Origin of the sequence: Streptomyces sp. Edi2, from assembly GCF_040253635.1 — a bacterium.
In the GTDB taxonomy this organism is placed as follows: domain Bacteria; phylum Actinomycetota; class Actinomycetes; order Streptomycetales; family Streptomycetaceae; genus Streptomyces.
Window position 1 is genome coordinate 805820 of sequence record NZ_JBEJGX010000003.1, and the last position, 225126, is coordinate 1030945.

Annotated in this window: 200 protein-coding genes, 12 pseudogenes and 1 riboswitch (2 of these 213 only partly in view); of the genes and pseudogenes, 102 read left to right on the top strand and 110 right to left on the bottom strand. The window is 70.7% G+C overall.

The window, feature by feature from the left end; translation table 11 throughout:
• The 3 genes from ABR737_RS06920 to ABR737_RS06930 all read right to left on the bottom strand — a co-directional run.
• A protein-coding gene (locus tag ABR737_RS06920) for an ABC transporter substrate-binding protein (protein ID WP_350249303.1) crosses the window boundary here: on the bottom strand, nucleotides 1-699 show its 5' portion. It extends 327 nt beyond the left edge of the window; only the first 699 of its 1026 coding nucleotides appear in the window; its start codon is at nucleotides 697-699; its stop codon lies off the left edge, out of view.
• A 100-nt stretch (nucleotides 700-799) separates the two neighbouring features.
• Nucleotides 800-1672 carry an ABC transporter permease gene (locus tag ABR737_RS06925; protein ID WP_350249304.1) on the bottom strand — a complete coding sequence of 291 codons (873 nt, stop codon included), beginning with the start codon at nucleotides 1670-1672 and terminating at the stop codon, nucleotides 800-802.
• Nucleotides 1662-2477, bottom strand: coding sequence for an ABC transporter ATP-binding protein (locus ABR737_RS06930; RefSeq protein WP_350249305.1), 816 nt, complete (start codon nucleotides 2475-2477; stop codon nucleotides 1662-1664). The genes ABR737_RS06925 and ABR737_RS06930 overlap by 11 nt, the downstream gene beginning before the upstream one ends.
• A gap of 228 nt (nucleotides 2478-2705) precedes the next feature.
• On the opposite strand from ABR737_RS06930, the gene ABR737_RS06935 reads away from it, so the two are divergent.
• The 3 genes and pseudogenes from ABR737_RS06935 to ABR737_RS06945 form a co-directional block, all read left to right on the top strand.
• Nucleotides 2706-4382, top strand: a complete 1677-nt coding sequence (locus tag ABR737_RS06935) for a sensor histidine kinase (protein ID WP_350249306.1) — start codon at nucleotides 2706-2708, stop codon at nucleotides 4380-4382.
• Nucleotides 4383-4645: 263 nt separating this feature from the next.
• Nucleotides 4646-5338, top strand: coding sequence for a response regulator (locus tag ABR737_RS06940; protein ID WP_350249307.1), 693 nt, complete (start codon nucleotides 4646-4648; stop codon nucleotides 5336-5338).
• Nucleotides 5339-5435: 97 nt separating this feature from the next.
• Nucleotides 5436-5579: pseudogene (locus tag ABR737_RS06945) on the top strand (DUF2268 domain-containing putative Zn-dependent protease); the annotation flags it as partial.
• Between the two features lie 72 nt (nucleotides 5580-5651).
• On the opposite strand, the gene ABR737_RS06950 reads toward ABR737_RS06945, so the two are convergent.
• Nucleotides 5652-6656 carry a right-handed parallel beta-helix repeat-containing protein gene (locus ABR737_RS06950; RefSeq protein WP_350249308.1) on the bottom strand — a complete coding sequence of 335 codons (1005 nt, stop codon included), beginning with the start codon at nucleotides 6654-6656 and terminating at the stop codon, nucleotides 5652-5654.
• Between the two features lie 12 nt (nucleotides 6657-6668).
• Between ABR737_RS06950 and ABR737_RS06955 the strand changes: the two genes are divergently transcribed.
• A complete protein-coding gene (locus ABR737_RS06955) occupies nucleotides 6669-7529 on the top strand; it encodes a TetR/AcrR family transcriptional regulator (RefSeq protein WP_350249309.1) in 861 nt (286 codons plus the stop codon).
• On the opposite strand, the pseudogene ABR737_RS06960 reads toward ABR737_RS06955, so the two are convergent.
• Nucleotides 7524-8181, bottom strand: a pseudogene (locus tag ABR737_RS06960) (transposase); the annotation flags it as partial. The gene ABR737_RS06955 and the pseudogene ABR737_RS06960 sit on opposite strands and share 6 nt — an antisense overlap.
• 208 nt (nucleotides 8182-8389) lie before the next feature.
• Here ABR737_RS06960 and ABR737_RS06965 point away from each other — a divergent pair.
• Both ABR737_RS06965 and ABR737_RS06970 read left to right on the top strand, forming a co-directional pair.
• Complete coding sequence (locus ABR737_RS06965; protein ID WP_350249310.1) at nucleotides 8390-9370, top strand: hypothetical protein; 981 nt, start codon at nucleotides 8390-8392, stop codon at nucleotides 9368-9370.
• A gap of 294 nt (nucleotides 9371-9664) precedes the next feature.
• Nucleotides 9665-10078: a hypothetical protein gene (locus ABR737_RS06970; protein WP_350249311.1), complete on the top strand. Its 414-nt coding sequence runs from the start codon at nucleotides 9665-9667 to the stop codon at nucleotides 10076-10078.
• A 180-nt stretch (nucleotides 10079-10258) separates the two neighbouring features.
• Here ABR737_RS06970 and ABR737_RS06975 read toward each other — a convergent pair whose 3' ends face one another.
• On the bottom strand, nucleotides 10259-11152 hold the full coding sequence (locus ABR737_RS06975) for a LysR family transcriptional regulator (protein WP_350249312.1): 894 nt from the start codon (nucleotides 11150-11152) through the stop codon (nucleotides 10259-10261).
• A 101-nt stretch (nucleotides 11153-11253) separates the two neighbouring features.
• Here ABR737_RS06975 and ABR737_RS06980 point away from each other — a divergent pair, with 101 nt between their 5' ends.
• The 6 genes from ABR737_RS06980 (at nucleotide 11254) to aspA (ending at nucleotide 18274) form a co-directional block, all read left to right on the top strand.
• Nucleotides 11254-12342: an alcohol dehydrogenase catalytic domain-containing protein gene (locus ABR737_RS06980; RefSeq protein WP_350249313.1), complete on the top strand. Its 1089-nt coding sequence runs from the start codon at nucleotides 11254-11256 to the stop codon at nucleotides 12340-12342.
• Between the two features lie 269 nt (nucleotides 12343-12611).
• Nucleotides 12612-13214, top strand: coding sequence for a GNAT family N-acetyltransferase (locus tag ABR737_RS06985; RefSeq protein ID WP_350249314.1), 603 nt, complete (start codon nucleotides 12612-12614; stop codon nucleotides 13212-13214).
• A 108-nt stretch (nucleotides 13215-13322) separates the two neighbouring features.
• Nucleotides 13323-14060, top strand: coding sequence for a FadR/GntR family transcriptional regulator (locus tag ABR737_RS06990; RefSeq protein ID WP_350249315.1), 738 nt, complete (start codon nucleotides 13323-13325; stop codon nucleotides 14058-14060).
• A complete protein-coding gene (locus tag ABR737_RS06995) occupies nucleotides 14057-15757 on the top strand; it encodes an amino acid permease (RefSeq protein ID WP_502964289.1) in 1701 nt (566 codons plus the stop codon). The genes ABR737_RS06990 and ABR737_RS06995 overlap by 4 nt, the downstream gene beginning before the upstream one ends.
• Nucleotides 15758-15759: 2 nt before the next feature.
• Nucleotides 15760-16791, top strand: coding sequence for an asparaginase (locus ABR737_RS07000; protein ID WP_350249316.1), 1032 nt, complete (start codon nucleotides 15760-15762; stop codon nucleotides 16789-16791).
• Nucleotides 16792-16852: 61 nt separating this feature from the next.
• Nucleotides 16853-18274 (top strand): aspartate ammonia-lyase, encoded by a 1422-nt coding sequence (gene aspA, locus ABR737_RS07005; protein WP_350249317.1) that lies wholly within the window; start codon nucleotides 16853-16855, stop codon nucleotides 18272-18274.
• A gap of 82 nt (nucleotides 18275-18356) precedes the next feature.
• Here the strand turns inward: aspA and ABR737_RS07010 are convergent, their stop codons facing one another.
• Nucleotides 18357-19049: a DUF2848 domain-containing protein gene (locus ABR737_RS07010; RefSeq protein ID WP_350249319.1), complete on the bottom strand. Its 693-nt coding sequence runs from the start codon at nucleotides 19047-19049 to the stop codon at nucleotides 18357-18359.
• Between the two features lie 126 nt (nucleotides 19050-19175).
• On the opposite strand from ABR737_RS07010, the gene ABR737_RS07015 reads away from it, so the two are divergent.
• Complete coding sequence (locus ABR737_RS07015; RefSeq protein ID WP_502964290.1) at nucleotides 19176-20564, top strand: MFS transporter; 1389 nt, start codon at nucleotides 19176-19178, stop codon at nucleotides 20562-20564.
• A 71-nt stretch (nucleotides 20565-20635) separates the two neighbouring features.
• Complete coding sequence (locus tag ABR737_RS07020; protein WP_350249320.1) at nucleotides 20636-21430, top strand: carbon-nitrogen hydrolase family protein; 795 nt, start codon at nucleotides 20636-20638, stop codon at nucleotides 21428-21430.
• A gap of 17 nt (nucleotides 21431-21447) precedes the next feature.
• Here ABR737_RS07020 and ABR737_RS07025 read toward each other — a convergent pair whose 3' ends face one another.
• From ABR737_RS07025 to ABR737_RS07040, 4 genes are all read right to left on the bottom strand, one after another.
• On the bottom strand, nucleotides 21448-22074 hold the full coding sequence (locus tag ABR737_RS07025) for a GntR family transcriptional regulator (protein WP_350249321.1): 627 nt from the start codon (nucleotides 22072-22074) through the stop codon (nucleotides 21448-21450).
• A gap of 142 nt (nucleotides 22075-22216) precedes the next feature.
• A complete protein-coding gene (locus tag ABR737_RS07030; RefSeq protein WP_350249322.1) occupies nucleotides 22217-22855 on the bottom strand; it encodes a LutC/YkgG family protein in 639 nt (212 codons plus the stop codon).
• Nucleotides 22852-24432, bottom strand: a complete 1581-nt coding sequence (locus tag ABR737_RS07035; RefSeq protein WP_350249323.1) for a LutB/LldF family L-lactate oxidation iron-sulfur protein — start codon at nucleotides 24430-24432, stop codon at nucleotides 22852-22854. Before ABR737_RS07035 ends, ABR737_RS07030 begins: the two co-directional genes overlap by 4 nt.
• Complete coding sequence (locus ABR737_RS07040) at nucleotides 24429-25196, bottom strand: (Fe-S)-binding protein (protein WP_350249324.1); 768 nt, start codon at nucleotides 25194-25196, stop codon at nucleotides 24429-24431. Before ABR737_RS07040 ends, ABR737_RS07035 begins: the two co-directional genes overlap by 4 nt.
• Before the next feature lie 213 nt (nucleotides 25197-25409).
• Here ABR737_RS07040 and ABR737_RS07045 point away from each other — a divergent pair, with 213 nt between their 5' ends.
• Nucleotides 25410-27083 carry an L-lactate permease gene (locus tag ABR737_RS07045; protein ID WP_350249325.1) on the top strand — a complete coding sequence of 558 codons (1674 nt, stop codon included), beginning with the start codon at nucleotides 25410-25412 and terminating at the stop codon, nucleotides 27081-27083.
• A gap of 79 nt (nucleotides 27084-27162) precedes the next feature.
• Here the strand turns inward: ABR737_RS07045 and ABR737_RS07050 are convergent, their stop codons facing one another.
• A complete protein-coding gene (locus ABR737_RS07050; protein ID WP_350249326.1) occupies nucleotides 27163-27978 on the bottom strand; it encodes a FadR/GntR family transcriptional regulator in 816 nt (271 codons plus the stop codon).
• A gap of 211 nt (nucleotides 27979-28189) precedes the next feature.
• On the opposite strand from ABR737_RS07050, the gene ABR737_RS07055 reads away from it, so the two are divergent.
• Together ABR737_RS07055 and ABR737_RS07060 are read left to right on the top strand one after the other, a co-directional pair.
• Complete coding sequence (locus ABR737_RS07055) at nucleotides 28190-28537, top strand: hypothetical protein (protein ID WP_350249327.1); 348 nt, start codon at nucleotides 28190-28192, stop codon at nucleotides 28535-28537.
• 181 nt (nucleotides 28538-28718) lie between these two features.
• Complete coding sequence (locus ABR737_RS07060) at nucleotides 28719-31754, top strand: Tn3 family transposase (RefSeq protein ID WP_350249328.1); 3036 nt, start codon at nucleotides 28719-28721, stop codon at nucleotides 31752-31754.
• Nucleotides 31755-32075: 321 nt separating this feature from the next.
• Here ABR737_RS07060 and ABR737_RS07065 read toward each other — a convergent pair whose 3' ends face one another.
• From ABR737_RS07065 to ABR737_RS07075, 3 genes are all read right to left on the bottom strand, one after another.
• Entirely contained in the window at nucleotides 32076-32822 is a 747-nt protein-coding gene (locus tag ABR737_RS07065; protein WP_350256702.1) for an SDR family oxidoreductase, read from the bottom strand.
• A 69-nt stretch (nucleotides 32823-32891) separates the two neighbouring features.
• The gene (locus ABR737_RS07070) at nucleotides 32892-33962 is read right to left on the bottom strand and encodes an aldo/keto reductase (protein ID WP_350249329.1); all 1071 of its coding nucleotides are present in this window, start codon (nucleotides 33960-33962) and stop codon (nucleotides 32892-32894) included.
• A 69-nt stretch (nucleotides 33963-34031) separates the two neighbouring features.
• Nucleotides 34032-34757 carry an SDR family oxidoreductase gene (locus ABR737_RS07075; RefSeq protein ID WP_350249330.1) on the bottom strand — a complete coding sequence of 242 codons (726 nt, stop codon included), beginning with the start codon at nucleotides 34755-34757 and terminating at the stop codon, nucleotides 34032-34034.
• A gap of 138 nt (nucleotides 34758-34895) precedes the next feature.
• On the opposite strand from ABR737_RS07075, the gene ABR737_RS07080 reads away from it, so the two are divergent.
• Nucleotides 34896-35459, top strand: coding sequence for a TetR/AcrR family transcriptional regulator (locus ABR737_RS07080; protein ID WP_350249331.1), 564 nt, complete (start codon nucleotides 34896-34898; stop codon nucleotides 35457-35459).
• Nucleotides 35460-35692: 233 nt separating this feature from the next.
• Here the strand turns inward: ABR737_RS07080 and ABR737_RS07090 are convergent, their stop codons facing one another.
• Nucleotides 35693-36574 (bottom strand): tyrosine-type recombinase/integrase, encoded by an 882-nt coding sequence (locus ABR737_RS07090; RefSeq protein WP_350249332.1) that lies wholly within the window; start codon nucleotides 36572-36574, stop codon nucleotides 35693-35695.
• 127 nt (nucleotides 36575-36701) lie between these two features.
• Here ABR737_RS07090 and ABR737_RS07095 point away from each other — a divergent pair, with 127 nt between their 5' ends.
• Nucleotides 36702-39758: a Tn3 family transposase gene (locus ABR737_RS07095; protein ID WP_350249333.1), complete on the top strand. Its 3057-nt coding sequence runs from the start codon at nucleotides 36702-36704 to the stop codon at nucleotides 39756-39758.
• Between the two features lie 114 nt (nucleotides 39759-39872).
• Here ABR737_RS07095 and ABR737_RS07100 read toward each other — a convergent pair whose 3' ends face one another.
• Nucleotides 39873-40745 carry a helix-turn-helix transcriptional regulator gene (locus tag ABR737_RS07100; protein ID WP_350249334.1) on the bottom strand — a complete coding sequence of 291 codons (873 nt, stop codon included), beginning with the start codon at nucleotides 40743-40745 and terminating at the stop codon, nucleotides 39873-39875.
• A 189-nt stretch (nucleotides 40746-40934) separates the two neighbouring features.
• Here ABR737_RS07100 and ABR737_RS07105 point away from each other — a divergent pair, with 189 nt between their 5' ends.
• Complete coding sequence (locus ABR737_RS07105) at nucleotides 40935-41696, top strand: SDR family oxidoreductase (protein ID WP_350249335.1); 762 nt, start codon at nucleotides 40935-40937, stop codon at nucleotides 41694-41696.
• Between the two features lie 101 nt (nucleotides 41697-41797).
• Here ABR737_RS07105 and ABR737_RS07110 read toward each other — a convergent pair whose 3' ends face one another.
• From ABR737_RS07110 to ABR737_RS07135, 6 genes are all read right to left on the bottom strand, one after another.
• On the bottom strand, nucleotides 41798-42772 hold the full coding sequence (locus tag ABR737_RS07110; protein ID WP_350249336.1) for a tyrosine-type recombinase/integrase: 975 nt from the start codon (nucleotides 42770-42772) through the stop codon (nucleotides 41798-41800).
• A gap of 141 nt (nucleotides 42773-42913) precedes the next feature.
• A complete protein-coding gene (locus ABR737_RS07115) occupies nucleotides 42914-43168 on the bottom strand; it encodes a hypothetical protein (protein ID WP_350249337.1) in 255 nt (84 codons plus the stop codon).
• Nucleotides 43169-43548: 380 nt separating this feature from the next.
• Nucleotides 43549-44715: an aromatic ring-hydroxylating oxygenase subunit alpha gene (locus ABR737_RS07120; RefSeq protein WP_350249338.1), complete on the bottom strand. Its 1167-nt coding sequence runs from the start codon at nucleotides 44713-44715 to the stop codon at nucleotides 43549-43551.
• A gap of 10 nt (nucleotides 44716-44725) precedes the next feature.
• Complete coding sequence (solA, locus tag ABR737_RS07125) at nucleotides 44726-45886, bottom strand: N-methyl-L-tryptophan oxidase (RefSeq protein WP_350249339.1); 1161 nt, start codon at nucleotides 45884-45886, stop codon at nucleotides 44726-44728.
• Nucleotides 45887-45946: 60 nt separating this feature from the next.
• Nucleotides 45947-48406, bottom strand: coding sequence for a GcvT family protein (locus ABR737_RS07130; RefSeq protein ID WP_350249340.1), 2460 nt, complete (start codon nucleotides 48404-48406; stop codon nucleotides 45947-45949).
• A 47-nt stretch (nucleotides 48407-48453) separates the two neighbouring features.
• Nucleotides 48454-49539 carry an S-(hydroxymethyl)mycothiol dehydrogenase gene (locus ABR737_RS07135; protein WP_350249341.1) on the bottom strand — a complete coding sequence of 362 codons (1086 nt, stop codon included), beginning with the start codon at nucleotides 49537-49539 and terminating at the stop codon, nucleotides 48454-48456.
• A 262-nt stretch (nucleotides 49540-49801) separates the two neighbouring features.
• On the opposite strand from ABR737_RS07135, the gene ABR737_RS07140 reads away from it, so the two are divergent.
• Both ABR737_RS07140 and ABR737_RS07145 read left to right on the top strand, forming a co-directional pair.
• Nucleotides 49802-50122: a bifunctional 3-phenylpropionate/cinnamic acid dioxygenase ferredoxin subunit gene (locus tag ABR737_RS07140; RefSeq protein ID WP_088796259.1), complete on the top strand. Its 321-nt coding sequence runs from the start codon at nucleotides 49802-49804 to the stop codon at nucleotides 50120-50122.
• Nucleotides 50119-51285 (top strand): NAD(P)/FAD-dependent oxidoreductase, encoded by a 1167-nt coding sequence (locus ABR737_RS07145; protein WP_350249342.1) that lies wholly within the window; start codon nucleotides 50119-50121, stop codon nucleotides 51283-51285. The genes ABR737_RS07140 and ABR737_RS07145 overlap by 4 nt, the downstream gene beginning before the upstream one ends.
• Before the next feature lie 685 nt (nucleotides 51286-51970).
• Here the strand turns inward: ABR737_RS07145 and ABR737_RS07150 are convergent.
• A complete protein-coding gene (locus ABR737_RS07150) occupies nucleotides 51971-52825 on the bottom strand; it encodes a bifunctional 5,10-methylenetetrahydrofolate dehydrogenase/5,10-methenyltetrahydrofolate cyclohydrolase (RefSeq protein ID WP_350249343.1) in 855 nt (284 codons plus the stop codon).
• Nucleotides 52826-52845: 20 nt separating this feature from the next.
• Nucleotides 52846-52934, bottom strand: a riboswitch (ZMP/ZTP riboswitch).
• A 36-nt stretch (nucleotides 52935-52970) separates the two neighbouring features.
• Nucleotides 52971-54047: a hypothetical protein gene (locus tag ABR737_RS07155; RefSeq protein ID WP_350249344.1), complete on the bottom strand. Its 1077-nt coding sequence runs from the start codon at nucleotides 54045-54047 to the stop codon at nucleotides 52971-52973.
• A 162-nt stretch (nucleotides 54048-54209) separates the two neighbouring features.
• Between ABR737_RS07155 and ABR737_RS07160 the strand changes: the two genes are divergently transcribed.
• From ABR737_RS07160 to ABR737_RS07170, 3 genes are all read left to right on the top strand, one after another.
• Nucleotides 54210-54599 carry a hypothetical protein gene (locus ABR737_RS07160; RefSeq protein WP_350249345.1) on the top strand — a complete coding sequence of 130 codons (390 nt, stop codon included), beginning with the start codon at nucleotides 54210-54212 and terminating at the stop codon, nucleotides 54597-54599.
• Nucleotides 54600-54665: 66 nt separating this feature from the next.
• Nucleotides 54666-54887, top strand: coding sequence for an NfeD C-terminal domain-containing protein (locus ABR737_RS07165; RefSeq protein ID WP_350249346.1), 222 nt, complete (start codon nucleotides 54666-54668; stop codon nucleotides 54885-54887).
• Between the two features lie 103 nt (nucleotides 54888-54990).
• A complete protein-coding gene (locus tag ABR737_RS07170) occupies nucleotides 54991-56277 on the top strand; it encodes an SPFH domain-containing protein (RefSeq protein ID WP_350249347.1) in 1287 nt (428 codons plus the stop codon).
• Nucleotides 56278-56452: 175 nt separating this feature from the next.
• Here ABR737_RS07170 and ABR737_RS07175 read toward each other — a convergent pair whose 3' ends face one another.
• The 3 genes from ABR737_RS07175 to ABR737_RS07185 form a co-directional block, all read right to left on the bottom strand.
• On the bottom strand, nucleotides 56453-57760 hold the full coding sequence (locus ABR737_RS07175) for a benzoate/H(+) symporter BenE family transporter (protein WP_350249348.1): 1308 nt from the start codon (nucleotides 57758-57760) through the stop codon (nucleotides 56453-56455).
• Between the two features lie 788 nt (nucleotides 57761-58548).
• Entirely contained in the window at nucleotides 58549-58983 is a 435-nt protein-coding gene (locus ABR737_RS07180; protein WP_350249349.1) for a hypothetical protein, read from the bottom strand.
• 146 nt (nucleotides 58984-59129) lie between these two features.
• Nucleotides 59130-59762 carry a TetR/AcrR family transcriptional regulator gene (locus ABR737_RS07185; RefSeq protein WP_350249350.1) on the bottom strand — a complete coding sequence of 211 codons (633 nt, stop codon included), beginning with the start codon at nucleotides 59760-59762 and terminating at the stop codon, nucleotides 59130-59132.
• 113 nt (nucleotides 59763-59875) lie between these two features.
• Here ABR737_RS07185 and ABR737_RS07190 point away from each other — a divergent pair, with 113 nt between their 5' ends.
• The 4 genes from ABR737_RS07190 to ABR737_RS07205 all read left to right on the top strand — a co-directional run bounded on the left by ABR737_RS07190 (nucleotide 59876) and on the right by ABR737_RS07205 (nucleotide 63544).
• Nucleotides 59876-61066 (top strand): cytochrome P450, encoded by a 1191-nt coding sequence (locus ABR737_RS07190; protein WP_350249351.1) that lies wholly within the window; start codon nucleotides 59876-59878, stop codon nucleotides 61064-61066.
• A 4-nt stretch (nucleotides 61067-61070) separates the two neighbouring features.
• Complete coding sequence (locus ABR737_RS07195) at nucleotides 61071-61286, top strand: ferredoxin (protein ID WP_350249352.1); 216 nt, start codon at nucleotides 61071-61073, stop codon at nucleotides 61284-61286.
• 261 nt (nucleotides 61287-61547) lie between these two features.
• Nucleotides 61548-62165, top strand: coding sequence for a methyltransferase family protein (locus ABR737_RS07200; protein WP_350249353.1), 618 nt, complete (start codon nucleotides 61548-61550; stop codon nucleotides 62163-62165).
• A gap of 566 nt (nucleotides 62166-62731) precedes the next feature.
• Nucleotides 62732-63544, top strand: a complete 813-nt coding sequence (locus ABR737_RS07205; RefSeq protein ID WP_350249354.1) for a PE-PGRS family protein — start codon at nucleotides 62732-62734, stop codon at nucleotides 63542-63544.
• 223 nt (nucleotides 63545-63767) lie between these two features.
• Here ABR737_RS07205 and ABR737_RS07210 read toward each other — a convergent pair whose 3' ends face one another.
• Nucleotides 63768-64193 carry a zf-HC2 domain-containing protein gene (locus ABR737_RS07210; protein ID WP_502964475.1) on the bottom strand — a complete coding sequence of 142 codons (426 nt, stop codon included), beginning with the start codon at nucleotides 64191-64193 and terminating at the stop codon, nucleotides 63768-63770.
• Between ABR737_RS07210 and ABR737_RS07215 the strand changes: the two genes are divergently transcribed.
• On the top strand, nucleotides 64192-64905 hold the full coding sequence (locus ABR737_RS07215; protein ID WP_350249356.1) for a sigma-70 family RNA polymerase sigma factor: 714 nt from the start codon (nucleotides 64192-64194) through the stop codon (nucleotides 64903-64905). The genes ABR737_RS07210 and ABR737_RS07215 overlap by 2 nt on opposite strands.
• A 185-nt stretch (nucleotides 64906-65090) precedes the next feature.
• Here the strand turns inward: ABR737_RS07215 and ABR737_RS07220 are convergent, their stop codons facing one another.
• The 3 genes from ABR737_RS07220 to ABR737_RS07230 are packed head-to-tail and all read right to left on the bottom strand — an operon-like array spanning nucleotide 65091 to nucleotide 68442.
• Nucleotides 65091-65606 carry a copper chaperone PCu(A)C gene (locus ABR737_RS07220; RefSeq protein WP_350249357.1) on the bottom strand — a complete coding sequence of 172 codons (516 nt, stop codon included), beginning with the start codon at nucleotides 65604-65606 and terminating at the stop codon, nucleotides 65091-65093.
• Nucleotides 65603-68164 carry a heavy metal translocating P-type ATPase gene (locus ABR737_RS07225; RefSeq protein WP_350249358.1) on the bottom strand — a complete coding sequence of 854 codons (2562 nt, stop codon included), beginning with the start codon at nucleotides 68162-68164 and terminating at the stop codon, nucleotides 65603-65605. The genes ABR737_RS07220 and ABR737_RS07225 overlap by 4 nt, the downstream gene beginning before the upstream one ends.
• Nucleotides 68161-68442, bottom strand: coding sequence for a hypothetical protein (locus ABR737_RS07230; protein WP_350249359.1), 282 nt, complete (start codon nucleotides 68440-68442; stop codon nucleotides 68161-68163). The genes ABR737_RS07225 and ABR737_RS07230 overlap by 4 nt, the downstream gene beginning before the upstream one ends.
• A 306-nt stretch (nucleotides 68443-68748) precedes the next feature.
• Between ABR737_RS07230 and ABR737_RS07235 the strand changes: the two genes are divergently transcribed.
• Entirely contained in the window at nucleotides 68749-70176 is a 1428-nt protein-coding gene (locus ABR737_RS07235) for a cytochrome P450 family protein (protein WP_350249360.1), read from the top strand.
• Nucleotides 70170-71213: an L-tyrosine/L-tryptophan isonitrile synthase family protein gene (locus ABR737_RS07240; protein WP_350249361.1), complete on the top strand. Its 1044-nt coding sequence runs from the start codon at nucleotides 70170-70172 to the stop codon at nucleotides 71211-71213. The genes ABR737_RS07235 and ABR737_RS07240 overlap by 7 nt, the downstream gene beginning before the upstream one ends.
• A 30-nt stretch (nucleotides 71214-71243) precedes the next feature.
• Here ABR737_RS07240 and ABR737_RS07245 read toward each other — a convergent pair whose 3' ends face one another.
• From ABR737_RS07245 to ABR737_RS07255, 3 genes are read right to left on the bottom strand one after another with little or no spacing between them, the layout of a single operon-like run.
• Nucleotides 71244-72032 carry an ABC transporter ATP-binding protein gene (locus ABR737_RS07245; RefSeq protein WP_350249362.1) on the bottom strand — a complete coding sequence of 263 codons (789 nt, stop codon included), beginning with the start codon at nucleotides 72030-72032 and terminating at the stop codon, nucleotides 71244-71246.
• Nucleotides 72029-73267 (bottom strand): FecCD family ABC transporter permease, encoded by a 1239-nt coding sequence (locus tag ABR737_RS07250; RefSeq protein WP_350249363.1) that lies wholly within the window; start codon nucleotides 73265-73267, stop codon nucleotides 72029-72031. The genes ABR737_RS07245 and ABR737_RS07250 overlap by 4 nt, the downstream gene beginning before the upstream one ends.
• Nucleotides 73267-74334 (bottom strand): ABC transporter substrate-binding protein, encoded by a 1068-nt coding sequence (locus tag ABR737_RS07255; protein ID WP_350249364.1) that lies wholly within the window; start codon nucleotides 74332-74334, stop codon nucleotides 73267-73269. Before ABR737_RS07255 ends, ABR737_RS07250 begins: the two co-directional genes overlap by 1 nt.
• A gap of 261 nt (nucleotides 74335-74595) precedes the next feature.
• Here ABR737_RS07255 and ABR737_RS07260 point away from each other — a divergent pair, with 261 nt between their 5' ends.
• A complete protein-coding gene (locus ABR737_RS07260; RefSeq protein ID WP_350249365.1) occupies nucleotides 74596-75828 on the top strand; it encodes a PucR family transcriptional regulator in 1233 nt (410 codons plus the stop codon).
• Nucleotides 75829-75859: 31 nt separating this feature from the next.
• On the opposite strand, the gene ABR737_RS07265 is transcribed toward ABR737_RS07260, so the two are convergent.
• Together ABR737_RS07265 and ABR737_RS07270 are read right to left on the bottom strand one after the other, a co-directional pair.
• Nucleotides 75860-77728 carry an alkyl/aryl-sulfatase gene (locus ABR737_RS07265; protein ID WP_350249366.1) on the bottom strand — a complete coding sequence of 623 codons (1869 nt, stop codon included), beginning with the start codon at nucleotides 77726-77728 and terminating at the stop codon, nucleotides 75860-75862.
• A gap of 216 nt (nucleotides 77729-77944) precedes the next feature.
• Complete coding sequence (locus ABR737_RS07270) at nucleotides 77945-78343, bottom strand: MerR family transcriptional regulator (RefSeq protein WP_350249367.1); 399 nt, start codon at nucleotides 78341-78343, stop codon at nucleotides 77945-77947.
• 64 nt (nucleotides 78344-78407) lie between these two features.
• Here ABR737_RS07270 and ABR737_RS07275 point away from each other — a divergent pair, with 64 nt between their 5' ends.
• Both ABR737_RS07275 and ABR737_RS07280 read left to right on the top strand, forming a co-directional pair.
• On the top strand, nucleotides 78408-79217 hold the full coding sequence (locus ABR737_RS07275; protein WP_350249368.1) for an alpha/beta fold hydrolase: 810 nt from the start codon (nucleotides 78408-78410) through the stop codon (nucleotides 79215-79217).
• On the top strand, nucleotides 79207-79398 hold the full coding sequence (locus ABR737_RS07280) for a hypothetical protein (protein WP_350249369.1): 192 nt from the start codon (nucleotides 79207-79209) through the stop codon (nucleotides 79396-79398). The genes ABR737_RS07275 and ABR737_RS07280 overlap by 11 nt, the downstream gene beginning before the upstream one ends.
• 176 nt (nucleotides 79399-79574) lie before the next feature.
• On the opposite strand, the gene ABR737_RS07285 is transcribed toward ABR737_RS07280, so the two are convergent.
• From ABR737_RS07285 to ABR737_RS07305, 5 genes are all read right to left on the bottom strand, one after another.
• Nucleotides 79575-80033, bottom strand: coding sequence for a cyclic nucleotide-binding domain-containing protein (locus tag ABR737_RS07285; RefSeq protein ID WP_350249370.1), 459 nt, complete (start codon nucleotides 80031-80033; stop codon nucleotides 79575-79577).
• 291 nt (nucleotides 80034-80324) lie between these two features.
• A complete protein-coding gene (locus ABR737_RS07290) occupies nucleotides 80325-83201 on the bottom strand; it encodes an NHLP bacteriocin export ABC transporter permease/ATPase subunit (protein WP_350256703.1) in 2877 nt (958 codons plus the stop codon).
• A 10-nt stretch (nucleotides 83202-83211) separates the two neighbouring features.
• A complete protein-coding gene (locus ABR737_RS07295) occupies nucleotides 83212-85497 on the bottom strand; it encodes an NHLP family bacteriocin export ABC transporter peptidase/permease/ATPase subunit (protein WP_350249371.1) in 2286 nt (761 codons plus the stop codon).
• Nucleotides 85494-86300 carry an HlyD family efflux transporter periplasmic adaptor subunit gene (locus ABR737_RS07300; protein WP_350249372.1) on the bottom strand — a complete coding sequence of 269 codons (807 nt, stop codon included), beginning with the start codon at nucleotides 86298-86300 and terminating at the stop codon, nucleotides 85494-85496. Before ABR737_RS07300 ends, ABR737_RS07295 begins: the two co-directional genes overlap by 4 nt.
• 175 nt (nucleotides 86301-86475) lie before the next feature.
• Nucleotides 86476-86703 (bottom strand): type A2 lanthipeptide, encoded by a 228-nt coding sequence (locus tag ABR737_RS07305; protein WP_350249373.1) that lies wholly within the window; start codon nucleotides 86701-86703, stop codon nucleotides 86476-86478.
• Nucleotides 86704-87462: 759 nt separating this feature from the next.
• Here ABR737_RS07305 and ABR737_RS07310 point away from each other — a divergent pair.
• Nucleotides 87463-88494: a PHP domain-containing protein gene (locus tag ABR737_RS07310; RefSeq protein ID WP_350249374.1), complete on the top strand. Its 1032-nt coding sequence runs from the start codon at nucleotides 87463-87465 to the stop codon at nucleotides 88492-88494.
• A 63-nt stretch (nucleotides 88495-88557) separates the two neighbouring features.
• Here the strand turns inward: ABR737_RS07310 and ABR737_RS07315 are convergent, their stop codons facing one another.
• The 4 genes from ABR737_RS07315 to tdh form a co-directional block, all read right to left on the bottom strand.
• Nucleotides 88558-89931, bottom strand: coding sequence for a chloride channel protein (locus tag ABR737_RS07315; protein ID WP_350249375.1), 1374 nt, complete (start codon nucleotides 89929-89931; stop codon nucleotides 88558-88560).
• Nucleotides 89932-90222: 291 nt separating this feature from the next.
• Nucleotides 90223-91131, bottom strand: coding sequence for a LysR family transcriptional regulator (locus ABR737_RS07320; protein ID WP_350249376.1), 909 nt, complete (start codon nucleotides 91129-91131; stop codon nucleotides 90223-90225).
• A gap of 35 nt (nucleotides 91132-91166) precedes the next feature.
• Entirely contained in the window at nucleotides 91167-92366 is a 1200-nt protein-coding gene (locus tag ABR737_RS07325) for a glycine C-acetyltransferase (protein WP_350249377.1), read from the bottom strand.
• 78 nt (nucleotides 92367-92444) lie between these two features.
• The gene (gene tdh, locus ABR737_RS07330; RefSeq protein ID WP_350249378.1) at nucleotides 92445-93473 is read right to left on the bottom strand and encodes an L-threonine 3-dehydrogenase; all 1029 of its coding nucleotides are present in this window, start codon (nucleotides 93471-93473) and stop codon (nucleotides 92445-92447) included.
• 491 nt (nucleotides 93474-93964) lie between these two features.
• On the opposite strand from tdh, the gene ABR737_RS07335 reads away from it, so the two are divergent.
• Nucleotides 93965-95599, top strand: a complete 1635-nt coding sequence (locus ABR737_RS07335; protein ID WP_350249379.1) for a S1 family peptidase — start codon at nucleotides 93965-93967, stop codon at nucleotides 95597-95599.
• A gap of 182 nt (nucleotides 95600-95781) precedes the next feature.
• Here the strand turns inward: ABR737_RS07335 and ABR737_RS07340 are convergent, their stop codons facing one another.
• On the bottom strand, nucleotides 95782-96564 hold the full coding sequence (locus ABR737_RS07340) for a VOC family protein (protein ID WP_502964291.1): 783 nt from the start codon (nucleotides 96562-96564) through the stop codon (nucleotides 95782-95784).
• A 151-nt stretch (nucleotides 96565-96715) separates the two neighbouring features.
• On the opposite strand from ABR737_RS07340, the gene ABR737_RS07345 reads away from it, so the two are divergent.
• From ABR737_RS07345 to ABR737_RS07355, 3 genes are all read left to right on the top strand, one after another.
• On the top strand, nucleotides 96716-99160 hold the full coding sequence (locus tag ABR737_RS07345; protein ID WP_350249381.1) for a SpoIIE family protein phosphatase: 2445 nt from the start codon (nucleotides 96716-96718) through the stop codon (nucleotides 99158-99160).
• A 113-nt stretch (nucleotides 99161-99273) separates the two neighbouring features.
• A complete protein-coding gene (locus ABR737_RS07350; RefSeq protein WP_350249382.1) occupies nucleotides 99274-99465 on the top strand; it encodes a hypothetical protein in 192 nt (63 codons plus the stop codon).
• A gap of 544 nt (nucleotides 99466-100009) precedes the next feature.
• Nucleotides 100010-100516, top strand: a complete 507-nt coding sequence (locus ABR737_RS07355) for a DinB family protein (protein ID WP_350249383.1) — start codon at nucleotides 100010-100012, stop codon at nucleotides 100514-100516.
• Nucleotides 100517-100639: 123 nt separating this feature from the next.
• Here ABR737_RS07355 and ABR737_RS07360 read toward each other — a convergent pair whose 3' ends face one another.
• Nucleotides 100640-102091 (bottom strand): amino acid permease, encoded by a 1452-nt coding sequence (locus tag ABR737_RS07360; RefSeq protein ID WP_350256704.1) that lies wholly within the window; start codon nucleotides 102089-102091, stop codon nucleotides 100640-100642.
• A gap of 211 nt (nucleotides 102092-102302) precedes the next feature.
• Complete coding sequence (locus ABR737_RS07365; protein ID WP_350249384.1) at nucleotides 102303-103259, bottom strand: hypothetical protein; 957 nt, start codon at nucleotides 103257-103259, stop codon at nucleotides 102303-102305.
• Nucleotides 103260-104218: 959 nt separating this feature from the next.
• Here ABR737_RS07365 and ABR737_RS07370 point away from each other — a divergent pair.
• Nucleotides 104219-104776, top strand: coding sequence for a winged helix-turn-helix domain-containing protein (locus tag ABR737_RS07370; RefSeq protein ID WP_502964292.1), 558 nt, complete (start codon nucleotides 104219-104221; stop codon nucleotides 104774-104776).
• Between the two features lie 192 nt (nucleotides 104777-104968).
• Here ABR737_RS07370 and ABR737_RS07375 read toward each other — a convergent pair whose 3' ends face one another.
• On the bottom strand, nucleotides 104969-106678 hold the full coding sequence (locus ABR737_RS07375; protein ID WP_350249385.1) for a hydrogenase maturation protein: 1710 nt from the start codon (nucleotides 106676-106678) through the stop codon (nucleotides 104969-104971).
• A gap of 358 nt (nucleotides 106679-107036) precedes the next feature.
• Between ABR737_RS07375 and ABR737_RS07380 the strand changes: the two genes are divergently transcribed.
• From ABR737_RS07380 to ABR737_RS07415, 8 genes are all read left to right on the top strand, one after another.
• Nucleotides 107037-107192: a hypothetical protein gene (locus tag ABR737_RS07380; RefSeq protein WP_328389439.1), complete on the top strand. Its 156-nt coding sequence runs from the start codon at nucleotides 107037-107039 to the stop codon at nucleotides 107190-107192.
• A gap of 142 nt (nucleotides 107193-107334) precedes the next feature.
• Nucleotides 107335-108573 carry a phenylacetate--CoA ligase family protein gene (locus tag ABR737_RS07385; RefSeq protein ID WP_350249386.1) on the top strand — a complete coding sequence of 413 codons (1239 nt, stop codon included), beginning with the start codon at nucleotides 107335-107337 and terminating at the stop codon, nucleotides 108571-108573.
• Between the two features lie 37 nt (nucleotides 108574-108610).
• Nucleotides 108611-109129 (top strand): glycine-rich domain-containing protein, encoded by a 519-nt coding sequence (locus tag ABR737_RS07390; RefSeq protein WP_350249387.1) that lies wholly within the window; start codon nucleotides 108611-108613, stop codon nucleotides 109127-109129.
• A 68-nt stretch (nucleotides 109130-109197) separates the two neighbouring features.
• Nucleotides 109198-110517, top strand: a complete 1320-nt coding sequence (locus ABR737_RS07395; protein ID WP_350249388.1) for an MFS transporter — start codon at nucleotides 109198-109200, stop codon at nucleotides 110515-110517.
• Between the two features lie 145 nt (nucleotides 110518-110662).
• Complete coding sequence (locus ABR737_RS07400) at nucleotides 110663-111085, top strand: hypothetical protein (RefSeq protein ID WP_350249389.1); 423 nt, start codon at nucleotides 110663-110665, stop codon at nucleotides 111083-111085.
• 90 nt (nucleotides 111086-111175) lie between these two features.
• On the top strand, nucleotides 111176-111778 hold the full coding sequence (locus ABR737_RS07405; RefSeq protein ID WP_350249390.1) for a carbonic anhydrase: 603 nt from the start codon (nucleotides 111176-111178) through the stop codon (nucleotides 111776-111778).
• Between the two features lie 17 nt (nucleotides 111779-111795).
• Complete coding sequence (locus tag ABR737_RS07410) at nucleotides 111796-113250, top strand: SulP family inorganic anion transporter (RefSeq protein ID WP_350249391.1); 1455 nt, start codon at nucleotides 111796-111798, stop codon at nucleotides 113248-113250.
• A 156-nt stretch (nucleotides 113251-113406) separates the two neighbouring features.
• Entirely contained in the window at nucleotides 113407-113853 is a 447-nt protein-coding gene (locus ABR737_RS07415; RefSeq protein WP_350249392.1) for a nitroreductase family deazaflavin-dependent oxidoreductase, read from the top strand.
• A gap of 20 nt (nucleotides 113854-113873) precedes the next feature.
• Here the strand turns inward: ABR737_RS07415 and ABR737_RS07420 are convergent, their stop codons facing one another.
• The 3 genes from ABR737_RS07420 to ABR737_RS07430 all read right to left on the bottom strand — a co-directional run bounded on the left by ABR737_RS07420 (nucleotide 113874) and on the right by ABR737_RS07430 (nucleotide 117326).
• Entirely contained in the window at nucleotides 113874-115847 is a 1974-nt protein-coding gene (locus ABR737_RS07420) for an ABC transporter permease (protein ID WP_350249393.1), read from the bottom strand.
• Nucleotides 115848-115984: 137 nt separating this feature from the next.
• Nucleotides 115985-116785 (bottom strand): molybdate ABC transporter substrate-binding protein, encoded by an 801-nt coding sequence (gene modA / locus ABR737_RS07425; protein WP_350249394.1) that lies wholly within the window; start codon nucleotides 116783-116785, stop codon nucleotides 115985-115987.
• A 145-nt stretch (nucleotides 116786-116930) separates the two neighbouring features.
• The gene (locus ABR737_RS07430) at nucleotides 116931-117326 is read right to left on the bottom strand and encodes a TOBE domain-containing protein (protein ID WP_129292723.1); all 396 of its coding nucleotides are present in this window, start codon (nucleotides 117324-117326) and stop codon (nucleotides 116931-116933) included.
• A gap of 297 nt (nucleotides 117327-117623) precedes the next feature.
• Between ABR737_RS07430 and ABR737_RS07435 the strand changes: the two genes are divergently transcribed.
• Nucleotides 117624-118043, top strand: a complete 420-nt coding sequence (locus ABR737_RS07435; protein WP_350249395.1) for a TOBE domain-containing protein — start codon at nucleotides 117624-117626, stop codon at nucleotides 118041-118043.
• Nucleotides 118044-118254: 211 nt separating this feature from the next.
• Here the strand turns inward: ABR737_RS07435 and ABR737_RS07440 are convergent.
• Nucleotides 118255-119181 (bottom strand): annotated as a pseudogene (locus ABR737_RS07440) (xanthine dehydrogenase family protein molybdopterin-binding subunit); the annotation flags it as partial.
• Nucleotides 119169-119552: pseudogene (locus ABR737_RS07445) on the bottom strand (FAD binding domain-containing protein); the annotation flags it as partial. The pseudogenes ABR737_RS07440 and ABR737_RS07445, both read right to left, overlap by 13 nt.
• Nucleotides 119553-119755: 203 nt before the next feature.
• Between ABR737_RS07445 and ABR737_RS07450 the strand changes: the two are divergent.
• Complete coding sequence (locus tag ABR737_RS07450; RefSeq protein WP_350249396.1) at nucleotides 119756-121285, top strand: PucR family transcriptional regulator; 1530 nt, start codon at nucleotides 119756-119758, stop codon at nucleotides 121283-121285.
• Nucleotides 121286-121454: 169 nt separating this feature from the next.
• Here the strand turns inward: ABR737_RS07450 and ABR737_RS07455 are convergent, their stop codons facing one another.
• On the bottom strand, nucleotides 121455-121862 hold the full coding sequence (locus tag ABR737_RS07455; RefSeq protein WP_350249397.1) for a TOBE domain-containing protein: 408 nt from the start codon (nucleotides 121860-121862) through the stop codon (nucleotides 121455-121457).
• Between the two features lie 386 nt (nucleotides 121863-122248).
• On the opposite strand from ABR737_RS07455, the gene ABR737_RS07460 reads away from it, so the two are divergent.
• The 5 genes from ABR737_RS07460 to ABR737_RS07480 are packed head-to-tail and all read left to right on the top strand — an operon-like array spanning nucleotide 122249 to nucleotide 126089.
• Nucleotides 122249-122434, top strand: coding sequence for a hypothetical protein (locus ABR737_RS07460; RefSeq protein ID WP_018091704.1), 186 nt, complete (start codon nucleotides 122249-122251; stop codon nucleotides 122432-122434).
• A 16-nt stretch (nucleotides 122435-122450) separates the two neighbouring features.
• Nucleotides 122451-123152, top strand: a complete 702-nt coding sequence (locus tag ABR737_RS07465) for a hypothetical protein (protein ID WP_350249398.1) — start codon at nucleotides 122451-122453, stop codon at nucleotides 123150-123152.
• Nucleotides 123149-124132, top strand: a complete 984-nt coding sequence (locus ABR737_RS07470) for a DUF6895 family protein (protein ID WP_350249399.1) — start codon at nucleotides 123149-123151, stop codon at nucleotides 124130-124132. The genes ABR737_RS07465 and ABR737_RS07470 overlap by 4 nt, the downstream gene beginning before the upstream one ends.
• Nucleotides 124129-125052, top strand: coding sequence for a DUF6895 family protein (locus tag ABR737_RS07475; RefSeq protein WP_350249400.1), 924 nt, complete (start codon nucleotides 124129-124131; stop codon nucleotides 125050-125052). Before ABR737_RS07470 ends, ABR737_RS07475 begins: the two co-directional genes overlap by 4 nt.
• Entirely contained in the window at nucleotides 125049-126089 is a 1041-nt protein-coding gene (locus ABR737_RS07480) for a serine hydrolase domain-containing protein (RefSeq protein ID WP_350249401.1), read from the top strand. Before ABR737_RS07475 ends, ABR737_RS07480 begins: the two co-directional genes overlap by 4 nt.
• A gap of 25 nt (nucleotides 126090-126114) precedes the next feature.
• On the opposite strand, the gene ABR737_RS07485 is transcribed toward ABR737_RS07480, so the two are convergent.
• The 4 genes from ABR737_RS07485 to ABR737_RS07500 all read right to left on the bottom strand — a co-directional run bounded on the left by ABR737_RS07485 (nucleotide 126115) and on the right by ABR737_RS07500 (nucleotide 131409).
• Nucleotides 126115-128145, bottom strand: a complete 2031-nt coding sequence (locus ABR737_RS07485) for an ATP-binding protein (protein ID WP_350249402.1) — start codon at nucleotides 128143-128145, stop codon at nucleotides 126115-126117.
• Between the two features lie 96 nt (nucleotides 128146-128241).
• A complete protein-coding gene (locus tag ABR737_RS07490; protein WP_350249403.1) occupies nucleotides 128242-130068 on the bottom strand; it encodes an alkyl/aryl-sulfatase in 1827 nt (608 codons plus the stop codon).
• Between the two features lie 192 nt (nucleotides 130069-130260).
• Nucleotides 130261-130701 carry an SPW repeat protein gene (locus ABR737_RS07495; RefSeq protein WP_336050976.1) on the bottom strand — a complete coding sequence of 147 codons (441 nt, stop codon included), beginning with the start codon at nucleotides 130699-130701 and terminating at the stop codon, nucleotides 130261-130263.
• Between the two features lie 135 nt (nucleotides 130702-130836).
• Nucleotides 130837-131409 (bottom strand): histidine phosphatase family protein, encoded by a 573-nt coding sequence (locus ABR737_RS07500; RefSeq protein WP_350249404.1) that lies wholly within the window; start codon nucleotides 131407-131409, stop codon nucleotides 130837-130839.
• A 309-nt stretch (nucleotides 131410-131718) separates the two neighbouring features.
• Between ABR737_RS07500 and ABR737_RS07505 the strand changes: the two genes are divergently transcribed.
• Both ABR737_RS07505 and ABR737_RS07510 read left to right on the top strand, forming a co-directional pair.
• Nucleotides 131719-131937, top strand: a complete 219-nt coding sequence (locus tag ABR737_RS07505; protein ID WP_350249405.1) for a CbtB domain-containing protein — start codon at nucleotides 131719-131721, stop codon at nucleotides 131935-131937.
• A gap of 15 nt (nucleotides 131938-131952) precedes the next feature.
• Complete coding sequence (locus ABR737_RS07510) at nucleotides 131953-132702, top strand: CbtA family protein (RefSeq protein ID WP_350249406.1); 750 nt, start codon at nucleotides 131953-131955, stop codon at nucleotides 132700-132702.
• Between the two features lie 92 nt (nucleotides 132703-132794).
• Here the strand turns inward: ABR737_RS07510 and ribA are convergent, their stop codons facing one another.
• Complete coding sequence (ribA, locus tag ABR737_RS07515) at nucleotides 132795-133478, bottom strand: GTP cyclohydrolase II (protein WP_502964293.1); 684 nt, start codon at nucleotides 133476-133478, stop codon at nucleotides 132795-132797.
• A 112-nt stretch (nucleotides 133479-133590) separates the two neighbouring features.
• Here ribA and ABR737_RS07520 point away from each other — a divergent pair, with 112 nt between their 5' ends.
• Nucleotides 133591-134346, top strand: a complete 756-nt coding sequence (locus ABR737_RS07520; protein WP_350249407.1) for a creatininase family protein — start codon at nucleotides 133591-133593, stop codon at nucleotides 134344-134346.
• A pseudogene (locus ABR737_RS07525) lies at nucleotides 134339-134974 on the top strand (RibD family protein); the annotation flags it as partial. The gene ABR737_RS07520 and the pseudogene ABR737_RS07525, both read left to right, overlap by 8 nt.
• Before the next feature lie 102 nt (nucleotides 134975-135076).
• Here ABR737_RS07525 and ABR737_RS07530 read toward each other — a convergent pair.
• The 5 genes from ABR737_RS07530 to ABR737_RS07550 all read right to left on the bottom strand — a co-directional run bounded on the left by ABR737_RS07530 (nucleotide 135077) and on the right by ABR737_RS07550 (nucleotide 139525).
• A complete protein-coding gene (locus ABR737_RS07530; protein ID WP_350249408.1) occupies nucleotides 135077-136084 on the bottom strand; it encodes a lysylphosphatidylglycerol synthase transmembrane domain-containing protein in 1008 nt (335 codons plus the stop codon).
• Nucleotides 136081-136962: a class I SAM-dependent methyltransferase gene (locus ABR737_RS07535; protein ID WP_350249409.1), complete on the bottom strand. Its 882-nt coding sequence runs from the start codon at nucleotides 136960-136962 to the stop codon at nucleotides 136081-136083. The genes ABR737_RS07530 and ABR737_RS07535 overlap by 4 nt, the downstream gene beginning before the upstream one ends.
• Nucleotides 136959-138080: a glycosyltransferase family 4 protein gene (locus tag ABR737_RS07540; RefSeq protein WP_350249410.1), complete on the bottom strand. Its 1122-nt coding sequence runs from the start codon at nucleotides 138078-138080 to the stop codon at nucleotides 136959-136961. Before ABR737_RS07540 ends, ABR737_RS07535 begins: the two co-directional genes overlap by 4 nt.
• Nucleotides 138077-138475 (bottom strand): 6-pyruvoyl trahydropterin synthase family protein, encoded by a 399-nt coding sequence (locus tag ABR737_RS07545; protein WP_350249411.1) that lies wholly within the window; start codon nucleotides 138473-138475, stop codon nucleotides 138077-138079. The genes ABR737_RS07540 and ABR737_RS07545 overlap by 4 nt, the downstream gene beginning before the upstream one ends.
• Before the next feature lie 66 nt (nucleotides 138476-138541).
• A complete protein-coding gene (locus ABR737_RS07550; protein WP_350249412.1) occupies nucleotides 138542-139525 on the bottom strand; it encodes a zinc-dependent alcohol dehydrogenase in 984 nt (327 codons plus the stop codon).
• Nucleotides 139526-139634: 109 nt separating this feature from the next.
• On the opposite strand from ABR737_RS07550, the gene ABR737_RS07555 reads away from it, so the two are divergent.
• Nucleotides 139635-140429: a CDP-alcohol phosphatidyltransferase family protein gene (locus ABR737_RS07555; RefSeq protein ID WP_502964294.1), complete on the top strand. Its 795-nt coding sequence runs from the start codon at nucleotides 139635-139637 to the stop codon at nucleotides 140427-140429.
• On the opposite strand, the gene ABR737_RS07560 is transcribed toward ABR737_RS07555, so the two are convergent.
• Nucleotides 140398-140793, bottom strand: coding sequence for a hypothetical protein (locus ABR737_RS07560; protein WP_350249413.1), 396 nt, complete (start codon nucleotides 140791-140793; stop codon nucleotides 140398-140400). The two genes, ABR737_RS07555 and ABR737_RS07560, sit on opposite strands and share 32 nt — an antisense overlap.
• Nucleotides 140794-140905: 112 nt before the next feature.
• Nucleotides 140906-141286, bottom strand: a complete 381-nt coding sequence (locus tag ABR737_RS07565) for an ArsR/SmtB family transcription factor (protein ID WP_350256708.1) — start codon at nucleotides 141284-141286, stop codon at nucleotides 140906-140908.
• Between the two features lie 591 nt (nucleotides 141287-141877).
• Between ABR737_RS07565 and ABR737_RS07570 the strand changes: the two genes are divergently transcribed.
• The 3 genes from ABR737_RS07570 (at nucleotide 141878) to ABR737_RS07580 (ending at nucleotide 144957) form a co-directional block, all read left to right on the top strand.
• Nucleotides 141878-142252, top strand: a complete 375-nt coding sequence (locus ABR737_RS07570; RefSeq protein WP_350249414.1) for a VOC family protein — start codon at nucleotides 141878-141880, stop codon at nucleotides 142250-142252.
• Between the two features lie 562 nt (nucleotides 142253-142814).
• A complete protein-coding gene (locus ABR737_RS07575; protein WP_350249415.1) occupies nucleotides 142815-143921 on the top strand; it encodes a right-handed parallel beta-helix repeat-containing protein in 1107 nt (368 codons plus the stop codon).
• Between the two features lie 7 nt (nucleotides 143922-143928).
• Entirely contained in the window at nucleotides 143929-144957 is a 1029-nt protein-coding gene (locus ABR737_RS07580; RefSeq protein ID WP_350249416.1) for a methyltransferase, read from the top strand.
• A gap of 113 nt (nucleotides 144958-145070) precedes the next feature.
• Here the strand turns inward: ABR737_RS07580 and ABR737_RS07585 are convergent, their stop codons facing one another.
• The 7 genes from ABR737_RS07585 to ABR737_RS07615 form a co-directional block, all read right to left on the bottom strand.
• Nucleotides 145071-145403: a TcmI family type II polyketide cyclase gene (locus ABR737_RS07585; protein ID WP_159478707.1), complete on the bottom strand. Its 333-nt coding sequence runs from the start codon at nucleotides 145401-145403 to the stop codon at nucleotides 145071-145073.
• A 56-nt stretch (nucleotides 145404-145459) separates the two neighbouring features.
• The gene (locus ABR737_RS07590) at nucleotides 145460-145933 is read right to left on the bottom strand and encodes an SRPBCC family protein (protein ID WP_350249417.1); all 474 of its coding nucleotides are present in this window, start codon (nucleotides 145931-145933) and stop codon (nucleotides 145460-145462) included.
• Between the two features lies 1 nt (nucleotide 145934).
• Nucleotides 145935-146222: an acyl carrier protein gene (locus ABR737_RS07595; protein ID WP_129292754.1), complete on the bottom strand. Its 288-nt coding sequence runs from the start codon at nucleotides 146220-146222 to the stop codon at nucleotides 145935-145937.
• Nucleotides 146223-146237: 15 nt separating this feature from the next.
• Complete coding sequence (locus ABR737_RS07600; protein WP_350249418.1) at nucleotides 146238-147488, bottom strand: ketosynthase chain-length factor; 1251 nt, start codon at nucleotides 147486-147488, stop codon at nucleotides 146238-146240.
• The gene (locus tag ABR737_RS07605) at nucleotides 147485-148753 is read right to left on the bottom strand and encodes a beta-ketoacyl-[acyl-carrier-protein] synthase family protein (RefSeq protein WP_350249419.1); all 1269 of its coding nucleotides are present in this window, start codon (nucleotides 148751-148753) and stop codon (nucleotides 147485-147487) included. The genes ABR737_RS07600 and ABR737_RS07605 overlap by 4 nt, the downstream gene beginning before the upstream one ends.
• Nucleotides 148750-149184 carry a cupin domain-containing protein gene (locus ABR737_RS07610; RefSeq protein ID WP_350249420.1) on the bottom strand — a complete coding sequence of 145 codons (435 nt, stop codon included), beginning with the start codon at nucleotides 149182-149184 and terminating at the stop codon, nucleotides 148750-148752. Before ABR737_RS07610 ends, ABR737_RS07605 begins: the two co-directional genes overlap by 4 nt.
• A gap of 67 nt (nucleotides 149185-149251) precedes the next feature.
• Nucleotides 149252-150370 (bottom strand): SchA/CurD-like domain-containing protein, encoded by a 1119-nt coding sequence (locus tag ABR737_RS07615; RefSeq protein ID WP_350249421.1) that lies wholly within the window; start codon nucleotides 150368-150370, stop codon nucleotides 149252-149254.
• A gap of 252 nt (nucleotides 150371-150622) precedes the next feature.
• Here ABR737_RS07615 and ABR737_RS07620 point away from each other — a divergent pair, with 252 nt between their 5' ends.
• The 3 genes from ABR737_RS07620 (at nucleotide 150623) to ABR737_RS07630 (ending at nucleotide 153228) form a co-directional block, all read left to right on the top strand.
• Nucleotides 150623-152257 carry an FAD-dependent oxidoreductase gene (locus ABR737_RS07620; RefSeq protein WP_350256709.1) on the top strand — a complete coding sequence of 545 codons (1635 nt, stop codon included), beginning with the start codon at nucleotides 150623-150625 and terminating at the stop codon, nucleotides 152255-152257.
• A gap of 211 nt (nucleotides 152258-152468) precedes the next feature.
• Complete coding sequence (locus ABR737_RS07625; RefSeq protein ID WP_350249422.1) at nucleotides 152469-152780, top strand: hypothetical protein; 312 nt, start codon at nucleotides 152469-152471, stop codon at nucleotides 152778-152780.
• Complete coding sequence (locus ABR737_RS07630) at nucleotides 152740-153228, top strand: glutathione peroxidase (RefSeq protein ID WP_350249423.1); 489 nt, start codon at nucleotides 152740-152742, stop codon at nucleotides 153226-153228. Before ABR737_RS07625 ends, ABR737_RS07630 begins: the two co-directional genes overlap by 41 nt.
• Before the next feature lie 142 nt (nucleotides 153229-153370).
• Here ABR737_RS07630 and ABR737_RS07635 read toward each other — a convergent pair whose 3' ends face one another.
• Nucleotides 153371-153784, bottom strand: a complete 414-nt coding sequence (locus ABR737_RS07635; protein ID WP_350249424.1) for an STAS domain-containing protein — start codon at nucleotides 153782-153784, stop codon at nucleotides 153371-153373.
• A 610-nt stretch (nucleotides 153785-154394) separates the two neighbouring features.
• On the opposite strand from ABR737_RS07635, the gene ABR737_RS07640 reads away from it, so the two are divergent.
• The 4 genes from ABR737_RS07640 to lnt all read left to right on the top strand — a co-directional run bounded on the left by ABR737_RS07640 (nucleotide 154395) and on the right by lnt (nucleotide 160196).
• Nucleotides 154395-155816, top strand: a complete 1422-nt coding sequence (locus ABR737_RS07640; RefSeq protein ID WP_502964295.1) for a sensor histidine kinase — start codon at nucleotides 154395-154397, stop codon at nucleotides 155814-155816.
• Between the two features lie 148 nt (nucleotides 155817-155964).
• Complete coding sequence (locus tag ABR737_RS07645; RefSeq protein ID WP_350249425.1) at nucleotides 155965-157911, top strand: ABC transporter ATP-binding protein; 1947 nt, start codon at nucleotides 155965-155967, stop codon at nucleotides 157909-157911.
• 61 nt (nucleotides 157912-157972) lie between these two features.
• Nucleotides 157973-158455 (top strand): nuclear transport factor 2 family protein, encoded by a 483-nt coding sequence (locus tag ABR737_RS07650; RefSeq protein ID WP_350249426.1) that lies wholly within the window; start codon nucleotides 157973-157975, stop codon nucleotides 158453-158455.
• A 133-nt stretch (nucleotides 158456-158588) separates the two neighbouring features.
• Entirely contained in the window at nucleotides 158589-160196 is a 1608-nt protein-coding gene (gene lnt / locus ABR737_RS07655) for an apolipoprotein N-acyltransferase (protein WP_350249427.1), read from the top strand.
• Here the strand turns inward: lnt and ABR737_RS07660 are convergent.
• The 7 genes from ABR737_RS07660 to ABR737_RS07690 all read right to left on the bottom strand — a co-directional run bounded on the left by ABR737_RS07660 (nucleotide 160165) and on the right by ABR737_RS07690 (nucleotide 166037).
• On the bottom strand, nucleotides 160165-161073 hold the full coding sequence (locus ABR737_RS07660; RefSeq protein WP_350249428.1) for a Gfo/Idh/MocA family protein: 909 nt from the start codon (nucleotides 161071-161073) through the stop codon (nucleotides 160165-160167). The genes lnt and ABR737_RS07660 overlap by 32 nt on opposite strands.
• A 135-nt stretch (nucleotides 161074-161208) precedes the next feature.
• Nucleotides 161209-161745, bottom strand: coding sequence for a hypothetical protein (locus ABR737_RS07665; protein WP_350256711.1), 537 nt, complete (start codon nucleotides 161743-161745; stop codon nucleotides 161209-161211).
• Nucleotides 161746-161894: 149 nt separating this feature from the next.
• A complete protein-coding gene (locus ABR737_RS07670) occupies nucleotides 161895-162563 on the bottom strand; it encodes a uracil-DNA glycosylase (RefSeq protein ID WP_350256712.1) in 669 nt (222 codons plus the stop codon).
• A gap of 384 nt (nucleotides 162564-162947) precedes the next feature.
• Nucleotides 162948-163718: an SDR family oxidoreductase gene (locus tag ABR737_RS07675; protein WP_350249429.1), complete on the bottom strand. Its 771-nt coding sequence runs from the start codon at nucleotides 163716-163718 to the stop codon at nucleotides 162948-162950.
• Nucleotides 163719-163747: 29 nt separating this feature from the next.
• On the bottom strand, nucleotides 163748-164509 hold the full coding sequence (gene fabG, locus ABR737_RS07680; protein WP_088796372.1) for a 3-oxoacyl-ACP reductase FabG: 762 nt from the start codon (nucleotides 164507-164509) through the stop codon (nucleotides 163748-163750).
• A 311-nt stretch (nucleotides 164510-164820) separates the two neighbouring features.
• A complete protein-coding gene (locus ABR737_RS07685) occupies nucleotides 164821-165252 on the bottom strand; it encodes a DUF3037 domain-containing protein (protein ID WP_502964296.1) in 432 nt (143 codons plus the stop codon).
• Nucleotides 165213-166037, bottom strand: coding sequence for a HipA family kinase (locus tag ABR737_RS07690; protein WP_350249431.1), 825 nt, complete (start codon nucleotides 166035-166037; stop codon nucleotides 165213-165215). Before ABR737_RS07690 ends, ABR737_RS07685 begins: the two co-directional genes overlap by 40 nt.
• Nucleotides 166038-166741: 704 nt before the next feature.
• On the opposite strand from ABR737_RS07690, the gene ABR737_RS07695 reads away from it, so the two are divergent.
• The 3 genes from ABR737_RS07695 to ABR737_RS07705 are packed head-to-tail and all read left to right on the top strand — an operon-like array spanning nucleotide 166742 to nucleotide 169859.
• Nucleotides 166742-168775, top strand: coding sequence for an ABC transporter ATP-binding protein (locus ABR737_RS07695; RefSeq protein ID WP_350249432.1), 2034 nt, complete (start codon nucleotides 166742-166744; stop codon nucleotides 168773-168775).
• Complete coding sequence (locus ABR737_RS07700; RefSeq protein WP_350249433.1) at nucleotides 168772-169365, top strand: NUDIX domain-containing protein; 594 nt, start codon at nucleotides 168772-168774, stop codon at nucleotides 169363-169365. Before ABR737_RS07695 ends, ABR737_RS07700 begins: the two co-directional genes overlap by 4 nt.
• Nucleotides 169362-169859 carry an NUDIX domain-containing protein gene (locus tag ABR737_RS07705; RefSeq protein ID WP_350249434.1) on the top strand — a complete coding sequence of 166 codons (498 nt, stop codon included), beginning with the start codon at nucleotides 169362-169364 and terminating at the stop codon, nucleotides 169857-169859. The genes ABR737_RS07700 and ABR737_RS07705 overlap by 4 nt, the downstream gene beginning before the upstream one ends.
• Nucleotides 169860-170011: 152 nt before the next feature.
• Here ABR737_RS07705 and car read toward each other — a convergent pair whose 3' ends face one another.
• Nucleotides 170012-173542: a carboxylic acid reductase gene (gene car, locus ABR737_RS07710; RefSeq protein WP_350249435.1), complete on the bottom strand. Its 3531-nt coding sequence runs from the start codon at nucleotides 173540-173542 to the stop codon at nucleotides 170012-170014.
• A 769-nt stretch (nucleotides 173543-174311) separates the two neighbouring features.
• Entirely contained in the window at nucleotides 174312-175052 is a 741-nt protein-coding gene (locus ABR737_RS07715; protein ID WP_350249436.1) for a FadR/GntR family transcriptional regulator, read from the bottom strand.
• 264 nt (nucleotides 175053-175316) lie between these two features.
• On the opposite strand from ABR737_RS07715, the pseudogene ABR737_RS07720 reads away from it, so the two are divergent.
• Nucleotides 175317-175840: pseudogene (locus ABR737_RS07720) on the top strand (IS5 family transposase); the annotation flags it as partial.
• 85 nt (nucleotides 175841-175925) lie between these two features.
• Here ABR737_RS07720 and ABR737_RS07725 read toward each other — a convergent pair.
• Entirely contained in the window at nucleotides 175926-177368 is a 1443-nt protein-coding gene (locus tag ABR737_RS07725) for a cellulase family glycosylhydrolase (protein WP_350249437.1), read from the bottom strand.
• Between the two features lie 503 nt (nucleotides 177369-177871).
• Here ABR737_RS07725 and ABR737_RS07730 point away from each other — a divergent pair.
• Nucleotides 177872-178612 (top strand): SDR family NAD(P)-dependent oxidoreductase, encoded by a 741-nt coding sequence (locus ABR737_RS07730; protein WP_330316719.1) that lies wholly within the window; start codon nucleotides 177872-177874, stop codon nucleotides 178610-178612.
• A gap of 91 nt (nucleotides 178613-178703) precedes the next feature.
• Here the strand turns inward: ABR737_RS07730 and ABR737_RS07735 are convergent.
• Nucleotides 178704-179707 (bottom strand): annotated as a pseudogene (locus ABR737_RS07735) (IS5 family transposase).
• A gap of 175 nt (nucleotides 179708-179882) precedes the next feature.
• The gene (locus ABR737_RS07740; RefSeq protein ID WP_350249438.1) at nucleotides 179883-181793 is read right to left on the bottom strand and encodes a HEAT repeat domain-containing protein; all 1911 of its coding nucleotides are present in this window, start codon (nucleotides 181791-181793) and stop codon (nucleotides 179883-179885) included.
• 379 nt (nucleotides 181794-182172) lie between these two features.
• Between ABR737_RS07740 and ABR737_RS07745 the strand changes: the two genes are divergently transcribed.
• The 4 genes from ABR737_RS07745 (at nucleotide 182173) to ABR737_RS07760 (ending at nucleotide 186375) form a co-directional block, all read left to right on the top strand.
• A complete protein-coding gene (locus ABR737_RS07745) occupies nucleotides 182173-182793 on the top strand; it encodes a hypothetical protein (protein WP_350249439.1) in 621 nt (206 codons plus the stop codon).
• Nucleotides 182794-182968: 175 nt separating this feature from the next.
• A complete protein-coding gene (locus ABR737_RS07750; protein ID WP_350249440.1) occupies nucleotides 182969-184396 on the top strand; it encodes a carboxylesterase/lipase family protein in 1428 nt (475 codons plus the stop codon).
• Between the two features lie 116 nt (nucleotides 184397-184512).
• A complete protein-coding gene (locus tag ABR737_RS07755; RefSeq protein ID WP_350249441.1) occupies nucleotides 184513-185283 on the top strand; it encodes a YqjF family protein in 771 nt (256 codons plus the stop codon).
• A gap of 657 nt (nucleotides 185284-185940) precedes the next feature.
• Complete coding sequence (locus ABR737_RS07760) at nucleotides 185941-186375, top strand: hypothetical protein (protein ID WP_350249442.1); 435 nt, start codon at nucleotides 185941-185943, stop codon at nucleotides 186373-186375.
• 209 nt (nucleotides 186376-186584) lie between these two features.
• Here ABR737_RS07760 and ABR737_RS07765 read toward each other — a convergent pair whose 3' ends face one another.
• The gene (locus ABR737_RS07765; RefSeq protein WP_350249443.1) at nucleotides 186585-186956 is read right to left on the bottom strand and encodes a winged helix-turn-helix transcriptional regulator; all 372 of its coding nucleotides are present in this window, start codon (nucleotides 186954-186956) and stop codon (nucleotides 186585-186587) included.
• A 92-nt stretch (nucleotides 186957-187048) separates the two neighbouring features.
• On the opposite strand from ABR737_RS07765, the gene ABR737_RS07770 reads away from it, so the two are divergent.
• Nucleotides 187049-187888 carry an SDR family oxidoreductase gene (locus ABR737_RS07770; protein WP_350249444.1) on the top strand — a complete coding sequence of 280 codons (840 nt, stop codon included), beginning with the start codon at nucleotides 187049-187051 and terminating at the stop codon, nucleotides 187886-187888.
• A gap of 213 nt (nucleotides 187889-188101) precedes the next feature.
• Here the strand turns inward: ABR737_RS07770 and ABR737_RS07775 are convergent, their stop codons facing one another.
• Nucleotides 188102-189001, bottom strand: a complete 900-nt coding sequence (locus ABR737_RS07775) for a LysR family transcriptional regulator (protein WP_350249445.1) — start codon at nucleotides 188999-189001, stop codon at nucleotides 188102-188104.
• 71 nt (nucleotides 189002-189072) lie between these two features.
• Here ABR737_RS07775 and ABR737_RS07780 point away from each other — a divergent pair, with 71 nt between their 5' ends.
• On the top strand, nucleotides 189073-189987 hold the full coding sequence (locus ABR737_RS07780; protein WP_350249446.1) for a 4-hydroxy-tetrahydrodipicolinate synthase family protein: 915 nt from the start codon (nucleotides 189073-189075) through the stop codon (nucleotides 189985-189987).
• 220 nt (nucleotides 189988-190207) lie between these two features.
• A complete protein-coding gene (locus tag ABR737_RS07785) occupies nucleotides 190208-190678 on the top strand; it encodes a YncE family protein (protein WP_350249447.1) in 471 nt (156 codons plus the stop codon).
• Between the two features lie 168 nt (nucleotides 190679-190846).
• Here ABR737_RS07785 and ABR737_RS07790 read toward each other — a convergent pair whose 3' ends face one another.
• Together ABR737_RS07790 and ABR737_RS07795 are read right to left on the bottom strand one after the other, a co-directional pair.
• A complete protein-coding gene (locus tag ABR737_RS07790; protein WP_350249448.1) occupies nucleotides 190847-191941 on the bottom strand; it encodes a hypothetical protein in 1095 nt (364 codons plus the stop codon).
• 288 nt (nucleotides 191942-192229) lie between these two features.
• Nucleotides 192230-193180: a helix-turn-helix transcriptional regulator gene (locus ABR737_RS07795; protein ID WP_350249449.1), complete on the bottom strand. Its 951-nt coding sequence runs from the start codon at nucleotides 193178-193180 to the stop codon at nucleotides 192230-192232.
• Between the two features lie 194 nt (nucleotides 193181-193374).
• Between ABR737_RS07795 and ABR737_RS07800 the strand changes: the two genes are divergently transcribed.
• Nucleotides 193375-194214: an SDR family NAD(P)-dependent oxidoreductase gene (locus tag ABR737_RS07800; protein ID WP_350249450.1), complete on the top strand. Its 840-nt coding sequence runs from the start codon at nucleotides 193375-193377 to the stop codon at nucleotides 194212-194214.
• A gap of 78 nt (nucleotides 194215-194292) precedes the next feature.
• On the opposite strand, the gene ABR737_RS07805 is transcribed toward ABR737_RS07800, so the two are convergent.
• The 4 genes from ABR737_RS07805 to ABR737_RS07820 all read right to left on the bottom strand — a co-directional run bounded on the left by ABR737_RS07805 (nucleotide 194293) and on the right by ABR737_RS07820 (nucleotide 198450).
• Complete coding sequence (locus ABR737_RS07805; RefSeq protein WP_350249451.1) at nucleotides 194293-195267, bottom strand: helix-turn-helix transcriptional regulator; 975 nt, start codon at nucleotides 195265-195267, stop codon at nucleotides 194293-194295.
• Between the two features lie 193 nt (nucleotides 195268-195460).
• A complete protein-coding gene (locus tag ABR737_RS07810; RefSeq protein ID WP_350249452.1) occupies nucleotides 195461-196402 on the bottom strand; it encodes a VOC family protein in 942 nt (313 codons plus the stop codon).
• A gap of 132 nt (nucleotides 196403-196534) precedes the next feature.
• Nucleotides 196535-197662: an FAD-dependent oxidoreductase gene (locus ABR737_RS07815; RefSeq protein ID WP_350249453.1), complete on the bottom strand. Its 1128-nt coding sequence runs from the start codon at nucleotides 197660-197662 to the stop codon at nucleotides 196535-196537.
• A 179-nt stretch (nucleotides 197663-197841) separates the two neighbouring features.
• Nucleotides 197842-198450, bottom strand: coding sequence for a helix-turn-helix domain-containing protein (locus ABR737_RS07820; protein ID WP_350249454.1), 609 nt, complete (start codon nucleotides 198448-198450; stop codon nucleotides 197842-197844).
• An 87-nt stretch (nucleotides 198451-198537) separates the two neighbouring features.
• Between ABR737_RS07820 and ABR737_RS07825 the strand changes: the two genes are divergently transcribed.
• The 4 genes and pseudogenes from ABR737_RS07825 to ABR737_RS07840 all read left to right on the top strand — a co-directional run.
• Nucleotides 198538-199164: an SAM-dependent methyltransferase gene (locus ABR737_RS07825; RefSeq protein WP_350249455.1), complete on the top strand. Its 627-nt coding sequence runs from the start codon at nucleotides 198538-198540 to the stop codon at nucleotides 199162-199164.
• A 40-nt stretch (nucleotides 199165-199204) separates the two neighbouring features.
• Nucleotides 199205-199704 (top strand): annotated as a pseudogene (locus tag ABR737_RS07830) (DinB family protein).
• A 375-nt stretch (nucleotides 199705-200079) separates the two neighbouring features.
• Nucleotides 200080-200529 carry an SRPBCC family protein gene (locus tag ABR737_RS07835; protein WP_350249456.1) on the top strand — a complete coding sequence of 150 codons (450 nt, stop codon included), beginning with the start codon at nucleotides 200080-200082 and terminating at the stop codon, nucleotides 200527-200529.
• 45 nt (nucleotides 200530-200574) lie between these two features.
• Nucleotides 200575-200715 (top strand): annotated as a pseudogene (locus ABR737_RS07840) (IS5/IS1182 family transposase); the annotation flags it as partial.
• Nucleotides 200716-200973: 258 nt separating this feature from the next.
• Here the strand turns inward: ABR737_RS07840 and ABR737_RS07845 are convergent.
• Complete coding sequence (locus ABR737_RS07845) at nucleotides 200974-201396, bottom strand: hypothetical protein (protein ID WP_350249457.1); 423 nt, start codon at nucleotides 201394-201396, stop codon at nucleotides 200974-200976.
• Between the two features lie 212 nt (nucleotides 201397-201608).
• On the opposite strand from ABR737_RS07845, the pseudogene ABR737_RS07850 reads away from it, so the two are divergent.
• Nucleotides 201609-201779, top strand: a pseudogene (locus ABR737_RS07850) (hypothetical protein); the annotation flags it as partial.
• Here ABR737_RS07850 and ABR737_RS07855 read toward each other — a convergent pair.
• The 3 genes and pseudogenes from ABR737_RS07855 to ABR737_RS07865 all read right to left on the bottom strand — a co-directional run bounded on the left by ABR737_RS07855 (nucleotide 201752) and on the right by ABR737_RS07865 (nucleotide 202594).
• A complete protein-coding gene (locus ABR737_RS07855; RefSeq protein ID WP_350249458.1) occupies nucleotides 201752-201877 on the bottom strand; it encodes a hypothetical protein in 126 nt (41 codons plus the stop codon). The pseudogene ABR737_RS07850 and the gene ABR737_RS07855 sit on opposite strands and share 28 nt — an antisense overlap.
• 20 nt (nucleotides 201878-201897) lie before the next feature.
• Nucleotides 201898-202251 (bottom strand): annotated as a pseudogene (locus tag ABR737_RS07860) (inorganic phosphate transporter); the annotation flags it as partial.
• A 4-nt stretch (nucleotides 202252-202255) separates the two neighbouring features.
• On the bottom strand, nucleotides 202256-202594 hold the full coding sequence (locus ABR737_RS07865) for a hypothetical protein (RefSeq protein ID WP_350249459.1): 339 nt from the start codon (nucleotides 202592-202594) through the stop codon (nucleotides 202256-202258).
• Between the two features lie 984 nt (nucleotides 202595-203578).
• Between ABR737_RS07865 and ABR737_RS07870 the strand changes: the two genes are divergently transcribed.
• The 3 genes from ABR737_RS07870 to ABR737_RS07880 all read left to right on the top strand — a co-directional run bounded on the left by ABR737_RS07870 (nucleotide 203579) and on the right by ABR737_RS07880 (nucleotide 207693).
• The gene (locus ABR737_RS07870) at nucleotides 203579-203959 is read left to right on the top strand and encodes a hypothetical protein (RefSeq protein ID WP_350249460.1); all 381 of its coding nucleotides are present in this window, start codon (nucleotides 203579-203581) and stop codon (nucleotides 203957-203959) included.
• A 1279-nt stretch (nucleotides 203960-205238) separates the two neighbouring features.
• Complete coding sequence (locus ABR737_RS07875) at nucleotides 205239-207119, top strand: WD40 repeat domain-containing protein (RefSeq protein WP_350249461.1); 1881 nt, start codon at nucleotides 205239-205241, stop codon at nucleotides 207117-207119.
• Between the two features lie 373 nt (nucleotides 207120-207492).
• On the top strand, nucleotides 207493-207693 hold the full coding sequence (locus ABR737_RS07880; RefSeq protein ID WP_350249462.1) for a hypothetical protein: 201 nt from the start codon (nucleotides 207493-207495) through the stop codon (nucleotides 207691-207693).
• 17 nt (nucleotides 207694-207710) lie between these two features.
• On the opposite strand, the gene ABR737_RS07885 is transcribed toward ABR737_RS07880, so the two are convergent.
• Nucleotides 207711-208301 carry a TetR/AcrR family transcriptional regulator gene (locus ABR737_RS07885; RefSeq protein WP_350249463.1) on the bottom strand — a complete coding sequence of 197 codons (591 nt, stop codon included), beginning with the start codon at nucleotides 208299-208301 and terminating at the stop codon, nucleotides 207711-207713.
• A 126-nt stretch (nucleotides 208302-208427) separates the two neighbouring features.
• Between ABR737_RS07885 and ABR737_RS07890 the strand changes: the two genes are divergently transcribed.
• Entirely contained in the window at nucleotides 208428-209159 is a 732-nt protein-coding gene (locus ABR737_RS07890) for an SDR family oxidoreductase (protein ID WP_350249464.1), read from the top strand.
• Nucleotides 209160-209354: 195 nt separating this feature from the next.
• On the opposite strand, the gene ABR737_RS07895 is transcribed toward ABR737_RS07890, so the two are convergent.
• Complete coding sequence (locus ABR737_RS07895; RefSeq protein ID WP_350249465.1) at nucleotides 209355-209564, bottom strand: hypothetical protein; 210 nt, start codon at nucleotides 209562-209564, stop codon at nucleotides 209355-209357.
• Nucleotides 209565-209684: 120 nt separating this feature from the next.
• On the opposite strand from ABR737_RS07895, the gene ABR737_RS07900 reads away from it, so the two are divergent.
• The 4 genes from ABR737_RS07900 (at nucleotide 209685) to ABR737_RS07915 (ending at nucleotide 213072) form a co-directional block, all read left to right on the top strand.
• Nucleotides 209685-209807 carry a PmrA gene (locus tag ABR737_RS07900; RefSeq protein WP_350249466.1) on the top strand — a complete coding sequence of 41 codons (123 nt, stop codon included), beginning with the start codon at nucleotides 209685-209687 and terminating at the stop codon, nucleotides 209805-209807.
• A 249-nt stretch (nucleotides 209808-210056) separates the two neighbouring features.
• Nucleotides 210057-210992, top strand: a complete 936-nt coding sequence (locus ABR737_RS07905; protein WP_350249467.1) for a zinc-binding dehydrogenase — start codon at nucleotides 210057-210059, stop codon at nucleotides 210990-210992.
• Between the two features lie 70 nt (nucleotides 210993-211062).
• Nucleotides 211063-211980, top strand: a complete 918-nt coding sequence (locus ABR737_RS07910; protein WP_350249468.1) for an AraC family transcriptional regulator — start codon at nucleotides 211063-211065, stop codon at nucleotides 211978-211980.
• A gap of 702 nt (nucleotides 211981-212682) precedes the next feature.
• Complete coding sequence (locus ABR737_RS07915) at nucleotides 212683-213072, top strand: hypothetical protein (protein WP_350249469.1); 390 nt, start codon at nucleotides 212683-212685, stop codon at nucleotides 213070-213072.
• 305 nt (nucleotides 213073-213377) lie between these two features.
• Here ABR737_RS07915 and ABR737_RS07920 read toward each other — a convergent pair whose 3' ends face one another.
• The 3 genes from ABR737_RS07920 to ABR737_RS07930 all read right to left on the bottom strand — a co-directional run bounded on the left by ABR737_RS07920 (nucleotide 213378) and on the right by ABR737_RS07930 (nucleotide 214778).
• Nucleotides 213378-213704 carry a helix-turn-helix domain-containing protein gene (locus tag ABR737_RS07920; protein WP_350249470.1) on the bottom strand — a complete coding sequence of 109 codons (327 nt, stop codon included), beginning with the start codon at nucleotides 213702-213704 and terminating at the stop codon, nucleotides 213378-213380.
• Complete coding sequence (locus tag ABR737_RS07925; protein WP_350256713.1) at nucleotides 213704-213946, bottom strand: tyrosine-type recombinase/integrase; 243 nt, start codon at nucleotides 213944-213946, stop codon at nucleotides 213704-213706. Before ABR737_RS07925 ends, ABR737_RS07920 begins: the two co-directional genes overlap by 1 nt.
• A gap of 241 nt (nucleotides 213947-214187) precedes the next feature.
• Nucleotides 214188-214778 (bottom strand): TetR/AcrR family transcriptional regulator C-terminal domain-containing protein, encoded by a 591-nt coding sequence (locus ABR737_RS07930; protein WP_350249471.1) that lies wholly within the window; start codon nucleotides 214776-214778, stop codon nucleotides 214188-214190.
• A gap of 78 nt (nucleotides 214779-214856) precedes the next feature.
• Between ABR737_RS07930 and ABR737_RS07935 the strand changes: the two genes are divergently transcribed.
• Nucleotides 214857-216107 carry an FAD-dependent monooxygenase gene (locus ABR737_RS07935; RefSeq protein WP_350249472.1) on the top strand — a complete coding sequence of 417 codons (1251 nt, stop codon included), beginning with the start codon at nucleotides 214857-214859 and terminating at the stop codon, nucleotides 216105-216107.
• A gap of 122 nt (nucleotides 216108-216229) precedes the next feature.
• Here ABR737_RS07935 and ABR737_RS07940 read toward each other — a convergent pair.
• A pseudogene (locus tag ABR737_RS07940) lies at nucleotides 216230-216547 on the bottom strand (Tn3 family transposase); the annotation flags it as partial.
• A 351-nt stretch (nucleotides 216548-216898) separates the two neighbouring features.
• Between ABR737_RS07940 and ABR737_RS07945 the strand changes: the two are divergent.
• Entirely contained in the window at nucleotides 216899-217441 is a 543-nt protein-coding gene (locus ABR737_RS07945) for a nitroreductase family deazaflavin-dependent oxidoreductase (protein WP_350249473.1), read from the top strand.
• 671 nt (nucleotides 217442-218112) lie between these two features.
• Nucleotides 218113-218703: a GNAT family N-acetyltransferase gene (locus ABR737_RS07950; RefSeq protein ID WP_350249474.1), complete on the top strand. Its 591-nt coding sequence runs from the start codon at nucleotides 218113-218115 to the stop codon at nucleotides 218701-218703.
• A gap of 371 nt (nucleotides 218704-219074) precedes the next feature.
• Here the strand turns inward: ABR737_RS07950 and ABR737_RS07955 are convergent, their stop codons facing one another.
• On the bottom strand, nucleotides 219075-220247 hold the full coding sequence (locus ABR737_RS07955) for an NAD(P)/FAD-dependent oxidoreductase (protein ID WP_350249475.1): 1173 nt from the start codon (nucleotides 220245-220247) through the stop codon (nucleotides 219075-219077).
• Nucleotides 220248-220609: 362 nt separating this feature from the next.
• Between ABR737_RS07955 and ABR737_RS07960 the strand changes: the two genes are divergently transcribed.
• Entirely contained in the window at nucleotides 220610-220999 is a 390-nt protein-coding gene (locus tag ABR737_RS07960) for a MazG-like family protein (protein WP_350249476.1), read from the top strand.
• Between the two features lie 252 nt (nucleotides 221000-221251).
• Here the strand turns inward: ABR737_RS07960 and ABR737_RS07965 are convergent, their stop codons facing one another.
• Entirely contained in the window at nucleotides 221252-221602 is a 351-nt protein-coding gene (locus ABR737_RS07965) for a hypothetical protein (RefSeq protein ID WP_350249477.1), read from the bottom strand.
• Nucleotides 221603-221735: 133 nt separating this feature from the next.
• Entirely contained in the window at nucleotides 221736-223703 is a 1968-nt protein-coding gene (locus tag ABR737_RS07970) for a PE-PGRS family protein (protein WP_350249478.1), read from the bottom strand.
• Nucleotides 223704-223827: 124 nt separating this feature from the next.
• On the opposite strand from ABR737_RS07970, the gene ABR737_RS07975 reads away from it, so the two are divergent.
• Nucleotides 223828-224229: a peptidase inhibitor family I36 protein gene (locus tag ABR737_RS07975; protein WP_350249479.1), complete on the top strand. Its 402-nt coding sequence runs from the start codon at nucleotides 223828-223830 to the stop codon at nucleotides 224227-224229.
• Nucleotides 224230-224506: 277 nt separating this feature from the next.
• Here ABR737_RS07975 and ABR737_RS07980 read toward each other — a convergent pair whose 3' ends face one another.
• A protein-coding gene (locus ABR737_RS07980) for an FAD-dependent monooxygenase (protein ID WP_350249480.1) crosses the window boundary here: on the bottom strand, nucleotides 224507-225126 show its 3' portion. Its footprint extends 217 nt past the window's final position; the window shows 620 of its 837 coding nt (coding positions 218-837); the start codon falls outside the window, past its right edge; its stop codon occupies nucleotides 224507-224509.

The window sequence follows — 225126 nt, forward strand, 5'->3', positions numbered from 1 at the left end:
CGAGGGGTACGGGCCGCCGAGCGCCTTCTTCGAGCCCTCGGGGGTGCGCATGTCGATGAGCACCTTGCCGAGCTTCTTGTCCAGGATCTGCGCGACCGTGGGGTCCGTGGTCATCCCGCCCTGGATCGAGCCCTGTTGGAGGGCCGAGAGGAAGGTCTGGCCGGCCCCGACCGCCACCGGGGTGAACTCGTTGGTCTGCACTCCGTTCTTCACCGCGAGGTATTTGGTCAGGAAGTCGGTGGAGGAGCCGAGGCCGGTGACACCGAGCTTCTTGCCCTTGAAGTCCTTGGCCGAGGTGAGGTCGCCGGCCGCCTTGTCGGAGACGACCTCGACCTCGCCGGGGGCGTGCGCCAGCTGGACCACCGATTCCACCTGCTTGCCCTTGACCTGCAGATCGAGAGTGTGGTCGTAGAAGCCGACGACGCCCTGTACGTCGCCGGAGACCAGTGAGGTGGTGGCCTGCACACCGGCCGGTTCGGTCAGCAGCGTGACGTGGACGCCTTCGTCCTCGAAGTAGCCGAGCTGCTGGGTGAGTCTCGCGGGCAGATAGATGACCTTGTCGAGGCCGCCCACCATGATCTTGATCTTGCCGTTCTCTTGGCCGGAGCCGGCCACCGATGAGCCGCCGCAGGCGGTGAGGGTGGTCAGGGCGAGGGCGGTGGCGGCCACGGCGGCCGAGATCTTCCGTGCGGTAGGCATGGTCACGTCCTTGTGAGGTGGAAAGGGGAAGCGGGGAAGCGAAAGAGGAAGGCGAAGGGGCCTGCGGGGGCACGAGGCTCAGCGGCCGTCGCCTGTGTCGTCATCGGCCCTCGCCGGCATCGGCCGGCTTCCAGCGGAACAGCCGCCTCTCGAGGAAGGCCAGCAGCCCCTCGGCGAGCAGGGCGACGACGGCGAGGATCACCATCGCGGCGTACACACCGGCCGCGTTGAAGGTCCCCTGGGACGCCGAGACCAGCAGGCCCAGGCCCTTGGTCGCCCCGATGTACTCGCCGACGATCGCGCCGATCAGCGCGAAGCCGAAGCTGACATGCAGGCTGGTGAAGATCCATGAGGTGGCGGAGGGGATCACCACCTGCAGGGTGACCTGGCGGTTGCTCGCGCCCAGGATCCGGGAGTTGGCGACCAGGTTGCGGTCGACCTCCCGGGCGCCCTGGAAGGCGTTGAAGAAGACCGGGAAGAAGACGAGGACGACGGCGGAGGCGACCTTGGAGGCCGGCCCGAGGCCGAACCAGATGAGGAAGATGGGGGCCAGGACGATGCGCGGCAGTGCATTGAGCACCTTGATGTACGGGCCGAGCACATCGGCCAGAAAGCGGACCCGGCCGAGCGCGATCCCCAGCACCACACCCCCGATGACGCCGATCACCCAGCCGAGGAGCGCTTCGTAGAGCGTGTACCAGATCTGCTCCCACAGCGAGCCCTGCGGGGTGCCGTGCAGCGCCCACTGGCTCATCTGGTTCCAGATCCTGGAGGGCATGGAGAAGTTGAACGGGTCGATGACGGCGGCCCGGGCCAGCCACTCCCACAGCCCGATCAGTGCGACGAGCAGCAGCACCCGGGTGCCGTGGACCAGGAGCTTGTGGTGGCGAGCGGCCCGGGCCCTGGCCTGTGAGCGGTCCGTGCGGCCCGCTGCGGCCGGGGACGTGACCGGAGGCGCGGTCTCAGGCGACATCCGCGGCACCCCTCTCGCGGGTGATCCGGACCTCTTCGCCGAGCGAGGACCAGATCTCCCGGTAGATCTCGATGAACCGCGGCTCCAGCCGGACCGATTCGACCTTGCGAGGGCGCGGCAGATCGATCTCGAAGACCTCCTTGACGGTGGCCGGACCCGCGGTCATGACCACCACCTTGTCGGCGAGGGCGATGGACTCCTCCAGGTCGTGGGTGACGAAGACGACGGAGGCGCCGGTCCCCGACCACAGCTCCAGCAGTTCGTCCGACATCAGCGCCCGGGTCTGCACGTCGAGAGCCGAGAACGGCTCGTCCATGAGCAGGATTTCGGGGTCGTTGACGAAGGTCGCGGCGAGAGCGACGCGTTTGCGCTGCCCGCCGGAGAGCTGGTGCGGATAGCGGTCCTCGAAGGCCGCAAGGCCGACCCGGGCGAGCCATTCCCGTGCCCGCGCTCTGGCCTCGGGCTTCGGTACGCCGCGGAACCGAGGGCCGGCCATCACGTTCGACAGCACGGTGCGCCAGGGGAAGACCGCGTCCTGCTGGAAGACGTACCCGATCTTGTCCCCGATGCCGCTGACCGGCTCACCGGCGACCAGTACGTCACCTTCCGTGGGCTCTTCCAGGCCGCTGACCAGGGTCAGCGTGGTGGACTTACCGCACCCGGTGGGGCCGACGACCGCGACGAACTCACCGCGTTCGACGACCAGATCCAGATCCCGGACGGCCGTGTGCAGCGCCCCCGAGGGAGTCCGGAAGGCCTTGCTCGTACCCCGCAGTTCGATAGCGGGGCTCGTGTGGCTGTTCATGGGTCGGGAGGCTAGGAGTGATCCGGGCCACAGCGGCAGCCTTGTGGGCGCAAGCGACCTTTCTGCGCGCAAACCCTGTTGTGCTCATTTTGCTCACGCTAGAACGGCTAAGTCATCACCAGGGGGTGTGCGGGCACTCACGCACGGCTTACGGTGCGGTCATCGCGAAGTAAAAATGGAAGATTCGGTTCCGCAAAGGTGCGGCGGGCCGGACACAAGGGAGACCCGATGCGGATCCGCTGGCCCCGACGGGTCTTTGCACAGGTGCTCACCGCGCAAGTCGCCCTGACCACCGGCGTCATGGTGCTCGCCACCGGCCTGTTCCTCGCCCCGCTCAGCTCCGAGCTGGACGACCAGGCGATGCGCCGGGCACTGTCCATCGCCCAGACCACCGCCGCCGGCCCCGACCTCGCCCGGGAGCTGGTCACCACCGAACCGGCGGCGCACGGGCCGGTGCAGGCGGAGGCGGAGCGGATCCGTACCGCGACGGGGGCGCTGTACGTCGTCGTGATGGACACCCGCGGAGTGCGCTGGTCGCACACCCACACCGATGAGATCGGCCGGCATGTCTCCACCGACCCGAGCCGGACCCTCGCCGGGCGGCAGGTACGGCAGATCGACACCGGGACGCTGGGGCGGTCGGCCCGCGCCAAGGTGCCGCTGCGCGACGGCCGGGGCCGGATCGTCGGTGCGGTGTCGGTCGGTATCGCCTACGACAGTGTCCGGGGGCGGCTGTTCGGCACCATCCCCACGCTGCTGCGGTATGCGGGCGCGGCGCTGGCCGTAGGGGTGCTGGCCGCGGTCGCGCTCTCCCGGAGGCTGCGGCGCCGTACGCACGGGGTGGCGTTCGCCGATATCTCCGCCCTGCTCGACGAGCGCGAGGCGATGCTGCACGGCATCCGTGAGGGCGTCGTCGCCTTCGACCGGCGCGGCCGCATCCGGCTGGTCAACGACGAGGCCGCGCGACTGCTGGGCCTGGACGCGCGGGCCGCCGGCCGGGCGCTGGACGAGGTGCTGCCGCCGGGACGGACGACGGATGTGCTGGCCGGGCGGGTGGACGGCGCGGATCTGCTGGCCGTCAGCGGCGGACGGGTACTGGTCGCCAACCGGATGCCGACCCAGGACGGCGGGGCGGTGGTGACTCTGCGGGACCGCACCGAGCTGGAGCTGCTGGGCCGCGAACTGGACGGCACCCAGGGGCTGCTGGACGCACTCCGGGCCCAGGACCACGAGCACGCCAATCAACTGCACACCCTGCGCGGGCTGCTGGAACTGGGCCGGTACGAAAAGGCGGTGGAGTTCGTCAGCGAAGTGGCCAGCGCCCAGCGGGCCTCCGCGGAACAGATCGCGGAGCGGGTGCACGATCCACTGCTGTCCGCGCTGCTCGTGGGCAAGGCCGCCGTCGCTGCCGAACGCGGGGTGTCGCTGCGGGTATCCCCCGCGACGCTGCTGCCCGATGCGGTGGTCGACCCGCGCGACCTGGTGACCGTGCTGGGCAACCTCATCGACAATGCGCTGGACGCCACCGGGGAGCGCCGCCGCGACGAGCCCTTCGTCGAGGTGGAGCTGCGGGCCGAGCACACCACCGCCGTGCTGCGGGTCTCGGACACGGGGCCGGGGGTGCCGCCGGAGCTACGGGAACAGATCTTCGCCGAGGGCTGGTCCACCAAGGCCGCCCCACCCGCCCCCGGAGCCCGGTCGTCCGCGCACCCGGTGTCCTTCGACCGCGGCCGGGGCATCGGCCTGGCGCTGGTACGCCGGCTCGCCGAGCGCTACGGCGGGATGGCCCGGGTGACCGCCCGCGCGGGCGGCGGCGCGGTCTTCACCGTCGTCCTCCCCGAAGCACTCGCGCGGCACGACGACGCCCCCGGACGCCATCTCGCCCCCGCGGGAGAGCCCCGGTGAAACCGAAGCGCCACGACAGGTGAACCCGAAGAACCACGACAACGGAGAACCAGGATGACCGGAACGCCACAACGGCCGGAGCCCCGCGAGGAAACGGGGCACCGCGAGGGAACGGGGCACCGCGAGGGAACGGGAAGCGTCGAGGAAACGGGGCACCGCCAACGAACAGGGCACCGCGAGGGAACGGGAAGCGGCGAAGCAACGCAGCGCCGCGAGAAAACGGGTCCGCCCGAGCGAAGACCCCTGCCGAGCGGAGCCTCACGATGATCGATGTCCTGGTCGTGGACGATGACTTCCACGTCGCCGAGATCAATGCCGCGTATGTGTCCCAGGTATCCGGCTTCCGGGTCACCGGCCGTGCCCACACCGCCGCCCAGGCGCTGGCGACCCTGGAGCGCGCCCCCGCGGATCTGGTACTGCTCGACCACTATCTCCCCGACGAAACGGGCCTGGCACTGGTGCCACGACTGCGCCAACTCGGCCACCGCACCGACGTGATCATGGTGACGGCGGCCCGTGATGTCGCCACGGTCCAGGACGCGATGCGCTGTGGCGCACTGCAATACCTCGTCAAACCGTTCGGCTTCTCCGGGCTGCGCGCCAAGCTGGAGGGCTATGCGGCGCTGCGGCGCACCGTAGCGGGGGTGGGCGGACGCGGCGAGGCGGGCCAGGAACAGGTGGACCGGATCTTCGGCGCCTTCCGGACCGCCGACTCCCCGCACACCGAACTCCCCAAAGGCCACTCGGCAGCGACCGTCGACCTGATCCGCCGGGTCCTGGACGCGGCCGGACACCCGCTCTCCGCCCACGAAGTCGCCGCACGCGCCGGCGTCAGCCGCTCCACGGCCCAGCGCTACCTCAAACACCTCGAACGCAGCGGCCACATCACCCTCACCCTCAAATACGGCGACACCGGCCGCCCCGAACACCGCTACCACTGGGCGAGCACCCACTGACGGGCCCTCCGTTCGACCCTTCATACGGCTGTCCGAGCCGTCGGCGCCCGCAGGGCCGCCCGCCACCACGATCCGCAAGATCGGCGAGGTGAGCCCGCCCGCGTACGTCTTCGGTGACGCCACCGCGCCGCTCATGGGGCAGCCGCCCGTGGGCCTGCCGGACTTCGCCGGCTATGCGGCGGGACTGCGAATCGTGGACGCCCACCTGGCAGCCTCCGGCCTGACCGCCGCCCAGAGCGTAGGCCCGTCATGCAGTGGTCAGGGGGTGTGTGGTGCCCGAGTTCTGCCGGCGGAGTCTCCGAGCTGGGGAGGGTCACACGGCCTGGCCGGGACTCGGGCCGACGGGCGGAGCACCCCGGCCTGCGGAAGCCAGTATGGCGGAGCCGGCGGGATCGGCAGCCAGAGCCTCCTCGAAGCCGTCCTTGGGCAGCACCTTGTTCCTGGCGAGGGTAACTCCGCTCGGCGGGGTGTCGGCCTCGGTGGGGCGGTCGTCCCAGAAGTTGTCCAGGAAGGCGACATTCTCCAGCGGGGGCGTCACCCGTAGCACGATCGGGGTGTCGCTGCGGTGGACGACGTTGCCTTGCACGGTCACCCAGGCGGCACCGTAGTCGGTGTAGAGGCCGAAGTTGTAGGGGGTGATGGTGTCGCGGATAACGTTGCCTCGTACCAGAGTGCCGTCGGCGTAGGAGGTCCCCTGTCTGCCGTTGAGGTAGATGCCGCCGCCGTCGGCCAGCGCTGTCATGGTGTGGTGGATGAGGTTCTCGATGACCTGGACCCGGGCGGCCTGGCTGCCGCCGGTGACGACGATCCCGCTGTAGGGCACGTCGTGGATCTCGTTGTGAACCACCGTCACCTCGCGTGCGTCCATGACCCAGACGGCGGGTGAGCCGTGGTATTCGCGACCGATGTGGTGGATCAAGTTCTGCTGGATCCGGGTACCGGTGCCGGAGGCGACGGTCACGGCGCTGCCTGAGACGTCCTCGATCTGGTTGCCGACCACCGCGTTGTCGCGGCCCCGGCCCGCGAAGCCGATCGCCCCGCCACCGAGCCGGGTGAACGTGTTGTCGTGGAGTGCGACCCTCACCGCGGCGGTGAACTCGACGTTGGCCGGCACGAACCGGGGTGCTGCCGGGATCGTCACATGGGCGTTTCCTTCGGCAAGTTCGACCTTTTGCAGCTCACCGCCGCTGTAATAGGTGTTGGCGAAGAAGTGCAGGAACCCGTGGGGACCGTCCGGTTCGGTCCAGCCGGCGTGGGAGAAGGTCAGGCCTCGCAGCGTCACATCGTCGAACTGCTCTGGGGCGCCAAGGGGAGCCACGGCAGAACGGGGTTGAACCTGACCAGGATCGTCGCGGCGGCGATCGAGGTCGCCGATGCCGAAGGGCTGCCCACGCTGTCCATGCGGCGGGTGGCCGAGCGGCTGGGATTCACGACGATGTCGCTCTACCGGCATGTGCCCGGCAAGGCGGAGTTGATCGAGCTGATGCGGGACACCGTGGTCGGCGAACTCGACGTGGCCGCCCCCGACCACCCTGGGGCCGAGGACGGCGACTGGCGCAGCGGCATGGAGGCGTGGGCTCGCGCGCACTGGGCCCTGCACCTGCGGCATCCGTGGCTTGTGCACACCGCGGGCAGTCGCCGGCTGCCTGGCCCGAACATCATGGCCGACTACGACCGCGCACTGCGGATCGTCGAGGGGATGGGCCTCCAGGCGTCCGAGGTGGTCGCGGTGGTGCAGCTGGTCGGCGGCTTCGTGAAGACCGCCGCCCTGCAGGTCCACGAAGTCCTGCGCGAGGAACGGGAGTCCGGCGTCTCAAACTCGCAGTGGTGGCACAGCCGGGAGGAATTGTTCGAGCGCATGCGCCCGTACCCCGCGCTCGGCCGCCTGTGGCAGGCCGGTGGCTTCGACGAGCCCGAGGACCCCTTCGACTTCGGTCTGGCCCGCACCCTCGACGGCGTCGAACTGCTCATCCGGCGCCGACGTGATGAAAAGTGTGACGTAAATGCGTTGCAGTCCCACGCAGGACAGTGCTTGGTCTGCGGCTCCGAGTTGGACGGGGCGCGTCGGGGGCGTCCACGGGACTACTGCTCCCGCGCCTGCCAGCAACGGGCCTACCGGCAGCGCCGATCGGCGAACTCGGCATCCGCCGGTTCTGGGGTACCCGTCAGTTCTGCTGGTAACGCCCTATGAGGGCGTCCGCCGTAGGTCGTCGGATGCGGGGGGGCGGGGGCGCTCGGGCCAGCGACAGAGGGTCCACGCCCGCGGATGAGGCTACGGACGGTGATCATCGCGGCGGCTGGAGCGATGAAGAACTCGACGCAGGCACGGCGACGTTCGGAGCATCGGCGGATTTTGCCGAAGTTGTTCGTCCATGAGTTCGTGCGCTCCACGACCCACCGCCCGTCGGCTTGGATCGGGGTCTGTTCGCCCCGTTTGGCAATCTTCGCGGTGATGCCTCGTGCGTCGAGGTCGGTGTAGACCGGCCGGTAGTCGTAGCCCGCATCCCGGCTCAGCGCCGAGCGTGCGGGCAGCGGGCCGAGCGTCTTGGCAAGGTCGTCGTAGCGGTCGAGAGTGGCGGGCAGCAGGGTGTGATCGCGGATGTTGGCCGGTGCGGGCTCGGTGACCAGCGGGATGCCGTACGCCTCGATGAGCTGTGAGCGTTTGACGCCTTGTTTGTACCGGTCGACGGGCTCTTGCCCGCGCACTCGCCGCCCGAGGGGGCCTTGGTCTGGCAGTCGTCGGCGCTGAGCTGCTCCAGGCCGAGCCTGATCATGCGGTCATAGGCGGTGAGCGCGGTGAGGGCTCGGACGCCGAGGATCAGCGTGTGCTCACGTCGACGACGCTATCGACCAGGACGGAAGGTCGGGCCTTCCGGCACTTTTCTGTGCCGCGACAGCGGGTGCAGCGTAGGTGGCTGGGTGGTTTTCGGCCTGACGGGGGCTGGATATGCGGTTTGTGCACCACCGGATCAGCCACACAGGCACACTCCGTAGCGGAATCATTCGATTACCTTCCGTATGGGGGTGCATGTGGCGCGCAACGGTGACTTCATGACGGCTTTGCTCGACTCGCGCAGAGCGTTGAGCGAGGAGATCTCCTCGGTGGGGCAGCGCCTGGACGACTCGCGCCGCGAGGTCCTGGAGGCCGTCACCACAGAAGTCGGCAATCTGCGGAACGAGGCCCGCGAGACCCGCAACCGGGCCAACCACGCCGCCACCGCTGTCGGAGAGACGAACAAGGCCGTCGCTGCCCTTCACCAGGAGGTCAGCGAAATCACCAACGCCCTTGCCGCGCTTCAGAGGTCGCTCGATGATCTGGCCGGGCACCCCGTCTTCCAGGCCCCTGAGCCGACACCTGCGCCTGCCAACGACCTTGACCTGATCGTGCAGTCCGAGTCTTCCTGCTCCCCGGCCGTCGCCACCGGCGAAGGGCACACCCCGCTGGCACCCAAGGTCGGCGCACCAACCGAGAGCCCGGAGCCCCACGAGGAGACGCACACACAGCACATCAGCGATGACGCTGACAATCCGACACACCAGCCTGCAATTGGGGAAGGCGAAACAGCACCCGCTGCGGATGATGGCACGGAGTCGGCCGACGGCAATGCCGACGCGGAGCGGATGGACCGGATCCAGCGCGAGACCCGAGAGAAGATCGACCACGGGGCCTTGCTGTTGACCGCAGCGGTGACCGGGAGGGTGGCACTGATCTGTCACCGCGAGGCGTGGGACTTCCTTGCCGCATGCGCGTCCGAGAACGAGCACTTCTGCAAGACCACCGAGGTCTGCGACGAGGGCGATGGACGGATCCGGGCGGTGCTGTCCGGTCGCTCTGTCATCGGCCTCCTCATCGCGCTGCGCGACACTCGTTCCGCTGCCTCCATGGATGGGACCTGGGCCATGGCCAGTGCCTTCTACCGGCGGCTCGCCGAGGACTTGACGACCACCAGCCGCCACGGCACCCAACCGCTGACCGTCATCTTCGACGACGGTGTTCACGATCACGCCGCGGTGACCGAGACAGCCGCCTGAGCACGTCTCTGGCGCAGCATCAGGCCGGAGAGGCGGCCCTCCGACAGCTCTGCCACTGGTCAGGGGGTTCGCCGATTCGTAGGTGCCCGAGCGATGAGCGGTAGTCGGCCTGCGCGGAGACCCGAAGGCCGGGTTCTTCCGCAGGCCGAACGGGCCGTGCGGACACGCCCTGCGGGGCCCTGCGGCCTGCCCCGTAAGTGATGGCCGAACCGGTTGCGGTCAAAACCCCCTGCACACGGGTGGGCGAGCCCTGATGACAACATGGCCCGCTCGACGATCCCAAGGAGCATGTCCGTGCCTACGCCTGCCGACTACCGCGAACTGGCGGACACCGAGAACGACAGCTCCGTCCTGCATCGCCTCGCACGAAGCCCGTACCCCTTCGTCTGGCAGGCGCTGGCCGTCAATCCCCATACGGCGCCCGACACTTTGCTGGAACTGAGCACGGCACGGGACAGTACCTGGAACGACAACAGACTCCTCCTGCTGCTGGCGGAACATCCCCGTGCGGACCGCACGGTGTTGCAAGCCGTCCTCGCCGCCACGGCGGCCAGGCTCGCCGAGGGCGAACGCCCCTACGCCGCCGTGCTCGCGCTGGCAGGGCGGACGGAACTGACGACGGACGAGGTGTGCCAACTCGGCTCCCTGCGGGGAGCTTCGGCCCGCCTGCGCGGCTGCCTCGACCGGCACCTCGGGCTGCGCGCTTGACTCCCGGCCCACGAGGCCCGCTGAAGTGCCGGTGCGGCCCCGGGGCGCGAGGAGTTCGTGCAGGGCCGTGACGACGGCGAGGCCGATCGCCAGTACCGCGAAGAACAGGCCGACGGTGACCGCGGTGCCCATCCGTGAGGGGGAAAGGTACACGCGATCGTGCGCGGCCCTGGCGGCGGTTCAGGCGGTCGAAGTGATCGCTCGGATGACGGTCGTGATCGCCGGGGCGGGGTGGCCGGGGAGGCGTGCCACGAGCACCCTGCGGATCTCGGGGGGTGCGCCGTCGACGCGCAGCAGGCTCACGCCGGGCGGCAGCACCGGTGAGAGCCCGGACGGCACCGTCGTCACGCCGAAGCCGCCGGCGACCAGCTGGAGCTTCGTCAGCCAGTCGCGCGCGGAGTGGATGACGCGAGGCCGTCCGGGCAGGCCGGGCCAGACGCCGAGCAGCGGCTCAGAACTTGATGACGGGGTGGCGATCCACGCGGCGTCGACCAGCTCGTCGACGTGCACTGTGGCGCGTCCGGCGAACTCTCCGGTCGAGGGCACTGCCACGGCCAGTTCGGTGTCCGCGACGGTCTCGATGTGCAGGCGCGGCGAGTCGCCGTCGAAGGGCCGGTGGGGTGGGCGGGACGTCAGCACGGCGAGGTCGAGCGAGCCCGCGCGCAGCGCCCGGATCAGGGTGGGCGTGGTGCCCTCTGTGGTGGTGACCGTGATCTGCGGGTCGGCCGCCGCGAGGTGTGCGAGTGCGGCGGGCAGGATCGCCGCGCCCGCGCTCGCGACTACTCCGAGCCGCACCAGTTCGGTCCGCGGGACGCTGCCGGTGAGCTCACGCTCGGCCGCTGCGAGCGCGGCCAGGACTGTGTGGGCGTGCCGCAGCAGGGTCAAGCCGGAGGGAGTGAGCCGTACCCCGTCCGGGCGGCGTTCGAACAGGGTGGTGTCGGCGCTGCGTTCGAGGGCTGCGGCCTGGCGTGAGACGGCCGACTGCGTGTAGCCCAGTCGGGCAGCTGCCGCGGTGAAGCTGCCGGACTCAGCGATCTGCCGCAGGACCCGCAATCCCGCGCTGGAGATGTCCATGCGGCATACGCATACCACGGATGCCAGATCATCGCTTCCCGCATGCTCACCCAGCTCCTAGTGTCGATCCCCCGAGCACGGACGAACACGGAGGTCATCACGTGCGAGCAGCAGTTCTGACGGAGTTCGGCGCCCCGCTCACGGTGCGGGAGGTGCCCGACCCCGAGGCCGGGGGCGGTGAGGTGGTGGTCGAGGTCCTCGCCGCCGGCGTGGCGCCCTACGCGGCCGAAGTCTTCGGCGGCAAGCGGAACTACCCCCTTGTCCCTCCTGTCGTGCCCGGTGTCGGCGGCGTGGGGCGGATCATCCACATCGGCCCGGACGCCACCCGGCTGCGCGTCGGCGACCTGGTGTGGTGCGACTCGACGGTGCGCTCGCGGGACGACGCCCTGACGCCCGACATCACGCTCCAGGGCTGGAGTTCGCGCGGCGAGGGCGGCGCGCGGCTCGCCCGGTACCTGCACGACGGTCCGTTCGCCGAGCTCATGCGGGTCCCGACGGAGAACGTCTTCCCGCTGCCCACCGCGGCAGGCGACGATCCGGCCCGCTGGGCCGCACTCACCGTGCACGCCATCTCCTACGGCGGGCTGCTGGCAGGCGGGCTCGCAGCCGGCGAGACGCTGCTCGTCAGCGGGGCCACCGGCAACCTCGGCAGCAGCGCGGTCGCGGTCGCGCTCGCGATGGGAGCGGGCCGCGTGGTCGCCCCGGGCCGCAACCAGGCCGCGCTCGACCTCCTCGCCGACCGGTTCGGTCCGCGGCTGCGCCCGGTCCCGCTGACCGGAGATGAGGCCACCGACCGCGCGGCGATGTCCGCGGCGGCCGACGGCCCGATCGACATGGTGATCGACTTGCTCCCGCCGAGCGCACCCAGCTCAGCGTCGCGCGCGGCGGCCATGACCGTTCGCGAGTACGGCCGCGTCGTCCTCATGGGCGGCGTCGGCATGCTCGGTGGCGACGACCTCGCACTCCCGTACCCATGGATCATGCGCAACTCGATCACCGTGCGCGGGCAGTGGATGTACCCGCGCACAGCCAACGTCGGCATCATCCGGCTCCTCGCCTCGGGCACTCTGGATCTCGCCCCCGAACGAGTACGGTCGTTCGGCCTCGATGCCGTCAACGACGCCATCGCGTATGCCGCCGCGCACGGTGGCCCGTTCGACCGCACCAGCCTCACCCCACTGGCCGGCTGACAAGGCCCGCTGATCCCCACCACCCGCACGACCGCCCTTCTGGATACGGCGTGCGTTCACTTACCCCACCACCCCAACAGGCCGCAGACCGCAGACCGCAGACCAGCGATTTCCGCTCACACCCACACCATCAGGCGACCACAGAACCACCTGAAGAGTCACGAACCGCCCTCTCAGAGGCATCTCGTCACCGCCCGCCCGCGTCATGGCCCAACTGGCCAGACCGGCCAACGGAGATCACTTACGGGCAAGCCCTTAGGCTGCCCGTCATGAATGCCGCGCCCCCCGGTAGGACTCACCCCGAGCCCGACATCGTCGATGCGATTCGGCTGTGCGCCGATCCGGAGCTGGCGGCGGGGTTCGCCGCGGCGGCGCACCGGATCCTGGCGGAGCTGGTGCGGGGCGGCGCCCCGCTCGGGTGGACCGACCCGCCTCCGGCGGAGGAGGTGGCGGAGCTCGTCGAGCGGGTGCTGTGCGCCGCGCGGGCCGGGGACGGGGCGCTGCGGGCGGCGTACGACGGGCGCCGGCTGGTCGGACTGGGGTACTGGCTGCGCTATGCCCGTCCGACCCATCGGCAGCACGCTGACCTGGAGAAGCTTGCGGTGGCGCCCGAGGCGCACGGCCGGGGTGTGGGGCGGTCGCTGACCGCCGCGCTGGTCGGGGACGCCCGGGAGGCCGGGATCGAGGTCCTGACCCTGGACGCGCGGGCGGACAACACCAGGGCGCTGCGTCTCTACCGGTCGCTCGGCTTTCGCGAATACGGCCGTCTTCCCGAGTTCGTCGCCATGGGCGGGCGCCGCTACGACAAGGTCTTCTACATGGTCGACTTCCGTGGCAACGGGCAGCCGGGGCAGCAGGGACAGCGGGAGTAGCACCAGCAGTGGCGGCGTCGCCACGGAGAGGCACAGGGGTCACTCCCGGGAGAATCCCCTGCGCTCCCTCTCTTGACAGCTCCCCCGGCCGGGCCTGACGATCCCGGGGTGAACCTGTCAGACAGCCAGACAGCTGGCGAGGCGCCCCGTCGGATCAGCGCAATGGAAGCGGTCCTGCACCATCTGCGCGACGCGATCGAGCGGGGTGATTACGCCGTCGGGGACAAGCTCCCCTCGGAGGCGGAGCTCTGCCGTCGGCTGGAAGTGAGCAGACCCGTGCTCCGGGAGGCGCTGCGCGCACTCCAGACCATGGGGCTGACCGTCTCGCGTACCGGCAAGGGCACCTTCGTCGTCTCCGACGGCGCAGTGGCGGACCCCACCTTCGGCGACTACGCGGCGAGCGACCTCCTGGAAGTGCGCCGGCACGTCGAGATCCCGGTGGCCGGTTACGCGGCAGTGCGCCGTACGCCCGAGGACCTTGATCAGCTGAACCGTCTGCTGGAGCGGATGGAGCAGGAGACCGACACCACCGCATGGGTGGCGATGGACTCCCTCTTCCACCTCGCCGTCGCCCAGGCGGCCCGCAATCCGGTCTTCCGCCGGGTCATCGAGGAGATCCGCGATGCGCTGGCCCGCCAGTCGGCCTTCCTCAATGAGCTCGGCGGGCGGCGCGAGCAGTCGAACCGCGAACACCGGGCGATCGTCGAGGCGCTTGTCGACAGCAGTGAGCACGACGCGGTGGAAGCCATGGCGCACCACCTCGCACGCGTCGAGACGACGCTGACCACCATCGTGCGGCCACCACACCGTGCGAGCCCTTCCACGGAAGACGAGGATCACGCGTGAGCGAGCAATCCCTCCGGAAGCCGGAACGGCAGCAACGACAGGGCGCGGGGCAGGACGGCACACAGCGGCCGTCCGGCGAGCATGTGGACGCCGGTGACGCCGGGTATCAGAAGTCCCTCACGTCCCGGCACATCAACATGATCGCGATCGGCGGGGCCATCGGCACCGGGCTCTTCCTCGGCGCCGGCGGCCGGCTCGCCGGGGCCGGGCCGTCGCTGGCGGTGGCATACGCGGTCTGCGGTCTGTTCGCGTTCCTGGTGGTGCGCGCGCTGGGTGAGCTGGTGCTGCACCGGCCGTCCTCGGGTGCGTTCGTGTCGTACGCCCGCGAATTCCTCGGTGAGAAGGGGGCGTTCGTCGCGGGCTGGATGTACTTCCTGAACTGGGCGACCACCGGAATCGCCGACATCACGGCGGTGGCGACGTATACGCACTACTGGGGCATGTTCTCCGACGTCCCGCAGTGGGTGATCGCGCTGATCGCGCTCGCGGTGGTGCTGACCGTGAACCTCATCTCCGTGAAGATCTTCGGCGAGCTGGAGTTCTGGTTCTCGATCGTCAAGGTCGGCGCGCTGGTCGTCTTCATGCTGATCGGCATCTTCCTGCTCGTCACCCGGCACCCGGTCGGCGGCACCACCCCCGGCCCCTCGCTGATCGCCGACCACGGCGGCCTCTTCCCGACCGGGGCTCTGGCGATGCTGCTGGTCATCCAGGGTGTGGTGTTCGCCTACGCGTCGGTCGAACTGGTCGGTGTCACGGCGGGCGAGACCGCGGATCCGGCGAAGGTCATGCCGAAGGCGATCAACTCCATCATGTGGCGGGTGGCGCTGTTCTACGTCGGCTCGGTGGTGCTGCTGGCGATGCTGCTGCCCTGGACCTCGTACTCGGCCGACGAGAGCCCCTTCGTCACCGTGCTGTCCCGTGTCGGGATACCGGCCGCGGGCGGCGTGATGAACCTCGTCGTGCTCACCGCCGCGATGTCCAGCCTCAACTCCGGCCTCTACTCCACCGGGCGCATTCTGCGCTCGATGGCGATGTCCGGTTCCGCACCGCGGTTCACCGGGGTGATGAGCCGCAGCCAGGTCCCCTACGGCGGCATCCTGCTCACCTCGGGGATCTGCGTCCTGGGCGTGGGCCTCAACTACGTCGTGCCGAGCGAGGCGTTCGAGATCGTGCTGAACTTCGCGGCGATCGGCATCCTCAGCACCTGGGCCGTGATCATGGTCTGTCATCTGCTCTTCTGGCGGAAGGCCCGGGCCGGGCTGCTCGTCCGCCCCGGCTACCGGCTCCCCGGCTCGCCCTGGACCGAGAGCGTGACGCTGGCCTTCCTGGCCTTCGTCCTGGTGCTGATGTGGGCCGACGGCGGAGCCGGCCGCACCACCGTACTGGCCCTGCCCGCGATCGTGGCCTTGCTGGTCGGCGGCTGGTTCCTGGTACGGGGCCGGGTCGGCGCCCTCCGGGACGCGGCGGCGGGCGGGAGCGGCGGGCCCGGGGCCACCGACGGCACCGCCGTCACGGCCGGCCCCGGCAACACGGCACCCGCCCCGCACAGCGAGGTCGACCCCGGCACCGGCACCCACACCGGCAACACCAGCACCAGCAGCAGCACCACTGACAGCACGAGCACCAGCACCACTGACAGCACGAGCAGCACCAACAGCTCCAACAGCCCCAACAGCACGGAAAGCACCGAGAACTGATCATGAGTCAGAGCACCACCACCCTGCCGCCGCACCGCGCCGCGGGCGAACCGCCCGTGGTCCGCGAACCGGCCCATGTGCCCGTCGCCCATGTGGTGCGCGGCGGACTCGTCGAGGGCGTCCACCACGGCTCGGTCGTGGTGCTGGCGGCCGACGGGAGCGTGGAATTCCAGGCGGGCGACATCGAGGCCGCGTTCTACCCGCGCTCGGCGCTCAAGCCGCTACAGGCGGTCGGCCTGCTGCGCGCGGGGCTGCCGCCGCTGGACGACCCGTTGCTGGCCCTCGTCGCGGCCAGCCACTCCGGCGAGGAACCGCACCTGGCCGCCGCACGGGACATCCTGGCCCTCGGCCAACTCACCGAGGACGACCTGCGCAATGTCCCGGATCTGCCGTACGACCCGACCGTACGGGACGAGTGGATCCGCCGCGGCCTCGGGCCCACCCGGCTCGCGCAGAACTGCTCGGGCAAGCACGCGGCCATGCTGCTGACCGCCCGCACCCGGGGCATGCGGCTGGACGACTACCTCGACCCGGCGCATCCGTTGCAGCAGGAGCTCGCCGCGACCGTGGCGGACCTCACCGGCCAGGGCATCGCCCATGTCACCGTCGACGGCTGCGGCGCCCCGCTGTTCGCCGTGTCCCTGCACGGTCTGACCCGGGCCGCGGCCCGCCTGGCGACGGCCGCCCCCGGCACCGACGAGGGCAGCGTCGCCCACGCCATGCGCGAGCACCCGGCGATGGTCTCCGGCAGCGGCCGGGACGTGGCCCGCCTGGTGCGGGCGGTGCCGGGCCTGCTGGCCAAGGACGGCTTCGAGGGGGTGCAGATCGCGGCGCTGCCGGACGGGCGGGCGGTCGGCGTGAAGATAGCCGACGGCGCCGACCGCGCCCGGATGCCCGTGACGGCGGCCGCCCTGGCGCACTGCGGAGTCGACCCGGCCGTCCTCGCCCCCTTCGCCGCCACACCCGTCATCGGCGGTGGCGCGCCGGTCGGCACGCTGCGGGCGACGGAAGCGCTGGCCTCACGCGACGTCTGACGCTGCGCCCTTCCCCTCTGGGCCTCCCCCCTCCCCCACCTCACAAAGGACCACCTGCACCATGACTGCCGCCGGCCACCGCCGCGAACACGATCTGCTCGGCGACCGCGAGATACCCGCCGACGCGTACTGGGGCGTGCACACCCTGCGCGCCGTGGAGAACTTCCCCATCACCGGTACGCCGATCGCCACCTACCCGCACCTGATCGATGCGCTCGCCGCCGTCAAGGAGGCCGCGGCCCGCGCCAACCAGGATCTCGGACTGCTCGATTCCGAGCGGGCCGACGCGATCGCCGCCGCCTGCCGGGAGATCCGGGACGGCGGGCGGCTGCACGACCAGTTCATCGTCGATGTCATCCAGGGCGGTGCCGGTACGTCGACGAACATGAACGCCAACGAGGTGATCGCCAACCGGGCGTTGGAGATCCTGGGCCACGACAAGGGCGACTACGGCCGGCTGCACCCCAACGAGCATGTCAACCTCAGCCAGTCGACGAACGACGTCTACCCGACGGCCGTCAATGTCGCCACGATCATCGCCGTACGGGAACTGCTCGAGGCGATGACCGTGCTGCGCGAGGCCTTCGCCGCCAAGGCCGAGGAGTTCCGTGACGTCCTCAAGATGGGGCGCACCCAGCTCCAGGACGCCGTGCCGATGACCCTGGGCCAGGAGTTCTCGGCGTACGCGGTGATGCTGGAGGAGGACCAGAGCCGGCTGGCGGAGGCGGTCCTGCTCATCCACGAGATCAACCTCGGCGCCACGGCCATCGGCACCGGCCTCAACGCCCCCCGGGGCTACGCCGAAGCGGCCCGCGAGCACCTGGCCGCGCTCACCGGCCTGCCCCTGGTCACCGCCGCCAACCTCGTCGAGGCCACCCAGGACTGCGGGGCGTTCGTCCATCTGTCGGGTGTCCTCAAGCGCGTCGCCGTCAAGCTCTCCAAGAGCTGCAACGATCTGCGGCTGCTCTCCTCGGGGCCGCGAGCGGGCCTCGCGGAGATCAACCTGCCGCCGGTGCAGGCCGGTTCGAGCATCATGCCCGGCAAGGTCAACCCGGTGATCCCCGAGGTCGTCAACCAGGTCGCCTTCGAGGTCATCGGCAACGACGTCACCATCACCATGGCCGCCGAGGCGGGCCAGCTCCAGCTCAACGCCTTCGAGCCGGTGATCCTGCACTCCCTCTCGGAGAGCATCACCCACCTGGGGGCCGCCTGCCGCACCCTCGCCGAGCGCTGCGTCGCGGGCATCACCGCCAACACCGAGACGCTGCGCGCAAGCGTGGAGAACTCCATCGGGCTGGTCACCGCGCTCAACCCGCACATCGGCTACACCGCGGCCACCGCGATCGCGAAGGAAGCGCTCGCCACCGGGCGCGGCGTCGCCGAACTGGTCCTGGAGCAGGGGCTGCTCCCGGCCGACCGGCTCGCCGCCCTGCTGCGCCCGGAGGAGATCGCCGGCACGGGCAGGGAGACGGCCGGGGTCTGAGCCCTCGCCGGACCGCGGCAGCAGCGGCAGCGGCAGCCGCGACACTCCGGTCCCGTACGGACCGGAGTGTCGCACTCGCGGATCAGCCGATCGGCTCCGGCATCGAGACGACGTCATAGGCGAGCGCGATGACGTTCCCGGTGGCCGGGTCCGCGAGCTCGACGCGCCAGCGGGCCGCGAACTGGTCGACGCCCTCGCGCATCGGGATGGTGCCCGATATCAGGACCGTGCCGGGCCGCAGGTCACCGCGCTCGCGCAGGACCTCGGCCCAGTAGCCGGGAGTCAGCAGTTCACCCGCCGTCCCGTCCTGGAGGAGGACTTCCTCCCCGCCGCCGACGGGGGTCACCCAGGCACGCAGGGTCAGGGTGTCGAGGCGGTCGGCGACATCGGCCAGGCGCCATGCCGTACGGGCGAGCACATCGGGGCCGGCGTTCTTGCTCCAGGCCACGCCGTGCGTCTCCAGTGCGCGGTCGGTGTGGTCGCAGGCCGCGGTGAGGAGCAGATCCCCGGTCTCGTCCACGACGAGCGCCCACTCCGCCTCGCCCGAGGTGCGGGCGTGCTGCACCGGGACCTCGGCGGTCTGCTGGCCCAGGTAGGGCGCGACCGGGTAGAGGGCGGGGACGGTGGACGGCGCGGGCACGCCGAGCGCGGCCAGTTCCGCGACATGAGCGGCCACATCGGCTTGGCTGCGGCCGGCGTATCCGGCGTTGAGCAGCCTCGACACCTCGACCCTGCGCTGTGTTCCGTCAGGGAGCTCGAAGGTCAGAGCGGCCATGGGTTCCTCCAGGTCACAGTGGGTTGCGCGGAAGTAAATTCGCTCCCCGGAAGGGTTGCGCATACGCCTTGTATACAGCAAGTATGCCCTGCAGTGCAGCAACCGACTCCGAGGTGGCCCTGACCCATGGACAACGAAGAACACCCCGGGGCGCAGCTCCGCAAGGCGCCCCGCCCCGACCGTGGCGCGCTGGTGCGCGCCTTCGTCGCCAGCCTGACCGGCACCTCGCTGGAGTGGTACGACTTCGCGGTCTACTCGGCCGCCTCGGCGCTGGTCTTCGGCAAGCTCTTCTTCCCGTCGGCCGACGCGCTGACCGGCACCCTGCTGGCGTTCTCCACCTATGCCGTCGGCTACGTTTCGCGGCCGCTCGGCGGGTTCCTCTTCGGGCGGCTCGGGGATGTCATCGGCCGCAAGAAGGTGCTGGTGGCGACGCTGGTGCTGATCGGAACCGCGACGGTGCTGATCGGCCTGCTGCCCACCCAGGCCGCCATCGGCCCGGCCGCGCCGGCCGCGCTGGTCCTGCTGCGCTTCGCCCAGGGCGTCGGCGTCGGCGGCGAATGGGGTGGCGCCGTACTGCTGAGCAGCGAGTACGGGGATTCCCGCAAGCGCGGCTTCTGGGCCTCGGCGGCGCAGATCGGCCCGCCCGTCGGCAATCTGATGGCCAACGGCGTGCTGGCGGCCCTGGGCTCGCTCCTGACCGAGCAGCAGTTCCTGGCCTGGGGCTGGCGGATCGCCTTCCTGCTCTCCGGCGTCCTGGTGGTCTTCGGGCTGTGGATCCGGGTGCGCCTGGAGGAGACCCCGGTGTTCCGGGCCATGGAGGCGAGCGGCAACCGGTCCCAGGCGCCGATCCGCGAGGTGTTCACGACCCAGCCGCGGGCCCTGGTGGCCGCGATCCTCAGCCGGGTCGCACCGGACGTGCTCTATGCGATGTTCACCGTCTTCGTCCTCACCTACGCCACCGAGCACCTGGGCCTGCCCCGCGGAAAGGCGCTGGCCGCCGTACTGATCGGCTCGGCGCTGCAGATCGTGCTGATCCCACTGGCCGGGGCGCTGTCGGACCGCTGGAACCGGCGCCGGATGTACCTCGCCGGCGCGGCCGCCGCGGCGGTGTGGCCGTTTGTCTTCTTCCCGATGGCGGACAGCGGTTCCTGGGGACTGCTGGTGCTGGGCGTGGTGGTGGCGCTGGCGATCCACTCCCTGCTGTACGGGCCGCAGGCCGCGTTCGTCGCCGAGCAGTTCACCCCGCGACTGCGCTACACCGGGTCGTCGCTGGCGTACACGCTGGCCGGGGTGATCGGCGGGGCCGTCGCCCCGCTGCTGTTCACCGCGCTGCTGGGCTCGTTCGGCAGTTGGCTGCCGCTGGCGCTGTATCTGGCCGGAACCGCCGTGGTCACCATCGTGGGCGTGCTGCTGGGGCGGGATCCGGCGCACGATGAGGACGAGGAGTTCATCCGCCCGGCGAAGGGTGCCGGGCAGTCGCCGGGGAGGATGGTCCGGGAGGCACCCGGCCGCTGAGGCGGTCCGCCCGGCACCAGGTTCCGCAGAGTTCCGACGACACCGACCGGCACGAGAGAAGAGAGATCCGTATGCGCATCGCGCTGTGCCAGATGACGGCATCGACCGATCCGAAGGAAAACCTCGTGGACGTCCAGGAGTGGGTCCGTCGCGCGGCGCGCGAGGAGGCCCGGCTGGTGGTCCTGCCCGAGGCCGCCATGGTGCGGTTCGGGACGCCGCTCGCGGCGGTGGCCGAGCCGCTGGACGGGCCGTGGGCCGAAGGGGTCAGGGCGGTTGCCCGGGAGACGGGGGTGACGGTGGTGGCGGGCATGTTCACCCCCGCGCCCGACGGGCGGGTGGCCAACACCCTGCTGGCCACCGGACCCGAGGTCGAGGAGTCCTACGACAAGATCCACCTGTATGACGCGTTCGGCTTCCGGGAGTCCGACACGGTCGCCCCTGGCCACCGGGTGGTGACGATCGATGTAGACGGCGTCCGGGTGGGCCTGGCGACGTGCTACGACCTGCGGTTCCCGGAGCTGTTCCGGGCGCATGCGGACGCGGGGGCGACGCTGTCGCTGCTGCCTGCTTCCTGGGCCGCGGGGCCGGGCAAGCGCGCGCAGTGGGACCTGCTGGTGCGGGCGCGCGCCCTGGACGCGACGCTCTGGCTCGCGGCCGTCGACCAGGCCGCCCCGGATCCCCAGGCCGACCCGGAGGCCCCCGCCGAGGCGCCGAACGGCGTCGGGCACACCGCGCTGATCGGACCCGACGGAACCGTCCGCGCTCAGCTGGGCGGCACGGCCGACCTGCTGGTCGCGGACGTGGACCCCGAGGAGGCCACCCGGGTGCGGCGGGCCGTGGCGGTGCTGGACAACCGGAAGCTGTAGGCCCGGGCCGCCGCGGGTCAGGCGGCCAGGAGGATGCGCTGGGTCGCCTCGATGTGGCTGTCGATGGCCGCACAGGCGGCCGCGGCGTCCCCGGCCACCAAGCCATCGAGGATCTGCCGGTGCTCGGCGAGTACCTCGTCCTGGCGGTTGCCGGAGCGGTAGAGGGCCAGGACGCCGGCCCGGATCTGGCGGCTGCGCAGGGCGTCGTACTGGCGGCTCATCAACGTGTTGCCGACGGCGGCGACGAGAGTGGCGTGAAAGCGGTGGTCGGCGTCGATGAACTCCTTGGTGGTCGCCTCCCCCCGCAGGGTGTCCTGGTGGGCCAGGATGTCCGCCATCTCGTCGACGGGTGCGGTCCCGTGGCCCGTCGTGCGCTGCGCGGCGAAGCGCTCGATCAGGCCGCGCATCTCCATCAGCTCCCTGATCTCACGGCCGGACAGCGGGGCGATGTGCGCGCCGCGCTTGGGCACCAGCCGCACCAGGTCCTCGGCGGCGAGCAGCAGCAGGGCCTCGCGGATCGGAGTGCGGGAGACACCGATCCGGTCCGCGATCTCCTGCTCGGACAGGAACCGGTCCTGCATCTCCGGGTCGGTCAGCACGCTGTCCTTGAGATACGCGTAGGCCTTCTCGCGCCCCGACTGCATCCGCCCGCTCTCCCCTGCCCTCTGGAAATTGCATACAACACGTATGCGCAGGTTACATGGTGCACGCCCGCGACAACGCGCCGTGCTCACCGTTCCTGGCGGAATGTCATGCGTCCCCTTCATACGTCGGTACGGATCACCGTCAGACGTCGGTGCGGATCACCACCTCCAGGGTGCGCGGGCCGTGCACGCCCTCCACCCGCTCCAGCTCGATGTCGGAGGTGGCCGAGGGGCCGCTGATCAGTGTGGTCGGATGCTCCGGCCGGAGGTCCGCCACCGCCTCCGGCACGCCGGTCCGCACCGACGACAGGTCGACGACACACACATGCAGATCGGGGACGAGGGTGAGCGCGCGCCGTCCCTGGTCCGCCGCGGCGCCGTCCAGGAAGATCGTGCCGGTCTCGGCGCAGCTGACGGCGGAGGCCGTGACCACCCCGTCCAGCGCGTCGAGCCGGGGCGCCGGAACGTCCGGGGAGTCGGTGCGGACCTCCCCCTCCCACCCGGCCAGCCAGGCCGGATCGAGCCCCGGAGGGACCCCGATCCGCCGTGCGCCGTGTGCCCGTAGCACCTCGGCGATCACCGCCGCGGTGGTGCCGGCCGTGCAGGTGCGCACCTGCGCCTTGTAGTCGACGAGCCGGTCGGTGAAGAGGGCGAGCCGTTCCCCGTCGGGGAGGGCGCGTCCGGTGCGGTAGGCGCGGGGGACGGTCACCTCGGGCCGGTCGGAGCGGGCCAGCGCGTCCTGGACGCGTCGCAGCACCGTCTCCCGTGCGGTCGCGGTCACTGTGCCTCCTGTGGGTTGTCTGGATCGTCGTCGGTCTGCCGTGCGCCGTCCTCCGCCGCCGCCCGCATCGCGGCCGCGCCGTCGGCGGAAGCGAACCAGGAGCGGAAGGACTGCTTCGGCGGGGCCGGGGTGTCGCGGCTGTCGCTCCAGCCCCGGAACGGCGGTGGCAGACGGGAGAACGTGCCGTTCCGCCCGGCCACCACGCGCCCGAGCCCCGCCGCTTTCTGTGCGGCCGTGAACAGCTTCGGCAGCTTCATGACCGAGGCCGCGGCCTTCATCGCCAGCTTCTCGGCGGTCGTTCCGGACTGTTCGGTGTGCTGGTGCCGCAGCTCGACCAGCAGCGACGGTATGTCGATCTTCACCGGACAGGCGTCGAAGCAGGCCCCGCACAGGCTGGAGGCGTACGGGAGCGAGCTGTTGGGGTCGTCCTTGGCGGCATGCATACCGGCGAGCTGCGGGGTGAGCACCGCGCCGATCGGGCCGGGGTAGGTCGATCCGTAGGCATGGCCGCCGGTCCGCTCGTACACGGGGCAGACGTTGAGGCAGGCCGAGCAGCGGATGCAGTTCAGCGCCTCGCGCCCGATCGTGTCGGCGAGCGCCGCCGTCCGCCCGTTGTCGAGCAGCACCAGGTGGAACTCCTGCGGGCCGTCGCCCGGCGTCACGCCCGTCCACAGCGAGGTGTACGGGTTCATCCGCTCGCCGGTCGAGGAGCGCGGCAGCAGCTGGAGGAAGACCTCCAGGTCCTGGAAGCGCGGCAGGACCTTCTCGATGCCCATGACGGTGATCAGCGTCTCGGGCAGGGTCAGGCACATCCGGCCGTTGCCCTCGGACTCGACCACCGACAGGGTGCCGGTCTCGGCGATCCCGAAGTTGGCGCCGGAGACGGCCACCTTGGCGGTCATGAACTTCTCGCGCAGATACGCCCGTGCCGCGGCGGCCAGTTCGGCGGGGGTGGCCTCCAGCGCGGGGTCGACGCCGGGGATCCGGCGGAGGAAGATCTCCCGGATCTCGTCGCGGTTGCGGTGGATCGCGGGGACCAGGATGTGCGAGGGACGGTCGTCGGCGAGCTGCACGATCAGCTCGGCCAGGTCGGTTTCCAGGGCGGTGATGCCCTGGCTCTCCAGATGCTCGTTGAGGCCGATCTCCTGGGTGGCCATGGACTTGACCTTCAGGACCTCGTCGCTGCCGGTCCGCCGGACCAGCCGGGTGACGATCTCGTTGGCCTCGATGCCGTCGCGCGCCCAGTGGACGGTGCCGCCGTGCTCGGTGACCTTCCGCTCCAACTGCTCCAGCAGCTCGGGCAGCCGGTTCATGGTGTCGGTCTTGATCGCCGAGCCGGCGTCGCGCAGTGCCTCCCAGTCGGGCAGTTCACCGGTGACGTCCAGGCGCTTGGCGCGGATGGAGTGGGTGGCCTTGCCCAGATTGCGGCGCAACTGCTCGTTGCCCAGCTCGTCCTGGGCGGCCCGGGGGAAGGTGCGCTCGCCCCGCAGATGGCCCGTGCCGTACGGGGAGCGCGGGGGGACGGCGGGCATGCCGAGGAAGGTGCCGCGCGTCGAGGGGCCGGTCGGAGTGCTCATCGGGCGGCCTCCGTCAGGGCGTGGGGCGCAGTGCGGGTGGCAGCGAGGATCTGCGCCAAGTGCAGTGTTTGCGTACCGGCCTTGATGCGGGAGAGGCCGCCGCCGATGTGCATCAGACAGGACGAGTCGCCCGCTGTGCACACCTCGGCGCCGGTGCCGGCGATGTGGTCCATCTTGTCCCGCAGCATCGCGGTGGACGTGCCGGCGTTCTTGACCGCGAAGGTGCCGCCGAAGCCGCAGCATGCGTCGGCCTCGGGAAGTTCCACCAGGTCGATGCCCTCGACGGCGCGCAGCAGCCGCAGCGGTTTCTCGCCCACCCGCAGCATCCGCAGGGAGTGGCAGGTGGGGTGGTAGGTCACGCGGTGGGGGAAGTAAGCGCCGACGTCGGTCGCGTCGAGTACGTCGACGAGGAATTCGGACAGCTCGTACGTCTTGGTCTTCACGGTGGCGACCCCGGCGCGCAGCGCGGCGTCCCCGTACCGTGCGGCGACGGTCTCGTGCTGATGGCGGACCGAGCCCGCACACGAGCCGGACGGCATCACCACCGCCTCGATCGACGGGTCGCCGAACTGCTCGGCGAAGTTCCGCACCAGCGGCACCGGCTCCCGCTGATAGCCGGTGTTGACATGCATCTGGCCACAGCAGGTCTGCTGCGGCGGGAACACCACCTCGTGCCCCAGACGGGCCAGCAGGACCGCGGTGGATTTCACCGCCTCAGGGAAGAGCGTGTCTCCCAGGCAGGTGGCGAAGAGCGCGATGCGCATGAAGCCTCCCTCACTTATGGTCCGACCATACGTGCTCCGGACCGAAGAGAAAAGTAAGGGCGAAGTTTGGTCCGACCTTATTGACATGCGACATCTTCAATGGGCTACTGAGGGCCGATTCTCAGCCACCGGGCGCGCCGCTCCCGCCGGGCACGGGAGGTTCCGACCTGCCGGACGGCGCGCAGATCTCGATGACTCGATGAGGAGCACTCCGTGGCCACCACACCACCCGCCGTCCTGGCGGCCTACACCCCCGACGTGGCCGCCGTCGGGGACAGTCTCACCGCCACCGCCCTCCTGGGTCTGGTGCCCCTGGCGGCCTTCTTCGTGCTGCTGATGGCGGCCCGGCGCCCGGCGCTGCACTCCGCCCTCGGCGCCCTGCTGGCCGCGCTGCTGGTCGCGGTCCTCGGCTACGGGATGCCCCTGCAGCTCGGCGTCCTGTCCGCCACCCAGGGCCTGACCTTCGGCCTCTTCCCGGTGATGCTGATCGTGGTCTCGGCCATCTGGTTCTACGAACTCACCGTGGTCAGCAACCGCTTCGAGGACCTGCGCCGCTCCTTCAACTCCGTCGGCCGCGGCGATCTGCGCATCCAGGCCATGCTCATCGCGTTCTGCTTCGGCGGACTCCTCGAAGCCCTCGCCGGGTTCGGCGCCCCTGTCGCGATCACCGCCGCCATGCTGATGGCGCTCGGGCTGCCGCGGCTCACCTCGGCCGTGACCGTCCTGGTCGCCAATACCGCACCCGTCGCCTTCGGCGCCATGGCCATCCCCATCACCACCGCGGGCACCCTCACCGGCATACCGGCCGGGGACCTCGCCGGCGTGATCGGACGTCAGAGCCCGCTGCTCGCCCTCTTCGTCCCGTTGCTGCTGCTCTTCCTCGTCGACGGGCGGCGCGGGCTACGGCAGCTGTGGCCCATCGCCCTGGTCACCGGGTCGGTGTTCGCCCTCGCCCAGTTCTGGTGCTCGGCCCACTTCGCGTACGAGCTCACCGATGTCGTCGCCGCACTCGCCGGTTTCGGCGCCGCCGTGGTCATGCTGCGCTTCTGGTCCCCCACCACGCCGGACGACCAGCGCTCCCGGGTCGAGGCCGAACCGCTGACCGGCCGCCGCGTCTGCCTCGCCGTCCTGCCGTACCTTCTGGTGATCGCGGTCTTCGCTCTCGCCAAGCTCCGCATCGGCGGGCTCGACATACCCCGGCTGCTCGGCGCCGCCACCCTCCAGCTCAACTGGCCCGGCCTGTACGGGAATCTCCTGGCCGCCGACGGTTCCCCCGCGGGCAGCGCGGTCTACAAGCTGGAGGTCCTGGCCAACCCCGGCTCCCTGCTCATCTTCTCCGGCCTCCTCGTGATGCTGGTCTACAGCCGCGCCAAGGACTCCGACCGCTTCCCGATGACCGCGCGCACGGGCCTGGTCTGCGCCGGGCGCACCGTGCGGAACATGCGGACCGCCATCGCCACGGTCGCCACCGTCCTGGCCCTGAGTTACGTGATGAACCAGTCGGGCCAGACCCTCGCCATCGGCACCTGGCTCGCCGCCACCGGCGGCTTCTTCGCCGTGCTCTCCCCGGTCCTCGGCTGGCTCGGCACCGCCGTCACCGGCTCGGACACCTCGTCGAACGCGTTGTTCGCCACGCTCCAGCAGACCGCGGGAAAGGCCGTGGGCATCGACCCGACCCTGCTGGTGGCCGCCAATACCACCGGCGGAGTCGTCGGCAAACTCATCAGCCCGCAGAACCTGACCATCGCGGCGACCGCGGTGGAACAGCCCGGCACCGAGCGGATCCTGCTGCGCAAGGTCGCGGGATACAGCGTCGCGATGCTGGCGGTGCTGTGCGTCCTGGTCGCTCTGCAGTCACTGCCGGTGCTGTCGTGGATGTTGCCGTAGGGGGACCGGCCGGAGCGGGGCGGGGCAGGCCCGCCCCCTCCCGCGATCGGGCGCGGAAGCCGTCTGCTGGTCTTGCGACTCAGCCTTCCCGGGCCGCCTCGGCCGCGCCGCCCGCGCGGTCCGCGTCGTCGGCCTCCTCCGCCCGGTCCGCCTCGTCCGCCCGGTCGGCCTCGGGCTTCTCGTCGACCAACGTCCCGTGGAAACCACGGATATGCGCCTCGACGAGGTCGGCGGCCTCGGCGCCCTTGCCCGCTCGCACCAGGCGCAGCAACTCGGCGTGCTCGGCGTTCAGTTCCCCCGCCGTGGCCGGCCAGTCCTCCGCCGTCTCCAGCGCCCGCAGGATCAGCGGACGCACCGACTCCCGTACGGCCGAGGTGAGGGTGGAGGTGAGCTGATTGCCGGAGCTACGGGCGATGGCGACATGGAACCGGGTGTCCAGGTCGTTGAAATCGTCGACCCCCACCTCGGGCTCCTGCATACGCGCGAGGAGCGCTTCGACCTCGTCGAGGTCCTGTGCCGAAGCGTGCTCCGCGGCGGCCTCGAAGCTGGAACGCTCCAGCACCACCCGGGCCTCCAGCACGTCGTGCAGGCGGTAGCTCCCCAGGGCGAAGTGCAGGCGCAGCAGCCGGCCCAGCGCATCGTCCGGGTTCCGTACGATCCGGGCTCCCGCGTCCGGCCCGCGGCCCGCCTGCGCGACCAGCACCCCGATCGTCTCCAGCACCCGCAGCGCCTCGCGCAGCGCGGACCGGCTGACACCGAGCACCGGCGCCAGCTCACGCTCGGGCGGCAACCGGTCCCCGGCCTTGAGCTCGCCCGCGAGCACCCGCTCCTCGATGCTCTCGAGGACGAGTTCATGTGTGCGCGACTGCCGTACAGGTCGCCATTCGGCAGACATCCACCACTCCCCGGCTCGGCCCCGTGCTCCCTTGTCAGAACTATGTCACACAGAGCGTGTGGTCGGACCATACGGCCGCGAGCAGGGCACCTCGTTCACCCCGCCCGGCACGGCTGGGCCGACGTCGTGCGCACGACCGGCCACGGCAGACGACGACGGTCGGGGCCACCCGAAAATTGTCACCCATGGGTGCGTAAGCATGTTGTCACCCATGGGTGCGCATTTCTCCGACGGAAGCGGGACGCCGGCGCTCGGCCCGCAGCTCCTGCGTTCCTGGCTCGGTTACCGGCGTCGGATCGAGCAGAAGCTGGCCTCGGCCGGCTTCACCGACAGACGCCTCCCTGACGGCATGATCCGCCGGGCCCGCACCTGGCGCGGCCGGGCCGGTTACCTCTTCGGCCCGCCGGGATGGCGCGAGGCCGAAGCCGCGGCCCCGTCTCGCCGCGCCACGGTCCCGGCATCCGCACCCGTCGTCCCGGCGCCCGCCTCCGGGTCCGCCGACGGGAGCGCTGACGCCATGCCCGCCGGCCGGGAGGACAAGGAAGCGGTCCCGGTCTGACGTCTGGCCACCCTCTCCACCCGGCCCGCCGCAACGGGGGCCGGGTGGACTCGGCCCTGTTCTCGTATAGCTACGGCGAACGGACATGTAGCGCTGTATGCCTGCTGTGGTCGTCGTTTCCCCTCGCCTGGCGCCTCGTTGGGCTGAACGAGTGATCTCGGGCGTGGGGCGAGGAGTACGGGTGCGGCAGGACTGGGAGCCGGAGGACCTGATCGAGGTCTGGACGCTGCTGGAAGACGACATGAAGCGGGTGCGGAACAAGTCCGGGGCGACTCGGCTCGGGTTCGCGCTGCTGCTCAAGTTTTTCGAGGTGGAGGCCCGGTTCCCCGAGTCGGCCCAGGAGGTGCCGACCGCCGCGGTGGAGTACGTGGCCCAGCAGGTCAAGGTGCCTGCGGAGGCGTGGGCGGACTACGACTGGCAGAGCAAGGCGATCCAGAGGCACCGGGGCGAGATCCGGGCGGCGTACGGGTTCCGGGCGAACACCGAGGAGGACCAGGACCGGCTGGCCGCGTGGCTGGCCACCGAGCTGTGCCCGGTGGAGCTGTCCCGTGACCGGCTCGCGGCGGCCGTGGTGGCCCGGTGCCGCAACGACCACATCGAGCCGCTGGCGCCGGGGCAGGTGCGGCGGCTGGTGGGCAAGGCGATCAAGGACTTCGAGAAGCGGTTCTGTCGCGGCACGCTGGACCGGCTCAGTCACACGACCCGATCGCGGCTGGAAGATCTGATCGCGGGTGACGGCACCGAGCACGGCGCGGACGGCGACGGCACAGTGGCTGGGGGCGGGCGATCGCACTTCACCGAGCTGAAGACCGACCCTGGCACTCCGGGTCTGGAGAGCCTGTTGGCCGAGGTGAACAAGCTGGAGCGGGTGCGGCGCCTGGAGCTGCCCGCAGACCTGTTCGCAGATGTGTCGGAGAAGCTGGTGGACGCGTGGCGGGCGCGGGCGTCGAAGGAGTATCCGGCGAACCTGGAGCGGATGAAGCCGCCGCGGCGCCTGACGCTGCTGGCGACGCTGTGCCATGTGCGGCAGGCGGAGATCACCGACTCGCTGGTGGACCTAGTCATCCAGCTCGTACTGAAGATCAACACGCGTGCGGAGCGGAAGGTCGAGAAGGAGCTGGGGGCGGAGCTGAAGAAGGTCCGCGGCAAGGAGGCGATGCTGCTGCGGGTCGCGGAGGCGGCGCTGTCGGAGCCGTCGGGCACAGTGCGGCGGGTGATCTTCCCAGTAGTGGGCGGGGAGAAGACGCTCAAGGCGCTGGCGGCGGAGGCCGCGGCGAACGAGGCCCGCTACAAAGCTCGGGTACGTACGGTGCTGCGGTCGTCGTACTCGGCGCACTGGCGGCGGATGTTGTCGCCGCTGCTGCGGGCGCTGGAGCTGAAGTGCAACAACACCGCCTACCGGCCGGTGATGGACGCGATCGACCTGCTCAAGCGGTACTTGGAGCAGCCGCTGAAGGAGGGCGCGTTCTTCGACCCGGCGGAGACGGTGCCGCTGGAGGGTGTGGTGCCCGAGCAGTGGCGGGCGGCGGTGGTGGACGACAAGGGCCGCGTGGAGCGCATCCCCTACGAGCTGTGCGTGCTGGTGTCGCTGCGGGACGCGCTGCGCCGCCGGGAGATCTGGGTGGTGGGCGCGAACCGGTGGCGCAACCCGGAGGACGACCTGCCCGCCGACTTCGAGGACAACCGGGACGTGCACTACGCTGCCCTGGGCCAGCCGCAGGACGCCGGCGAGTTCATCACCGCCCTCCAGAGCAAGCTCCGCACCTCGCTGGACCGCTTCGAGCAAGCCCTGGCCGAGGGCACCACGGACGGGGTCGCGATCGTCAAGAAGCACGGCGAGCCGTGGATCAGGGTCTCCCCGCGCGGCAAGCAGGATGAGCCGCAGTCCCTGGTCGCGATAAAGGCCGAGATCGAACGGCGCTGGGGCACCATCGACCTGCTGGACATCCTGAAGTACGCCGAGTTCGACACCGACTTCATCGCCGAGTTCACCTCGGTCGCCACCAGAGAGAACCTGTCCAAAGAGGTACTGCGGCGCCGGCTGCCGCTCGTCCTGTTCGGCCTGGGCACCAACATGGGCATCAAGCGGGTCGCGGTGACCGGCAAGCACGGCGAGAGCGAGGCGACGCTGCGCCGGGTGCGACACCTGTTCGTCAACCGGGCCAACATGCGCGCCGCGCTGGTGAAGCTGGTGAACGCCACCTTCGCCGCCCGCGACGAGATGTGGTGGGGCAGCGGCACGGCGTGCGCCTCCGACAGCCGCAAGTTCGGCTCCTGGTCCTCGAACCTGATGACCGAGTGGCACCAGCGCTACCGGGGCCCCGGTGTGATGATCTACTGGCACGTCGAGCGGAAGTCGGTGTGCATCTACTCCCAGCTCAAGTCCTGTTCGGCCTCCGAAGTCGCCTCGATGATCGAGGGCGTCCTGCGGCACTGCACCGACATGGAGGTGGACCGGCAGTACACCGACACCCACGGCGCTTCCATTGTCGGCTTCGCCTTCGCCCACATGCTCGACTTCAAGCTGATGCCGAGGCTGAAGAACATCGGCTCCGCGAAGCTGTACCGCCCGGCGGCCGGGGAAGACGACAGCTGGCCCCACCTGGCGCCGGTGCTGTCCACCAAGACGATCAACTGGGATCTGATCCGCCAGCAGTACGACCAGATCGTGAAGTACACCACCGCCCTGCGCCTGGGCACCGCCGAAGCCGAGCAGGTCCTACGCCGCTTCACCCGCGGTGGCCCTAAGCACCCCACCTACCAGGCGATCGAGGAGCTGGGCCGGGCGGTGCGTACGGCGTTCGTTTGCGACTACCTCGCCGACGTCGAACTGCGCCAGGAGATCCACGAGGGCCTGCAGGTCGTGGAGAACTGGAACTCCGCGAACAAGGACCTCTTCTACGGCAAGGACGGCGACCTGGTCGGACAGGACAAGGAGTCCCAGGAGGTATCGATGCTCGCGCTGCATCTGCTCCAGTCCGCCTTGGTCCATGTCAACACGCTGCTGATGCAGCAGGTCCTCGCCGATCCGAAGTGGGCTGACACCCTCACCGACGCGGACCGGCGGGCGCTCTCCCCGCTGTTCTGGACCCATGTGAATCCCTACGGCCGGTTCGAGCTGGACATGAACAGACGCCTCGACCTGGACCTGACCGCCCGGGACGCCGTGCCCAGGCCGCGCGCCCCCGGGGGTAGACCGGCGGCGGCCCTGGGGTGAGGAGCTGGGGCTCCGATCGCCTACGAACAGCATCTGGTCACCAGCACCCTCGCCGCATAACGACACAAACAGGTGTCCACTTTACGGGGGAAGGTTCAGTCGGCGTGTCTTCGTGGGCCGCGACAACCTCCTGGTGCGAGCATCTTGACGCCGTCGCCGCCGAACTCGATGGCCGCCCACGCAAAACGCTCGGCTGGGAAACCCCAGCCGAGCGCCTGCATAAACTGCTCGCGGCCTGATCCACACGACCACGTGTTGCAGCTCCCCGCTGAAACCGCCGTGGTAGTGGGCCTTACGCCCGTGGCGGGACGGCAGACGAGCTCAGAGCTGGGTTTCGCCGCCATCCACGGCCAGCTCGATGCCGGTGGTGTACGTGGCATCGAAGGCGAGGAATGCGGCCGCCTTGGCGAACTCTTCGACGGTGCCGTAGCGCTTCATAGGGTTGCTCGCGGTCCGCTCCGCCCTGAACTGGTCAGCGGCCTCTTTGGACAAGTTCATCGTTTCCAGAACCCCCGAGTCGATGGGACCCGGGCTGATCGCATTGACACGGATTCCCCGCGGAAGCAGCTCCCGGGAGAAGGTGCGGGCCATCGAGCGCAGCGCCGCCTTGCCGGCCGCATAGACGCTGGTGTCCACCATGCCGATGACGTTCGCGATCGAGGTGGTGAGGACGATGCCGGCGTTCGCGCTCAGCAGCGGAGCGAGCTTCTGCACAGTGAAGAAGGCGCCCTTGACGTTGATCGCGAACAGCTCGTCGTACACGTCCTCGGTCGTCGACTCGAGGGGCGTGAGGGGTGAGATGCCGGCGTTGACGAACAAAGCCTCGATCGAGCCGAGCTCGCTCTTTACACGGCCGACGAGCATATCCAGGTCGGACAGTGAGGCCACATCCGCCCGGACAGCCACGGCATTCTCGCCGAGCCGCTCGCGTGCCGCGTCGAGCTTGGCCTGAGAGCGGCCGGTGATCACCACGCGGGCTCCGCCTTGCACCAGCAGCTCCGCCAGCACGAGCCCCATGCCGCTGCTGCCACCCGTGATCACCACATTCTTGTCGCTGTTCTTACCCATACCGAGGTTGCTCCGTTCCATCATCAAAAACATGTCGATATATCTGGATATCGCCATTCATGAAGCGAATCAGCCGAGGGTTTCGATCTTCATGTCGCCTGTGGTGACCGTGCGGATGTGATCGCTGGCGAGCAGGTCGTGCGGATTGCCGAGGTCGATGGAGCTGACCTCGTCGAGGCGGGCCAGCTGGGAAGGAGTGAGGTCGATCTGCAGAGCACCCAGGTTGTCCTCCAGCTGCGCGATGGTGCGGGCGCCGATGATGGGTGCCGTCACGCCCGGGGCGTTCAGGGTCCAGGCCAGTGCGACCTGGGCGGGTGTGCGGCCTAGCTCCGAGGCCACCTCCTTCACCACATCGGCAATGGCAAGGTTGCGGTCGGTGACCCATCCCAGGGCGACGTTGAGGCTCTTGCGGTTGCTGGCGGTTTCGCCGACAACGGAGCCCGCCTGGTTCTGGTCCTCCCGGCTGTACTTGCCGGTGAGCACCCCGCCGCCCAATGGGGAGAAGGGGACCACGCCGAGTCCCATCTCGCGTGCCATCGGGATCAGGTCACGCTCCGCGGTGCGCTCGATCAGGCTGTACTCGGTCTCCAGTGCGACCAGTGGTGACCAGCCGCGCAGGTCGGCGATCGCCTGCATGCGCGACACCTGCCAGGCCGGGGCGCTGGAGATCGCCACGTACAGCACCTTGCTCTGCCTCACCAGGTCGTCCAGACCCCGCAGGATCTCCTCCACCGGCGTCCTGAAGTCCCATACGTTCACGTAGAGCAGATCGATGTAGTCGGTGTTCAGCTGCCGCAGACTGGCTTCCACCGACGCCAGCATGCTCTTGCGGTGGGTACCCCCGGAATTCGGGTCACCGGGCTGACGCAGCGTCGAGTACTTGGTCGCCAGCACCATCTTGTCGCGGTTGGTGCGGGCGAATTCGCCGAGCAGTCGCTCGGAGCTGCCGTTGGTGTAGGTGCTGGCGGTGTCGAAGAAGTTGCCGCCGAGCTCGGTGTAGCGGTCGAAGAGCTTGCGCGCCTCGTCGCGCTCGGCGCCCCAGCCCCACTCGGTGCCGAAGGTCGCCGTGCCCAGCGCCAGCGGTGAGACCCGGAGTCCGGAACGGCCCAGCAGCCGATAGGTGTCGAGAGTGAGTGCCATCGTGTTCTCCTGTGAGGTGCGGTTCGTGGCGTTCGAGAGGTGCGGATTGGTGGTCGACTCGCCCGGGTTTCAGGCGCCGAGCCCGTAGCCGCCGGCCACGGTGATGTCCTGGCCGGTGATGTAGCCGGCGGCGTCCGAGGCGAGGAAGGCGACTGCCTCCGCGACCTCCTGGCTGGTTCCGAAGCGCTTGAAGGGGATCTTCGAGCGCATGGCGCCCCGGCCGCTCTCGGGCACCCCCAGCTTGTTGAGCAGCGGGGTGTCGGTGGCCCCGGGGCTCACGGCGTTGACGCGAATCCTGCGCGGGGCCAGTTCGAGCGCGAGGGAGGGCAGCATGGCCAGCAGCGCGCCGCGTGTCGCCGCCCCCACCGTGGCGCCAGGGGTGCCGCGACGGGATCCGATGCCGACGGTCAGCACGATCGAGCCGCCGTCGTTCATGAGGGGAAGGGCCTTTTGGAGGGTGAAGTACTGGCCCTTGAAGTTGAGGTCGGCGTGCTCGTCGAACGATTCCTCCGTCACCTCGGCAACCGGTGCCGGACGGAAGATCCCGGCGTTGAGGAAGAGCAGGTCCAACGATCCGAACCGCGCCGACACCGCCGATATCAGGGCGTCGGTGTCGGAGAGCACGCGCCCGTCGGATCGGACGACGAGCACGTCACCGGGGAACTCGGACTGCGCCCGCGCGACGGATTCGGGATTCTGTCCGGTGACCGCGACCTGGTAGCCGCGGGCGTGCAGCAGCTCGGCCGTCGCTCTGCCGATCCCGGTCGTCCCCCCGGTGATGACCGCTGTAGGCATGGCAAACCTCTCGTCGCTGAAGCGATGGGTGAGACCACCCGTAATCGGGGAACTCCCCGGTTGTCTCACCGTACACTGAACCGGGGACATCCCCGAATCGTTCCCGAGCCTCATCCGACACTCACGATCGCGAAGGTCATGACACCTCCACGCAGCACCCTGCGCGCCGACGCGCAGCGCAACCGCGAGCAGCTGATCGCCACGGCCGCCGAAGCCTTCGCCTCCGGACGCCCGATCTCGCTGGACGCGATCGCCAAACGCGCGGGAGTGGGGAACGCCACCCTGTACCGGCACTTCCCCACCCGAGAGGATCTGGTCGAAGAGGTCTACCGGGACCAGATCCGCCCCTTGCGCGAAGGCGCGCGCACCCTGCTGGCTACCAAGCCGCCCGCACAGGCCCTCCGCGCGTGGATGCTCCGATTCGCCGACTGGGCCGGCGAACGACGCGGCATCTGCGAGGCCCTGGTCGCCATGAGCGCTTCCGGCCGCTTCGGCACCGGACCGGTCTGCGACGAGGTCCAGCAAGTCCTGGCGATGGTGCTCGAGGCCGGCGCCACAGCAGGAGAACTGCGCAGCGACATCGACCCGGTCGAGGTAGGCGGCATCCTCGCCGGTTTGCTCTCCGTGGCCGGCGCACCCGAGCAGCGCCCCCAACTGAACCGCATGCTGGACGTCGTCGTCGACGGACTCAGGCCCCGCTAAGCGATACGCCAGCGGTTCGGCGAGGCGTCGGCCTATGCCGGACGGCATGGCTGCGGCCGCGGCGGTCGTGGCGCCCCAGACCTTGGTTAGGACCGTCGGGATGGTTGCCTACGTTCGGCTCGTTCCCCGCCTCGCGACAGCGCCCGAACGGCTCGTCAGGTGTTCCTGCCGTCGCCGCTCAAGGGGGATCACCGAGGTGGACCCAGAGCCGTCAGTAGTTGATCTTGGAGGCGTCAGCGCTTCCGGCGGGCGGCGGCGTCGCGTTCGGCGACGTGTCGGGCGACTGCGTCGACGCTGGGGCGGGCGTAGCGTTCCAGGGAGCGGACGGATGCGTGGCGGGAGCGGGCCAGCAGCATCGGGGTGGAGGTGCCGCCCTCAGCGTCGTGTGTCAGGGCACTGTGGCGTAGCCGATGGAGCGTCCAGCCGTTCAGGTCCTCGATGTCCTCGGGCGAGGCGAGAGGGTTGGCCAGTAGCCGGGTGTTCTCCTCGAAGATTTCCTCGGCCCGGCGATAGGAGAGCCGGGCCCGGCCGGTCTCGGAGCACACGTCCAGCGTGGGTGTTCCGGCCGGGGCCTTGCGGTCGGTGAGGAACAGCGGGCCGCGGGTGCGACGGGCGATCAGTCGGGGCAGAAGCTGGGCGGTGCCGGACTGCCAGTGAATCCACTCGATCGCCCCGCCCTTGGCGGTGATCCTGCCGCGCTTGTCCTGCGGATATAGGTCCTCCACGTTCAGGCACAGCACCTCATCGGCGCGGGCCGCCGACTCGTAGAGCATCTTCCAGAACGTCTTCTCCCGCAGCGAGACGTCCAGCCGCCACAGGGCGGCGATCTGTTCCTCAGCAAGGGCCTTGGTGCGGTCGGGCGGTGCCGGCCGTCGCTCGATGCCGATCGTGGGGTCGGATTCGATCCATCCCTGGAGCTGCCACCAGCCGATTGCCTTGCGCGCGATGGACAACTCCCGGTTGACGGTGTCGGCGTCCATCTCGTCCGCCCGCGCCGCCGCCAGCTCGGCCAGCACCTCGGGCAGGGCTGGGTCGTCGATCGCGGTGAGGGGGAAGACGGGCGGCTTCGCGCCTCGGCGGGCGGGTCCGGTCGGCGCCGGTTTGCCGGCAAGCATCGGGGGTTGAGGAACATCCGTGTCAGAACGTGCGCTAAGCCTTCATGGCCTTGATTGGCGCTTTGACCTGGGCTGATCGTGCAGCTCAGCCTTCGCGGGTCGATGTTGTCGACCTTCGGAGGACCTGGTGGCGATCGAGTTTCTATCGGATCAACAGGCAGCCCAGTACGTGGCGTTCAACGGAGTGCCGTCTCGTGCGGAGCTGGAGCGGTACTTCTTCCTGGATGACTCGGATCTGGAGAAGGTGCAGGCCAAGCGGCGTGCGCACAATCGGCTTGGGTTCGCGGTCCAGCTGACGAGCGTGCGCTACTTGGGTCGGTTCATGCCGGACCCGCGGCAGGTGCCGGCGGAGGTGGCTGAGTACCTGGCCGAGCAGTTGGGCATCGCCGATTCGTCGTGCCTGAAGGAGTACGGCGAGCGGGACGGGACGGCCCGTACGCATGCCGGGGAGATCCAGGAAGCCGGGGGTTGGCGTGACTTCGCCGAGGTGCGGGACGAGCTGAGCCAGTGGCTCGACGCGCGGGCCTGGACGACCGGCGACGGGCCGAAGTCGCTGTTCGACGCGGCGGCTGGGTGGCTGCGCGAGCGGCGGGTGCTGCTGCCCGGGGCCAGCCGCCTGGCCCGGCTGGTGGGCACGATCCGGGAGGCGGCGAACAACCGGCTGTGGGACACCCTCTACGGGCTGCTCAGCACCGGTCAGCGCGCGGTGCCGGACTCGCTGCTCTCCGTGCCACCAGGGGCCCGAGTGTCGGAGCTGGACCGGCTACGGCGCGGTCCGGTGCGGATCTCCGGCCCCCAGATGAAGTGGGCGCTGGAACGGGCCGAGGAGATCGCGGCCTTCGGGATGGGCGAGGTGGACGTGTCCGCGATACCGCCGCGGCGGCTGGCAGAGCTGTCGCGGTACGGGATCGACGGCAAGGCGTCGCTGCTCAAGCGGCACGGTGACTCCCGGCGCCTGGCCACGCTGCTGGCCACTTCGGTCTACCTGACGTCCCGGGCGGTCGATGACGCCCTGGACCTCCTGGAGGTGCTGATCGCGACGAAGCTGCTGGCCAGGGCGGAGCGGGAGACGGCGAAGGCGAAGCTGAAGACCCTGCCGCGCGTGGAGAGGGCGTCGGCGAAGCTGGCCGCCGCGTTCCAGATCGTGTTCGACAGCACCGGCGAGCAGGTCGACACGGACACCGGGGAGATCACCCCGCCCGAGGTGGAGACGCTGGAGGCGATGTGGGAGCGGATCGAGCAGGTGGTGCCCCGGCACGAGCTGGCAGCGGCGATCGCAGCACTGTTCGAGCTGACTCCGCCGCTCGACTCGGACGCGGACGAGGCATGGCGGACCCAACTGGTCACCCGGTTCGGCACCGTGCGGCCGTTCCTGAAGCTGCTGGTGACGGTGGTCGACTTCGGCGCCACCCCGGAGGGCCTGCCGGTGCTGGAGGCGTTGAAGTCGCTGCCGGACTTGATGGGGCGCAAGAAGGTCGGCCCGGCTGAGATCGACACCGGCCTGCTCACCGGCTCCTGGCGGCGTCTGGTGCTGTCCGCGCCGCACGTGGAGCCGGGCACCGTGGACTGGAAGGCGTACGCGTTCTGCGTGCTGGAACAGTTGCACCGGATGCTGCGCCGGAGGGAGGTGTTCGCGAAGAACTCCTCCAAGTGGGGCGATCCCCGCGCGAAGCTGCTGAATGGGGACGCGTGGGAGCAGGCCAAGCCCACCGTGCTGGCGTCGCTCGGTCTGCCCGCCGGGGCGGGTGAGCACCTGGCGGCGCGGGCCGCGCTGCTGGACGGCACCTACCGTGAGGTGGCCGGGCGGGTGCCAGCGAACTCGCAGATCGTGTTCGACGACGACGGCCGTCTGCACTTCGCCGCCCTGGAGCCGGAGCCCGAACCCGCCTCCCTGCGCCAGCTGCGGGAGGCGGTGGAGGCGATGCTGCCCCGGGTCGACCTGCCGGAGGCGCTGCTGGAGGTGTTCTCGTGGACCGGCGCCGACCAGGCGTTCACCTCGGTCACCGGAGGCGAGGCGAGGCTGAAGGACCTGCACGTGACGGTCGTCGCGCTGCTGGTCGCGCACAGCTGCAACGTTGGCTACACCCCGGTCATCGGGGCCGCGGACGCCCTGAAGTACGGCCGCCTGTCCCATGTCGACCAGACGTATCTGCGGCTGGCGACGTACCGGGCGCCGAACGCCACGCTGATCGACTGCCAGGCGTCGATCCCGCTCGCGCAGGCGTGGGGCGGCGGCCTGGTCGCCTCAGTGGACGGCATGCGGTTCGTCGTGCCCGTGCCGTCGGTGTACGCCCGGCCGAACCCGAAGTACTTCGGGCGCCGGGGCGGCGCCACCTGGCTCAACATGATCAACGACCAAGCGGCGGGGCTGGGCGGGAAGGTCGTGGCCGGCACCCCGCGCGACTCGCTGTACGTACTGGACGTCCTCTACGACCGCGACGGCGGCAAGCGCCCCGAGATGATCGTCACCGACACCGCCTCTTACAGCGACATTGTCTTCGGGCTGCTCACCCTGGCGGGGTTCGCGTACGCGCCGCAGCTCGCGGGCCTGCCGGACCAGAAGATGTGGCGCATCGACCGCACCGCCGACTACAGCGCCTTCCAGGACGCCGCCCGCGGCCGGATCGACCTCGCCCGGATCGAACGGCACTGGGAGGACATCCTTCGGATCATCGGCTCCATCCACACCGGGGCCGTGCGCGCGTACGACGTGATCCGGATGCTGTCCCGCGACGGCCGCCCCACGCCGCTCGGCGACGCGATCGCCCACTACGGGCGGATCGCCAAGACCCTGCACATCCTGCGCCTGGCCGACGAGCCCGGCTACCGCCGCCAGATCACGATGCAGGCCAACCTCCAGGAGGGCCGCCACGCCCTCGCCCGGAAGATCTTCCATGGGAAGCAGGGGCAGCTGTACCAGCGCTACCAGGACGGCATGGAGGACCAGATCGGCGCCCTGGGCCTGGTCCTCAACACCCTTGTGCTCTTCAACACGCGGTACATGGACGCCGCGGTGAATCAGCTGCGCGCGGATGGCTTCGACGTCCGTGACGAGGACATGGCCCGCCTCTCGCCGTTCGTCAGGCATCACATCAACATGCTCGGCCGGTACTCCTTCCAGCTTCCCGACCTGCCCGGTGGCCTGCGCCCGCTGCGCGACCCGGACGCCACCGACGAGGAATGACCGGGTCCTGGCCCGCACCGCCGGACGGGAGGACCATGGAGGTACGTCCGGCGGTGCGGCCAGTGCGGCATGGTGCGGGCGTTCTGGTTGCGACGCCGGGGCGGCGCGTGCTCGTCAGGGTGTCTTTGGGCGCGGGGCGTCCGCCGGTCTGTCGTGTGCTGTACCGGCGGACTCGGTGTGTGAGAGTGCGGCGAGGAGCCGCAGTTTCTCGTCGCTGTCGCTGTCCTTGTCGGGGTAGTAGACGACGAGGATGACGTCGCCGATGGCGAGTTTGTCGCGGTGGAGGCGTAGTTCACCGGCAACGGGGTGGTGGACGGTGGTCGTGCCTCCGTCGAGACTGCGGACGTCATGGCGGGCCCACAGGGTGCGGAACCGCTGACTGGACAGTGCGAGTTCTCCGACGAGTTCGACGAACCGGGGGTTGTCGGTGTCGTCCCCGATGGTGGTGCGAAGGGCGGCGACAGAATCCGCGGTGGCCTTCGTCCAGTCCTGTTGGAATGCCTGTTCCTCGGGGTCGAGGAGGAGGGAGAGCAGCCGGTTCTTGCCGGGCTGCAGGCGGGGGGAGAGCGCGACCGCCATGGGGTTGGAGGCTAGGACATCGAACGCGCGCCCTTCGACGAACGCGGGGATCTGAAGGTGGGCGAGCAGCTCGTGCACGCGCGCCGGTACGTGCTCGGGCCGCTTGCGCCGCGGCGCCCTGGGGCGTGCCGCCGCGAGGCCGAGCAGATACGTCCGCTCGATGTCGTCGAGCTGCAGGACCCGCGCGAGTGATTCGAGGACCTGCGGTGAGGGGTTCTTGTCACGGCCCCGTTCCAGGCGCAGGTAGTAGTCGGGACTGATTCCGGCGAGCAGGGCGACTTCCTCACGGCGCAGGCCGGGCACGCGGCGGTTGCCCCCGGGCGGGAGTCCTGCCTGCTCCGGGGAGACCAGCTCACGCCGGGCACGAAGGTAGCTGCCGAGCCGGTTGCCGGATTCCTCATCCTTCATACCGACACCGTAATGCGGTGCGCGTGTCCCAGAGGGGGCCCTGGCAGGACCAGGGAAGACGGGGGCCCTGCCACACCCGGCGGATGCCGTCAAGACTGCGATAGCACTGTTTTGAAAGAGACAGAGAGCAGCACTGTCTGCGCCGCGGGCCTGAACGCCGGCGGCGCCTTGGACTGAAGGGAAGACCACGTGGATCTCTCCAACCGCACCGTTCTCATCGTCGGCGGAACCTCGGGTATCGGGCGAGAGCTGGCCCGGCGGTTCGATGCGGCGGGCAGCACCGTGGCCGTTGGCGGCCGCAGCCCGGAGGCACTCTCGGAACTCGCCGAAGAAGGCTTCGACACGATCAGCATCGACGTCACCGACAGTGCTTCCGTCGCATCTGCCCGTGACGCCGCGCTCGCCCGGTACCCCGAGCTGGACACCGTGGTGACGATGTCGGGGGTCATGCTCCTGGAGGACGTGCGCGACCCCGCGCACTTCGAGGCGGCAGCGACGACGATCGACACCAACCTGCTCGGCACGATCCGAGTCGTCGACGCCTTCACCCCGCACCTGGTCCGGCGGGGTACCGGCACCTTCATCACCGTCACCTCCGGCATCGCCTTCCTGCCGTTCCCGCCCATGCCCAGCTACGCCGCCTCGAAGGCCGCGGTGCACGCCTATTCCGAGGCACTGCGCGCGCAACTCGACGGCACCGGTGTCGGCGTCGTCGAGCTCGTCCCCCCGGCCGTCGCCACGGCAGGACAGGAAAAGGTGAACCCGCACGCGCTGCCGCTCGACGACTTCGCCACCGAGGTCATGCACCTGCTCTCGCAGGACCCCACCCCCCACGAGATCCTCGTGAAGGGCGTCCTCGTGCACCGCTGGGCCGAGCGCGACGGCACCTACGACGACCTCGTCGCACAGCGATCCCAGGCCCTGGCCATGCTCCCCAGCCGCCAAGGCTGACACCCTTCCCCTCCCGATCGGCGGCCTCATCGCTCATCGCCCGAACCCCGCCACCCGAACGGCCCCGCCCGCGCGGCCCACCCTGCCGGGCGGCGACAGTTTCAGCGGCGGGCGTCTCCGGGGGCGAGCAGGCTGGTGAGTTCGGCGATCGCCTCCGGGGAGGGCTTGAAGTAGCTGCGGACGTTCTCCGGCTTCTTGTGCCGGGACTTGGCCATCAGCATCAGCAGCGAGGCGCCCTGCTCGCCGAGGTGGGTCAGGGCAGAGTGGCGGTACTCGTGCAGGTCCCAGCCCGTTCCTAAGCCGCGCGGGGCGGCGTGCTCATCCAGCAGCGCGCGGGCCTGCCCGTACGACAGGCGCGCCAGGCCGGTATCCGGGCAGACATCGCGGGGGCTGACGACCTTGCCCGGACCTGGACGGCGGTGGGTGACGAACACCGGCCCACGGGTGCGGCCTTTGAGGAGCCGGGGCAGCAGCCGGGCGGTGCCAGCGTCCCAGTACACGGTCTCCAGCACGTAGTCCTCGCGCGCCTGGCCCCGGCGGCGGGCCTTGGTCCGGGCGCCCTTCGCCTTGACCAGGCAGCGGCGCCCGGCGAGGTCCAAATCCTCGATGTTCACGCCGAGGATCTCCTCCGCCCGTCCGGCGGTCTCGTACAGCATCCGCCACAGCGTCTTCTCCCGCAGATGTACCTCGCGCCGCGCGATCAGCCGGTCAATGGCCATCTTTGAGCGGGCGAGGGTCTCGGAGTCCGGCACCGTCAGCCGCTTCGCCCAGGCCGGGACCATCGGTCCTTCGTAGCCGCGATCCCGGCACCAGCCGAGCCAGGACAGCACCCCCGCCCGGCGGGAGTTCCAGGTGTTGACCGCCGCGGTGCCCCAGAGCAGTTCGAGGGCTTCGCCGATTTCATCGTCCGCGACCGAGGCCAGCGGCCGACCCTCGCCGATCCGCTCGGCGGTCTTGCCCACCCCGATCCCGTAGTTCCGGACCGTATTCGGGTTGCCGAGCGAGTCGAGGAACACGTCCGCCGCCGCGCGGACGGTCAACGCCTTTCCAGTCGGCAACTGCACGATGGTGGGCACCGCTTCCCCCTTGCCGCAGATAACAAGGCCGCTTCACGTGGCGGCCGGAGAGCGTCACCGCGGGTGACGGATCAAGCTACCGCAGATATTGGGGTGTTATCCGTGGGAAGACTTCAGGCGGGTCCGGCCGCCGACGCCCCGTCAGCTGCCCGCCAGGGCCGACGTCGGCTTAGCGCACGATGTGACATGGATGTTCCTCAACCCCCGCATCCATCCCCATGTCGTCAGCGAGATCCGGTAGATCCGCGCGGAGGACTTCGCGATGCCCGCGCCGGTGAGGTACCGCTCGACCGCTGCGGTGTACGACGAGGACGGGGCGGACAGAGGGATCACCCGGGCGCGCGGCGGTCGGAGCGCGCCCCCGCTCCCGAGTTCGGTCACTGGTTCGATCGTCACGTCCGTCCCGCCCTTCCAGTGCTGCCGCAGTAAATGCGTACACCTCGCCCCGGTGGCCGGAATCGTCCGTCGCAGGTCGCGATGATCACGGTAGGTGCTCTGCCGCAGTAAATCCGGTATTTACTGCGGCACCATCCTGGCGAGTCACTAGGCGCGCCGGAAGTCCGATAAGTGAACCTCGAAGCTGAATCTCTGCCACTGCCGATCGCTGTGCCGTCGACCCTCGCGCCCGCTCCAGCCCCGAGCCTCACCCTGCGCTACATGTCCGTTCGCCGTAGCTATACGAGAACAGGGCCGACTCATTGCGGCGACAAGCCGGAGGTGCGGACTCGGCTCGTCGTCATCCAGAGGCGACACCCCCGGCTGCTCAGCTGAACAGCTCAGGCGTCCGTCCCCTCCAGGCAGTCGGTGACCCAGTGGTGGAAGGCGCCGATGTGGTGCTCGCTGGGCACCAGCACCCCGCCGGAACGGTAGGCGCGCGAGCTCATCGCGGGCTGGGTGCGCTCGCAGGCGTCGAAGTCCTGGGAGTTGACCCGGTGGAAGAGCTCGACGGACTTGGAGAGGTCGGCACCGGAGTCGACGACCTCGGGCAGATACAGCCAGTCGCATTCGACGACGGTGCGGTCGGGGGCCATCGGGAACATCCGGTGGACGATGACATGGTCAGGGACGAGGTTGACGAACACCTGCGGCCGGACGGTGATCGCGTAGTAGCGGCGGTCCTGGGTGTCCTCGATACCGGGGAGCCGGCCGAAGCCGTCGGTGCCGTCCACGGTGAATCCGGTGGCCTCCTCGGAGAAGGCCGCGCCGTGGCCGACGTAGTACTGGGCGGCGAATCCGTCGGCGAACTCCGGGAGGACTTCGGTGAGTTCGGGGTGGATGGTGCCGCAGTGGTAGCACTCCATGAAGTTCTCGATGATGAGCTTCCAGTTGGCGCGCACGTCATAGGTCAGGCGCTTGCCGAGGGCGAGCCCTTCGGTGCGGTAGCGGTCGAGACAGGCGGCGTCGCCCAGCCGCTCGACGGCCGCGCCGATCACGGTGTCCTCGAAGGACGGCGGCTCGTCGGCCAGGCACACCCAGGCGTAGCCGAGCCATTCGCGGAGCGGGACGGTGACCAGACCGCGTTCGCTGCGGTCGATGTCCGGCATCCTCTGCAGGTTGGGGGCGGCCACCAGACGGCCGTCGAGGTCGTAGGTCCAGGCGTGGTAGGGGCACTGGAGGTTGCGGCGGACCTCGCCGGACTCCTCGGTGCACAGCTGCGCGCCGCGGTGCCGGCAGATGTTGAGGAAGGCGCGCAGCTCTCCGGCGCGGTTACGGGTGATCAGCACGCTCTCCCGGCCGATCCGGACCGTGCGGAAGGCGCCTGGCTTCCCCAGGTCGGCGCTGCGGACCGCGCAGAACCACAGCCGCTCGAAGATCTTCTCCTGCTCCTGGCGGAAGATGCCGGGGTCGGTGTAGTAGTGGCCGGCGAGGGTGGCGATCAGGCTCGGGGAGGCACCGGCCGCGGTCGGGGTGGCCGGGGCGGTCTCGGTGTGGGTGGTCGTCATGGCGGTCTCCTCAAGCGGCCGCGGCGGCGGGCCTGCGGGGGTCGAACAGCTCGATGGGGTGCGCGGTGGCCCCGGTCAGCGCGAGGTCGGCGACGATCTCGCCGACCACGGGGACGAACTTGAAGCCGTGCCCGGAGAATCCGCAGGCGACGGTCACGGTCTCCGGGTGGGCGGGGTGCCGGGTGATCACGAAGTGCTCGTCGGGAGTGTTGGAGTACATGCAGGTGGCGGCCTTGAGGAAGCGGCCGGGGAGGGCGGGGATACGGGGGCGCATCTGGTCGGCCATGGCCCGTACCTCGTGGTCGTGCACCGTGCGTTCGATGGTCTCCGGGGTGCAGACGGTGCCCTTGCGGAAGAACGCGACCTTGGCGCCGCCGCCGGGGCCGTCGATCGACGGAAAGCCGTAGACCTGGACACCCCGGTCGTCCTCCCAGATGTAGATCGGGTGCCGCTCGGGGACGAAGGGCGCGGTGCCGCCGTCGGGGGCGAACCAGTACATGACCTGGCGTTCGATGGTGAACGGCACACCCAGGTCGGTGAGCAGCTGCGGTGCCCAGGCGCCCGGGCAGATCACCAACTGGCCCGCGGTGTAGGTGTCTTCGGGGGTGTGGACGCGGACCCCGGAGCCGCCGGGCAGCTCCTCCCAGCGGGTGACGGGCTCCTCGAAGTGCAGCTCGGCGCCGTCCCGGCCGGCCAGCTGGATCTGCGCGGCGACGGTGTACTCCGGCCGGACCAGGCCCGCCCGTGCCTCGTACAGCGCGACCTCGTCCTCGGCGGGGGTGAGGGTCGGGAAGCGGCGGCGGATCTCCTCGGGGCCCAGCATCTCGTGCGGGAGGTCCCACCGGCGGGCGGATTCCAGACTGCCGGCCACGGTGCGGCTGTCGGGGCGGCCGATCATCACCCCGCCGCAGAGGGTGGCGATTTCGCGGCCGGTGTCCCGCTCCAGCTTCTCGTACAGCTCGTAGGAGCGCAGCAGCAGCGGGACGTAGGCGGGGTCCTCGAAGTAGGACTGCCGGGTGATACGGGAGCCACCGTGGCTGGAGCCGCGGTGGTGCACCGGGCCGAACTTCTCCAGGCCAAGGACCCGGGCGCCGCGGGCGGCGAGGTGGTGGGCGGCGGCGCTGCCCATGCCGCCGAGGCCGAGGACGATGACGTCGTAGGTGGGAGCCATGCGGTTGCTCCTTCTGCGTACGGGGGACGAGCGGATCACCGGTGGACCAGCGGAGGGCGGCTACCTGCGGATGCGTTCCATCTGCGGGTCGAAGAGCGGTTCTTGGGCGACGGTCGCGGGGACCTTCCGGCCGAAGTACTCGATGTGGACGGGGGTTCCGGGAACGGAGGCGGCGGCCGGCAGCCAGGCGTAGGCGATGCCCCGGCCGAGGGTGTAACCGTAGGCGGCGGAGGTGACATAGCCGGCCGGGACGCCGTCGACATGGACCGGTTCCTTGCCGAGGACGATGGCGTCCGGGTCGTCGAGGGTGAGGCACGTGAGCTTGCGCGCCGCGGTCTCCTCGCTGCGCCCCTCCAGCGCGTCCCGTCCGAGGAAGTCGCCCTTGGCGGGGCGGACGGCGAAGCCGACACCGGCCTCGTACGGGTCGTGCTCGGTGGTCATGTCATGGCCCCAGGAGCGGTAGCCCTTCTCCAGCCGGAGGCTGTTGAAGGCGCTGCGTCCGGCGGCGATCACCCCGTGCTCCCGGCCGGCCTCCCAGAGCGTGTCCCACAGGCGCAGCCCCAGGTCTGCGGTGGTGTACAGCTCCCAGCCGAGCTCGCCGACGTAGCTGAGCCGCATCGCGGTGACCGGGACATGGCCGAGGTGGGTCTGCTTGGCCTTGAAGTAGCCGAAGGCCCCGTGGGAGAAGTCGTCGCGGGTGAGCGGCTGGACCAGGTCGCGGGCGAGCGGGCCCCAGACGCCGATGCAGCAGGTGCCGGAGGTGATGTCGCGGACCTGGACCCCCTCGTCGGGGGCGTGCCGCAGCAGCCAGTCGAGGTCGGATGCGCTGTTGGCGCCGACCTGGAAGCGGTCGGGGGCCAGCCGGGCGACGGTGAGGTCGGAGCGGATGCCGCCGGTCTCGTCCAGGAGCAGGGTGTAGGTGACCGCGCCCGGCTTCTTCGCGAGGTTGTTGCTGGTCATCCGCTGGAGGAAGGCGAGGGCGCCGGGCCCGGTGACCTCCAGGCGGCGCAGCGGGGTCATGTCGTAGAGGGCGACCTTCTCGCGTGTCGCCTTCGCCTCGGCAGCGGCGATCGGCGACCAGTAGCGGGCGGACCAGGCGTCGCGCTCGGGGAGGGTCAGCCCCTCGGCGAGCGGGGCGTTGGCCTCGTACCAGTGCGGGCGCTCCCAGCCGCCGGCCTCCAGGAAGTACGCGCCGAGTTCCTGCTGCCGTGGGTAGAAGGGGCTGGTGCGCAGCGGCCGCGGCTGCTCCATGGGCTGCAGCGGGTGGATGACGTCATAGACCTCGATGAAGCTCTGGGCACCGCGGTCGGCGATATAGGCCGGCGAGCGCTGGGCGTCCTCGAAGCGGTAGAGGTCGCACTCATGGATGTCGATTCCCGGCCGGCCGTCCGTCATCCACTCGGCGACGGCCTTGGCGACGCCCGCGGAGTGGGTGACCCAGACCGCCTCGGCGAGCCAGAATCCGCGCAGTTCCCGGGATTCACCGAGGACCGGCATGCCGTCGGGGGTGAAGGAGAACACGCCGTTGAAGCCCTCGGCCACCCGCGAGGCGCCCAGCGCGGGCAGCAGTCCGACGCTGTCCTGCCAGCTCGGGGCGAAGTCGTCCTCGGTGAAGGGCAGCGAGGAGGGCATGACGGGTGTCTCATCGAAGGCGGGGACGGTGAAGGGGTCGACGGGCATCGGGCGGTGGGCGTAGGAGCCGATGCCGAGCCGGTCGTGGTGCTCACGGAAGTAGAGGTCACGGTCCTGGAAGCGCAGGATCGGCTTGCTCGCCTCAGTAGTGGAGTCGTTGACGCCGTCGAGCTCGGGCAGCGGCTCGGTGGTGGCGTACTGGTGGGCCAGCGGCAGCAGCGGTACGTCCACCCCGGCCATCGCACCGATCACCGGGCCCCAGAAGCCGGCGGCCGAGACGACGTGGTCGGCGGGGAAGGTACCGCGGTCGGTGACGACGCCGGTGACCCGCCCGTCCTCCCGCTCGATGCCGGTGACGGTGTGCCGTTCCAGGAAGCGTGCGCCGCGGCTTTCGGCCCGGGCGATCTGGGCGCGGCAGGCGAGCACCGCGCGGGCCAGTCCGTCGTCGGGGGTGTGGAAGCCGCCGTAGAGCCTGGTCTCGTCCAGCAGGGGCCACAGGTGCTTGCACTGCTGCGGGGAGAGCAGTTCACCGCGTACGCCCCAGGAGGCGGCGAGTCCGGCCTTGCGGTGCAGGTCGGCCCAGCGGGCCTCGGTGGTGGCGATCTCCAGGCCGCCGACCTGGTGGAAGCAGGGCAGCCCGTCCACCTCCAGGGCGCCGAACTTCTCGACGGTGTAGGCGGCGAACTCGGTCATCGTCTTGGACGGGCCGGTCCGGAAGACCAGGCCGGGGGCGTGCGAGGTGGAGCCGCCGGGGGCCGGCAACGGGCCCTGTTCGAGGACGGTGACCTCGGTCCAGCCACGGGCGGTCAGCTCGTCGGCGAGCGAGCAGCCGACGATGCCGGCACCGATGACAACCACTCGGGAACAGTGTGCGGGCGTGCGGGACATGACCCTCCTCCTGCTGGTCGGGGTGGTCTGCGGTGGATGGGACGCCGTCAGATGACCACGACGGAGCGCAGTACCCGGCCGTCGCGCATCTTGTCGAAGGCGGACTCCACCTCGTCCAGGGCGATCGTCTCGGTGACGAACCCGTCGAGGTCGAGCCGTCCGCTGAGGTAGCGGTCGATGAGCACGGGGAAGTCGCGGCTGGGCAGGCAGTCGCCGTACCAGGAGGACTTCAGGGCGCCGCCGCGCGAGAAGAGATCGATCAGCGGCAGGTCGATACGCATGTCCGGGTCGGGGACGCCGACCTGGACCAGGGTCCCGGCGAGGTCGCGCATGTAGAACCCCTGCCGGTAGGTCTCGGGGCGGCCGACCGCGTCGATCACCACATCCGCGCCATGGCCGCCGGTCAGTCCGCGTACCGCCTCGACGGGGTCCGTACCACGGGAGTTGACGGTGTCGGTGGCCCCGAAGCGGGTCGCGCCGTCCAGCTTCCGGTCGTCGATGTCGACCGCGATGACCCGGCGCGCCCCGGCGATCGACGCCCCGGCGATCGCCGCGTTGCCCACGCCGCCGCAGCCGATGACGGCGACGGTGTCCCCGCTGCCCACCGCGCCGGTGTGCACGGCCGCGCCGTACCCGGCCATCACTCCGCAGCCGATGAGACCGGCGGCTTCGGGGCGGGCGTGGGGGTCGACCTTGACCGCCTGTCCGGCGGCGACCAGGGTCTTCTCGGCGAACGCGCCGATGCCGAGCGCGGGGGCGAGCGGGGTGCCTTCCCGCAGGGTCATGGGCTGCGTGGCGTTGCCGGAGTCGAAGCAGTACCAGGGCCGTCCGCGGCGGCAGGACCGGCAGGTGCCGCAGGGCGCCCGCCAGGCGAGGACGACGTAGTCGCCGGGGGCGAGAGCGGTCACGCCGGGGCCGACCGCCTCGATGACACCGGCCGCCTCATGGCCCAGCAGGAAGGGGAACTCGTCGCTGATCGCACCGTCCCGGTAGTGCAGATCGGTGTGGCAGACCCCGCAGGCCTGCACGGCGACGAGCACTTCTCCGGGGCCGGGATCCGGCACCAGAATCGTCCGCAGCTCGACGGGTGCGCCTTGTTTCGCCGCGACGACGGCATGGACTTCGTGTGGCATGCCCTACCCCTTCGTGTTGCGCAGTGCACGACTGGTTGCGCGATGAGAGACATAGTGGGAACCCCGGATCGGCAGCGTCAAGAGGTACACCCGGGCTCTTGGTAAAGGACTTACGACGCCGCGGCTCCGGCGTTCCGGCCCTCGTTCCGGCAATTCCGGGAAGCGCTTGACGCATCCGCCCGCCATCGGGATTCTGTTGCGCATAGCGCTTCATCGTGCGCAACGCGAAACTCGATGATCCGATCAGCAACAGGGGGGTCCTGTGATTCCTGTCTGCCCTCTCGCCGACCTGCCGACCGGCGAGTCCGTACGCATCGACACCGCACCGCCGATCGCCGTCTTCCACACCGACGGGCAGCTCTACGCCATCGACGACACCTGCACCCACCAGGACGCCTCGCTGTCCGACGGCTGGCTGGAAGGGTGTCTGGTCGAATGCCCGCTGCACGCCGCCTCCTTCGACCTGCGCACCGGAGCGGCGACCTGCCTGCCCGCCCGCCGGGCCGTACGCACCCACCCCGTGACCGTCCAGGACGGCATGATCTACGTCCACCACGCCGCCGAGGAGGGCACCGCCGCATGAAGTCGGTCGCTGTCATCGGGGCCTCGCTGGCGGGTCTGTACGCCGCCCGGGCCCTGCGTTCCCAGGGGTTCGACGGCCGCCTGGTGATCGTCGGGGACGAGTGCCACGGCCCCTACGACCGGCCGCCGCTGTCCAAGGGCTTCCTCACCGGCACCACCACCGACCAGGGTCAACTGGCCCTGGCCGACGCCGAGGAGATCGCCGAGCTGGACGCCCAATGGCTGCTGGGCACCCGGGCCACCGGGCTCGACACCGGCGGGCGCACGGTGCTGCTCGACGGCGGCCGCTCCCTGACCACCGACGGCGTGGTGCTCGCCACCGGCGCCACCCCGCGCCTCCTGCCCGGCCCGGTGCCCGCCGGGGCCCACACCCTGCGCACCCTCGACGACGCCCAGGCGCTCCGCGCGAACCTGTCCTCATCGCCGGTCCGGGTCGTGGTGATCGGCGGCGGCTTCATCGGTGCCGAGGTCGCCTCGTCCTGCGCCGCCCTCGGCCATGACGTCACCGTGGTCGAGGCCGCCCCGCTCCCCCTCGTCCCCCAACTCGGCCCTGCCATGGCCGAGATCTGCGCGGCCCTCCATGCGGACCACGGCGTCACCCTGCTCACCGGAACCGGTGTCGCCCGGCTGCACAGCGGCGGCATCGAAACCCGCGTCACCGCGGTCGAGCTGAGCGACGGCCGGCTGCTCCCCGCCGAGGTGGTCGTCATCGGCATCGGAGTGCGCCCCCGCACCGACTGGCTGACGGACTCCGGACTGCCGCTCGACGACGGAGTGCTGTGCGACGCGGGCTGTGTCACCCCGCTGCCCGCCGTCGTGGCCGTCGGCGACGTCGCCCGGGTGAACGGCGTCCGCGCCGAGCACTGGACCAGCGCCACCGAACAGGCCGCCGTCGCCGCACAGAACCTGCTGGCCGGCAGCACCGTCGCCACCCACCGCAGCCTGCCGTATTTCTGGTCCGACCAGTACGGCATACGCCTCCAGTTCGCCGGCCGCCGGCTGCCCACCGACACCCCGCGCATCGTCGAGGGCTCCCCCGACGACCGCAGCTTCCTCGCCTGCTACGAACGGGACGGGCGCACCACCGCAGTGCTCGCCCTCAACCGCCCGCGCCCGTTTATGCGTTTGCGCCGCGAATTGGTCAACCAGGCGCTTAGCGCCTGAACTTCGCCCATGTTTTTGGCTGTCCCGCCGTTCCGCTGCGCTTTGCCTCGCCATGTTTTCGGCAGTCCCGCCGTGGGGGTTGCTCTCCGTTGCGCCTGCGGCGGGCGGGGTCCGCTGCGCGGGGCTGTGGGTGCGGTGACGGACCTCCGGGGCCGGTGTGTGGGACTGCTTCGCTTTACGTCCCACACACCGGCCCCTCCGGCCCGTCCCCTCCCGTGGGTGAGTAAGTGACGGTGGGTGGGGGCGGGCGTCGATCACAGACATTTCCCTTGCCGCAGCCCATTCCCCGTGCAAGGGCCATTTCCCCGTGCAGGGCCATTTCCCTGTGCCATGTGACTCCCCTGTGCCCACGGCCATTTCCCCACGTCTGCGACGCGCGCCGGACCAGCCACAGCCACCCCCCACCGACCTTCTTCCCACCCACCCCACGGGAGGGGACGGGCCGGAGCGGGTGGGTGTCCGGACGTAAAGCGAAGCAGTCCGGACACCCACCCGCGCAGGCCCGTCACCGCACCCCGACAGCCCCGCGCAGCGGACCCCGCCCGCCGCAGGCGCAACGAAGGGAAAGCCAAAACAGAGGCGAGGCAAAGCGCAGCGGACCCGCCCGCCGCAGGCGCAAACGGCGAGAAAGCCGAAACCCGGGGCGGCGGCAAAGCGCAGCGAACCGGCAAAGCGCAGCGAACGGTCAACCCGCCGTCATCTGGACGGCCGCCGCATCCACGGTCTGGGTGAGCAGGGTGGCGATGGTCATCGGGCCGACGCCGCCGGGGACCGGGGTGATCAGGGAGGCGCGGGTGCACGCCGAGTCGAAGTCCACATCACCGACGTTGCCGGGGTTGGAGCCGGCGTCGATCACGACGGCCCCGGGCTTGAGGTGTTCGCCGTGCAGGAACCGGGGCCGTCCCACGGCGGCGACCAGGACATCGGCGTCCTTGGTGATCGACGCGAGGTCGGTGGTGCGGGAGTGGCAGTAGGTGACGGTGGCATTGCGGGCGAGCAGCAGCATCCCGACGGGCTTGCCGAGGATCGCGCTGCGCCCGACCACGACGGCACGCTTGCCGGCCAGGTCGACGTCGTAGTGATCCAGGAGGCGGAGGATGCCGCCGGGCGTGCAGGAGGCGAAGCCGTCCAGGCCGAAGCTCATCGCGGCGAAGGAGTGGCAGGTGACCCCGTCGACGTCCTTTTCGGGGGCAATGGCCTCGAACGCGGCGCGCTCGTCGATGTGCGGCCCGGCCGGGTGCTGGAGCAGGATGCCGTGGACGTCGGGGTCGTCCGACAGTGCGGTGATCGTGTCGACAAGTTCGGCGGTCGTGGTGGCGGCAGGGAGCGCGACATGCCGGGAGCGGATCCCGGCCTTCTCGCACCGCGCGCGCTTCATGCGGACGTACGTCACCGAGGCGGGGTCATCGCCCACCAGAACGGTGGCCAGACACGGGGACGTTCCGGTCTGCCGGGTGAGGTCCGCCGCGCGTTCCGCGGCCTGTTCGACGATACGGCGGGCGAGTGCGCTGCCGTCCATGAGGCGGGCGGTCGGGGTCATCGGTGCTCCTGAGCGTCGTGTCGGATCGCCCAGGCGCGCGGCACCGGCCAGGAGTGGCCGAGCCGCTCCCCGGTGGTACTCCACCCAAGCGCCAGTCACGGCCCGGCGCCCACTCTAATGGACGCCCGGGAGACCGGGCCCGCCGTCACACCCCTCCTTGGCCAGGGGCGGAGAGCGGCGGTGTGGAGGAGGTGGTGGCTTCCCACTGGCTGAGGATGCCGTCCCAGTCGTGCTGGGCAGCGGTGATGGCGTTGGCGTCCCAGGTGGCATGGGAGGCCTGTTGATACTGCTGGTGCGGGGATTGTTGCTGCTGCTGAGGTTGATGAGGTGGCTGGTTCTGGTGCTGATGTAGCTGCTGCATGTGTTGGGGGTGCTGCGCTACGTGCTGCTGTACGTATTGCGGGTGCTGTTGCGGATGCTCCTCGTACACCCGGTACTCCTGGTAGTCCTGGTAGTTCTGAGAGTTCTGGTGCTCCTGCTGCTCCCGGTAGTTCTGGTAGGGCTGTTGCTTCCAAGGCTCCTGCTCGTAGGGCTCGCGCGGGGGCTGCGGCGGTCGCTCACGCCAGGCCGAAGGGGCGCTCTCGTGCTGCGGGGCGGGCGGGAGATGGGCCAGCCGCCGGTGCCGGCCCATGCGGTCCGATGGCGGCGACTGCACCGGACGGCTTTCGGCGGCGAGTTGTTGTGCGCGTGCCACAAGGAGCCGGACATCGAGCCCGAGTTCGGTGGCAAGCGCGGTGAGGTCAACTCCGCTGTGCCAGCTGCTCATCAGGACCGCGTCCAGCGCCGGCGCCCAGGCCGGCTCGTGTGGCTGGGGGGCATGGGGAGCGTGGGGGGCAGCCGCGGCCGGCGCCGCTGCCGGGCCCACGGGCTGCGCCGCAGGGGGCGTCGTGGACTGTGTCGTGGAGGGTGTCGCGGGGGGCGTGGCAGTCTGCTGGCCGGGGGGCTGCTCGCGCGTGGTCTGGGCGAGCAGGCTCTGGGCGACCGCGCGGGCGTCCTCCTTGCCCACCGTGCGGCGGGCCAGGCGTACTTCGCGCTCGTCCAGTCCGAGCAGCTCCGCCACCACCGCGTCGCTGCCCACGGTCACGGCGAAGGCGGCCAGGGTCCGCGAGCGGCGGGCCTCGGCCTCGTCGAGGAGTCCCTGCGTACGGCGTACCTCGTCATCGCTGGTGCAAAACGCCTGTGCGAGTACGGCATGGCGCTCCCACAACTCCCTCGGTTCCATGACTGCGACAACGTTTCCTCGCCCGGATTGGACTGCTTCCCGGCTATAGATCACTGCATAAGGTGATATTCGAGAGACATACGCCCTTGCCTCCACGGCAGACGTACGGGCCGCGGTAAAAATACGCAGTGACCCCAGGGCGGAAGAATCGTTTCTACGGCCATGAGCGACCCCTCTTCCGGCACCGTCGCAGGCCACGGACGAACCCCCCTCCCCCGCACCGGGCAGATGCCGCGGTGGATCACCGCGGACATCCTCCGGCAGACACCGGTGTTCGCCGGGCTGGTGAAGCAGTGGACGGAGCGCGCCGCCACCGTGCCCGGGGTTGCCGACCCGGAGTGGCAGCGGCTGGTCTCCTACCGCGCGCTGATGGAGGAGACCGAGACCGCCCTCACGGCCCTGCGGCCCCATCGCGCGCCCGATGTGCTGCCGCCGCCGAGGAAACAAGTCCCCGCAGCCCGCTCCGCCGGGCCCGGGCGCCTGAACCCGGTGCCGGGGCCGTCGGCCCCGGCAGCGCGGCCTGAAGCGCCGCCCCGGCCGGAGTACCGTTGAGTTGTCGAGGAATTCCCGCTGCCAGGTCTTGCCCCGGCAGCGGCTTTGACCAGCGACGGAGCCCGGGTGAGCGCAACGGATGACACGGACTTCAGCCCGATCGGGGTGATCGGGCGGGTGACCGTCTCCATCCCGGCCGACGGCCCCGGCGAGGTGCTGCTGCCCGTACGCGGCGGGACCGAGGCCTTCGCCGCCTGGTCCCGCGAGCCCATCGCCCGTCATACCCAGGTCATCGTGGTGGACCACACCTCGGCGCGGTCGGTGATCGTCGCGCCGCTGCCCGCGTGACCGGCCCGTCCCGAAGTCCGCGGCCGGCCGCCTGAGCACTCCCTCCCCGTGGCCGTCCCCGCACACCGACCGGGGCCGGCCGCAACGGACCAGGAGCCTTTCGATGTTGTTCTGGCATGTTCCTGCGCCGAACGAGGCGCTGTTGATCTCCGGCTCGAAGCGCCGGACCGGGGACGCCCAATTCCGTATCGTCACGGGCCATGGCTGCTGGGTCATGCCCGTCAAGCAGAAGGCGAGCGTGCTGGCGCTGTCGCTGCGGGAGGCGGAGATCTCCGAGGACTGCGTCACCCAGCAGGGCATCCGGATCGGAGTCCGGGCGGTCGCCGTCTTCAAGGTCGGCGACGACCAGACGTCGATCGCCAACGCCGCGCGCCGCTTCCTGGACGAGCAGGCCACCATGGAGGAGCTGGTGGGCCGGATCTTCGCCGGTCACCTGCGCTCGATCGTCGGCGGGCTGACCGTCGAACAGATCATCCGGGAACGGGACCGGGTCGCCCAGGAGGTCAAGGACGGCAGCCACTCCGAGATGGAGAAGCTCGGGATCGTCGTCGACGCCCTGCAGATCCAGGAGATCGCCGACACCTCCGGCTACATCACCAATCTCGCCGCCCCGCACGCCGCGGCGGTCGCCAGCGCGGCCCGGATCGCGCAGGCCAAGGCAGACCAGGAAGCCACCGAGCGGGAGCAGCAGGCGGCGGCCCTCAAGGCGGAGTACGAGCGGGACACCGCGATCAAGCGGGCCGGCTTCCTCGCCGAGACCGAGCAGTCCAACGCCCGCGCCGCACAGGCGGGCCCGCTGTCGCAGGCCAGGGCCTCGCAGGAGGTCATCGAGGAGCAGACCGCGCTGGCCCAGCGGCAGGCCTCGCTCGCCGCCCAGCGGCTGGAGGCCGAGGTGCGCCGCCCGGCGGACGCCGAGGCCTACCGGCTGCGCACCCTGGCGGAGGCACAGCGTGACCAGGTCCGCTTCGAGGCGGATGCCCGTGCCTACAGCGAGCGGGCGGTAGCCCAGGCCCGGGCCGACGCGAACACGGCCCTCGCGGGCTCGCTGCGGGACGGCAACCAGGAGCTGATCGCCGCCAATCGCACCATCGAGAACCTTCCCGCCCTCGCCAAGGCGGCGGCCGAGGGCCTGTCCGGTTCCCGGCTCACCGTGCTCAACGGCACCGACGGGATCAATGAGATCGCCTCCGGCATCGTCGGCGAGGGTCTGGCCATTCTCGACAGCCTGAAGAACGGGACCACCGCACCCGGCTCGTCTCCCCCGCTGGCCGACGGGGCGGGGCGGCTGCCGCAGAAGGTGACGAATCTGAAGCGGGACGGCGCCGGACCCGGCCCGGGCTCCGGCTCCGGCTCCGGCTCCGGCTCCGGCTCCGGCTCCGGCTCCGGCTGATCATTGGCGTCATCCCGTCTGCGGTACGGCGGGTGGAACCGCGTCTGCCGGGCGGCTCGGACTGCCGGACACGGAGGGTGTCCGGCAGCCCGACCGCCCGGTGACCCGGCGACCCGGGCGGCCTTGTTAGCGCCCGGCCGGCGCGGCACCGGCAGCCGGTGAACGGCGGCTCGGCTCAGGCCGCGGCTTTCCCGGACGTACCGCGCCACCGGGTCAGGACGAGATGGGCGATGACCCCGAAGAGCAGTCCCCAGAAGGCGGAGCCGATGCCGAAGAGGGTGACGCCGGAGGCGGTGGCGAGGAAGGTGATCAGGGCCGCCTCGCGGTCCTTCTCCTCCTTCACCGCGCCGGTCAGGCCGCCGGCCAGGGCGCCGAGCAACGCGACTCCGGCGACCGCCGCCACGAGTTCCTTCGGCAGCCCCGCGAAGAGCGCCACCAGCGTCGAGCCGAACGCCCCGATGAGGAGGTAGAACGCTCCGCAGGAGACGCCGGCCACGTAGCGGCGCCGCGGGTCGCGGTGGGACTCGGGGCCGGTGCAGATCGCGGCCGTGATCGCCGCGAGGTTGATGGCATGCGAGCCGAACGGGGCCAGCAGCGTGGAGACCAGGCCCGTCGAGCCGATCAGGAGGCGGTCCTTGGGCCGGTAGCCGGACGCGGCGAGCACCGCCATGCCCGGTGCGTTCTGCGAGGCGAGCGTCGCCAGGATCATGGGCACCGCAATGCCGATGAGCGAGGCGAGCGAGAAGTCCGGGGTCGTCAGGACCGGCTTGGCCAGCTCGATCCGGTCCAGATGGATGTCCAGCCGGGAGCTGAACGCGCTGGCGAGGACGCCCGCCGCCAGGGCGACGAGGACGGCGTACCGGGGCAGCCACCGCTTCGCCAGGAGATAGGCGAGCAGGACGGAACCGGCTATGAGGGGTGCGGTTTTGAGGGAGGTGAAGACGCCGGTGCCGAACGAGAAGAGGATGCCGGCGAGCATGGCGGAGACCACGGCGGTGGGCACCTGTCGCATCAGCCACCCGAACACCCCGGTCAGACCGACCAGGGTGATCACCAGTCCGGTGATGAGGAACGCCCCGATGGCCTCCGCGTAGGAGTACGCCCCCAGGCTGGTGACCAGCAGGGCGGCGCCCGGTGTCGACCATGCGGTGATCACCGGCATCTTGGTGCGCAGACTGAGCGCGATGCAGGTCAGGCCGCTGCCGATGGAGATGGCCCATACCCAGGAGCTGGTCTGGGCGGTGTCGAGATGCCCGGCGGACGCCGCCGCGAGCACGATGACGAGCGGGCCCGAGTAGGACACGACGACGGCGACGAAACCTGCCAGTACGGCGGACAGTGAGGCGTCACGCCAGAGGCCGGGGCGGCTGCCCGGGTCGGCGGGCAGGGGTGCGCCGGTACCTTCCGTGGCCGTGGCGCCGGTCTGCGAGGAGGAGTCCGGCGGGGCGGCCTCGGGGTGGGGGGTGGGGGTCCTGGAGCTCAACGGTTGTCCTTAGCGGCCGTTTCGAGGGCCTGTTCGAGGTCGGCGACGCCGGCCGGAATGCGGGTGTTGGAATGATCCGGGAGTCCGGCTTTTACGGGACGTGGGGGAGGTAGCCGTCCGGACTGATGAAGTATTTGGATTCCCTGATTCCCTTTTCCCGGCGGGCGCTGCGCACCATTCCGAGAACGTCTCCCCGTTTGCCGCCGGAGACGCCTGACGGGCCGTTCCCCCGGTAACCGTCCCGAAGTTGAGCACAAGACAGACTTCCCCCCTTCTCAGGCAGTTCCTGAGACACCTTCCGCCAGGACCTTCCGGGCCGGCGTTCGGCCACCCATGCGTCGTATGGACCAGAACCCACACCTTGAAAATGGGCAGCACAAAGCACAAGTGCACTCGCAGAGGCGAGTTACCCATGGGATTGTTGGCCGGCGCATGCGTCAGGTGCGCTCTGCGCAGAAGGGACCGCTCCCCCGCCCCCCTGGTCGCAAATCCCCCATTCGCGATGTGACAGCGCAATCCTGCCACTTGGCAAGGCTTGTGACAACGATTCACCGGAATCCGAAACCGTTGAACGGTGAAATGCGGCGGGGCGGCCGGGCGGAATGCATTCTTCCCATTGACCGGGCACTCCCGCCGGGTCGCATACCCGTCGACACCTCACCCCTCCTCACTCCCCGGAGACCGGCGGAAAACGACATGTGACGCGGTATGTGAGACGGGACGTGACACGGCATGCAGAGGGCCCGGGATCACGATCCCGGGCCCACAGCATGACCGGCCGGCAGTTCCTACAGGAGGCCGAGCAGGCCGAGGCCGAGCAGGCCGTCCCTGCCCAGACCGTCCCTGCCCATGCCGTCCTTGCCCATGCCGAGTCCGTCACGCCCGTTGCCGTCACGCCCCACGCCGTCGCGGTCATAGCCGCTGTCACGGCCGAAGCCGTCGTCACGGGCGCCGACCTGGCCGTTGCCGTCGTAGCCGTCGTGGCCACCGTGACCGAAGCGGCCGTGACCGCGACCGTGGCCGTGGTGGCGGTGGTGGTGGTGGCGGTAGTGGTGCCGGTCACCGTAGTGGTGGTCCCTATCGCAGTGGCGCGAGAAGCACTTGGCGCTCTGGGAGCTGCTGGGGACCGGGGTTGCGGCGGTGGCAGCGCCTGCCGTCGGCACCACCAGGGCAGCCGCGGCCAGACCGGCCACGGCAAGGCCGCGAGGGATCGAAGGGAGCATGTTTCCACCTTCACTCGACTCTGCAGAAAAAGAATATTCTCTGCAAAAGTGACAATAAGGGTAGTTCTGCCCACCGGCCCACGACCCGCCGCAGAGTCACTGGAACGCAGCACGCACTCCAACAGCCCACACCGCGCCCCTCCTGTTCACTCCGGAATCCGGCTTCCGTCCCCGGTCACCGCCCCATCGGCCTGCGGCAGGCTCTCCAGCAGACTCCCCAGGGCACCCACCACGAGCCTGCACACCGTGTCGGGGTCGGCACTCGCCAGCGGCTCCTTGCCGACCACCACACGCATCAGGCCAATTCCCAGCAGCCAGGACAGGGCCAAATCGCCCCGCAAGGTCCCGGTATCGGACTCGGAGAGCGTGGCGAGCACCGCCGCGTACTCCTCCCCCAGCCCCCGCAGCGCCTCCGCGATCTCGTCGCTGCCGCCGATGGAGCGCAGACACACCTCCAGCGCGCGGTCGGCACCCTCCTCCCGGCCGCCTGCCAGCATGCCGCGCAGCGCGACCTCGAACAGCCGCTCGGCGGGAGTGGTGCGCAGCTGCTCATGGCCGCCACGTGCCATGACTTCCCCGAACAGGGCCCGCTTCGAGCCGAAGTAGCGGAACAACAGGGCCTGATTGGCCCCGGCGCGGGACGCGATATCGCGCACCGTCGCCCGTTCGTAGCCGCGCTCGGCGAACAGCTCCGACGCGGCATCGAGCAACCGCAGCCGGGTGCCCTCCGCACTGCGGCGGCGTGCGCTCTCCGCACCGTGCTGCGGGGACTCCGCCATCGCCACGCTCCTCTCCGTTGGCCCGTCAGGATGACGGCCACAATCCATCGTTGACCGGCCCGAGGGGGGCGTCCTACCTTATGTAAGCAGGTGCTTACACAAGGGAGGTCACCTTGACCACAGCCGACACAGCACCCCTCTCCTACCCCTTCAATGTCCCCGAGAGCCTTGAGCTTTCCGAGGAGTACGAGCACGCCCGCAACCGTCCGGGGCTGCTGAAAGTCCGGATGACGTACGGCGAGCCGGCCTGGCTCGTGACCCGGTACGCCGAGGCGCGGTTCGTCCTCGGCGATCAGCGCTTCAGCCGCGCCGAGGGCGTCCGGCACGACGAGCCCCGGCAGTCCGAAGGGCGCCGCGACAGCGGCATCCTGGGCATGGACCCGCCCGACCACACCCGGCTGCGCACGCTGGTGGCCAAGGCCTTCACCGTCCGGCAGGTCGAAAAGCTCAGGCCGCAGGTCAAGCAACTGGCGCACGAACTGCTCGACGAACTCGCGGCGGCCGGGCCGCCCGCCGACCTGGTGGACCGCTATGCGCTGCCCATCCCCGTCGCGGTGATCTGCCGTCTGCTCGGTGTCCCGGCCGAGGACCGGCCGCGGTTCCGGGTCTGGAGTGACGCCGCGCTGTCGACAAGTTCCCTCACCGCGGCGGAGTTCGACGCCAATCAGGAAGAACTCCGCGCCTATATGGGGCAGTTGATCGAGGAGCACCGGCGCGCGCCGCAGGACGATCTGATGACGGCGCTCATTGATGCCCGGGACGTCAACGACCGGCTGTCCGAACTCGAACTCGTCGACCTGTGCGTGGGCATCCTGGTCGCCGGGCACGAGACCACGGCCACCCAGATTCCCAACTTCGTGCTGGCGCTGCTGGACCACCCGGGCCAGCTCACCCTGCTGCGCGAAAAGCCGGAGCTGATCGGCGGGGCCGTGGAGGAGCTGCTGCGCTTCGTACCGCTCGGCAGCGGCGCGAGCCAGCCCCGTTACGCGACGGAGGACGTCGAGGTCGGCGGGACGCTGGTGCGGGCCGGCACGCCGGTCCTGGTGGCGGTGGGCGCGGCCAACCGGGATGCCCTGCGTTTCGACGCACCGGGGACGCTGGACATCTCGCGGGCCGGGACCCAGCACCTCGGGTTCGGTCACGGGGTCCATCACTGTCTGGGCGCGCCGCTGGCCCGCCTGGAGCTCCAGGAGGCGCTGATCGCCCTGATCACGCGGTTCCCGGATCTGCGGCTGGCGGGCGATGTGGTGTGGAAGAGCGAGATGCTGGTGCGCGGCCCACGGGTCATGCCGGTGGGGTGGTGAACGGATGACCTGGAAGCTGGAGATCGACCCCGGGCAGTGCATGGCCTCCGGATCCTGCGCCGCCATCGCGCCGGACCTCTTCGTCCTGGACGGCACGCATTCCCGTCCGATCAAGGAGCAGATCGACGAGGACGAACGTGCGCTGGACGCCGCCGATGTCTGTCCGGCCGTCGCGATCACCGTACGGGACGGGGACAGGGTCGTCGGGCCCCGGCCGTAGGGAGAGGGAGGTCCCGTCAACCTCCTGAAGCCGGCGACCGGGCTCCTCCGGGATGCGGGTGCGCTGCATCCCGGAGCGGCCCGCGCCGGCGGCGTGCTGCCGGCATGGCGGGCCCTGCCGGTGTGGTGCCGGCATGGCGCCCGGCCGGTGTGGTGCCGGCATGGCGCCCGGCCGCAGGGAAGGACCTCCACCCGTGGGTGGGCCGCCGCTTCAACCCGTGGGCGGTGGTGATCCACTCAGCGCGCGGAGCAGCCTGGGGGCATGGGCTCATTGCATTCCTTCCTCGTCGCTCTCACCGGCTGCTGCGTCATGGTCTTCCTCGTGGCCTGGATCGCGGGCGCCGTCTACTTCGGGCTGCGGAGCAAGGCCGGTCCGCGCGGCTGGCTGCGCGGCCTGCGCGCCACCCTGCCCCGGCGGGTCCTGCTGGCCGCGGGCGCCGGCGCGTTCTGCGTGCTGATCGGGCGCGCTCCGCACTCCCTCTGGCGCCACGTCCAGTACTGGCAGCCGGAACTCGCCCTCCTGGGCGCCCTGCTCGTGCTCGCCTCCACCGCGCTGCTGCTGTGGGCCCGCTGGGTCCTGGGCACCATGTGGGCCGGCATCCCGATGCTCCAGGAACACCACGAGCTGCGCACCCACGGCCCCTACCGGCTGGTCCGCCACCCCATCTACACCGGCCTCCTCGGCCTGATCACCGGCGGCATGCTGGCCTGCGGCTTCGGCATCTGGATCGTCTACCTGGCAGCCGCCGTCCCCTGGCTGCTGCGCCGGGTCCGGATCGAGGACGGCATGATGGCCGGTCAGTTCGGCACCTCCTACGAGGCTTACCGCGCCCGCGTCCCGGCGCTGATCCCGTGGAGCCGCCCCGTACGATCAGCTTGAACAGACACCACGGTGGAAGGGCTCACCATCCGACTTACCTGAGAATTCAGGTACTCATCCACGAGCCGGAAGAAGGCATCCAGCGGAGGTTCGCCCGGCAGATTTTCCACCATCGCGGCGTTCCACCCTGCCGCCATCGACCACCCGCGGGTCCTGCTGAGCCAAGAGGCAAACCCTCCATTCCCAGGGTGAAACGCGAACGCCTCATCGACATCATGGACCTGAAGGGCGAGGTGATACCGGACAGCAGTACCGCCAGTTCCTCCAACGAGCCGTTACGCACCCATGAATTCGGCCGCTGCCGAACAGCCTCCAGCAGGTCATAGACGTCCTGCCACTCTTCGACGGGCCCCACCTTCGGCCTTCCACCTGACGCCCCCACCGCATCCTCCTCCAGTCTTCCGGCACCACCGGCAAGCTAACCCACCACCTTGACGAACCGCATGGGGACTCGTGCCCTGGGCCCCGTCGGCCGGGGCCGGTATGCATTCCTCGGTCGGCAGGTAGGTGCACGGCGGGGCCCCTCTCGCTCTGCCGCGGGGCAGGGGTGCGACGATGGGCCTGTCATGGATGCGGGGCAGGTTCTCAGGGGGCTACGCGCCGCGGTGTTCGCGGTGGTGTGTGTGCTGCTCGCCGCGCTGGGGCACATGGTGATGTCAGATGCCGTGGTACCCGCGTGGATGCTGCTCGTCGCCGGGGTGGGGGCCGCGGCCGGTGCCTGGTGCTGCGCGGGCCGGGAACGCGGGCCGCTGCTCGTGGGGGTGCTGACCGTCGGCACCCAGGCGGCCTTGCACAGTGCCTTCTCATTGGGCCAGGCGGTCGCCGGTTCCGGTGGTGACGAGAGCTCGCTCGCGCGCCGGTGGGCGGAGACCTGGCTGTGCGGGGCCGAGGGGGCTCAGCTCTCCGGGCATGGCAGCCCCCGGTTGATCCAGCTGATGCATCAGCAGATGGCGGCCCTGCCCTCGACGCACGGCGCGAGCCACATGCGGGACATGGCCGGCATGGGGCACATGGGACACACGGGCTCCATGAGCGGCATGGATGCCATGGGCGGCATGGGCGGCATGAGTGGCATGGCCCACGCGGGTCAGATGCCGGGGATGCACGGCAGTGCCACCGGCATGCTGGCGGCCCACCTGCTGGTCGCCCTGCTCAGCGCGGGGTGGCTGTGGGGTGGCGAGCGGGCGGCGTTCCAGCTCGTACGGAGCCTGTCGGCCCGGTTGTTCGCGCCGTTGGTGCTCGTTCTGCGGATCCTGCTGCCCGATCCGCGGCCCGCCGTCCGCGCCGCACGTCAGGAACCGCGGCGCGCGGTGCGGCAGTTGCTGCTGGCGTATACGAGGTCGTTGCGGGGTCCACCGCAGGAGCCGGCTGTCGGCTGACAGCACGGTCGAACTCCCGAGCCGGCGGACGGCCGGGTGCCGAGCGCACCCGGCGACGTCCCGGCTCCGACTTCACCGGTCCCCGCCGCGCGCGGCGACCGGATCATGCGAAGGACTCCAGATGATCATTCCTGTCCGGATGCCGGTGGCACTGCCGCCCGCATCCCTTCCCGGCGCGCCGGCCGACGGAGGTGGGCGCCCGTCGGCCATCGCCTCAGCCGCGTCAACCGGCGGGCGTACCGCCGGAATTCGCCGTGCCGGATCCCGCCGTGCCGGATCCCGCCGTGCCGGATCCCGCCGTGTCGGAATCTGCCATGTCGGTAGCCGCCCCGTCGGTATCCGCCATGCCGGGAACCGCCGGTCCTGCGGAGACCGCACGCAGTCGGGTGAGCAGCGCTCCGGTAGCCGCCGGGTCGTCTGCGGGGTGCGCGGTGGCGTGGTCGAGGCCGGTCGTCAGGGCCCGTACCTGTGCGTCCCACCGTCGGCAGTCCCGGCAGCCGGCCAGGTGGTCGTCGAGCCGGCCGGGGGTGAGCCCGGGAGGCAGTTCCTCGCCGTCGAGGCGGGCGGAGAGTGCCGTACGGATGCGCGAGCAGAGCATGCGTCCATCCTCCCCGAAGCACGGCGGCGCGGCGAGGGGCGGTCGCGGCATGCGGGATGACGAGGCGGTGACGGGCTGGGCGCTGGCCGCCCGTACCGGGGACGAGCGGGCCGTCGAGCAGTTCGTGCGGGCCACGCAGCTCGATGTCCGGCGCTATGTGACGCATCTCAGCGGTGACCCGCAGGCGACCGACGATCTGATGCAGGACACCTATGTCCGGGCGCTGCGCAGTCTGCCGCGGTTCGAGGGCCGGTCGTCGGCGCGGACCTGGCTGCTGACCATTGCCCGGCGGGTCGTGGCGGACCGCATCCGGTCCGTGGCGGTGCGGCCCCGGCTGGCCGCGACGGACGACTGGCAGACGGCCGCGGAGCGGGTGCAGCCACGGGGTGTGCCGGGATTCGACGAGGGCGTCGCGCTGGCCGAGCTGCTGGGGGCGCTGGCGCCGCAGCGACGGGAGGCGTTTGTGCTCACACAGTTGCTGGGGCTGCCGTACGCGGCGGCGGCCGGCGTGATGGGCTGTCCCGTGGGAACCGTGCGGTCCCGGGTGGCGCGCGCCCGGGAGACGCTGGTCGGGTTGCTGACGGATGCGGAGCGCCCGGAAGCGGAGTGTCCGGACGGGGAGCGCCGGCAAGGGGAGCGCCCGGGAGGGGAGCGCCCGGACCGGACGCACACGGACCGGAAGCGCACGAACGGCAAGCGCACGGACGGTAAGCGCACGGAGAGGGCCGACGGGCCGCGGGTCTACGCGGACGCCGTGGCCTGACGGCCGCGCACCGGGCGCAGAACACCCGGCAGGGCGACGGGGCTCATGGACGGGCGAAGGGCCGGTCCATGAGCCCCGTGGCATGGAGCCCATGGTGTGGGGCCCGTGGCATGAAGCCCGCAGCATGGAGCCCGTGGCGCGGGCCCCGGGGCGTAGGGCCCGTGGCGTGGGTCCCGCGGTTCCGTTCAGCTGCCGGGGCGCACCGCCCGGGCCCGTACGGTCTGTGGTGGGCTGTGGCGGAAGTGCAGCGTGAAGGTGAGCCGGTCGCCGGGCGCGAGCCGTGGCGGCGGGCTGACCATGACGTCCAGCGTGGTTGGCGTCATGGTCAGCGCGCCGCCCGCCGGGACGGTGGCGCTGCGAACCATCTCCATGCTCCGGGCGTTGTGCCCGATGTCGATGGTGCGGCTGAGCATCGCGCGATGGCCGGCGGGGCTGGTGACGCCGGTCAGGACGTCATCGGCACCGCCAGTGTTGCGGACGGTGAAGAACGCGGCGGTGGCCTCGGCCCCCGAGGGGATCAGCACCCGGCCCCCGGTGATCCTCAGCTCCGCGGGTCTGCCCGCGTTGCCGGCGGTGGTCCACGCGGTGAGCGCGCCGAGGGTCACCAGACAGGTCAGCAGCGGCACGGCGGCGGACGAGACGGACCGGAGTGACGGGAGCGACAGGCGGGACTGGAGGGATGGGCGGGACGGCCGTTTCATGAGGTCTCCCCACGGGGTTGGGGCCGCCTGCCGTGGGGGCGGCGGGCCGGCCTGCCGGGCCCGCCCGGCCGCCAGGCGCGCAGCCGGAGGCTGTTGCCCACGACGAGCAGTGAACTGGCGGACATGGCGGCGGCGGCCGGCATCGGGCTGAGCAGACCGACGGCGGCGAGCGGCACGGTGACGAGGTTGTAGCCGAAGGCCCAGACGAGATTGCTGCGGATGGTGCCCAGGGTGCGCCGGGCCAGGCGTACCGCGTCGGGAATGGCTTGCAGGTCCTCGCGTACGAGGGTGACATCGGCGGCGCCGATCGCGGCATCGGTCCCGCTGCCCATCGCGATCCCGAGGTCGGCGAGGGCAAGGGCCGCCGCGTCATTGACGCCGTCGCCGACAACGGCGACCCGGCCGCCCTGCTCCTTGAGGGTGGTGACGAGGGCTGCCTTGTCCTCGGGGCGGGCTCCGGCGTGGATTTCGGTGATGGCGAGATGGCCGGCCACGGCTCGGGCGGTGGCGGCGCGGTCGCCGGTGGCCAGGACCGGCCGCAGCCCCAGGCGGCGCAGATGCTCGACGGCGCGGTAGCTGTCGGGGCGGAGGGCGTCGCCGACCGCGATGACGGCCTCCGGGGTGCCGTCGACGGTGACCAGGACGGCGGTGTGGCCGGCCGCCTCCGCGGTGTGCACCGCTTCCGGCAGCGGAACGGGCAGGCCTGTTAGGTCGCCGGGCCGGGTGACCTCCACCCGGTGCCGGTCGGCCGTGCCGTGGACGCCGTAGCCAGGGGTGGCACCGAAGTCCTTTACCGGCGGCAGAAGTTTCCCCGAAGGCAGAAGTTGCCCGGACGACGGAAGTTCCCCGGACGACGGAAGTTCCCCGGACGATTCTCCCGACGACCGGGTCTGTCCCGACGGCAACAGTTGCTCCGACGGCATTTGTTGCCCAGCCGACAACGATTGTCCTGGCAGCCGGGCGCCGGCGGCGGCACCGATCGCGCGGGCCAGCGGATGTTCGGAGCCCTGCTCGACGATGGCGGCCAGCCGTAGCGCCTCCAGGGCGTCCAGGCCGCCGGTGCGCGCGGTGAGTGCGGTGACGCTCATCCGGCCCGTGGTGAGGGTGCCGGTCTTGTCGAGGACGACGGTGTCGATGCGGCGCAGTCGCTCCAGCGCCTCCGGGCCGCGGACCAGGATCCCGAGCTGGGCACCGCGGCCGGTGGCGGCCAGCAGCGCGGTCGGGGTGGCCAGCCCCAGCGCACAGGGGCAGGCGACGACGAGGACGGCCACCGCCGCGGTGATCGCGGACTGCGGGTCGGCTCCGGCGCCGAGCCAGAAGCCCAGGACGGTGACCGAGACGGACAGGACGGCGGGGACGAAAACGGCCGCCACCGCGTCGGCGAGCCGCTGGACCTTGGTCTTGCCGGTCTGGGCGTCCTCGACGAGGCGGGTGATCCGGGCGAGTTGGGTATCGGCGCCCACCGCGTCGGCCCGTACCTCCAGCAGACCTCCGGAGTTGACCGCGCCGCCGACGACCGCCGCACCCGGACCGACCTCGACGGGGCGGCTCTCCCCGCTGATCAGGGACAGGTCCAGGGCGGAGTTGCCGTCGACGACGGTGCCGTCGGTGGCGACCCGTTCCCCGGGCCGCACCAGGAAATGGTCACCGGCCCGCAGGCGGTCCACGGGGATGCGCCTCCCCCACTCCCGGCCCTGCCCCGGAGGAAGCTCACCGTCGTCGGTCATGCGTACCTCGACGTCCTTGGCGGCGAGTTCGGCCAGCGCGCGCAGCGCGGCTCCGGTGCCGCGCCGGGCCCTGGCCTCCATCCGCCGGCCGGCCAGCACGAACAGCGGTACGCCGACGGCGGCTTCCAGGTAGAGGTGCGCGGCCCCGTCGCCGGACTCGGGCAGGAGGCTGAACGGCATCGTCATACCGGGCGCACCGGCCCCGCCGAGGAACAGCGCATACGCGGACCAGCTGAAGGAGGCGGCGACGCCGAGCGAGACCAGGGTGTCCATGGTGGCGGCGCCGTGCCGCAGACCGCGCAGCGCACGGGCGTGGAAGGGGGCGGCGCCCCACACGGCGACGGGCGCGGCGAGCACGAAGCACAGCCACTGCCAGTTACGGAACTGCCAGCCGGGCACCATCGACAGCACCAGGACGGGGAGCGAGAGCACCGCGGTCAGCAGCAGCCGGTGCCGCTCGGCGCGGCCGCCGTCGTCCCCGCCGTCCGGGTGGACGTCGGACGGCGGCGGGCCGTCCGGGCGGGCGTCGGACGACGTCGGGTCGTCCTTGCCCGGTGCCGGGGCGGGCTCGTGGAGCCGGGCGGTGAACCCGGCCGCCTCGACGGTGGTGACGAGGTCGGTGACGGACACCGCCGCCGGGTGGCTGACCGTTGCCCGGCCGGTGGCGAGGTTCACCGAGGCGGCGACGCCGTCGAGCCGGCCGAGCTTCTTCTCGACCCGGCCCACACAGGCGGCGCAGGTCATCCCGCCGATGGTGAGGGTGGTGGTGTGGGGCGGGGCGGATGCCGCGTCGGCGGGCGACGGCGGGCCGGGCCGGGGCTGCGGCGTCATCGCGGTGCTCCCCCCGGCACGGGACGAGGGGCCGCGCCGCCCATGCCGTGCATCCCACCCATGTCACCGTCATCGGCGGGCGTGCCGCCTCCCGTACGGGTCCCGCCGGCCGGACGCAGATCCGGGGCCACCGGACCGGCGACGGCACCGACCGCGTACGACAAGGTGCCGAGCAGCGCCAGCAGCAGGAGGAAACCGAGGACCGGCCGGGCGGGCAGCAACCGTGCCACGGCCTGGCGAAGAGGGGGCCGACTGCGGTCGGCCGAAGAGCGGGGCATCGCGTCATGGTGGCAGGTGGAAGCGGTGCCGAACGGCGGATCGGGGGCTCGTCGGAGGGTGAGGTTCATCCCGTTCCCGCAGCGGAACTCACCTGCGTTCGGACCCGACTAACTGGGTTTGGGTGGTGCGCTCTTCGGCCCCGTCCCGGCCGCCGGGCCGGCCCTCGGTCTCCGTCCCCCGCTCGCCGCCCGGCCGAAATCCGCGGCCCCCGGCGGGAACTCGGCACGCCCTGTGCACGACCTCTCCAACGCCGCGCCGTCCGGGCGTGGTTCGTCATCATCCGACGCCCGTTGAGGAGAACGCCCATGCCCACACCGCCCGATCCCGTTGCTGCAGCCGACGCCACCGCTCCCATCGATCCCGTTGCTGCAGTCGACGCCACCGCTCCCATCGATCCCGTGGAGCTGTACGGGCCGGAGTACACCCGTGACCCCTATCCCCTGTACGCCGAGCTGCGGGCACGCGGCCCCGTCCACCGGGTGCGCTTCCCCAGCGGCGTGTGCGCCTGGCTCGTCACCGGCTACGAAGCCGCCCACCAGGCGCTGACCGACGTCCGGCTCGGCAAGCACCATTCACGCGGCAACGCGGCCTGGCGGGCCCGCGCCTCGATCATGCCCGAGCCCCAGCACTCCCGGCTCCAGGTGCATCTGCTCCACCAGGACCCGCCGCGGCACACCGCGCTGCGCCGGCTGATCACCGACGCCTTTGCGCCACAGCGCGTCGAAGGGCTTCGCCCGCGGTTCCAGGAGATGGCCGATGCCCTGCTCGACGGCCTCCCGGAGGCCGGTGAGGTCGATCTGGTCGAGGTGTTCGCCGGGCGCTTCCCGTTCCGGGTGCTTGCCGAAGTCATCGGATTGCCGCGGGAGTTCGAGGAGCGGTTCGACCGGGACTGGGGCAAGGTGGTCCAGCCCGTCGGCCCGTCGGATCCGGGCCGTCCGGCGTACGAGGCACGGCTGCGCGCGCTGCAGCAGTACATCGCCGATCTCGTCGTCCACAAGCGCGCCGAGCAGGGCGAGGATCTGCTCTCCCGGCTGGTGGCCGCCCGCGACGACGGCCGGCTCGGACAGGAGGAGCTGGATTCGATGATTTTCCAGCTGCTGGTCGCCGGGCAGGAACCGGTGACGAACCAGATCACCACCGCCCTGGTGACGCTGCTGCGCCACCCCGCCCACCTGGCGGAGCTGGCCGGACGCCCGGAGCTGCTGCCTCGCGCCGTCGAAGAACTCCTCCGTTACGAGAGCGCCTTCGAGCTGACCACCTGGCGGTTCTTCGCGGAGGACGCCGATCTGCACGGGACCCGGATTCCGGCGGGCGACTCCGTCATCGTGTCGCTGTGTGCGGCGAACCGCGATGCGCGCCAGTTTCCCGACGCGGACGCCCTGCACTTCGACCGCACCCCCAACCCGCATCTCGCCTTCGGCCACGGCATCCACTTCTGCCCCGGCGCCACACTCGCCCGCATCGAACTCCAGATCGCCCTGGGCACCCTGCTGAGACGGCTGCCGGATCTGCGGCTCGCCATCCCGGACGGCGAGCTGGGCTGGATACCGGCAGTACTGGCGCGCGGGGTCGACCGGCTGCCGGTGACTTACGGCGCGCCGGCCGCCTGCCCGGTCACGGGCGAGCCCGTTGCCCCGCGACCGGTCGCCGACGGGGCAGGGGCCACCTGTCCGGTCACACACCGACCGGATGCCACCTCCCCGGTCACGAACCGACCGGATGCCGCGTGCTGACCAGCCCGACCCGACCGCGCCCCGGTGTGCCCGCCGGCCACCCGACTGGCCACCCGGCCGACTGCACAGCCGTGCTCGCCGAACTGCTGCCCTACCGCCGCACCCTGGACTCCGGCCACAGGGAAACGGACATGACCATGACCGTAGACGTAGACGTAGACGTAGACGTAGACGTGGACATGGACGTGGACATGGACATGGGCACCCCCGAGGCCTACCCCGCCCAACTGCGGCAGCTCGCCGCGCCGGTGGCTGCGGGCGCGCCCCTCGTCTTCACCCTTCCGGGCTTCCCGTGCAAGTCGCCCCATCCGGCGAAGGTGCTCGGTCACCTCCCCGACGAGGGCGAACGGCTGGCGCTGCGCTTCCTGGACGCCCTGTGTGGCCGGATCGAGGCCGTTCACCCGCCCGGGGCGCGGGTGGTCATCTGCTCGGACGGGCATGTCTTCAGCGATCTCATCCACGTGGCGGACCGGGACATCGATGCCTACGCCGACGCCCTGCGCGCGCTGATCCACGACGAGGGCCTGACCCGGCTGGACGTCTTCGACCTGCGCCAGGTCTACGGGCAGCGGCTGTCGCACGACGCCAAACGGGCCCTGGTACACGACCGCTACGCACCGGCTCTGGAGGACCTGCGGTCCCTGACGCGCAGCGACGAACCGACGCGCCGCCTGTACCAAGGCATCACCCGGTTCCTCGCCGAGGATTCCGTCTCGTTCACGGGTACCCGTTCGGCGTGGCAGCGCGACTGCCGCCGCCGCGCCTACGGGGTGATGCAGCGCAGCCGCGCCTGGGGCGAGCTGATCGGCGAACACCACCCGGGTGCCTTCCGGCTCTCCATTCATCCGCAGCCGCGTGGCTCGGCCAAGTTCGGGATACGGCTGCTCGATGCGCCCGATGTGTGGCTGACGCCCTGGCACTCCTGTGTGCTCGAACACCGCGACGGACGGCGGGAGTTGATGCACCGGGCGGATGCCGAGCGGATCGGCCGGCTGGTGTTCCGCCAGGGCCGGCCGAGCCACTTCGTGGCCGGGTGAGGGACGGTGGGAACCAGGGCGGGCGGCCGGTCACCCGTCCCCGGCCGGCGCCGCCTCCCGGTGGTCGAAGGCGATCAACGGGTCACCGGTGAGCGGATGGTCGGTCACCACGGCGCGCACCCCGAAGACCTCGGCCAGCAGCTGGGGCGTCAGCACCGTACGGGGCGTGCCGGACGCCACCACCCGTCCGGCATGCAGCACATGCAGCCGGTCGCACAGCGACGCCGCGGCGTTCAGATCGTGCAGGGAGATCAGCGTCGTACGGCGCTGCGCCCGTAGCAGTGCGAGCAGTTCCACCTGGTGCCGTACATCGAGGTGGTTGGTGGGTTCGTCCAGGACCAGGACGTCCGGGTCCTGGGCGAAGGCCCGTGCCAGCAGGGCCCGTTGACGTTCGCCTCCGGACAGGGCGGCGAACCGGCGGGCGCCCTGCCCGGCCAGGCCGACGGCGGCCAGGGCGCGGGCCACGCTCTCCCGGTCGGTGCGGTCGTCGCCCGCGAAGGCCCGCTTGTAGGGCGTACGGCCCATCGTCACCACCTCGCGCACGGTCAGCTCGAAGTCGCTGCCGCGCTCCTGCGGCAGCGCGGCGACCCGGCGTGCGGTCTGCCCCGGTGTGAGCGTGCGGAGATCGGCCCCGGCCAGCAGCACCCGTCCGGCGGTGGGCCGCAGGTGCCGGTAGACGGTCCGCAGCACGGTGGACTTGCCGCTGCCGTTGGGGCCGACCAGCCCGGCGATCTCGCCGTCCGCCGCCATCAGATGCACTCCGGCCACGACGTTCCGGCCTGCGTAGCCGACGTGCAGATCCTCGATCTCGACGTTCACCGGTCCGCCTCCATCCGCCGGTCCAGGATGAACAGCAGGGCGGGCGCCCCGATCATCGCGGTGACGACCCCCACCGGCAGTTCCTGGGAGTCCATCGCCGTACGGCACACGAGATCCACCACGACCAGCAGCAGCGCCCCGGTCAGCGCGGACAGCGGCAGCAGCCTGCGGTGGTCGCCGCCGATCACCAGCCGGCACAGATGCGGCACCATCAGGCCCACGAAGCCGATGGCTCCGGAGACCGCGACCAGTACGCCGGTCAGCAGGCCGGACACCACGAAGAGCTCCCGGCGCAGCCGGATGACGTCCACGCCCACCCCGGCAGCGGTCTCATCGCCCATGATGAGCGCGTTCATGGCGCGGGCCCGCGCCTGGAGGGCCAACAGCCCGGCGGTGACCGCGAGGACGGGCAGCCACAGGACACTCCAGGTGGCCCCGCCCAGGCTGCCCATCAGCCAGAACAGCACACTGCGGGTCTGCTGTTCGTCGCCGGCCTGGAGCACGAGGTAACTGGTGAAGCCGGACAGGAACTGCCCGATGCCGACGCCGGCCAGCACCAGGCGCAGCGGGGAGAAGCCCCCGCCGCGCCGGGCCATGCACCACACCAGCGCGAAGGCGGCGAGCGCTCCCGCGAACGCCGCCGCGGACAGCCCCAGCCCCAGGGCGCCCCCCGTGCCGGCGCCCAGCACGATGGCGGCGACCGCGCCGAGCGAGGCACCGTGCGAGATGCCCAGCAGATAGGGGTCCGCCAGCGGATTGCGCACCAGCGCCTGGGTCGCCGTTCCGACCAGACCCAGCCCCGCACCCACCAGCGCCGCCAACAGGGCACGGGGGACACGCAGTTGCCACACGATCAGGTCGTCGGTGCCCGGCCGGGGCGGCGCACCGCCGAGCCGCCGCAGCACGACCGACCAGACGTGTGCGGGGGCGATATCGGTGGAGCCCAGACAGGCCGCGGCGGTCAGGGCCACCACCACGGCGATACCGAGCCCCGCGGCGAGCAGGCCTGCGGGCGGCGTGCGGCGCCGGGCCTGCCCGTCCCGCTCGGCCTCTTCGCCCTGCCCGCCGTCCTCGGCCTGCTCGGTCCGCTCGACCTGCCCGCTGTCTTCGGCCTGCTCGGCCTGCCCGCCCTGCTCCTCGCGACCGTCCGGCTCCTCGCGACCGTCCGGCTCACGACCGATCGGCTCACGACCATCCGGGCCACGACCACCCGCCCCGGAGACAACCGACGCCATCACCGCGCCGCCTTGAACCGATCAGGGTGGACGGTGCGGGCGATCTCCTCGACGGTGTCCGCGTTGCCGACACCGGCGATCGTCGTACGCTCCGAGCCGATCCGCAGGAATTTCCCGTTGCGCACGGCAGCCAGCCCCTTGGTGGCGGGGAAGTTCTTCAGGAACGACGCGGCCTCGTCGAAGGCCTTGGCATTGGCTGCCACATCGCCCCGGTTGCGTACCCCGAGCTGGATCCAGTCCGGGTTCTTGGCGACCACGTCCTCCCAGGAGACCGGCTTGAAGTCGCCGTCGCAGCCATCGAAGACATTGCGCGCCCCGGCCTGGCCGATCACGGCGTTGGCGACCTGCTTGCGGCAGACCGCGACCGGCTGCTTGGTGCCCGCGTCATAGTCGAAGAAGAAGTACGACGGCCGCTTGCCGGGGGCGATGTCTCCCACCGCTTTGTGCACCGTGCCGAGCTTCGCCCGCATCCCCGCCACCAGTGCGTCCGCCCGCTGCGACGTGCCGGTCACCGCGCCCAGCCGCTTGATGTCGCCCTCCACACCGGACAGGTCGCGCTGCGGCTTCCCGGCCATCGGCGCGCAGGCGGTGGAGGCCAGGTAGAGGTGCTTGATGCCCGCGGCCCTGAACTCTTCCTCGGTCGGCGCGTCGCCGGCCCGGCCCATGGTGTTCATCGATGCGAAGGTGTCGATATAGAGATCTGCGCCCGAACCGAGCAGCTTCTCCTTGGGAATCACGGACTTCCCCAGCACCGGCACCTTCCCGGCCTGCGCCTCCAGAGCGCCGGGCAAGGCGCCCTTGCGGGGCGGGAATCCGGTCCCGATCACCCGGTCGCCCGCGCCCAGCCGCAGCAGGATCTCCAGGGCGGCGGCATTACTGGTGACGATCTTGCGCGGCGCGGACGGGAAGGTGGTGATGGCGCCCTTGCAGTCGGTGGTCCGCACGGGAAAGCCCGGCCCGCCGGCCCCCTTGCCGGTACCCGTACCACCGCTTCCTCCGCTGCCGCCGCACGCGGTGGCGGCCAGCGCGACCACTACCGCGACACCGCACAACTTCCCAGGACGCATGACGCTTCTCCCTACGCCTCACCAGCCGGCGCACCGGCCGTCTCACCCGCCGCCGCAGCAGCGGCCGTTCAGGTCGCAGGCGCGACCCGGCACAGGTAGTCGGCCGGGCGGCGGGAGCGGTTCCGGGGCGGCGGCTCCCTCTTTCCGTCCGGGTGAATCCGACAGCCGGCGGACCGGGCCGAGGACGCCGGGAGCCGTGGTCGCGACCCGTACGGGGGCGGACTAAGGTGACGCCTCACCACGGGCACCGGGAGGCGACCGATGACAGCGGATACGGCGGGTGCGGCACAGGGCTCCGCCACGACGGACCCGCCGGTGCCGGTCCCCGAGGTTCCCGACGCGGTGCGGTCGCTCGCCGCGCGCTGTCTGCCCCGGGTGAACGAGCTCGCCCGGCTGATGTCCCGGGACGCCTTCGAGCAGCTGCACGGCTACGCCGAACTCCCCGCCGAGGTCAAGGATGTGGAGATCGCGGCGACCGCGCGGCACGGCCTGCGGCTGTTCCTGGAACGAGTGGTGCACGATCCGCGGACCGGCCCGGACGACACCGGCTTCTTCCGCGAGCGCGCCGCCCAGCGGGCCGGGGAGGGCATGCCGCTGCCGTTGCTGCTGACCACCCACTGTGCGGGGGCGCGGGTGCTGTGGCAGGCGCTGCGGGAGGCCGCCCGGCCCGGCGAGGAGGCCGCACTGGTCGAGCTGGCCGGCTATCTGCTCGATGCCGAACAGCGGGTCGTGAGCGCGGTCACCGAGACCTACCTCGACGAGCAGGCGGCCCTCGCCGCCGAACGGCACGAGGAACGCCGCTCCCTGGTCCGCGGGCTGCTGGAGGGCACCGCGGTCCCCTCGGCCGGCAGCGGTCTCGCGGGGCCGTCGCTGGTCCTGGCGGTGGAGCTGCCGGACGGCCCGCGGGCGCCGGTCGCCGTACGGCGGGTGGTACGGCGGCTGCAGACGGCGCTGGACGGGGCCTTCGGCAGGGAGGTGCTCACCCTGTTCGACGGGACCGGGGGCCGGGCGATCGTCCCCGGCCCGGCAGAGCCGCCGGCCGGCCTCGCCGAGCGGCTTGCCGAGGCCGGCGGTCCGGGCGTACGGCTCGCTGCCGTACCCGCGGAGCAGGGCGTGCAGATCCCCGATGCGGCGCGCACCGCCGCACGGATCGTCCGGGTGGCCCGTGCCTGCGGACACCCGGCCGGGCTGCACCGGCTCGATGACGTCCTGCTCGAATACCAGCTGTCCCGTCCCAGCGCCGGGAGCGACCGGATCGCCGCCCTGCTCGACCCGGTCGCCGGCCGGCCCGAACTCCTCGAAACCCTCCGCACCCATCTGGAACAGGCCCAGGACCGCCGGGCCACGGCCCGGCTGCTCACCCTCCACCCCAACACCGTCGACAACCGCCTGGCCCGGATCTCCGCCCTGACCGGGCTCGATCTCGCGACGCCCCGGGGCGCGGCCCTGGCGCTGGCGGCGCTGCTGCTGCGCGACGCCGGAGAAGCGGGCTGAACCTGAACCGCCGCTTTCCCCTCCTCCGCATTCACGGCGTGACGATCGGAAAGTTCCAGTCGGGCTTGTCCAGCAGGCTGCCGAAGGTGAGCAGGGCCTCGGGGTCGCCGTCGAGCCTGACGGTGCCGGCGGTGATCTCGTCGAGGAAGGTGGTGGTCCCGCTGAGGACCGCGTTCAGGGTGGTGCGTGCCAGATGCAGGGTGGCGTGCGGGAGTTCACCGCGGGGCGCGTCGCCGGGCATGGGGGTGAGCGCGCCGTTGGACAGCAGCAGCGTCCAGATCTCCGGGGCGGGGGCCGGGACGCCGCCGTCGGGCGCGGACCCGATTTCCCAGCGCAGGAGGAGGCGCCGGTCGCCGGCCCGGGGCCCGTTGAGGCGAACGGCCATGGACTGGAAGATCTGCTCGGCGGTGAGGGCGGCAAGCACGTCGGGCGCGGGGTGCGCGGGGGTGCCGGCAACGGTGCCGCGCAGCTCCGCGGCGCCCATGAGGTAGAAGTTGCGCCAGGGCCCGGACTCGGCGGCCTGGCCGAGCCGTTCGAAGGCGTCAGCCTGGAGCGCACGGGCCCCGGCATGGCCCGGTTCGGCGAAGATGACATGGTGGACCACTTCGGCCACCCAGCGCAGATCCCCGTCCTCGTACGCCTGACGGGCCTTGGCGACCACGGCGTCCGCGCCGCCCATGAACTCCACGTAGCGCCGGGCCGCGGCCACCGGCGGATGCTGCCACAGATGGGCCGGGTTGCCGTCGAACCAGCCCATGTACCGCTGGTACACGGCCTTGGCGTTGTGGCTGAGGGTGCCGTAGTAGCCGCGGGCGTGCCAGGCGCGTTCCAGGGCGGGCGGGAAGCGCAGCTCCTCGGCTATCTCGGCGCCGGTGAGCCCGGCGTTGATCAGCCGTACGGACTGGTCGTGCAGGTAGGCGTAGGCGTCGCGCTGCTCCTCCAGGAAGCGGACTGCGCGGTCCGCTCCCCAGGTGGGCCAGTGGTGGGAGGCGAAGACGACGTCGCTGGTGCCGGCGAACAGCCGCAGCGTCTCGGTGAGATAGCGGGCCCAGGCGCTGGGGTCACGGACCAGCGCACCGCGCAGGGTGAGGACGTTGTGCAGGGTGTGGCAGGCGTTCTCGGCCACGCACAACGCCCGCAGGTCGGGGAAGTGGAAGTTCATCTCGGCGGGCGCCTCGGTGCCGGGCGTCAGCTGGAAAACCATCCGGACGCCGTCGATCACCTCTTCCTGGCCGGTGGCGGTGATGTCCAGGGTGGGGGCGATCAGGCCGACGGACCCGGTCGAGGTCGTCTGCCCCAGGCCGCAGCCGATCTGACCGGCCGGCCCCTTGGGCAGCGTCACGCCGTACATGTAGCCGGACCGGCGGACCATCGCGGGCCCGGTGAAGACGTTCTCGCTCACCGCATGTGCGAGAAACCCGGCCGGGGCGACCACCGGTATCCGTCCGGCGGCCACCTCCGCGTCGTCCACCACGCCGCGCACCCCGCCGAAGTGGTCGAGGTGCGAATGGCTGTAGAGCACGGCGGTGACCGGCCGCGGTCCGCGGTGCCTGCGGTACAGCTCCAGGGCAGCGGCCGCCACTTCGGCACTGATCAGCGGGTCGATGACGAGAACCCCGCGCTCGCCCTCGACGAAGGTGATGTGCGAGATGTCCAGACCGCGCACCTGGTAGATCCCGGGAACGACCTCGTAGAGCCCCTGCCGCGCGACGAGCCGGCTCTGCCGCCACAGCGACGGGTTGGCGGTGGGCGGGCAGTCGTCATCCAGAAAGTCATAGGCGTCGTTGTCCCAGACGACGCGGCCGTCGGCGTCCCGGATCACACAGGGATCCAGACGGGCGAGAAACCCGCGGTCGGCGTCGGCGAAGTCGTGTTCATCGTCCCAGGCGAGATGGCTCATGGACGCGATTGTGGTGCGGCCACGGGCCTGGGTTCATGGTGCTGTGACACAGAGCGGACTGTCATTGGTCACAACCTGGTGGGGTCCAGCCGCAAGGGGGTGCGTGGGCTCGTGGACCTGGTCCAGGTTGGCGCGCAGTTGCTCGGCGACGATGGAGTGGCCGGCGTCGATGATTCGCCGGTAGGCCGCGCGATACAGGCCGCGGCTGTCGGCGGATCAGCGCAGCCCGGCCCGGGGCTTGCGCGGTGCCTTCTCACCATTCTGGAGTGGTGCGTCGGCGATGACAGTGCCGAGCATCGCGCGGGATGCCTGCAGCTCCTCGATGGTGCGGCTGATCCTCTCGTGTTCCTGCTGCAACTGGGCGACCAAGTCCGGGCACGTGGGCATGATGCGATCGTCGTCGACCTTGATGCAGGGCAGGACCTGGGCGATCAGGGCCGTCGGGAGTCCCGCCGCCAGCAAGCACCGGATACGGCGCACCGTTTCCACATCCGTCTCGCTGTAGACCCGGTAGCCGCTCGACAGCCGGTCCGGTGCCAGCAATCCCTGCTGTTCGTAATAGCGCAGCAGCCTCTCATGGACTCCGGTGCGCCGGACCATCTCCTTCATGCGCACGTGGTTCGCCTCCGGATTGTGCGACTTGACTCTGACACTGATGTCAGAGTTTAGCGTCGTCGGCATGACCACCGGACAAGCACTCTCCGATCCCCGCCTGGACGTATTCGTGAAGGGCAGCGGCCCTGCGCTGCTACTCGCCCACGGCGCAGGAGGCGGGATCCACGGCAACTTCGGTCTCGTTCTCGACGACCTCGCCCGTGATCACACTCTCATCGGCCCGCACTACCCGGGCGCCGGCCGCACTCCTGTCGCCGACAAGCCTTTGGAACTGGACGAACTCGCCGACCAATTGACCGCGTCCGCCGTCGCTACAGGACACGAGTCATTCATCCTGCTCGGCGAGTCGCTGGGCAGCGCTGTGGCGATCCGGGTTGCCACCCGCCACCCCGAGCGGGTCAGGGCACTCGTCCTCACCGCCGGATTCCCCGTCGCGGACCCGGTCCTGGCACTGGCAGCCCAGCTCATCAAGGCCCTTGCAGCCGCCGGTCAGTGGGAGGAGGTGGCTCGGCTCGCCTGCCTGTCCTGCATGTCCGCGACGGAGCTCGCAGACATCGAGCCCGCCGACCTCGACACCCTCGCATCCCAGACACTGGCCGCCATGCCGCCGGGGACGGTGGACCACTTCGACCTGGTGTCCCGGGTGGACGTCCGGGCAGACCTCGCACACTTGTGTGTCCCCGTACTGGTAATGGCACCGACCGGGGACAGACTCGTCCTTCCCGTCAGCTCCTACCGCCTGGCGGCAGGCATCGCGGGCGCCAAGCTCGTCGAACTGCCCGGCGCCGCCCATGTCCTGAACGAAGCCGACCGGGCGGCATGGCTGCAGCATGTCCGCGCATTCCTCCGCACACTTCCCTCACGTGCGGCATGACTGCCTTCCCTGCCACCGAGGCATCAGGCCGGCCGGCCTGGCCGTGCTCGCGATCACCACGTTCATCGTCGTCACCAAAAGCGCTTGGTCGGCTCATGTCGACCGGCTGATGCAGAAGTCGCGCAACGCGAAGCGCCCGAAGAAGGACGGGCCGGCATCCGAGGAAGGCAAGATCAACTGATCTCGTATGGATCTGGTACGGCAGCTTCAGTGGTGTGACCCCGAACTGAAAGCGATTGAAGCCCAGGAATCCGGGTTCTTCACCGGTCTACCTGGGTCTACGTCGTACCCGCCGCGTACGCGGCTCATGGTGCCCCCAGCAGGATTCACCTCCGGCCCCCTTGAGGAGGCCCGCGCTCACGGATCGACGCCACTCCCCTGGGGCCCGTACAGATCCAGCAGCCGGACCCGGGTGCCGTGCAGCCGGTCGGCCACTGTTGCGGCGACGTAGTGGTACATCGCGCGGCCGAGGACGGGGTCGGATTCGCACAGGGCGCGGACCACCTTGGCGTCGAATTCCACGGCGTCTACCGGGCCCACGGTTTCCGCTCCGAAGTGCCACAGATAGGGCGGGAACAGCCAGGACCAGCCGAGCAGTTCGTCCCGGCCGAGGGTTTCGACGACCGCGGCGCGGCGCCCGGGGACCCGCTGGTCGAGCACCACCTTTCCGCTGCGGATGATCCAGAAGTGGTCCGCCCGCCGGCCCTCCTCGAAGAGGCGGGTGGCGCGCGGCAGCGACACCGGGCGGGCGATGTCCCGCAGCCGCCGGCGCCGGTCGGGTGGCATGGCGTCGAACAGGTCTTTCGCCGTGGTCATCTCATTCTCCGTCCGCTGACTGCTTTGCAAGATAAGCGGTGGTCTGCGGGGATACGGGGAATGGCTCGGCGGGCGGAGCGGCGGCGGGACGAGTCAGACCGGGACGGGTCGGGCCGGGACGGATCAGGCCGGGGGCAGGCCGGCCCAGCTCAGGGCAGGTCAGGCCGGGACGGTTCAGACCGGGGCGGGTCAGGCAAGGCCAGCCCCGAGGACAGCCCAGCCCAGGTCACCCCAGCCCAGGCCAGCCCAGGTCACGCCAGCACAGCCCAGGCCAGGTCAGATCAGCCCAGATCAGGTCAACTGACGCCGCACCAGATCATGCAGCGCCCCGCCGGTGTCGGCGAGCAGTTCGGACGGGGCGCCCTGCTCGACGATCCGGCCGTCCGCCATGACGATCACGCGGTCGGCGTCCATGACCGTGGAGAGCCGGTGGGCGATCACCAGGCGGCTGGCGCTGAGCTTGCGGGTGCTGTCGATGACGATGCGCTGGGTCTCGTTGTCCAGGGCGCTGGTGGCCTCGTCGAAGAACAGGATCCGCGGGCGGCGGACCAGCGCCTGGGCGATCATCAGCCGCTGCCGCTGGCCGCCGGAGATGGCGCCGCCGCCGGAGATCATGGTGTGCAGGCCCATCGGCATCCGTTTGATGTCCTCGGCCAGACCCGCCATCTCGGCGGCCGCCCAGGCCTCTTCCTGGGTGAAGGACTCGGCGCCGCAGATGCAGTCCAGGATCGAGCCGGTGAGGGGCTGGGCATTCTGCAGGACGACGCCGCACTGGCGGCGCACCGCCGCCTGGTCCAGGGCTGTCAGGTCCTGGCCGTCGTAGAGCACATGGCCCGAGGTCGGCTTGTCGAAGCCGATGAGCAGCCGGAGCAGGGTCGACTTGCCGCAGCCGCTGGGGCCGACGACGGCCACGAACTCGCCGGGCCGGACCTGGAACGAGACGTCGTCGAGGACGAGCGGGCCGTCCTCGGTGTAGCGGAAGGACAGCTTCTTGGTCTCGATGCCGCCGGCCAGGGTGCCGGGCTGGGCGCTGGCGCCGCGTACTTCGGGCTTCTCGTCCAGGACCGGCTTGATCTGCTCGAACATCGGCATCGCGGCGGCGGCCGAGATGAAGGCGCCGGTGATCTGGGTGACCGAGGTCAGCAGCATGGTGACCGAGGTGTTGAAGGTGAGGAACGAGCCGGCCGACATGCTGCCGCGGGCCGGCCCGGCCAGCAGCATGAACATGATGAGCGAACAGAGCGGCAGGTAGACGGCGTTGAGGACGGTGGTCAGGTTCTTGATCCGGCCGGCCTTCTGCTGGAGTTCGCGGGAGCGGGCGAACTCGCGGGCCCAGGCCGCGTACGCAAAGCTCTCGGCCGCGGCGACCCGAAGCTTGGGCAGGCCGCGCAGGGTCTGGAACGCCTGGTTGTTGAGCTTGTTGCCGAGTTTGACCAGCCGGCGCTGCCAGCGCAGCTCCCACAGGCCCATGGCGAGGAACACGGCGCCGATGACGAGCAGCATGGCGATCGCCGCCAGCGCCAGCGGCACGCTGTACAGGAGCAGCATCACCAGGTTCATCGCGCCGACCGTCGTGGCCTGCACGGCCACCGGGCCGAGTCCGGACAGCACCCGCCGGATGGCGCTGATGCCCATCGCGGCGCTGGCCAGCTCGCCGGTGGAGCGTTCGGTGAAGAACTTCGTCGGCAGCCGCAGCAGCCGGTCCCACACGGCCGGCTGCAGCGCGCTCTCGATCCGGCCCTCCATCCGCAGCACGGTGAGGTTCTGCAGCAGCATGAAGGCGGCGGAGACGACGCTGGTGATGATGACGGCCAGCGAGACCTGGACGATCAGGCTCTTGTCGGCGCTGGGGACGTACTCCCCGAGCACCTTGCCGGTCGCGAGGGGGACGAGGGCACCGAGTCCCACCGTCACCAGCCCGGCGAGGGCCAGGTTCCGCAGGTCCAACCGCGAGCCGCGCAGGCTGAAGAGCATCAGCCGCAGCAGGCTCATGGGCCGCTCCGGCAGCGGGCGGTAGAACATCACGGCGCGCGGCTCGAAGGCGTCGGCGTTGTCCTTGTCGATGCGCATCCGCAGCCCGGAGGCCGGGTTGACGGCCTCGTAGCGGCCCCGGCGCCACAGCAGCGCCACGGGGGCGCCGGACTTGGCGCGGTGGCCCACCAGGGGGCCGGTGTCGGTCCGCCACCAGCGGCCCTGGAGGCGGACGGCGCGGGTGCGGATCCGCGAGCTGACCGCGATGCGTTCGACGGGCGTGACGCGGTCGTTGGCGGCGGCGCCCTTCGGCGGCTCGGTGAGGGTGATCCCGGCCGCCCGGGCGACCGTGCGGCAGACCGCGAAGGTGGCGTCGTCGCCGGCCCGGTCCGTCTCGGCACTGCCCCGTCCGGACCGGTCCTGGCGGCCCATGGACGCGATCAGCGCCTGGTCGGCCCGCTCGCGGACGGCCTCGCCCGCCTTGATGCCGGCTGCCGTGCGGTCCTCGTGGGCGCGCTCCAGCTGCTCGATCCAGCGGTCGACGGCGGACAGCAGCCGGTACTGCTGATTGACCATCTGCTGCCACAGTTCGGGGTCCACCAGCAGGTCGCCGGCCGCCTCCGCGCTGTAGGAGGCGCCGTACTGCACGCTGCCGGGCGGGACCGGCATCCACAGGATGTCGTCGTCGGCCACCGCTTCGTCGGCGGGCCGGCCGTCGAGCGGTGCCTCGAACAGCACGCCCAGGCTGCGGGCCGTACCCAGCGCGAAGGCGTGTTCCAGCGCGGAGAGCGCCTCGCCCTGGCCGCCGTGGGCGGTGTCGTAGCCGTAGCCGTCCTGCGTGCCGTACTGCGGGAACGAGCCGGTGTCGCCGTACTCGTACCGGGGCAGTTCGCGCAGCGGGATCCGGCGCAGCAGGCAGTCCTGGGACGGCCGGCCGAGCAGGGTGTGGTGCGGGCCCGCGACCGGTCCGAGCAGGAGGGTGCCCGCTTCGAGACGGCCGAGGAAGTGCCAGTGCCCTTCCTCGGCGGCGTCGACCGCGAAGAGGTCCAGCGATCCGCCGGTGACGAGCCACAGCACATGCGGGCCCTCCAGGGGCACGCTGCGCAGGCCGGTGCAGTCGACGGGCGTGCCGAGGCCGCCCAGGGCCTGGGTCACCGCGTCGGTGTCGCCCGGTCCCACGACCGCGGGCGGGGGCATGGATGACACGTCAGTGCTCCTTGACCAGCTCGGCGTACGGGCCCTCGGCGGCGACCAGGTCCTCGTGCCGGCCGCGTTCGACGACCACGCCGTGGTCGAGGACCACGATCTCGTCGCTGTCGCGGACGGTGCTCAGCCGGTGGGCGATGACGACGCAGGCGCAGCCGCGCCGCCGCAGGTTGTCCATGATGGTCTGCTCGGTCTGCGCGTCCAGGGCGCTGGTGACCTCGTCGAGGACCAGGATGCTGGGGCGCCGGACGAGTGCGCGGGCGATCTCCAGGCGCTGGCGCTGGCCGCCGGAGAAGTTGCGGCCGTCCTGTTCGACGCGGCTGTGGATGCCGTCGGGGCGGCGGGCGATCACATCGTCGTAGAGCGCGGCGTCCTGGAGGGCGGTGATGACCGCGTCGTCCGGGATCGACGGGTCCCACAGCGCCACGTTGTCCCTGACCGTGCCCTCGAAGAGGAAGATGTCCTGGTCGACGAAGGACACGGAGGCGGCCAGCGCGCTGCGCGAAAGGTCCTCCAGGCGCTGTCCGTCGATGCGGATGGTGCCTTCCCAGGGGCTGTAGAGGCCCGAGATCAGCCGGGAGACGGTGGACTTCCCGCTGCCGGAGCCGCCGACGAGGGCGACCTGCCGGCCGGGGCCAACGGCCAGGGAGAAGCCGGTGAGCAGCGGTTTGTCCAGCGGGCTGTAGCCGAAGGTGATGTCCTCAAGCGTCACATGGCCCTTGAGACGGCGGGTGTCGGCGTCCGGCTCGGGGCGCGAGTAGAGAGTGTCGACGGGGAAGCTCTCGACGTCCTTGAGGCGGGCCACGTCGGCGGCGAAGTCCTGGATGCGGCCGGCCACGCCGTTGAGCCGGGTGATGGGTGCGGTGAAGCGGGTCACCAGCGCCTGGAAGGCGACCAGCAGACCGATGGAGATATGGCCCTCGACGGCCCGCAGACCGCCGATCCACAGGATCAGTGCGCTGTTGAGCGTGGCCAGGGTGGGGGCGACGACGGCCAGCCCGGCGCTCGGCACCCCGAGGCGCTGCTGCACCTCCAGCGTGGTGGCGTGCTGGCCGGCCCAGCGGCGGAAGTAGCCGTTCTCGCCGCCGGTGGCCTTCATCGTCTCGATGAGCTGCAGACCGGTGTAGGAGGTATTGGTCAGCCGGGCGGTGTCGGCGCGCAGCTTCTGGGTGTGGGTGGCCCGCAGCCGGATCACGATCCGCATGGCGACGACGTTGAGCAGCGCGATCCCCACACCGATGACCGTCAGCTGGGGGTCGTAGCTCCACAGCAGGAAGGCGTAGAGGATGACCACGATCCCGTCCACGCCCGCGGCGGCGAGGTCACGCGCCAGGGTTTCGGCGACCGCGTCGTTGGACTGCAGCCGCTGGACCAGGTCGGCCGGACTGCGCTGGGCGAAGAAGGTGACCGGGAGTCTGAGCAGGTGGCGCAGGAAGCGGGCGCTGGTCAGGGTGGAGGAGATGATGCGGCCGCGCAGCAGGTTCGCCTGTTGCAGTCCGGTCAGGACGGCGGTCAGCGCGACCATCGCGGCCATCGACGCGAAGAGCGGCCCCAGCAGCGAGGTCTGGTTGCCGATCAGGAACATGTCGATGTACGTACGGCTCAGCGCGGGCACCGCCGCACCGACCGCGACCAGCAGCAGGCTGGCGAGCAGCGCGGCCAGCAGGGTGCCGGTGGTGCCGCGCATCCGGGCGGGTACGGCGCCGAGCACGCCGGGCTTGCGGCCGCCCTTGCGGAAGTCCTCGCCGGGTTCGAAGACCAGGGCGACACCGGTGAAGCTGGTGTCGAAGTCCTCGGTGGGCACGAAGCGGCGGCCCTTGTCGGGGTCGTTGATGCGCACGCCGCGGCGGCCGAAGCGTCGGCTGGTGCCGTCGTAGACGACGTAGTGGTTGAACTCCCAGAAGAGGATGGCCGGCGCCTGCACCTCGGCGAGTGCGGACGGTTCCATCTGCATGCCCTTAGCCTGCAGGCCGTAGCTGCGGGCGGCCTTGAGCAGGTTGCTGGCGCGCGAGCCGTCGCGGGAGACGCCGCAGGCGATCCGCAGCTCCTCCAGCGGTACGTGCCGCCCGAAGTGGGCGAGCACCATGGCCAGCGAGGCGGCGCCGCACTCCACGGCCTCCATCTGGAGGACGGTGGGGGTGCGTACGGTCTTCGTCTTCTTGGGCTTCGGGGCGGGCGCGGCCCGGCGGGTGCGGCGGGCGCCGGGCGCGGGCTCGGGACGGTGCCGGCCGCGGCCGGGAGGGGGCAGCTGCTGTTGCGGGGCCGCGGAGTCGTCGGTGGCGGTCATGGCAGCAGCCAATCGATCGGGTGCTGCGCGGCCAGATGGACGGCGCCGGTGGCCGGCGTCATCGAGTCGAGGGCGTACGGCGGGCCGCCGGAGGCCGACCAGGCGTAGCCGGACGCGTTGTGCGGGGCGGCCTCGAGCTGTACCAGGACCGCGAGGGGCTGGCCGTGCTGCGAGAACTGCTCGCCGAGCTGGCTGTTGCCCAGGTAGGCGCCGATCCGCTGGCGGGTCTGGGCGGTCCTGCCGACGGCCTTGACCCGCCCGCGCAGGACGCCGTACTGCTGGCTCGGCACGGACTGGACGGTGAGGTCGACCGAGGCGCCGACGGGGACGGTGGCGCCGCTCTGGGCCGGGACGTACAGCGTGGCCATCAGGGGGTCGCGGGCATGGGCGACGCGCTCCACGGAGGCGACATCGGCGCCGGTGGTGACGACGGAGCCGATCGTGGCGACCATCGTGGTCAGCCGGCCGGCGGCAAGCGTGCGGACGACGGTGGTGCCCCGGGCGGTGCGGACCTTCAGGACGGGGGTGTTGGCGGCCACCCGCTTGCCTTCTTGGGCGAGCACGCCGGTGACCTGGCCCGCGACGGGGCTCTGCAGGATGTAGCTGCCCTGGCCGTGGGTGAGGATGCCGGGTGCACCGAGGGTGGACGACACGGTGCCGGTCACCGCCCATACGGACGCGGCGATCACAAAGAGGACCGTGACGGTGAGCACGAGCCAGCCCTGGGGGCGGGCGAAGCGCACCGGAAGATCGATTTCCTCGGGCGACTGCAGCTTGGAAAGGGCCTGTTGGCGGAACTGCACGACACTCTTCCCTCAACTGCAATGATCTGACTGACGGGTGGCGGCCGTGCGCCCCGGTCCCGGGCGAAGCCAGGGATCCGGGGCACGCGGCCCGGCACGTCGGCAAGGAGGGGGCGCCGACCTGCCGTTGTCACCGTTCAAAGCCGGCTGTACCGCTCAGCGGCACAGAAGCGACTCAGAGACCGGAGACCAGGCCCGTGGCGGTGCCGGCGATGCCCGAGGCGTTGACGCCGGTGGCGCCGTCGACCAGGCCGGTGGCGGTGCCCACGGCGCCCGAGACCGGGGCGATGGAGTCAACGGTGTTGGTGGCGGTGCCGACCACGCCGTTGAGGAGGCCACCGGACACGTTGTCCAGGTCGGCGTCGGAGATTTCCTGGGTCTGAACCTGGGCGTTGGAGTTCATGGTGTTTCCCTTCGGAATGAATATCTCGAAAAAAGCTGCGCCCGAACCGTCCGGTGGGGTGGTCCGGCCGCGGCTGCGGCAGTCGGGTACCCGAAATCGGGAACCGATGGTGTGACTCCCGCGGTGCGAAGGATCAAAGCACGCGGGCGGGTTGCGCTGCTAATCGGAGAACCGCTGATCCGGACCCCAACGCCCCACTGAATTACCGGAAGTGCACGTGCATCCATGACTTGGTGGCAGCTTCTTCACAGGTTCTCCAGTTTCACTTTCAACTCATTGGTAACCACTCATTCGGCGAACTGGACATTCCTGCACCAAACCGTTGAGGCGCAGGTCAGCGTGGGGATGAGCCACGGGAGACGGTGTGCCGACTGCGCTTTCGTTGTGCAGATCCCTTGAAGACCGCCAATTTTTACGGCACCTGAGCACAGCACGGTCACGAAACTCCACAGCCCGCCCCGGGCGGGCCGCTCGGAATGTTGCAGAGGCATGAAATGTGCCCGATTCGCCCGGAGTTCATGGGCGGCATCGGGCGAGTTGCACGCCCGGAACGGAATCATCGGAACTATACGTGCCCCATTCCCTGGAAACGGATCGAGTGGGCCGGAGAACGGACATAACCGCATAACGCCACGCCTTCGGAACCGTCGGTAATGGGCGATTTTGGAGGGCGCCGCCGACAGCCCGGTGGCAGCCGCCCACCGCGTACGGCACCGTGAAAGGACACCGCGGGGCCGGCGCCCCGGGAAGGAGCCGTCCGTGGACCCCGTCGAGGCGCTGGAGCGGATCGCGTTCCTGCTGGAGCGGCAGGGCGCGGTGAGCTACCGCGTCCAGGCGTTCCGTACGGCCGCGACGGTGGTCGGCGCGCTCTCCCCCGACGAGGTGCAGCGGCGCGCCCTGGACGGTTCGCTGGGGCGGGTCAAGGGGCTGGGCCCCACCACCACCCGGGTGGTCGAGGAAGCGCTCGCGGGGGTGCGGCCGGCCTATCTGTCGCACCTGGAGGAGGCGGCGGGCGGGCCGCTGGTCGAGGGGGAGCAGGGGCAGCGGCTCCGGCGGGCGCTGCGCGGTGACTGCCATCTGCACTCGGACTGGTCGGACGGCGGCAGCCCGGTCGAGGCCATGGCCCGGACCGCCCGCGACCTCGGGCACGCCTGGTGTGTGCTGACCGACCACTCCCCCAGGCTCACCGTGGCCCGCGGGCTGACCGCCGAGCGGCTGCGCCGGCAGCTGTCGCTGGTGGCGGAGGTCAACCGGCGGCTGGCGCCGTTCCGGCTGCTGACCGGGATCGAGTGCGACATCCTCGACGACGGCACCCTCGACCAGGAGCCGGAGCTGCTGGAGCAGTTGGACGTGGTGGTCGCCTCGGTGCACTCCAAGCTGCGGATGGACAAGGCACCGATGACCCGACGGCTGCTGGCCGCGGTCCGCAACCCGCTGGTCGACGTGCTGGGGCACTGCACCGGACGGCAGATCACCGGCAAGCTGCGCCCGGAGTCGCAGTTCGACGCCGCCGAGGTGTTCGCGGCCTGCGCCGAGCACCGTACGGCCGTCGAGATCAACTGCCGTCCCGACCGCTTCGACCCGCCGCGCCGGCTGCTCCGCCAGGCGCTCGCGGCGGGGACGCTCTTCGCCATCGACAGCGACGCCCATGCGCCGGGCCAGCTGGACTGGCAGATCTACGGCTGTGCCCGCGCCGAGGAGTGCGGAGTGCCCGCCGAGCGGGTCATCAACACCTGGACGCAGCGGCAGTTGGCCACCTGGACCACGACGGGCCGGACGCCGCGACGCTGAGCGGGCCGTCGAGCGGTGTACGTGCCGTCGAGCGGTGCAGGCCGTCAAGCGGTGTGCGGGCCGTCAGGCGGCATGCGAGGCAGGCGCGGGGGGCGGCGAGGCGGGCGCGGGCGCGGTCGTGGCCGGAGTGAGCCGCAGCGCCACGACATACGCCACGACCACCGCGACGATCACCAGCGGCATCACCGTCAGCCCGCTCTTCCCCAGCAGCAGGGTGGCCAGCAGCACCGAGGTCATCGGCAGCCGGAGCATCGCCACGCTCATGGCGCCGACGCCCATCGCAAACGCCGGGGTGAGCGACAGGCCGGGCAGGTGGGACAGCACGACGCCGCCCGCCGCGCCGAGGAACAGCGCGGGAAAGATGGGCCCGCCGCGGAAGGCGCTCAGCGAGACGCAGTACGCCAGGCCCTTGCACACGATGAGCAGCAGCAGCGCCGCCACCGAGTAACCGGCGCTGTCCCGGAACAGCGACCCCAGCGCCGACTGGCCCGAATAGAGCATTTCGGTGGCGGGCTTGCCGGTGATCCCGGCGAACGCCACCGCCAGCGCGCCCACCACCAGGCCCATCACCATCGTGGCCACCACCCGGTGGCGGACCACGCGCCCCTTGAGGAACAGCGAGAGCCGCCGTACGCCGGCCGCGACGAACGCGGCGGCCACGCCGATGACCAGGGCCCAGCCGAACTCCGGAATCGTCGGCCCGGCGGCCTTGGGGACGTCGTGCAGCGCGAGGGAGTACGTACCGAGTCCCGTCCAGTCCCCCAGGCCGGTGAAGACCAGCGCACCGATCCCCGCCGCGAGCAGACCGGGCACCAGCATCATCCCGAGCATCGGGCCGCCCAGCCCCGACACCTCCATCAGGAGGAACGCCCCCAGAAGCGGGGAGCCCAGCAGTGCGCTGACCGCCGCGAAACTGCCGGCGGCGCCCACCGCCGCCACGCTCCGGGCGCTCACGCCCCGGCCCAGCAGCCGTGCGGCGCCCGCGGCCAGTCCGCCGCCGAGGGCGATCAGCGGCGCCTCGGGTCCGACCACCGCACCGAAGCTGAGCGAGGCCAGCGCCGCGAGCACGATGCCGGGGAGCGCGGAGAGCGGGGGCGCACCGCTGAGCGCCAGCCCGTCGGCCGGCTCATGGCCGCCGTTGCCCGGCAGCCGACGGATGGTCAGGCCGACCAGGAGGCCGGCGACCACGAGCATCGGGACCGGCCACCACAGGGGCGTCCCGGTGAAGCCGAGCGCCCGCGGCAGATCTGTGTAGAGCAGCGGTTCCAGCTCGTGGACCAGCGCGAGGAAGCCGAACGAGACGGCACAGACCGGGAAGCCGACCGCTGCCGCCACCAGGAGGAGCTTCAGATAGCCGCGGGTGCGCACCAGCGCGTACGGATCCTGGGGCACGGTGGCGGGCGCCCCGCCCACCGGTCCGGTGGAGCCGACCGACATCGCCTCGCCTCCCTCGCCGACGCCGTGCCGAGCCTGCCATGACCGACCCCGCCGGGCTGCCGGGGCGCGTGCTCGGGGGCATGGCCATTCGGGTGAACCGGGCCCGTACGCGGGCCGTGCGGGGTACGGAGTACGCCGCACGAGCCCGGTGGACGGCCGACTGAGCAGTCCGATGAGCGAAGGGGCCGGGGCGTTCCGGGAGGCGATGGCGGGGCGTGCGCCGCTGCCGCCGCCACGGCCCGGGGCATCGCCATGGACCAGGCGCCGGGTGCGGCATGACGGCCACGGCCCTCACCCCTGTGGCGCCGCCGTCTCCCTGAGGGCGGCCAGCACCGGGCGGAGCAAGGGGTGTTCCTCGGCGCCGCGGCGTACGGCGGCGAAGACCCGGCGGGTGGGGGCGACATCGTCGACGGGGCGGACCACCACCCCCGTGAGGTCCATGTCGCGCAGGGCCGAGCGGGGGACGAGGGCCACCCCCGCGGCCGCCGAGGCGAGGGCGACGACGGCCCGGAAGTCGTCGGAGGAGTGCTCCAGCCGGGGCTCGAAACCGGCGTATTCGCAGGCCAGGACGACCACGTCATGGCAGGGGTTGCCGGGGTAGGGGCCGATCCAGGGGTCGTCGGCGAGATCGGCCAACGCCACCTGCGCCAGGCCGGCCAGGCGGTGACCGGGCGGCAGCACGACGTCGAACGGCTCGGCGTAGAGCGGGACCCGGGTCAGCCGCGGGTCGTCGGCGCGGGGCGCGCCCCGGTATTCGACGGCGACCGCGACATCCACCTGCCGGTCCAGGACCATGAGCAGGCTGGCGTCGCCCTCGGCGTCCTGGACGCGGACCCGGATGCCGGGTGCGGTGCGGGTGAGCGCGGTGAGCGCGGGCGCGACGACCAGGCCGATACCGGTGGCGAAGGCCGCGACGGTGACCGTGCCGGCCTCGCCCGAGCCGTAGGCGGCGAGCTCGGACTCGGCGCGCTCCAACTGGGCGAGGACGGCATTGGCGTGGGCCAGCAGGATGTCGCCCGCAGCGGTCAGCCGGACGCCGCGGGCGCTGCGCTCCACCAGGCGGTGGCCGGTCTCCTGTTCCAGGGCGGCGAGCTGCTGGGAGACCGCCGAGGGCGTGAGATAGAGCGCGGCGGCCGCGGCGGTGACCGTACGGTGGTCGGCCACCGCGCGGAGGATGTGCAGCCGTCGTGCTTCGATCATGCTCCCAGTTTCGCAGGCCCCGCAGGCGAGGGGCGTCAGGCGCCCAGCGCGGACCGCGCGTCGACGAAGGCGTCGACCGCGCGGTGGACGTCCGCGGTGGAGTGGGCGGCGGACAGCTGTACGCGGATCCGCGCCTGGCCCTGCGGGACCACCGGGTAGGAGAAGCCGATGACGTAGACGCCGCGCTCCAGCAGCAGCTCCGCCATCCGGGCCGCCTCGGCCGCGTCGCCGATCATGACGGGGGCGATGGCGTGGTCGCCCGGCAGGACGTCGAAGCCCTCCTCGGTCATCCGCGACCGGAACAGGGCGGTGTTGGCGTGCAGCTGCTCGCGCAGGTCACCGGCCGACTCCAGCAGGTCGAGCACCTTCAGCGAGGCGGCGGCGATCACCGGGGCGAGCGAGTTGGAGAAGAGGTACGGGCGCGAGCGCTGGCGCAGCAGCGCGACGATCTCGGCGCGGGCCGCGACATAGCCGCCGGAGGCGCCGCCGAGGGCCTTGCCGAGGGTGCCGGTGATGATGTCGACGCGGTCCATGACGCCGTGGAGCTCGGGGGTACCGCGGCCGCCGGGGCCGACGAAGCCGACCGCGTGCGAGTCGTCGACCATCACCATGGCGCCGTAGCGGTCGGCCAGGTCGCAGATCTCGTCCAGCGGCGCCACATAGCCGTCCATGGAGAACACGCCGTCGGTGACGACCAGCGTACGGCCGCTGCCGCCCGCGGTCGCCTCCTTGAGCTGGCGTTCCAGATCGGCCATGTCGCGGTTGGCGTAGCGGAAGCGGCGGGCCTTGCACAGGCGGATGCCGTCGATGATGGAGGCGTGGTTGAGGGCGTCGGAGATGACCGCGTCGTCCGGGCCGAGCAGGGTCTCGAAGACACCGCCGTTGGCGTCGAAGCAGGAGGAGTAGAGGATCGTGTCCTCCTGGCCGAGGAAGCCGGAGATCCGCTGTTCCAGCTCCTTGTGGACCTCCTGGGTGCCGCAGATGAAGCGGACCGAGGCGAGGCCGTAGCCCCAGCGGTCGAGCGCTTCATGGGCGGCCGCGACGACCTCGGGGTGGTCGGCGAGGCCGAGGTAGTTGTTGGCACAGAAGTTGAGCACTTCACCGGGGTTTCCTCCCGCGGTCACCGCCACGGTGGCGGACTGCGGGGTGCCGATGACCCGCTCGGGCTTGTGCAGGCCGGCGGCGCGGATCTCATCGAGGGTGCCGCGCAGTTCATCGCGTACGGAGTCGAACATCGGGGATGTCTCCAAGAGTCGGGGGAAGCGGGCGCGTGGGCCGAAGGGGGTGCGCCGGAGGAAAGCCGGAGCGGGGATTCAGGCGGTCCAGTCGAGGATGATCTTGCCGCTTTGGCCGCTGGCGGCGTCGTCGAAGGCGGCGCCGAAGTCCTGGTACGCATAGCGGCCGGTGATCACCGGCGCGAGGTCGAGACCGCCTTCGAGCAGGACGGACATCGCGTACCAGGTCTCGAACATCTCCCGGCCGTAGATGCCCTTGATCGTGATCATGGAGGTGACGATCCGGGACCAGTCCACGGGGAACTGTTCGGCGGGCAGGCCGAGGACGGCGATCCGGCCGCCGTGCGTCATGTTGGCGATCATGTCCTGCATCGCCTCGGGCCGGCCGGACATCTCCAGTCCGATGTCGAAGCCCTCGCGCAGGCCCAGTTCGCGCTGGCCGTCGGCGATGGTCGCCTCGGCGACGTTGAGGGCGAGGCTGACGCCGACCTTGCGGGCCAGGGCGAGGCGCGCCTCGCTGACGTCCGTGATCACGACATTGCGGGCCCCGGCGTGCCGGGCGACGGCCGCGGCCATGATGCCGATCGGCCCGGCGCCGGTGATCAGTACGTCCTCGCCGACCAGCGGGAACGACAGCGCGGTGTGCACGGCATTGCCGAAGGGGTCGAAGACGGCGGCGATATCGAGGTCGACGGGGACGCGGTGCACCCACACATTGGTGGCGGGCAGCGCCACGTACTCGGCGAACGCGCCGTCCCGGCCGACGCCGAGGCCGACGGTGGCGCGGCACAGATGGCGCCGGCCGGCCAGACAGTTGCGGCACTTGCCGCAGACGAGATGGCCCTCGCCGCTCACCAGGTCGCCGGTCTTGACCTCGGCCACATCACGGCCGGTCGCCACCACCTCACCGACGAATTCATGACCGATCGTCAGCGGGGTGCCGATGGACTGCTGGGCCCAGCCGTCCCATGCGCGGATGTGCAGATCGGTGCCGCAGATGCCGGTGCGCAGCACCTTGATCAGGACATCGCCCGGGCCGACGGCCGGCTCCGGCACGTCCATGAGCCAGAGACCCGGCTCTGCTTTCTGCTTGACCAGTGCCTTCACCGCAACGGCTCCCGTACGTGAGTGTGACCCTGCCGGGTGCCCGTCCTCGGCAACCCGATCTTCCTCAGGGAATCTTCCCTACGACGGCCGCCCGGTCCATCGAGGATTTCTTAAACACGGTCACAGTTGCCCTTTACGCCCCATGGGCACCGGGGTGCACGGCCCCGGACGTGAGGGCGGTCACGCGCCTGCGCCAGGCCGGCCGCGCCGACGAACCCGCAGCTCGGGGACGGTGCCGGTGGTCCGGGTGAGGTGGCTGGGCAGGCCGCCCGGGAGGGTGCAAGGGGCCGCGCGGTCGGTGCGGGAGTGTAAACGTTCGCCACCGCAAGCGTCGGAATTCATCACAGCTTGAGTGGCCGTGAGACCCGGATGGACGGGGCTACGTAGGACTGAGTGGCAGCAACACACGGGTGCTGACGCGACGCACCGCAGTCGCCCGTGTGCCCCGTTCCTGTGCGTCCCTGGAGGTCAGTGAATTGAGCCACCGACATGTGAACAAGCGGACCGGCGTCGTCGTCGGCGCCGCGGCGGCCGCCATCGCGGCCGCAGCGATCCTGCTCCCCAACGCCAACGCGAGCACGGACCAGCCGGCGGCCCCGAAGACGCTCAGCGCCCACTCGGCCACGCAGCTGGCGGCGTCCCTGAAGGCGGACCTGGGGGACAAGGGCGCCGGCTGGTACCTGGACAGCGCGAACGGCCACCTGGTCATGAACGTGCTGTCGGAGGACGACGCCAAGAGCGTCACGGCCAAGGGCGCCGTCGCCAAGGTCGTGCACAACAGCATGACCGCGCTGAAGGCCGGTGCGGCGACCCTGCGCAACTCCGCCTCGGTGCCCGGTACGGCGTGGTCGATCGACCCGAAGACCAACAAGATCGTGGTGCTCGCCGACAGAACCGTTACCGGCGCAAAGATGGCCACGCTCAACAAGGCCACGAGTGGCATGGGCGCAGGCATGGTCACCGTCAAGCGGTCTCAGGGCGAGTTCAAGCGGTACGACGGCGGGGACGCGGGGAGTGCGGCGGGCGGCGCGGCCGGCGGCGGCGGACAGGCGGCGGGCGGTGCCGGCGATGCCGGCGCGGCAGGCGGCGGTGACGCCGGCGCGGCGGGCGGCGGCGATGCGGGAGCCGCCGGCGGCGGTGCCGGCGCGGCAGGCGGCGGCGACGGCGGGCAGGCCGCGGGCGGTGCCGGCGATGCCGGTGGAGCCGGTGGAGCCGGTGGAGCCGGTGGCGGGCAGGCCGCGGGGCCGGTCGGTGGCAGCGCGATCTTCGGCGGCAACGCACGCTGCTCGCTGGGTTTCAATGTCACGGTCAAGGGCGCACCGGCGTTCCTGACGGCCGGTCACTGCGGCAACGACTCCAAGACCTGGACGGCCGACCAGGGCGGCAGCCAGCCGCTGGGCACGGTGGCCGACTCCAAGTTCCCCAAGACGGACTTCGCGCTGGTCACCTACGACGACAAGGGCGCCCAGCCGGAGAGCTCGGTCGACAAGGGGGACGGCACCACCCAGAAGATCACCAAGGCCGCGGAGGCCGCCGTCGGGATGAAGGTGCAGCGCTCTGGCAGCACCACCGGCCTGCACGACGGCACCGTCACCGGCCTCGATGCCACGGTGAACTACGGCAACGGCGACATCGTCAACGGCCTCATACAGACGGATGTCTGCGCGGAGCCCGGCGACAGCGGCGGCTCGATGTTCTCCGGCGACTCGGCGGTCGGCCTGACCTCCGGCGGCAGCGGCGACTGCACCGCGGGCGGTGAGACCTTCTTCCAGCCGGTCACCGACGCGCTCAAGGCCACGGGCGCGGAGATCGGCGCCGGGGGCGGCGGTGCGGGCGGCGGTGGAGCCGCAGCAGGCGGCGGTGACGCGGCAGCAGGCGGCGGTGGAGCCGCAGCGGGTGGCGGCGACGCGGCCGCGGGCGGCGGTGACGCAGCGGGTGGCGGCGCCGCAGCAGGCGGCAGTGACGCGGCAGCTGGCGGCGCCGGAGCGGGCGACGCCGGTGCCGGAAGCGCCGGAGCCGGGGACGCCGGAAGCGCGGGCGCGGGAGACGCCGGTGCCGGTGCCCAGGACCCCGGTACGGGTGCCCAGGACCCGGGAGCCGGCGGCAGCGGTGACGGGCTGAACTGACCCCCGCCCTTTGCCCCCTTGATCCCCTGATCCCCGGGATCCCTCTGTGCCCTCGGCCCCGTCCTCCCCTGCAACTGCGCAGGAGGGCGGGGCCGTTGCGTACGGAAGCCCCGGACCGGAACAGACCTCGTACCGGAACAAGCCTCGAGCCGGAACAAGCCTCAGTAGTACCGGAACAGGCCTCAGTAGTAGGAGACGACGGTGAAGAGGCCGCCGTCGGGGTCACGGATGACGGCCTGTTGGCCCTTGCCGTCCTCGGTCGGCGTCACCGGGGTGACGGTTCCGCCGGCGGCCACCGCGGCGGCCGTCACCTTCTCGATCTCGCGGACCGGGAAATGGACGTGCCAGCGGGGGCGCACCCGCGGGTCCGGGGCGGACTCCACAGCACCGCCCCGCAGGGTGGCGACGGTGTGCCGGCCGTCCCGTACGAGGACCTGGTCGTGTTCGTAGGTCACATCGCAGCCGCCCGGCTCGCCGGAGGCCCAGCCGAAGACCTCCGCATAGAAGATGGCGGCCGCGAAACCGTCCCGGGTGCGCAGTTCGAGCAAGGCGGGTGCGGCGCCCCGTCCGACCGACCACGCCAGGGTCTGGCCCTCCCAGAAGCCGAAGGTGGCGCCGTCGGGGTCGGCGGCGAGGGCGGCGCGGCCGGGGCCGAGCTTGAGCGGACCGACGGCGACGGTCCCCCCGCGCTCGCGGATCCGGTCCGCGGCCTCGTCGGCGTTCTCCACCGCGAAGTAGGAGGTCCAGGCCACAGCGACCTGAAAGCTCTGGGCGAGGGCACCGATGCCGGCGACCGGCTGTCCGTGGGAAACCGCGACGGAGAACTCCTCGCCGAGGCTGGCCGGGCGGAACCGCCAGCCCAGGACGGCGGAGTAGAAATCCTGGGCGGATTCCAGATCGCGCGCCATCAGACTGACCCAGCACGGAGCGCCACATACCGGAGTGGCCGGGCCATGGGCCGACATGACATCTGCCTCCTGTTGCTCAGCGCCCCTTCCCACTCTGCCAGCGACGGGGCAGGGCCGCACCAAGGGCGCGTCCCCCGGCGGCAGCGCAGTTGTGCCGCCCTTGATCAGGCTCGATGCTGTAGTTACTGAACCGGGCTGGGTTGATGCCATGAACGCATGGAACGCGGCGGAGAGCGCCGATTTCCGTGGTCCCCTCGACGTCACCAGGGCGGCCACAGCGGTTCTGGACGCCCAGGACCGCATCATCGGGTGGAGCCCGGCGGCCCAGCGGCTCCTCGGGTACGCACCGGAGGAGATCATCGGGCGCCCCGTGGAGACCCTGCTGCCGGCCGGTTCGGCACCGGCCTCCCCCGCGTCCGAGTCCTCACCGAGCGGCAGCCAGGCGCACACGCTGCGGCACCGTGACGGCCGGATGCTGCGGATGGCCGTCACGAGCTGCCCGCTCGCCGACGTACGCGAGGTCGCCGAGGTGTCCGAGCTGCCCGAGACCGCCGGTGCGCGGCCGGCCCGTGTCCTGGTGGCGGCCGAGCTGGACGAGCACCGGATGTGGGAGTCCCGCCAGGCCATGCTGCACGGTCTGGCCACCCAGTCCCCGGTGGGCCTGGGCATCTACGACACCGAACTGCGGCTGATCTGGGCGAACGGCGCGTACACCCGGGAGATCGGACTGCCGGTCGAGGAGTTTCTGGGTGCCCGGGCCGATGAGCTGTACCCGGACGGCCAGTTCGTGACCGAGGGGTACCCGCGCACCCTCGAAGCGGTGATGCGTCAGGTCCTCGCCACCGACGAACCGGTCCTCGATCTGCACTTCGTCGGCCAGCAGCCCTCCGACCCGGGTTCCGATCACGTCTGGTCCTGCTCCTACTACCGGCTGCAGGACGCCCAGGGCCGGGTGCTCGGGGTGTGCGAGGACGCCTTCGACATCAGCGGCCGCTACCAAGCGCAGCGCCGGCTGAACCTGCTGGTGGAGGCCGGCGCCCGGATCGGCACCACGCTCGACATGACCGTCACCGCGCGGGAGATCACCAAGGTGGCGGTGCCGGCTTTCGCCTCCATGGTGATCGTCGACCTGATGCGGTCCGTGCTGCACGGCGGGGAGCCGGAAACCGTCGACGGCACCCTGCCGGCCCTGGTGCGGGTGGCCACCCGCAGCGCCGACCACACCCCGGACGGTCCGGTGCAGGGCCCGCACCGCGTCGAGTACCCGCCCGGCTCGCTCCAGTACCGCAGCCTGTCCTCCGGCGGCACGGTGCGCGAGGAGGGCACCATGGTCGTGCCCCTGCGGACCGGCGGCGCCCTGATGGGGCTGGTCACCTTCCTCCGCGCCGCCCCGGCGGTCTTCGACAAGGAGGAGACCGAGCTCGCCGACGAGCTGGTCATCCGGACGGCGGTCTGCCTGGACAACGCCCGCCGGTTCACCCGCGAGCACACCGCCGCGCTGACCCTGCAGCGCAATCTGCTGCCGCAGCATCTGCCGGCCCAGTCCGCCGTCGATCTGGCCTACCGCTACCTGCCGAGCGACGAGCGGGCCGGTGTCGGCGGCGACTGGTTCGATGTCATCGGTCTGTCGGGCACCCGGGTCGGCCTGGTCGTCGGGGACGTGGTCGGCCACGGCCTCCAGGCGGCGGCGACCATGGGACGGCTGCGGACGACCGTACGGGCCCTCGCCCGGCTGGACCTCTCCCCCGACGAGTTGCTGAGCCGGCTGGACGACCTGGTGGGACAGACCGCGGAGGAGCAGCCCGCAATAGCCGGCACGGACGCCGGCCCGGACGATGTGGCCACCGGAGTGACCTGCCTCTACGCCGTCTACGACCCGGTGTCACGGCGGTGCACCATGGCGCGGGCCGGGCATCTGCCGCCGGCCGTCGTCGATGCGGAGGGCGGCCTGTACTTCCCGGATCTGCCGGCCGGCCCGCCACTGGGCCTCGGGGGCCTGCCGTTCGAATCCCTGGACATCGAGCTGCCGGTCGGCAGTCTGCTCGCGCTGTTCACCAACGGGCTGGTCGAGGGCCGTGACCGGGACATCGACGAGGGGCTGGCCATCCTGGGCCGGGTGCTGAGCGATCACCGCAGGCCGCTGGACGAGCTGTGTATCCACACGCTGGCGGAGCTGCTGCCGGACGGTCCTGCCGTCGATGACTCGGCCCTGCTGCTGGTGCGCACCCGTGAGCTGGACGCCCGGCAGGTGGCGGCCTGGGAGCTGCCCGCCGAGCCGGCCGCGGTGGGCAAGGCCCGTGAGCGGGCCACCGGACAGCTGCGGGAGTGGGGCCTGGAGGAACTGTCCTACACGACGGAACTTGTGGTCAGCGAGCTGGTCACCAACGCCGTACGGCATGCGTCGGGGCCCCTGCACCTGCGGCTGCTGCGCGACCGGACCCTGCTGACCGAGGTGTCGGACACCGGCCACACCTCACCCCACCTGCGGCACAGCGCCAGCGACGACGAGGGCGGGCGGGGGCTTTTCATCGTCGCGCAGCTGGTGCAGCGCTGGGGCACGCGCTACACGCCGTACGGCAAGACGATCTGGACGGAACAGGCGTTTCCGCCGCACTACCCCGGGGCCCCGCGCCCGGCCGGCCGGCCGGACTGAGGAGGTCCGGCACGAATCGGCCCGCCCCATGGCGTGCGGCTGTTCCGAGGCGGTCCCATCATGGAATCAAGCGAGGTCCCGGCGACTCGGCGGGCGCGGACAGAGGAGGACCTGTGACGACCAATGGCAGCGACAAGTCGGCCGAGCGTCAGCCGTTCGAGCTGTACACCGGTAGCGAGCGGCCCTACGACCCGGAGGACCTGGTGAAGGCGTCCGGGCGCGAACCCACCCCGTCGAGCCTGGAATGGGCCAGGCGCCTGATGGCCGAGGAGGGACCCGGCGCCATCGAGCGGTATCTGCCGTGACGGCTGAGGGCTGACGGCCGGCGGCTCTTGGCTGGCGGCTCTTGGCTGACGGCTGACCGAGCGGGCCGGGCAGGGAGGCGGGCCTGTCCCGCGGCACCGTGTGCACCGTCGCACGGCCGGGGACGGCGGCCCGTCCGTCATGCGCATGAGCCACCACCGCCTGCCGCTGTCGCCGTAACGAGCCCACCGCCGTGGGAGGTTGCGCGTCGATACGAGCGGTGCCATGGCCCGCCCGCCGCCTTCTGCCACCACTCCGCACGTTCCGGTAAATCGCTTGCGGCGGCCCCCGGTGCTCGGGAATCCTTTCGACCGCGGCCGCCTCGCCTCGCTTCGTCGGCATGCTCCGTTGGAGTGCTCAGGAGGCTTCCTCTCCGCGCCTCTCCGCTCCCGGGACGTATCGCGCACAGACGCCTTGCGGCCCTTGCGCCCGGCTCGTTCCGGCCCTTGGGCCCGGCAGCCGGCCGCATCGCTGTGACACCGCTCCGCCCCTGCCGGCCCGCTCACCCGCCGAGTCCTCGCGGCTCGCCGCGGAAAGGAATCCACCGTGACCACCGAACGTGTCTCGCCGCCCGTACGCGCCAACGAGCGGGAGACCCTGCGGTCCTTCCTCGACTTCCACCGCGCCACGCTCGCCATGAAGACCGACGGCCTCTCCGACGAGGACCTCAGGCGCCGGTCGAGCCCGCCGTCCACGCTCTCCCTGCTCGGCCTGGTGCGGCACATGGCAGAAGTGGAGCGCACCTGGTTCCGCCGGGTGATCGCCGGCGAGGACATTCCGCTCGTCTGGTCGGCCGAGGGCGACTTCCAGGTGGCGTACGACGCGGCCACGGCCACCCGCGAGGAGGCCTTCGACGCCTGGCAGACCGAGGTGGCACACGCCCGCCGCATCGAGCGGGAGGCGGCATCGCTCGATGTCACGGGCTACCAGCCCCGTTGGGGTGAACACGTCTCCCTGCGCCTGGTGATGCTGCACCTGATCCATGAATACGCCCGCCACAACGGCCATGCGGACTTCCTCCGCGAGGCCATCGACGGCACGGTCGGCCCGTGAGGGAGCCCGCCGCCACCGGTGCCCGGCAGCGGCGCCCGGGCGGGCCGGCCGGCCCGGCGAGAGCACGGACGGCCGGCCGGGCCGCGACGGGCAGGCCATGGTTCAGGGCTCTGGTCGCCGTCCCTAGATCAGGTCCATCGCGGCAACCTCGTCGGGACGGCCGTAGCTGACGGGCCCCTGGAAGCGCCGTCGGGCGGTGGCGAACCACCAGACGGTGGCGATGACCAGTACCACTGCCAGCGCGAGGGGCGCGTAGTTGAACGAGGCGGGGGTGATCGGGGACGCCTGGGGCAGCATGAACAGCACATTGCTGATCAGGATCCAGGCCACCGCGACCGCCGCGACGGGCTTGCCGTAGCGGCCGAGGTTCCACGGTCCGGCCTGGAAGTCGTCGAGCCGCAGCCGCAGGAAGATGGGGACGGCATAGGCGAGGAACAGGCCGACGACGTTGACGCTCACCACGGCGGTGAAGGCGGTGTGCGACCACCAGCCGGGCAGCACCAGCACCAGCGGACAGGCCGCGGCGAGCCAGACGGCCTTGACGGGCGTACGGGTGCGCGCGGACACCGAATGCCACCAACGGGAGCCGGGCATCGCCCCGTCCCGGGAGAAGGCAAAGATCTGCCGGGTATTGCTGGTCATGTTGGCGAGACCGCAGAAGAGCATGGCGCCGATAACGATCAGCAGCAGGAACTGGGCGGCGCTTTGGCCGAGTGCGTCCACGAGAATCTGTACCGGCGGCGCCTCGGCACTCGCGGCATGCCCGTAGTCACGGATCGCGTACACCAGGGCGAGCATGAGGATCAGTCCGGTGATCGCGGAGCAACTGATCGATCGCATGATGCCCCGGGGGGCATTGACGGTGGCCTTCACCGTTTCTTCAGACATGTGGAAACTGCCGTCGAACCCGGTGAAGGTCCAACTGGTGACGAGCAGACCCAGCATTCCGCCGTACAACGCATGGGTGAAGCCGGTGTTGTTGACGAAGTGCAGTGCGAACGACGGCGGTTGGTGATGGTCGGGGATCAGCGCCAGCGCACCGACGATCACCACCATGCCGATCAGCAGCCACCACACGGAAATACGGTTCACCACGGCAACCAGCCGCACCGTATAGGTGTTGGCCAGTGCCTGGACGAGAAGGATGGCCGCGGTGATACCGACGGTCTGCTGGGGTGTCGGCTCATAGGACGGCCACTGCATGGAGACGAACGCCTGGATGAAGGTGGCGGCGGCGAAGTTGGTGGCGGCGGTGCCGCCGACCTGGCCCACGAAGTTCAGCCAGCCCGTGTACCAGGACCAGGCGCCCTGGTGCCGCTTGGCCAGCTTGCCGGCCGAGAAGTAGAGCGCGCCGCTGGTCGGGTAGGCGGAGGCGATCTCCCCCATCGCGGCGCCGACGAACAGCACCATGACCGAGACGGCGACCCAGCCGAAGATCAGCACCCGCGGGCCGCCGGCGTTCATGCCGAAGCCGAAGGAGGAGAAGATCCCGGAGATGATGTTGATGATGGTGAAGGAAATGGCGAAATTGTCGAATGCGCGGAATCGGCGAGTGAGTTTCCGCGGGTAGCCCATGGCATGGAGCGTGGCGTCATCGTCGAGGGTGGCAGGGTCTGCCGGGTGGGGGGTTTTCGAGCGAGCTGGGGACGTACGCTCGGACACAACCGCAACCTTTCGGGGGGGAATCGGAGAAGAATGGAACGGGTCGAACTGATCGAACAGTTGGAGCGGAAGGGGCGGGCCTTTCTCGGTGCCGTTTCCGGTGCGGCCCGCGCCTTCTCAAGAATCAGCCGCCATGGGGTACGGGGAGTCCGCAGGAGCGCCTTGCCCTGGTCAATTGCTCTTCGGGATCACCGAATACGCTCCAGGGCATGCGCGAGGCATACGGCCCCATGGCCGTAAAGACTTCCCGTGCCTCGAATTCGCGTTTCGCCATGAACAGCGCGTGGGCCAGATACGCCAGATCCAGCACCGGCGTGAAGCGGTAACCGGCCATTTGCGGGAACCAGTTCCGGTAGACACCCATGGCCGCCGAGATCCACTGGGGCTGCTCCCAGGTGTGGTCCGCGAGCAGTTCGGAGGGGTTGTAGTCCTCGACCAGCGCCACCAGCGGCAGCAGCCGCAGCGGCGAGGCGGCGGGGGCGCGCTGGCTCAGGAACGCGGCAACGTCCCAGCTCGCGCTGGACGAACCGCCGTAGCGGGTGAAGAAGAACGACAGGAAGCGGTGGTGCGCCTCGCGGTGCCAGGGGTCGAGCCGGAGGATGTGGGCGAAGAGGTACCAGGGCCCCGCCGGAGCGGTCAGCAGGCCCTGCGGTGCCGGGTCCTGCGGACGGTCGAGGCGCGTCAGCGCCAGTTGCGCCACCCAGGGCGTGGGATCCTCGGGAAGCAGCTTCGCGGCCCGCTCGCACGCCGACCGCGCTATCCGGGCCAGGGCGCCCTGCCGCCGGTCACCGGCGTCGGCCATCCGCAGCGCACGGAGCATGGCCACCCGGGCCCAGAGCAGCGCCGCCTCCGGTCCCGGTTCCTCGGCGAGCCAGCGCTCGGCCAGATCCGAGTCGGCCGCCACGGACGCCAGCACCAGGGACCGGTGGGCACGTACCTCGAAATCCTCCCGGGCTTCCCGCAGAACTTCGTGTGCGCTCAAGTACCGTCCGGTCCGCACGTCCATACACGCGCGCGCCAGCGCCCGGTCATTGGCAGCCGGACTCCACACGTACTGTCCCTCGAAAGAGCCGGCCGCCATGGTCCCCTCCCGGTCACGAAGGCGTCATCCCCCACACCGCATTCCGGCTGCGCCGAATTCAGCCGGACCCTGCCACCGGTCAAGTGACAGCGAGCCACACCCTACTCACCCCCAACTCCCAGCGAAAACAAGTCGTCTGGAATATCTGGTTCCGCACCTTTTCGTCTCGATGAAATTGAAAAGGAAACAACTTCTCGGCCAACCTTCCGAACCCCCTTGCTTTGCACCCCTGTTCATCACCGTGCACTTATTTGGCATATTCACATGCCCACAGCACCTTCACAACCGGACATCGCCGCCGACTACCCCTCCGTATCCGCCACTTCCCCGGATGTCGAGCGCGCCCCCGGCTCCCGGCCGGCTCAAGGAGGATTTCCGGCCATGCCGGTCGGGGTGGCGCGGGGGCCGGGACCGACGGACGTGCGCCCGCCCCGGCGAGCGCACCCCTCACCCCTGGGCGCGAGACCCCCTCCGCACCACCCGCACCGTCGGCGCGAAGACCGCCACCGGGCCCGTACAACGCCACGAGCGCCCCGAATCATCACCATTCAATGAATTCCTGACGCGCTTGCGCGGCGGAACCGTGGGCACCCGGAAGCCATGGGCCGGCGCGCCGCCCGGGTGGACACCGCCCCAACACGAAGTCGGCTCAAGAGCAACCGAATTAGCGGACGCTACTTTCCGGAAGCACGCGATTACATGTAGCGTTCGACTGGACCGGAGGCCGTGACTTCACACCACGTCACGGCTGGGTACGGGCATGGGCGCGAGCGTTCCTCCGGTACGAGCGGAACGATCGTCCCCGATGGGCGCACCTGCACCACAAGTGTCTGGCCGCCGCCCCGCACGACCACCGGACCGCCTCGCGATCGCTGCGTAGCACCTCAGCATCCCTGAACGTCGAGCACCGCCATGTCTGTCCGTACACGCCTGCTTTGCAAGAGGAATGGGCCCAGATCATGTTTATGAACTCCTCGACGACCCCGCTTGCGTTGCGTCCGGACGCCGACGTCGTCCGGCCGCTCACAGCCGGGCCCGGCGAAGAGCCACCCCTGGCGGTCGACCGGCTACCCGACGGAAAGTGGCAATTGACCCTGCACGACCTGGAACCCGTATCGGTGCACCGGCTGCCGTCCGACGAGGTCCACATCATTCTTGCGCCGCCGGGCGAGGAACCGTCCCACCCCGGGGAGCCGCCGGCCGGCCGGACCCGGCCCGACCCGGTCCACATCGACACCGCGGCCCGGACGGTCTTCATCAGAGGGCGCCAACTCGACCTGCCACGACTGGAGTTCGATCTGCTCGCCCATCTTGTGCTGCACCCCCGGCGGGCCTTCACCCGGGAACAGCTGATGGACGCCGTCTGGCCCAACTGCCACTCCAGCACCCGCACCGTCGACGTCCACATCGCCCGTCTGCGCCGGCGCCTGGGGCCCGGCCTGCGCGACGCCATCAGCACGGTCTTCGGCATCGGCTACAAGTACCTGCCGGCCGCCCAGGCCGACGACTGCGGCTGACGCGCGCCGCCGCAACGGCCGCACCCGCCACCGGTCCTCCGTGGAGGCAGGCAGCGGGCCGGTGACCGATGAATACCGGCCATCGGCCCGGCTGGGAGGCCCGGAGTGGGCGAGCCCAGCCGGAGGCCCCGCCTGCCCGCCGTTCCCTTGGCACTCACGCGGCGCTCACGGCACGGGCCGGGGCCGGTCGCCTCAGGCCCCGTCAGGTGAGGTGTTCAGGTGTGCCAGGGCTCCGGCCGCGGGTTCCTTGCGTACGAAGGCCCGGCGCAGGGCGTGATACGGCGCGTCCGGGTCGAAGAAGGTGCGGTGCATACGGGCCAGTTCGTCCTCCCGGTAGGCGGTGAGGGGCCGCTCGGCCTCGTCGCGTTCCCGGGACGCCTTCTTCGTGGCGATCCGGGCCTGGGTCGCGGGCGCCGATGCCAGCCGGACGGCGAGGCGGGCGGTCTGTGCGGCGAAGTCCTGCGCGGTGCAGTCGATGATCCGGTCGACCAGGCCGAGCCGCGCACCGGCCGCCGCGGTCATCGGCAGGGCGCGGGCCATCAGCTGCCCGGCCACCTCGGGGCCCGCCCGGCCGGGCAGCGTATAGGTCCAGTACTCCGAACCGTAGAGCCCCATCAGCCGGTAGTGCGGGTTGAGCACCACGGCCGAGCGGCACCACACCTCGTCGGCGGCAAGGGCCAGCATCGCCCCACCCGCCGCGGCATTGCCGCCGAGCGCGGCGACCACCAGCCGGTCGGTGGTGGTCAGGACGGCATGCACCAGGTCGTCCATGGCATTGATATTGGCCCAGGACTCCTCGGCGGGGTCGGCGGCGGCCTCGATGACATGGAGATGGATGCCGTTGGAGAAGAAGTCCCGGCGGCCGCCGAGGACCAGGACGGAGGTCGGCCGGGCGCAGGCGTGGCGGTAGGCGGCGAGCAGGCGCCGGCAGTGGTCGGTGCTCATCGCACCGCCGGGGAAGGAGAATTCCAGGAAGCCGGCCGGCCCGTCCTCGCGGTAGCGGATGTCGCTCCAGGTACGGGGGCCGTCGCCGGGGTCGAGCGGGGCCGGGATCTCCGGGAGCCGCGGGAGGCGGTCACCCAGCGCCAGTGTGGCGGGCAGCTTGGGGGTGCCGGGCTCCCCCGGCGCGCGGGGCGCCCGCAGTTCCGGGATCCATACCGCGCCGTCGGCCGTCGCCCGGCAGATCGCGCCGCCTCGGGTGGCGAGCAGTTCCCCGGGCCGGCCCGTCAGGGTGTCCTCGGGGTGGCCGCCATGCAAATGCCATGTCTCCCCGAGGAGTTCATCGCGTACCCCGGGCTGTGAATCGGCGGCACGCAACGTGCGTACGACGGTGTCGGTGGGGTCGGACCGCCAGTCGATCCGGCGCAGCTCCTGGCGGAAGGGCGGACAAAGGCGGCCGGGGCGCGCGGCCTCGGGCAGGGCGGCCTGCGGCTGCGGCCGGTGGGTGCCGGAGGCCACGCGGGCCACGGCCGTCAGGACCGCCTCGACCGCGCCGTCGGCGATCTCGCCCCGGTACAGGTCGCTCTTGCCCACCGCGGGTACGGGGAAGCCGGCCGCGGCCCAGATGTCGCCGGCGTCCATCTCGTCATTGGCCTGCAGGACCGTGACGCCCCATCGGTCGGCACCCAGGTGCACCGCCCAGTCCACCGACGACGGGCCGCGGTCGCCGACGGGCCCGGGGTGCACGATCAGGCAGGTGTACGCCGACCACACCTCGCGGGGCACGGCCGTCTTGAGCATCGGTGCCACGATCAGGTCGGGGGCGTGCCGGCGTACGGCCTCGAGGAGCGGCGTCTCACGCGTCACCAGCTCCACGCCCACGTGGTGCCCCCGCTCGCCGAGTTCCGCGTAGACGCGCTGCGTCAGGCTGTTGAACGCGCCGGCGATGAGCAGAATGCGCACAGCGGACTCCCCTGGGGCTGGAACCGGTCAGCGGGTGATTGTCGTGATCGTTCCCCACGGGCGGCTGTCCGGCGACGGAGCCGCGCCAGGGTCACCCGATCGACGGCCGCCGGGCGGCCCAATGTCCGCCGGGGACGTTGCCTGACGATCGTTGCCTGACGGCACGTCAGTTAGTTCCGTCCGAAGATCATCTGGACGGAATCCCGCCAAAGTTGGCGCACTCCATATGCTTCCGCAGACCGCGACATTGCCATTAATTGACATTCACTTGGTCATACTTTTACCTTCGGTGTGGGGCATCAGCGCAGGTCAGCGCCGTATGCCCGGTTCGTCTTCCGTACTCTCACCGGAGGTTCCCATGGAGCAGCTCATCAAGAAGATGGCCCAGGACCAGGTCTGGCAGAGCTGGCTGGCTGCCAACTCCGCACAGCAGGCGGCGAAGAACGGCTGCATCAGTGCGGCACCGAAGGCGGGCTGCATCAGCGCCGCGCCCAAGGCCGGCTGCATCTCCTGACCCTCGCGCCTCAGGCGTCCGGAGCGGACCGGCGATCACCGGAGGGCGGACCACCCCCGCCCTCCGGCCACCGGCCCGCTCCGGGCACCACCCCTCTGCATTCCCGTGTGGGCACCGCACCCCGACCAAGGACGAGGAAGCCATGGATGGTCAGCCGACCGCCGAGGTCATCGAGCAGATCCGCGACATACCGATCTACCGGGCGTCGCTGGCGAAAGGCCACTTCCCCCTGCTCGACAAGCCGGAGATCGCGCGCGGCTTCCCCGACAACTGGATGACCCCCCGGCTTTCCGCGGCCCTGGAGTCCGGAGAGGCGGAGTTCGTTCTCTCCACCGGCACCCACCACGCCCGGATGCAGATCATCCGGCCCCCGTATTTCCTACTGCACTCCTACTACCGGCTGTGGAGCGAACACCCCGATATCGCCGGCACCTGGGAAGCGGGCTGCCGACGGGTCTCCCTGACCACGGTGCTGGCCACGGAACACGTGGCACGGGTCAATGCCGCACGGCGCGGTACGCCGCCGGATCCGGTGCCCGCCCTCGCCGACCGGCAGCTCGATGCGCGTACCTGCTACCTCAATCTGCGGCTCGATCCGGCGCTGTGGGAGCGCGACGAGGTGGTGCGGATGCTCCAGGAGATCAAGGCCGCCGCGCAGGCGCACCCGCGCGGCTGGTACCACCTGGACTGCTCCGGATACCACCTGGCGCATCTGCTGCGGAAGGTCGCCGAATGGGGGCTGTGGGACGACTTCCCGCCGCCCGCCAGCATCATCCACGCCTACGAGTACACCCCGGTGAACGTCCGGCGTTTTCTGCACCAGCACTTCACCTGCCCGGTCATCGACCTGTTCGGCAGCACCGAGCTCGGCTACCTCTACTTCAGCGACCGCCGCGGCACCTACCGGCCGCATCTCGACAAGATGAGCGTCGAACTTCATCCGGTCGCCGACGGCAGCACGATCCACCAGCTCATCGTCACCAGTGTGCGCAACCCGTTCATGCCGCTGGTGCGGTACCGCTCGGGCGACTGTGTGCGCACCGTGGACGGAACGCCGGACCCGGAAAAGATCACCCAATTCTGCGGCCGTGAAAAGGAATTGCTCGACACTTCGCACGGTCCCGTCGCGCAGGGCGACCTCGACCGGTGTATCGGCGAGGCGTCCCCGCAGGTCTTCGTCTACCAGTTGCAGCTGACCGGCGAGGCGACGGCGAGGCTGGTGTACACGACGTTCGACGGCACGCCCGTCGAGCCCGACGGGGTCGCCGCGCTGGAGGAAGCCCTCGGTGAACTGACCGGGCGGCGCTGCCGGCTCGACCACCGCCCGCACCTCCCCATCGGGAAGTCGGGAAAGTACGCCTGGCTCACGACCGGCGCCTGACTCGCCCGGACGACTTCCTCACCCGGACAGGAGAAGCATGACCACCCCGCCGCGGATATCCCCCGACGCTCTCACGGACTTGCTCGGCAAGGCGCTCCACACCGAAGTGGTGACGCATTTCGACGGCAAGAGCGCCGCGCCGCGAGAGTTCGTGGAGCGCCAGGTCACCGAGTGCCTGCGCTATCTCTATCTCGTCTCCCGGCACCACGACCGGCTCGGCGGTCTGTTCCTGCCCGTCGAGCAGGACATCGACGAGATCTGGCACTACCTCATCCTGCAGACCCGCGAATACCGTGCGCTGTGCGAGGAACGGCTGCCGGGGCGCTTCTTCATCGAACACCGCAGCATCGCCTACGAGGACTACCAGCAGGAGCCGGGCCGCGAGCAGGCACTCGAAGAGGCGCTGCGCTGGATTCCGCTGTACTGCCGGGAATTCGGGCCGTTCGACGAGGGGGCACTGCCGCACTGGACCATCGTGCGCTTCCTCCATGAGCAGATGGGGGTGTCACTCGCGGACATCGCGGCGCTGGAACCGGCGGAGTCGGCGACGGCGTAAAGCCTGTCTTCACCGGTCCTTGAAGCCCGTCTCGTCCAGTCCCCGTCCGGCGCGAACCGAAAGGAATCATGAGGGCTCGCCACGCTGACCCTGCCGAGGGCGAAGTACCGGAACAGCGGCGGATTCTGGCTGTCCTGGTCCTCTCCCAGATCCTCAGCGGCGCAGGTCTCGCCGCGGGGATCACCGTCGGCGCGCTGCTCGCCGAAGAGATGCTCGGCTCGACCGGCCTGGCGGGCGTGCCCAGTGCGCTGTTCACCGCCGGAGCCGCGCTCGGCGCCGTCGGCATCGGCCAGGTCTGCCGGCGCCGCGGCCGGCGCCCCGGTCTTGCGCTCGGCTACGCCGTCGGGGCGCTGGGCAGCCTCGGAGTCGTGGTGGCGGCCGCCCTCGGTCAGGCGCTGCTGTTGTTCGCGTCCCTGTTCGTCTACGGAGCGGGCACCGCGACAAATCTGATGGCACGGTACGCGGGTGCGGATCTGGCCTCGTCCGCACGGCGCGGACGGGCCGTGAGCACCGTGCTCTTCGCCACCACGCTCGGTGCGGTGATCGGCCCCAACCTGGTGACGCTGACGGGCCGGGTCGCACACTCCTGGGGCATCCCCCGGCTCGCCGGGCCGTTCCTGCTGGCCGTCGCCGCGTTCGGGGCGGCCGCGGTGGTCCTGGCCGTTCTGCTGCGGCCCGATCCGCTGCGGCTGGCCGAAAAGCTGGCCGCGGCGCAGGCCGGGACGGCAGCCGAGGGACCCGGGGACGAGGGCGGCGGCGGACCGGATGCGCGGCCGGAGGCCCGGCCGGACCGGCGCGGGGTGGTCACCGGCACCGGGATCATGGTCCTCACCCAGCTGGTGATGATCGCCGTGATGACGATGACGCCGGTACACATGCAGGCACACGGTCATGGCACCCAGGCGGCCGGCTGGGTCATCGCCCTTCATGTCGGAGCGATGTTTCTGCCCTCGCCGCTCACCGGCCTGCTGGTCGACCGGGTCGGCCGGCGGTGGATCGCCGGTGCGTCCGGTCCGGTCCTGCTCGCCGCCGGGGTGGTGGCCGCCGCGGCACCGGACTCCGTGCCCGCGCTCGCCGCGGCACTGGTGCTGCTCGGCCTCGGCTGGAACTTCGGGCTGGTCAGCGGCACCGCGCTGGTCACCGACGCGCTGCCGCCCGCCCGTCGTGCGTCGGCGCAGGGGCTGGTGGACGTCGGCATCGCCCTCGCGGGCGCCACCGGGGGGATGCTCTCGGGCCCGGTCGTCGTGCTGGCCGGCTACCCGACGCTGGCACTGGCCGGCGGCATCCTCGCGATGGCACTCATTCCCGTCCTCGCCTGGGCGGCCCGCCGGCCGCCGCACCCCGTCACCGCGCCCGCGGCTCCCCTCACGGAAACGGAACAGACATGAACATCTCTTCGCTGTACGGATGTTCCCGGCTGTTCTACGGGGGATTCTGGAAACTTGGCGTCATTTCTCGTTATCACGCCCGAAACCTGGATGCTGCACTGTGAAGGCAGAGTGGAACCGTGCGGACGAACCACGGGGGGCGACGATGCGGAAGGACGCCTGCGTAGCGGGCATACCCGTGCTGCGCCTGTGCCGTATGTCGCTGACCGCACTGCTGGTGGTCGCGGCCTTCCTGCTGGGTGGTGGCGCGGCCGCGCCCGGTGCGGCGAAGACCGCATTCTCCGCCTCGTCCGCCGCGAAGTCCGCGAGCACGTCGGCCGTCAAGCCCGGCTATGAGAGCGAAGAGGAAAAGGCGAAGCGCGAGGCCGAGCGCGGCCAGCCCCGGCGCACCGCCCGGACCTCCGTCGGCGTTCCCCAGCACACCGGCCGCCCGCTGCCGCCGTTCAGCGCGGGCGCCCTCACTCCCGTCGCCACGACAGCCTCCGGTGACCCGGCGGCCGGCAGCTCCACCAAGGCCGCGTCCAGACGGGCCGGGCTGACCGTCCTGCACTGCGTCTTCCGCTGCTGAGAGCGGCGTGGTGGCCTGCCCCACCCCCGCACCATGCACCTTTCCGCCACCACCCCACAGTGGCACCACTCATCAGCAGGAGACCTCCTCGTGGAGACCTTCATTCAGCATGCCCGGGGCCTGACGGCCCGTATCGCCGACCGGCGGGAGGAACAGGAGACCTACGGCCGGCTCGCGGCCGGACAGTCCCCCCTCGCCCTGTTCATCACCTGCTCCGACTCGCGGGTCGTCCCCGCCCTGATCACCGGGGCGCGGCCCGGCGAACTCTTCGAACTGCGGACCGCCGGCAACGCCGTGCCCGTCTACCGCGAGGACATGGCGGCCTGCGCGGAAGCGGCCACCATCGAGTACGCGATGCGCGTCCTGGGCGTGGCCGACATCGTGGTGTGCGGTCATTCGCACTGCGGCGCGGTCGGCGCCAAGGCCCGCGGTGAGGACCTGACCGGCGCACCCGCCGTACGGGACTGGTTGGCGGAGCAGTTGTCCGACCACCTGCCCGACGACGCGGAACCGACCGTCGCCGCCGCGGTCCAGCACCACGTGCGCGAACAGCTCGACCGGCTGCGTGGCTACCCCTGTGTCCGGGAGCGGCTGGACGCCGGCGAGGTGACGCTGCACGGGTGGTTCTACGAAGTGCACACCGGCCTGGTGGCCGCGCATCACCCGGCCTCCGACCTGTTCCTCCCGCTGTGAAGGCGGGTGGGCACCTCATGAAGCGATTCACCTCCATCCGGGCGGACTTCACCGCCTCCCTCGTCGTCTTCCTCGTGGCCGTCCCGCTGTGTGTCGGGGTGGCCGTCGCCTCCGGGGTACCGGCCGAACTGGGGCTTGTCACCGGTGTGGTCGGCGGACTGCTCACCGGTCTGCTCCCGGGCAGCAGCCTCCAGGTCAGCGGCCCCGCCGCCGGTCTGACGGTGCTGGTCTTCGAGGCCGTCAAGGAGTACGGCATCGGGGCGCTCGGCGCGCTGGTACTGGCGGCCGGCGTACTGCAACTGACCATGGGCGCCCTGAAGTTGGGGCGCTGGTTCCGGGCGATCTCGGTCGCCGTGGTCCAGGGCATGCTGGCCGGCATCGGCCTGGTCCTGATCGCCGGACAGCTCTACGCCCTCGCGGACGCCAAGGCGCCGGGCAGCGGACTCGCCAACCTCGGCGGTATGCCGGGCCTGGTCACCGCCACCGTGGGGTCGGGGACGGCACTGGCCGCGCTCGCCATCGGCGCCGGGACCATCGCCGTCCTGGTGCTGTGGCCGCGCTGGCGGCGCGCCGCGCGGATCCTGCCCGCACCACTGGCCGCGGTGGCGCTCGCCACCACTGCCGTATGGGCGCTGGATATGCCCGTCGCACGCGTCGAGGTCAGCGGTCTGCTGGACGCGATCCAGCCGCCCGGCCTCGCCGACCTCGGCCGGCTCACCGATATCGCGGTGCTCGGCACGGTCCTCGCGTTCGCGCTGATCGCGTCCGCCGAGTCCCTGTTCAGCGCCGCCGCGGTCGACCGGCTGCACGACGGGCCGCGCACGGACTACGACAAGGAGCTGATGGCCCAGGGCGCGGGCAACACCGTCTGCGGTCTGCTCGGTGCCCTGCCGATGACCGCCGTCATCGTCCGCAGCGCGGCCAATGTCCAGGCGGGCGCGAAGACCAAGGCCTCGCGGGTGCTGCACGGCGTCTGGCTGCTGGTGTTCGCCGCGGCGTTCCCGGCCGCGCTGGGCGTGGTGCCGGTGGCCGCGCTGGCGGGCGTGCTGGTCCATGCGGGCTGCAAGCTCATCCCGCTGCGCGAGCTACGGCCGCTGTGGCGCGAACACCGCGGCGAGGCGGTGGTTCTCCTGGTCACGGCCCTCGCGATCGTGACGGTCAACATGTTCGAGGGCGTCCTGATCGGTCTGCTGCTGGCGATCGCGAAGACGGCGTGGGAGACCTCCCATGTGCACCTCGAGGTCGACACCCCCGAGGACGAGGACGAGCCGGTGCGGGTACGCGCCGTCGGCAACGCCACGTTCCTGCGGCTGCCCAAGATCCTCGATCAGCTCGACGCGCTGCCCGCCGAGCGGGGAGTGGAACTCGATCTGAGCGGGCTGCGCCATCTCGACCACGCCTGTGGTGCCGCGCTGACGAACTGGGCCGAGCAGCACCGTCGTACCCGGCGGGCCGTGGAGCTGGTGTCCTGACGACCCGCCGCCCGGCGGTACGGTCACCTCTCCGTACGGCCGGGCGGCGAGGCCGGGAAGATTCCCCTCGTTACGGTTGTTGACCGAAGGTCAGGCCGGTCGCGGTGGACCACGGCGGCCGGCACCACGCTTGTCGTCGTCGAGGGGACGGACGGTATGCCTCTTCAGGGTGAGTACGAGCCGAGCCCGGAGCAGTGGGTACGCGATCAGGTCGAGGAGTACGAAGGCTCCGGCGGTACGAAAGGCACCACGATCCGGGGGCTGCCCGTCGTGGTGCTGACCACCCGGGGCGCGAAGAGCGGAAAGATCCGCAAGAGCCCGCTGATGCGGGTGGAGCACGACGGGGCGTATGCGGTGGTGGCCTCCCTGGGCGGCGCACCGCGGCACCCGGTCTGGTACCACAACGTCGTGGCGGACCCGCGGGTGGAGCTGCAGGACGGCCCGGAGCGCCGGGACATGACGGCCCGTGAGGTCACCGGCGAGGAGAAGGCCCTGTGGTGGGGCCGCGCGGTCGAGGCGTACCCCGATTACGCCGACTACCAGAAGAAGACGGACCGGCAGATCCCGGTGTTCGTCCTGGAGCCGGCGGCCACGGCGCACTGAGACCGGGTCCCTCGTGACGCTCAGAGCGTCACGAGGGAGACCTCGGTGGCCTTGACGCTGGTCCACACGGACACGCCGTCCGCGAGGCCGAGTTCGAGGGCGGCCGACGGGGTGATTTCGGCCACCAGGTCGGGGGCCTCGTGCGAGGTGACGAGGATCCGCAGGCGGCTGCCCGCCGAGGTGATCTCCCGGACGGTGCCCGGCCAGACGTTGCGGGGGCTGCCCGTGGGCTTGTCGAGGTGTAGGGACACGGCTTCGGGGGCGATGATCGCCAGTGCCCGGGAGCCGTCGGGGAGCCGGTCGGCGGCGACGAGGCGGCCGCCGTCGGTGAGCGCAAGGCCGTCCTCGGTGGCGGTGCCCGGCCAGGCGTTGCGGCCGAGCATCCGGGCGACCCAGGGCGAGCGCGGGTGCCGGGTGACCTCGGCGGGCGGGGCGTCCTGGAGAGCGCGGCCGTCCTCCAGGACGAGGACACGGTCGGCGAGCGAGACCGCCTCGACGGGGTCATGGGTGACGATCAGGCAGACGCCGCCGAAGCCCGCGAGATGACGGCGCAGGGTGTGCCGGACGTGGGCGCGGGTGGTCTGGTCGAGCGCGGCGAGCGGTTCGTCGAGCAGCAGCAGACGGGGCCGGGCGGCCAACGCCCTGGCGAGGGCGACGCGTTGCGCCTGCCCGCCGGAGAGCTGGGCGGGCTTGCGGTGCGCGAGCGGCCCGACGCCGAGCCGGTCGAGCCAGAGCTGTGCCGTACGGCGGGCCTCGGCGCGCGGGATGCCATGGGCGCGCAGCCCGTAGGCGGTGTTGCTCAGGGCCGTCAGGTGCGGGAAGAGCGCACCGTCCTGCGGGACCCAGGCGACGCCGCGGCGGTGCGGGGGCAGCGTGGTGACATCGGTGCCGCCGAGGCGCAGCGTGGCGCGGGCACGCGGGGTGAGTCCGAGCAGGGCGCGCAACAGGGTGGTCTTTCCGGCGCCGTTGGGGCCGACGACGGCGAGGGTGGTGCCCGGTTCGGCGTCCAGGGTGAGCTGATTGAAGCCGGTGACCTCGGCGTGCAGCGGCCAGTTTTCCGGGGGCGCCGCCGGCGTCGTTGCGGGCTCCTCGACGGGCGGCACGGGCGGCGCCGCGAGGGCGGTGTCGTCGGTGGTGCGTACGGTACGGGCGGTGCGGGCGGTGGTGGCACCGGTCCACCGGCCGCGCAGCGCGACCAGCACGCCCATGGCGATGACGAGCAGCAGCAGCGAGACCGAGGTGGCGGCCTCCGGGGACCCCTGGAGCAGCAGGTAGACCTGGAGCGGCAGGGTCTGGGTGGTGCCGGGCAGATTGCCCGCGAAGGTGATCGTCGCGCCGAATTCACCGAGGGCGCGGGCCCAGGTCAGTGCGGCACCGGCGGCGAGGCCGGGGGCGACCATGGGGAGGGTGACGGTGCGGAAGACCCGTACGGGTGAGGCGCCGAGGGAGGCCGCGGTCTCCTCGTAGCTGGTGCGCAGTCCGGCGAGGGTGCCCTCCAGGCTGATGACGAGGAACGGCATCGCGACGAAGGTGGCGGCGACCACGGCGCCGGAGGTGTGGAACGGCAGCACGATGCCGAAGGTGTCCTCCAGCCAGGGGCCGAGGAGTCCGCGGCGGCCGAAGCCCATGAGCAGTGCGACACCGCCGACCGTCGGCGGCAGCACCATCGGCAGCAGCACCAGCGAGCGGACCAGCGCCTTGCCGCGGAAGCTGACCCGGGCCAGCAGCCAGGCCAGGGGTACCCCCAGCAGCAGCGCGAGCCCCAGCGCACAGAACGACACCAGCAGCGACAGCCGGAGCGCTTCGAGGACGTCGGGGCTGGTCAGGTGGGTGCCGAGGTCGCTCCAGGTGGTGCGGGCAAGGATGCCGGCCAGGGGCATCAGGAGGAACGCGATGGCGACCAGCGCGGGCACGGCCAGCGCGACGGGGGCACGGCTGCCCGGCACGCGGAGCCTGCCTGCCGGGGGCCGGGCGAGGGTGCGGGGGCGTCTCATCGAGGTCCCTGGGATTCGGGGCGGGCCGAGCGGGGGTACGGCGGGCGCACGGGCCGGGCCGGGGTGCGGCGGCGCGCACGGGCCGAACCGCGTCCGGGCCGCTTCCCCGGGCCGGCGGTCCGTGCGCGCCGCTCGGATCACGGCTTCTGGAAGCCGGCCTGCTGCAGGAGCTTCTGCGCCTCGGGCGTGCTCAGCCACTTCACGAACGCGGCCGCGGCGGCCCCGTGCTGAGAGGCCTTCAGCGTGGCGGCCGGGTAGGAGGCGACGGCGTTCTGCGCGTCGGGGATGTCGACGGCGTCGACCTTCTTGGGCGCGGTGGCGGCGTCGGTCTTGTAGACGATGCCGGCATCGGCCTCGCCGAGCTCGACCTTGCTGAGCACCGCGCGGACGTTGGGCTCCTGCGAGACCGGCTTGACCTTCAGCTTCTGAGCGTCCAGGACCTGCTTGCTGTAGCGGCCGACCGGCACCTCGGAGGCGGCAAGGACGACCTTCAGCTTGCTGTCGGTGAGCGCCTTGAGGTTGTCGATCTTCTTCGGGTTGCCCTCGCCGGTCGCGATGACCAGGCGGTTCTTGGCGATGACGGTGGGTGTGCCGACATCGGCCTTGAGCCCGTCCATGGTCTTGGTGTCGGCGGTGACCACGGCGTCGGCGGGGGCGCCCTCCCTGACCTGGGCGGCCAGTTCCTGGGAGCCGGCGAAGGAGAAGTGCACCTTGGTGCCGGGGTGTTCCTTCTCGTACACCGCACCGGCCTTCTTGAAGACATCGGTCAGCGAGGAGGCGGCGAGCACCGTGAGGTCCGCCTTGGGGGCGGCGCTGCCGCCGGGCTTCTCGGCGCCCTCGTCCTTCTTGCCGTTGCCACCGCAGGCGGAGAGCGGAACGAGGAGGGCGGCGGTCACGAGCGCGGCGGCGGCGCGGCGTCCGGTGAAGAGCTGGGACATGGGGCGGGACTCCTTGGAGCGCGGGACGACGGGTGTCGTCCGAGCGGATGGGAAAAGCCGCGCCGGGACGGGCGACGCCGCTGGTGTGCGCAGCCGGCCGGTGGGGGACGGTGGTTGCGGATCGGCTGGGTGCTACCGCGGTGGGTCAGGTGCGGTCGATGTGCACGCTGGTGGACTTCACGCGGGCGGTGGCCTGCATGCCGACCTCCAGGCCCAGTTCCTCCACCGCTTCCCGGGTCAGCAGGGACACCAGGCGGTGCGGACCGGCCTGGATCTCGACCTGGGCGGCGACATCGCCGAGCTTGACGGCGGTGACGATGCCCGGGAAGGCATTGCGCGCGGAGGTGTACGAGGCGTCGTCCTCGCCGGTGCCGGTCTGTGCCACCTCGACGGAGAAGGCGGCCAGATCGCGGCCTTCGATGAGGCGGCGGCCGCTGTCGTCACGATGGGTCGCGACCTTGCCGGCGTCCGCCCAGCGGCGGGTGGTGTCCGGGCTGACGCCCAGCAGCCGCGCCGCCTGGCCGATCGTGTAGGACTGCATGTGCGACAAGATATGCGGTATCAGCTGGCATTTGCAATTCCTCGGGGGAAGCTATATGGCAGATGCCAGGCGGTCTGGAGGAAGGGACGAAAAGCGGCCCACCGGCCGGTGCACGCCCGAATGACCGGCGGAATTCCCCACGCCTTCGCTGTTTTGCCAGGCGCATTCGGATATCTACCCGGCATCTGCCATGCATGCCCGGAGCGCGGCGCGTTGTGTGGTTAGGGTGCAGACATCAGAGCAGGGAAAACGCGACATTCCACCCTTCGCTTTCCACTCCACCGGTGAGGCATTTCGATGAGCCTGAGCATTCGTAACCAGATTTCCGGCACCGTTCTCTCCGTCACCCCGGGCGAGGTCATGGCGACCGTCAAGGTGCGACTGGAGGGCGGCCAGCAGATCACCGCGGCGATCACCCTGGAGGCGGTGAAGGAGCTGGGCATCGACGAAGGTTCCACGGTGCGCACACTGATCAAGTCCACCGAGGTCTCGCTCGCGACCGGCGCGGTGGACGGTCTGAGCATCCGTAACCGGATCCCCGGCACCGTCACCGATGTCACCACCGGCGGCGCGATGGCGGGCGTCAAGGTCGCCGTCGCGGGCGGGGAGCTGACCGCCGCGATCACCAGGGACGCGGCAGAGGACCTGGGCCTGGCCGCCGGTGCCGAGGTCACCGCGCTGGTCAAGTCGACCGAGATCGCGCTCGCCGCGGTCTGAACGCGGACCCGCCGAAGTCCCCTGCGTCACGGGGGACTTCGGCCTTTCCGGTGAGCGGCCCCTCCAGCGACCCCTCCCGCGTGCGACCTTCCGACGTTCGGTCAGGACGTGCCCGGCCCCGGCCCGCCGGACCAGGGCCTGTCCGCCCCGGGCGGGACGCAGGCGCCGAACCAGATGCCGGTGACGGCGCTGATGTAGCGGGCCCCGCAGTGGTGAACCGCACCCCGGTGGCATCGCGCAGGGCGTTGGCGAAGGCGGGTGCCACAGGGTTGAAGGGGCTCTCGCTCATCGACTTGGCGCCCAGCGGCCCGATGGTGTCCGAGGTCTGCATGAAGTGCACCTCGGTGCGCGGCACATCGGCGTAGGCCGGCAGCCGGTAGCGACGGAACGCGGGGGTGATGACCTTGCCGCCGTCGTCGGCGAGGACCTGCTCGAAGAGGGTCGCGCCGAGTGCCTGGGCCACCCCGCCCTCGACCTGGCCCCGGCACTGCATGGGGTTCATGACCTTGCCCGCGTCGGCCGAGTGCACGCTGCGCAGGATCTTGATCTCACCGGTATCCGGGTCGACGGCGACCCGGAACCACTGGGCGTTGAAGGCCACCGAGCGGGGCGAGCCGCCCCAGTGCCCGTCGGCCGCCCACGTCACCCCCCTGTCGTGCGCGGCCTCGTGGAGTTCCTTGAGCGGCACCGGCCGCCCCTCGCACTCCACCGCGTCCGCCAGCAGCCGGCACAGGCTCCGCGGGGTTCTGGCGTACTCCGCGGCGAAGGTGAGAATCCGCTCGGCCAGGCCGTTGGCCGCCTGCATCACGGCCTTGCCGGCCACCACCGTCCCGGCCGAGCCGGAAGCGCCGGTGTCGTGCCGTACGACATCGGTGTCGGACTGCCGGACAGTGAGCGGGTCCACGGTGGTGCCCAGCGCGCCGGCGGTGATCTGCTGGTGGACGGTGGTGGTGCCGTTGCCGAACTCCGCGGTGCCCACCGCGATGTCGTAGGTGCCGTCCTCCAGCAGCGTCACCGTCGCATCGGCGAAGTGCCCGCCGGGCGGTCCGGTGGCGATCATCGACATCGCGGTGCCCTGTCCGACCAGCCGGCCTTCCGGCGCCTCCTCGGCGCTGCGGTCCTCGGCAAGGGCCCGGCGGGCAGACCGTTGCAGAGGTTTCCGCCGACGGTCGCCCTGTTCCAGATCTTGAACGAGGCCAGGAAGGCGCGGCAGCACTGCTCGAACAGCGGGGCCGCGGGGCCTCGTAGCCGGCCGCGAAGCGGGAGAGCTGGGCGATGGTGCAGGTCGCCGCGATCTCCAGCGAACCGTCCGGCTGCCGGGTCAGCGGCTCCCAGCCCGTCCGGCTCAGGTCCACCAACCGCCGGATGTGCGGCTGCGGTTCGGAGAAGAGGTAGGTGCCGCCGCCCAGCCTGGCGGTACCGCCCAGCGTTAGCTGGGGGAACGTCGCCGCTGCGCCACGGGGCGCGCTGCCGGGCGTCACGTACGTCCCGCACCGTATTCAGGTCCATGCCACCGAGTGAAGCAACGCCGCCGCCCCGGGGACGACTGGTGCGCAGCACGGAAAAGCACCACTGCCGGGTCCGGTATCTGGAGAATCATCCAAGAGGGCTTTGGACCCAGGTGGCTGGCATTTACGATGCTGGTACTCACTTTCGCCTCGTGAATGTGAGATGCCGGGGTCACTCCCGGCAGCCGCCCAAGGAGTCCGCACATGCACGTCCAAGATCTCCTCCAGCTCGATTCGCTCGATCTGACCCTGCTGTGGGGCGAGGGCCCCCTGCTCACCCGGGAAGTCAGTGGTGTCACCGCCACCGATCTGGCGGACCCGGCGCGGTTTCTGCAGCCGGGCGAGCTGGTACTGAGCGGACTGGTGTGGTGGACGCCGGACGCGGACCGGACGACGGTCGACCGCTTCGTCTCGGCCCTGCACTCCGCCGGGGCAACCGCGCTGCTGGCCGGCGAGGAGACCCATGGCACGGTCCCTGACGTCCTGGTCGACTCCTGTCGTGAGCGGGGCATCGTCCTGGTGGCGGTGCCCGCGCACACCACGTTCCGCGCCATCACGGAGGCGGTGTACCTGCGCCAGTGGGGCGATCTGAGCCGGCGCCCCACCGAGCACCACGCGCTGCCGGAGAACGTCCGCACCGAGCTGGCCGGTCTGCTCGCCGAGGACGCGGCGCCGGACACGCTGCTGGACCGCGCCTTCGCCCATCTGGGCGGGCCGCCCTGCTATCTGGTAACGGCGACCGGCCGGGTGATCGCGCGGACGCCGGCCGCTCCGTATCTGCCGGCCGGTCAGGCCGCCCGGGAGCTGACGGCGGCGGCCGGCACCGTCCTGCGGATCGACGGCGAGGCCGGTCCGTACGACGACTGGCAGCTGTACCTGCAGGACCCGGCCGCCGCCCCGCCCCGGGTGCTGCACGAGATCGCCGAGGTCATGGCCCAGTACCGTCACCATGTCGAGCTGCGGCAGGCGGCCGGACGGCGGGCGGCGGACGCACTGTTCGCGCTTGCCGGGGCCGGTGCCTCCGACGGGCCGGCCGACGGTGCGGCGCTGGAGGCCGCGCTGCACGCCTGCGGGCTGCCGGCCACCGGGCCGTACCGGGTGGTGGCCGCATCGGGCGGCGAGGGGAGCGAGCAGACGGTGCGCGCGCTGGCCGAGGCGTTGCGGCACTCCCCCGGTGAGCCGTTCGCGGCGGGCCGGCTCCCTGGCGGTGAGGCGGTCGCCGTCGTGCGCACCGACCCCGATGCGAAGGACCGTCTCCCGCTCGGCGACGTGTGGCCGCTGGTGCACGCCTGCCGGCCGCAGACGCCGCTGCACGCCGGGGTCAGCGGCCAGGTACGGGCCGCCGACGGCCTCAACTCGGCGCTGGGCCAGGCACGTTACGCGATGGCGGCGGCGCGCGCCGGAGCGCCGGACGATGCCCGGGTGACCTCCCTCGAAGACCTCAGCACGCTGGGCGCTCTGCTCGCCGGGGTTCCCGCCGAGGTCCGCACGGCCTTCAGCAGCCGGGTGCTGGGCCCGCTGGCGCGCGCCGGGAGCACCTCGCACCGGATGCTCCTGGAGACGCTGGAGAGCTTCCTCGCCCACCACGGGTCATGGGCGCGTACCGCCGCGACGCTGCATCTGCATGTGAACACGGTGCACTACCGCATCCAGCGCATCGAGACGCTGACCGGCCACGACCTGTCCCGGCTCGATCACAAACTGGACCTGCAGGCGGCGCTGCTCTGCCGCTGAAGAGCTTCCGGGGCGGGCAGGGAACGGCGGTCTGCGGTCTGCGGCCGGCGGTCTGCGGTCTGCGGTCGGCGGTCTGCGGTCTGCGGTCGGCGGTCGGCGGTCGGCGGTCGGCGGTCGGCGGTCGGCGGTCGGCGGTCGGCGGAAGATCAGCGGCCTCCGGAAGACCGGCTCAACTGCGCCCGCCCGCCCGGTCGATGTGCACATTGGTGGACTTCACCCGGGCGGTGGCCCGCACCCCGACCTCGATCCCCAGCTCCTCGACGGCCTCCCGGCTGACCACCGACACCAGCCGGTGCGGGCCGGACTGGATCTCGACCTGTGCGATCACCTCGTCGAGAGTCACCTTGGTGACGATCCCGGCGAACGAGTTCCGCACCGAGGTCAGCACCTCACCCGGCACCGGATGCAGGCCCGCGGCGCGCTCCTTGGCGAACGCCGCCAGGCTCACCCCGTCGATCACGCGGTTTCCCGCGCCGCCCCGGTCCATCCGCAGCTGCCCGCCATCGGCCCAGCGGCGGACGGTCTCCGCACTCACACCCAGCAGCCCGGCTGCCTGACCAATGCTGTATGTCGGCACCCCCGCACTCTAAGGGCTGCCCCGTAGGCGGTGCCGCCCTCCTCCCCGCCGCCGCTCCCCCACCCCCCTGCTCCCCGTGGCGTGCACCCGCCGCATGCCCGCTGCGTACGCGCCGCGTATCCGTTCCGCCGCCGTGCGTCCGAACAGCGCAGTCCGATCCCCCATCGGTGCGGCCCCTTCACCCTTGGAGCCCTCCCCCCCTACGCCTGACTGCCACTCCGGGACAAACGCCATCAGCCGGGCATGACAAGGCAGTTGCGGATCACGGGGCCGGTCGAGCGGTATTCGGTATCACCCAAAATGCTGCTGTTTGTCAGATTTTTCCCCTTGCGACGCAAATATGCCGATGTGAATCTGGGATCCCATTCGTCGAAGGAGTTGATCGCATGGTTACGGATCGCACAGCGCCGGTCGAGACGGCCGCCCTGGCCGCCGAGGTCGAGGGACTGCTTGAACCCGCCGAGGCCGACGGTGTCTTCCGCGATACCCGCGAGTGCGGAGGTGCGCTGCTGCTGGCCGCGCTGCTCCTGATCTCGCCGCCCACCCCCCGGCCCAAGACCGACGTTCGCTGAGGCTGAGGGGAAAGCGTTGGCTGAACAGACGCAGGGAGCAGTCCCGCTGAGCGCTGTGATCGCCGATGCCGCAACCGGGGTCGCCCTCGCCCTGCGGGGCGAGGGCGGCCCTTATGCGTTGTCGGCCGTTCTGCGGCAGAGCGACGGGCTGGCTCCGGCCGCCCTCCGGGTGCTCGGCGCCGATGCGCTCGCTCCGTACGCAATGGACCATCCCGCGGCGCCCGTCGGCGGGGACGATACCGAGGTCGTCCGGCAGGCGCTCTCGGCCTATCCACCGGGAGCGGATGCCTCGGAGGTGTCGGTGTGGACCTACCGGGGCCTGGTCGAGGCCTCGCACGCGTTTCTGTCCGGGAGCGCTCAGCCCTGGCCGCCGCCACCCGAGGTCGCGGCCGGATGGGTCGAGGCCGACCCCTGGCCGAAGCTTGCGCATCGCGTGTCACAGCTCGCCGCGCTGGCGCTGCCCGGCCTCGCCCCCGGTCTCGCCGAGCAGCTGGCGGCACGCACCGACGATCTGGCCCGTGGTTTCGTCCGGGCGGTCCGCCGCCGGGACTGGCTGCAGGCGGCCGGTCTGGGCCGCTGGCTGTCCCGGCTGCCCGACGTGCCGCAGACCCTGGGGCTCGACAGCGGGCTGGCGTTCGTCCGCCACATGGGCGGCGCCGACCCCCGGGTGACGCTGCACCTCGCGGCCGCCCAGCGCTTCTACGGGCGGGGTTGGTGACCGGCGGACGGGGCGACCCCGGGCTGCTGGACCGGATGGTCCACGGCAGCCTGGGGTGGCTGGACGGAGCACGCGACCACTTCCGCCTGCCCCCGAACGTCACCACGGACGCCGACCCCAATCTGACCCTCAAACCGCTGGGTGAACTGGCCGAACTGACCCAGCTGATCGGCGTGTCGCACCCGTGCGACGAGATCCGGCAGACCGCCCGCGGACTGTTCGCGTTCGCCTGGAACGAGACCCGCGACGGCGAGCTGTTCGCCGAGCTGATCCGCGGTGAGCCGTTCGCCACCTATCCGGTCGAGCTGTACGGCGTGTTCGCCCAGGCCGGGCTGCGCCATGCCGAGGCCGACCGGCTGGTGGACCTCACGACCCGGCTGCGGGGCTGGCGGGTGGCCCGTGAGGATCACACCCGGACGCTCGGTGTACTCAATGCGGAGCGGCGGATCGGGCTGCGCCAGCACGCCGACTTCGGCGCCGTCCTGGCCCTGACCGGCCTCGGCGGGCTGCCGGAGCCCTGGGCGCTGGACCGCAGGGCGGCGTACGGCGTGACCCATGACGTCTTCCACCTCACCGACTGGGGCCGCAACCGGCAGCGGCTCTCCCCCGAGCTCGCCGGCTATCTGCGGCTGTGGCTCCCCTCCTGGCTGGAGAACTGGCTGGAGGAACAGCTGTGGGACCTGGCCGGCGAGTTGCTGGCCGTGACGGCCTGCCTGCCGCAGGCCCCGTACCCCGCACAGGCCTGGCAGCGGCTGGCCGGCGCCCGGGCGGCCGACGGCAGCGTGCCGGAGATCGGCGCCGCGCCGCCGGCCGGCGACCGGGCCGCCGCGTTCACGGCCTGCTACCACTCCACCCTGGTGACCGCGTTCGCCGCCACCCTCGCCCGTATCGCCTCCGACGAGGCCGAGGCCGGGCCCCCGGCCGGGGATACGGCGGGGGCGGACGGGCGGACCTCCTGCGAAAGCGAGACAGCCCCGTGACCGTGACGGCCGCATCCCCCGCCTTGCTGCACGGTGTCGGCGACCGGGCCCTGGCCTGGCTCGATGATCACCGTGAGCACTTCCGGCTGACCCCCGACGACTTCGCCACCAACGGCGCGGTCGTCGAACGGCTCAAGCCCATCGGGGAGCTGGCGCTCAATATGCAGGTGCTGTTCCGGGAGGGCGTGGCCGGCTCCCGGCAGAAGGAGCGGGCCGGGAAGCTGCTGGACTTCGCCTGGCGGGAGCTGCTGGACGGCGGCAACGTGCTGGCCCGGCTGCAGCACGACGAGCCGCTGTCCCCCGTGCCCCTGGAGGTCTATGCGACCTTCCACGAGCTCGGCCACCGCCACCCGGGGCTGGAGGCCGCGCTGGAGATCTGCCGGCGCACCACCACCTGGACGGCGCTGGAGATGATGCCCAACCGGCGGCTCGGCGTGCTCAACGCGGAGCGCAAGCTCGGCCTTTCGCCCAGCAGCGACTTCGACCAGGCCGTGGACCGCACCTGGCTGGGGCAGCTGCCCGAGCCGTGGACGGTGCAGCTGCACATCGCCTACGACCTCACCCACACCGTCTTCCACCTCACCAACTGGGGCGAGGCACCCGAGCGCATCCCGCCGGCCATCGCCGACTACCTCACGCGGTATCTGCCCGCCTGGATGGAGGACTGGGCGGACCTCGAACACTGGGATCTGCTCGGCGAACTCCTCGTCGTCGACGCCTGCCTGCCGCGGCCCACCCTGGACGCAAAGCTGTGGGCGCGGTACGCCGCCGCCCAGTCGCCCACCGGCGCGATGCCCATCCAGCGCCGGATGCCGGAGGGTGACGCGGCGCGGGTCTTCGACCTCGTCCACCACCCCACCCTGGTCGCCGCGTTCGCCTCCGCGATGGCCACCTCCCGGGCCCTGTCCCCCGTCGGATGACGACCGAAAGCCCCGGCCCCGCGCTCGGTGACCGCCTCGCGGACGCGGTCACCGAGATCGACGCGCCGGACGTCGTGCTGGCGGTCACCCGCAACGGCCGCCGGACCGTGGTGACCGGCGGCTCGGCGCTGGCCCCACCCACCCCCCGCCATGCGCTGCGCTACGAACTGGGCTCGCTGTCCAAGACCTTCACCGTGCTGCTGCTCGCCGAACTGGCCAGGGACGGGGTGCTGGCCCTGGACGACCGGCTCGTCGACCGTCTGCCCGAGCTGCCGCACCCGCACCCGCACTCGCGCCGGATCACCCTGTGGCATCTGGCCACCCACACCTCCGGGCTGCCACGGATCCCCACGGACCTGATCGCCGGCGCGCTGGTGCACCCGTACGCCAACGGCTACGCCCGGTACGACGCCGAGCGGCTGCTGCGCACCTTCGCCCGCACCCGGCCGCGGCACCGTCCCGGCACCCGCTGGCGGTACTCCAACTTCGGGCTGGCGCTGCTCGGCCCGGCCATGGCCGGTGCCGCCGGCGCCGGTTACCCCGCCCTGCTCACCGACCGGGTGCTGCGCCCCCTCGGGCTGACGGACACCACGCTGGGCCCCGGCACCACCGGCACCGACGCCATCGGCCACCGCACGAACGGGGTGACGCCGGTGGGCAGCGCCGACATGGGCGCCTTCGTCGCTGCCGGGTCGGTCCGGGCCACCCCCGATGACCTGCTCACCTACCTCGAAGCGCACCTCTCCCCCGACGGCACGCCGCTGGCCGGTCCGCTGCGCGACGTCCAGGTGCCGCTGCTGCGCCGCGGCCGGCGCAAGCGCCACACCCACACCCTGACGTGGTATCAGCACCCGTCTCCGCTAGGTCCGTTGCTCTTCCACGTCGGGGCGACCTTCGGCCAGCAGGCGTTCCTGGGCTATCACCCGGCGTCGCGCACCGGGCTGGTCGCGCTGGCCACCCGCCGCGGCCGCACGTGCCGGATGGTCAGTACGGCCTACGAGCTGCTGTACGCCCTGGCCGGCGATCCCTCCGCCTGAAGCAGGCGGTGAGGGCCGCCCCCGGTCACAGCTCGCCCGCCAGGATCCGGGCCAGCGAGGCCTGGGGCCGCTCCTCGCTGGCCCGGTGGAAGAGGTCCGCGTACGCCTCGTCGCCGATCGCCGCGCGGGCCCGCCGCTCGCACTCCTCGCGTACCGCGCGCAGCTCGGGCGTGCCGCGCTGTGGATGCCCCACGGTCCGCCAGAGGGCCTGGCCGCTGCCGTAGACGCGGGCGGCGGCCGCGCCGTGGCCCTGGGCCGCCACCGCGGCCGCGAGCAGGTCCAGGCCGAGCGCGATACCGAACTTGTCGCCGATGCCCGCTTTGGCCGCGAGCATCGCCCTGGCGTGGTCCGCCGATTCCGCCGGCCGGCCCTGGAACAGCGAGATCAGCGAGAGCTGGTAGTCGATATAGGACCGGGTCCAGTATTCGCCGCGCTGCACACACCCGCGGCGCAGCGCGCTCGCCGTGGCACGGGCCTCGGTGAGCTTGCCCAGGCCGGTCAGCGCGAAGAGCTGTACGAGGTGGCAGCGCAGCCGTCCGGGAGAGTCGAAGGGGGTGCGCCGCGCGGGGGCGAGCGCCTGTTCCGCGACGGTGTGCGCGGACCTCGGGCGGCCCGCCATCAGGTGGGTGAGGCCGGTGAGATAGCCCGCCTGGAGCTGCGCCTCCGCATCGTCACCGGCCCGTGCCGCGCGGGCGCACTCCAGGCCCAGGTCGTCGGCGAGCGTCAGATCGCCCTGCAGCAGTACGGCCACGCCGAGCGCCCACAGGGCCCGGGTGCGTGCCGGGCCCGGCTTCTGGTGGGCGGCCAGGGCGCGGGCCGTATAGTCCCTGGCCTCGTGGAGATGGCCGCAGCAGCTCCAGAAGAAGCCGATCGACGCGCCGAGGTCCTGGGCCCGTTCCGGGTCGGTGGCCAGGAGGTGGTCCAGTGCGGCGCACAGGTCGATGTGGGCCTCGGCGACCCTGCCGTACCAGCCGACCTGTTCGGGGCCCAGCCAGCCGCGTTCGGCGCGGCGGCCGAAGGAGGCGAAGTGCGCGGCGTGCCGGTCCGCCAGCGCCGTTGTCTCGTCCAGTTCGGCCAGCCACATCCGGCCGTACTCGCGCAGCGTGTCGAGCATGCGGTAGCGCGGGCCCTCGCGGGTGAGCACCGACTTGGCGGCCAGCGCGTCCAGGGTGGTGCGCACCTGTGCGGCGGTGAGCGGTCCGCCGGCGCACACGGCGCTCGCGGACTCCTCGTCGAAGGTGCCGCGGAAGACGGACAGCCGGGCCCACAGCAGCCGTTCCAGCGGGGCACACAGTTCATGGCTCCAGCCGATGGCGCAACGCAGCGTCCGGTGCCGTGGCAGCCGTACCGGTCCGTCGCCGTCGAGGGTGTCGAGGCGGGAGGCGAGCCGGTCGGCGATCTGCTCGACGGAGCTGTCCGCCAACTGGGCGCCGGCCAGCTCCAGGGCCAGCGGGATGCCTTCGAGGCGGCGGCAGATGACGGCCGCCGCCGTCGCCTGCGGTGGTGCGGTGAGCCGCAGGCCGGGGGCCGCGGCCGTGGCGCGTGCGGTGAACAGGGCCAGCGCGTCGTTGTCGCCGGTGCAGGGCAGCGGACCGATCTCGGTGGTCCATTCGCCGACGAGGCCCAGCGGCTGCCGGCTGGTGACCAGCACGGTCACGCCGGGGGCGGCGGTCAGCAGGTCTGCGAGCAGGTCACGGCAGGCGGCGACGAGGTGTTCGCAGGAGTCCAGCACCAGCAGCAGCCGTTTGCCGGCGAGCCCTTCGCACAGCACCGCCACCGGCGTCCGTGCCGTGTGGTCGGCCAGCCCGACGGCATCGCAGACGCTCGCCACCAGCCGCCCCGGGCCGCGCAGGGGCCACAGATCCGCCCAGCAGACGCCGTCGGGAAACCGCGCCGCCGCCGCGCGCGCGGCCCGCATCGCGATCCGGGTCTTGCCCACACCGCCGGGGCCGGTCAGGGTGATCAGCCGGTGTTGGGTCAACTCGTCGTCGATCCTGCGCAGTTCGGCTCGTCGGCCGATGAAGCTGGTCGGCTCCTCGGGAATGTTGCTCGCCACCGGCCCAGTGTGCCCCAGCCGCGGCGCCGGCCGGAGTCCGCAGCGGCGGGCCGGGGCGCGGGGTTGACGGCCGCGGGCCGGGCAGGGCGGTCCTCGTCAGGGCGTGACGACGGGGAAGGTGGGGTTCGGCGTACGCACGAGGCCGAGCAGCCGGTCCAGCGCCCCGGTCTCGCCGTGCGGCACGGCGTCGCCGGGACCGCGGCCGGCGAGCAGGTCGAGCAGCTGGGGCTTGGTGAGGGTGAGTGTGAGGTCCGGGGTGCGTCCGCCGGACCGGGTGGGGGCGCCGGGTGAGCTGAGGTGGGTGAGGGCTCCGTGGGAGAGCGTCAGGTGCCAGGTCCGGTCCTCTTCGGGGAGGTAGAGGTCGAGGGTGAGCGCGGTGGACCACGCCCGGGGGCCGTCGATGCGGATGGCGAGCGTGTCGAGGAGCTGGTCGACGGTCAGAGCCAGGGCGATCTCGGGGTCGGCGGTGTCGGGGCGGGCCTCGGCCAGGGTGCCGCGCAGCTCCATGGCACCGGTGAGGTAGAAGTTCCGCCAGGTGCCGTTCTCGCAGCCGTGGCCGAGCCGTTCGTACACCAGGGCCAGTTCCCGCCGGGCGCGGAGGTTGTGGGGGGCCGCGAAGACCGCGTGGTTGAGCAGCGTGGCCGCGAACCGCAGATCGCCGTCGGCGGCGTAGCGCTTGCCCGCGTCCACCGTGGCCTCGACGCCGCCCATGGTCTCGACATAGCGCCTGGACTGCTCGGCCGGCGGGTGTTCCCACAGGTGGGCGGGGTTGCCGTCGAACCAGCCCAGGTAGCGCTGGTAGATCGCCTTGACGTTGTGGCTGAGCGCGCCGTAGTAGCCGTGCAGGGCCTGGTCCTGCTCCAGGGCGGGCGGCAGCCGCAGCTCCTCGGCGATCTCAGTGCCGGTGAGCCCTTCGTTGAGCAGCCGCAGGGTCTGGTCGTGCAGATAGGCGTACAGGTCACGTTGGTGGGCCAGCAGGGTCTTGACGCGGTCCTTGCCCCAGGTGGGCCAGTGGTGGGAGGCGAAGGCGACCTCCGCCTCGTCGCCGAAGAGGGCCAGCGCCTCGCCCAGGTAGCGGGACCAGGCCCGGGCGTCACGGACGGCGCCGCCCCGCAGCGGCAGGACGCTGTGCAGGGTGTGGGTGGCGTTCTCGGCCAGGCACAGGGCCTCGTGCGCCGGGAGGCAGAGGTTCATCTCGGCGGGTGCCTCGGTGCCCGGGGTGAGCTGGAAGACGATGCGTACGCCGTCGACGATCTCCTCCTGGCCGGTGCGGGTGATGTCCACGGTCGGCGGGATGAGCGTCATGGTGCCGGTGGAGCGGGTGGTGCCCAGACCGCAGCCGATCTGGCCGTCGGGGCCCTTGGGGAGCCGTGTTCCGTACATGTAGACGGAACGGCGGGTCATGGCCGTACCCGCGTAGGCGTCCTCGCGGACCGCGTGCCGGAGGAAGCCCGCCGGGGCGAGCACCGGGACGGGGTGGTGGTCGTGCGGCAGGACGCCCCGCCCGCCGCCGAAGTGCTCCGCGTGCGAGTGGGTGTAGATCAGGCCGGTGACCGGCCGGTCGCCGCGGTACTTGCGGTAGAGCTCCAGGGCCGCGGCGGCGGTCTCGACGGAGACCAGCGGATCGATGACGACGACCCCGTGGTCGCCCTCGACCAGCGTCATATTGGACAGGTCCAGGCCGCGGGCCTGGTAGATGCCCTCGGTGACCTCGTACAGGCCCTGCCGGCTCACCAGCCGGCCCTGCCGCCACAGGCCCTCGTCCGCGGTCTCGGGGCAGTTCCCGGCCAGGAACCCGTAGGCCTCTGCGTCCCAGATCACCGTGCCGTCGTCCGCGGTGACCTGGGGCGGGTCGAGCGCGGCGATGAAGCCACGGTCGGCGTCGGCGAAGTCCTGGTGGTCATCCACGGGTGCAGCGGTCACGGAACGCTCCCTCTCCGGGGCGGCGGGCCACATTCGGCGGACCCATGCAACCGATTTAACCGAATTTGCCGGGTTATCGCATGTGTGCAGGGATCCCTCCCCGGCGGGGTGCACAGGGCACGGCCGCCGACCGGCTCACCCCTGCGGGGGGCCTGCGGTCGGCGGCTGTCGCCTGCCCTCGGGGAGGGCGCGTCACGTGCCGCGGCGGCTCTTGGACGCTGCGGCGACACACATGGCACCCAGCAGGAACGTCAGGGCGCCGATGACGACGTTGTTCCAGATGACACCGGCGTCCGGGCCGCTGCCGACTATCCAGGGCGAGATGATCATCCACACGCCGATCGCGCACATCGCGCCGCTCAGGCCGTACATCCGCTCAGGGGTCACGGTGAAGCCGACCGCCAGGAGGGCGATCGCGATACCGAGGATGAGGTTGTGCGTCACGAGCGCCGGCTGTGCGGCGGTGAAGTGGAGGATCCACGGCGAGACGGCGCAGTACAGACCGACCAGCAACACCGGCCCGTCGACGAGTACCACGTCACGCCCGCCGAGCACCCGCTCGTACCGAGCCTGCATCTCAGAAGCATCGGGGTGACCTGCGAGATCTCCCCTGTGGTGTGAGACGTCGGCCATGCGACTCGCCTCCTTCGCTAGCGGTCTGGCCGTTCAGCGTGGCATCGAGCCGCGCACTTTTATTCTGCGCTTATGTCGCCTTTATGTGTAGATGAAGTGCCAAGTGAATTTTGCCGGGTAGTGGCCGTACCGCCCTCACCTGCGGTCCGGCGCCCGCCCCAGGCCCAGATTCCAGCGCCCGCCGCGGCCGCTCAGCTCGGTCACGGTCAGCGGCGGCACATCCAGCCGCCAGAACGCCTCCACGGGAACCCCGAGCGCGCAGACCGCCGCCGCCCGGACGACATCCGGCTCGACCACGGCCAGCACCCGGCCCGCCTCCAGGGCCATCCGCGCCAGCCAGGCCTCGATCCGGTCACAGAGCTGCCGCAGGGACTCCCCGCCGTGCCCCGTGAAGTCCGGGTCCGAGAGCCAGGCGGACACCGCGAGCGGTTCGGCGTCGGCGACCTCCGCAAGGGTGCGGCCGCGCCAGCCGCCCATCGCGCAGCCCGCCAGCTCCGGCGCGGGACGGGCCGGCAGTCCGAGCTCCCCGGCCGTGCTCCGGCACCGGGCGGAGGGCGAGACAAAGGTCCGGGAGGCGGCCGGAAGCGCCCCGGCCGCCCCCCGGGCACGGCGCAGACCGGCCTCGCTCAGCGGGCCGTCGTCGTCGAAACGCACCTCGCGCTGGGCATCGCCCGCAGCCGGTGAGACCAACATCACCCGAGTTGTCATGCCCTCTTCTCTCGCTGTTCACCGGCACCGGCAACGCCGTACCCGCGCAAGGGAGTTGTCCGGCCCGCGCGCCTTTCCCCACACCTCTCCGCCCCCTACGCGGCCTTGGCCCGGGGTCGGGTTCGCGGTACCTTCCCGATGATATTGACGACGACATGACGGAAGCCGGTGGGATCCCGGCGCGGTCGCGCCACTGTATGTCCGGTTTTTTCCAGCCCAGCAGGGCCGGAACCGGGCAAGCCAGACCCGGCATGTCGTTACGCACTCCCACGAACAGGGACGCGAGTTCCCCGCACAGGAGGTTCCGCCATGGCTCAGACCATCGCACCCCCGGCCACCGGCGCCGTCACCCCGGCCCCGCTCCCCCTCAAAGCCATTGCCCCCTGGGCGCTGTTCTTCGGCGTCCTGATGCTCGTTCTGCTGTACTTCATCGGCGCGGAGCAGGGCGCCACCGCCGTGCTGTCCGGCACGGAGGTCCACGAGTGGGTCCACGACGGGCGCCACCTCCTCGGCTTCCCCTGCCACTGATCGGACGGCGCCCCCATGAACTCCGTCACCATCAGAAACCTCCTGGTGCGCGGGATGCTCGCCGGTCTGGCCGCCGGCCTCCTGGCCCTCGTCGTCGCCTACCTGCTGGGCGAACCGCAGGTGAACTCCGCCATCGCGTTCGAGGAAGCACACAGCCACGAACACGAGATGGAGGTCGTCAGCCGCGGTGTGCAGTCCACGGCGGGCCTGGCCACCGGCGTGCTCGTCTACGGCGTGGCGCTGGGCGGCATCGCCGCACTCGCCTTCTGCTTCGCCCTCGGGCGGATCGGCAGGTTCGGTGCCCGCGCCACGGCCGCGCTGCTCTCCGGCGCGGCGCTGCTGGCCGTCTATCTCGTACCGTTCCTGAAGTACCCGGCCAATCCGCCGTCCGTCGGTGACCCCGACACGATCGGCAAACGCACCGCCCTGTACTTCCTGATGATGCTGCTCGGCATCCTGCTGGCCGTCGCCGCCACGATCCTCGGCCGGCGGCTGGCTCCGAAGCTGGGCAACTGGTACGCGGCGGTCGCGGCCGGCGCCGCGTTCGTGGTCGCCATCGGCCTCGCCTATGCGTTCCTGCCGGCCATCAACGAGGTGCCGCACGACTTCTCGGCCACGCTGCTCTGGCAGTTCCGGCTGTCGGCGATCGCCATTCAACTGGTGCTGTGGACCGCCTTCGGGCTGCTCTTCGGCCACCTCGCGGAGCGGGTCGTGCCGAGCCGGTCCCAGGCCACCGCGGACGTGGCGGCACCCGCCGTCTCCTGACCCGCCGGTCACCGAGGGAGGGCCCGTGACGTCCGGCGTCGCGGGCCCTCCCTCGTGGCATGGGGGCCTCCCCCGGGACCTGTCCTGCCGTGTCAGGACAGACCGGGGATGCCGTCCAGATGCGGCAGATCGTGGTCCAGGCGCTCCCGCTTGGCGCGGAGGTAGCGGATGTTCTCCGCACGGGGCGTCATCAGCAGCGGGACCTGTTCGGCGACGGCGATGCCGTACCGCAGCAGCGCCTCGCGCTTGCGCGGATTGTTCGACAGCAGCCGCACGGACCGGACGCCGAGGTCCAGCAGCATCTCCGCGGCCACCCCGTATTCACGGGCGTCGACGGGCAGCCCGAGCGCGATGTTCGCCTCGACCGTGTCCAGCCCGCCCTCCTGCAGCTTCATCGCCTGGAGCTTGGCCAGTAGCCCGATCCCCCGGCCCTCATGGCCCTGGAGATAGACCAGAATGCCGCGCCCTTCCGCCACGATCGCCCGCAGCGCGGCGTCCAATTGATCGCCGCATTCACAGTGGCTGGAGGAGAAGACATCACCGGTGAGGCATTCCGAATGCACCCGGGTCAGTACCGGCTCTCCCCCGACATCGCCGTGGACCAGAGCTACTTGCTCGATCCCGCTACGGCGGTCCAGATAGCCGACGGCGAGGAATTCACCATATGTGGTGGGCAGCCTGACCGTCACCACCTGTTCCACATCGGGTTTCCGGCCGAGGGCATCATCGATTGCGACACGGAGGTCGGGGCGGGCATCGTCGTCGGCGTCCATCATGGCGCGATCGTACCCGCGGTGGGAATGGATCGGCGGTAGTCACTCAGAACACAACAAGTATGCTGCGACAACCATGACTCGGTGAGTCAGCGACGAAAGGCCGCAGCACACGATGACCGCTTCGGGACACCCGACTCCGGCGCCCGGCCTGTTGCCGGCGGACACCACACAGGACGTACGGGCACGGCAGCCGACCATGGCCGTGCTGCCCATCGGCAGCTTCGAACAGCACGGCGACTTCCTGCCGTTGACCACCGATACCGTCATCGCCTGCACCATCGCCCGGGAGGTGGCCGCCGGCCGTCCCGTGCAGCTGCTGCCGCCGCTGACCGTGTCCTGTTCACACGAACACGCCGCATGGCCGGGGACGGTGAGCATTTCGGCGCGCACCCTGCATGCGGTCGTGACGGACATCGCTGATTCGCTCCGCACGTCCGGTATCCGCACGTTGATTCTCGTCAACGGGCACGGTGGAAATTACGTGCTGCGCAATGTCGTTCAGGAATCCGCGGGGCGCGGCGTGCGGATGGCGCTCTTCCCTGGATCGGCCGACTGGGACGCCGCGCGCACCCGGGCCGGGGTGCAGACGTCCGGACACACGGATATGCATGCCGGAGAGGCCGAGACGTCCATTCTGCTGTATGCCCATCCCGAATTGGTCAAGGAAGGCTACCAATCGGCGGATTGTGTCGCCGATGACCGGAAGCAGCTACTGACGCTCGGCATGTCGGCGTATACCGAATCCGGGGTCATCGGGCGCCCTTCGCTGGCCTCCGCCCGCAAGGGACAGGAATTGCTGGCCGGCCTGGTCGAGGCATTCGAGGAATATGCCGCGCTGTTCGGCGCAGGAACGGAAGGCCATGACTGACGTGCTCGACGCGGCGTCCGCCTGGGAGAGGCTGCGGGCCATCCGTACCGACCAGGCGCGGGCCGCCGGATGGGTGACGGACGGCGCCGGCGGGCCGCGCTGGGACCGGCCCGCCGACCCGGAGGCGGTGGAACTCGCCACGCGCTATCTGCCGCTGTGCCTGGCCGGGCCCCGGGTCGCGTTCGCACAGCTCGGGCAGAGCCTGGACGGCTTCATCGCGACCCGTACCGGCGACGCCGACTATGTCACCGGCCCGGAGGACCGCTGTCATCTGCACCGGCTGCGCGCGCTGGCCGATGCGGTGGTGGTCGGGGCCGGCACCGCGGTGGCGGACGATCCGCGGCTGACCGTGCGCGCCTGTACCGGGGACAATCCGGTGCGGGTGGTGCTCGATCCGCGCGGGCGGGTGCCGCTGCACAGCGGGGTGTTCACCGATGGCGCCGCGCCGACGCTGTGGGTGGTGGGCCCCGAGGTCACCGCCGTGCCGCGCGGCAGCGGCGTCGAGGTGCTGGTCCTGCCGGACGCGGACGCGTTCACCCCCCGGCGCGTGCTGTCGGCGCTGGCGCGGCGTGGTCTGGGCCGGGTGCTGGTCGAGGGGGGCGGTGTCACCGTGTCGCGATTCCTGCAGGAGCGGGCGCTGCACCGGCTCTACGTCACCGTCGCGCCGGTGCTGCTCGGCGACGGCGTCCCCGGTCTGCGCTTCCCCGGTACCCCGGTGATGCGGGAAGCGCTACGCCCGCCGCTGCGACGCGCCCTGCTCGGCGAGGACACGCTCTTCGAACTCGAACTGCGGGCGTTCGGCACGCCGTCCGGCGGACCGGCGGACGAGCAGCACCCCGGCGCCCGGGAGGCTCGCGGCGAAGGCGAGCACGCCGTAGATCACGGCGGTGGTGAGTCCCTGCGCCGCACCTAGCCCGGCGGCGCCGAAGGCCCAGGCGGCGACGCCCTCCCGCGGGCCCCAGCCGCCGACGTTCAGCGGCAGCGCCATCGCGAGCAGCGCCAGCACCACGAGCGGCACCAGTTCGGCCGTCGGTGCGTCGGCTCCGGCGACCCGGGCGGCCAGCACGAACATCCCGAGGTAGCCCGCCAGGACCGCCACGGAGGAGAGCAGGACACCGGGCCAGACACCGCGGGCGAGCAGGCCCTGGCGCGCTTCGGTCAGCACGGTGCGCAGGGCCCGTTCGGCGCGCGAGGCGCCCCGTCGGCGGCGCAGCAGACCGGCGGCCGCTACCAGCAGCACGCCCCCGGCGGCCGCGGTCAGTGCGACAGCGGGCGAGGTGAGGAAGCGGGTGACCGGCGCCAGCACCGGCGAGGGCCGGACGAGCAGCACCACGGCCCCGGCGACCAGCAGCACGACCTGGCCTGCGGTGCGTTCCAGTACCACCGCCCGCACGCCCCGGCCGAGGTCACCGGAGTGCCGTCCGTGGCGTACGGCGCGGTGCACATCGCCCAGGACGCCGCCGGGCAGCGCCGCGTTCAGGAACAGCGCCCGGTAGTAGTCCGCGACGGCGCCGCCCAGCGGCAGCCGCAGGCCGAGGCCGCGGGCCACCAGGCACCACCGCCAGGCGCTGAACACCGTGGTGAGCAGGCCGATGGCGAGGGCGGCCAGCAGCGTGGCGGCGTCGATCCTGCGCAGTCCGTCCAGGAAGGCGGCGGAGCCCAGATGCCACACCAGTGCCACCAGGATGCCCAGTCCCGCGAGCAGCCTGAGCCACGCCGCCCAGCGGGAGCGGTTCATCCCGCACTCCCGGCGGAGGGGGGCCCGGGCAGCGCCAGCAGATCCGTGTGGTGCACGGCGACGGACAGCTCCCCCGCCGCGCACTCCTCCAGCCGCCGGCGCAGATAGGCCACCGCCTCGGGGGCCAGCTCCGGCCGCTGGGCGTGCGCCGCGCCGACCCAGCCGCGCAGCCACTCCGCGGTCAGCGCGGATTCCGCACAGTCCAGCCGCCAGGGGCTGGACCGCACCAGCACGGTCGCGCCGCGTCGCTCGAACGCCGCGACCGCCGCCGCGATGGCGTCCGGCCCGAGCAGGGCGCGGCCCTGGTCCGTGCGCCGCTGATGGTCGTTGAAGGCCTCGGCGATCTCGGCATCGAGCGGATCGGAGGGGGTCAGGTCGACCCGTCCGGCGACGGAGAGCGCCAGCAGCACCGGGGCGCCCGCGTCCACACAGGCCTCGGCAAGTGCCTCCACCTCCTCACGGGTGAGCAGATCGAGCAGCGCGGAGGCGGTCACCAGCGAGGTGCCGGCGAGGTCGTCGGCGGTGAGGGTGGCCAGGTCGCCGCGCCGGGTCGTGGTGTCAACGGGCGTGCCGTCGGCTGCCGTTACGGGCAACCGCGCACCGGCGTGCGCGAGCAGCAGCGGATCGAGGTCGTGCAGGATCCAGTGCTGGGGTCCGGGGAGCCGGACGGCGAGCCAGCGTCCCATCGAGCCGGTACCACAACCGAGATCGCGGATCACCAGAGGGCCGGGGCTCCCGGGCGGGCCGCCGGGTGCCTGCCGCGCGGACAGCCACTCCAGCAGTGGATGCAGCAGCTCGGGTGCGCGGGCGGCGGCATCGGCGCGCTCACGCAACTCCAGCCACCGCGGGGCGAACCGGGGCCTCTCGGACGCGTTCACCGTATGCTCCGGATCTCGTCCCGAAGCATTTCCAGCGCTCCGGCCAGACTGTGCGACGTCATCTCCCACCCCTCCAGCATGGCACGCCGTCCGCGTGCCGCGGTCTTCAACCGATCACGCAGCTGCGGATCGCCCAGCCAGTCACGCAGCGCTTCGGCAACGGCCGCGGGCCGGCCTGCCGGTACGAGCAGGCCGGGCACAGCGCCGTCGGGCGCCCGCCCGACCGCTTCCGGCACGCCGTCAACCTCCGTCGCCAGCACCGGAATCCCCCGGGCCAGCGCCTCGGTGACGACCATGCCGTAGGTCTCCGCGTACGAGGTGAGGACCAGCAGGTCGGCCGCGGCGTAACGGGCCTCCAGGTCCGCGCCCGCCCGCGGCCCGGTGAGGTCGATCCGGTCGTCGAGGCCGGACTCCGTGACGCGGCGCCGCAGTTGGGCGACGTAGCCGGGGTCGCGGTCGAGCCCTCCGACGCAGGCGCAGTGCCAGGGCAGCTCTGCGACGGTGGCAAGGGCCTCCACCAGGAGGTGCTGCCCCTTGCGCGGGGTGACCGCGGCGACGCACAGCAGCCCGGTGACGCCGTCGGTGCCCGGCGCGAGGGGCGCGGCATCGGCTCCCGGCCTGGCGACACGGACCCGCGCAGGCGCCAGCCCGTGGTGGGCGACGAGCCTGCGGGCCGCCCACTCGCTGGTGGCCACGACGGCCCCCACGGCCTGCAGGGCGCGGCGTTCGAGCGCGTTCAGCTCCGCCGCCAGGGCGGGGTCGAGTCCGGTCTCGTCGGCCAGCGGCAGGTGGACCAGTACGGCGAGCCGCAGCCGTTCCGCCTCGGGTTCCAGGATCTCGGGGACACCACAGGCGACCAGGCCGTCGAGGAGGACCACGGCGCCGTCCGGCAGCGCCGCCAGGTACCCCACCAGCCCCGCGCGGGCGGCAGTGTCCGGCCGCGGCCAGGTTCCGGGCGCCGTATACGGGCGCACCTGCCAGCCCGCCGCCGGGAGGTCGCGGCACACCCGGCGGTCGTAGGTGTTGCCGCCGCTGGGCACCGCCGGATCGTCGACGTCACCGGGGAGGACGACATGCACCACACGCTCCGCCGCGGCGGTGGCGCCGGTAGGGGTCACAGGGTGCGCTCGTACGTCGCCCAGGCGATGTGCGACTCGTGCAGGGTGACCGAGAGCCCTGCCAGTTCGCGGGCGCTCGCACCGAAGTTGCCCGCCTCGATGCGGTCGGCCAGCCGGTCGGCGATGACCTTGGCCAGGGCCTCCGTCGAGGTGTTGATGCCGGCGAAGTCGGGCTCGTCGTCGAGGTTGCGGTAGTTCAGCTCACCGATCACGGCGCCGAGTTCCTGGGTGGCCAGGCCGATGTCGACAACGATGTTGTCGGCGTCGAGCTCCGCACGGCGGAAGGTGGCGTCCACGATGAAGGTCGCGCCGTGCAGACGCTGCGCGGGTCCGAAGACCGCGCCACGGAAGCTGTGGGCGACCATGAGGTGATCGCGGACGGTGATGCTGAACAAGGCCGTTCCTCCGGTGTGATGTCGGTCTCAGTGAGGTGTCGTCGGGGAGCGAATTCCGGGCGGTTGTCAGCCGTCCGCCGGCCCGTACCGGATGCGGTGGCAGAGCGCCGGGAGATCGCCGGAGGAGAGCCGGGGCAGCACCCGGGGCAGGTCTTCGAAGGCCGACTCGCCGGTGATCAGCGCATCGAAGGCGGGGTCGGCGAGCAGGTCGAGGGCGACCGCGAGCCGGTCGGCGAAGGTACGGCGGGGCCGGGCCGGGGAGACCGTGCCCACCTGGCTGCTGCGGACGACCAGCCTGCGGGAGTGGAACGCCTCCCCCAGCGGCAGGCTGACCTGCCGGTCTCCGTACCAGCTCAGCTCGATCACGGTGCCTTCCGGCGCGAGCAGTTCGAGCGAGCGGGCCAGCCCCTGCTCGGTGGCGCTGGCGTGGACGACCAGGTCACAGTCGCCCAGCGCGTCCGCGGGCAGCGCGAAGTCCACGCCCAGTGCCCGGGCGGTGGCGGCACGCGCGGGGTCGGCGTCGACCAACTGCACCCGGACCCCGGGGAAGCGGGCCAGGACCGCGGCGACGCTGCAGCCGACCATGCCCGCGCCGACCACCGCGATCCGGTCGCCGACCAGCGGCGCGGCGTCCCACAGGGCGTTCACCGCGGTTTCCACGGTGCCCGCCAGCACGGCCCGGGCGGCGGGGACGGTGTCCGGTACCGGGGTGACGGCGCTCGCCGGGACGACGAAGTGCGTCTGGTGCGGATACAGGCAGAAGACCGTACGGCCCAGCAGGTCGTGCGGGCCTTTCTCGACGACGCCAACATTGAGGTAGCCGTACTTGACCGGTGCCGGGAAGTCGCCTTCCTGGAACGGCGCCCGCATCACGGCGTGCTGGCTCTCGGGGACGCCGCCACGGAAGACCAGCGTCTCCGTTCCACGGCTCACGCCGGAGCAGATCGAGCGCACCAGGACCTCACCGGCGGCGGGCTCCGGAAGGGCTACCGTCCGGATCTCGCCCTGACCTGGAGCGCTTAGCCAAAAAGCACAAGCGACGCGCGTCATCGGGATCCTCCTGGACGCTACGGCGATGGTTCATCGATGCTGGAGATCATCAGGACGCCGTCACCCTACGCGGCGCCCTTCGACTCCGCTACACATCCCGGGAGGCAGGGTGGCCGTACAAACGCTCTACGACACAAGGCCGTTCGGACCGGACATTACGGCCGGTATGGGTGCGCAACTGCTGGTTCTGGAAGTCCTGTGCCGGTCGGGCGGTCTGGGCACCGTGGGGTGGTTCACGGGGTGCCTCTTCGCCCTGGTCACCTGGGCGGTGCTCACCGTCGCGCTGCGCCGGACGTGGACCACGTCATTCGGGCCCGCCAACCGCGTCACACTGGCCCGCACCATTCTCGTCGGCGGGGTGACCGCGCTGGTCGCGGACTCCTTCGCCCGGCACACACCGGTCACCGTGCTGATCGTGTTCGCCGCCGTGGCGCTGGTCCTGGACGCGGTCGACGGCCAGGTGGCCCGGCGCACCGGAACGGCGACGCCGCTGGGGGCGCGCTTCGACATGGAGGTCGACGCCTTTTTGATCCTGGTGCTCTGTGTCCATGTCGCGATCCCGCTGGGCGCCTGGGTGCTGGCCATCGGCCTCATGCGGTACGCCTTCGTCGCGGCGTCCTGGGTGCTGCCGTGGCTGCGCGGTGACCTGCCGCACAGCATGGCCCGCAAGACCGTGGCGGCGCTGCAGGGCGTCGTGCTGGTCGTGGCCGGTACGGGAATCCTGCCGCAGGCCTGGGCGGTCACCGCGGTGGCCGTGGCGCTGGGGCTTCTGGTGTGGTCCTTCGGACGCGATGTGGCGTGGTTGTGGCGGACCGGAGCGGGCGAGACGTCCGCGGCGGGCATCGACGTCCCTGTTCTCGCCGGCCTCCGCGTCACGTCCCGGCGTGCCGGCCCAGATAGATGACCAGCGCCAGGAAGACCAGCAGCAACTGGGTCACGACGATGGAGAGCAGCACCTGCCGCCACGGGCTGCGCCGTGGAGCCCGGTGGGTGAGCAGTACCGCACCGGGCAGCCGCGCCAGCTGGGTCCCGGGGCGCACCGCGGTCGCACGGTCCCGCCGGACGCCGCAGCGCGGCGGGGTGCGGTGGCGGGCGGCGCTCTCCGGGCAGGCACGGCCGTGTCCGCGAGCGGTGCGCAGCGGCCCCCGTCCGGGGGGACGTCCCCGGCAGGGCCGTACGGTCCCCGGCCCGAGGGACGCGGGTATGCAGGTACGGGAGCGGACCGCCCGCCAGGGCGGCGGTCCCTTGCGCCGTGGTGATCCGGACATCCGCTTCACCCTTTTCCGCTGGTGAACGGGCGGACCTTTCCCTGGCGGCCACCGTCCTCGGGATGACGGGGCCGAAGGGAGGGAAGGGAGCGAACGGGTCGGAGGAAGCGGATCACGAGACCGCCCCCACCCCGCCGGGCGCCGGCCGGGGGCCGGCCTCGGCCTGCCGCAGCTCGGTGAGGAGCGCATGCTGCCCGGCAAGCACCTCGGTGAGGACCCGGCGGGCGGCGCACAGCAGTTCCGCGACATCGCCTCCGGCCAGCTCGTAGACGACGGTGGAGCCGCTGCGGGTGGCCGTCACCATGCCCGAGCGGCGCAGCACGGCGAGTTGCTGGGAGAGCGCGGACGGCTCCACCTCGATCGCGGAGAGCAGTCCCCGCACGGGCATCGGCCCGTTCTGGAGCAGTTCCAGCACCCGGATACGGACCGGGTGACCCAGCATCCGGAAGAAGTCGGCCTTGGCCTGACAGAGCGGAAACCAGGCGCCGTTCATGCCCGCACCCCGCTCCCGGGACCGGGCCCGGACCGCGCCGCGCGCACCCGTATCCGTAGCCGTGTCCATATCCGTAGCCGTACCGATGCGGCGAAACCGCCCACGCATATCCTCCGCGTTCAGGCCGACCGGCCGTCGCGTCATCTGTTGAATTGCGGAATTCTGCAACTGTAGACGACGGGGTCGGGCAACTTGAATGGGTGTACCGGACAAACCGGGGGCACGCACGGCGCGGACGCCCCGGCGCGGCCCGCCCCCCGGACCGGCACCACCCGGCACCACCCGTCCCCGTGGGCACCGGACCGCCGGTGCCACCGTCCGCCGGGCGGCCGTGGCGCCGACTCGGATCGAGCGGATCGGGCAGGTCGGGCGGATCGCACGGATCGGGCGAACTCGACTTCGGACAAGGGTAGTTGCCGCACGGACCGGCAGGAGCACTCGCCGCCGGTACGTCCGAGCGCCCAACGACTGCGAGGCCGGAACCTCCGGGCGGCGCCCGGTACGGTTCCGGGCGCGGTCCCGTACCCCGCACCCCGTACCCCGTGGTTTCCGCTGGACAGCCCCCCATCCCCCAACCCCATAGTGACGCCCATGACTTCACTGATACGTCACACCACGATCGACTGCACCGACGCCTACCGCCTGGCGAGCTTCTGGGCACAGGTGCTGGACGGCACGCTGGCCGGGGACGACCTGCCGGGCGATCCGGAGGCCACGGTCACGGCCCCGGGTGGCACCCTGCTCTTCGTCACGGTGCCCGATGCCAAGGCCGGGAAGAACAGAGTGCACCTGGATCTGCAGCCACAGGACCGGAGCCGGGACGAGGAGGTCGAACGGCTGCTGGCGCTCGGCGCGACCCTGGTGGCCGACCACCGCCGGGCCGACGGGGCCGGGTGGGTGACGCTGGCCGACATCGAGGGCAACGAGTTCTGCGTCGAGCGCAGCGCGGCCGAACGGGCGGGCTGACCCCGGTGGCCCACGTGGCCCGGCGACCCGGTGGCCCCGGGACGGCCCCCGATGCGGTGGTCCCCGGTGGGCGCCGAGCGGCGGCCGACGCCCACGCCCGTTCAGCGCCACCTCCCCGGGGCCGTTGGGGTGATCAAACGCGTCGGCGCCCCTCAGCGGGTGTCGTCGGGCGGTCCTGGCGCGTTGGTCTTCCGTGACCCTTTCCCGCGCCCGTCCATGGTTTCTGCCGACCAGCCTCGCGGCCTTCCTGACCGAGACATGGCCGGACGGACCGGCTGACGACCCGTCGGACGCCCGGCCCGATGCCGAGTCCGACGCACCGTCCGATACCCGGTCAGGCGAGGGTGCTCCGGCCGGTTGCCGGCCGTGCGCCGAGGCGGCCGGTACTGCCGACGAGGGCCGGGAGAAACCCGCTGACCGGCCCTGACCGGCCCTGATCGGCCATCCGCTGCGGCGCCGGGCAGCGGACTTGACGGCGTGTCGAAAGCTGGCCGCTGCACGCACCGTCATCATCGGGTTACCACATGTGGCGAGCGGAAGTGATCGCCCATAGCTTCGCTTCATGGCGCTACGACAGATGAAATACATGGGCTGTGTCGCCGCGATGCTGGTCGGCGGTCTGGGCGCGGCATCGCCGGACGACGCAACGGAACGACTCGTCGTCCACCCCGGTCAGTCGATCCAGCGGGCGGTGGACAGAGCGAAGCCGGGTGACACCGTCATCATCCGGCCCGGCCACTACCGGGAGAGCGTGGTCATCCGCAAGTCGCGGCTGCGCCTCGTCGGTGCGGGCCCCAAGACGGTGATCGGACCGATCGGCAAGCGGGCCGGGAACATGTGCGCGAAGGCCGGCAACGGCATCTGCGTCATCGGCAAGGGGGGCAGGCCGCTGCGGGATGTCAGCATCCGTTCGCTGACCGTCAAGGGCTTCAAGAAGAACGGCGTCTGGGCCTCCGGCACCGACCGGCTGGCCGTGCGCCACGTGTTCGCACGGAACAACGGCGTGTGGGGCATCGCCCAGGAGAGGTCCGTCCGCGGGCTGTTCCGGGACAACGTCGTCACCGGCAACGGCGACTCCGGCATCTTCCTGGCCAACACGGTCAAGGAGGAGGGCGGGGCCACCGACACCCGCGGGGCCACGGTCACCGAGAACTACCTCGCGAGGAACCGGGTCGGCATCACGGTACGCCGCGTCAGAAACCTGACGATCGCCCACAACACCATCACCAAGAACTGCGCCGGCGTCTTCGTCGTCGGCGACGAGTCCCGCCCCCGGGCCGGAGCCCTGGCGGTCCGGAACAACACCATCGTCAAGAACAACAAGTACTGCCCCGCCAACCCCCGCCTGCCGTTCCTCCAGGGGTCCGGCATCGTCCTCACCGGCGCCGAGAAGACAGTGGTGCGGCGCAACCTGATCCGCGACAACGTCGGCAAGTCCCCGCTCTCCGGCGGCGTCGTGCTCTTCCACAGCTTCGTGAAGGCGACCAACGAACGCAACCTCATCATCGACAACCTCGTGCTGCACAACAAGCCGGTGGACCTCGCCGACCGCGACCCCAAGGGCAGGGGAAACCGGTTCGTCGACAACATCTGCCGGACCTCGCAGCCGGCCGGTCTGTGCCGACGGCAAGAGGTGCACGAGGCGCAGCCCTCGTCAACCGGAGAATAGAGGCGGAATGACCACAGTAAGTCCCACCCCCCAGCCGGCCATGCGGCTCCGGGAGCTCGTCTTCGGAGCCGCCTGTGCGGCGGCCGTGCGGGCGGCGGCGCAACTCCGCGTCGCCGACGCACTGGGCGACCGGCCCACCACCGCGGTGGAACTGGCCGCCGCGGTGAAGACCGAGCCCCGGCCGCTGGACCGGCTGCTGCGCACCCTGTCGTGCTACGGGATCTTCGAGGAGACCGACGACGGCAAGTACGTGCACACAGAGATGTCCCGGCTGCTGCGGGAGGACACCCCCAACAGCCTGCGGTATATCTCGCTGTGGTGCACCGAGCCGTGGACCTGGGCGGCCTGGCCGCGGCTCGACGATGCGGTGCGCACCGGCCGCAGCGTCTTCGACGACCTGTACGGCAAGAGCTTCTTCGAGTACCTGCACCAGGACGCCGGGGACTCGGCCGAGGTCTTCAACCGTGCGATGACCACGTCCAGCAAGCAGTCGGCGCAGGACATCGCGGACCTGCTCGATCTGACCGGTGCGTCGTCGGTGGCGGACATCGGCGGCGGCCAGGGGCATGTGCTCGCCAGTCTGCTGGAGAAGTACCCCGCTCTCGAGGGCACCCTGCTCGATCTGCCCACCGTCGTGGCGAAGCCGGACCCCCGGCTGCGCGACGGCGGCCCGCTCGCCTCGCGCGTACGGGTCGTGCCGGGCGACTGCCGCGAGGACATCCCGGTCCGGGCCGATGTCTACATCATCAAGAACATCCTGGAGTGGGACGACGAGAGCACCCGCCGCACGCTGCACCACGTCGTCAAGGCGGCCCGTCCCGGCGCCCGCGTCGTGATCATCGAGAATCTGGTCGACGACAGCCCCTCGATGAAGTTCACCACCGCCATGGACCTGCTGTTGCTGCTCAACGTCGGTGGTGCCAAGCACACCAAGGCGAGCCTGGTCAGCCGGATGGGGGAGGCCGGCCTGAAGGTCGGCGAGATCCGGGAGGTCAATCCGTACCTGCACGCGTTCGAGTGCACCGTCCCCGAATGATCATGACCCGGCACGGCAGGCCGCCCGGTGAGGAGCGCTCTCCTCACCGGGCGGCCTTGCCCGTGTCCGGGACGGCGCGGGAACCAGGGGATCGCCTCGGCTCCGCGTACGCGTCAGCCGCTGCCGTCGCGCTGCCAGCTGTAGAACTGCTGGGCCATCGCATCCTTGGGGCTTCGCCAGGTCTCCGGGTCGTACGCGCTGACGAAGGCGGACAGCTTGTCGCTGACGGCGCGGAACTCGGGGTGTTCCGTCACCTTGGCGATCTCGGGGCCGGGCGGCCGGTCGGATTCGATGAGGTGCAGATACACGTCACCGAACTGGAAGAGGGTCCGTCGCGAGACGCCGACCAGGTGCGGCAGTTCCGTACGGTCGGAGGCCTGGAAGACCTCGGCGATGTCCGGAGCCGAACCGGGCGCCATACGAGCGACGATCAGAGCGTGATGCATCGGGAAGATCCCTTCATTGCCGCCGGGCGGCGGTCCGCACGCGGCCTGGCGGTCCTTCAGCTGACGGTGGTGGACCGGAGCTCGCGGTCCCGCTGCTCGATGCGGTCGCGGATGAGCTCCATCTGGATCCGGGAGTTGCGGTTGATGAGCTCGGTCATGCCCTTGTCGTCGACCGGGGCGTCCGGCTTCATCGCGAAGTCCTGGGTCCAGTGCATGGAGGTGCCGCCGGGAATCTCGGCGTACTTCCAGTGGATGTCCATGTGCGCGAACGGGCCGGTCTCGACGCGGCGGGCGCGCACGGTGCGGTTGTGGCGGTCGATGACGCGCTCGGAGACCCAGCTCCAGACCGTGCCGTTGTCATCGGGGTGCATGGTCAGCCGGAAGGTGGTCTTGTCACCCTCCCTGGACAGCACCTCGACCGAGGCGTACTCGCTGAACAGTTGCGGCCAGTTCTCGATGTCGTTGGTGATGTCCCAGACGAGGTCGAGCGGCGCCGCGATGGTGATGTCGTTCTCGGTGTGGCCGGACATGTCAGGCTCCTGTCGTAGACACGTTCTCTTGGACGGTGGGGACGGTTTGGGCGGCGTTGACGAGGGCGAGGAAGTCGCGCGGCGTCTTGCAGCGCTCCGCGTCGGTCGGCATCGGCCGGCCCTGCCGGTTCTCCAGCTCGCCGACGATGCCGAGGAGGCCGAGCGAGTCCAGGCCGAACTCGTTGAACGTCGCGTCGGGCCGGTTCGCCAGCTCCTTCGGGTCGACGGTGAGCCCGGCGGCGGACTTCATCAGCGCGGCCAGCTCATTGAGCGTCAGTTGAGCGTTCATGTGCGGTTCTCCTTCTCACGAGGGGGACGGGGAGCCCTTCCGCAGCACCATTGCCGCGTTCGAGCCCATCAGCCCCCGGCTCAGCACCAGCGCCGTCCGCAACTCGGCGGGGCGGGCCCGGCCGGTCACCACGTCAAGGTCGTGGCAGACATCGACGACGTTGGGGGTGGGCGGCACGACGCCCTGTTCCATGGAGAGCACCGCGGCCGCGGTGTCCAGAACGGGGGCGCCGCAGTACGCCCGGCCGGTGCCGGTCTTGGGTGCGGTCACCGGGACCTGCGAGGCGTGCCGGCCCAGGGCGTCCGCGATCGCCAGCGCCTCGGCCCGGTCGGCCGCGGGAACGCCGAGCGCATCCGCGAACACCACATCGATCTCCTCCGGGGCGCACCGGGCATCCGCCAGCGCGCCGCGGATCGCATGCGCGAGCCCGTCCCGGGACTCCTCCCACAGGGAGGCTCCGGTGAAGGTCGCGGCGTGCCCGGCCAGCAGGGCCCGGACGCTCGCGCCACGGCTCACGGCCGCCGCCTCTTCCTCGACGATCAGCATCGCGCCGCCCTCGGCGGGCACGAATCCGCAGGCGCCGCTGGTGAACGGCCGGTAGGCGCGGGCCGGGTCGTCGAGCTTGCTGAGATCGTCGTAGCCGAGCTGGCAGACGACCGAGTAGGGGGCCAGCGGTGCCTCGGCGGCACCCACGACGACGGCATCGGTGCCGCGCCGGATGGTGCGTCCGGCATGCGCCAGGGCATCCAGTCCGCCCGCCTCGTCGCTGGCCACGACTCCGCACGGCCCCTTGAAGCCGCCGCGGATGGAGATCTGTCCGGTGCTGGCCGCGTAGAACCAGGCGATCGACTGGTACGGGCCGACGTGGCGGGAGCCCTGGCCCCAGAGCCGTTGCAGCTCCCGCTGGCCGAACTCGCCGCCGCCGGATCCGGCGGCCGTGACGACGCCCACCGCGAACGGTGAGTCGTTGTAGTCGGCACGGCCGAGCCGGGCGTCGTCCAGCGCGAGGTTGGCCGCCGCCATGGCGAAGTGGGTGAACCGGTCGGTCTGGACGAGGTAGCGCTCCTCGATCAGATCCGCCGGGTCGAAGCCGCGGACCTCGCCCGCGACCTTGAGCGGAAGGTGCTCACACCCCTCACGGGTGACGCGGTCGAGGACGCTGATGCCCTCGACCGTCGCCTTCCAGAAGGTTTCGGTGCTCACCCCGTTGGGGGCGATGACACCGATGCCGGTGACGACGGAACGACGTGTCTTCCGGGAGCTCATGATGCCCTCCCACCCTGTCGGGTCAGTACCACCGCTGACTGGAATCCACCGAAGCCGCTGCCGACCGAGAGCACCGAACGCAGCGGCAGCTCCCGTGCGGTCTTGGGCACGTAGTCGAGGTCGCACTCCGGGTCCGGAGTCTCGTAGTTGGCTGTGGGCGGCACCACTTGATGGGTGAGTGCCAGCACACAGGCCACGATCTCGATCGCGCCGATGGCCCCGAGCGAGTGGCCGACCATGGATTTGATGGAACTCATCGGGATCTTGCGGGCGTGTGCGCCGAGCGACCGCTTGACCGCGGCCGTCTCGTGCCGGTCGTTCTGCTGGGTGCCCGAGCCGTGCGCGTTGACGTAGTCGACCTGGGTGGCGTCGATCCGGGCGTCGCCCAGGGCCCGGTTGATCGCCTCGGCCATTTCCAGGCCTTCCTGGGTGAGACCGGTCATGTGGTACGCGTTGCCGAAGGTGGCGTAGCCACGGATCTCACAGTGGATCGTCGCACCGCGGGCGCGGGCGTGTTCCAGCTCTTCCAGGACGAGGACGGCGCCGCCCTCCCCCATCACGAATCCGTCGCGGTGGGCGTCGAACGGCTTGGAGGCATGGGCGGGGTCGTCGTTGTTCGCGGACGTCGCCTTGATCGCGTCGAAGCAGGCCACGGTGATCGGGGAGATCGGCGAGTCGGATGCGCCGGCGATGCACACATCGACCCGGCCCTCCTCGATCGAGTGGAAGGCGTACCCGATGGCGTCGAGACCGGAGGTGCAGCCCGTGGAGACGGTCTGCACCGGGCCATGGGCCCCGACCCGTTCCGCCACCGCGGAGGCGAGCGAACTGGGAGAGAACGCCCGCTCCAGATAGCGGCCGGCCGGCCGGTGGTCGACATCCCACCGTTCACCGTGGTTGCTGACGGCGACATAGTCATGTTCCAGACGGGTGGTGCCGCCGACCGCGGTGCCCAGGGACACCCCGATGCGCCAAGGGTCCTCGGCCTCCGTGTCCAGGCCGGCGCTGCGCAGCGCCTCGTCGGCGGCGACCATCGCGAACTGGATGTACCGGTCGGAGCGGGCCACCTGCTCCTCGCTCAGACCGTGCGCCGCGGGATCGAAGTCACACTCGGCGGCGATGCGCGAGCGGAACCCCTCCGGGTCGAAGAGGGTGATGCCACGGGTCGCCGTGCGGCCTGCGGACAGCAGGTCCCAGAAGGCGGACACACCCACGCCGCCCGGAGCGACGATCCCGACGCCGGTGACCGCCACTCGGCGGGTCATGACACCGGCTCCGTGCGTTCCGGTGGTGCGGCCGGTGTGCTCTCTTCCATGCCCTCGGTGTCGACGTGGCCCAGCTCCGGGCGCGGGGCGAGCGGGCCGAGGTGGAAGACCATCCGGGCCTCCACCTCGCCGACGTTGCGGAAGCGGTGCCGCATGTACGGCGGGATCAGCAGCCCCTGGTCAGGGCGGAGCGGGTGCGGTTCCCCGTCGAGGTCCACTTCGAGTGCGCCTTGGACGACGTACACGAACTCCTCGGAGTAGGGGTGGTAGTGCTCGCCGATGCGCTCGCCGGGCTGCACGAGTGCCATGCCCATGAAGCCGCTCGTGGCGCCCACCGCGCTGGGTGTCAGCATGGCGCGCAGATCACCTCCGCGCCTGCGGTTGGGCTGGGTCTCGCTGAGGTCCACGATGCGTGGGCGGTACGTGGTCATGGCTGCTTCCTCCAGGGGCTGGGGCCGGGGGTGAGTGAGAGGAGAGACCTGCTGCGGCCGGGCCCGTTCAGGCGCCCGGTGCCCGGCGGTCCGTGATGAGGGCCATGTCGGCGCGCTCCAGGAAATGTGCGAGCTCCCGGTCGTTGGACAGACCGCCGGCCACTTCGGTGTCGAGCAGACGCCGCAGCACGGCCGTCTTGCGAGGACCGCGCACGCCGAGCGCGAGCACGGGATCGCTCTCGATCGGGATCCGGAGATCGATGAGGCGGACGACCACGTCGTCGCGCTGGAAGATGGTGCTGCCGGCGATGGGGCAGGCGGGATCGTCCGCGGCCAGCTCGTCCTGGCGGGCGAGCATCTGGGCCAGCGTCATACCGCAGCCTTCCTTGGCGGGGTAGAACAGCGCATGCCGCTTGATGCCGTCGGGCTGCTGTCCGCCCGAGGCGACGTGGTGCACCGCGGGCAGCGCGGCACGGGTGAAGAACACCCGGGCGGAGTTCGGATCGCTCAGGTCGCGGTCCTGCTCCAGATAGGGGTTGACGGCCTCCTCGACGGCCCGGACCTCGGGCTGCTGGGAGATGTGCCGCAGCGCGGCGACGAGGTCGCCCTGCACCTCGACCGCACGCACGACGCGGTTGCCGTGCATGAAGAGGGAGGTACGGCGGAGCCGGGTGGTGTCGTCGACCTTGGCCTCCGGGGAGGTGTACCCGGCGAGGATGTCCGCGACCATCGATTCGCTGCCCGGCTTCACGGTGAAGGTCAGCGCGTGCCGGACCACCCCGTCGCCGACGCGGGGGTTGGCCTGCAGGCGGCCCTTGGGAGGCTCGGGCGCGAGGCGGGCGACGTTCGAGGTCTCGCGCAGGACGCTGAAGCGCAGCGACCGGGTGTCACGGACACAGCCGTGCAGCGGCTGGACCATCTTGACGTGTTCCTCGCTGTTGACCCAGGCCAGGAACGGCGGTGCGCTCTCCCATTCACTGGTGATGAGCCACTGGGAGGGGTTCTCGATGGACTGGCACAGCTGGTCGGTGATGTGTCCGGGAACGGACGCGACCTGGTTGCGCAGGTGCTCGTAGGCTTCGAGGAAGTCCTGCTGGGCTCCGTCGTGGAGGTCCAGCAGCAGCACGACCCTCAGCCGGGAGCCGTCGAAGGCCGACTGGGATATTCGTTCCGACAGCGTTGTCATCGTCTACGCATCTCCTTCGGGGCCCGATGGCCCCAGTGGTGCGTCGTCAGTTCCGGTGCGATCCGGGTGACTGAGCCGGATGGTGGGGACGGCCGCTCCGGATGTCGCGGGGGCGTCCCGGATTCGATCGTCGCCGCGACCCACGGGTGGCGCGAGATGTGTGAGCCATGCAGGTGAACCGTGATCGAACAGGCCCTGAGCCGGGCATTCGTGCTCCATCTGCCGTCAGCGTCCCTGGAGCTGGAGCACGCAATGAATCCCACCGCCGAAGACCGGGTTCCGGTACTCGTCGTGGGCGGGTCCCTGGTCGGCCTGTCCGCGTCGCTGTTCCTGGGACGCCTGGGTATCAGACATCTGCTGGTCGAGAAGCACGCGGACACCTCCCGCCACCCCCGCGGGCGGGGCAACAACGTCCGCACCATGGAGCTGTTCCGGGTGGCCGGTGCGGAGCAGCCCATCCGCGAGGCCGCGTCGGTCCTGGCCGACAACCACGGGATCCTGCAGGCCCGTTCACTCACCGGCGATGACCAGGAGTGGCTGTTCAAGGAGATCGACCCGGGCGGCGGCCTGGCCCGCATGAGCCCGTCCGCCTGGTGCCTGTGCAGCCAGAACGACCTGGAGCCCGTCCTGGTGCGCTGCACCCGTGAGCACGGCGGTGACCTGCGGTTCTCCACCGAGCTGAGCTCCTTCGAACAGGACGCGCACGGGGTGCGGGCGACGCTGAAGAACCGGGAGACCGGCGAGCTCACCACCGTGCACGCGGACTACCTGATCGCCGCCGACGGGCCCCGCAGCCCGGTCCGCGAGCGGCTGGGCATCGGCCAGACGGGGCCCGGCGACCTGTTCCACAACGTGAGCATCACCTTCCGCGCGCCGCAGCTCGCCGAAGTCGTGGGCGACCGCCGCTTCATCGCCTGCTACTTGACCCACCCCGAGGCCGACGGCGCCCTGCTGCCGGTCGACAACAAGGCGGACTGGGTCTTCCACGCCCCCTGGCACCCCGACACGGGCGAGACCCTGGAGGACTTCACCGACGAGCGGTGCATCGACCACATCCGCCGGGCAACGGGCGTACCGGACATGGCAGTTGAGATCACCGGCAAGGCCCCCTGGCACGCCGCCGAGCGGGTCGCCGAGCGGTACGCGGCCGGCCGGGTCTTCCTCGCCGGCGACTCGGCCCACGAGATGTCCCCCACCGGGGCGTTCGGCTCCAACACCGGTATCCAGGACGCCCACAACCTCGCCTGGAAGCTCGCCGCCGTGCTCAACGGCACGGCGGGCCCCGAGCTGCTGGCGACCTACGAGGCGGAGCGGCAGCCGGTGGCGCGGGAGACCAGCGCCCGCGCCTCGGCGCGCTCGGCCGAGCACAGCCACCCGGGATACGCGCCGGCTCCCGGCGCGAGCGGCGGCCGGCAGCGCGGGGTGCTCACCGTCGCCCTGGGGTACTGCTATCCGCAGGGCGCGGTCGTCGGCGCCGACCCCGCGCTGCCGGTGGTACCCGACCAGATGCGGCTCACGGGCGAACCGGGCACCCGCGCCCCGCACATGTGGCTGCGGGCCGGCGGTGAGCGGCGCTCGACCCTCGATCTGTACGAGAAGTCCTTCGTCCTGCTGACCGGTACCGACGGCGAGATGTGGCGCACCGCGGTCAAGGGCGCCAACGAGGAGTTCTCCCTCGGGCTGGACTGCTACATGATCGGCACCGGGCCCAACGACGACCTGGCTCCCGAGGACGGCGTCGACTGGGCCGAGAAGCACGGGACGACGCCCGAGGGTGCGGTGCTGGTGCGCCCCGACGGCTTCGTGGCGTGGCGGGCCGAGGGACGGGTGGCCGACCCCGAGGCGGCGCTGCGGCAGGTCCTTGCCGCGCTGCTGTGCCGGAGCTGACCCGCCCGGCACGCCCCCGCCCCGTGCGAACAGCAGGGGTCGGGCGGGGTGACGGACAGGACTGACGTTGACGGAGGGGCCGGTGGGACATCCACCGGCCCCTCCGTCACGCGCGAACGTATCTTCTGCCCGTCACCACCGCAGGGGCATCTCGGGACCGCCCCGGCCGCGTCCCGCAACTCGGGGGGCCGATTTCCGGTTGAGTCCGGGCATGGATGCCAAGAAGCCCGCCCCGCACCCCTTTCAGCGCATCTCGCTCCCCCACCAGCCGCCGGCCCTGCCGCCCCCCGCCCCGCAGGCGCGCCGCCCGGCCGAGGGGGAGACGCCGATCTTCGACCAGCTGCTCAAGGAGTGGCGCGCGGGGGCGATCCGGCCGGTCGTGTCCTGGCCGGTCGACGATCCGGGGAAGATCGGGACGGGCGGCGCGGTTGGGACGGATGATGGCCGTCCGTATCCGCGGACCCGTGACGAGGAGCATGCCCGTGAGCCTGTACGACATCCCCCTGCGCACCCTGACCGGTGAGCCCGCTTCACTCGCCGACTACCGGGGCCAGGCCCTGCTGGTGGTGAATGTGGCGTCCAAGTGCGGGCTGACCCCGCAGTATTCCGGTCTGGAGCGGCTGCAGCAGCGCTATGCGGACCGTGGCTTCAGTGTGCTGGGCTTCCCCAGCAACCAGTTCGCGGGCCAGGAGCCCGGCACCGCCGAGGAGATCGCCACCTTCTGCTCGGCGACGTACGGCGTGAGCTTTCCGCTGTTCGAGAAGACCGACGTCAACGGCGCGGACCGGCACCCGCTGTACACGGCGCTGACCGGCACCGAGGACGCCGAAGGAGCGGCCGGTGACGTCCAGTGGAACTTCGAGAAGTTCCTGATCGATCCCCAGGGCCGGGTCGCGGGCCGTTTCCGGCCGCGTACCGAGCCGGAGGCCGAGGAACTGGTCACCGCCATCGAGGCGGCCCTGCCGGCCTGAGTCCCCGTACCCGCGCCGCCGGGCCGTGGGCGGGGGGCGGTCCGTCGGCGCTGCGCGGCGCGGGGTCGGGCGGCGGCGTGCCGTACGGGCGACGGCGGAACCCTGGGGCGGGCCGGGGGCGGCCGGGTGGCGAGGGGGCGGGTCAGGCGACGGCCGTGCCCGCGGCGTCCGTGACCGTGGCCGTGACCGCGGTCGATCCGGGTGACCCGGATGATCCGGCGGCTCCGCCCCCGTCGTCGCCGGTCTCGTCGGACAGGATCTCGAAGCTGTCGGTCAGCCCGGTCATCCGCAGCAGCCGGGCGACGCTCCCGCCGCCGCAGACGCCGGTCAGCCGCAGCCGGCCGCCGCGCTGCCGCGTCCGGTAGCGGGCGCGGCTCAGCAGGGACAGTCCGGCGCAGTCGATGAACGTGACCGCGCGGACGTCGACCACGAGGTCGGTGCCCTGCGTACCGGTGATCTCGTCCAGCCGGTCGGACAACACCGACACGGCAAGGATGTCCAGCTCACCGCGGAGCTCCAGCACGGTCGTGCCGCCCGCGGCGCTGCTGGGTCCCACGAGTCTCGGGTAGTACTGACCTGTATCCATCGGCCCGGCCCACTTTCGTGCCGAGGCGCGGGATATGGCCACGCGTCTGCGGCGGAGATGTTCGGAAGGTGTGGGGGGCGCCCGGCGCGATCCGGGCGGGTCGGCCCGTTTCCGGGTCGTCGGTAGTGCGGCGGTGTGTCGGCTGTGTTCCTGTGTTTCTGCTGCTGTGCCCGTAGTTGTCTACGGCTTACCCGCGGGCCGCGCCCTCAAAGTCCCGGCGTACGCCTGAGCTTCAGGTTGTCTCAAAGTCGCCCCTTGCGGACGTGGCCGAGATAGGTGACCACGCGCCGGGGCAGCGGGGGCCGCCAGGCCGCGGGGGCGGTCGGCCCGGGGGCTCCACGGCGCCGCCACTCAGGTGACCGGCCTACCGATCGCCTCTCCGGCACCCCACCCGGGTGCGCTCCCCGGGAGCCCCCGATAACACTCTTTCGGGCGAATTACACTGTCCGGACCGCCCGAAAGTGAGAGGTGTGTCCTGAAGCCGTCGGATCCCGCGGGGGAGCTCCCCGACCGCACCGCGCAGAGCCTGCGCGAGTTCGCCGGTGGGCCGGTCGTCCGGCTTCCGCAGCTGCTGGAGGCGATGGCGGCCGTCGGTTCCGACCATGACCTGGGGCGCGCCCTGGGCCGTATCGCCGAGACCGCCGCCTCCCTCACCGGTGCGCGCCACGCCGCCGTCCGCCTCCGCGACGAGGACGGCGAAGGGCCCGGCGAGCCGGTCACCCACGGCGCGCCTCCCGAAGGCGAGCCGCCCGCCGGGAGCTCCCTGGAGGTGCCCATCCAGGTGCAGGGAGAGCTGTTCGGCTCGCTGTACGTCGCAGGGAAGGACGGCGGCGAGCAGTTCAGCGACGCCGATCTGCACCTGGTGCGGGTACTGGCCACCGAGGCCGGTATCGCCGTGAGCAACGCCCGGCTGCACTCCGCGGCCCGGCAGCGCCGGCGCTGGATCGACGGCGCGGCATCCATCACCACGGCGCTGCTGGCCGGGCCCGAGACCGGCTCGACGACCACCCACGCCCTGACGGTCGTCGCGGAGAAGGGCCGGGAGCTGGCCGAGGCGGCGACCGGAGCGGTCCTGCTGCCGCACGCCGAGGGCGGGATGGAGGTCGTGGCGATCTCCACCGTGCTGTCCGAGGCCGTACGGACCGAGGCGTACCGCGGCAGGATTCCGCCCCGGAGTCCGGTCGTCCACCAGATATACGCCGGGCTCGCGGTCTTCTCCGACGACTTCGCCGACGACCCGCGCTCGATCTCCCCGATATCGCGGCACTACGGCCCGACGATGCTGCTGCCGCTGCGCAGCAGCGGGCGGGTGCTGGGCGCCCTCGCGCTGTGCCGGATGTCCGGCGACCGCCGCTTCAGCCACACCGAACGGACCCTGGGGACCCAGTTCGCCGCGCAGGCCGCGGTGGCGCTCGTGCTGGCCGACCGGCACCGGGACCGCGAGCGGCTGGCGGTCTTCGAGGACCGCGACCGGATCGCCCGCGATCTGCACGACCTGGTCATCCAGCGGCTGTTCGCCACCGGGATGCTGCTGGAGACCGCCCGGCGCAAGGCGCTGGTGCCGGAGGTGGAGGAGGGGGTGGGCCAGGCGGTCGACGAGCTGGACGCCACGATCCAGGAGATCAGAACGGCGATCATCGCGCTGCAGCAGGGACCGCCCGAGGCCCCGCCCGGGCTGCGCACCCGCGTGCTGCGGGAGGCCGGCGCGGCCACCGCGGCGCTCGGCACCCGGCCCTCGGTCCGGTTCACCGGACCGGTCGACACCCGGGTCGACGACAAGAGCGCCCGTGAGCTGCTGGCCGCACTCCGCGAGGCGCTGGCGGCTGTGACCGCCCCGGCCCCGGCACCGCCGTATCCTGCCCGGGTGGAGATCGCCGTGGACGTCACCACCCCGCTCCCCGACGGCCGGCCGGGCCTCCGGCTGACGGTGGCCTGCCCGGACGGCACCGGGCGGCCGGTGGTCTGGGAGCGTCCGCTCCGGGGCGGCGGGCTCGACGCCTGAGCCCCCGCCGGGCCCCTGTCCGGCGCGCCGGACGGGTGAGCTCACCGGAATCGCTTGACCTCAACATTGGTTGAGGTCCTACGTTCCTTGTATGTCGCCGGTCACGCACGGCGATCCCGTGACAACCCGGCACACCGGAGGCCCACCCATGGACATGGAAGTCACCGCCTGGCATGCACTGCACAGCACGATGACCGCGCAGCAAGGCAGGCGCCGCTTCTCCCGCGGCACCCTGCGCCGCATCACGGCCTTCGCCCGGCCGCACCGGCGCCGCCTGCTGTGGTTCCTCGTACTGAGCACGATGACCGCGATGCTCGCGGTGGCCACCCCGCTGCTGGCCGGCCGGGTGGTGGACGCGATCGTGGGCCGCGACTCGGCGTCCCTCGTTCTCGAACTGTCCGGGCTGATCGCCGTGATCGCGGTCGCCGAGGCGGGTCTGGGGCTGGTGACCCGCTGGCTGTCGGCGAGCATCGGCGAGGGGCTGATCCTGGATCTGCGGACGACCGTGTACGACCACGTCCAGCGGATGCCCATCGCCTTCTTCACCCGTACCCGCACCGGAGCGCTGGTCAGCCGCCTGAACAACGATGTGATCGGCGCCCAGCGGGCCTTCAGCGACACCCTGTCCGGGGTCGTCAGCAATATCGTGACGCTGCTGCTGACCCTCGTGGTGATGCTCGGCCTGTCCTGGCAGATCACCCTGATCGCGCTGGTGCTGCTGCCGGTGTTCGTGCTGCCCGCCCGCCGGGTCGGCCGGCGGCTGGCGGATCTGCGCCGGGAGGGCGCCGACCACAATGCGGCGATGGGCACCCAGATGACGGAGCGGTTCTCCGCGCCGGGCGCCACCCTCGTCAAGCTGATGGGCCGCCCGGCACGGGAGTCCGCCGAATTCGCCACCCGGGCCCGCCGGGTGCGCGATATCGGGGTCCGGTCGGCCATGGTCCAGACGTACTTCGTCACCGCGCTCACCCTGGTCTCCGCGCTGGCACTGGCCGTCGTCTACGGCCTGGGCGGCTACCTCGCGCTGCGCGGACAGCTGGAGCCCGGCGCGATCGTCTCGCTGGCCCTGCTGCTCACCCGGCTCTACGCCCCGCTGACCGCGCTGTCCGGCGCCCATATCGAGGTGATGAGCGCGCTGGTCAGCTTCGAGCGGGTCTTCGAGGTGCTGGACCTCAAGCCGCTGATCTCCGAGAAGCCGGATGCCCGCGCGGTCCCCGAGGGCCCGGTGTCCGTGGAGTTCGACTCCGTCCGCTTCGGCTACCCATCCGCCGACAAGGTCTCGCTGGCCTCCCTGGAAGAGGTCGCCACCCTCGACACCCGGGGCGGCGAGGAGGTCCTGCACGGCATCTCCTTCCGTGCCGAACCCGGCCAGATGGTCGCCCTGGTCGGCTCCTCCGGCGCCGGCAAGTCGACCGTGGCCCAGCTGCTGCCCCGGCTGTATGACACCGACTCCGGCGCGGTCCGGCTGTCCGGAGTGGACGTCCGCGAGCTGACCGCCGCCTCGCTGCGCGACGTCCTCGGAATGGTCACCCAGGACGGGCACCTCTTCCACGACACGATCCGCGCGAACCTGCTGCTGGCCAGGCCGGAGGCCACCGAGGAGGAGCTGTGGGACGCGCTGCGCCGGGCACGTCTGGAGGACCTGATCGCCGGGCTCCCCGACGGGCTGGACACCGTCGTCGGTGAGCGCGGCTACCGCCTCTCGGGTGGCGAACGGCAGCGGCTGACCATCGCCCGGCTGCTGCTCGCCCACCCCCGGGTGGTGATCCTGGACGAGGCCACCGCGCATCTGGACAACACCTCCGAGGCGGCGGTGCAGGAAGCACTCACCGAGGCCCTGGACGGCCGTACCGCACTGGTCATCGCCCACCGGCTGTCGACCGTCCGGGCCGCGGACCTGATCCTGGTCGTCGAGGGCGGTCGGATCGTCGAGCGCGGGACGCACGAGACGCTGCTGGCCGCGGACGGGCGCTATGCGGAGCTGTACCGCACGCAGTTCACCGACTCGGAGGAGCGGCCGGAGCCCGCCGAGGAGGCCCGGGGGGCGGCGGATTCCGGCCCGGATACCGTGCCGGAATCGGCACTGGTGAACTGACGCCGCGCCGGAAGGCCCCCACCTCTTGGCGGGGGCCTTCCGGATGCCGAAAACTGAGATGATGACGCAGCGCGCGGAACACTCCACTGTCATGGACCGCCTCGCCCTCGACGATCTGATCACCGGGTACGCCATCGCCGTGGACGACGGTGACTGGCCCGGCTACCGAGCCCTGTTCACCCCGGACGGCCGGGCCGACTACCGCTCGGCGGGCGGCATCGAGGGCGGCGCGGACGAGATCGCCGCCTGGCTCGGCGAGATGCTGCAGCACTTCGCCATCCGGCAGCATCTGATCGTCAACCGCCGCATCACCCTCGCCCGCCGGGACGGCTCCCCCGGGGACACCGCCACGGTCCAGGCCGACTACCTCAACCCGATGCGGCTCGCCGGCCCCGCGACGGAGGGCGGGGGCGGCCCGACCGCTCCCAATTACACCTGTGCCGGCCGCTATGAGTTCACCGCCCGGCGCACCGCCGACGGCTGGCGGCTGACCGGCGTCGTCGTCCACGAGAAGTGGCGCGAGGTATGGGCCGACGGTGAGTGACCGCACCCGCCGGGAGCCGCCACCCGGTTCGGCCGTTGAGACGGCCCCCCTTTCCCCGGCCGGCCCCGCCGCGCACACTGGCCGTCCGGCCGTCCGGGAGCGGCACCGGACCGGCCGCATCCAGGGAGGCCGCATGGACACACCGCCAGGCCGTCCGGCGCGGTGGCTGGGCTCCCCCTGGGCCCGGGGGGCGGCCGCCGCGCTCGCCGGTGCGGTGCCGGCCCTCACCTTCCCCGCGCCGTCGTGGTGGTGGCTGGCGTATGTCGCGCTGGTTCCCTGGCTGCTGCTGGTGCGGTCGGCACCGACCCGACGGCGGGCGGCACTGGACGGCTGGCTGGGCGGCACCGGCTTCATCCTGGCCGTCCACCAGTGGCTGCTGCCGAGCCTGCACATCTTCATCCTCGTGCTCGCCCTGCTGCTCGGTGCCTTCTGGGCCCCCTGGGGGGTGCTGGTGCGCGTACTGCTGGGTGACGCGCCCCCGGCGAGCGGGCCGCCCGAGGGGCCCGCGCGGACGGAGCCCGGGGAAGCCTCGCCCGGACGGCAGTGGCGGGCGGCGGGCGGACGGTGCGCCGCCGCGCTGGTGCTGGTGCCGTCGGGCTGGCTGATGGTCGAACTGGTCCGTTCCTGGGAGTACTTGGGCGGCCCCTGGGGGCTGCTGGGCGCCAGTCAGTGGCAGCTGCCGCCCGCGCTGCGGCTGGCGTCGATCGGCGGGGTGTGGCTGGTGAGCCTGCTGGTGGTGGCGGTGAACACAGCGGTGGCCGAGCTGATCGCCCGCCCGGCGGCCCGGCTGCCCGCCGTCGCCGGGCTGCTGGTGTGCGCGCTGGCGGTCACCGTGGCCTGGTTCCAGGCACCGGTCCCCCGCATCACCGGCACGGTGCGGGTCGCGGTCGTCCAGCCGAACCGGACCGGCACCCCCGCGGCCCGTCTGGACCGCAGCGAGGCGCTGACCGGGTCGCTGGCGGGCCGCGGTGTGCGCCTGATCGTCTGGGGCGAGAGCAGCATCACCACGGACCCGGCGGACCACCCGGAGCTCGCCGCCCGCCTGGCCGCCCTCTCCCGGCGGACCGGCGCCGAGCTGCTGATCAACGCCGACTCCGCGCACGCCCAACGGCCGGGCATCTCCAAGAGCGCGGTCCTGATCGGCCCGGACGGACCCACCGGGGACCGCTACGCCAAGATGCGGCTGGTGCCCTTCGGCGAGTACATACCGTTCCGGTCCGTGCTGGGCTGGGCAACACGGGTGGGCAAGGCGGCCCCCAGCGACCGGCTGCGCGGCACCGGCCAGGTGGTGATGCCGGTCGCCGCCGCGGGCGGACTGCGCATCGGGCCGCTGGTGTGCTTCGAGACCGCCTTTCCCGACATGAGCCGCCATCTGGCACGCGACGGCGCACGCGTGCTGGTCGCCCAGTCCTCGACCTCGACCTTCCAGGACAGCTGGGCGCCCGCCCAGCATGCGTCACTGGCCGCGCTGCGCGCCGCGGAGACCTGGCGGCCCATGGTGCACGCCACGCTCACCGGCATCAGTGCGGTCTACGGCCCCCGGGGTGAGCAGATCGGCGAACGGCTCGGCACCGACCGCAGTGCGGCGGCCGTCTACGATCTGCCCCTGGCCGCGGGCACCAGCCCGTACACCCGGTTCGGTGACTGGGCGGTGTACGGGGCGGTGGGTGCGCTGGTGCTCGCCGGCGGGTACGCGGGGCTGCGGGCGCTCAGCAGGCGGACTGGGCGAGTGCGTCGGTGATCACCCGTTCGCACAGTTCATGGGTGCGCAGGGCGTCCTCGGCGGACGGCCTGCGGCCGGCCCGTACGTCGTCCAGGAACGCCAGGACGATCTGCTCGATGCCGCGCTGCCGGGCGACCGGCACCCAGTCTCCGCGGCGCCGGATGCTCGGCTGCCCCTTGTGGTCGATGACCTCGGCGAGATTGACGACCTGGCGCTTGGTGTCCTGTCCGGAAACATCCAGGATCTCCTCGGTGGATCCGCTCAGGCGGTTCATGGTGCCGAGGGCGGTGAAGCCGTCGCCGGAGAGCTGCAGCACCACATGCTGCATCAGCCCCTCACGGATCCGGGCACGCACATCGATGTGGTCGATCTCGCCGGGGGCGAGGAACCGCAGGGTGTCCACGACGTGGATGAAGTCGTCCAGCACGAGCGTGCGCGGGTCCTCGGGCAGTCCGATCCGGTTCTTCTGCATCAGGATCAGATCGCGGGCGTGCTCGCGGCACTGGGCGTAGGCGGGAGCGAAGCGGCGGTTGAAGCCGACGGTGAGGCCCACTCCGCGGTCTTCGGCGAGCGCGACGAGGCGCTGGGAGGTGGCGAGTTCGTAGGAGAGCGGCTTGTCGACATAGGTCGGCACACCTGCCTCGATCAGCCGGTTCACGATCTCGGGGTGGGCGGCGGTGGCGGCGTGCACGAAGGCCGCGTCCAGCCCGGTGGCGAGCAGCGAGTCCAGGTCGCCGTGGAGCTGCCCCCCGGTCAGCCGGTGGGCGGCGCCGACGCGTTCGAGGGTGGCCGGGGTGCGGGTGTACAGATGCAGTTCGAGCCCGGGTTGTGTGCCCAGTACGGGGAGGTACGCCTTCTGGGCGATGTCGCCGAGTCCGATGCAGCCGACCTTCACTCGTGCTCCTTGGGTTGTGCCGCGGCCCTGGTGCCTCGCGTGCCGGAAGCATACGTGCCGGCCGGCGGCCGCCGGTCGGCGATCCCGTCCAGGGCGCGCAACACCGGATCCGGCGCAAACCGGGAGGCGACTGCTTTACGGCGTGTGACCCGCCGTGCCGTCGAGCCGCAGCTGCAGCCGTTCGATGGCGTCCCGCAGACCCTGGCGGTATTCGCCGTCGGCGAGGGCGTTGACCGAGGTCCGGGCGCGCCGTAGCTGCGCCCGCGCATCGGCAGGCCGGTCCAGGGCCGCGTAGTCAGCCGCGATGTTGAGGTGCAGCGAGGGGAAGAACGCCCGGAGGGCGACGAGGGGGTGCCGGGGGCCGGGGCCGTCGGCCACCTTCGGCTCTTCCGGCGGGGCGGTGTTCCTGGGCCGTTCGGTGACAAAGCCCTCGGCGGCCTCCAGGGCCTTGAGGTCCCAGTCGAGTTCGTCCCTGGGGTCGTCCTGGGTGTCGGCCATGTAGTGGGCGAGAGTGCAGCGGTGGAAGGCGTCTCCCTGCGGCCCGATCTCGTGCCACAGCGCCGAGAGACGGTTGCGTGCCTCTTCCCGGTCGCCCGCGCGATGCAACATGATCGCTTGGCCGATCCGGGTCAGCACCCCGTCCTCGGGCGTCGCCTCCCGCCGCTTGTCCACCACCGCGCACTCCGTATCCGCTCGCCACGGCCACTGCCGTTCCCCCGACGCTAACCGCCGGAAGGAACCTGCGCGCGGTGTACGCGACGCACCGGGTGGTGGAGCTCCCCCGCCATGATGGGCCGGACGGGCCGGACGGGCCGGACGGCTCAGCCCAGGTCAGGGATGCGCCAGTCGATCGGGGCATGCCCCTGTGCGGCGACCGCCGCATCGATCTGGGTGAAGGGGCGGGAGCCGAAGAACTTCTTCGCCGACAGCGGGGAGGGGTGCGCACCCTGCACCACCGCGTGCCGCTCCTCGTCGATCAGCGGCAGCTTCTTCTTGGCGTAATTCCCCCAGAGCACGAAGACCGCCGGGTCGGGCCGGGAGGCCACGGCACGGATGACCGCGTCGGTGACCTTCTCCCATCCCTTGCCCTTGTGCGAATTGGGCTCGGCCTCGCGGACCGTGAGGACGGCGTTCAGCAGCAGCACCCCCTGCCGGGCCCAGGGCATCAGATATCCGTTGTCCGGAACCGGGTGGCCCAGCTCTTCCTTCATCTCCTTGTAGATGTTCCGCAGCGACGGCGGCGTCTTGACCCCGGGCTGCACGGAGAAACACAGGCCGTGTCCCTGGCCCGCGCCGTGGTACGGGTCCTGGCCCAGGATGAGCACCTTCACCTGGTCGTAAGGCGTCGCCTCCAGCGCCGCGAAGACCTGCTCGCGGGGCGGGTAGACCGGCCCGGCGGCCCGCTCCTGCTCGACGAAGTCGGTGAGCTCCTTGAAATAGGGCTTCTCCAACTCCTCGCCGAGGACCCCTCGCCAGGATTCGGGCAGCATGTCGGTCACCACGTCAACAACCTCCGGTGTGCATTGCGTTCTCACTCCCAGAACCTACCGGCGACCACTGACAACGCCGTCCGCGGGCCGATGGCCCGTACGCCGGCTCCGGTCCGGTCCACCGGCCCCCGGTCCGCCGGCCCCGGTCCGGAACCCGTGCCCTGCCCGCCTCGGGCGGCATCGAGCCGGGATGGTCGTAGCACGTGGGCAGCGGCACCGGCCCGCACGGGAGCAGGCGCCCGCCCTGCCCTCAGCGTCCCATGGCCGGTCCCCGTGGCCGACGGGCATCAGAACGGGGTGCCGGCCCCGAAGGGACCGGCACCCCGGACGCTGCCTCTCGGAGCGCACACCACGGCAGGACCTCCCGGGGCCCTGCCGGTGCCGTCAGACCCCGACGTTCAGGAACAGCCCGCCGTCCACGACCAGGGTCTGGCCGGTGATCCAGCCCGCGGCGTCGGACAGCAGGAAGGCCGCGGCCCCGCCGATGTCCTCCGGGACGCCGAGCCGCCCCATCGGGTAGCCGGCCGCCGCCTCCTCCTCACGGTTCTCGTACAGCGCCGCCGCGAACTTGGTCTTGACCACCGCGGGCGCGATCGCATTGACCCGCACCCCGGGCGCGAACTCGTGGCCGAGCTGCAGCGTCAGGTTCACCATGGCGGCCTTGCTGATGCCGTACGCGCCGACGAAGGGCGAGGCGTTGAGGCCGGCGATCGAGGCGATGTTGACGATCGCGCCACCGTTGTCCTTCTGCCAGGCGTGCCAGGTGCGCTGCGCAAAGCCCAGCGCCGAGACGACATTGGTCTCGAACACCTTGCGCGCGACGCCCAGGTCGAGGTCGGCGATGGGGCCGAACACCGGGTTCGTTCCGGCGTTGTTGACGAGGTAGTCGACGCGGCCGAAGGTCTCCATCGCGCGCTCGACGGTGACGGCCTGGTGGGCCTCGTCATGCGCCTTGCCGGCGACCCCGATCACCCGGTCGGCGCCCAGCTTCTCGGCGGCCTCCTTGAGGGTGTCCTCGTTGCGGCCGGTGATGACGACCCGGTCGCCGCGGGCCACCAGTGCCTCGGCGATGCCGTAGCCGATGCCGCGGCTGCCGCCGGTGATCAGCGCCACCTTGCCGGTGAGCTCGGGGAGCCCGCTGTCCTGCTCGGTCATGTTCTGTACTCCTGGAGTCGGTGGGGCGGTCAGTTGAGCGGGCCGCCGGCGACGTACATGACCTGGCCGGACACAAAGCCGGCCGCCTCGCCGGTGAAGAAGGCGATGGCGTTGGCGATGTCCTCGGGACGGCCGACGCGCTGCACCGGGATCTGGGTGGCGGCCGCGGCCTGGAACTCCTCGAAGCCCATGCCGACGCGCTCGGCGGTGGCGGCGGTCATGTCGGTGACGATGAAACCGGGGGCGACGGCATTGGCGGTGACGCCGAACTTGCCGAGTTCGATGGCGAGGGTCTTGGTGAATCCCTGCAGGCCGGCCTTGGCCGCCGAGTAGTTGACCTGGCCGCGGTTGCCGAGCGCCGAGCTGGAGGAGAGGTTCACGATCCGGCCGAACTTGGCGTCCACCATGTGCTTCTGGCAGGCGCGGGACATCAGGAACGCACCGCGCAGGTGCACGTTCATGACCGTGTCCCAGTCGGTCTCGCTCATCTTGAACAGCAGGTTGTCGCGGAGCACACCGGCGTTGTTGACGAGAACCGTCGGCGCACCGAGCTCGGACGCGACGCGTGCGACCGCCGCGTCGACCTGCTCGGCGTCGGAGACGTCACAGCCGACCGCGATGGCCTTGCCCCCGGCCTTGGTGATCGTCTCGACGGTGTCCTTGCACGCCGCCTCGTCGAGGTCGAGTACGGCGACGGCGCGTCCCTCGGCGGCCAGACGGACGGCGGTGGCCGCGCCGATACCGCGGGCCGCGCCCGTCACGATGGCAACGCGCTGCTCGGTGGTGGACATGCGGGTTCTCCTCACCCTCGAAACCTCGACAAGCGGTCCGCCGCACCGATCCCGTGGGTGAGCAACCGCTTAGTACCCTGAGCAGGGCTGACGCTAGAAGCCCGGCAACCCGCTGTCAACGCCCCACCACCGCGCCGTTGCACACCTCACCTGCAAGGCAGGCCGGATCCTGGCGCGATCACGTCACACGACCACGCCGCACGGCCACGTCACACGACGGGGCGCCCGGTTCCGCCGCAAAGACGGAACCGGGCGCCCTGAACAGCGGACCCGCCAGACCTGAGCGCACTCCCAGCGCACTCGGCGCACCCTCAGCGCACCAACAACTCCATCAGCCGCTCGGCCTCGGCAGCGGGATCGGTGGTCAGGCCGGTGTGCACCGGGCCCGGCTGGACGATGGTGCTGCGCGGTGCCATCAGCCAGCGGAAACGGCGTCCCGCATCCTCCCCCGCCGCCTGTCCGGCCCGCTCGCCGCCCTGGCAGACGCCCTCGACGGCACCGAGCGCGGCCCGCACCCCGGCCACGTCGGTCGTGGGATCCAGGGCCAGCAGCCGGGCCTCGTCCAGATAGGTCCTGGCCTCGACGAAGCGCCGGGCGTGGCAGTAGACGACCACACCGGCATTGATCATCTCGCCGCGCTCGACCCGGGGTACGACCTTCAGCAGCGCGTACTCGAAAACATCGCGCCCGTTGTGCAGACCGGTCACTTCACTGCCCTCCGTACCAGCCGTGCGGCCAGCCATTCCGGTGCCTGCGAGGGCTTGTCCTCGGTGGGCTCCCCGAGGGTGATCCGCTCACTGATCGTTCCTGCCCGGGCCAGCAGCGTGCTCACATACGCCTGGCGCAGCGCGTCCGGGGAATCAAAGCCGGGCTCGTCGGCCAGCCATTCGTCCGGCACGTCGGCCGCGATCCCGGTCAGCAGTTCCTCGGTGATCAGCGGAACGAACTCCTCGGCCGCCGCCGCGACATCCGGCCCGAAGGTGGCCAGCACATGGTCGGAAGCGTTGTACGGCCGGGCCGAAGCCTTCTGCGCACTCGGCCAGTTGTGGTGCCAGATCATCGCCGCGCCATGGTCGATCAGCCACAGTTCGCCGTGCCAGACCAGCAGATTCGGATTGCGCCAGGACCGGTCGACGTTATTGATCAGGGCATCGAACCACACCACTCGGCCCGCCTCGCGCGCACTCACCTCGAAGGCGAGCGGATCGAAGCCCAGCGCCCCGGGGAGGTAATCCATCCCCAGATTGAGCCCGCCACTGGCCTTCAGCAGCTCCTGGACTTCCTGGTCCGGCTCCCCCAGCCCGATGACGGGATCGAGCTGCATCCGCACCAGATCCGGCACCCGCAGCCCGAGCCGCCGGCCCAGCTCCCCACAGATGACCTCGGCAACGAGCGTCTTCCGCCCCTGCCCGGCACCGGTGAACTTCATGACGTACGTACCGAGATCGTCGGCCTCGACAATCCCCGGAAGCGATCCACCCTCACGCAATGGCGTGACATAGCGGGTCGCCATGACTTCGGTCAGCATTTTTTCAGGCTATCGGAACGCTTGGCCTTACATTCCACGCCGCCCCACAACACCCACACCCGCGCGCGGAGCCGGCCGCACTCAGGCTTGGAGAGGATCCGGAGAGTTCGACCGGCACGCAGATCGCCCATCGCCCTGCGTCCCGAGCATTCCGTCAATTACAGCGCGGCCCTTGTTCCCGGCTTCCGGCATGAAGTGAGCTCAGCAGCCGAGGGTAATCGACGGCGAGGAGCGCTCGAGCCACTCCACCACAGTCACCGCGGACTCCCCCGCGCCTGAAGCACGCCGCCCCGGGCGCGGCACGCCGGCGCCACCGCCCGCCCCGGCATGCCCGCACCCCGCCTCGAAACCCGCGACAACCACAGCGAGGCAATCCCACGAACGACTGAAACATGCCGTTCGAGCGCCCACTTCACCCCGCAATCAAGGCCGCATCTGCCCTCGATCGCCGAATAGAACATTCATCCACGATCTGCCCCTTCGTCACCCGTTACGGGGAGCGCAACGGGCCGTTCTTTAGAGCACCTGTACCCATCACCGTTTCGTGGAGAAGCCGTGAATCATGCGCTCGTCCTCAAGCATCCCCCGGTTCGGTTCGAACGACGACAGCCCATGCCCCCGGCCACCGGGCTGCCCAAGCGTGCAGTTGACGCCTCTGTTCGCCGTGCACTGCGCTCATCCCGTCCCGATACGTGGTGGTGGGCATGAGTGCGGACGAAGCAGCCGCGGGCCCGTCACCGCGGCAGCGCGCGGACCTGCCCGGCCCCCGTCAGGAGCCGCTGGGCCTTCCGCCGGCAGCTGCGCCCACCGCGCCGGGGGACGGTGATGTCGCCGACGAGCTCGAAGAGGCGTACTGGTCGGTCTACGACGGCGCCGCGGCCAAGTCGACGGTCGGCGAAGTCCTGGTGCGGCTGCCGCGCATCGTGGGACAGATCGGCCGGCTGGCGTGGCAGGCCGACCGCTCGGCCACGCTTGCCGTCGTCGTACTGCAGCTGCTCTCCGCGGCCATGGCGGCCTTCGGGCTGGTCGCCTCGGTAGGCGTGCTGCGGGAGCTGTTCGGCCACGGGCCGACGCCGGACAAGGTCCGCAGCGCGGTGCCGCAGATCCTGCTCGTGGTGGGCTTCCTGTCCGCACGGGCGCTCCTTGAGGCCGGCGTCGCCGTCGCGCAGGCACGGGTGACGCCGAAGATCCGCACCGCACTGGAATGCGACTTCCTGCGGCTGACCGCACATGTGCGGCTGGAGGTCGTCGACGATGCCGACTGGCACGACGACGCCTACCGCGCCTCCGACCGCGGCCTGTTCTACGCCCGTCAGATCGTCGGCCAGGTCGTCACCCTGGCCTCCACCCTCCTCGGGCTGATCGGCACAGCCGGCGTCCTCACCTCGCTGCACCCCGCTCTGCTCCCCCTGCTCCTGCTGTCCGTCCTGCCGGTGGGTGCCGCCGCCGTACGCACCGCGCGGGCCCGGTTCCACAGCTTCAAGCGGTGGAACGCCCTCCAGCGCCGGGTACGGGTCTTCTCCTGGCTGCTGCTGGAACGTGACGCCGCCGCCGAACTGCGCTCCGACACCGCCCAGAACGCCATCCTGGACGAGCACCGCCGGCTCACCGCCCGGATCGCCGAGGAGGACACCCACCTCGGCGTGAGTTCCGCCGTACTGACGCTGGCCGGCCGTGCCGTGGGCGGCCTCGGGACCGGTGTCACCTATGCCGCGCTGGGAGCCATGCTGATCGCCGGGTGGCTGCCCCTCGCCGCCGGCGCCGGCGCCGTCCTGGCCATCCAGACCGGGCAGACCGCGCTCACGCGCTTCGTGGACGTGGCACACCTGGTCTACGAGCACGCCATGTGGGTCGACGACCTCCTGACCTTCCAGGAACGCTGCCGTGGACTGCAACCCCGTCGGCGGGCACTGTCCGCCCCCGCCACCGTCGCCGCCCTCACCCTGGAGGACGTCGGCTTCACCTACCCCGGCAAGGAGACGCCCGCCCTCAGCGGTGTCTCGATGACGCTGCGCGCCGGAGAGACGGTCGCCTTCGTGGGCGTCAACGGCTCCGGGAAAAGCACCTGTTCACGGCTGATCGCCGGACTGTACGAGGCAGGTGAAGGCACCGTGCGCTGGGACGGGGTGGACGTGCGGGACATGGACTCCGAGTCGCTACAAGCGCGCGTCGCGACCGTGCTGCAGGACCCGGTGCACTTCCCCTTCAGCGCCCTGGCGAACCTCACGGTCTCCCGCGGCACGCTCACCGAGACCGACCCCCAGCGGGCGTTGGACGCGGCGCGGGCCTCGGGAGCCGAGCAGGTCATCGCCGGTCTGCCGGGCACCTGGCAGGCGGTGCTGTCCAAACGGTTCCGGGGCGGCCAGGAGCTGTCGGCCGGGCAGTGGGCGAAGATCGCCGTCGCACGCGGGCTGTACAAGAACGCCCCCGTACTCCTGCTCGACGAACCGACCGCGAGTATGGACCCGAAGGCCGAACACGCCGTCTACCAGGCGGTATTGCGGGACAAGGCCCGGTCCGACCAGATCACCGTACTCATCTCGCACCGGCTGGCGAGCGTCGTCGAATGCGACCGGATCTTCGTCTTCGACGGCGGCCGGATCACCGAAGCCGGCTCACACCAGCAACTCATGGCCCTCGGTGGCGACTACGCCCAGATGTTCACCCTCCAGGCAGCCGGCTACCAGGGGGCCGTGTCCGCCCCGTCCGACTCCGGACCGAGGACGGTACATCCGTGACCGAACAATCCGCACCGACCGACGCGGCCCTGCCCCACCAGTTGCCGCAGGCGAACGCATCGACGCTGATCTACAACGGGGCCGGCGCATACCTACTGCACCTGCGGGACGACATCCCTGGCATCTGGGAGCCAGGAGCGTGGTCCCTGCTCGGCGGCGGACGCGAACCGGGCGACCGTTCCCTGGAGGAGACCGCCAGACGAGAGCTGCGCGAGGAGGCCGGTCTGGAGCTCCCCGACCTCGCCCCCTTCGCCGTGGAGCAAGCCCGGGGCAGCGATGGCGGGATTGTCCCCATCCAGATCTTCACCGGCCGTTGGGAGGGCGACCCTGCGACGTTGAACCTGACCGAAGGCATCATGCTGCACTGGTTCCGGCCAGAGGTCATGCCGCGTCTGCGGATGGCCCCCTCGACCCGCAACCTCATCCGCCGCCACGCCGAACTGCTCCGCCGCAACGGCCTGGAAACCGCGGCCCAGGGGGGCGCCCGTAATAGCAGCCCGGTCGACCGGCCCAGCCCCCTTTCACCACCTCCGGAGGCGGAAGAACCGTTCTCGGCCGCCGACCGCCCTTCCCCTGGGGAGACAACATGAGTGGCACGTGGCTGCCTCCTGAGCAGTACATCGCGACCTTGCCCAAAGCCACCGTCTACGACTGTCTGTTCGTCACCGACGAGGCCGACCGCCCGATCCAGCTGCGCGCTACGCGCAACCCTGACCTGTGGCAGTGGCCCGGCGGCAACATGGATCCGGGCCAAACGCCCTGGCAGTGCGCGCTCCGCGAGTGCATTGAAGAGACGGGCCTGCGCATCGCCGTTGACCCCCGCCTGCTGGCTGTTCACTTCCTGCCCCCACTCGGGCAGTGGACCACCCACAAGATCGGCTTCATCTTCGACGGCGGCCGACTGGCCCAGCAGCAGATCAACAGCATCGTCCTGGACCCCGAAGAACACACCGAGGTCGCTGTCAAGTCATTGGACGTGTGGCAGAAGGAGATGTCCCCGCACTCCTTCGCCCGGCTCGATGCGGTCGCCCAGGCCCGCGGCACCGGCACGGTGTGCTATCTGGAGCAGACCACCTTGCCTTAGCCGTAACGGGGAGCGGGACGACGCAGCGTGCCGCCCCGCTATCTCGCCAACAGCACGTCGGCCGGCAACGCCAGACAGGCATGCAGGGCGCCAGGCCAGACGGGGCGTGTTCGTCGGCGAATGGGCTGTGGTGCTCGTCCGCCTGGGCTCGGTCACAGCAGGTGCTGTGACCGAAGGTCCGCCACGTACTTGGTGATCAGGTCCTGCGACAGATGGGGGATGTCGTTTTCCTTGTTGAGGGCGGCGGCCCGTACTCCCGCGCGGAATTGGTCCGCCGGCAGGGCAGACCCGGACAGCGGCTTCTCCGGCCTGGCGAAGGCGTGCAGCAGGGGGAGCAGCGAATGTTGCCGCTGGCGGTCGGGCAGGCCGCGCAGGGCGGTCCCGAAGCGGTCGAGCCACTCGTCGTAGTCGTGGATGCGCGTCAGGGGGTGTCCGGCTGCCACCAGCCAGTCGACGAACGTGTCGAGTGAGATTCCGTCCTCATGCGGGTTTACGACGTTGAAGGTCCGGTACCCCTTCCGCGCCTTATCGCCCAGCGAGGCGATGGCCTGTGCTGTGAAATCCACGGGGAGTGCGTCGTAGTGCCCGCTGCCGTCGCCGGTGCCCCGGGCGTAGAAACTGCCTGGGGCGATTCCTGTTGCCAGCAGGCTCAGCACGAGGCGGGTGAAGACGTCCGGGATGTTCAGCTGACCCCGGTAGCGTGGGTGGGCGAGGATCAGGTTGGAGCGGAACACGGTGACTGGCAGTCCGAACGTGTCGTGCGCCTCGCGCAGCAGCACCTCGCCCGCCCACTTGCTGGCTGCGTACCCGTTCGCGTAGCTGCTGTCGAGGTCGCGCGCCCCACAGACCGTACGGATGTCCGCCGCCTCATCGGCCGCCGCCTCGGACCCGGAGACGACGGTGACCGTCGACAGGTAGGTGAACTGCTTGATCCGGGAGGTGACCGCGAGTCTGACCAGTTCGGCCGTACCCAGCACGTTGGGGCCGAACAGCTGGTCGTACGGCAGGACATGGTTGACGAGTGCCGCCGGGTGAACGATCAGGTCCACGGTGTCGGCCAGACGCTGCCAGGTCTCCTTGTCGAGCCCGAGGTCGGCTTCCCCGATGTTGCCGGCGACCACCTCCAGGTGTTCGGCGGCAAGGTCGTGGTAGTGCCGGAGGAGTTCCGGGGCGCCGCTGTCGAAGGCCGCGTCGAGCCGTGCCCGGGCCAGCTCGTCGGTGCGGCCACGGACCACGCACACCAGCGTGCCACCGCGCTCCGCGACCCGCTCCAGCCATTCGAGACACAGGAAGCGGCCCAGATAGCCGTTGGCACCGGTCAGCAGGACGGTCCGTGCCGCGGGCAGCGGACCGGTCGGCCTGCCGCTCCTCGTCATGGTCTCCGTGTCGAGGAACGCCTCCAGCGTCAGGTCGTCCGCCACGAGCCGCGTCGCGCTCGGTCCGTGGACGCTGTCGGCGGTCGGGCGCTGGTGCCCCGACGCAAGGACCTTCTCGATGTGGTCGGCCACCTGCTGGAGCGTGTGGACCGGATTGACGATGACACTGACCGGGACGTCGACGTGGAAGATTTCCTTCAGCAGCTGGGAGAACGACAGCGCGGAGAGGCTGTCACCGCCGAGTTCGAGGAAACGGGTGCCGGGTTTCACGTCGCCCTGGTGGTGTCCGAGAAGCGCTCGGGCCGCCCGGATCACGGTTCCCCGTACGGGCCGGGACGGGCCGGCCTGGCGCAGTGCCTGGAGTTCGTCGGTCTCGCGCTCGGTCAGCTCGGTGTACAGCGCTTCAAGGCGCTCGCCGTAGCGCTTCGTCAACGCGGGGCGCAGCAGCTTGCGCATTCCGGAGAGCAGCCCGTTCTGCCGGCTGAACGGCTCGGTCTCGATGAGGAAGTCCCGTGGGACCTCGTATGAGTTGAGGCCCGCCTCGGTGGCGAGGCGTTGCAGGGACTCGCGCAGGATCGACCTGAGGTGCTGGGTGTCCTCGCCGGCGCGGTGGAGGGCGTCCTGTGTGGGCACGATGACCGCGAGCAGGTAGGCACGAGCACTGTTGCCGTACACGAAGACCTGTCGGACGACCGGACTGCCGGTGAAGAGGGCTTCCAGACGGGAAGTGGCCACGAACTCGCCCTGGGACAGCTTGAGGACGTGGGAGCGGCGGTCGACGTACACCAACTCGTCGGGACCGGTGCGGGCCATGATGTCGCCCGTGCGGTAGAAGCCGTCCTCGTCGAAGACCTCGGCGGTGGCATCCGGTCGCTGGAAGTAGCCGGGAACGAGCCGGTCGGACTTGATCAGCAGCTCGCCCCGGGGGTGCGGCGAGTCGGTGCCGAAGTATCCCAGCTCGGGCACGTCCGCCAGTTTGTGGTCGGTCACCGGCGGCCGCAGGACCCGGCCGTCGAGCGAGAGAATGCCGGCTTCCGTCGATCCGTAACCGTCGAGCATCTTGACGTCCAAGCAGCTCTCGACGAACGTCCTCATCTCCGCGCTCAGCGGGGCCGAGGCGCTGACGGCCCACAGCAGGCGGCCGCCCAGGGTTTTCTCCCGCAGCTCCTCCTTCACGCGGTCCGCCTGCGCGGCCGCGTCGCCTTCCACCTCGTTCCGGCGGGTCAACTCACTCTGGTGGCGCCGGAAGAGCATGTCGCAGATGCGGGGCACCATGAGGAACTCGGTGGGGCGGACCAGGGAGAGGTCCTCGAAGAGGGTCGACAGGTCGCTCGCCGCCACGAAGTAGGCGATGCCCCCCTTGGCGAGCGTGCCGAACAGCACACCCCGTCCCACCATGTGGCTCAGGGGCATGTAGTTGAGCACGATCGACGGCCGCATCTCCTGGCCAGGCACGAAGTCGACCCAGAACTGCCGGACAAGACGCTCGGTGTACATGGCGCCCTTGGGGGTGCCCGTACTTCCCGAGGTGTAGATCAGCGCGCTGAGCGCGTCGGCTGCCGTTGCTTCGGGGCTCGGAGGAGCCGACGGCAGAGTCCTTCCTCGTTCGATGAGGGACGCCAGCGTGTCCAGGGTGACGCTTCGGCCCTGCGCCGCGAGTTGGCCGCGCGCGGAGTCCAGCTTCTCGCGATGGGTCGTGATCTCTGGATGGTGGCCGAGAACGACGATCCTGCGCAGCGATGGGGCATCTGCCGCGACCTGGAGCGCGACCTCGAGGTGGGCCACGTCCACCGCGAGCAGGCGCGGTCCGGTCTGCGCGACGATGGGGACCAGGTGCTCCGCCGAGGCCCCGGCCTGGAGCGGAACGCTCACCGCACCGGAACGGACGCAGGCCAGATCCACGATGGTGAGCTCGGCGCTCGTGGGACCGAGAACCGTGACGAAGTCACCCGGGCCCACGGCATGGTCGGGGTGGTGTCGCCACTCGGTGGCCACCGAGCCCACACGTTCCCACAGTTCGCCGTAGGTGATCGTGTCGAACCGCTCCAGGAGGCGCAGCGTGGTGCGGCCCGTATGCGGGTCGGTGACCGGCTCCGTGACACGCTCGCCGAGGGCGGGGCGGTCCGCGTACCCCTCCATCACCGTGGCCACGAGGTCGGCGAGCGGTAGGCCCGGCTGCCGGATCGCCTCGGTGACGGCGTCCAGGGGCGCGGCGGCGCGGAACTGCGGATCTGTCGCGTACAGGTGAGCGCTGCGCTGAGCGGTACGTGCGCTGAACTTGTCAGTTGGGGGCTGTAAGCCGGTCATGGGTGGTCTCCTCTGTGGCCTTGAAGGCCCGTTCATCTGGAGGGATCTTCACTTTTCGGGGTGGGAGGTGAGGGGGTGGCACAGAGCCTGGAGGGGCGGGGGCCGGGCGCATGGCTCTGGCTCGGGCGAACGGGGGTGTGGAGCGACGCGTCGAGGTCGCCGTCAATGACCTCGCCACCTTGTGGCGCGTCCGCAATCCAGGCCGAGCTGATCCTTTGGGCCGTAGTGGAGCGCTGACCCGCCGGGCAGTGCGGCCTGTCGCTGGTGGGCGATCGGCTGCCGAAGGGGCCGGTAGCCGCCGGCACTGGTAGTGCATGCTTATCTGTGGGAGGAACAACGCAGTTGGCGGTTTCGCTCTGCGCCGGGTCCGGCACCTGCAATGGCAAGGCTGGGGACAACCAGGGCCATGGGCGGAAGTGTCCAGCCGCTCGTGGTGTCGTGTGCAGGATGCCGAGGAGGAGGGACTGTCCGCCGCTACGAGGGAGCCGATGGACAGCGCCATGCCGCCGGCGCGGCAGCTTCGCTGTGGCTACCGGCGTGTTCGCTCTGAAAGGTCAGCGCGAGGACGAGGCCCGGCCGCAGCCGATCGTTGGTCGTGATGGCCTCGGGTGAGCAGGGGCAGGACACTGCCGGCTGTCAGGCCACCAGAGGCGACGCCGCGGCGGACGGACGTCAGCAGTGGGAGGGCGCTCGGCAGCCCGCCCCAGCTCTATGTCGGCCGGCGGTCTGCAGGTGGAGCGGTGACGGGATAACGAAGATGACTGCCGATTCACTGTCCCTCCGTCACGCGTGGTGCCTCGGCCTCGTGGTCGCGGGTGAGCTGGACGATCGCAGCCGCCGCGTCACGGGCGCCGCTCTCGTCCTGGGCCTCGATCGCGTTGACGAGTCGCCTGTGCAGGCCGGCATGCTCCTCGGCGCCGGCGGCGTCCCAGGGGAGGCCCCCCAGGGCGGAGGTGAGAGCCGTACCGAGGTAGTCGTACACCTCGACCAGGAGGTCGTTTCCGCTCGCCCGGACTACGGCCCGGTGGAACAATGCGTCGACACTGCCGGCCGTGGACATGTCTTCACCGGCGCAGGCAGCGTCGGCGTCGGCCAGCAGCTCTCGCAGTTGGTGCAGTTGGTCCGCGCTGCGACGCAGCGCGGCGGCCCCTGAGGCGTACTCCTCGAGGACGGTGCGCAGTTCGAGCACGTTGTCCCGCTGTACGGAACTCGCTCGCCGCACCATGACCGACTCGAGTTCACTTGACGCACGGACGTAGGTGCCGTCCCCGATGCGGGCTTCCAACAGGCCCAGATGCACGAGCGCGCCGAGTGCCTCCCGCAGCGTGCTGCGCCCGACCCCGAGCTCCTCGATGAGGGCCGCCTCCGGCGGGATTCGCGTCCCCACCGGCCATCCACCTGTCTCAATGTGCGAGCGGAGACTGTCCACGAGCTGCGAGGACAGGCTTGCCGTCCTCCGCGGTGTACTGATGGGTTTCATGGAGACAGCATACAGACAAACATCAGACATTTGAATACCGGATCGCCGACCGGCGGCCGAAACAGGTTTTTTGCGGGACGGTACTGCCTGCTCACCCATCGCCTTCGGGTCTGTTCGAGTCCCTTCGTGGGGCGGCATCGAGGATCGGGGAGTTCTGTTCCCCTCCTGGCGGGCGGGCGGCGGTGCGAGCGGATTCGGGAGCAAGCGGGCGTCCGCTCAGGGCAGTTGCGCCGGTTGCGGCGGCCGTTGCTTACGGATCATCGGGTCGTTGGTCCGGGTCTGGCGTTGACTGACATGCAAGGGGCGCGGATTGAGCCGTTGTTGCCAGACCGGACACCGAAGCGGGGCGGGCGGTGGCGTGATCACCGGCAGGTGATCGACGCGATCGCGTTCAAGTACCGCACGGGCACGCCGTGGCCGGACCTCCCACCGGAATTCGGCTCGTGGAAGGGCGCCTACAGCCGCCTGCGGATGTGGGCGATCGACGGCACCTGGCAGCGCGTCTTCGCCGCCCTGCTCGCCCAAGCCGACACCGCGGAAGACCTGGACTGGGTCGTCGCGGTCGACTCCGCCATCGTCCGTGCCCATCAGCACGCCGCCGGGGCCCGTCAAAAGGGGCACCGGACAGCGAGCCGCACGGCCACGCCCTCGGCCCGTCCCGCGGCGGACTGACGACGAAGATCCACCTCGCCGCAGACGGCCGGTGCCGGCCCCTGGCCTTCCACCTCACCGCCGGACAAGCCGGCGACGCCCCCGCGTTCACCCAGCTCATGACCGTGATCCGGGTGGAACGGCCCCGAGGAAGGCCACGGACCAGGGGGTGCCTGCCCGCAGTGCTGTGGAGAACATTTTTTCAGTTGATGCGGGGGCCGCGGGCCGCAGCCCCCGAGCAAATCGGCAGGGCTACCTCGGGCTGATCGTGACCCTGTAAGTGGCTTTGGCCCTGCCGTGGGTGTTCACGGTGACGGTCTGGCCGTGGTCGTTCCAACTGGCCTTGCTGCCTTGGATATCGACGCGGTAGCCGCCCGGGTACGTGTCCCTGGGCACGGTGATCCGGGTGGGCCCCCCTGCGTTGTCGCGGGTGCGGAAGGTGAGCGTGTAGGTGCGGGTAGCCGGGTCGTACGCGAACTTGAGCGGGTCGCCCGCGACGGCAGGCGCGTACGGCTGGACGAGCAGTTGGGCGTTGGGCTTCGCGGCGCCCGTCTGGTCGAGGAAGCAGTAGCCGCCGCCCCGGCACCACTGCCACCACGTCCAGCCACTGGAGAAGCGGTCCAGGGAGGCCGTCATGTCGGTGACGAACTGGCTCGCGTGCGGAACGTACGGGTTGCCGCCCCACTCCCCCACGATCACCGGCATGCGGTGACGGGTCGGGTAGTCGCTGATCGCGGCCTCGAAGGCCGGGATGAAGGTGCCGTTGGGGTCGTAGTCGGCGCCGGTTTCCATCCCGGTCTCGTAGAAGTGCGGCGCGTAGCCGGCGTGCGGGTCGTCGATGTGGCCCAGCTGGGTGGGGACGCCGAGACCGACGATGACGGTGGGTTCGACGAATACCCATGACCTGCGGTCGACCAGGCGGATCGCATGGGCAAGGCGGTTCCACAGCTCGGTGAGTTCCGTGGCCTCGAAGCGGGCCGCGGCGGTGGGAAGGTCTTCGCCTTCGAGGAACTTCGCGAACGGCTCGTTCATCAGGTCGTAGCCGAGCAGCGCCGGGTGCCTGCCCAGGGCGGAGGCGACCGTCATCCACATGCGAGCGTGGGCGGCGCGGAGGTCGGCGTCCTTGTACAGGTGGTCGAAGGCGGTCTGTACGGATGGCTCGAAGTACTCGGAGAACCAGTCGTCGGGTATCGGAGTGAACGGCAGCCCCTCGTCGCGGGTGGCCCAGTCGGGGACGCCGCGGGAGCCGAAGTGGGGTCCGTATACGTCCTGGTGGGCGTCGAGGATGACCTTGATGTGGTAGCGGTCGGCCCAGTCGAGGATGCGGCGCATTTTGGTGAGGTAGCCGCGGCCGTAGTGCCCGGGGGTGGGTTCGAGGTCGTCCCAGAAGAACGCGAGGCGCGCGAGGTTGAAGCCCCGGGCGGCCATGTCTTTGAGGTCGCTCTCGTGGATGTCGGCGAATGCGTGGGCGCCTCGGCTGTTCTTGTCGGCGAGGTTGAAGCCGCGCCACTGGAGCGCGCGGCCTTGGCCGTCGGCGATGAAGGTGCGGTCACCGACCGTGACCCGGTCGGAGGCGCGGCCGGGGACCCGGTCGGGGGCGCGGTCAGGGTGGGCCTGGGCCTGTGCGGGGAGGACGCCGAGCAGGAGGGCGGCCACGGCGAGGGCGGCGGAGGCGACGCGGGAGGTCAAGCGCATGCAGGAGACCCTTTCGAGGATGGCTGCTTGTGCGGCGTGCTCCTGGCCGGTCGGATGCTACTGGCGGGTGGGTTAAGTTCACAGGCCAGAGGCGGAAGATCTCGCTCGCGCGGATCCGCGCCGGTCCGCGCCGGTCCGCGACGTGACGCTGTATCCCACCCGCCGCCACCGCGCCGACGGCCACGCCTGCCGCTAGGGCGCGTATCGAGTCGTGATCAATCTGCGGGAAGCGTTCTCACCGCGTGGCTTGGGTCGGCAGACCTCTTGCATCACGCGGGTGCAAATGGCATATCAAGCAGGGGAGTTCGCTGAGCTGTGGCCTCCGACGCTGTTCGGGTCGGCCGGACGCGGTGGCCAGAACAAGCCGCCTTGGCTCGCGGTAGCCACGCCCACCTGCGTAAACGCCGCACCTCGGACGCTGAGGGCAGGGATCGACGCGGAAGCAGCCTGAGTAGAGTGGCCTTTGATCGATCATTTATAAGCCCAGCTCTAAGGACCGGAACATGGTGGAACAGGGAGAGCGGCAGCGGGTGACTGTGGTCACCGGCGGCAGCCGGGGCATCGGCGCGGCGATCTGCCTGCGGCTGGCAGCCGAGGGACACGATGTCGCCATCGGCTACCGGTCGGATGCCGAGGCGGCCGAGGGCGTGGCCGCAGGGGTGCGCGCGCTGGGCCGGGCGGCCGTCGCGGTCGCGGTCGACACCGCCGAGGCGGCGGACGTGGATCGCCTGTTCGATACTGCCGCCGCGCAGCTGGGACCGGTCACCGGGCTGGTGAACAACGCCGGGGTGAGCGGGCCGGTCGGACCACTGGCCAGCGCAGACCCGGAAGGGATGCGACAGGCTCTGGAAGTCAACATCCTGGGCTACCTGTTGTGCGCCCGCCGGGCCATCGGCGACATGACGGCGGGCGGGGCGATCGTGAACATCTCCTCCGCCGCCGCGACCCTCGGCAGCCCCGGCACCTACGTCCACTACGCGGCGGCGAAGGCCGCCGTGGACGCCATGGCGGTCGGGTTGTCCAAGGAGGTGGCGGCCGACGGCATCCGGGTCAACTGCGTCGCCCCTGGCACGATCTGGACCGACTTCCACGCCGACCCGCAGCGGCCCGCCAAGATCGCGGAGATCGTCCCCATGGGCCGCGCCGGCCAGCCCGAGGAGATCGCCGGAGCGGTCGCCTGGCTGCTCTCGGACGACGCCTCCTACGCCACCGGCACGGTGATGAGGATCGCCGGCGGGATGTGAGCACAGGCGGCTCCGCCACCTCAGGGCAAGAGCGACGCCCTGGTCCCGGCGGCGGGCGGCGACCAAGGCGCGGTGCGTCTTTCAGTGGCGATCAAGGAGTGGACCCTATGAGATCCCTGATCCAGATCGTCGAGGCACGGAGGTAGAGCCCGGCCAGGTAGCTGCCCGGGGTCTTGTCGTAGCGCGTGGCGATGCCTCGCCACGCCTTCAACCTGTTGATCGCACGCTCGACCGTGTTCCGCTCCTTGTAGAGGTCGGCGTCGTGGCTGACGGGCCGGCCACCTCTGGAGCCCTTCTGCTTCCGATTGGCGGCCTGGTCCCGCTTCTCCGGGATGACCGCCTTGATGCGGCGTTTACGCAGGTGGGCGCGGTTCCCGCGGGACGCATACGCCTTGTCCCCGGCGACCGCGTCCGGCCGGGTGCGGGGGCGACCGACGGGCCCGCGCACCCGCACTTTTTCAAGGACGGGGATGAACTGCGGGCTGTCCGCTGCCTGGCCCGCAGTCAGGATGAATGCCAGGGGGCGGCACTTGCGGTCGGCAGCGAGGTGGACCTTGCTGGTCTGCCCACCCCGGGAGCGTCCGAGGAGGGCGGCCTTCAGCCGGAGTTTGTGCCGGCGTCGGATGCGTCGCCGCTTTTCCCGAGCGGAATCGTCTTCGGTGACCCGCCCGCTTTGTTCTTCGAGGGAGCCCCCTTTGACCTGGCCTTCTCCTCTTCGGCCGCGGCCTTCTCCAGGGCGGTGACGAAGCCCTCATCGAGGTGCATTCCGGCCGCGTCGTGGTGGGCCCGCGCGGTGGTGGAGTCCACGCTGACCAGGGACAGGTCTACCTCGCCCCGCTTCGCGGCTTCGGCGATCAGGTCCTCCAGCAGTGCCTCGAACACGCCGGCGTCACGCCACTGCCGGAAGCGGTTGTGGACGGTCGACCAGGCACCGAACTCGGTCGGCATCTCCCGCCACTGCCCGCCCGTCCTGAACCGCCAGATCACGCCCTCGAACTGCTGCCGCAGCCGCTCGGGGTACGGACCGCACTCCCCGATCGGCAGGTGCGGCTCGATGAACTTCCACTCCTGATCTGTGAGTTGCACTCGCGTCATGCAAGAAGGTCTACCGATCCAGTCCCTGTGGTGAGGTCGATTCCCGCAGATTGATCACGACTCGATACGCGCCCTAATCCGCGGCCATCCACCCGCGTCACCGACCACGCGAGATGCCGTTCCCAAACAAGACGCTCTTCCAGCGAACTCCGCTAACCGGTCGTGCCGCCGGCCCCTACCTCTTGGCCAACCTGGCCTCGATGATGCCGATGGTGTTCCGGGCCCGGGCGCCCACGTCGTCACCGGACTTGGCATGGTCGCGGAGTACCGGCAGCGCAGGTTCAGCGGCGACGCCCATGAAGCCCAGGTTGTTCAGCGCCCCCTGTGGATCGTGCGGGATCTGTTCGACCAATGCGCGCCACGCGCCGTCCGCGTCACCGGTGATCCGCCACAGCGCGTAGGCCGCGGCCACCCGCGCTTCGGCCGCCTCCGTCGCGCCGTCACGCAGACCACGCAGGGCAGCGGCGGCGAGCTGCGCCCGCGGGCCCAACTGACCTAGCTGGCCACAGGCGTTGACGTCGAAACGCAGGCCACGGCGGCTCCCGGTACGAAGGCTGTGGCCTCGCCGCGCGAGGACGTCCAGCAGCAGGCGCACCACTTCGTCGTCCGCCGACACGCCGACTCCGCTCAGCGCCCCGATGCCGGACAGCCGGAGCTCCGGGTCCGTTCCGGTGGCGACCCGCCGCAGGGCCGACCTCGCCGGCTCGTCGGACAGCCCGTACCGGCGCAGGAACAGGCAGGACTGGTGTGCCGCCGCCAGATCGTGATGGTCGGGGTGGTCGGTGGCTTCGATGCGTCGGCGCAGCCGCTCCAGCGTGCCGATGACCTGAGGGACGGCCTGACCGCCGCCGCGCCATCCATAGGTTTCGGTCAGCAGCGAGCAGACCTCGGCGGACGAGATCTCCTCGGCGAGCCGCTCCTGGAGGTGCGGCCATACCTGGTCGGCCAGGCCCTTGGCCGACCGCAACAGCCCAGAGGGGAGGGTGCCCTGACGGATCCGTTGCTGTATCAGCGGCAGGCACCGGGGGTCGCCCTCCTTCGTGAGAATCGCCAGCGCCTTCTCGAACACAGCGGGGTCGGGGACGGGGGCACGCAGAATCGTGGCCAAGGCATCGCGGTAGCCGTCGTGAAGGTGCAGGTGGAAGGTCGCGACGGCAGCGCGTCGCACTTCGGGATCAGGATGGCCGAGCAGACCCGCGACCGCCGATGCATGACCCGCACAACCCTCGCGGTCCTTGGCGAACAGCCGGTCAGCAGCCTCGACGAGTACGGGAGCCGTGGCGGCGTCGAGGCGGCCGTCCGACAGGCCGGGGAGCATCCGGGTCAGCCAGCGGGAGCGCAGCGCGGGGGTGGGGTGGAGCCAGGTGTCGACACAGTCCACGGGGCCGCGCGGCGCCGGCCCGCTCCATTCCGGGTCGCACCATGCCAGCTCCGCCAGCGCAGCCCCGGCCTCACCGGCATATCGGGCGAGCGCCTCGGCCGCTTCGTCGATCACCGCATCATCGGTTTCCCGGACCGGCGGCAGGAGCAAGCCCAACGCCGCCCCGAACGCGCCGGCCGGTTCCCCTGTCAGGCGGTGGCGCAGATAGTCGCGTACCTGCGGGGTATCCGTGTACCGCCCGAGCGCCAGCGACAGCCCGAGCCTGACCGGCGCGTCGGGGTCGTTCTCGCTGTGCGCGCGCAGCTCGGGGACGATGTCGTCGGGAAGGGCGTCCGTGTAGGCCAACACCACGGCAAGGATGCGGCGCACCGTGGGGTCCGGGTGGGACAGCTGCCGGAGGAGTACGGGCAGCCCCGCGCTGACGGCCAGTGACAACTGCTCCGCCCAGTGACCGGCAAGGAAGAAGCCTTGGGCATCGGGGACCGTGCCCAGCTCCGCTTTCAGCGCTTCCAGCGCCGCTCCGCTGCGGCTGCCCGGCTCGTCGAGTTCGACATCGAAGTCCCGGTAGATGACGGAGTGCCAGTCGAAAGCGACGGTGTCGGCACCCGATCCGTCACCTGCTCCCGTCCGGCTCGAAGCGTCAGTAGCCCCCGGGCCTGTCGTATCGGGAGACACGGGGCCCGGCCCGTCGGCTGATGAGTTCATCAGCGGACTCTAACGAGGGAAGCCCCTGTGAACGCCGCCGAGTTCGCCGGCGACCATGCGGAGCCCGAACGGTGCAGGGCGCTCCGCATGACAGTTCCCCCGGCCCCGATGCGCCGGACACATTCCAGCGCTGTGATTGCCACTCTGACCGACTCCCGGCCCATATGGCCCCCGTGGATCCGGAGGCAGCCCACTGGACAGTCGTGCCTCGCGTCGGCCTGACGTACCCTCCTGCCTTCCGCCGGACGGCGGAGGTGCACCGGCCTGTGGTGCGATGTGGCGATACGGGTGCTGGCGGCACCGTGGTGAGTGGCCGGAGGTTTCCCGGCCGACGGACCTGAAGAGGGTCCGCTCGATGCCCTTCCCGTTGGAGGAAGCAATGCTCCGCACCCGCGTCCGGCGCCCTTATCTCGTCACCGCCACGACCCTCATCATCGGCGCGACGACCGCCCTCGCCCTGGGCACCACGGGCGCGGCCACCGCGTCCGAGTCAACTGCCGGATCCCCCGCCGGGACCGGGGCACATTCCGCCGCGCGACGCACCGTCGAAGAACCGCTGCTCAAGGGATCGGCCAAGCTCAAGCGCCGGCCGGGCGACAACGTCCATTTCACCTTTGATGCCCATGGATTCGGCGACAAGGCACGCGGCACCTTCTACGCCAGCCATCACGTCGGCAAGCAGTGGGGCGGCTACTTCAAGGGCCGCATCGACTGCCTGGTGACCGGCGGTCCGGTGGCCGTCGCCACCGGCATCGTGGAGGAGTCGCATTTCCAGGGCGCACCGGGCATGCCGGAAATCGGTGACCTGAAGGGCAAGCGATTCGGCTTCACCGTGCTGGATGACGGCAAGAAGGACCGGCTGGGCTATAGCTGGGCCATGGATGGCCTGCCGAAGAACAGCGTAGGCAAATGCCTGGGTTCCGCCCCGTTCGAGACCCTGGAAAAGGGCGACTACACGGTCCACCACTGGATGCCGCCACGTGAGCCCGCCAAGCACTGAGTATTGGCCCCTTGCCCTGGCTATTGGCCGACCGGTTCCGCGTATCCCCAGCCGCAGATAACCCCACTCTGCGCACCGGTTCCGAGCAAGGCGTACGAGGCCAGGCAGACACCCAGCCGTAGAATCGGGGCGGCCTGTCGTGGCCAGGAGGCCCGTCTCGGCTGAGGAGAGCGGTATGAATCCAGTGGTGGTGACGTCCGCGGGGAAGGTGCGAGGGACCAGCAGGGACGGGATCTCGTGCTTCCAGGGGATCCCCTTCGCCGCGTCGCCCGTGGGTCCGCTGAGGTTCCGGCCCCCCACTGCGCCTCCGGCGTGGGACGGGATCCGCGACGCTCTCGCCTTCGGGGCCGCGCCGCCGCAGCTGGCCCCGGCACCCGGCGCCCCGGCCATGTGGCGGCCCGGCGACGGGCTGGACTGCCTGACGGTGAACGTGTGGACCCCTGACCCCGGTGCGGCCAACTTGCCGGTCATGGTGTGGATCTACGGGGGCCTGTGGAAGCACGGCTCGGCGAGCATGCCCCACTACGACGCCACCACGCTCGCCGGCTCCGGAGTCGTCGTGGTGACCTTCAACTACCGGGTCGGCTTCGAGGGCTTCGGGCACCTGCCCGGAGTGCCGGACAACCGAGGGCTGCACGACCAGATCGCCGCCCTCCAGTGGGTCCGGGACAACATCGGGGCCTTCGGCGGCGACAGCGGCAACGTGACCGTTTTCGGACAGTCCGCCGGCGCCGCCTCCGCCGTCCTGCTGATGGCCGCTCCCGCGGCGCGGGGCCTGTTCCGGCGTGCGATCGCCCAGAGCATCCCGGCGGGGGCCCGGACCCGGACCGAGGCAGCGACGGTCACGGCCACGATCGCGCAGGCCGCAGGCGTCCCGGCGACGTGGGACGGGCTGGCAGGCCTGCCGCCCGAGGCGCTCTTGGCGGTCCAGGACGCGCCGCTTCACACCCGCGAGGACGGATTCAGCGCCTTCGGTCCCGTCATCGACGACGACCTGGTGACCGGGCAGCCCTGGGCCGCCCTCGAAACCGGCGCGGGCCACGACGTCGACCTGGTCTGCGGCTTCACCCACGACGAGTACCGGGGCCAGGGCCCGGCCCCGGCGGCGGGAGCCGACCTGAGGCTGGTCGCCGAGGCGGTCGGCCTGGGCAAAGAGGCGGCCGCCTCCTACCGCCGGGCCCACCCCGGGCTCACCGACACCGAGCTGTTCACGGTGATGCTGTCCGACGCCCTCGTACGGATGCCGACCACCCGGGTCGCCCGGTCCCACGCACGTGCAGGCGGCCCCACCTGGCTGTACGACTTCACCTGGCAAGGCCCCACTCTGGGCGCCGCCCACGGCATCGACGTCCCGTTCACCTTCGGCAACGCCACCAGCCGTTACGCCGCCCGCTTCCTGGGTTCACCCCCGCCCTCCGACTTCGCCGACCTGTCCGGCCGGTTGCGCACTGCCTGGACCTCGTTCGCCGCAACCGGCGACCCGGGCTGGCCGCGCTTCACTCCGGACCGCTCGACCACCAGAGTCTGGAACCTCCCACCCGCTGACACCTGCTACCCGCTGGAAGCGTCCCGGCAGATCTGGGAAAGCTCCGTCTCCGCATAGCGGCTTCATTACGCACGACGCCGGAAGAGCGATCACGGCCCCATCCGTCGGGCTCCTCGCAGCCTGACGCGGCGTGCTCGGGGCGACGGATCGTAGAGGTGTGCGAGGCTGACGCGATGTCGCTCTCTCCCGCCCCCGCGGAGCCGATAACGCCCGATCCGGTGAACGAGATTCCGGACACGCTGCTCACCCAGTCCTGGCTCGATCTGTCGTTCCTGCACTGGGCCGCCGACCCTGCGGACGTGGCGCCGCTGCTGCCGGCCGGGACCGTGCCGGACACCTACGACGGGCTCACCTACATCGGCCTGGTGGCGTTCCGGATGCACCGGGTGGGCTGGTTCAGGGGGCCGGGTATCCCGTACCTCGGCACCTTTCCGGAGACCAACGTGCGGCTCTACTCGGTGGACCGGCACGGCCGACGCGGCGTGGTGTTCCGCTCGTTGGAGGCCTCGCGGCTGCTCCCGGTGGCCGTCGCCCGCAGCGCCTTCCGGATGCCCTACATGTGGGCCAAGATGGCGATCCACCGTGACGCGGACGCGAACACCATCAGCTACACCAGCAGCCGACGCTGGCCGGGGCCGCGCGGGGCGCGCTGTCGGATCGCGGTGCACATCGGCGAGCGGATCGAGGAGCCGACCGCCCTCGAACACTTCCTGACCGCCCGCTGGGGCATGCACAACGCCTTCTTCGGCCGACCGGTGTATCTGCCCAATATCCACCCGCGCTGGCCACTGCATCGGGCCGAACTCCTGCACTGTGAGGATGAGTTGGTGGCCGCCGCCGGGCTGCCGTCGCCGGTCGGCCCGCCGGTGAGCGTGCTGTACTCCCCCGGCGTGCCGGTTCGCTTCGGCCGCCCTGCCCGCCCGGGCGGTCTGCCCACCCCCTGAGCCCGCGCAGCGCGGCGGTCGAATGGCGCCTTGGAGTCTGCGGAAGGTTCGTTGGAGAGCATCGCCACCATGCGACCACAGCCCAGGCACGCGAACCAAGTTGTGCACAGTCTTCGAGATGCCTTCGCCGAGGACGCCGAAGCCGGAGTCAAGCCGTGCCCGAGCGCTCGTTCAGTTGAAGATGGCATGTCGAACCTTTCCTGCAACACCCCAGAGGCTCCCCGCGCAGGCGGAGGTGAACCGATACGCCGGCGCCGTGCGGCTTCCAGGGCGTCAGGCTCTCCGCGCAGGCGGAGATAGGTCTGAGCCGGCCGGGGCAACCGGCTCACAACTGCCGGTCGCCCGTCGGTGGCGCAGGCGAGGTGCCGGTACCAACGCCGGCACTTGCGCCACTCACATCAACCGCCCGCCAACGCGCTTCGGATGCGACGCACCGGACGGGTGATGGCGAAGCGCACCAGACACGGCCGATGCTCCCGGTCGTGTCCGCCTATGCCTGAGTGGCCCCGAGCATTCGCTCGACATGTCGCTTTCCGGCCTCCCGCATGTCCGCCAATGACCGGTTCACGCCTGGTCGGGAACAGTCGCCACTGCGAGGCTCAGGGCCCACAGAAGGCCCTATGCCGCATAAATTGCCTTTTTGGGAAAGGAATCCGCATGCGCGTCAGACTCGTCACGGCCGCCGTGGCTCTCTCCGTTGCACTGGGTGGCACCGTCCTCGCCGCACCCGCCGCTCAGGCCGCTGCGCACCGGCCCGCCGTGGCATCGGTGGCCAAGGCGGCCGCACCCGGCTTCAACGTCGGCGGGATCTGGACCCTGTACCAGAGCAATGGGTGGAACGCGACGCTCTCCGTGACCCAGGACGCCCAGGGGAACCTCACCGGCATCGCCAGGACGGGAAGTGCGACGACGGGCACCATCGAGCAGGGGTTCGTGGACGGTTCCTATGTCTCCTTCGTCGTCGCCTGGAACAACGGCACGAAGGGCCGCTACATAGGCTCCCGCGGCGCTGACGGCCGCCTCACCGGAATCTCCTCCCAGGTGGGAAATCCCTCCAACCAGGCGACGTGGTACACCACTTGGACATTCTGACGGCCCATATCTCTCCTGTGTGGCCCCGGTGCAGGCATACCGCGGCCACACCCCGTCCGCCGCCTGACGCCGCGTCGGGCAAGCGGGACACCGGAACACGCCACACAGCACCCCACGGGACGCTTCCGCGGGGTCGTGCGCGGGGGTAGGTCACCAGCTCACCAGCTCACGCTGATTCACCTTCGAGGCCGACTGCTACCCCTACCGCACTAACCCGCGCTGCGAGGCGGTAGCCACTGTGTGATCCGGTTGAACAAGTCCGTCAGCGGCTTACCGACTTCCTGACCGAACTCCGTCAGTCCGTAGGTGACTTGGGGTGGCGTCGTCGGCTCGACCTCCCGCCAGACCAGGCCGTCCTTGACCAGCGCGCGCAGGGTCTGCGCGAGCATCTTTTCGCTGATGCCCTGGATGCTGTCGCGCAGCTCGTAGAACCGAAGGTCGTTGCTCCGCAAGGAGATCAGCACCCAGATGCCCCACCTGCTGGTCACGTGGTCGACCACGTCCCGCGCGGGGCAGTCGGTGTGAAACACCTCATACCGACGGCCCGTCTCGGCCTGCGTCAGCTGCGCGCCTTCCTTCATGTCCGGAGCTTACCTCCAGGTATGTTCTTACGAAAAGTAAGCCTTGCTCCTAACGTCAACCGCCGTAGTGCACAACGGACTAGGAGCTGAAAATGATCGTGGTGACCGGGGCTACCGGGAACGTGGGCCGGCCTTTGACGCGAGCCCTGACCGAAGCGGGCGAGCAGGTGACAGCGGTGTCGCGGCACACGGCGGCGGTGCCGGACGGCGTCCGGCACGTGGCTGCCGACTTGACTGATCCGGCGGGCCTCACACCCGCGTTGGACGGGGCGAAGGCGCTGTTCCTCCTGCTGTCCGGCGACCTGCACGCCCCCGGAGCCAGACCGGCCGACATCATCGGCCTGGCCCAGGCCAGTGGGGTCCGCCGGATCGTCCTGCTGTCTTCGCAGGGCGTGGCGACCAGGCCGCTCGGCCCGACGCGGGTCGCGATGCGGGCGCTGGAGGATGCGTTGCGGGACTCCGGCCTGGACTGGGCCGTCCTGCGGCCGGGCGGCTTCGCCTCCAACGCCTTGGCCTGGGCGGAGTCCGTCCGCACACAAGGGGCGGTCGCGGCACCCTTCGGCGACGTCGGGGTGCCGGTCGTCGACCCGGCGGACATCGCCGAGGTCGCGGCGGCCTGCCTGCTGGACGACCGGCACACCGGCGGGGTGTACGAGCTGACCGGGCCAGAGGTGATCACGCCGCGCCGGCAGACAGAGGCCATCGCCGCCGCGCTCGGCTCGCCGGTGCGGTTCCACGAACTCACCCGCGACGAGGCCAAGGCCGCGATGACCCAGTTCGTGCCGGCGGAACTCGCCGACGACACCCTGGACATCATCGCCGCCCCGAACCCGGCCGAACTGCGGATCAGCCCGGACGTGGAAAGAGTCCTCGGCCGTGCCCCGCACCCCTTCAACAGCTGGGTTGCGCGCAACATCGCCGCTTTCCGCTGAGGCATAACGCGACCGCAACCGCATGGGGCACCCCGTGCGGTTGCGGTCGCACGAGGCGCCCACCTCTCCAGTGCCGCCTGCCGCCTGCCGCCGTCGTCGGCGCGCGGGGCGCCGGGCCGCGCAGGCCCTCAGGCCAGGCCCTACGGAACAGACTGCCGCGGGGCCGGCCACGCAGCGCCGCACACCGTCGACCGCACCGAGACCACGGATCCATCAGGAGCTTACTGCCGCTCTTGCCGCGGCCACGAAAGCGGCGATCGCCGGGTGAGTACCGCCGCCGGCGCGGAAGGCGACCTTCGAGCGACGGAACAGCGGCAGCTTGGTCAACACCACGCCTGCGGGGCTCTGTGCAGTGGCCGTTTCCGGTACGAATCCGGCGCCTTGCCCGGTGGCGGCCAGGGCCAGCACGGTGCGGAAATCGTTGACCTGGTGGCGAATTCTTGGCTGGAACCCGGCCGCCTGGCAGGCGCGTACGGCCATCGCATGACCGGTGGTGCCGTCCCGTGCGGTGATCCACGGGGTCTCGGCATAGGGTCCGAGCAGCTCTGCCAGCGTGTCGTTGCCGCTGGTGTCCTTGGTCGCGGTATCGCTGACCAGGAACATCGGTTCTTCCAGTATGGGCACCTCGTCCACTGTGGTGTCCGGTGACGCGGGTACGAAGTCGTAGTCGTGGACGAGGGCCACGTCGAGTTCGCCGGCTCTCAGGCAGTCGGAGACGCGGGCGGAGTCGATTTCCTGCACCATCGGTTCGAGCGCGGGATGCCGTTGGGTCAGCTCGGCCAGCGTGGCGGGCACGATGGTGTGGCCGCCGGAGGGGAAGGTCCCGATGCGTAGCGGCCCGCCGATGCCGTCCCGCGCGCCGGCCAGTTCGGCGACCGCGAGCTCGAGGCGCTGCAGTACGGCGTCGGCGTGTGCGACGAGGGACCGGCCTGCGGGTGTGAGGATCACGCGCCTGCCGCTGCGTTCCAGCAAGGGCACGCCTGCCTCGCGTTCCAGCACGCCCAGCTGCTGGGAGACCGCGGATGCGGTGAAGGTCAGCGCTTCGGCCACGGCGGCAATGGTGCCTCGCCGGTCCAGTTCGCGAAGCAGGTGAAGACGACGAACATCAAGCATAAGCTCAGCTTAGGCATAGAGGTAGAAATCAGAAATGGATCTACCGGGTAGGTGTGAGCCAGGGTGGGACCATGAAGCCCAATCCGACCTTCAACGGCCTGTACGTCCCTTTGGTGACTCCCTTCACCGACGACCTGCGCCTGGCCCCCGATGCACTGGCCCGACTCGCTGACGAGGCGCTTTCGGCCGGCGCCTCCGGACTCGTCGCCCTCGGCACCACCGCGGAATCAGCCACGTTGACCGCCGAGGAGAAGCAGACCGTGGTGCGCATCTGCTCGGCCGCCTGCCGAGCACACGGCGCCCCACTGATCGTCGGGGTCGGCACCAATGACACCGCCGCCGCCATCACATCGCTGCGACAGCTGGCGGCCGCCGGCGACGTAGCCGCGGCGCTGGTTCCCGCGCCGCCCTACATCCGGCCCGGTGAAGCGGGGACACTGGCGCATTTCACCGCGCTGGCCGAACACGGCGGCATGCCGCTGATCGTGTACGACATCCCCTACCGCACGGGACAGACTCTCGGCGTCGGCACGATCGCAGCACTCGGCCGCCTACCAGGAATCGTCGGGATCAAGCACGCGACCGGCGCGATCGACGCGACCACGGTGGAGTTGCTCGGCAGTCCCCCGCCCGGCTTCGCCGTGCTCGGCGGCGACGACGTCGTCCTGTCACCGCTCGTCGCGGCGGGCGCCCACGGCGGCATCGTCGCATCGGCCAATGTGCGCACCGCCGACTACGCCGAACTGATCTCGTTGTGGCGTAGCGGCTCCGGTGCACCGGCACGCAGACTCGGAGCCGAGCTGGCCCGGTTGTCCGGTGCCCTGTTCGCCGAACCGAACCCGACAGTGATCAAGGGAGTACTGCACGCCCAGGAACGCATTCCCAGCCCGGCCGTCCGGCTGCCGTTGCTGGCCGCCGCCACCGGGACGGTCGACCGGGCGGCGCTCCTGGCCGGCAGCCGTGCCCGCCACGCGTCCCCGGCCTGACGTCAGACCAAGAGGCTCGTGCGGCTGGGGCAGCATGGCCGGTCACTCCAGCCGCTGCTGGTGAGAGGTGGTTTATCGGTTGTCAGCACATGCCGCGCAGGCGGTTGAGCGTGCGACAGCCGTCTGTCACCAACCTTTCCGGTCAGCACACCAGCACACCTAGGGCGGCCACCACACCGGATAGTAAGCGGGTCACGCTCGCGGGATCGAGCCCCGCCGCATGGCGGTCGACGAACGGACCGGAACCGCGTACGCCACCGACTTCGCCAACAACCGGATCATCGAGATCGCCCCGCGCGCCAAGAGCCCGCGCCTGATCCCGACGGGTGGCAGCCCTCTCTCGGTCGCCCTGTCCCAGGACGGCCGCACCGCCTACTCCGCCGACCAGGCAGCCGGCACCCTCTCGGTGATCAACCTTCGTCAGGGTGCCGTCACCAGGACCGTGCCAACCGGTGCGGGCGCGAAGTCCGTGGCCACCGATCCGCGCTCGGGCCGGGTCCTGGTCGCCAATCGCACCACGGCCACCGTCACGGTCGTCGACCCCCGCAAGGGCACCGTCGTCGGCAGCCTGACCACCGGCGCCCACACCAACCACGTCCACGTCGCTCACGGCGCGGCGTTCGTGGCCGCCAAGTCGGGCTCCGGCCCCGAGGGCCAAGACCTCCTGCACCGATTCCCTCTCGGGCCCTGACACCCCACCACGGCGGCTCGGTCCGGAGCCGCACCGCGTCCCGGCATCCGTACAGCCAATGAAGAGCCGCCGAGACGGAGTGCGCGCGGCGAGGGCAGAGCATCTGACGCCGCCGCGGCGTCAGATGCGCCGGGGATTGCCTGATCCACCGGGGATGACAGGAAACCCTCAGCCCAGAGCGCATGTCCAGATCACGGGGTGCGGGGCCCCGGCGCCGCCGTATGGGTCGCCGTCGTAGGCCCAACCCCCCGCCCTGGCCTCGTCATTGACGGCCTCGGCACCGGCCGGGCCGTCGGGGGTGAGGCTGGGGAGGGCTCGAACGGGGCCGGAGCCCGGCCAGATCTGGGCCTGGTCGATGGGGGTCATCGGCGGGATCCCGTACGGGAACATCGCGGTGCCGACGGCCACGCCGCTGCTGGGGCTGATGTCGTTGAGCCAGCCCTTGCCCTCGTGAGCGGGGAGCCCCGGGATCTGGACGCCGTCCTTGGTGTAGGGGGCGTCCCAGTACGTCTCGGCAGCCAGGTCCTGGTGGTCATAGGTGCGTTCACCGACGACGCGTCCGTGGTTGTCGATGGCGGACGGATACCAGTCCGTGTCGGTGTTGATCTCGACGGGCTTGAGATCCCGTCCCGGACCTGTGGTGCCACCGGGCCAGACCAGTCCGACGCTGCCGCTCATCTCGCTCACGCCGTCCCAGTACCAGGAGTATCCGATCACCGTTCCACGGGAGTTGATGCCGCGTACGCGTACACGGGTGTGCCCGGGTTTGACGGTGAGGGTCCGGGCGATGGTGGCGCCGGTCCAGAGGTAGGCGGTGTCCGAACTGTCATTGCCGCCCGCGACGGTCCCGAGGTCGTTGACATCGGCGGCATAGGTGCCGCCGGGGAGGATGCGTACGGCCGAGGCACCGGCCCGGTAGCTGAAGGCGGCGACACCCACCGGGCCCTGGATGCTGCCCACCATGAGACCGCGGCGGTTGACCGCGGCGACCGAGCCGCTGTCGTACCCGGACGGCAGCGGGACGCGGTGCACGGCGCTTCCCGTCCAGTAGGCGGGCAGCCCGGCGGACCGGCCGACGGACAGGCCACCGGTGCCGAAGTCGTTGACGCTCTCGCTGCCCCAGGACGCGGCGCCAGCGCCCGGAAGCCGGTCGAGGACATGAACGGCAGGGGTGCAGCGGGAGGCCGGTCCGGCGCCTTCCGCGGCGGTCGCCGGAAGCGCTGTGGTCAGCAGCGCTCCCAGCGCGAGTGCGGCGGCAGACACGGCTCTGCTGCGGCCTGGTCTCATGGAGGAGCCCCCTTCGTCGCGACGGGTCGGCCCCGTCGGCCGCTCATCTTCGGCCGCCGATACCGACGGACGGGTATGTTCCGCGCGCAATGGCTTGATTGCGCCGGACCAAGGACTGTCCTGCCCTGTCCTTCCCTGTCCTGTCGTCCCCGGTGGATCAGCGTGTGGCGTCAGGTGAAGACCGTCTCCGGTGCGTTGTTCGGCAGCGGCGGAGATTCCGTCCGGGACGCCCCGCCTTCGGGGGCAACCGGAGGTCGCTCGTTGTCAGTTCCTGCGGTTTCCGGTGCTACGTGGAGCGGTGGGGTCGTGCTCCGGCACCGGCACCGTCTCGGTCTCGGTCTCGGACTCGGTCCCCAGCGTCGTGGGTTCGTTCCAGGAGGCAAGCAGCCGCAGTGAGGTTTCCGATGGGCTGTCCGGTTCGGTGCGATAGATGAACAGAGTCTGGTCGGGGTCGTCGCCGGGGGTGAGGGCCTGGTAGGTGATGGTGAGGTCGCCGACGAGGGGGTGGTGGTAGTCCTTAGTGCCGGTGGTGCGCCGGTGGACTTTGTTGTCGGACCAGTAGCGGCGGAATTCCTGGCTGTGTATGGACAGGTCACCGACGAGAGCGCGGAGGGCGGGGTCGTCGGGGTGGCGGCCGGCGTCGAGGCGGAGCATGGCGGCCGTGTCGGCGGCGACGGCGGCCCAGTGTGTGTACAGCTCGCGGGCGTGGGGGTCGAGAAAGACGAAGCGTGCCTGGTTGCGCTGCGCGGCGGGCAGGGCACGGAAGTCGGTGATGAGCCGTCCCGCGAGGCGGTTGTGGGCAAGGACGTCGAGGCGCCGCCCGAGGACGAAGGCCGGCCGGCAGGCGGCCTCCAGGGTGTCCAGCAGGTCCCAGGTGCCGGGATGGACGCGCTGCGGCCGGGATCGTCGCTTGCGCCGGGCTGAGCTGGGGCGGGCAACGGTGTGCAGGTGGGCGCGTTCGGCGTCGTCGAGGCGCAGGGCGGTGGCGAGCGCGTCCAGGACTTCCGCCGAGGCGCTGGGGCTGCGGCCTTGTTCCAGGCGGGTGTAGTAGTCCACACTCACGCCCGCCAGCCGGGCGAGCTCTTCCCGCCGTAGTCCGGGCACACGGCGGCGGCCGAAGCCTTCCTCCTCCAGCCCGGCCTCCTGCGGGCTGAGGCGGGCGCGAGCCGAGCGCAGGAACTCCGCCAGGCGAGGGCTTGTCTCCTCAGGGTTCATGCCATCGAGTCTCGCGCGTTCGCACCCTGTTCGGGGCAGAGAGGGTGGCCCAGTTCGTCCCCCGATCAGCCGGGCCCTCTCGGCCCCTCTTTTCCCTGCTCGGAGCTGGTTCGGTGGAGTCAGAGCAGACGGCGGGGAGACGGTCCTTCCGTTCCCCGTGTCCGTCCCGTCGCTGACGAGAGAAGGAGTCGTTCATGTCCACCTGGTTCATCACCGGAGCCTGCCGCGGGTTCGGCCTGCGGATCGCCCGAGCCGCGCTGGCGGGCGGTGACGCGGTCGTGGTCACGGCCCGTAACCCGGACAGCCTGCCGGATGACCTGAAGCGGTCCGACCGTGTGCTCGGCCTCGCGCTGGACGTCACCCGCAGCGAGGACATCACGCGAACCGTCGAAGCGGCCGTCGGCCGGTTCGGCGGCATCGACGTGCTCGTCAACAACGCCGGGCGCGGACTGCTCGGCGCGCTGGAGGAGATCACCGACGACGAAACGCGCTCCCTGTTCGACCTCAATGTCTTCGGCCTGATCAATCTCACCCGTGCCGTCCTTCCTGTGATGCGTGAAGCCGGCCACGGCAAGATCGTCCACATCGGATCGCGGTCCGGATTCGAGGGCGAGCCCGGCGTCAGCATGTACAGCGCCTCGAAGTTCGCCGTCGCCGGGATCAGCGAAGCCCTCTCCGTGGAACTCGCGCCGTTCGGCATCCAGAGCATGGTCGTCGAACCCGGTGTCTTCCGCACCGACTTCCTCGACGGCAGCTCGCTGTCCACTGCCGCCCACCGCATTCCCGCCTACGACGGCACCCCGGCCCACGACACCCTCGAATGGATCGGCCAGGCGAACCACGCCCAGCTCGGCGATCCCGTCAAGGGGGCCGCGCTGATCTACGAAGTGACCTGTCAGGACAAGCTGCCCACCCACCTGGCGCTCGGCCGTGACGCCATCGAGCGCCAACAGGTCAAGATCGGCCGGCTCCAGGACGACCTCACCGCATGGCAGGCGAAGTCCACCGCCACCGCCCACGACGACGCTGCCTGACCAGCCGTCGCAACACCGGCAGAACGTGCTTCCTTTCCCCGTCCCCTGCCGACGACCAGCAGTTCCCGGGGCGGTTTGTTACCGGCGGGCTGCGGTCTCGGAGGGCAGCTCGTCGAAGCGGTCACGGTACTCGCCGGCGAAGCGGCCCAGGTGAGAGATGCCCCATCGGTAGGCAATGGTGCTGACGTTGTCGGTGGAGGCGAGGATGTCCTCGCGAATCCGGTCCAGCCGCAGAGTGCGCACGTAGGACATGGGAGGCAGCCCGAGCCGCGCGCGGAAGGCGGAACTGACGGTCCGCGGACTGTTGCCTGCCGCATCGGCAATGTCCCTGAGGGTGATGGTTTCCGTGAGGTTCGCTTCGATGAACGCGAGAGCCGCGCGCAAGGAGCGCGGGTGACTGGGCTGAGGGCCATCCCGAAGCTCATCGGTATGGGTATGGGGTTGCGCCAGAAGCAGGGCGGTGACAATGCACCGCAGCTGGCTGCGCTGCAGTTCCGCACGTTGGAACAAGGGATCCCCTGAGTCCAGTTGCTCCACCAGGGAATGCACCAGCAGCCGTACCGCCCGGCCCTTGGGTTCGGCCAGATCCAGGGCGAAGTCGAAGCGCACCGTGGAGAGCGGCAGGTGCCCGGTCAGCGCGGCGAACTCCTGGTCGACCAAGGCAGCATCGATCTTCAGACCCAGAAACTGCGTCCGGCTGCGGCGGGGGCGCAGTTCCTGGGTGTCTCCGGGGTTGACGACTCCTGCGGTGGCCTTGTCGAGGGTCGCGTGCAGGCCTCCGCAGGACGCCTCGATTTCGCCGGAAACACCCAGGTTGACGAAGTAGGAGCGGCGGTGGCCGGCCGTCGAAGCGACGCGGACGTCAAGTGGCGAGGCGAAGTAGCCGACGGCGAAGTCGGGGGCGGAAACGCCGCGCAGTTCGTGGTCACCGCCGCCCAGGCCGTTCAGGGGGGAGGTGGTGATCGAGCCGCCGAACAGCCGGGTGGCAGCGTTGAGCAGGTCGACGGGGTTCCGAGATCTCGTGATGCGGAAGGTACGCAGCACAGTGGTCATGGCCCCTCCGCTGTGTGGGGGACGGCAGCGGCACGGCGGGGGCGCTCGGGCCGGGGTCCGTGTCGGGGTCGGGGTCGGTGTTGGGGTCGGTGAAGAACCTTCCAGTCGGTCATCGACTGGCTGTCGACGAGTTGCGGTCGTGGGTGCTCCTCCGTAGGCGCTCCATGGGTGATCCCTTCTTTCTGCGGGACGGTCACATCGGCGGGGCGACGAACAGCCCGGGGTCGACGTCGTTGTGGGACTTGGCGGCGATGTATTCGTTCATCTCGTTGGCCGTGCCCCACTGGTCGGCGTTGGCGGGGTCCTTGAGGTCGAAGAGGTGCGGGTGCCAGGTGTCCTCGTCCACGACCTCGAGCTCGGTGGTGTACTCGACGGTGTTGCCCGCACGGTCGAGGTAATAGCTGAAGGAGTTGTCACCGGCGCGGTGGCGGCCCGGTCCCCACAGGCGTTCGATGCCCAGACGCCGCATCCGCCCCGTACCGCGGAGGAATTCGTCCACCCCGCGCATCTCGAAGGACGCGTGGTGGAAGGCCGCATGCGGGCCGCGGACGATGCCGAAGCTGTGGTGGTAGGTGTTGCAGCGCAGAAACCACATGGTCCCGCCGCGGCCGTCCATGCACATGGTGTCCGAGAGCCGGAAGCCGAGGTGCTTGATGTACCAGGCGACCGTGGCTTCGGGCGTGGGCGAGTTCATCAGCACATGCGACAGCCGCACAGGGATGGACTCCCGTGCCTCGATCGTGCGGTGGCGGCGTGGAGTGACATCGGCGGAGACCTCCACCACGCGGCCCTCGTTGTCGAAGAAGCGGACCGCGTAGCCGCCTCCGGGGGTGTCCAGCAGCTTCGGCTCCTGCACCAGCTTCACCCCCTGCGCGATCAACTGCGCGGCCAGGGTATCGATATCGGCCGTGGAGGCAGCACCGAAGGCGATGAGGTCGGTGCGCTTCTGTTCGTCCCGGCGCAGCCGCACCACGTACTGCTCCGGGGAGCCTTCGGCCGCCAGGAACGAGACACCCGTGTCCCCCGCTGCCTCCGTCAGCCCCCATAACTCGGTGTAGAACTGGCACTGCTCGGCGAAGTTCGGCATGGCGACATCGATGTGCCGCAGGTGGGTGATCAAGCTTGTGTTGCTCATCAGGCACTCCTCGTGTGTGGGCGGATCAGCTGAGGCTTTCGGGCAGCAGTCGACGACGGTGGGCCGCGAGGCTTTCGGGCAGACGGCAGACGGCAGACGGCAGACGGCAGAAACGCCGTGCGCATCCGCTGGTTACGCGGGTTCGGCCATCTGCCGGTGGCAGGCATCGACCAGCGGGTACGCCTCGTGGTGCCGCTGCGCCTGCTCCAGGCCGGCGATCTCCACCGAGGTCTGAACGAGCCTGCGGCACCGTTGTGCACGCCGGCCGACGAACGACCGGAGCCCCGCGCCGACCGACTCGTGGCACTCGAGCTCGTGGGCCAACACGAGCCCGTCCTCGATCGCCAAGGCCGCGCCGCTGGCCATCTGTGGTGCCGGCGCATGCGCGGCGTCACCGATGACGACGCCGTTCCCGCGATTCCAGGCACCCGCCAGCAACGCCGTCTGCACCGGGCGGCGCACCACCGACTCCGACGCGGACACCAGAGGCCGGATCTCCTCCACGCGCCCCGGGAAGACCTCCAGGAACTCTCGCAGGCGCGGGGCGAGTTCGGTATCGGGCAGGCCGCTGCGCCCCACCCCGTTCTCCGTCAGGAACACGTACGCCTGGCTTCCCGAGAGGGGCACGAGTCCAGCCGTGTTGACCTCGCCGGCGAACTGATGGACACCCGTGGCCCACAACGGGCGCGGCACCAGGGCCCGCCAGACCATCTGCCCGTGGTAGTCGAGCGAGGTCTCCAAGCCCAGTAAGCCCCGGACCGACGAGCGGATGCCATCCGCGCCCACCAACAGCGCGACCTGCCGGACCGTCCCGTCCGAGAGCCGCGCACGGACCAGCTCCTCTTCCTGGTCCACCCCCGTGACGGTCATCCCGTAGTGCACCACCACGCCACTCCGCTCTGCCGTCTCCCGCAGGATCCGGTGCAGTACGGGGCGTGCCATGCCGACCATCGCCGGCCGCTCCGCACCGATCAGTCGCGGCAACTGAACGTGTCCCGCAGACTCGCCGTTCCTGTCCACATGCGTGATCGCCGTCATCCCGTAGCCCTCGGCCAGACACCTGTCCGCCAGCCCCAGCTCGTCCAGCGCGCGCAGTGCAGGGCCGGTCAGGCAAAGCCCCCATCCGGACGTCGCCTGCTCCGGTCCTGCCTCGGCGATCTCGACCCGCCACCCCTTGCGCGCCAGCACCAAGGCGGCTGTCAGACCGGCGACACCCGCGCCCACGATCACGGCCGTCCGCGCACCGCGGCAGCTGTTCATCTACGCCTCCTGAGCCCCGAATTCACCGGAACTCTAGAAGTCGCCACGGCTCCGCCCTATCCGAATCGGGAGGCGGCTATCCACTCCCGGCAATCGTTCTCGGCGTTCGCTCCCGGCAATCGCTACCGCGGTGTGCGTCGTCAGGTGCGTCGTCAGTCCCTCGCCCACGCGGGGCCGGTTCACCGCCGGTTGCCGGCCCGCGGCGATGGAGGAGGGTCGGTGCGTACGTGCGCGCGCACCCCTTGCAGGCCGAACAGGATGAGAAGCTCCACCACGCCGCCGTCGGCGCTGCCCAGCCAGTGGGGCAAGGATGTGTCGAACTCGGCTGCCTCACCGGGCGGCAGCGTCAGGTCGCGCTCGCCGGTCACGAGCCGCAGGCGTCCGTTGAGCACGTAGAGCCATTCGAACCCTTCGTGGGTCTGCGGGGTCGGTTCGAGTGGTTCCGGCTGGGCGGGGATGATCATCTTGAACGCGTGCACCCCACCCGGTCGCCGGGAGAGGGGCACGAACGTCATCCCGAACCGCCTGATCGGCTTGAGGTGTATCCGGGGGTCGCCAGTGCGCGGGGCGCCGACCAGGTCGTCCAACGGAACGTCAAAGGTACGGGCCAGCGGCAGCAGCAATTCCAGGCTCGGCCGGCGCTGCCCGTTCTCCAGCCGGGACAGCGTGCTCTCCGATACGCCGGTCGTCGCCGCGAGGTCGGCGAGGGTGATGCCGCGGTTACGACGCAGCGCACGAAGGCGCGGCCCCACCGCGTCAAGTACGTCGTCGTCCGTCTTGCGGTCCATCAGGCCATCTTGCCGTAACCGCAAGATTCCGTGCCAAGTCGTGGGGTGCCTGGCAAAACTGAGTGCATCCCGACACAAGGAGCCTTGATGAGCAGCACCGATGCGGTCACGTTCTGGGACGGCGTCTACGCGGCCCGGCCGGCAGCCGACGGCCCGCAGCCGAATGCCCGCCTCACCGAGACGGTGACGGGTCTGCCGCCCGGTGACGCGTTGGACCTCGGATGCGGCGACGGCGGCGACGCGCTGTGGCTCGCCCGCACGGGGTGGCGTGTCACCGCCGTCGACATCTCGGAAGTGGCGGTCGAACGGCTCGCCGCCCTCGCCCGCTCACACGGCCTGGGCGACCGCGTCACCACCGCGCGGGCGGACTTGCACAAGTCCTTCCCCCCGGGCGGATTTGACCTGGTCAGTGCCCACTACCTGCACACCCCCTTTGACCTGGACCGGGCAACCGTCCTGCGCTCGGCCGCGCTCGCACTGCGCCCGGGCGGGCGGCTGCTGGTGGTCGACCACGGCTCGGCCGCGCCGTGGTCGTGGAACCAGGAGTCCGACGTCCACTACCCGAGCCCGCGGGAAGTCGCCGCGGGTATCGGCCTGCCCCCGCAGACATGGACGGTCGAGCGGGCCGACGCACCCCGCCGGATCGCGACCGGACCGGACGGGCGCACCGCCGAGGTCACCGACCACGTCCTCCTCATCCGCCGCACCGCCTGACACGGCGGCCGGCGCCCCGACACAAGGAAGAGAGACAACAGTGCCCGGCACCGCCCTCCGCAACGGCCGCCGCGACACCCCGCCGCCCCGGACCGGAAGCAACGAGACCGAGATCCTGCGCGGATTCCTCGACTACCTCCGGACCTCGATCGCCGCGAAGGTCGACGGCGCCCCGAACCGCAGGTGCGAACAGCCGCAGTGCCGTCAGGCACGAACCTGCTCCGCCTGCTCAACCACCTGACGTTCGTCGAGCGCTCGATATTCCTCGGGGACGACGTCACCGACTGGCAGGCGACGTTCGACGCCGCACCGGCCGGCAGCGTGGCCGACGTCGTCGCCCGCTACCGAGACGCGGTCAAGCGCGCGAACGACGTTCTCGACGGGTGCACCGATCTCGGCGCACCGGTCCCCCGACCGCAGCCGGACCGCCCCGCTCCCAGCATCCGCTGGGCACTCACCCACATGATCGAGGAGACCGGCAGGCACGCGGGCCACGCCGACATCCTCCGCGAACTCATCGACGGCACGACCGGCCGCTGATCCACCTTCTCCAGGACGGGAACACATGATCACGGCGCCACGGAGCTCAACCGATCCGGGGCCAGTGGCCTCGCGCATGACCACCATCGTGCGGGCGGTGGACGTGCCGAACGCCGGCACGGGCACGGGCTCATCGAGGAGAACCCCCAGTTCCTCGCCGCCGGGCTACTGCGTTTCCTCGACGGGTGACCACGCCACCCATGCGGCGCAGGACGCTGCCCGACGCAGGCGGCCCCGCCTTCGGTCGTCACCGTCCAACTCGCCGACCGGCTCTCGCCCCACCGGATCCACGCGTGCCCGGCCGACCACTGCCGCGTCGACCGCGTCTTCTTGGCCGGGCGCGCCGCCCGCCCCCACTCACAGGAGCCCTCTGCCATGCACACATACGACGTCACAGTGACTACCGGCGCCTCGCCGGAAACCGTTTGGAAGTTACTGGTCGACTCCGCAAGCTGGCCGCTGTGGTCCAAGGTGGACAGTCTGGACACGACACGGTCGGTCGGCCTCGACCCCGGCGGCGACGACGGTATCGGTGCCGTCCGGGCTTTCCGGACGGGACGCGTCGTGACCGGGGAGCGGCTGACCGAGAAGGTCGAGCCACGCCTCTTGGCCTACGAAGACGCGTTCAATTCGTCGATGCACAACTATCACGCGCGCATCGAACTGAAGCCGACAGCGAGCTCGGGAACGGTCATCCACTGGTACGGCGAGTACGAGACGAACCGGCTGTGGGGCTGGGTCATGCCGCGCTACCTCCAGAAGTTCATGCAGGGCATGGCGAACGGGCTGGCCCGCTACGCCGAGGAGCGCAAGCCGGCTCCGTGATGTCTGCGTCGCCGCAGCGCGCGTTCATCCAGGGCTCGTCCGAGCCGGAGCAAACCGGGTTCCAAAATGCACATCTTGGCGGACGCGAACGGACTGCCTCTCCTCATCGGCGTCCCCGCCGCCAATGTCCAGGACAACGAAGTTCTGAAGCCGATGGTGGCCGGTCACCAAACGAAACACGCCCCCAAACTGTGAGGAGCCGCATTTCGGCGACGCCCGATCAGCAGCGAGCGAGACCTTACGAGTCGGTCGGCCACTTCGAGACAGGTGCGGCTCCCGGTCCCGGGGCGGCGGCGTGCGTACCGTCGGGAACACCGGTGACGGTAGGGCCCGTTCAGCACCGCGCCCCGGCACGCAGGGTGCCGGGGCGCTCTCGCGAGAAGCGGTTCGGTGCGCGGCCGTGGGCAGTGATGGTGCCTGCTGTCCCACGGCCGCGCTGCCGGCTCAGCGGACCTGCACCGTCACCACGTCAGAGGCGTGCAAGCGCACGGGCTTCTGGTCGTGCGGGCTGGTCAGGCCGTACAGCACCGCACGGAACTGCAGGTTGCCGCGGCGCGCGGACGTGCCGTGTGCAGTGACCTGCGCATCGCCCTCGACCACGGCGCTGCAGTTCTCCTGGTGCCAACCTTGGCCGAAGCCGTTCTCCTCCAGGCAGAGCTGATGCAGGTAGCCGGCGCTGTCATCGCCGCCGTGCGCCTTGACCGTGATGGTCTTGCCGACCTGCGCCGTGCGCGGCGCCGTGATGTCCACATCGCCCTTGGCAAACGCCGGCCCGGCGGCCAGAGCCACCGAGGCCAGACCCAGCGCACCGATCGCCGCCACACGGCCACCCCGCGCCTTGAACCCGGTCTTCTTCGTCCTGGTCATGGACTTCCCCTCCCGCGGATCCCCATCTGGATAAGACCCGCCGTTTTTGCGAAGGCACCTGGTGCGCCTCGCCGACTATCCAGATGAGCCGACCGACCTGCGCGTTGCCCCTCGCCCGGCACCTTTGCAAATTCATGACATAGCCCGCTAACCAGCGCCTGATACCTGCAACAGCCGTCAAATCACTTCTTGAGAGCGGTAGTCCGCAACCCATGAGCGCTACGAGACCACACACGGCAAGCAGGGGGGCGTCGTCCACCTCGCGCCGCACGCGGTCAGTAATTTCGCTGCCGGCAGCGACAAACCTCCGTTACGGCGTGGTGCTGACGCTCCGTCACTTGGGCGGTATCACCTCCTACCAGGAGATCGCCGAGGTGTGCGAGGTACCGGTCGGCACGGTGCGCAGCCGGCTCAGCCAGGCCAGGGCGAAGATAGCCCGCGTGCTGATTTCGGCCGCCGAGCAGGCACACGACGGAGCCATGGCCGTCACCGACGAGAGCAGGCACGAGGCCGAGGTACGTAGGCAAGGTAGGTCGCCGGCAGCGCGGTCAGGCAGGCCAGCACCGGCGACACCGGGGCCGGGATCACGATCTTCTCCACCACCCGCCCGAAAGGCACCGCATCACCGCCCGACCCCACCCACACCGCGCCGATCAGACCGCCGGACAAGGCGGGCGAGGAACTGGACGGCAGTCCCGCGAGCCACGTGACCATGTTCCACAAAATCGCGCCGATGAGCCCGGCGAAAATCATCGTGAGGCTGACCGCGTTGTCGTCGACCATGCCACCGGAGATCGTCCTGGCGACCGTGGTGGACAGGAACGCACCCGCGAGATTGAGCACCCCGGCAACCACGGCTCTACGGGCACGGCTCCCCCAAGCGAACCGCCGGGAAGCCCGCGGCACCAGGGGGCAGAAGGGTGGCCACCATGTGTGAACCATCCGGGTGGTCCTCGACGCGGAAGGAGACCAGCCCTGCCTCGGAGAGCCGGTGCAGGGCCGTGCGGATCGTCACGGGCGAGACCCCCAGCGCCCGGGCGGCGGGGAGCAGCGGAAAGACCGCCATAGGGTCGGCGTGCATCGTCCGCGGATCAGCCGCGAGGTCCACCAGAAGCCCTGCTACGACGGCACCGCGGGGGACCTTCCTGGCACTGACCACCCAATCGAGCACCCAGTGATCAAACGACAGTGCGTCCACGGGAAATCCCTCGCAATCACCACCATCGAGATGCGGCTGGGCGCCGAAGCGGCGCACCTGACTCAAGAATTGGCGCGCCTCCCCGACGAGGCAAGTCGCGAAAAATTCGAGCCTGAAACCCGCCGGCAACTCCAAGCGCAGGTCGCGGCGACATGGTGTGGTTGGGTACTTCGTCCTCCGTCAACGAGCCTCGGCGCGCTTGCGGTGATGAGACCGAGACCGGTGGGACTCCTCGCACCTTCGGATGTGGGGCAGCGAGGGAGTGGAAGCGGCCGGCGAGAGGTTGCCCCCATGCTCGCTGAATACAGAAATCACTCGAACGGTCGATGCGATCCAGGGGCAGGGTGCGAGATTCCTCCATTCGGCCCACGCTGGAAAGGCCTACAGGCTTCACGCTGCACTCGTGATCACTGCTTCGCCGGGAGTCATCGTGATCGTGATAGGTCTGCTTACGCCGTGGATACTCCTGCTCGTAATGATCGCGCTGGACGTTTTCGAAGACCACCTGTTTCCCCCCTCGCCAGCCCCTCCGCCAGAGGCGGTCCCTCACGAGGAATCGACGGACGACAATCCCCACACTCCCTGAGTGGCAACAATCCTCAGCCCGCCTCCGGAGGCCATAGGGCGCCGAGTCCTTTGGCATCGCTTCCGGCTTCCGGCTTTTGGTGTAGGTGAGTTGGCATCCGAAGCCGTCGATCTGGCTGGCGACTCGTAGCTGCGTGAGAGCGGCGCGACAGCGTTCAGTGCCGGTAAATCCAGCGGGGGGCGGCAAGGCCGGGCCGTCGCCATGCGGGACGTGCTGCGGGCGTGCGCCGGACGGCTCCAGCCGCAGGGGGCCGGATGGGGCTGTCACGGTAACTTCGCTGATCGTTGCGAGTGAATACATGGGACGGGCCGTTGCTCAGGCTTGGTACAGGGGGGCACCGCCCGGTAGCAAGACCGCGGGTACCCAACCGCGAGGTGCAGGAGCACACAGTGAAGAACATGTCACGCGTCAATTTCGTGATCGCAGGAGCTTGCGGTCTGCTCCTGGCCGCCGGCGGGGCCTCTCCCGCCCAGGCGTGGGACGGCGGCGGGCTGTTCGGCGGCAGCGGGGGCGGTGTCTGGAACAGCGACACCGTGGCCAGCTTCCAGGCGGGGTTCAACTGCTCGCACCGGGCCAGGATCTGCATCAACGGCCCACTGAACAGCGGCAACGTCCGCAACGCACAGAACGTTTTCCTGTCCGGCAACAACAGCAACAGCGGCAGCCCGACCAACGTCAACGGCAACACCAACGACAGCGCCGGCGGCACGACCGGAGCCGAGAACAAGTCCGACAACGACGTACAGCACGTCGGCCGCGGCGGCAAGCAGAAGCTGTGATGCGAGGCTGACTTCGGTCACTCCGGCCCCTCCGGGCCTGGCGCGAGCCGGGGCCGGAGGGGCTGTGCTGCCGTCACCGCACCGGGGACAGGGCCGGGGCCGAGGCCGAGGCCGGGGCGGACGATGTCGGTCGCCTGGCGCAGCCCGCCAGGCGATCGCCCTACACCGCTGGTGACGTCGAGTCGCCCGCAGACCCCTTCCACTCGGTTGTTCGCGGAATCGGCGGCCGGTACCGCCCGGAGCGTCGGGTGCAGCGGCAGGCCGGAACGTGAATGGCACCCCACGCCCGCTCGGGCCGTGTATCGAATGTCATGCGGCGGCATTTCCATCACCCACGACAAGCCCCAAATTGCCGCACGGGTGACGGCCACCGCCGAATGACGGCACCAATGCTCAGCGCATCGCTATGCAGCAAGAAAGGATGGCAAAGAGCACGGCCCCATCACGCAAAGGGCGTGATACTCCTTGGCATTGCGACGCAAGCCGTCGGCAGGAATACTGAATATCACGGGCAGGGAAGGCCCGGAAGCGCGCTGCGTGTGACCGAAGGAGTCTCACGCAGCGTTCCCATGTTGGGACACGCGGAACGCGGGGGCTCCGTACGCTCCATCAGCTGTTGACGGGTACAGGTCCCGAGGTGCCACGAACCGCGAACCGCACGTGTCGCGACAGGCAGCCCGGCGCGACAAGCAGCCCGCTCTCCCCGCGCTTTCGAGGCCAACGCTTTGGAGGCCAGCCCTCACAAGTGGGGACCAGCCTCGGAGTTGACCCGTTGACGGGGAGCTAGAAACGGCCTCCACGGCCGAATCCACGGCCTCGGCCAAAGCCGCGTCCGCGACCAAATCCGCGTCCACGTCCAAAGCCGCGTCCACGACCGTAGCCTCCGCGGCCACGACCGTACCCGCGTCCGCCATGGTCGCCGCCCCAACCGTCGCCATGCCTACGGGGGAATGTCATTCGGAAGCTCATTGTGCCTCCTTGGATCTCTGAGGATCATCCAACTGTCCAGCTGGACCACTTCCCACGCTACGCCGCGACGCGAGTCGAAATCAAACGGGAAAAGGCTGAAAGTTAAGGCAAACTTGCTATTTTTTCGTGTACGCAACGTGGCCATCGGTCGCTCTCTGAATTCCGATTCCCCCTGGCCCATTGGATTCAGGCATCGCATCTCTCATCACACTCGGCGCCTTCGATGCCCGCAATCCGCGCCACCTGCTTCGTCGGCACTTGGGTCCCGACGACGGGAAGGCTGTCAGTGGTGGGGGCTACGGTCCGCAGCATGGACGTACGAGGGAAGACGATCGTGCTCGTCGGCCGCTTCGATGGCTTGCGCCAGGACGAGGCGCAGCGACGGCTGGAGGAGCTGGGTGCCCGGGTCACGGGTTCGGTGACCGGCCGGACGGATCTGGTGTTCGTGGACAGCCTCCGCTACAACGAGGGACAAAAGCTCCGGGAGGCACGGCGGCGCAGCCTCCCGATATTCGACGACAAGGCGCTACGGGGCCTGCTCGCGGAAGAGGATGCCGCCGACCCCGATGCGCCTCGGGCCCGGGCGGTAGCGGATCTGGTGGCCCTGCGGGCGCGACTGCTGACGCTGGAGCGCGAACAGGGCATCACCGAGGAACACCGCGCCGCCACGCGGCAGGTCCGTGAGAGGGAGGGCGCGCTCCTCCGCCATCCGTACGGCCATCAGGCGGAGATCAACGATTACGCACTCAGTCCCTGCGGCCGCTATCTGGCCACCGGCACCGTGACCGGCGACGACTACGGCGGCACCCTGCAGATCTGGGAACTGGTCACCGGACGCTGTGTCAATGTCATCGGCATCGAGGGCGGCATCGGCCGGCGCGGCTACGAGCGCAGCATCCAATGGTCGGCCGACAGCCGCCGTATCGGTCTTGCGTATCACAACGACCGCATCGGTGTCTTCGATCCGTTCAGCTCCTTCCTCGGTTCCGTCACCCTCGCCGAGTGCCTGATCACGGACGGCGCGTCCAGGCCGGTGACCTGGGCGCTGGCGCCCGACGGGAGGCGGGTCTTTGTGAATTCCGGGACTCCGTGCGAGGTGGGCGGGTGCATCGTCCCCATGGACAGCGGCGAGCTGAACTGGACGACCCGTGACGCCCCGCCCGCGCACCCGTTCCTGCTGGCCGACCGGCTCCGGGTGGATCTGGCCACCGAGGAGCGGGACGCGTACGACGACGTCACGCTCCGGGCCGACGGCTGGGCGCGCTGGTCAGGGGACGGCACCCGGTTGCAGGCGCAGGGCGCGAGCAGGGGCCGCGCGGAGGCGTTCGTCATCGATGTCTCGTCCGGGCAGGTGAGCTGGCTGGCCGGGATCGGCGAGCTCGCCGCGTGGAGCCCGGATGACCGGCTGCTGGTGCACGACGACAAGGGGCTGCGCTTCCTCGACGCGCTGACCGGCAAGCCGAACGGGAAGGGGGCCGGGCACCAAGGCGTTTCGGCGCTGCAATGGGGCATGCGGGGCGATGTGCCGCGGCTGGCGGCCCTGGTGGGCGAGGGCAACTCCGCCGGGACACGGCCAGGTGTCCTCATCCATGACGAGGACCGGTTCCGCTACCGCCTCGATGTCACGCCGGTGGAAGAGGGCATGGTCTACGCCGATTCCTGGGCCTGGGCCCCGTCCGGCGACGCGGGAGCCTGGCTCACGGCCGACGGGCGGGGAGAGGTGTGGTCGCTGGAGGGGGACGAGCCACAGCGGCTGCGCACCGTGGACGTCCCTTCCGAGACGAGCGTGCTGCTGTGGGGCGCCGACGATGTCCTGGTCGCGATGAGCCCGACCACCCTGCGGTTCCTCCGGGCCGAATCGGGCGAGGTCCTGGGCGACTTCACCTTCCTCCACCGACCGCGGGGCCCGAAGCCGTTGGGTGACAACTACTGGTTTTTCGCGAGGAAGCACTTCGCGCCGGATGACGAGACATGGTGCGCGGTGTTCGAGGAGGGGGTGGTGATCGCTCCCGACGGCCGGGGGAAGGAGTCGTTGGGCAAGGTTCTCGCCTGGACCGTGGATGAGCGTCTGGCCTGGCCGGTGCGCTGGGGCGAGCTCGATGTCGTACCGGACGCCCGGAGCGCGGGACCGGCTCTCGGGGACGCGCCGGACGGCCAGTGGCTGCGTCAATACTGGGACTCGATCCAGTGATCCGCGTCAGATATGCGGTGACGGCAGGGGACGACAGCCCGGCTCACGAACGCCAGGACCTCGCCCCACTGCGCGCCCTGGACCTACGGGTCGGCCACGTCATCACGGTCCTGGAGGAGATAGGGATCTTCGAGAACGACAGCGAACCCTCCTTCGGGGGCTGGATTGCCGAGCGTCTGGACGGGCTTGCGCCCGGCATCGGTGCGGAGACCGAGCGCTGGACCCGTGTCCTGCGCGACGGCGGCCCCCGCAGCCTCCCGCGACGGGAAGGCACGGTCTGGCTCTACCTCAACCGAGTCCGCCCAGCCCTCGGAATGGACTGGTCTTCCGCAACCCGACCAGCCGGATCAAGGTTGGTCAGTACGAGTACGCCGTGCTGCAACCGCTCGTCCCCGCGCAGGTCGACCGCCCGTCGCTGCGGCCACCACACCGGCAACTCGAAGAGGCCCTGACCCACGGGCTCGATCCGCTCCACCTCGCCGAGGTGTTCGGGCTCGACGACAAGACCGCGATGCGGTACGCGGACTCCGCGCGAGCGCTACTGGAACAGGCCGCTGAACAGCAGCTTCTATGATGTCCGGGCTTCTGCCGTCAGTTTTCGGGGAGCCGCGACGGTGCAGTTTTCAGTCCGTCCAGGGTGAGGTCGAGGAGGCGTTCGGCCTGCTCTCGCTGCTCGGGCTTGGCCGAGGTGAGGGCGATACCGGCGAGGGCGGCGAACATGTCGGTCGGGCTGATGTCGGACCGGATCGTTCCGGCGGCGGTATTGGCGTCCATGAGGGAGGAGAGGGCGGCCTGAATCATCTCGTGGCTGTCGGCGTAGGGATTGGTTCCCGAGTTGACGACGGCTCGCAGGGCCTCGGCCATGCCGAGTTTGGCGGTGGCGTAGTCGATGAAGCGGCGAGTCCAGGCTCGCAGGGCCTCGGGCGGCGACATCGCCGCAAGGAGGCCTGGGACGGCGTCGCACAGCCGGGCCACTTCGTTGCGGTACGCCGCCTCGATCAGAGCTTCCCTGGTCGGGAAGTTGCGGTAGAGGGTGCCGGTTCCCACACCCGCTTCTCTGGCGATGCGCTCGAAGTGCGCATCCAGTCCCTCCTCAGTGAACACGCGCACCGCGGCGGCCAGGATCTTGTCCCGGTTCCGCTGTGCGTCAACCCTCAGCGGGCGTCCTGCATCTCGGGCCATCAATGGCTCTCCCCTGTCTCCACTTGCTAAGTGGAGGCTCCGCCACTTAGTGTGGATGAAGTGGCGGAGCCTCCACTTTCACTGTAGGGCATGGCCCCCACTCCTCTACTGGAAGGACTGTCCATCATGTCGGGAATCGATGGCAAAGTCGTGGCGATCACAGGCGCCAGCAGCGGCATCGGCGAGGCGACCGCGCTCCTGCTCGCCGAGCGCGGCGCGAAGGTCGTCCTCGGAGCACGCCGTCCGGAGCGTCTTGAGGCCCTGGCCGCTCGCATCGAAAAGGCCGGCGGTGAAGCCGCCTGGGCCCGCACGGATGTGACGCGACACGAGGACCTTTCCGGCCTCGTCAAGCTGGCACGCGATCGATACGGCAAGCTCGACGTCCTCGTCAGCAATGCCGGGATCGGCCTGATCTCCCGTCTGGATGACCTGCGTGTCGAGGACTGGGAGGAGATGATCGACGTCAACCTCAAAGGGGTCCTGTACGGGATCGCCGCTGCCCTTCCCGTCTTCCGGGAGCAGGGCTTCGGACACTTCGTCAACACCGTGTCCACCGCCGGACTGCGCATCGTGCCGCTCCAGTCGGTGTACGCCGGCACGAAGAACGCCGTGCGCACCATCTCCGAGGGCCTGCGCCAGGAGGCCGGCGACAGCCTGCGCGTGACCGTCGTCTCGCCCGGCGCCGTCCGCACGGACTTCGCAGAGCGCATGGATCCGGCTGTGAAAACCCAGATCGACAAGATGATGGAAACCGCTCTTTCGCCGGACGCGGTGGCCCGCGCCATCGCCTTCGCCATCGAACAGCCGGACGGTGTCGATGTAGGTGACATCGTCGTTCGCCCCACCGCCCAGGGATAGGCCTGCGCAGCCACGCCGCACCACACACATTCCTATCGAACCCACGGATACCCCCAGCTGACGCACACGGACCGACCCCCGAGTTCCCTCTGAACAAGCTTCAGTTCAGCTGAACCCACGGGCCTCTACGGCCTCGGGACTGGTGGGCTCGCATGTTGAGGTGTCGCGTATTCCTCGTTGGGGCCGTGCCTGGTGTCACCGTGTGTGGTCGCCGGAGGCGTATCGGCTCCAGGTTCCTCCGGCTTCAGTGACCAGGCGGGTGGCTGTCTTGTCGTGGTAACCGAGCGCCTTCGCGATGACGGGAGCCGGGGCCTGGAGGACGAGTTGGCGGATCGCGGAGGTCCTGCCGCGCTGTGGCGGGACGCCGATCTCCCGCAGGTGGGCTTGGAGACTGCCCGGATTCATGGGGGCGGAATCGGCGATTGTGCTCCCCTGCCGTCCCCATCGCGGTCATCGACGATCCGGCGCTGCCGGAGGCGCTGGCAGAACGCGCGGCTGTCCGCCCGGAGCGGCACCTTCACCCCGATGCTCCTGGCCCGCTCCCGCCATGCCGCCGTCCCCTCCCTGGAGCGGTACGCCCGCCCCGGCGTCGACGCGGTCGCCCGGCACGTCGCCCAGCGCGACCCCGCCGCCCGACGGAAGCGCTGACGCCTCAAGATCATTACCTTGCCGGGCATGTCTGTGCCCGGCACAGCGTCATCCACCGGACGGGTGCAGGGCTCGACGCGCCGCGAGTCGCACTGACACAGATCGTCAACTGATTGATTCTCACGGGTCTGGTCGCTGTCCCGGTCCTGCGTAGGGTTCCAAGAAGGCGGCAGTGCGGCATTTGCGCACTCGATCTGTTGCCGCGCCAAGTGTTCAGGCCCCTCCACGAGAGAAGGAAACACACCCCCTATGCGCGCCCTTGTGGTCGATCACAGTGAGGCCGGACCCATCCGGTTCGCCGATGTCGATGAGCCCGTACCGTCCACCGGCGAGGCGTTGGTGGAGATACGACACATCGGTCTCAACTTCGGAGAGCTGAATTACGTGCACCAGTGGCCAGCCGGCGCTGTGCACGGTCACGACGCGGCCGGCGTCGTGGTGCGCGCCGCATCCGACGGCTCGGGGCCGCCCGAAGGTACGCGCGTCGCAGTGGGGATGGCTCCCCACGCGTGGGCGGAGCGGGTGGCAGTCAGCCCCGCCTCGCTCGGCACCGTCCCCGAGGGCGTGGACCTGGCCGACGCCGCCGCGCTAGGGATCGCCGGAGTCACCGCACTCCGGGTGCTGCGCAAGCGTTCCCTGCTGGCGCGCAACGTTCTGATCACCGGCGCCAGCGGAGGCGTGGGGCACTTCGCCGTCCAACTGGCGGCGCTGGCGGGCGCCCGGGTGACGGCACTCGTCGGTTCGCCGGAGCGGGCCGCCGGACTCCGTGAACTCGGCGCCGACAAGGTCCTGACCGACCTGGCCGCGACCGAGGACCGGTTCGCCCTCGTCCTGGACACGGTCGGCGGGCCGCTGGTGGCCCAGGCGTGGAGTTCCCTCGCCGAGGGCGGCACCATCCACCTGGTCGGTTACTCCTCAGGGCAGGAAACCACCTTCCCGTCAGCGGGCCGCACCGGCGAACCGACGAGTGAGGCCTTGTTCGGCTTCGGCGAACCCCGCAGCATCGCCACCTACGGCGACATGACGCCGACCAGCGGGGAGCTGACAGACCTGCTGGGCCTCATGGCTGCCGGGAGACTCTCGGCACCGGTCGGACTGCGAGGCGACTGGCAGGACGTGGACGACGCCGTCCAGGCGCTGTTCTCGCGGAAGGTGCACGGAAAGGCCGTTCTTGACGTGGCCTGAAGCTGTGGACGAGGACACATGCGCCTCGCCCGCCGGTGGGCGGTGCGCGGCGGTGGACGAGAATGGACCCATGGATGTGCTGGCGGAGGTCTTGCGTGTTTCGGGTGCGCGTGGGGCGCTCGGGGTCATGCTGAAGGCCGGAGGAACCTGGGGTCTGTGGCTGGACTCCTCTCCAGGAGCGGCACTGCACGTGGTGTCCCGCGGCACCATGTGGCTCCACGTCACGGGCGAGAAGCCTCTTCAGGTGCAGGCCGGAGACGCCGTCCTGGTGTCGCCGGGCACCGCACACGGGATAGCCGGCGGCGCCGGCGTGACGATGGGTTCCTGCGACCGTGAGGCGGCGGCCCGGGCTTTTGGCGATGGCCGAGCCCTGCGGCTGGGCTCGGCGCCGGTGCAGACGGAAGTGATCGTCCTGCACTACGAGCAGGACCCGGAGGTGCGCACACCGGTCCTTACCTCCCTCGCTCGGCCGATGCACGTCACAGCCCGGGAGAACGCGCAGTTCAGAAGGACCGTCGAACTTCTCGCTGCTGAGCTCGCACAGCCGCAGATCGGTACCACCGCCGCCATCAACAGCATCGTCGACCTTCTGCTCGTCCAGTTCGTACGCGCCTGGCTGGCCCGCCACCCGCAGGAGCAGTCCGGCTCATGGCTGGGAGCGATGCGTGATCCGGTCGTGCGCGACGCCCTGGCATGTGTCCACGCCCAACCGGAACACCCCTGGACCACGGAGACCCTGGCCGCCGCGACGAGCGTCTCCCGGGCGACGCTGTCCAGGCGTTTCCGGTCCGCCCTCGGACAGACGCCGGGCGCGTACGTGACGCAGTGGCGCATCGACCTGGCGTCCGTCCGGCTCCGCGATACCGATGAGCCGGTCGAGTCGATCTCCGGCGCGGTCGGCTACGCCTCTCCGCACGCTTTCAGCCGTGCCTTCAGACGTGCCCGAGGCACGGCCCCGGGCGCGTACCGTTCTCGACTTCGCAAGTGATCCGGCCTCGGGACTGATGGGCTCGCATGTTGAGGTGTCGCGTATTGCTCGGTGAGGTCGGTTCAGGTGTCACCGTGTGTGGTCGCCGGAGGCGTATCGGGCCCAGGTTCCTCCGGCTTCAGTGACCAGGCGGGTGGCTGTCTTGTCGTGGTAGCCCAGAGCCTTGGCATGACGGGGGCTGGGGCTTGGAGGACGAGGTGGCGGATCGGTGAGGTCCGGGCCCGCTGGAGGGGAACGCCGATTCGGCATAGTCCGTCCCGCAGGGTGCCCGGGTGCATCGGCTGGTTCGCCCGGCGGCCGGGAAAGAGCCAGCGGCACTTCGCGTTCACTGCGGCTGTTCTGCCGGGCAGGGCAGTGATGTAGTCCAGCAGAAGCGTCGCGACGGGTTCCGGGACCGGCGAGGGAGGGTCGCCGAGCCGCAGCAGGACCTGGGCGTCGTCGCGGATGACGTCGTCGGTGGTCAGGCAGACGATTCGGCTTACCGGTTGAGCGAAGAGGAGGACCAGGCAGGCGGCGACTCGGACGCGGGGGGCTGCTGTCGTCGGTGAGCACTCGACGCAGAGTGGCGAGTCGTTGGTGCCGGCCGAGGGGGTTCGGATTCGTTGTCGGCCTGTTCGGGATGGAGAGGCGGGGCATGCGGCGGGTGTCCATGCACCAGCGCAGGAACGACTGTGCTGGTCGCCGGGTGTCGTACTTCTCCGCATGCCAGGCGTCGAGGTCCGTCTGGGTTACCGCATTCAGGGGGACGCCGCGTTTGCCGAGCCACTGGAGGAACGCTGCGGCCTGGGTGATCTGCTGTCGGCATTCCTGCGTCGTGTTGGCGCCCAGGGGCCCTTCAAGGGCCTTGGTCCGGAGCTTGCGGAGCTGGTGCCAGCGCGCGAAGTGGTGGAGGAGTCGAGCATGTTCGGGACCCTCGGTGGAGGCGAGCCGTTCGGCGAGCCACCGCTCGAAGAGCAGGAGCCGGCGATCGACGCGAGGGAGAACGCCGCTGTCCATCAGCAGGTCACGGAGGTAGGCGACCGTCCGCCAGCTCGGGAGGTCTTGAAGGGCTTCGTGGGTGAGCGGAACATGTTCGGAGGCGAGGTCGCGTAGCAGCGCCGGGACCTGTGGGTTGCGCAGCCAGATCAGGCGGCTCTTGGGCCGCTCCGTCTTCGCCAGCAGGTCGTGCAGGGGGACCAGGCGGGGGTGGATGTGGCCGGTGCCGTCGTCCAGGAGCACGGTGAGCTGGTCGGAGAGCGTGCAGCGCTCGCAGAGGCGTCCGCCCGGCAGCATGCCTTCGAATTCGCACCGGTTGCAGAAGAAATTGCGGGTGATGCCGGCGCAGTCGCGACAAACGGCCGACCCGTCTGGGGCCTTGCCGGGAAGGTCATATTGCTCACGGGTGCGGTAGGCCGGGCTCATGACTCCGGGGTGAGGCGGACGCGCTTGGGCCGTCGGGCGGACAGATCGGTCGGCGCTTCTTCGCCGACTGCCCGGCGGACCGGGAGGTTCTGTGCCGAGGTGGCGATCAAGTCGGTCGGCGTGCAGTCCAGGATGTCGCAGAGGGTGGCCGGCACCGGCAGAGACAACCGTTCCGGGGTGCCGGAGACCAGGCGGTGGACCTGGGAAGAGGAGAGGGTGATGCCGCGTTCGGTCAGGTGCGGCATCAGCTCGGCGACGGTGAACATGCCGCGGGCGGCCATGAGTTCCCGCAGTCGCCACCGGTAGCTGATCTGGCGCGGCATCACGAGGTCCTTCCCGGCCGCAGGGCGGCCTCAACCGTGGCGTCCAGGGCCCGACGTAGCGTGCGGGTGCGGAAGTCGGAGGATACGCAGGTGTAGATCGCGGTCGTGGAGGCGTAGTCGTGTCCGACCTGCTGTTGGACGAACAGCAGGTCGAAGCCGTCTTCGATCAGGTGAGTGATGTAGGACCTGCGCAGTGAGTGGAATTCCAACGCGGGATCGAGACCGAGAGCATCGCGGTAGATCGGTACAGCGGTTACCGGTGAGAACGATCATGGTCCGGTTGACGTGAGCGTGCTGACGCGGTTCTTGTACTCACGGCGCGCCTTGCGCTGGGCTGGGCGGCGTCCGCCTTGCTGTCCTTGGCCTCGGCGGCGCGCAGTCCGTCGTCAAACCCTGTCAGCAATTACATCGGACCTCATGGGATTCGAGCCGCCGCGGACCCCCTGATTTCACGGGTTCCTTGGACGCGTCGGATGCCTGTCGTCAATCGATCGCTTGACGACAGGCATCCGACGCCCCCGGTGCGGTGCGCTGCTCCAGGCCGTCCAGGATGAGGGCGAGCCCCGCCTCGAAGGCGGACTCGTGATCGATCGCCGGCACGTCGGCCGGTAGCGCTGCGGTGCCGGGGCCGGGGTCCGCTTGCTCCTCCAGGGCGCTGCCGACCGTGAAGCGGCTGGCGGTCAGCATCGCCATCTGCGCGTCACGCTCGGGCACGCCGGAGGTGATGAGGAAGTCCATCTTGCGGCGGATCCGGTCAAGGTCGCCGGCGGGGACGGTGCCGGCGTGGAGCCGTGCACCGTCCCGGCGCATCAGCAGGGCGCGCCTGAAGCTGCGCGTGTTCTCCAGGAACCAGTCGCGCCAGTCGTCGCCGCGCGTCGGCAACGGTTGCGCCGCGTGGGGCGCCATCGCCGCTTCCGCCATGGCGGCCAGGAGGTCTTTCTTGGTGCGGAAGTACCAGTAGAGCGACGGCTGCTCGACGCCCAGGCGCTTCGCCAGCTGCCTCGTGCTGACGGCGTCCAGTCCGACTTCGTCGAGCAGGCCGAGCGCCTCGGTGATGACGGCCTCGCGGTTCATCTTGGTCACCTTGCCAATCTATCGCTGATAGGTGACCCTGCAAAGGAATCATTCACTGATAGATTTTGGGGTGTGGCCATGATCATGCGATCAGGAACACGGTCCTTGCGGGTCCTCGTCGCCGGCGGCGGGGTCGCGGGGCAGGCCTTAGCGTTCTGGCTCACGCGGGGCGGCCACCGGGTGACCGTCGCCGAACGCTTCCCGGCGCTGCGGGCCACCGGCGCTCAGGTCGACCTGCGGGGGCAGGGCATCGAGGCCGTCAGCCGGATGGGCCTCCTCGACGCCGTTCGCGGCGCGCTCGTGGACGAAGCGGGTGTCGCCTTCGTCGACGCCCGCGGCAAGGCCAAGGCGACGATCATGGCCAATACCTCCGGAAAGGGCCGGCAGACCCTCACCTCCGAGTACGAGATCATGCGCGGCGACCTGGTACGCATCCTCCACGACGCGACGAAGAACGACACCGAGTACGTCTTCGGCAAGAGCGTGGACGGCTTCGAGCAGGACGAGCACAAGGTCATCGCGCACTTCTCTGACGGCTCGTCCGGAGAATTCGATCTTCTGATCGGCGCGGACGGGCAGGGATCACGCATCCGGCGGGTGCTCCTGCCCCAGAGCTTCGACCCGTACTGGCGCGTCGGTATTCACATCGCCTATTGGTTCGTCCCGCGTATCGCCTCCGACAGCAACATCCGGGACACCTACATGGCCCCGAAAGGCCGCCAGATCATGCGCCGCAGCCACAACCCGACTGAGACCCAGGTGTACTTCGCGATGCGGGAGGAATCCGAGGAAGCCTCCGCGATCCACCGCGCGCCCGTCGAGCGCCAGCAGGAGTTCTGGGCCGGCCGTTTCCGCGATGCCGGCTGGCAGACCGAGCGCTTCGTCGACGGCATGAGGACCAGCCCGTTCTTCTACTCCCAGGAGATCGCCCAGGTACGCACCGATACCTGGTCCCAGGGCCGCGTGGTCCTGGCCGGCGACGCCGCGCACTGCGCCTCCCCCTACAGCGGCATGGGCATTTCCGGCGGTCTGGTCGGCGCCCACGTCCTGGCCGGTGAGATCAACCGCCGCCCTGGCGACCTGCCGACGGCCCTGGCGAACTACGACAGGACGCTGCGACCGTTCGTCAACGAGATCCAGGGCGAGGTCAACCCGCGCCTGCTGCGCTTGGGCATGCCGATGACTCAGCAGGCGATCGACGTCTTCCAGGCCACCACCGCATTTGCCTGCTTCCTCCGCGTCCCGGAACTCGCCGCGCGCTTTTTCAGGGAAGACCGCGGCGGCGACTGGCAGCTCCCTGCTGACCCGGCGCCGATCAGCGCCGGGTGAAGACCCGCAGGGGCAGCAGGGACCCGGCGGCCGCCACGATCAGGACGCAGCGCCGGCCGGTCAGGCGAAACGGGCTGCTCACCGAGCGCGTGCAGGCGGCCCAGGACCAGCGCCCTGGACGGCTATCCCTGGTCCTGCCCAGCCCCGTCGCCCTCGTCCAGCTCCAGCGCGTCCGGGTCGCGCAGCGGGCGGAGAGCTCCGGCGGCCGGGACGCCGGCGGTGAAGCTGTAGCGGCCGAGCAGGTTCAGGTTGCGGTGCTTGAGCGGGGAGAACCGGGCGATGTCCTCCTCACACATCTCCTGGCCCTCGGCCTGGAGATGGGCGACGGCGGCGTCGATGCAGCGGGGCGTCCAGAGCACGAAGGCGTTGAGAACCAGGCCGAGCGCGCCGAGTTGGTCCTCCATCCCGTCGCGGTACGCGTGGTGGATGGTGCCGCGCTTGACCAATTCCGTTCCGCCCCCGCACGAAACGCCTCCGACGCGGGGTTCGGCGCCGCGTGCGATGCCGAGCCTCAATAAACGATCACTAAACGTATGGACGCGAAGGTGGCGGCCAGGTGACCCCCCGCCCGGGGAAGGCGGGGCGCGCGGTTGCGGCGCCCGGCTCGCCGGCGGGACGGGGCGGGGCAGGGCGGGCAGGGCGGGGCGACCGGCGCACTCCGTCGGTCCTCCGGGACAGCCCTCGCCTGACCTTGAGACTATGCAAAGGTGGGCCGGACGAAGGCTCGTTCGACGGTGCTGCTCCCCGGGTACCGCCGGCGGGCGAGGCTGCCCGGTTCCCGGAAGGCGACGATGACGCAACCCTTCTCGACGCAAGGACGACCTCAACTGCCCACCGGCTGGCGGCGTTTCCTGGCGCGCCTGCCCATCCGCCTCTACCGCGCGGGCCTCGGCCCGCTCTTCGGTAAACGGCTTCTCCTGTTGCATCACACCGGTCGTGTCACGGGGCTCCGTCGCAGCGTGGTGCTGGAAGTCATCGCGTACGAGCGGCACGGCACCCCCAGCTGGACGGTCGCGTCCGGCTTCGGCCCGGCCGCCGCCTGGTACCAGAACCTGCGCCGGGAACCACGGACCACTATCCGGTTCGGCAATCGGCGCTACACCGTCACCGCCCGGTTCCTTCCCCCGGAGGACGGCGCCGCCCTCATGGCTCGTTACGCTCCTCGGCACCCGCGGCTCGCCCGTCGCCTGTGCACCTTCATGGGCTTCGCCGTGGACGGCAGCGACGCCGCGTTCCGCATGGCCGGGCGGTCCATTCCGTTCGTACGTCTGGAGGCGGCTTCCGGGCAGCGGGGCGGTGAGCAGCAGGGGGGCAGTGAGCAGCGCGGGCGGTGATCCGTCGCTTCACGGTCAGAAGAGGTGACGGGCATCCCCGCTGTCGGCCTCCCCGCCGTCTGCCGCGGCCCGTCGGCGTGGGGCGCGGTGGTTCGGCTCAAGGTGCGGGGGTGGCTGTGGGGCCGGCGGGGTGTGTAGAGAGCGACGGCGGCCGGAGTGGCGGCGATGATGGCTGCCACCTGGCCGGGCGGTGCGGCGCCGGTGGGTGCCGAGGGCGGTCGGCCGGGGTGCACGGTCATGAGGAGGCGCGGAGGCGGGGGCACGGGGCGGCGGCACGGGCGAGCAGGGTGCGGATTTCCCGCTTCGCCTGGCCGCTGTGGCTCACCGGTGCCGAGAAGGGCAGTCGGACGTCGTGTCCGTCGCGGGCGCGCTCGAGGCGTAGCACCAGATGCGACGAGGCTAGCCCGGCCGTGATCGAGTCCGGGAAACAGCCCACCCGCACTGACTCAGGGAGTCCTGCACCGCATCCAGGAGGAACGAAGCCGAGTTGCTCCTGCCGGCGCTGGAGTAGCAAGCAACGTTCACTCACCGTGGTGGCACCGCGGGAGTTGAGCCGGCACCCGAGAATTGACCGTCGCTCTTGGCTGAGGACTCTCAGCCAGGCCCGGATCCGTGACGATCAGCCGAAAATGCGTTGTCGGCTTTGGCTGGGCTGCGAAAGCATCCGGTGCATGGAAGAGCCTGCCGAAAGCCTCAGTTCTGACCAGGTTGAACTGCGTCGGTGGCGCATGAGCGATCTCGACACCTTGGAACGGGCGATCTACGAGTCTCTGGACCACCTGGTGCCGTGGATGCCGTGGGCAGCCCACCCCGGCAGACAGCAAACCGCTGACTTTCTCGCCCGCAGGCAGGCAGAGTGGGAGACCGGGCAAGCCTTCGGCTATGCCCTCACATCAGAGGCCACGTTGATCGGCAGCTGCGATCTCATGCGCCGCATCGGTGAGGGTGGCCTCGATATCGGCTACTGGCTTCACCCTCATTGGACCGGACGAGGTATGGCCACGATGGCCACTGCCGCTCTTGTCCACCAGGGCCTCCAGCTCACGGGCATCGACCGCATCGAGATCCACCACGATGCTGCCAACCCGGCCAGCGGAGCCGTCGCCCGCCGCTTGGGATTCACTGAGGTCGAACGCATACAAGAACCTGAAGGACCCAAGGCTCCTGGCGAATCGGGGATTCGTGTCATCTGGCGGATGACGGCAGACCAGTGGAAGACAAGGAAGCTCAGCATGCCCAACAAGCATGCAGAGCAAGGGTGATTCGGGTGTTTCCGGTCGCACGCCATCCGTGAGGGCGGCGCCGGCCATGACGGGCGACCAGCATGCTGTGCCTGCCGTGCAGAACGGTTTCCGCCCGTGTGTCCTGCCGCGCAGCTGCGGCGGTGAACGGACCGCACTCGAATCACGAGCGGCACAGCCTGTACGGCCGGCTCACCCAGCTCCAAAGCGAGAATCAGGAGCAGCTTGCACCTCCACCAGCCGCCCCGGAGACTCGCCGAGTCCGACGACGACCTCGTCGCCGCCCGGGCGAGCCTACGGCGCATGACCCGAGTCGAGAACTCGTAGAGCCATGGCTGTCGGTGATCAGACCTGGCCACCCATGCGGTACTGGCACCCGCTTGCCCGAGCCGTCACGGGGAGAACCGCTCCGGGCGGAAGTCCGCAAGCATCTCGTCCCTCTTCCCGCTGAGGATCTCCGAAGCAAGCAGTCGGCCGATGACCGGCCCGAGTGTGATGCCGCTGTGGGAAACGGCCTCGTAATAGCCGGGCACGGACGGCACCGCTCCCACCGAGGGGAATCCATCGGCCGGGATGGGCCGGTCGACTACTCGTGTCTGTGCGATGCGGGAGTTGCCGAGCGCGGGAACGACGTGCCGTGCCGATTCGTGGAGCAGCCGTGCGAGGTCCGCCGGCTCTTCGCCTGTGTCGATGAGTGCGTCGACCTCGCGGCTGTGCAGGACCACCGAAGCGTCCCCGTCAGGGCGGATCTCGATGTGAGGCGCGTGCATGGCCCGGTGAACCGGGACCTGAGCACAGTCGATCCGGGCGACGGCGCCGGGTTCCCGGCGCATCGGCAAATGCCGTTTGATGAGCCCGGCGACGTGGGAGGCGCTGGGGCCGGCTGCATTCACGACGATGTCGACGTCGAGACGGCTCCCATCGGAGAGAGCAACTGTCCGGATACTTCCGTCGGCACCGGTGGCGATGTCTGAGGCCGCGGTGCCGGACCGGTGCTCGGCGCCGGATGCAACGGCCTGGCGGACCAGGCGGCCGACGAGGTGACGCCCGTGCACCCAGGCTTCGTCGGGGTAGAACAGGACCGGAACCTCGTCGGGCACCGTGAGAGCAGGTTCGAGGTGACGGCGCACCTCGGCTCCCGTTCGTACCTCGACCCGGTAGTCCCAGCCGGCCAGCAGTCCGGCCGTTTCGAGGAGTGTCGCCTCCGCTGCGGGTTCGTCTGCCCAGCGCAGGTGGCCGCTGGGATACCACCACGAGTCCGGCCCGATGGTCGCGGCAAGCTCACGGTGTGCTGCCATGCCCGCGACGTTCAGGTCGAAGTAGGATTTGCGCGCGGTCTTGTTGCTGGCGTTGACCCACGAGAAGGACCAGTTGGTGACGCCTTCGCCCGGTCGGCCTGCGTCGACGAAGACCACCTTGGCGCCCTGCCGGGACAGGTTCCAGCCCACGCTGGCCCCGAGGATGCCCACACCGATGACAGCAACACGTTCAGGCCGCGTCGCGGACCCGATCCTCACGAACGTCCCCTCCCAGATCACCAGCGAGCGAACCCCGGTTCCTGGCATGCAAGCACCGGTCACGGCTTGCTGCGGTTGTCCTTGCTTCCCACCTGGCTTCCGGCCTGGCTTCCCGCCTGGCCTGGCACCACTACCGCTGGAGCCTCATGTCCCAGTCTCCAGGTGTCCACGGTCAAGGTGAAGCTTCACATCACATCTTCACCCCGGAGCCTGAACATGGTGACCTTTCCAGGGCGAAGACCTGCACCCGACCGGGATCGTGCAACTCGTACCCCTGGCCAAGGACCGGTAAGCATCGTCGGCCGCCCGCCCCGGCATGCGCCCACAGACCGGGGGCGCTACTCCCGGCGGTGACGCTCATGCTCCCTGACCGGCTGAACTCCGACCGTACGAGATGAATCGAGACACAGATGACCGAGATCTGGGAGACAATCGCCCGCCTTGCCGGCCGCCTGGAGGAGCACTCCACGCTCCCTCGCGAACAGCGCATCCTGCTGCAGCTGCTGAAGATCCAGGAGGAGGCCGGCGAGGTCGCCGAGGCCGTGATCGGGGCCATGGGGCAGAACCCTCGGAAGGGTCACTCGCACACCTGGGAGGACGTCGAGGCCGAGATCTGCGATGTCATCGTCAGCGGCATGGTCGCGTTGAGCCGGATGAACCCCGAGGCCGCGACCGTCTTCGCGCGTCATATGGAGGGCATCGTCGCGCGGGACCTCAACACCGCCCAGAAGGTCGAGAAGGCCGAGATGGCGGAGAAGGCGGAGAAGGCGGAGAAAGCCGAGGGTGTCGAGGGCCGGTGAACGGGGCCGCCATCCTGTGAACCGGCTCGCGCTAGCGGACAAGAGCCGTCCTGGTCCGGGGGCGGATGTAGCAGACCACCGTGCCCCGAAGTTCCGTACTGTGAACAGGGGTTGGCCTAGTGACAACCCCGCCAGAGCCCCATCAGATCCCCCTTCGGAGCCCAGTCAGAACCCCGCCAGAACCCCACCAGCCCCAAGAGATATCCAGCGTCGCGCGACCCCGATGCTGCACCGGGCTGCTTCAGACGCCCCCTAGTCTCCCTGTGACCACGCAGCTGACGCGAGTGACAAGTAGACGCCGAAGTCGCTGAGTCCGGTCGTAGTGCTGACGTCCCGGTGAAGCCTGTCCACGCGTTCCTGGCGGTTGGCGGCCCTGCTCTCGAACCACTTGGACCTCACCTCGATCACCACGTCCAAACCGCTCCGGTCCAACGGGCCCAGCTCCCGGAAGCGAATCTCCACATCGCCCGGCTGCAAATCCCCGTCGTACGGTTCCTCGGGACACTCCACGGCCTCGGACACCAGGTGCGGCAGCACCGACCCCAGTTCTCGGAGCTTCGATTCGGCGACTCCCGGCGCATAGGTCACTTCCACAAGCGGCATCGGACCACCCTAGTTTCGATCACGTTCGGTGGTCGCGGAACACCAGCACAAAACCACAAGACCACAAGACCACGAGCACACGGGAGCACGGGAGCACGGGAGCACGGGAGCACCAGCGAGGTTGGGGCCGACATCACTGGGTCATCCGCTCCATCACAGCGACGGGCAGCATCGGGTGCTGGGCTGCGGCTTGCGCGGTGTCCCTGTCACGCAGCAGCTGGACCAGTACTCGGGCGGGCAACTGGGGGTGCATGGCGGCCGCGTGACGTACTCGCTCGTGCGGATCGTCGAGCATCCGCACGGCCGAGGCTACCGTCAGCCGGGGGTCGGTTGCTGCCCGCAGCCGTACCTCCGCTGCGGCGTCCCGGCTGAACCGCTCCACCAGCTCGGTCGTCGATTCGGGGTCATCGAGGGCTAGTTGACGCATGCGCGGGTTCGGGTCGTCGGCGTGGCGCAGGAGGTCACGGCGGGGGAAGTTCGGGTGGCTGTGGGGGCGGTCGGGGAAGCTGAAGCTGCCGGTCCACCATTGCCAGACCTCGAGCAGCATATCGGCGGGTGCGTCGTCGCAGGATTCGGCGAGGAAGAGCTGTACGACACGGTCTTCGTCCCGGGCGAGGCGTTCGACGACGTCGGGCGGAAGGCGCCGGGCGCGGGCGACGCTTCTGCGCACGAGGGGATGGGAGGAGGCGGCCAGGCGGCGCATGGCGTCGGGATCGTCGTGCAGCGCCATGACCCAACGGAGCGGGGAGCAGTGGCCGTGCGGGGCGATGGTGATGCGGATGCCTGCCCGCTGTTCCTCGGTGAGGTCGGACCTGGTGGCCACTACGGAGCGGACGTCCTCGTCGGGATCCTGGGCAAGGCGCTCGACCAGGGCCGGGTCCAAGTAGGGGTTGCCGGCAAGCGAGCAGCGCTGGGCCGGCTCACCACGGCGTGCCAGGTCTTCGGCGACGCCGCGTTCCAGGCGGCAGGTCTCCAGGGCGCGTTCTTTGAGATTCCCGGAGTCGAAGACCGAGAGGGGCATCGGGTGGTCCCGGTGGTGCTGGAGCAGGGCCTCGGCGCGGACCTTGGCATCGGGGTCGTCCAGGAGCCTGCGCCGGGCCGGGCCGTCCAAGTGAGGCCAGGCCCTCGGGCAGGCCGCGGCACGCACGGCCGGGTCAGGATCGGCGGCCAGGGCGGTCACCATCCGTGGGGGAAGTTTGGGGAGACGAGCGGTCGCTTCGCGCACCTGAGTGGAGGGGTCGGCGGCGAGCTGTTCGTAGGCGGTTTCGGTGAGCTCGGCACGCCGGTCCGCCGCGAGCATCGTGAGGATCGATCGATGGCGGGAGTCGTGCTCGCCAAGGATCAGTCGAGTCCATTGCTCGACTGTGAGGTTCGGCTGGGCCTCGGCCAGCAGTCCCCGCACTTTCCACTCGGGGTGGTTTATTGCCGCCTCCACGACGGCCGTGGGCAACGGGCTCCGCAGAACGGAATGTGACAGGCCCAGCAGGCCGGCGCGTAGGTCATCGGGCGTGGACGGGTTGCGCGCAAGCCCATGCGCCCACAACTCTCGCAACCTGGCCGTAGGGCCCGGCCCTTGAAGCAGAGAGGCCCAGGCTGCGGCCCGCTCCTCGGGGGACTCCTGGGCCTTTGCCTGCGCGGCGGCTTCCTGCCGCTCCCTGATCCGGTCCACTGCGATGAGCCAGACCTCGTACTCCTCGGAAGTCGCCCCGAGCAGGGTGTTCCCGTCCGTCGAGAGCGTGACGAACTCCGGCCGGCCGGGCCGCTCCCCCAGCACGCCCGCGAGGTCCCATGGAGCGGCGAGCCGGACCCGCGTCCAGGCCCTGGGGGCGCAGCCCGTCCCGTTGCCTGCGACGTCGATGAGGAATACGCCGTCCTTGCCGATGATCCCGGCCTTGACCGCGAGTCGGTGCCATTGGTCATTCAACTCGGCGACCGGGTCCGGCCGGTCAAGGCGCACGGCCACGGTCGGCTCGGCCTCGAAGGACACCACCGGGCGCCACGCGGCCCGGGGCGGCAGCACCTCTTCGGTCGGCAGACCCTCCACGATTTCCAGCCCGGCACGCTGCAGCAGCTCCGCGAGCTCGTCTCTCCCACCCGTCATGGAACCCATCCTGCCTGAGCTGATCCCTGTCGCTCAGGGGCCGGCCCTTCGCCGCCTGACCCATCGCCACCTGCCCATTTTTCGCCCTTCGGGGTGATAGCGGGGGCATTGTTTCTCCGCAACGATGCTGGTGAAGATCGCCACCGAATGGGAGTCCACTGCCGTGCTCGCGAACACGATCCGCAGGGGCGCCGCCCTCGCGGCCACCCTCGTCCTCCTCACCGCACCTGCCGGCGTTGCCACGCCGAAGCACCATGCCGAAGCCTGCGCCATCGAGCACTTCTGCCTGTACGCGCGCGGGCAGCAGGAGGGCGCCAGGGCCTCCTACACGAAGGGCACCCGCGACACGGCGCTGCAGAATCTCCCCAAGGGAGGATGGTCCGCGTGGAACCGCACCAGCGAGTACTGGTGCCTTTGGACCAAGCCCGGTTACCAGGGCAGCAAGCACCGGCTGAACCCCGGCCAGAAGTTTGGCTTCCAACCCCCGATCAGGTCGCTCCTGCCGTCGAGCGACTTCCGCTGCTGAGTTGCCGAGTTGCTGCGGCGCTGAGTTGCTGAGTTGCTGAGTTGCTGAGTTGCTGAGTTGCTGACGGCACGCTGCGGCCTCGGCCTCAGCAGCGCAAGAGCGGTCTCAGCAGTGGCGCGGGGGCCTCAGCGGCGGGAGCGGTCTCCCGAGCCGTACTGCGGCAGCTTCTCGGAGTGCGCACGGCGTAGAGCCCGAAGTTGAGGCCGTCGTCGACGCGCACCACCACGACGGTGTCGGACTCTTCGTCGGGCCGGACGATCAACGTCGGGTCGGACGATCACCGCCACGCCAGGTGGGCCCCCACCCCCTCTACGCTGCGTTCAACGTTCCGAGACGGCTGCTCAGGGCCGCCGAAGACCAGCCGGTGCACGCCACCGCCGAGCGGGACCGGGAAAGCGACACCCGCGGGGTTCGGGCTGAGGTCGGGGAGTCGCCAGGGTTCGCCGGGACCGCCGGATTCGGCTCCGCGCCACGGAGTCCTTCCGCCGACGAGTTCGGCGTCACCGACCAGTTCGCTGTCAGCGACCGGTGCGGCATCGCCGACGCGTTCAACATCGCCGACGGGTTCGACACCAGCGAGGCGTTCGACATCAGCGACGGGTTCGACATCAGCGACAGGTTTGACGCCGGCAGCGAGTTCGACGTCCGCGACGGCCATGCCGATCCGGCCGTCCTGTCCCGGGAACGGCATGTCCAGGACGCGCCGCACCGTGCTGCGTCCGCCGTCCGCGCCCACCAGGTACCGGGCCCGGACGGTGCGCTCGGCGCCATCGGGTCCGAGGAGGGTGGCGGTGACACCGTCCGCGTCCTGCCGGAACGACGTCAGCTCCCGGCCTCGCAGCACCGGGACGCCGTACTCGGCAAGGTGGTCCTCCAGGAACTCCTCGACCCGGGCCT

Excerpts from the sequence above, each read along its gene's own strand:
- ABR737_RS07780 (WP_350249446.1), top strand. The coding sequence starts at position 189,073 with ATGAAGCCCAATCCGACCTTCAACGGCCTGTACGTCCCTTTGGTGACT.
- ABR737_RS07615 (WP_350249421.1), bottom strand. The coding sequence starts at position 150,370 with ATGACAACGCTGTCGGAACGAATATCCCAGTCGGCCTTCGACGGCTCC.
- ABR737_RS07180 (WP_350249349.1), bottom strand. The coding sequence starts at position 58,983 with ATGCTCCCTTCGATCCCTCGCGGCCTTGCCGTGGCCGGTCTGGCCGCG.
- ABR737_RS07900 (WP_350249466.1), top strand. The coding sequence starts at position 209,685 with ATGCTCCTGGCCCGCTCCCGCCATGCCGCCGTCCCCTCCCTGGAGCGG.
- ABR737_RS06985 (WP_350249314.1), top strand. The coding sequence starts at position 12,612 with ATGAATGCCGCGCCCCCCGGTAGGACTCACCCCGAGCCCGACATCGTC.
- ABR737_RS07670 (WP_350256712.1), bottom strand. The coding sequence starts at position 162,563 with ATGCTGCCCGAATCCTGGCGAGGGGTCCTCGGCGAGGAGTTGGAGAAG.
- ABR737_RS07210 (WP_502964475.1), bottom strand. The coding sequence starts at position 64,193 with ATGCCGCGACCGCCCCTCGCCGCGCCGCCGTGCTTCGGGGAGGATGGA.
- ABR737_RS07040 (WP_350249324.1), bottom strand. The coding sequence starts at position 25,196 with ATGCGCATCGCGCTCTTCGCCACCTGCCTGGGAGACACGCTCTTCCCT.
- ABR737_RS07420 (WP_350249393.1), bottom strand. The coding sequence starts at position 115,847 with ATGAGACGCCCCCGCACCCTCGCCCGGCCCCCGGCAGGCAGGCTCCGC.
- ABR737_RS07740 (WP_350249438.1), bottom strand. The coding sequence starts at position 181,793 with ATGAACTCATCAGCCGACGGGCCGGGCCCCGTGTCTCCCGATACGACA.
- ABR737_RS07275 (WP_350249368.1), top strand. The coding sequence starts at position 78,408 with ATGACCACCGGACAAGCACTCTCCGATCCCCGCCTGGACGTATTCGTG.
- ABR737_RS07705 (WP_350249434.1), top strand. The coding sequence starts at position 169,362 with ATGAGTGGCACGTGGCTGCCTCCTGAGCAGTACATCGCGACCTTGCCC.
- ABR737_RS07765 (WP_350249443.1), bottom strand. The coding sequence starts at position 186,956 with ATGAAGGAAGGCGCGCAGCTGACGCAGGCCGAGACGGGCCGTCGGTAT.
- ABR737_RS07170 (WP_350249347.1), top strand. The coding sequence starts at position 54,991 with ATGTTGTTCTGGCATGTTCCTGCGCCGAACGAGGCGCTGTTGATCTCC.
- ABR737_RS07035 (WP_350249323.1), bottom strand. The coding sequence starts at position 24,432 with ATGAGCACTCCGACCGGCCCCTCGACGCGCGGCACCTTCCTCGGCATG.
- ABR737_RS07605 (WP_350249419.1), bottom strand. The coding sequence starts at position 148,753 with ATGACCCGCCGAGTGGCGGTCACCGGCGTCGGGATCGTCGCTCCGGGC.
- ABR737_RS07135 (WP_350249341.1), bottom strand. The coding sequence starts at position 49,539 with ATGCCACACGAAGTCCATGCCGTCGTCGCGGCGAAACAAGGCGCACCC.
- ABR737_RS07600 (WP_350249418.1), bottom strand. The coding sequence starts at position 147,488 with ATGAGCTCCCGGAAGACACGTCGTTCCGTCGTCACCGGCATCGGTGTC.
- ABR737_RS07575 (WP_350249415.1), top strand. The coding sequence starts at position 142,815 with ATGGCGCTACGACAGATGAAATACATGGGCTGTGTCGCCGCGATGCTG.
- ABR737_RS07290 (WP_350256703.1), bottom strand. The coding sequence starts at position 83,201 with ATGCCCCCGCCCGCGGTCGTGGGACCGGGCGACACCGACGCGGTGACC.
- ABR737_RS07885 (WP_350249463.1), bottom strand. The coding sequence starts at position 208,301 with ATGGCCCGAGATGCAGGACGCCCGCTGAGGGTTGACGCACAGCGGAAC.
- ABR737_RS07390 (WP_350249387.1), top strand. The coding sequence starts at position 108,611 with ATGACCACCCCGCCGCGGATATCCCCCGACGCTCTCACGGACTTGCTC.
- ABR737_RS07325 (WP_350249377.1), bottom strand. The coding sequence starts at position 92,366 with ATGTTCGACTCCGTACGCGATGAACTGCGCGGCACCCTCGATGAGATC.
- lnt (WP_350249427.1), top strand. The coding sequence starts at position 158,589 with ATGGACACACCGCCAGGCCGTCCGGCGCGGTGGCTGGGCTCCCCCTGG.
- ABR737_RS07800 (WP_350249450.1), top strand. The coding sequence starts at position 193,375 with ATGTCCACCTGGTTCATCACCGGAGCCTGCCGCGGGTTCGGCCTGCGG.
- ABR737_RS07365 (WP_350249384.1), bottom strand. The coding sequence starts at position 103,259 with ATGGCGGCCGGCTCTTTCGAGGGACAGTACGTGTGGAGTCCGGCTGCC.
- ABR737_RS07595 (WP_129292754.1), bottom strand. The coding sequence starts at position 146,222 with ATGAACGCTCAACTGACGCTCAATGAGCTGGCCGCGCTGATGAAGTCC.
- ABR737_RS07305 (WP_350249373.1), bottom strand. The coding sequence starts at position 86,703 with ATGAACTCCAACGCCCAGGTTCAGACCCAGGAAATCTCCGACGCCGAC.
- ABR737_RS06975 (WP_350249312.1), bottom strand. The coding sequence starts at position 11,152 with ATGGACATCTCCAGCGCGGGATTGCGGGTCCTGCGGCAGATCGCTGAG.
- ABR737_RS07795 (WP_350249449.1), bottom strand. The coding sequence starts at position 193,180 with ATGAACCCTGAGGAGACAAGCCCTCGCCTGGCGGAGTTCCTGCGCTCG.
- ABR737_RS07195 (WP_350249352.1), top strand. The coding sequence starts at position 61,071 with ATGACCTGGAAGCTGGAGATCGACCCCGGGCAGTGCATGGCCTCCGGA.
- ABR737_RS07510 (WP_350249406.1), top strand. The coding sequence starts at position 131,953 with ATGAACTCCGTCACCATCAGAAACCTCCTGGTGCGCGGGATGCTCGCC.
- ABR737_RS07530 (WP_350249408.1), bottom strand. The coding sequence starts at position 136,084 with ATGAACCGCTCCCGCTGGGCGGCGTGGCTCAGGCTGCTCGCGGGACTG.
- ABR737_RS07845 (WP_350249457.1), bottom strand. The coding sequence starts at position 201,396 with ATGACCAGGACGAAGAAGACCGGGTTCAAGGCGCGGGGTGGCCGTGTG.
- ABR737_RS07870 (WP_350249460.1), top strand. The coding sequence starts at position 203,579 with ATGTCACGCGTCAATTTCGTGATCGCAGGAGCTTGCGGTCTGCTCCTG.
- ABR737_RS07955 (WP_350249475.1), bottom strand. The coding sequence starts at position 220,247 with ATGCCAGGAACCGGGGTTCGCTCGCTGGTGATCTGGGAGGGGACGTTC.
- ABR737_RS07760 (WP_350249442.1), top strand. The coding sequence starts at position 185,941 with ATGCGCGTCAGACTCGTCACGGCCGCCGTGGCTCTCTCCGTTGCACTG.
- ABR737_RS07460 (WP_018091704.1), top strand. The coding sequence starts at position 122,249 with ATGGTTACGGATCGCACAGCGCCGGTCGAGACGGCCGCCCTGGCCGCC.
- ABR737_RS07155 (WP_350249344.1), bottom strand. The coding sequence starts at position 54,047 with ATGGAACCGAGGGAGTTGTGGGAGCGCCATGCCGTACTCGCACAGGCG.
- ABR737_RS07560 (WP_350249413.1), bottom strand. The coding sequence starts at position 140,793 with ATGTCCGGATCACCACGGCGCAAGGGACCGCCGCCCTGGCGGGCGGTC.
- ABR737_RS07930 (WP_350249471.1), bottom strand. The coding sequence starts at position 214,778 with ATGAACCGCGAGGCCGTCATCACCGAGGCGCTCGGCCTGCTCGACGAA.
- ABR737_RS07950 (WP_350249474.1), top strand. The coding sequence starts at position 218,113 with ATGGAAGAGCCTGCCGAAAGCCTCAGTTCTGACCAGGTTGAACTGCGT.
- ABR737_RS07620 (WP_350256709.1), top strand. The coding sequence starts at position 150,623 with ATGAATCCCACCGCCGAAGACCGGGTTCCGGTACTCGTCGTGGGCGGG.
- ABR737_RS07905 (WP_350249467.1), top strand. The coding sequence starts at position 210,057 with ATGCGCGCCCTTGTGGTCGATCACAGTGAGGCCGGACCCATCCGGTTC.
- ABR737_RS07520 (WP_350249407.1), top strand. The coding sequence starts at position 133,591 with ATGACCGCTTCGGGACACCCGACTCCGGCGCCCGGCCTGTTGCCGGCG.
- ABR737_RS07000 (WP_350249316.1), top strand. The coding sequence starts at position 15,760 with ATGAGTCAGAGCACCACCACCCTGCCGCCGCACCGCGCCGCGGGCGAA.
- ABR737_RS07385 (WP_350249386.1), top strand. The coding sequence starts at position 107,335 with ATGGATGGTCAGCCGACCGCCGAGGTCATCGAGCAGATCCGCGACATA.
- ABR737_RS07685 (WP_502964296.1), bottom strand. The coding sequence starts at position 165,252 with ATGGCTGGCCGCACGGCTGGTACGGAGGGCAGTGAAGTGACCGGTCTG.
- ABR737_RS07835 (WP_350249456.1), top strand. The coding sequence starts at position 200,080 with ATGCACACATACGACGTCACAGTGACTACCGGCGCCTCGCCGGAAACC.
- ABR737_RS07400 (WP_350249389.1), top strand. The coding sequence starts at position 110,663 with ATGCGGAAGGACGCCTGCGTAGCGGGCATACCCGTGCTGCGCCTGTGC.
- ABR737_RS07225 (WP_350249358.1), bottom strand. The coding sequence starts at position 68,164 with ATGACGCCGCAGCCCCGGCCCGGCCCGCCGTCGCCCGCCGACGCGGCA.
- ABR737_RS07050 (WP_350249326.1), bottom strand. The coding sequence starts at position 27,978 with ATGTCTGCCGAATGGCGACCTGTACGGCAGTCGCGCACACATGAACTC.
- ABR737_RS07055 (WP_350249327.1), top strand. The coding sequence starts at position 28,190 with ATGGGTGCGCATTTCTCCGACGGAAGCGGGACGCCGGCGCTCGGCCCG.
- ABR737_RS07695 (WP_350249432.1), top strand. The coding sequence starts at position 166,742 with ATGAGTGCGGACGAAGCAGCCGCGGGCCCGTCACCGCGGCAGCGCGCG.
- ABR737_RS07010 (WP_350249319.1), bottom strand. The coding sequence starts at position 19,049 with ATGGCCGCTCTGACCTTCGAGCTCCCTGACGGAACACAGCGCAGGGTC.
- ABR737_RS06935 (WP_350249306.1), top strand. The coding sequence starts at position 2,706 with ATGCGGATCCGCTGGCCCCGACGGGTCTTTGCACAGGTGCTCACCGCG.
- solA (WP_350249339.1), bottom strand. The coding sequence starts at position 45,886 with ATGGCTCCCACCTACGACGTCATCGTCCTCGGCCTCGGCGGCATGGGC.
- ABR737_RS07610 (WP_350249420.1), bottom strand. The coding sequence starts at position 149,184 with ATGACCACGTACCGCCCACGCATCGTGGACCTCAGCGAGACCCAGCCC.
- ABR737_RS07910 (WP_350249468.1), top strand. The coding sequence starts at position 211,063 with ATGGATGTGCTGGCGGAGGTCTTGCGTGTTTCGGGTGCGCGTGGGGCG.
- ABR737_RS07965 (WP_350249477.1), bottom strand. The coding sequence starts at position 221,602 with ATGCCGCTTGTGGAAGTGACCTATGCGCCGGGAGTCGCCGAATCGAAG.
- ABR737_RS07650 (WP_350249426.1), top strand. The coding sequence starts at position 157,973 with ATGACGCAGCGCGCGGAACACTCCACTGTCATGGACCGCCTCGCCCTC.
- car (WP_350249435.1), bottom strand. The coding sequence starts at position 173,542 with ATGACCGGCTTACAGCCCCCAACTGACAAGTTCAGCGCACGTACCGCT.
- ABR737_RS07745 (WP_350249439.1), top strand. The coding sequence starts at position 182,173 with ATGCTCCGCACCCGCGTCCGGCGCCCTTATCTCGTCACCGCCACGACC.
- ABR737_RS07480 (WP_350249401.1), top strand. The coding sequence starts at position 125,049 with ATGACGACCGAAAGCCCCGGCCCCGCGCTCGGTGACCGCCTCGCGGAC.
- ABR737_RS07075 (WP_350249330.1), bottom strand. The coding sequence starts at position 34,757 with ATGCCTACAGCGGTCATCACCGGGGGGACGACCGGGATCGGCAGAGCG.
- ABR737_RS07945 (WP_350249473.1), top strand. The coding sequence starts at position 216,899 with ATGACGCAACCCTTCTCGACGCAAGGACGACCTCAACTGCCCACCGGC.
- ABR737_RS07770 (WP_350249444.1), top strand. The coding sequence starts at position 187,049 with ATGATCGTGGTGACCGGGGCTACCGGGAACGTGGGCCGGCCTTTGACG.
- ABR737_RS07255 (WP_350249364.1), bottom strand. The coding sequence starts at position 74,334 with ATGCGTCCTGGGAAGTTGTGCGGTGTCGCGGTAGTGGTCGCGCTGGCC.
- aspA (WP_350249317.1), top strand. The coding sequence starts at position 16,853 with ATGACTGCCGCCGGCCACCGCCGCGAACACGATCTGCTCGGCGACCGC.
- ABR737_RS07915 (WP_350249469.1), top strand. The coding sequence starts at position 212,683 with ATGCCAGGCGTCGAGGTCCGTCTGGGTTACCGCATTCAGGGGGACGCC.
- ABR737_RS07090 (WP_350249332.1), bottom strand. The coding sequence starts at position 36,574 with ATGCTTGCCGGCAAACCGGCGCCGACCGGACCCGCCCGCCGAGGCGCG.
- ABR737_RS07505 (WP_350249405.1), top strand. The coding sequence starts at position 131,719 with ATGGCTCAGACCATCGCACCCCCGGCCACCGGCGCCGTCACCCCGGCC.
- ABR737_RS07690 (WP_350249431.1), bottom strand. The coding sequence starts at position 166,037 with ATGCTGACCGAAGTCATGGCGACCCGCTATGTCACGCCATTGCGTGAG.
- ABR737_RS07715 (WP_350249436.1), bottom strand. The coding sequence starts at position 175,052 with ATGTCTGATGTTTGTCTGTATGCTGTCTCCATGAAACCCATCAGTACA.
- ABR737_RS07260 (WP_350249365.1), top strand. The coding sequence starts at position 74,596 with ATGACAGCGGATACGGCGGGTGCGGCACAGGGCTCCGCCACGACGGAC.
- ABR737_RS07320 (WP_350249376.1), bottom strand. The coding sequence starts at position 91,131 with ATGATCGAAGCACGACGGCTGCACATCCTCCGCGCGGTGGCCGACCAC.
- ABR737_RS07230 (WP_350249359.1), bottom strand. The coding sequence starts at position 68,442 with ATGCCCCGCTCTTCGGCCGACCGCAGTCGGCCCCCTCTTCGCCAGGCC.
- ribA (WP_502964293.1), bottom strand. The coding sequence starts at position 133,478 with ATGATGGACGCCGACGACGATGCCCGCCCCGACCTCCGTGTCGCAATC.
- ABR737_RS07025 (WP_350249321.1), bottom strand. The coding sequence starts at position 22,074 with ATGCAGTCGGGGCGCGAGAAGGCCTACGCGTATCTCAAGGACAGCGTG.
- fabG (WP_088796372.1), bottom strand. The coding sequence starts at position 164,509 with ATGTCCACCACCGAGCAGCGCGTTGCCATCGTGACGGGCGCGGCCCGC.
- ABR737_RS07450 (WP_350249396.1), top strand. The coding sequence starts at position 119,756 with ATGCACGTCCAAGATCTCCTCCAGCTCGATTCGCTCGATCTGACCCTG.
- ABR737_RS07265 (WP_350249366.1), bottom strand. The coding sequence starts at position 77,728 with ATGAGCCATCTCGCCTGGGACGATGAACACGACTTCGCCGACGCCGAC.
- ABR737_RS07315 (WP_350249375.1), bottom strand. The coding sequence starts at position 89,931 with ATGTCGGTCGGCTCCACCGGACCGGTGGGCGGGGCGCCCGCCACCGTG.
- ABR737_RS07150 (WP_350249343.1), bottom strand. The coding sequence starts at position 52,825 with ATGACCCCGACCGCCCGCCTCATGGACGGCAGCGCACTCGCCCGCCGT.
- ABR737_RS07235 (WP_350249360.1), top strand. The coding sequence starts at position 68,749 with ATGCCCACACCGCCCGATCCCGTTGCTGCAGCCGACGCCACCGCTCCC.
- ABR737_RS07415 (WP_350249392.1), top strand. The coding sequence starts at position 113,407 with ATGCCTCTTCAGGGTGAGTACGAGCCGAGCCCGGAGCAGTGGGTACGC.
- ABR737_RS07775 (WP_350249445.1), bottom strand. The coding sequence starts at position 189,001 with ATGCTTGATGTTCGTCGTCTTCACCTGCTTCGCGAACTGGACCGGCGA.
- ABR737_RS07435 (WP_350249395.1), top strand. The coding sequence starts at position 117,624 with ATGAGCCTGAGCATTCGTAACCAGATTTCCGGCACCGTTCTCTCCGTC.
- ABR737_RS07500 (WP_350249404.1), bottom strand. The coding sequence starts at position 131,409 with ATGACAACTCGGGTGATGTTGGTCTCACCGGCTGCGGGCGATGCCCAG.
- ABR737_RS07580 (WP_350249416.1), top strand. The coding sequence starts at position 143,929 with ATGACCACAGTAAGTCCCACCCCCCAGCCGGCCATGCGGCTCCGGGAG.
- ABR737_RS07730 (WP_330316719.1), top strand. The coding sequence starts at position 177,872 with ATGGTGGAACAGGGAGAGCGGCAGCGGGTGACTGTGGTCACCGGCGGC.
- ABR737_RS07565 (WP_350256708.1), bottom strand. The coding sequence starts at position 141,286 with ATGAACGGCGCCTGGTTTCCGCTCTGTCAGGCCAAGGCCGACTTCTTC.
- ABR737_RS07015 (WP_502964290.1), top strand. The coding sequence starts at position 19,176 with ATGGACAACGAAGAACACCCCGGGGCGCAGCTCCGCAAGGCGCCCCGC.
- ABR737_RS07550 (WP_350249412.1), bottom strand. The coding sequence starts at position 139,525 with ATGACGCGCGTCGCTTGTGCTTTTTGGCTAAGCGCTCCAGGTCAGGGC.
- ABR737_RS07590 (WP_350249417.1), bottom strand. The coding sequence starts at position 145,933 with ATGTCCGGCCACACCGAGAACGACATCACCATCGCGGCGCCGCTCGAC.
- ABR737_RS07570 (WP_350249414.1), top strand. The coding sequence starts at position 141,878 with ATGACTTCACTGATACGTCACACCACGATCGACTGCACCGACGCCTAC.
- ABR737_RS06930 (WP_350249305.1), bottom strand. The coding sequence starts at position 2,477 with ATGAACAGCCACACGAGCCCCGCTATCGAACTGCGGGGTACGAGCAAG.
- ABR737_RS07645 (WP_350249425.1), top strand. The coding sequence starts at position 155,965 with ATGGACATGGAAGTCACCGCCTGGCATGCACTGCACAGCACGATGACC.
- ABR737_RS07875 (WP_350249461.1), top strand. The coding sequence starts at position 205,239 with ATGGACGTACGAGGGAAGACGATCGTGCTCGTCGGCCGCTTCGATGGC.
- ABR737_RS07205 (WP_350249354.1), top strand. The coding sequence starts at position 62,732 with ATGGATGCGGGGCAGGTTCTCAGGGGGCTACGCGCCGCGGTGTTCGCG.
- ABR737_RS07825 (WP_350249455.1), top strand. The coding sequence starts at position 198,538 with ATGAGCAGCACCGATGCGGTCACGTTCTGGGACGGCGTCTACGCGGCC.
- ABR737_RS07185 (WP_350249350.1), bottom strand. The coding sequence starts at position 59,762 with ATGGCGGAGTCCCCGCAGCACGGTGCGGAGAGCGCACGCCGCCGCAGT.
- ABR737_RS07130 (WP_350249340.1), bottom strand. The coding sequence starts at position 48,406 with ATGTCCCGCACGCCCGCACACTGTTCCCGAGTGGTTGTCATCGGTGCC.
- ABR737_RS07250 (WP_350249363.1), bottom strand. The coding sequence starts at position 73,267 with ATGGCGTCGGTTGTCTCCGGGGCGGGTGGTCGTGGCCCGGATGGTCGT.
- ABR737_RS07970 (WP_350249478.1), bottom strand. The coding sequence starts at position 223,703 with ATGACGGGTGGGAGAGACGAGCTCGCGGAGCTGCTGCAGCGTGCCGGG.
- ABR737_RS07220 (WP_350249357.1), bottom strand. The coding sequence starts at position 65,606 with ATGAAACGGCCGTCCCGCCCATCCCTCCAGTCCCGCCTGTCGCTCCCG.
- ABR737_RS07410 (WP_350249391.1), top strand. The coding sequence starts at position 111,796 with ATGAAGCGATTCACCTCCATCCGGGCGGACTTCACCGCCTCCCTCGTC.
- ABR737_RS07750 (WP_350249440.1), top strand. The coding sequence starts at position 182,969 with ATGAATCCAGTGGTGGTGACGTCCGCGGGGAAGGTGCGAGGGACCAGC.
- ABR737_RS07160 (WP_350249345.1), top strand. The coding sequence starts at position 54,210 with ATGAGCGACCCCTCTTCCGGCACCGTCGCAGGCCACGGACGAACCCCC.
- ABR737_RS07120 (WP_350249338.1), bottom strand. The coding sequence starts at position 44,715 with ATGACGACCACCCACACCGAGACCGCCCCGGCCACCCCGACCGCGGCC.
- ABR737_RS07890 (WP_350249464.1), top strand. The coding sequence starts at position 208,428 with ATGTCGGGAATCGATGGCAAAGTCGTGGCGATCACAGGCGCCAGCAGC.
- ABR737_RS06965 (WP_350249310.1), top strand. The coding sequence starts at position 8,390 with ATGACGGCTTTGCTCGACTCGCGCAGAGCGTTGAGCGAGGAGATCTCC.
- ABR737_RS07065 (WP_350256702.1), bottom strand. The coding sequence starts at position 32,822 with ATGGGTAAGAACAGCGACAAGAATGTGGTGATCACGGGTGGCAGCAGC.
- ABR737_RS07345 (WP_350249381.1), top strand. The coding sequence starts at position 96,716 with ATGAACGCATGGAACGCGGCGGAGAGCGCCGATTTCCGTGGTCCCCTC.
- ABR737_RS07935 (WP_350249472.1), top strand. The coding sequence starts at position 214,857 with ATGATCATGCGATCAGGAACACGGTCCTTGCGGGTCCTCGTCGCCGGC.
- ABR737_RS07340 (WP_502964291.1), bottom strand. The coding sequence starts at position 96,564 with ATGTCGGCCCATGGCCCGGCCACTCCGGTATGTGGCGCTCCGTGCTGG.
- ABR737_RS07855 (WP_350249458.1), bottom strand. The coding sequence starts at position 201,877 with ATGGCTCCGTCGTGTGCCTGCTCGGCGGCCGAAATCAGCACGCGGGCT.
- ABR737_RS07805 (WP_350249451.1), bottom strand. The coding sequence starts at position 195,267 with ATGACCACTGTGCTGCGTACCTTCCGCATCACGAGATCTCGGAACCCC.
- ABR737_RS07785 (WP_350249447.1), top strand. The coding sequence starts at position 190,208 with ATGGCGGTCGACGAACGGACCGGAACCGCGTACGCCACCGACTTCGCC.
- ABR737_RS07585 (WP_159478707.1), bottom strand. The coding sequence starts at position 145,403 with ATGCATCACGCTCTGATCGTCGCTCGTATGGCGCCCGGTTCGGCTCCG.
- ABR737_RS07360 (WP_350256704.1), bottom strand. The coding sequence starts at position 102,091 with ATGGGCTACCCGCGGAAACTCACTCGCCGATTCCGCGCATTCGACAAT.
- ABR737_RS06940 (WP_350249307.1), top strand. The coding sequence starts at position 4,646 with ATGATCGATGTCCTGGTCGTGGACGATGACTTCCACGTCGCCGAGATC.
- ABR737_RS07070 (WP_350249329.1), bottom strand. The coding sequence starts at position 33,962 with ATGGCACTCACTCTCGACACCTATCGGCTGCTGGGCCGTTCCGGACTC.
- ABR737_RS07810 (WP_350249452.1), bottom strand. The coding sequence starts at position 196,402 with ATGAGCAACACAAGCTTGATCACCCACCTGCGGCACATCGATGTCGCC.
- ABR737_RS07920 (WP_350249470.1), bottom strand. The coding sequence starts at position 213,704 with ATGCCGCGCCAGATCAGCTACCGGTGGCGACTGCGGGAACTCATGGCC.
- ABR737_RS07495 (WP_336050976.1), bottom strand. The coding sequence starts at position 130,701 with ATGGCCGACGTCTCACACCACAGGGGAGATCTCGCAGGTCACCCCGAT.
- ABR737_RS07975 (WP_350249479.1), top strand. The coding sequence starts at position 223,828 with ATGCTGGTGAAGATCGCCACCGAATGGGAGTCCACTGCCGTGCTCGCG.
- ABR737_RS07200 (WP_350249353.1), top strand. The coding sequence starts at position 61,548 with ATGGGCTCATTGCATTCCTTCCTCGTCGCTCTCACCGGCTGCTGCGTC.
- ABR737_RS07285 (WP_350249370.1), bottom strand. The coding sequence starts at position 80,033 with ATGACCACGGCGAAAGACCTGTTCGACGCCATGCCACCCGACCGGCGC.
- modA (WP_350249394.1), bottom strand. The coding sequence starts at position 116,785 with ATGTCCCAGCTCTTCACCGGACGCCGCGCCGCCGCCGCGCTCGTGACC.
- ABR737_RS07380 (WP_328389439.1), top strand. The coding sequence starts at position 107,037 with ATGGAGCAGCTCATCAAGAAGATGGCCCAGGACCAGGTCTGGCAGAGC.
- ABR737_RS07675 (WP_350249429.1), bottom strand. The coding sequence starts at position 163,718 with ATGACCGAGCAGGACAGCGGGCTCCCCGAGCTCACCGGCAAGGTGGCG.
- ABR737_RS07020 (WP_350249320.1), top strand. The coding sequence starts at position 20,636 with ATGCGCATCGCGCTGTGCCAGATGACGGCATCGACCGATCCGAAGGAA.
- ABR737_RS07145 (WP_350249342.1), top strand. The coding sequence starts at position 50,119 with ATGAAGTCGGTCGCTGTCATCGGGGCCTCGCTGGCGGGTCTGTACGCC.
- ABR737_RS07895 (WP_350249465.1), bottom strand. The coding sequence starts at position 209,564 with ATGAATCCGGGCAGTCTCCAAGCCCACCTGCGGGAGATCGGCGTCCCG.
- ABR737_RS07960 (WP_350249476.1), top strand. The coding sequence starts at position 220,610 with ATGACCGAGATCTGGGAGACAATCGCCCGCCTTGCCGGCCGCCTGGAG.
- ABR737_RS07755 (WP_350249441.1), top strand. The coding sequence starts at position 184,513 with ATGTCGCTCTCTCCCGCCCCCGCGGAGCCGATAACGCCCGATCCGGTG.
- ABR737_RS07395 (WP_350249388.1), top strand. The coding sequence starts at position 109,198 with ATGAGGGCTCGCCACGCTGACCCTGCCGAGGGCGAAGTACCGGAACAG.
- ABR737_RS07080 (WP_350249331.1), top strand. The coding sequence starts at position 34,896 with ATGACACCTCCACGCAGCACCCTGCGCGCCGACGCGCAGCGCAACCGC.
- ABR737_RS07625 (WP_350249422.1), top strand. The coding sequence starts at position 152,469 with ATGGATGCCAAGAAGCCCGCCCCGCACCCCTTTCAGCGCATCTCGCTC.
- ABR737_RS07820 (WP_350249454.1), bottom strand. The coding sequence starts at position 198,450 with ATGGACCGCAAGACGGACGACGACGTACTTGACGCGGTGGGGCCGCGC.
- ABR737_RS07295 (WP_350249371.1), bottom strand. The coding sequence starts at position 85,497 with ATGACCGCCACCGACGACTCCGCGGCCCCGCAACAGCAGCTGCCCCCT.
- ABR737_RS07370 (WP_502964292.1), top strand. The coding sequence starts at position 104,219 with ATGTTTATGAACTCCTCGACGACCCCGCTTGCGTTGCGTCCGGACGCC.
- ABR737_RS07100 (WP_350249334.1), bottom strand. The coding sequence starts at position 40,745 with ATGAAGGATGAGGAATCCGGCAACCGGCTCGGCAGCTACCTTCGTGCC.
- ABR737_RS07430 (WP_129292723.1), bottom strand. The coding sequence starts at position 117,326 with ATGCAGTCCTACACGATCGGCCAGGCGGCGCGGCTGCTGGGCGTCAGC.
- ABR737_RS07640 (WP_502964295.1), top strand. The coding sequence starts at position 154,395 with ATGGCGGCCGTCGGTTCCGACCATGACCTGGGGCGCGCCCTGGGCCGT.
- ABR737_RS06925 (WP_350249304.1), bottom strand. The coding sequence starts at position 1,672 with ATGTCGCCTGAGACCGCGCCTCCGGTCACGTCCCCGGCCGCAGCGGGC.
- ABR737_RS07815 (WP_350249453.1), bottom strand. The coding sequence starts at position 197,662 with ATGAACAGCTGCCGCGGTGCGCGGACGGCCGTGATCGTGGGCGCGGGT.
- ABR737_RS07215 (WP_350249356.1), top strand. The coding sequence starts at position 64,192 with ATGCGGGATGACGAGGCGGTGACGGGCTGGGCGCTGGCCGCCCGTACC.
- ABR737_RS07725 (WP_350249437.1), bottom strand. The coding sequence starts at position 177,368 with ATGCGCTTGACCTCCCGCGTCGCCTCCGCCGCCCTCGCCGTGGCCGCC.